221 protein-coding genes and 3 pseudogenes (2 of these 224 only partly in view) are annotated in these 226167 nt (G+C 66.6%); 88 read left to right on the top strand and 136 right to left on the bottom strand.

What is annotated here, in order from left to right; genetic code table 11:
* On the bottom strand, positions 1-612 hold the beginning of the coding sequence (gene katG, locus EFK50_RS14620) for a catalase/peroxidase HPI (RefSeq protein ID WP_123228245.1). 1533 nt of this gene lie to the left of the window's left edge; 612 of the gene's 2145 nt are visible here — the first part of the coding sequence; it begins with the start codon at positions 610-612; the stop codon falls past the left edge of the window.
* 61 nt (positions 613-673) lie between these two features.
* Entirely contained in the window at positions 674-1096 is a 423-nt protein-coding gene (locus EFK50_RS14615) for a Fur family transcriptional regulator (protein WP_123228244.1), read from the bottom strand.
* Between the two features lie 116 nt (positions 1097-1212).
* On the opposite strand from EFK50_RS14615, the gene EFK50_RS14610 reads away from it, so the two are divergent.
* Positions 1213-2202 carry a malate dehydrogenase gene (locus tag EFK50_RS14610; RefSeq protein WP_123228243.1) on the top strand — a complete coding sequence of 330 codons (990 nt, stop codon included), beginning with the start codon at positions 1213-1215 and terminating at the stop codon, positions 2200-2202.
* A 32-nt stretch (positions 2203-2234) separates the two neighbouring features.
* Here EFK50_RS14610 and EFK50_RS14605 read toward each other — a convergent pair whose 3' ends face one another.
* Genes EFK50_RS14605 through EFK50_RS14590 form a run of 4 tightly spaced genes read right to left on the bottom strand, consistent with a single transcriptional unit; the run spans position 2235 to position 5925 of the window.
* On the bottom strand, positions 2235-2888 hold the full coding sequence (locus tag EFK50_RS14605) for a DUF3105 domain-containing protein (protein WP_123228242.1): 654 nt from the start codon (positions 2886-2888) through the stop codon (positions 2235-2237).
* On the bottom strand, positions 2885-3865 hold the full coding sequence (locus EFK50_RS14600; protein WP_123228241.1) for an NAD-dependent epimerase/dehydratase family protein: 981 nt from the start codon (positions 3863-3865) through the stop codon (positions 2885-2887). The genes EFK50_RS14605 and EFK50_RS14600 overlap by 4 nt, the downstream gene beginning before the upstream one ends.
* Positions 3856-5436, bottom strand: coding sequence for an AMP-binding protein (locus tag EFK50_RS14595; RefSeq protein WP_123228240.1), 1581 nt, complete (start codon positions 5434-5436; stop codon positions 3856-3858). Before EFK50_RS14595 ends, EFK50_RS14600 begins: the two co-directional genes overlap by 10 nt.
* 3 nt (positions 5437-5439) lie before the next feature.
* On the bottom strand, positions 5440-5925 hold the full coding sequence (locus EFK50_RS14590; RefSeq protein WP_123228239.1) for a nitroreductase family deazaflavin-dependent oxidoreductase: 486 nt from the start codon (positions 5923-5925) through the stop codon (positions 5440-5442).
* A gap of 85 nt (positions 5926-6010) precedes the next feature.
* Between EFK50_RS14590 and EFK50_RS14585 the strand changes: the two genes are divergently transcribed.
* The gene (locus EFK50_RS14585; protein ID WP_123228238.1) at positions 6011-7039 is read left to right on the top strand and encodes a TIGR03617 family F420-dependent LLM class oxidoreductase; all 1029 of its coding nucleotides are present in this window, start codon (positions 6011-6013) and stop codon (positions 7037-7039) included.
* Positions 7040-7046: 7 nt separating this feature from the next.
* Here the strand turns inward: EFK50_RS14585 and EFK50_RS22235 are convergent, their stop codons facing one another.
* Genes EFK50_RS22235 through EFK50_RS14575 form a run of 3 tightly spaced genes read right to left on the bottom strand, consistent with a single transcriptional unit; the run spans position 7047 to position 9578 of the window.
* Positions 7047-7223 carry a hypothetical protein gene (locus tag EFK50_RS22235; protein WP_183407842.1) on the bottom strand — a complete coding sequence of 59 codons (177 nt, stop codon included), beginning with the start codon at positions 7221-7223 and terminating at the stop codon, positions 7047-7049.
* A gap of 9 nt (positions 7224-7232) precedes the next feature.
* Positions 7233-8738, bottom strand: a complete 1506-nt coding sequence (locus tag EFK50_RS14580; RefSeq protein WP_123228237.1) for an adenylate/guanylate cyclase domain-containing protein — start codon at positions 8736-8738, stop codon at positions 7233-7235.
* A 54-nt stretch (positions 8739-8792) separates the two neighbouring features.
* Positions 8793-9578 (bottom strand): hypothetical protein, encoded by a 786-nt coding sequence (locus EFK50_RS14575; protein ID WP_123228236.1) that lies wholly within the window; start codon positions 9576-9578, stop codon positions 8793-8795.
* Positions 9579-9672: 94 nt separating this feature from the next.
* Between EFK50_RS14575 and EFK50_RS14570 the strand changes: the two genes are divergently transcribed.
* Complete coding sequence (locus tag EFK50_RS14570; RefSeq protein ID WP_123228235.1) at positions 9673-10221, top strand: AAA family ATPase; 549 nt, start codon at positions 9673-9675, stop codon at positions 10219-10221.
* A gap of 19 nt (positions 10222-10240) precedes the next feature.
* Here the strand turns inward: EFK50_RS14570 and EFK50_RS14565 are convergent, their stop codons facing one another.
* The 4 genes from EFK50_RS14565 to EFK50_RS14550 form a co-directional block, all read right to left on the bottom strand.
* Positions 10241-11110 carry an SGNH/GDSL hydrolase family protein gene (locus EFK50_RS14565; RefSeq protein WP_123228234.1) on the bottom strand — a complete coding sequence of 290 codons (870 nt, stop codon included), beginning with the start codon at positions 11108-11110 and terminating at the stop codon, positions 10241-10243.
* 80 nt (positions 11111-11190) lie between these two features.
* Complete coding sequence (locus EFK50_RS14560; protein WP_221177401.1) at positions 11191-11745, bottom strand: NUDIX hydrolase; 555 nt, start codon at positions 11743-11745, stop codon at positions 11191-11193.
* Positions 11742-12635 (bottom strand): crotonase/enoyl-CoA hydratase family protein, encoded by an 894-nt coding sequence (locus EFK50_RS14555; RefSeq protein ID WP_123228233.1) that lies wholly within the window; start codon positions 12633-12635, stop codon positions 11742-11744. Before EFK50_RS14555 ends, EFK50_RS14560 begins: the two co-directional genes overlap by 4 nt.
* The gene (locus tag EFK50_RS14550; protein WP_123228232.1) at positions 12635-14320 is read right to left on the bottom strand and encodes an acyl-CoA dehydrogenase family protein; all 1686 of its coding nucleotides are present in this window, start codon (positions 14318-14320) and stop codon (positions 12635-12637) included. Before EFK50_RS14550 ends, EFK50_RS14555 begins: the two co-directional genes overlap by 1 nt.
* 53 nt (positions 14321-14373) lie before the next feature.
* On the opposite strand from EFK50_RS14550, the gene EFK50_RS14545 reads away from it, so the two are divergent.
* Positions 14374-15105, top strand: a complete 732-nt coding sequence (locus tag EFK50_RS14545; protein ID WP_123228231.1) for a PaaX domain-containing protein, C- domain protein — start codon at positions 14374-14376, stop codon at positions 15103-15105.
* Here the strand turns inward: EFK50_RS14545 and EFK50_RS14540 are convergent.
* The 3 genes from EFK50_RS14540 to EFK50_RS14530 are packed head-to-tail and all read right to left on the bottom strand — an operon-like array spanning position 15090 to position 17205.
* Positions 15090-15293 (bottom strand): heavy-metal-associated domain-containing protein, encoded by a 204-nt coding sequence (locus tag EFK50_RS14540; RefSeq protein WP_123228230.1) that lies wholly within the window; start codon positions 15291-15293, stop codon positions 15090-15092. The two genes, EFK50_RS14545 and EFK50_RS14540, sit on opposite strands and share 16 nt — an antisense overlap.
* The gene (locus EFK50_RS14535) at positions 15290-15589 is read right to left on the bottom strand and encodes a metal-sensitive transcriptional regulator (protein WP_123228229.1); all 300 of its coding nucleotides are present in this window, start codon (positions 15587-15589) and stop codon (positions 15290-15292) included. Before EFK50_RS14535 ends, EFK50_RS14540 begins: the two co-directional genes overlap by 4 nt.
* Positions 15590-15645: 56 nt before the next feature.
* Positions 15646-17205, bottom strand: a complete 1560-nt coding sequence (locus tag EFK50_RS14530; RefSeq protein ID WP_123228228.1) for an MDR family MFS transporter — start codon at positions 17203-17205, stop codon at positions 15646-15648.
* A gap of 77 nt (positions 17206-17282) precedes the next feature.
* On the opposite strand from EFK50_RS14530, the gene EFK50_RS14525 reads away from it, so the two are divergent.
* Entirely contained in the window at positions 17283-17846 is a 564-nt protein-coding gene (locus tag EFK50_RS14525) for a TetR/AcrR family transcriptional regulator (protein ID WP_123228227.1), read from the top strand.
* 9 nt (positions 17847-17855) lie between these two features.
* On the opposite strand, the gene EFK50_RS14520 is transcribed toward EFK50_RS14525, so the two are convergent.
* The 3 genes from EFK50_RS14520 to EFK50_RS14510 all read right to left on the bottom strand — a co-directional run bounded on the left by EFK50_RS14520 (position 17856) and on the right by EFK50_RS14510 (position 19974).
* The gene (locus EFK50_RS14520; RefSeq protein ID WP_123228226.1) at positions 17856-18644 is read right to left on the bottom strand and encodes an acyl-CoA thioesterase; all 789 of its coding nucleotides are present in this window, start codon (positions 18642-18644) and stop codon (positions 17856-17858) included.
* The gene (gene npdG, locus EFK50_RS14515) at positions 18644-19330 is read right to left on the bottom strand and encodes an NADPH-dependent F420 reductase (RefSeq protein ID WP_123228225.1); all 687 of its coding nucleotides are present in this window, start codon (positions 19328-19330) and stop codon (positions 18644-18646) included. The genes EFK50_RS14520 and npdG overlap by 1 nt, the downstream gene beginning before the upstream one ends.
* 62 nt (positions 19331-19392) lie before the next feature.
* Positions 19393-19974 (bottom strand): TetR/AcrR family transcriptional regulator, encoded by a 582-nt coding sequence (locus EFK50_RS14510; protein ID WP_123228224.1) that lies wholly within the window; start codon positions 19972-19974, stop codon positions 19393-19395.
* 99 nt (positions 19975-20073) lie between these two features.
* Here EFK50_RS14510 and EFK50_RS14505 point away from each other — a divergent pair, with 99 nt between their 5' ends.
* Entirely contained in the window at positions 20074-21240 is a 1167-nt protein-coding gene (locus EFK50_RS14505; protein WP_123228223.1) for an acyl-CoA dehydrogenase family protein, read from the top strand.
* A 3-nt stretch (positions 21241-21243) separates the two neighbouring features.
* Here the strand turns inward: EFK50_RS14505 and EFK50_RS14500 are convergent, their stop codons facing one another.
* A complete protein-coding gene (locus EFK50_RS14500) occupies positions 21244-22530 on the bottom strand; it encodes a lactate 2-monooxygenase (RefSeq protein WP_123228222.1) in 1287 nt (428 codons plus the stop codon).
* An 83-nt stretch (positions 22531-22613) separates the two neighbouring features.
* Between EFK50_RS14500 and EFK50_RS14495 the strand changes: the two genes are divergently transcribed.
* Together EFK50_RS14495 and EFK50_RS14490 are read left to right on the top strand one after the other, a co-directional pair.
* On the top strand, positions 22614-22910 hold the full coding sequence (locus EFK50_RS14495) for a hypothetical protein (protein WP_123228221.1): 297 nt from the start codon (positions 22614-22616) through the stop codon (positions 22908-22910).
* A 53-nt stretch (positions 22911-22963) separates the two neighbouring features.
* On the top strand, positions 22964-23365 hold the full coding sequence (locus EFK50_RS14490) for a cyclic nucleotide-binding domain-containing protein (RefSeq protein WP_123228220.1): 402 nt from the start codon (positions 22964-22966) through the stop codon (positions 23363-23365).
* On the opposite strand, the gene EFK50_RS14485 is transcribed toward EFK50_RS14490, so the two are convergent.
* A complete protein-coding gene (locus EFK50_RS14485; RefSeq protein ID WP_246004161.1) occupies positions 23362-25500 on the bottom strand; it encodes a DEAD/DEAH box helicase in 2139 nt (712 codons plus the stop codon). The genes EFK50_RS14490 and EFK50_RS14485 overlap by 4 nt on opposite strands.
* A gap of 223 nt (positions 25501-25723) precedes the next feature.
* Between EFK50_RS14485 and EFK50_RS22230 the strand changes: the two genes are divergently transcribed.
* The 4 genes from EFK50_RS22230 to EFK50_RS14465 all read left to right on the top strand — a co-directional run bounded on the left by EFK50_RS22230 (position 25724) and on the right by EFK50_RS14465 (position 29591).
* On the top strand, positions 25724-26122 hold the full coding sequence (locus tag EFK50_RS22230) for a YybH family protein (RefSeq protein WP_183407841.1): 399 nt from the start codon (positions 25724-25726) through the stop codon (positions 26120-26122).
* The gene (locus tag EFK50_RS14475; protein ID WP_123228218.1) at positions 26119-27108 is read left to right on the top strand and encodes a D-alanine--D-alanine ligase family protein; all 990 of its coding nucleotides are present in this window, start codon (positions 26119-26121) and stop codon (positions 27106-27108) included. The genes EFK50_RS22230 and EFK50_RS14475 overlap by 4 nt, the downstream gene beginning before the upstream one ends.
* A gap of 75 nt (positions 27109-27183) precedes the next feature.
* A complete protein-coding gene (locus EFK50_RS14470; protein WP_221177400.1) occupies positions 27184-28596 on the top strand; it encodes a cytochrome ubiquinol oxidase subunit I in 1413 nt (470 codons plus the stop codon).
* Entirely contained in the window at positions 28593-29591 is a 999-nt protein-coding gene (locus EFK50_RS14465; RefSeq protein ID WP_123228217.1) for a cytochrome d ubiquinol oxidase subunit II, read from the top strand. The genes EFK50_RS14470 and EFK50_RS14465 overlap by 4 nt, the downstream gene beginning before the upstream one ends.
* 34 nt (positions 29592-29625) lie before the next feature.
* Here the strand turns inward: EFK50_RS14465 and EFK50_RS14460 are convergent, their stop codons facing one another.
* Together EFK50_RS14460 and EFK50_RS14455 are read right to left on the bottom strand one after the other, a co-directional pair.
* A complete protein-coding gene (locus EFK50_RS14460) occupies positions 29626-30144 on the bottom strand; it encodes a hypothetical protein (protein ID WP_183407840.1) in 519 nt (172 codons plus the stop codon).
* Between the two features lie 95 nt (positions 30145-30239).
* Positions 30240-30716 carry an RrF2 family transcriptional regulator gene (locus EFK50_RS14455; protein ID WP_123228216.1) on the bottom strand — a complete coding sequence of 159 codons (477 nt, stop codon included), beginning with the start codon at positions 30714-30716 and terminating at the stop codon, positions 30240-30242.
* Between the two features lie 85 nt (positions 30717-30801).
* Between EFK50_RS14455 and EFK50_RS14450 the strand changes: the two genes are divergently transcribed.
* Positions 30802-31536 carry an SDR family oxidoreductase gene (locus tag EFK50_RS14450; RefSeq protein ID WP_123228215.1) on the top strand — a complete coding sequence of 245 codons (735 nt, stop codon included), beginning with the start codon at positions 30802-30804 and terminating at the stop codon, positions 31534-31536.
* Between the two features lie 12 nt (positions 31537-31548).
* Here EFK50_RS14450 and EFK50_RS14445 read toward each other — a convergent pair whose 3' ends face one another.
* The 3 genes from EFK50_RS14445 to EFK50_RS22860 form a co-directional block, all read right to left on the bottom strand.
* Positions 31549-35244 (bottom strand): hypothetical protein, encoded by a 3696-nt coding sequence (locus EFK50_RS14445; RefSeq protein ID WP_123228214.1) that lies wholly within the window; start codon positions 35242-35244, stop codon positions 31549-31551.
* 107 nt (positions 35245-35351) lie between these two features.
* Complete coding sequence (locus EFK50_RS14440; protein ID WP_123228213.1) at positions 35352-38246, bottom strand: AAA family ATPase; 2895 nt, start codon at positions 38244-38246, stop codon at positions 35352-35354.
* Between the two features lie 128 nt (positions 38247-38374).
* Complete coding sequence (locus EFK50_RS22860) at positions 38375-41500, bottom strand: Ig-like domain-containing protein (RefSeq protein ID WP_148046187.1); 3126 nt, start codon at positions 41498-41500, stop codon at positions 38375-38377.
* Positions 41501-41879: 379 nt separating this feature from the next.
* Here EFK50_RS22860 and EFK50_RS14430 point away from each other — a divergent pair, with 379 nt between their 5' ends.
* From EFK50_RS14430 to EFK50_RS14415, 4 genes are all read left to right on the top strand, one after another.
* On the top strand, positions 41880-43517 hold the full coding sequence (locus tag EFK50_RS14430; RefSeq protein WP_123228211.1) for a GMC oxidoreductase: 1638 nt from the start codon (positions 41880-41882) through the stop codon (positions 43515-43517).
* 472 nt (positions 43518-43989) lie between these two features.
* On the top strand, positions 43990-44385 hold the full coding sequence (locus EFK50_RS14425) for a M57 family metalloprotease (protein WP_183407839.1): 396 nt from the start codon (positions 43990-43992) through the stop codon (positions 44383-44385).
* A gap of 11 nt (positions 44386-44396) precedes the next feature.
* The gene (locus EFK50_RS14420) at positions 44397-45098 is read left to right on the top strand and encodes a hypothetical protein (protein WP_148046186.1); all 702 of its coding nucleotides are present in this window, start codon (positions 44397-44399) and stop codon (positions 45096-45098) included.
* A gap of 528 nt (positions 45099-45626) precedes the next feature.
* Positions 45627-46816, top strand: a protein-coding gene (locus tag EFK50_RS14415; protein ID WP_425454385.1) for an IS3 family transposase whose coding sequence is annotated in 2 segments (ribosomal slippage) — positions 45627-45890 and positions 45893-46816 — 1188 coding nt in all. Because the reading frame shifts where the segments join, the coding sequence is not laid out codon by codon here.
* Between the two features lie 56 nt (positions 46817-46872).
* Here the strand turns inward: EFK50_RS14415 and EFK50_RS22995 are convergent.
* From EFK50_RS22995 to fdxA, 6 genes are all read right to left on the bottom strand, one after another.
* On the bottom strand, positions 46873-47874 hold the full coding sequence (locus EFK50_RS22995; protein WP_123228208.1) for an LLM class F420-dependent oxidoreductase: 1002 nt from the start codon (positions 47872-47874) through the stop codon (positions 46873-46875).
* A 159-nt stretch (positions 47875-48033) separates the two neighbouring features.
* Positions 48034-48720 carry a short chain dehydrogenase gene (locus tag EFK50_RS14405; RefSeq protein WP_246004160.1) on the bottom strand — a complete coding sequence of 229 codons (687 nt, stop codon included), beginning with the start codon at positions 48718-48720 and terminating at the stop codon, positions 48034-48036.
* 177 nt (positions 48721-48897) lie between these two features.
* A complete protein-coding gene (locus EFK50_RS14400) occupies positions 48898-50343 on the bottom strand; it encodes an MFS transporter (protein ID WP_148046185.1) in 1446 nt (481 codons plus the stop codon).
* Between the two features lie 50 nt (positions 50344-50393).
* Positions 50394-51200: a Phenylacetic acid catabolic protein gene (locus EFK50_RS14395; protein ID WP_183407838.1), complete on the bottom strand. Its 807-nt coding sequence runs from the start codon at positions 51198-51200 to the stop codon at positions 50394-50396.
* A gap of 356 nt (positions 51201-51556) precedes the next feature.
* On the bottom strand, positions 51557-51958 hold the full coding sequence (locus EFK50_RS14390; RefSeq protein ID WP_148046184.1) for a hypothetical protein: 402 nt from the start codon (positions 51956-51958) through the stop codon (positions 51557-51559).
* Positions 51959-51969: 11 nt separating this feature from the next.
* Positions 51970-52290: a ferredoxin gene (fdxA, locus tag EFK50_RS14385; protein WP_123228203.1), complete on the bottom strand. Its 321-nt coding sequence runs from the start codon at positions 52288-52290 to the stop codon at positions 51970-51972.
* A gap of 921 nt (positions 52291-53211) precedes the next feature.
* On the opposite strand from fdxA, the gene EFK50_RS14380 reads away from it, so the two are divergent.
* Positions 53212-54090, top strand: coding sequence for a DUF2889 domain-containing protein (locus tag EFK50_RS14380; protein WP_183407837.1), 879 nt, complete (start codon positions 53212-53214; stop codon positions 54088-54090).
* A gap of 92 nt (positions 54091-54182) precedes the next feature.
* Here the strand turns inward: EFK50_RS14380 and EFK50_RS14375 are convergent, their stop codons facing one another.
* The 8 genes from EFK50_RS14375 to EFK50_RS14340 form a co-directional block, all read right to left on the bottom strand.
* Entirely contained in the window at positions 54183-54683 is a 501-nt protein-coding gene (locus tag EFK50_RS14375; RefSeq protein ID WP_221177398.1) for a VOC family protein, read from the bottom strand.
* Between the two features lie 85 nt (positions 54684-54768).
* Positions 54769-55554 carry an HpcH/HpaI aldolase family protein gene (locus EFK50_RS14370; protein ID WP_183407836.1) on the bottom strand — a complete coding sequence of 262 codons (786 nt, stop codon included), beginning with the start codon at positions 55552-55554 and terminating at the stop codon, positions 54769-54771.
* A gap of 10 nt (positions 55555-55564) precedes the next feature.
* On the bottom strand, positions 55565-56065 hold the full coding sequence (locus EFK50_RS14365; protein ID WP_123228200.1) for a MaoC family dehydratase: 501 nt from the start codon (positions 56063-56065) through the stop codon (positions 55565-55567).
* On the bottom strand, positions 56065-56898 hold the full coding sequence (locus tag EFK50_RS14360) for an enoyl-CoA hydratase/isomerase family protein (protein WP_123228199.1): 834 nt from the start codon (positions 56896-56898) through the stop codon (positions 56065-56067). The genes EFK50_RS14365 and EFK50_RS14360 overlap by 1 nt, the downstream gene beginning before the upstream one ends.
* 48 nt (positions 56899-56946) lie before the next feature.
* Positions 56947-58767, bottom strand: a complete 1821-nt coding sequence (locus EFK50_RS14355; RefSeq protein ID WP_221177397.1) for an FAD-dependent oxidoreductase — start codon at positions 58765-58767, stop codon at positions 56947-56949.
* Positions 58768-58863: 96 nt separating this feature from the next.
* Entirely contained in the window at positions 58864-60093 is a 1230-nt protein-coding gene (locus EFK50_RS14350; RefSeq protein WP_183407835.1) for an NAD(P)/FAD-dependent oxidoreductase, read from the bottom strand.
* Complete coding sequence (locus EFK50_RS14345) at positions 60093-60287, bottom strand: ferredoxin (RefSeq protein WP_123228677.1); 195 nt, start codon at positions 60285-60287, stop codon at positions 60093-60095. The genes EFK50_RS14350 and EFK50_RS14345 overlap by 1 nt, the downstream gene beginning before the upstream one ends.
* A gap of 21 nt (positions 60288-60308) precedes the next feature.
* Positions 60309-61547, bottom strand: coding sequence for a cytochrome P450 (locus tag EFK50_RS14340; RefSeq protein ID WP_123228197.1), 1239 nt, complete (start codon positions 61545-61547; stop codon positions 60309-60311).
* Between the two features lie 229 nt (positions 61548-61776).
* On the opposite strand from EFK50_RS14340, the gene EFK50_RS14335 reads away from it, so the two are divergent.
* A complete protein-coding gene (locus EFK50_RS14335) occupies positions 61777-62541 on the top strand; it encodes an SDR family NAD(P)-dependent oxidoreductase (protein WP_123228196.1) in 765 nt (254 codons plus the stop codon).
* Between the two features lie 37 nt (positions 62542-62578).
* Positions 62579-63613, top strand: a complete 1035-nt coding sequence (locus EFK50_RS14330) for an LLM class F420-dependent oxidoreductase (protein ID WP_123228195.1) — start codon at positions 62579-62581, stop codon at positions 63611-63613.
* 116 nt (positions 63614-63729) lie between these two features.
* On the opposite strand, the gene EFK50_RS14325 is transcribed toward EFK50_RS14330, so the two are convergent.
* The 20 genes from EFK50_RS14325 to EFK50_RS14235 form a co-directional block, all read right to left on the bottom strand.
* On the bottom strand, positions 63730-64659 hold the full coding sequence (locus EFK50_RS14325; protein ID WP_123228194.1) for a carboxymuconolactone decarboxylase family protein: 930 nt from the start codon (positions 64657-64659) through the stop codon (positions 63730-63732).
* Between the two features lie 70 nt (positions 64660-64729).
* A complete protein-coding gene (locus EFK50_RS14320) occupies positions 64730-65794 on the bottom strand; it encodes a 2-oxoacid:ferredoxin oxidoreductase subunit beta (RefSeq protein WP_123228193.1) in 1065 nt (354 codons plus the stop codon).
* Positions 65791-67671: a 2-oxoacid:acceptor oxidoreductase subunit alpha gene (locus EFK50_RS14315; RefSeq protein WP_123228192.1), complete on the bottom strand. Its 1881-nt coding sequence runs from the start codon at positions 67669-67671 to the stop codon at positions 65791-65793. Before EFK50_RS14315 ends, EFK50_RS14320 begins: the two co-directional genes overlap by 4 nt.
* 96 nt (positions 67672-67767) lie before the next feature.
* Positions 67768-68874: a sugar ABC transporter substrate-binding protein gene (locus EFK50_RS14310; RefSeq protein WP_183407834.1), complete on the bottom strand. Its 1107-nt coding sequence runs from the start codon at positions 68872-68874 to the stop codon at positions 67768-67770.
* A 133-nt stretch (positions 68875-69007) separates the two neighbouring features.
* On the bottom strand, positions 69008-70075 hold the full coding sequence (locus EFK50_RS14305) for an ABC transporter permease (RefSeq protein ID WP_123228190.1): 1068 nt from the start codon (positions 70073-70075) through the stop codon (positions 69008-69010).
* Positions 70072-71649, bottom strand: coding sequence for a sugar ABC transporter ATP-binding protein (locus EFK50_RS14300; protein WP_123228189.1), 1578 nt, complete (start codon positions 71647-71649; stop codon positions 70072-70074). The genes EFK50_RS14305 and EFK50_RS14300 overlap by 4 nt, the downstream gene beginning before the upstream one ends.
* Complete coding sequence (locus EFK50_RS14295; protein ID WP_123228188.1) at positions 71646-71837, bottom strand: ferredoxin; 192 nt, start codon at positions 71835-71837, stop codon at positions 71646-71648. The genes EFK50_RS14300 and EFK50_RS14295 overlap by 4 nt, the downstream gene beginning before the upstream one ends.
* Positions 71838-71887: 50 nt before the next feature.
* On the bottom strand, positions 71888-72964 hold the full coding sequence (locus EFK50_RS14290; protein WP_123228187.1) for a Zn-dependent alcohol dehydrogenase: 1077 nt from the start codon (positions 72962-72964) through the stop codon (positions 71888-71890).
* A 48-nt stretch (positions 72965-73012) separates the two neighbouring features.
* Complete coding sequence (locus EFK50_RS14285) at positions 73013-74425, bottom strand: aldehyde dehydrogenase family protein (protein WP_183407833.1); 1413 nt, start codon at positions 74423-74425, stop codon at positions 73013-73015.
* Complete coding sequence (locus EFK50_RS14280) at positions 74422-75633, bottom strand: cytochrome P450 (protein ID WP_123228186.1); 1212 nt, start codon at positions 75631-75633, stop codon at positions 74422-74424. The genes EFK50_RS14285 and EFK50_RS14280 overlap by 4 nt, the downstream gene beginning before the upstream one ends.
* Before the next feature lie 347 nt (positions 75634-75980).
* A complete protein-coding gene (locus tag EFK50_RS14275; RefSeq protein ID WP_221177396.1) occupies positions 75981-76514 on the bottom strand; it encodes an enoyl-CoA hydratase-related protein in 534 nt (177 codons plus the stop codon).
* The gene (locus tag EFK50_RS22855; RefSeq protein WP_221177395.1) at positions 76444-76788 is read right to left on the bottom strand and encodes an enoyl-CoA hydratase-related protein; all 345 of its coding nucleotides are present in this window, start codon (positions 76786-76788) and stop codon (positions 76444-76446) included. Before EFK50_RS22855 ends, EFK50_RS14275 begins: the two co-directional genes overlap by 71 nt.
* A gap of 30 nt (positions 76789-76818) precedes the next feature.
* Entirely contained in the window at positions 76819-78402 is a 1584-nt protein-coding gene (locus EFK50_RS14270) for an AMP-binding protein (RefSeq protein WP_148046183.1), read from the bottom strand.
* 61 nt (positions 78403-78463) lie between these two features.
* Entirely contained in the window at positions 78464-79753 is a 1290-nt protein-coding gene (locus tag EFK50_RS14265; protein ID WP_123228184.1) for an acyl-CoA dehydrogenase family protein, read from the bottom strand.
* A 97-nt stretch (positions 79754-79850) separates the two neighbouring features.
* A complete protein-coding gene (locus EFK50_RS14260; protein ID WP_123228183.1) occupies positions 79851-80660 on the bottom strand; it encodes an SDR family oxidoreductase in 810 nt (269 codons plus the stop codon).
* A gap of 81 nt (positions 80661-80741) precedes the next feature.
* Positions 80742-81356, bottom strand: coding sequence for a TetR/AcrR family transcriptional regulator (locus EFK50_RS14255; RefSeq protein ID WP_183407832.1), 615 nt, complete (start codon positions 81354-81356; stop codon positions 80742-80744).
* 81 nt (positions 81357-81437) lie between these two features.
* Positions 81438-81818, bottom strand: a complete 381-nt coding sequence (locus EFK50_RS14250; RefSeq protein WP_123228181.1) for a Zn-ribbon domain-containing OB-fold protein — start codon at positions 81816-81818, stop codon at positions 81438-81440.
* On the bottom strand, positions 81815-83020 hold the full coding sequence (locus EFK50_RS14245; RefSeq protein ID WP_123228180.1) for a thiolase family protein: 1206 nt from the start codon (positions 83018-83020) through the stop codon (positions 81815-81817). The genes EFK50_RS14250 and EFK50_RS14245 overlap by 4 nt, the downstream gene beginning before the upstream one ends.
* An 83-nt stretch (positions 83021-83103) precedes the next feature.
* Positions 83104-83748, bottom strand: coding sequence for an iron-sulfur cluster assembly protein (locus EFK50_RS14240; protein ID WP_183407831.1), 645 nt, complete (start codon positions 83746-83748; stop codon positions 83104-83106).
* Positions 83749-83750: 2 nt separating this feature from the next.
* The gene (locus tag EFK50_RS14235) at positions 83751-84461 is read right to left on the bottom strand and encodes a Phenylacetic acid catabolic protein (protein WP_123228178.1); all 711 of its coding nucleotides are present in this window, start codon (positions 84459-84461) and stop codon (positions 83751-83753) included.
* Positions 84462-84624: 163 nt separating this feature from the next.
* Here EFK50_RS14235 and EFK50_RS14230 point away from each other — a divergent pair, with 163 nt between their 5' ends.
* The 4 genes from EFK50_RS14230 to EFK50_RS14215 all read left to right on the top strand — a co-directional run bounded on the left by EFK50_RS14230 (position 84625) and on the right by EFK50_RS14215 (position 88238).
* The gene (locus EFK50_RS14230; RefSeq protein ID WP_148046181.1) at positions 84625-85623 is read left to right on the top strand and encodes a phosphotransferase family protein; all 999 of its coding nucleotides are present in this window, start codon (positions 84625-84627) and stop codon (positions 85621-85623) included.
* 62 nt (positions 85624-85685) lie between these two features.
* Positions 85686-86126 (top strand): Zn-ribbon domain-containing OB-fold protein, encoded by a 441-nt coding sequence (locus EFK50_RS14225; RefSeq protein WP_221177394.1) that lies wholly within the window; start codon positions 85686-85688, stop codon positions 86124-86126.
* Positions 86113-87312 carry a thiolase family protein gene (locus EFK50_RS14220; RefSeq protein WP_123228176.1) on the top strand — a complete coding sequence of 400 codons (1200 nt, stop codon included), beginning with the start codon at positions 86113-86115 and terminating at the stop codon, positions 87310-87312. The genes EFK50_RS14225 and EFK50_RS14220 overlap by 14 nt, the downstream gene beginning before the upstream one ends.
* Positions 87309-88238, top strand: coding sequence for an SDR family oxidoreductase (locus EFK50_RS14215; RefSeq protein WP_123228175.1), 930 nt, complete (start codon positions 87309-87311; stop codon positions 88236-88238). Before EFK50_RS14220 ends, EFK50_RS14215 begins: the two co-directional genes overlap by 4 nt.
* Before the next feature lie 137 nt (positions 88239-88375).
* Here the strand turns inward: EFK50_RS14215 and EFK50_RS14210 are convergent, their stop codons facing one another.
* The 9 genes and pseudogenes from EFK50_RS14210 to EFK50_RS14170 form a co-directional block, all read right to left on the bottom strand.
* Complete coding sequence (locus tag EFK50_RS14210) at positions 88376-89881, bottom strand: class I adenylate-forming enzyme family protein (protein WP_123228174.1); 1506 nt, start codon at positions 89879-89881, stop codon at positions 88376-88378.
* Positions 89878-91464, bottom strand: coding sequence for a hydantoinase B/oxoprolinase family protein (locus EFK50_RS14205; RefSeq protein ID WP_123228173.1), 1587 nt, complete (start codon positions 91462-91464; stop codon positions 89878-89880). The genes EFK50_RS14210 and EFK50_RS14205 overlap by 4 nt, the downstream gene beginning before the upstream one ends.
* A complete protein-coding gene (locus EFK50_RS14200; RefSeq protein WP_123228172.1) occupies positions 91461-93542 on the bottom strand; it encodes a hydantoinase/oxoprolinase family protein in 2082 nt (693 codons plus the stop codon). The genes EFK50_RS14205 and EFK50_RS14200 overlap by 4 nt, the downstream gene beginning before the upstream one ends.
* Positions 93535-93840, bottom strand: a complete 306-nt coding sequence (locus EFK50_RS14195; RefSeq protein WP_123228171.1) for a cupin domain-containing protein — start codon at positions 93838-93840, stop codon at positions 93535-93537. The genes EFK50_RS14200 and EFK50_RS14195 overlap by 8 nt, the downstream gene beginning before the upstream one ends.
* Positions 93841-93983: 143 nt before the next feature.
* The gene (locus EFK50_RS14190; RefSeq protein WP_183407830.1) at positions 93984-94244 is read right to left on the bottom strand and encodes a 1,2-phenylacetyl-CoA epoxidase subunit B; all 261 of its coding nucleotides are present in this window, start codon (positions 94242-94244) and stop codon (positions 93984-93986) included.
* A 1-nt stretch (position 94245) separates the two neighbouring features.
* Positions 94246-95199: a 1,2-phenylacetyl-CoA epoxidase subunit PaaA gene (gene paaA, locus EFK50_RS14185; protein WP_123228169.1), complete on the bottom strand. Its 954-nt coding sequence runs from the start codon at positions 95197-95199 to the stop codon at positions 94246-94248.
* Positions 95200-95530: 331 nt separating this feature from the next.
* A pseudogene (locus EFK50_RS14180) lies at positions 95531-96900 on the bottom strand (amidase).
* 186 nt (positions 96901-97086) lie between these two features.
* Positions 97087-97512, bottom strand: a complete 426-nt coding sequence (locus tag EFK50_RS21910) for a hypothetical protein (RefSeq protein ID WP_148046180.1) — start codon at positions 97510-97512, stop codon at positions 97087-97089.
* A gap of 642 nt (positions 97513-98154) precedes the next feature.
* Positions 98155-99213 (bottom strand): tyrosine-type recombinase/integrase, encoded by a 1059-nt coding sequence (locus tag EFK50_RS14170; RefSeq protein ID WP_148046179.1) that lies wholly within the window; start codon positions 99211-99213, stop codon positions 98155-98157.
* A 163-nt stretch (positions 99214-99376) separates the two neighbouring features.
* Here EFK50_RS14170 and EFK50_RS14165 point away from each other — a divergent pair, with 163 nt between their 5' ends.
* From EFK50_RS14165 to EFK50_RS22990, 4 genes are read left to right on the top strand one after another with little or no spacing between them, the layout of a single operon-like run.
* Positions 99377-100381: a DUF4192 domain-containing protein gene (locus tag EFK50_RS14165; protein ID WP_183407829.1), complete on the top strand. Its 1005-nt coding sequence runs from the start codon at positions 99377-99379 to the stop codon at positions 100379-100381.
* A 10-nt stretch (positions 100382-100391) separates the two neighbouring features.
* A complete protein-coding gene (locus tag EFK50_RS22225; RefSeq protein WP_183407828.1) occupies positions 100392-100538 on the top strand; it encodes a hypothetical protein in 147 nt (48 codons plus the stop codon).
* Positions 100539-100587: 49 nt separating this feature from the next.
* Positions 100588-101025, top strand: coding sequence for a hypothetical protein (locus EFK50_RS21905; protein WP_148046177.1), 438 nt, complete (start codon positions 100588-100590; stop codon positions 101023-101025).
* A gap of 13 nt (positions 101026-101038) precedes the next feature.
* Positions 101039-101542: a helix-turn-helix domain-containing protein gene (locus tag EFK50_RS22990; RefSeq protein ID WP_183407827.1), complete on the top strand. Its 504-nt coding sequence runs from the start codon at positions 101039-101041 to the stop codon at positions 101540-101542.
* Between the two features lie 81 nt (positions 101543-101623).
* Here EFK50_RS22990 and EFK50_RS14155 read toward each other — a convergent pair whose 3' ends face one another.
* Both EFK50_RS14155 and EFK50_RS22985 read right to left on the bottom strand, forming a co-directional pair.
* Positions 101624-102946: a type II toxin-antitoxin system HipA family toxin gene (locus EFK50_RS14155; protein ID WP_281274042.1), complete on the bottom strand. Its 1323-nt coding sequence runs from the start codon at positions 102944-102946 to the stop codon at positions 101624-101626.
* Between the two features lie 23 nt (positions 102947-102969).
* Positions 102970-103431, bottom strand: coding sequence for a helix-turn-helix domain-containing protein (locus EFK50_RS22985; RefSeq protein ID WP_183407826.1), 462 nt, complete (start codon positions 103429-103431; stop codon positions 102970-102972).
* Positions 103432-103698: 267 nt separating this feature from the next.
* On the opposite strand from EFK50_RS22985, the gene EFK50_RS14145 reads away from it, so the two are divergent.
* The 6 genes from EFK50_RS14145 (at position 103699) to EFK50_RS14120 (ending at position 109098) form a co-directional block, all read left to right on the top strand.
* Positions 103699-103890, top strand: coding sequence for a hypothetical protein (locus EFK50_RS14145; RefSeq protein WP_123228161.1), 192 nt, complete (start codon positions 103699-103701; stop codon positions 103888-103890).
* Complete coding sequence (locus EFK50_RS14140; RefSeq protein WP_123228160.1) at positions 103887-104822, top strand: MvdC/MvdD family ATP grasp protein; 936 nt, start codon at positions 103887-103889, stop codon at positions 104820-104822. The genes EFK50_RS14145 and EFK50_RS14140 overlap by 4 nt, the downstream gene beginning before the upstream one ends.
* Positions 104819-105454 (top strand): hypothetical protein, encoded by a 636-nt coding sequence (locus tag EFK50_RS14135; protein WP_148046176.1) that lies wholly within the window; start codon positions 104819-104821, stop codon positions 105452-105454. The genes EFK50_RS14140 and EFK50_RS14135 overlap by 4 nt, the downstream gene beginning before the upstream one ends.
* A gap of 235 nt (positions 105455-105689) precedes the next feature.
* Positions 105690-106814: a glycosyltransferase family 4 protein gene (locus EFK50_RS14130; RefSeq protein WP_148046175.1), complete on the top strand. Its 1125-nt coding sequence runs from the start codon at positions 105690-105692 to the stop codon at positions 106812-106814.
* Positions 106811-107902 carry a hypothetical protein gene (locus EFK50_RS21900; RefSeq protein ID WP_148046174.1) on the top strand — a complete coding sequence of 364 codons (1092 nt, stop codon included), beginning with the start codon at positions 106811-106813 and terminating at the stop codon, positions 107900-107902. Before EFK50_RS14130 ends, EFK50_RS21900 begins: the two co-directional genes overlap by 4 nt.
* Positions 107899-109098 (top strand): hypothetical protein, encoded by a 1200-nt coding sequence (locus tag EFK50_RS14120; protein ID WP_148046173.1) that lies wholly within the window; start codon positions 107899-107901, stop codon positions 109096-109098. The genes EFK50_RS21900 and EFK50_RS14120 overlap by 4 nt, the downstream gene beginning before the upstream one ends.
* A 605-nt stretch (positions 109099-109703) precedes the next feature.
* Here the strand turns inward: EFK50_RS14120 and EFK50_RS14115 are convergent.
* The 7 genes from EFK50_RS14115 to EFK50_RS14085 are packed head-to-tail and all read right to left on the bottom strand — an operon-like array spanning position 109704 to position 117066.
* Positions 109704-110672, bottom strand: coding sequence for a hypothetical protein (locus EFK50_RS14115; protein WP_123228155.1), 969 nt, complete (start codon positions 110670-110672; stop codon positions 109704-109706).
* Positions 110669-111727 (bottom strand): HNH endonuclease, encoded by a 1059-nt coding sequence (locus EFK50_RS14110; protein WP_148046172.1) that lies wholly within the window; start codon positions 111725-111727, stop codon positions 110669-110671. The genes EFK50_RS14115 and EFK50_RS14110 overlap by 4 nt, the downstream gene beginning before the upstream one ends.
* A 40-nt stretch (positions 111728-111767) precedes the next feature.
* On the bottom strand, positions 111768-112865 hold the full coding sequence (locus EFK50_RS14105) for an NAD(P)-dependent alcohol dehydrogenase (RefSeq protein WP_123228153.1): 1098 nt from the start codon (positions 112863-112865) through the stop codon (positions 111768-111770).
* Positions 112862-114085 (bottom strand): NAD(P)/FAD-dependent oxidoreductase, encoded by a 1224-nt coding sequence (locus tag EFK50_RS14100; RefSeq protein WP_123228152.1) that lies wholly within the window; start codon positions 114083-114085, stop codon positions 112862-112864. Before EFK50_RS14100 ends, EFK50_RS14105 begins: the two co-directional genes overlap by 4 nt.
* Positions 114082-114294 (bottom strand): ferredoxin, encoded by a 213-nt coding sequence (locus EFK50_RS14095; RefSeq protein ID WP_221177393.1) that lies wholly within the window; start codon positions 114292-114294, stop codon positions 114082-114084. The genes EFK50_RS14100 and EFK50_RS14095 overlap by 4 nt, the downstream gene beginning before the upstream one ends.
* A 28-nt stretch (positions 114295-114322) precedes the next feature.
* On the bottom strand, positions 114323-115591 hold the full coding sequence (locus EFK50_RS14090) for a cytochrome P450 (RefSeq protein WP_123228151.1): 1269 nt from the start codon (positions 115589-115591) through the stop codon (positions 114323-114325).
* Positions 115592-115650: 59 nt separating this feature from the next.
* The gene (locus EFK50_RS14085) at positions 115651-117066 is read right to left on the bottom strand and encodes an aldehyde dehydrogenase family protein (RefSeq protein ID WP_123228150.1); all 1416 of its coding nucleotides are present in this window, start codon (positions 117064-117066) and stop codon (positions 115651-115653) included.
* 288 nt (positions 117067-117354) lie between these two features.
* Between EFK50_RS14085 and EFK50_RS14080 the strand changes: the two genes are divergently transcribed.
* The gene (locus EFK50_RS14080; protein ID WP_148046171.1) at positions 117355-117975 is read left to right on the top strand and encodes a TetR/AcrR family transcriptional regulator; all 621 of its coding nucleotides are present in this window, start codon (positions 117355-117357) and stop codon (positions 117973-117975) included.
* A gap of 157 nt (positions 117976-118132) precedes the next feature.
* On the opposite strand, the gene EFK50_RS14075 is transcribed toward EFK50_RS14080, so the two are convergent.
* The 4 genes from EFK50_RS14075 to EFK50_RS14060 form a co-directional block, all read right to left on the bottom strand.
* On the bottom strand, positions 118133-118330 hold the full coding sequence (locus EFK50_RS14075; protein ID WP_123228148.1) for a ferredoxin: 198 nt from the start codon (positions 118328-118330) through the stop codon (positions 118133-118135).
* Between the two features lie 140 nt (positions 118331-118470).
* Complete coding sequence (locus EFK50_RS14070) at positions 118471-119688, bottom strand: cytochrome P450 (protein ID WP_123228147.1); 1218 nt, start codon at positions 119686-119688, stop codon at positions 118471-118473.
* Entirely contained in the window at positions 119688-120233 is a 546-nt protein-coding gene (locus EFK50_RS14065; RefSeq protein ID WP_123228146.1) for an HtaA domain-containing protein, read from the bottom strand. Before EFK50_RS14065 ends, EFK50_RS14070 begins: the two co-directional genes overlap by 1 nt.
* Positions 120220-120774 carry a hypothetical protein gene (locus EFK50_RS14060; protein WP_123228145.1) on the bottom strand — a complete coding sequence of 185 codons (555 nt, stop codon included), beginning with the start codon at positions 120772-120774 and terminating at the stop codon, positions 120220-120222. Before EFK50_RS14060 ends, EFK50_RS14065 begins: the two co-directional genes overlap by 14 nt.
* Before the next feature lie 375 nt (positions 120775-121149).
* Here EFK50_RS14060 and EFK50_RS14055 point away from each other — a divergent pair, with 375 nt between their 5' ends.
* Positions 121150-121875, top strand: coding sequence for a TetR/AcrR family transcriptional regulator (locus EFK50_RS14055; protein WP_183407825.1), 726 nt, complete (start codon positions 121150-121152; stop codon positions 121873-121875).
* Positions 121876-122023: 148 nt separating this feature from the next.
* Here EFK50_RS14055 and EFK50_RS14050 read toward each other — a convergent pair whose 3' ends face one another.
* Complete coding sequence (locus EFK50_RS14050) at positions 122024-123223, bottom strand: thiolase family protein (RefSeq protein ID WP_123228143.1); 1200 nt, start codon at positions 123221-123223, stop codon at positions 122024-122026.
* An 87-nt stretch (positions 123224-123310) separates the two neighbouring features.
* On the opposite strand from EFK50_RS14050, the gene EFK50_RS14045 reads away from it, so the two are divergent.
* The 8 genes from EFK50_RS14045 to EFK50_RS14015 all read left to right on the top strand — a co-directional run bounded on the left by EFK50_RS14045 (position 123311) and on the right by EFK50_RS14015 (position 130993).
* The gene (locus EFK50_RS14045; RefSeq protein ID WP_221177392.1) at positions 123311-124180 is read left to right on the top strand and encodes an SDR family NAD(P)-dependent oxidoreductase; all 870 of its coding nucleotides are present in this window, start codon (positions 123311-123313) and stop codon (positions 124178-124180) included.
* A 445-nt stretch (positions 124181-124625) separates the two neighbouring features.
* Positions 124626-124958 carry a hypothetical protein gene (locus EFK50_RS14040; RefSeq protein WP_123228141.1) on the top strand — a complete coding sequence of 111 codons (333 nt, stop codon included), beginning with the start codon at positions 124626-124628 and terminating at the stop codon, positions 124956-124958.
* A 6-nt stretch (positions 124959-124964) separates the two neighbouring features.
* A complete protein-coding gene (locus EFK50_RS14035) occupies positions 124965-126053 on the top strand; it encodes an alpha/beta fold hydrolase (RefSeq protein WP_221177391.1) in 1089 nt (362 codons plus the stop codon).
* Positions 126046-126633: a GNAT family N-acetyltransferase gene (locus tag EFK50_RS14030; RefSeq protein ID WP_123228140.1), complete on the top strand. Its 588-nt coding sequence runs from the start codon at positions 126046-126048 to the stop codon at positions 126631-126633. The genes EFK50_RS14035 and EFK50_RS14030 overlap by 8 nt, the downstream gene beginning before the upstream one ends.
* Positions 126630-127406 carry an AMP-binding protein gene (locus EFK50_RS22850; RefSeq protein ID WP_221177390.1) on the top strand — a complete coding sequence of 259 codons (777 nt, stop codon included), beginning with the start codon at positions 126630-126632 and terminating at the stop codon, positions 127404-127406. Before EFK50_RS14030 ends, EFK50_RS22850 begins: the two co-directional genes overlap by 4 nt.
* A gap of 16 nt (positions 127407-127422) precedes the next feature.
* Positions 127423-128193 (top strand): AMP-binding protein, encoded by a 771-nt coding sequence (locus EFK50_RS22845; protein WP_221177389.1) that lies wholly within the window; start codon positions 127423-127425, stop codon positions 128191-128193.
* Positions 128190-129227 carry an alpha/beta fold hydrolase gene (locus EFK50_RS14020; protein WP_123228139.1) on the top strand — a complete coding sequence of 346 codons (1038 nt, stop codon included), beginning with the start codon at positions 128190-128192 and terminating at the stop codon, positions 129225-129227. The genes EFK50_RS22845 and EFK50_RS14020 overlap by 4 nt, the downstream gene beginning before the upstream one ends.
* 371 nt (positions 129228-129598) lie before the next feature.
* Complete coding sequence (locus EFK50_RS14015) at positions 129599-130993, top strand: wax ester/triacylglycerol synthase domain-containing protein (RefSeq protein ID WP_123228138.1); 1395 nt, start codon at positions 129599-129601, stop codon at positions 130991-130993.
* A gap of 931 nt (positions 130994-131924) precedes the next feature.
* Here the strand turns inward: EFK50_RS14015 and EFK50_RS14005 are convergent.
* The 6 genes from EFK50_RS14005 to EFK50_RS13980 form a co-directional block, all read right to left on the bottom strand.
* Positions 131925-132593: an MEDS domain-containing protein gene (locus tag EFK50_RS14005; protein WP_123228137.1), complete on the bottom strand. Its 669-nt coding sequence runs from the start codon at positions 132591-132593 to the stop codon at positions 131925-131927.
* An 88-nt stretch (positions 132594-132681) separates the two neighbouring features.
* The gene (locus EFK50_RS14000; RefSeq protein WP_123228136.1) at positions 132682-133722 is read right to left on the bottom strand and encodes a hypothetical protein; all 1041 of its coding nucleotides are present in this window, start codon (positions 133720-133722) and stop codon (positions 132682-132684) included.
* A gap of 12 nt (positions 133723-133734) precedes the next feature.
* Positions 133735-134778, bottom strand: coding sequence for an alpha-ketoacid dehydrogenase subunit beta (locus EFK50_RS13995; RefSeq protein WP_183407824.1), 1044 nt, complete (start codon positions 134776-134778; stop codon positions 133735-133737).
* Positions 134745-135761, bottom strand: a complete 1017-nt coding sequence (locus EFK50_RS13990) for a thiamine pyrophosphate-dependent dehydrogenase E1 component subunit alpha (protein ID WP_221177388.1) — start codon at positions 135759-135761, stop codon at positions 134745-134747. Before EFK50_RS13990 ends, EFK50_RS13995 begins: the two co-directional genes overlap by 34 nt.
* Before the next feature lie 124 nt (positions 135762-135885).
* Entirely contained in the window at positions 135886-137538 is a 1653-nt protein-coding gene (locus EFK50_RS13985) for a PucR family transcriptional regulator (RefSeq protein WP_183407823.1), read from the bottom strand.
* A 172-nt stretch (positions 137539-137710) separates the two neighbouring features.
* Complete coding sequence (locus tag EFK50_RS13980) at positions 137711-139138, bottom strand: aldehyde dehydrogenase family protein (RefSeq protein ID WP_123228134.1); 1428 nt, start codon at positions 139136-139138, stop codon at positions 137711-137713.
* A 551-nt stretch (positions 139139-139689) separates the two neighbouring features.
* On the opposite strand from EFK50_RS13980, the gene EFK50_RS22695 reads away from it, so the two are divergent.
* Entirely contained in the window at positions 139690-139872 is a 183-nt protein-coding gene (locus EFK50_RS22695; protein WP_246004156.1) for an alpha-hydroxy-acid oxidizing protein, read from the top strand.
* A 339-nt stretch (positions 139873-140211) separates the two neighbouring features.
* Here the strand turns inward: EFK50_RS22695 and EFK50_RS13970 are convergent, their stop codons facing one another.
* The 9 genes from EFK50_RS13970 to EFK50_RS13940 all read right to left on the bottom strand — a co-directional run bounded on the left by EFK50_RS13970 (position 140212) and on the right by EFK50_RS13940 (position 148403).
* A complete protein-coding gene (locus EFK50_RS13970; RefSeq protein WP_148046170.1) occupies positions 140212-140562 on the bottom strand; it encodes a hypothetical protein in 351 nt (116 codons plus the stop codon).
* On the bottom strand, positions 140555-141031 hold the full coding sequence (locus EFK50_RS21895) for a hypothetical protein (protein WP_148046169.1): 477 nt from the start codon (positions 141029-141031) through the stop codon (positions 140555-140557). The genes EFK50_RS13970 and EFK50_RS21895 overlap by 8 nt, the downstream gene beginning before the upstream one ends.
* A gap of 490 nt (positions 141032-141521) precedes the next feature.
* Positions 141522-142151 (bottom strand): GPR1/FUN34/YaaH family transporter, encoded by a 630-nt coding sequence (locus tag EFK50_RS13965; RefSeq protein ID WP_123228132.1) that lies wholly within the window; start codon positions 142149-142151, stop codon positions 141522-141524.
* Positions 142152-142218: 67 nt separating this feature from the next.
* On the bottom strand, positions 142219-144306 hold the full coding sequence (locus tag EFK50_RS13960; RefSeq protein ID WP_246004155.1) for an acetate--CoA ligase family protein: 2088 nt from the start codon (positions 144304-144306) through the stop codon (positions 142219-142221).
* Between the two features lie 76 nt (positions 144307-144382).
* Positions 144383-145204, bottom strand: coding sequence for a CoA-transferase subunit beta (locus EFK50_RS13955; protein ID WP_123228130.1), 822 nt, complete (start codon positions 145202-145204; stop codon positions 144383-144385).
* Positions 145201-146112 carry a CoA transferase subunit A gene (locus EFK50_RS13950; protein WP_123228129.1) on the bottom strand — a complete coding sequence of 304 codons (912 nt, stop codon included), beginning with the start codon at positions 146110-146112 and terminating at the stop codon, positions 145201-145203. The genes EFK50_RS13955 and EFK50_RS13950 overlap by 4 nt, the downstream gene beginning before the upstream one ends.
* Before the next feature lie 16 nt (positions 146113-146128).
* Positions 146129-146902 (bottom strand): SDR family NAD(P)-dependent oxidoreductase, encoded by a 774-nt coding sequence (locus EFK50_RS13945; protein WP_123228671.1) that lies wholly within the window; start codon positions 146900-146902, stop codon positions 146129-146131.
* Positions 146899-147024, bottom strand: a complete 126-nt coding sequence (locus EFK50_RS22840; protein ID WP_281274032.1) for a hypothetical protein — start codon at positions 147022-147024, stop codon at positions 146899-146901. The genes EFK50_RS13945 and EFK50_RS22840 overlap by 4 nt, the downstream gene beginning before the upstream one ends.
* The gene (locus EFK50_RS13940; protein ID WP_246004154.1) at positions 147021-148403 is read right to left on the bottom strand and encodes an FAD-dependent oxidoreductase; all 1383 of its coding nucleotides are present in this window, start codon (positions 148401-148403) and stop codon (positions 147021-147023) included. The genes EFK50_RS22840 and EFK50_RS13940 overlap by 4 nt, the downstream gene beginning before the upstream one ends.
* A 170-nt stretch (positions 148404-148573) precedes the next feature.
* Here EFK50_RS13940 and EFK50_RS13935 point away from each other — a divergent pair, with 170 nt between their 5' ends.
* The 9 genes from EFK50_RS13935 (at position 148574) to EFK50_RS22980 (ending at position 157180) form a co-directional block, all read left to right on the top strand.
* Positions 148574-149347, top strand: a complete 774-nt coding sequence (locus EFK50_RS13935; RefSeq protein ID WP_123228128.1) for a phosphosulfolactate synthase — start codon at positions 148574-148576, stop codon at positions 149345-149347.
* On the top strand, positions 149347-150282 hold the full coding sequence (locus EFK50_RS13930; protein ID WP_425454384.1) for an XcbA family protein: 936 nt from the start codon (positions 149347-149349) through the stop codon (positions 150280-150282). The genes EFK50_RS13935 and EFK50_RS13930 overlap by 1 nt, the downstream gene beginning before the upstream one ends.
* A 20-nt stretch (positions 150283-150302) precedes the next feature.
* The gene (gene xcbD / locus EFK50_RS13925) at positions 150303-151709 is read left to right on the top strand and encodes a 3-sulfopropionylcysteine synthase XcbD (RefSeq protein WP_123228127.1); all 1407 of its coding nucleotides are present in this window, start codon (positions 150303-150305) and stop codon (positions 151707-151709) included.
* Positions 151690-152682, top strand: a complete 993-nt coding sequence (locus EFK50_RS13920; protein ID WP_123228126.1) for a 1-aminocyclopropane-1-carboxylate deaminase/D-cysteine desulfhydrase — start codon at positions 151690-151692, stop codon at positions 152680-152682. The genes xcbD and EFK50_RS13920 overlap by 20 nt, the downstream gene beginning before the upstream one ends.
* Entirely contained in the window at positions 152679-154229 is a 1551-nt protein-coding gene (locus EFK50_RS13915; protein ID WP_123228125.1) for a lyase family protein, read from the top strand. The genes EFK50_RS13920 and EFK50_RS13915 overlap by 4 nt, the downstream gene beginning before the upstream one ends.
* Positions 154230-154966: 737 nt before the next feature.
* On the top strand, positions 154967-155125 hold the full coding sequence (locus tag EFK50_RS22220; protein WP_183407822.1) for a hypothetical protein: 159 nt from the start codon (positions 154967-154969) through the stop codon (positions 155123-155125).
* Positions 155125-155385 (top strand): hypothetical protein, encoded by a 261-nt coding sequence (locus tag EFK50_RS22500; protein ID WP_221177387.1) that lies wholly within the window; start codon positions 155125-155127, stop codon positions 155383-155385. The genes EFK50_RS22220 and EFK50_RS22500 overlap by 1 nt, the downstream gene beginning before the upstream one ends.
* 308 nt (positions 155386-155693) lie before the next feature.
* Positions 155694-156593, top strand: a complete 900-nt coding sequence (locus tag EFK50_RS13905; protein WP_123228124.1) for an SDR family NAD(P)-dependent oxidoreductase — start codon at positions 155694-155696, stop codon at positions 156591-156593.
* Positions 156594-156868: 275 nt separating this feature from the next.
* A complete protein-coding gene (locus tag EFK50_RS22980) occupies positions 156869-157180 on the top strand; it encodes a transposase (RefSeq protein ID WP_221177386.1) in 312 nt (103 codons plus the stop codon).
* Positions 157181-157212: 32 nt separating this feature from the next.
* Here EFK50_RS22980 and EFK50_RS13895 read toward each other — a convergent pair whose 3' ends face one another.
* The 8 genes from EFK50_RS13895 to EFK50_RS13855 all read right to left on the bottom strand — a co-directional run bounded on the left by EFK50_RS13895 (position 157213) and on the right by EFK50_RS13855 (position 169226).
* The gene (locus tag EFK50_RS13895; RefSeq protein ID WP_183407821.1) at positions 157213-158244 is read right to left on the bottom strand and encodes a zinc-dependent alcohol dehydrogenase; all 1032 of its coding nucleotides are present in this window, start codon (positions 158242-158244) and stop codon (positions 157213-157215) included.
* A 191-nt stretch (positions 158245-158435) separates the two neighbouring features.
* A complete protein-coding gene (locus EFK50_RS13890) occupies positions 158436-160121 on the bottom strand; it encodes a long-chain fatty acid--CoA ligase (RefSeq protein WP_221177385.1) in 1686 nt (561 codons plus the stop codon).
* A gap of 325 nt (positions 160122-160446) precedes the next feature.
* Positions 160447-161802, bottom strand: a complete 1356-nt coding sequence (locus EFK50_RS13885; protein ID WP_183407820.1) for an ABC transporter substrate-binding protein — start codon at positions 161800-161802, stop codon at positions 160447-160449.
* A 78-nt stretch (positions 161803-161880) separates the two neighbouring features.
* Positions 161881-164676 (bottom strand): ABC transporter permease subunit, encoded by a 2796-nt coding sequence (locus EFK50_RS13880; RefSeq protein ID WP_123228121.1) that lies wholly within the window; start codon positions 164674-164676, stop codon positions 161881-161883.
* Between the two features lie 27 nt (positions 164677-164703).
* Positions 164704-165516: an ABC transporter ATP-binding protein gene (locus tag EFK50_RS13875; protein ID WP_123228120.1), complete on the bottom strand. Its 813-nt coding sequence runs from the start codon at positions 165514-165516 to the stop codon at positions 164704-164706.
* Positions 165517-166340: 824 nt separating this feature from the next.
* Positions 166341-167372, bottom strand: a complete 1032-nt coding sequence (locus EFK50_RS13865; protein ID WP_123228118.1) for a phosphotransferase family protein — start codon at positions 167370-167372, stop codon at positions 166341-166343.
* Positions 167369-168538 carry an acyl-CoA dehydrogenase family protein gene (locus EFK50_RS13860; protein ID WP_246004151.1) on the bottom strand — a complete coding sequence of 390 codons (1170 nt, stop codon included), beginning with the start codon at positions 168536-168538 and terminating at the stop codon, positions 167369-167371. The genes EFK50_RS13865 and EFK50_RS13860 overlap by 4 nt, the downstream gene beginning before the upstream one ends.
* A gap of 85 nt (positions 168539-168623) precedes the next feature.
* Complete coding sequence (locus tag EFK50_RS13855) at positions 168624-169226, bottom strand: TetR/AcrR family transcriptional regulator (RefSeq protein WP_123228116.1); 603 nt, start codon at positions 169224-169226, stop codon at positions 168624-168626.
* Positions 169227-169266: 40 nt separating this feature from the next.
* Here EFK50_RS13855 and EFK50_RS21890 point away from each other — a divergent pair, with 40 nt between their 5' ends.
* A complete protein-coding gene (locus EFK50_RS21890; protein ID WP_148046168.1) occupies positions 169267-169515 on the top strand; it encodes a hypothetical protein in 249 nt (82 codons plus the stop codon).
* On the opposite strand, the gene EFK50_RS13850 is transcribed toward EFK50_RS21890, so the two are convergent.
* Positions 169492-169791, bottom strand: coding sequence for a sulfate permease (locus EFK50_RS13850; protein WP_123228115.1), 300 nt, complete (start codon positions 169789-169791; stop codon positions 169492-169494). The two genes, EFK50_RS21890 and EFK50_RS13850, sit on opposite strands and share 24 nt — an antisense overlap.
* A 21-nt stretch (positions 169792-169812) precedes the next feature.
* On the bottom strand, positions 169813-170445 hold the full coding sequence (locus EFK50_RS21885) for a hypothetical protein (protein WP_183407819.1): 633 nt from the start codon (positions 170443-170445) through the stop codon (positions 169813-169815).
* On the opposite strand from EFK50_RS21885, the pseudogene EFK50_RS13845 reads away from it, so the two are divergent.
* A pseudogene (locus EFK50_RS13845) lies at positions 170381-170938 on the top strand (WS/DGAT domain-containing protein); the annotation flags it as partial. The gene EFK50_RS21885 and the pseudogene EFK50_RS13845 overlap by 65 nt on opposite strands.
* Here the strand turns inward: EFK50_RS13845 and EFK50_RS13840 are convergent.
* The 13 genes from EFK50_RS13840 to EFK50_RS13780 all read right to left on the bottom strand — a co-directional run bounded on the left by EFK50_RS13840 (position 170855) and on the right by EFK50_RS13780 (position 184164).
* Entirely contained in the window at positions 170855-172297 is a 1443-nt protein-coding gene (locus EFK50_RS13840) for an NAD(P)/FAD-dependent oxidoreductase (protein WP_246004150.1), read from the bottom strand. The pseudogene EFK50_RS13845 and the gene EFK50_RS13840 sit on opposite strands and share 84 nt — an antisense overlap.
* A 75-nt stretch (positions 172298-172372) precedes the next feature.
* Positions 172373-173215 carry a 3-hydroxyacyl-CoA dehydrogenase family protein gene (locus EFK50_RS13835; RefSeq protein ID WP_123228113.1) on the bottom strand — a complete coding sequence of 281 codons (843 nt, stop codon included), beginning with the start codon at positions 173213-173215 and terminating at the stop codon, positions 172373-172375.
* Positions 173216-173261: 46 nt separating this feature from the next.
* Positions 173262-174104: a zinc-binding dehydrogenase gene (locus EFK50_RS13830; protein WP_123228112.1), complete on the bottom strand. Its 843-nt coding sequence runs from the start codon at positions 174102-174104 to the stop codon at positions 173262-173264.
* Positions 174105-174186: 82 nt separating this feature from the next.
* Positions 174187-174951 carry a FadR/GntR family transcriptional regulator gene (locus tag EFK50_RS13825; protein WP_123228111.1) on the bottom strand — a complete coding sequence of 255 codons (765 nt, stop codon included), beginning with the start codon at positions 174949-174951 and terminating at the stop codon, positions 174187-174189.
* A complete protein-coding gene (locus EFK50_RS13820; RefSeq protein ID WP_123228110.1) occupies positions 174948-176642 on the bottom strand; it encodes an AMP-binding protein in 1695 nt (564 codons plus the stop codon). The genes EFK50_RS13825 and EFK50_RS13820 overlap by 4 nt, the downstream gene beginning before the upstream one ends.
* On the bottom strand, positions 176639-177691 hold the full coding sequence (locus EFK50_RS13815; protein ID WP_123228109.1) for an acyl-CoA dehydrogenase family protein: 1053 nt from the start codon (positions 177689-177691) through the stop codon (positions 176639-176641). The genes EFK50_RS13820 and EFK50_RS13815 overlap by 4 nt, the downstream gene beginning before the upstream one ends.
* Positions 177688-178467, bottom strand: coding sequence for an enoyl-CoA hydratase-related protein (locus EFK50_RS13810; RefSeq protein ID WP_123228108.1), 780 nt, complete (start codon positions 178465-178467; stop codon positions 177688-177690). The genes EFK50_RS13815 and EFK50_RS13810 overlap by 4 nt, the downstream gene beginning before the upstream one ends.
* Positions 178464-179222 carry a 3-hydroxyacyl-CoA dehydrogenase family protein gene (locus EFK50_RS13805; protein WP_123228107.1) on the bottom strand — a complete coding sequence of 253 codons (759 nt, stop codon included), beginning with the start codon at positions 179220-179222 and terminating at the stop codon, positions 178464-178466. The genes EFK50_RS13810 and EFK50_RS13805 overlap by 4 nt, the downstream gene beginning before the upstream one ends.
* Before the next feature lie 29 nt (positions 179223-179251).
* Positions 179252-180127, bottom strand: a complete 876-nt coding sequence (locus tag EFK50_RS13800) for a 3-hydroxyacyl-CoA dehydrogenase family protein (RefSeq protein ID WP_123228106.1) — start codon at positions 180125-180127, stop codon at positions 179252-179254.
* A 21-nt stretch (positions 180128-180148) separates the two neighbouring features.
* Positions 180149-180904: an SDR family NAD(P)-dependent oxidoreductase gene (locus EFK50_RS13795; RefSeq protein ID WP_123228105.1), complete on the bottom strand. Its 756-nt coding sequence runs from the start codon at positions 180902-180904 to the stop codon at positions 180149-180151.
* A complete protein-coding gene (locus EFK50_RS13790) occupies positions 180901-182151 on the bottom strand; it encodes an acyl-CoA dehydrogenase family protein (protein ID WP_221177384.1) in 1251 nt (416 codons plus the stop codon). Before EFK50_RS13790 ends, EFK50_RS13795 begins: the two co-directional genes overlap by 4 nt.
* On the bottom strand, positions 182148-182936 hold the full coding sequence (locus EFK50_RS13785; protein WP_123228104.1) for an enoyl-CoA hydratase/isomerase family protein: 789 nt from the start codon (positions 182934-182936) through the stop codon (positions 182148-182150). The genes EFK50_RS13790 and EFK50_RS13785 overlap by 4 nt, the downstream gene beginning before the upstream one ends.
* Positions 182929-184164, bottom strand: a complete 1236-nt coding sequence (locus EFK50_RS13780) for a CaiB/BaiF CoA transferase family protein (RefSeq protein ID WP_123228103.1) — start codon at positions 184162-184164, stop codon at positions 182929-182931. The genes EFK50_RS13785 and EFK50_RS13780 overlap by 8 nt, the downstream gene beginning before the upstream one ends.
* Before the next feature lie 112 nt (positions 184165-184276).
* Here EFK50_RS13780 and EFK50_RS13775 point away from each other — a divergent pair, with 112 nt between their 5' ends.
* From EFK50_RS13775 to EFK50_RS13710, 14 genes are all read left to right on the top strand, one after another.
* Positions 184277-185455 carry a thiolase family protein gene (locus tag EFK50_RS13775; protein WP_123228102.1) on the top strand — a complete coding sequence of 393 codons (1179 nt, stop codon included), beginning with the start codon at positions 184277-184279 and terminating at the stop codon, positions 185453-185455.
* Positions 185456-185472: 17 nt separating this feature from the next.
* Entirely contained in the window at positions 185473-185916 is a 444-nt protein-coding gene (locus EFK50_RS13770) for a Zn-ribbon domain-containing OB-fold protein (RefSeq protein WP_123228101.1), read from the top strand.
* Positions 185913-186377 (top strand): MaoC/PaaZ C-terminal domain-containing protein, encoded by a 465-nt coding sequence (locus tag EFK50_RS13765; RefSeq protein ID WP_123228100.1) that lies wholly within the window; start codon positions 185913-185915, stop codon positions 186375-186377. Before EFK50_RS13770 ends, EFK50_RS13765 begins: the two co-directional genes overlap by 4 nt.
* 128 nt (positions 186378-186505) lie before the next feature.
* The gene (locus EFK50_RS13760) at positions 186506-188035 is read left to right on the top strand and encodes an FAD/NAD(P)-binding protein (RefSeq protein WP_183407817.1); all 1530 of its coding nucleotides are present in this window, start codon (positions 186506-186508) and stop codon (positions 188033-188035) included.
* On the top strand, positions 188032-188901 hold the full coding sequence (locus tag EFK50_RS13755) for a hypothetical protein (protein WP_123228098.1): 870 nt from the start codon (positions 188032-188034) through the stop codon (positions 188899-188901). Before EFK50_RS13760 ends, EFK50_RS13755 begins: the two co-directional genes overlap by 4 nt.
* Positions 188898-189809 carry an alpha/beta fold hydrolase gene (locus EFK50_RS13750; RefSeq protein ID WP_221177383.1) on the top strand — a complete coding sequence of 304 codons (912 nt, stop codon included), beginning with the start codon at positions 188898-188900 and terminating at the stop codon, positions 189807-189809. The genes EFK50_RS13755 and EFK50_RS13750 overlap by 4 nt, the downstream gene beginning before the upstream one ends.
* Positions 189806-190612, top strand: coding sequence for an enoyl-CoA hydratase/isomerase family protein (locus EFK50_RS13745; RefSeq protein ID WP_123228097.1), 807 nt, complete (start codon positions 189806-189808; stop codon positions 190610-190612). The genes EFK50_RS13750 and EFK50_RS13745 overlap by 4 nt, the downstream gene beginning before the upstream one ends.
* Positions 190609-192243: an AMP-binding protein gene (locus tag EFK50_RS13740; RefSeq protein ID WP_123228096.1), complete on the top strand. Its 1635-nt coding sequence runs from the start codon at positions 190609-190611 to the stop codon at positions 192241-192243. The genes EFK50_RS13745 and EFK50_RS13740 overlap by 4 nt, the downstream gene beginning before the upstream one ends.
* Positions 192244-192248: 5 nt before the next feature.
* Complete coding sequence (locus EFK50_RS13735) at positions 192249-193388, top strand: acyl-CoA dehydrogenase family protein (protein WP_123228095.1); 1140 nt, start codon at positions 192249-192251, stop codon at positions 193386-193388.
* Positions 193389-193439: 51 nt separating this feature from the next.
* Positions 193440-194456: a cyclase family protein gene (locus tag EFK50_RS13730; protein WP_123228094.1), complete on the top strand. Its 1017-nt coding sequence runs from the start codon at positions 193440-193442 to the stop codon at positions 194454-194456.
* Positions 194457-194500: 44 nt separating this feature from the next.
* Positions 194501-195640 (top strand): MBL fold metallo-hydrolase, encoded by a 1140-nt coding sequence (locus EFK50_RS13725; protein WP_183407816.1) that lies wholly within the window; start codon positions 194501-194503, stop codon positions 195638-195640.
* A gap of 4 nt (positions 195641-195644) precedes the next feature.
* A complete protein-coding gene (locus EFK50_RS13720; RefSeq protein ID WP_123228093.1) occupies positions 195645-196829 on the top strand; it encodes a thiolase family protein in 1185 nt (394 codons plus the stop codon).
* A 48-nt stretch (positions 196830-196877) separates the two neighbouring features.
* Positions 196878-197513: a TetR/AcrR family transcriptional regulator gene (locus EFK50_RS13715; protein ID WP_183407815.1), complete on the top strand. Its 636-nt coding sequence runs from the start codon at positions 196878-196880 to the stop codon at positions 197511-197513.
* Complete coding sequence (locus EFK50_RS13710; protein WP_123228091.1) at positions 197510-198130, top strand: TetR/AcrR family transcriptional regulator; 621 nt, start codon at positions 197510-197512, stop codon at positions 198128-198130. Before EFK50_RS13715 ends, EFK50_RS13710 begins: the two co-directional genes overlap by 4 nt.
* Here the strand turns inward: EFK50_RS13710 and EFK50_RS13705 are convergent.
* The 12 genes from EFK50_RS13705 to EFK50_RS13650 form a co-directional block, all read right to left on the bottom strand.
* Positions 198127-198792 carry a TetR/AcrR family transcriptional regulator gene (locus EFK50_RS13705; RefSeq protein ID WP_148046166.1) on the bottom strand — a complete coding sequence of 222 codons (666 nt, stop codon included), beginning with the start codon at positions 198790-198792 and terminating at the stop codon, positions 198127-198129. The two genes, EFK50_RS13710 and EFK50_RS13705, sit on opposite strands and share 4 nt — an antisense overlap.
* Entirely contained in the window at positions 198762-199199 is a 438-nt protein-coding gene (locus EFK50_RS13700) for a hypothetical protein (protein ID WP_148046165.1), read from the bottom strand. Before EFK50_RS13700 ends, EFK50_RS13705 begins: the two co-directional genes overlap by 31 nt.
* A gap of 80 nt (positions 199200-199279) precedes the next feature.
* Positions 199280-199759 carry a hypothetical protein gene (locus EFK50_RS13695; protein WP_148046164.1) on the bottom strand — a complete coding sequence of 160 codons (480 nt, stop codon included), beginning with the start codon at positions 199757-199759 and terminating at the stop codon, positions 199280-199282.
* A 5-nt stretch (positions 199760-199764) separates the two neighbouring features.
* Entirely contained in the window at positions 199765-201108 is a 1344-nt protein-coding gene (locus EFK50_RS13690; protein WP_123228087.1) for an MCE family protein, read from the bottom strand.
* Complete coding sequence (locus tag EFK50_RS13685; protein ID WP_123228086.1) at positions 201105-202364, bottom strand: MCE family protein; 1260 nt, start codon at positions 202362-202364, stop codon at positions 201105-201107. Before EFK50_RS13685 ends, EFK50_RS13690 begins: the two co-directional genes overlap by 4 nt.
* Positions 202361-203593, bottom strand: coding sequence for an MCE family protein (locus EFK50_RS13680; RefSeq protein ID WP_123228085.1), 1233 nt, complete (start codon positions 203591-203593; stop codon positions 202361-202363). Before EFK50_RS13680 ends, EFK50_RS13685 begins: the two co-directional genes overlap by 4 nt.
* Positions 203593-204615: an MCE family protein gene (locus EFK50_RS13675; protein ID WP_123228084.1), complete on the bottom strand. Its 1023-nt coding sequence runs from the start codon at positions 204613-204615 to the stop codon at positions 203593-203595. Before EFK50_RS13675 ends, EFK50_RS13680 begins: the two co-directional genes overlap by 1 nt.
* Positions 204615-205649: an MCE family protein gene (locus EFK50_RS13670; RefSeq protein WP_123228083.1), complete on the bottom strand. Its 1035-nt coding sequence runs from the start codon at positions 205647-205649 to the stop codon at positions 204615-204617. The genes EFK50_RS13675 and EFK50_RS13670 overlap by 1 nt, the downstream gene beginning before the upstream one ends.
* Positions 205646-206890 (bottom strand): MCE family protein, encoded by a 1245-nt coding sequence (locus tag EFK50_RS13665; protein ID WP_123228082.1) that lies wholly within the window; start codon positions 206888-206890, stop codon positions 205646-205648. Before EFK50_RS13665 ends, EFK50_RS13670 begins: the two co-directional genes overlap by 4 nt.
* Positions 206887-207771, bottom strand: a complete 885-nt coding sequence (locus EFK50_RS13660; RefSeq protein ID WP_123228081.1) for an ABC transporter permease — start codon at positions 207769-207771, stop codon at positions 206887-206889. The genes EFK50_RS13665 and EFK50_RS13660 overlap by 4 nt, the downstream gene beginning before the upstream one ends.
* A gap of 1 nt (position 207772) precedes the next feature.
* The gene (locus tag EFK50_RS13655) at positions 207773-208534 is read right to left on the bottom strand and encodes an MlaE family ABC transporter permease (RefSeq protein ID WP_123228080.1); all 762 of its coding nucleotides are present in this window, start codon (positions 208532-208534) and stop codon (positions 207773-207775) included.
* A 147-nt stretch (positions 208535-208681) separates the two neighbouring features.
* Positions 208682-209635, bottom strand: a complete 954-nt coding sequence (locus tag EFK50_RS13650; RefSeq protein WP_123228079.1) for an ABC transporter ATP-binding protein — start codon at positions 209633-209635, stop codon at positions 208682-208684.
* Between the two features lie 639 nt (positions 209636-210274).
* On the opposite strand from EFK50_RS13650, the gene EFK50_RS22215 reads away from it, so the two are divergent.
* The 9 genes and pseudogenes from EFK50_RS22215 (at position 210275) to EFK50_RS13620 (ending at position 215689) form a co-directional block, all read left to right on the top strand.
* Complete coding sequence (locus tag EFK50_RS22215) at positions 210275-210442, top strand: hypothetical protein (protein ID WP_183407814.1); 168 nt, start codon at positions 210275-210277, stop codon at positions 210440-210442.
* Positions 210443-211273: 831 nt separating this feature from the next.
* Positions 211274-211489 carry a hypothetical protein gene (locus tag EFK50_RS13645; RefSeq protein ID WP_123228078.1) on the top strand — a complete coding sequence of 72 codons (216 nt, stop codon included), beginning with the start codon at positions 211274-211276 and terminating at the stop codon, positions 211487-211489.
* Between the two features lie 113 nt (positions 211490-211602).
* The gene (locus tag EFK50_RS13640) at positions 211603-212769 is read left to right on the top strand and encodes an acyl-CoA dehydrogenase family protein (RefSeq protein ID WP_123228077.1); all 1167 of its coding nucleotides are present in this window, start codon (positions 211603-211605) and stop codon (positions 212767-212769) included.
* A 49-nt stretch (positions 212770-212818) separates the two neighbouring features.
* A pseudogene (locus EFK50_RS22685) lies at positions 212819-213348 on the top strand (enoyl-CoA hydratase/isomerase family protein); the annotation flags it as partial.
* Positions 213349-213412: 64 nt separating this feature from the next.
* A complete protein-coding gene (locus tag EFK50_RS22680; RefSeq protein ID WP_246004209.1) occupies positions 213413-213583 on the top strand; it encodes a hypothetical protein in 171 nt (56 codons plus the stop codon).
* A gap of 69 nt (positions 213584-213652) precedes the next feature.
* Complete coding sequence (locus EFK50_RS13630; RefSeq protein WP_123228076.1) at positions 213653-214828, top strand: TetR/AcrR family transcriptional regulator; 1176 nt, start codon at positions 213653-213655, stop codon at positions 214826-214828.
* A gap of 95 nt (positions 214829-214923) precedes the next feature.
* Entirely contained in the window at positions 214924-215196 is a 273-nt protein-coding gene (locus tag EFK50_RS22975; protein WP_123228075.1) for a TetR/AcrR family transcriptional regulator, read from the top strand.
* Entirely contained in the window at positions 215184-215312 is a 129-nt protein-coding gene (locus EFK50_RS22835) for a hypothetical protein (protein ID WP_281274031.1), read from the top strand. Before EFK50_RS22975 ends, EFK50_RS22835 begins: the two co-directional genes overlap by 13 nt.
* On the top strand, positions 215309-215689 hold the full coding sequence (locus tag EFK50_RS13620) for a hypothetical protein (RefSeq protein ID WP_123228074.1): 381 nt from the start codon (positions 215309-215311) through the stop codon (positions 215687-215689). The genes EFK50_RS22835 and EFK50_RS13620 overlap by 4 nt, the downstream gene beginning before the upstream one ends.
* Before the next feature lie 21 nt (positions 215690-215710).
* On the opposite strand, the gene EFK50_RS13615 is transcribed toward EFK50_RS13620, so the two are convergent.
* Together EFK50_RS13615 and EFK50_RS22675 are read right to left on the bottom strand one after the other, a co-directional pair.
* Positions 215711-216364 carry a PaaI family thioesterase gene (locus EFK50_RS13615; RefSeq protein ID WP_123228073.1) on the bottom strand — a complete coding sequence of 218 codons (654 nt, stop codon included), beginning with the start codon at positions 216362-216364 and terminating at the stop codon, positions 215711-215713.
* Complete coding sequence (locus EFK50_RS22675) at positions 216357-217004, bottom strand: zinc-binding dehydrogenase (RefSeq protein ID WP_148046163.1); 648 nt, start codon at positions 217002-217004, stop codon at positions 216357-216359. Before EFK50_RS22675 ends, EFK50_RS13615 begins: the two co-directional genes overlap by 8 nt.
* Before the next feature lie 197 nt (positions 217005-217201).
* On the opposite strand from EFK50_RS22675, the gene EFK50_RS13605 reads away from it, so the two are divergent.
* From EFK50_RS13605 to EFK50_RS13580, 6 genes are all read left to right on the top strand, one after another.
* A complete protein-coding gene (locus EFK50_RS13605) occupies positions 217202-217963 on the top strand; it encodes an enoyl-CoA hydratase/isomerase family protein (protein WP_123228071.1) in 762 nt (253 codons plus the stop codon).
* Between the two features lie 155 nt (positions 217964-218118).
* Positions 218119-219024 carry an SDR family NAD(P)-dependent oxidoreductase gene (locus tag EFK50_RS13600; protein WP_123228070.1) on the top strand — a complete coding sequence of 302 codons (906 nt, stop codon included), beginning with the start codon at positions 218119-218121 and terminating at the stop codon, positions 219022-219024.
* A gap of 5 nt (positions 219025-219029) precedes the next feature.
* Positions 219030-219914: an FAS1-like dehydratase domain-containing protein gene (locus EFK50_RS13595; RefSeq protein WP_123228069.1), complete on the top strand. Its 885-nt coding sequence runs from the start codon at positions 219030-219032 to the stop codon at positions 219912-219914.
* A gap of 8 nt (positions 219915-219922) precedes the next feature.
* A complete protein-coding gene (locus EFK50_RS13590; RefSeq protein ID WP_148046162.1) occupies positions 219923-220336 on the top strand; it encodes a Zn-ribbon domain-containing OB-fold protein in 414 nt (137 codons plus the stop codon).
* 4 nt (positions 220337-220340) lie between these two features.
* Positions 220341-221921, top strand: coding sequence for a class I adenylate-forming enzyme family protein (locus EFK50_RS13585; protein ID WP_123228067.1), 1581 nt, complete (start codon positions 220341-220343; stop codon positions 221919-221921).
* On the top strand, positions 221914-223053 hold the full coding sequence (locus EFK50_RS13580; protein WP_123228066.1) for a thiolase family protein: 1140 nt from the start codon (positions 221914-221916) through the stop codon (positions 223051-223053). The genes EFK50_RS13585 and EFK50_RS13580 overlap by 8 nt, the downstream gene beginning before the upstream one ends.
* A gap of 49 nt (positions 223054-223102) precedes the next feature.
* Here the strand turns inward: EFK50_RS13580 and EFK50_RS13575 are convergent, their stop codons facing one another.
* On the bottom strand, positions 223103-224200 hold the full coding sequence (locus EFK50_RS13575) for a TetR/AcrR family transcriptional regulator (RefSeq protein WP_281274041.1): 1098 nt from the start codon (positions 224198-224200) through the stop codon (positions 223103-223105).
* A 209-nt stretch (positions 224201-224409) separates the two neighbouring features.
* Between EFK50_RS13575 and EFK50_RS13570 the strand changes: the two genes are divergently transcribed.
* The 3 genes from EFK50_RS13570 to EFK50_RS13560 all read left to right on the top strand — a co-directional run.
* Positions 224410-224961: a TetR/AcrR family transcriptional regulator gene (locus tag EFK50_RS13570; protein ID WP_183407813.1), complete on the top strand. Its 552-nt coding sequence runs from the start codon at positions 224410-224412 to the stop codon at positions 224959-224961.
* Positions 224962-225007: 46 nt separating this feature from the next.
* The gene (locus EFK50_RS13565) at positions 225008-225523 is read left to right on the top strand and encodes a thioesterase family protein (protein WP_123228063.1); all 516 of its coding nucleotides are present in this window, start codon (positions 225008-225010) and stop codon (positions 225521-225523) included.
* Between the two features lie 130 nt (positions 225524-225653).
* Positions 225654-226167, top strand: partial view of an acyl-CoA dehydrogenase family protein gene (locus EFK50_RS13560; RefSeq protein WP_123228062.1) — the beginning only. 647 nt of this gene lie beyond the right edge of the window; 514 of the gene's 1161 nt are visible here — the first part of the coding sequence; the start codon lies at positions 225654-225656; its stop codon lies beyond the right edge, outside the window.

Genomic DNA, 226167 nt, shown 5'->3' with positions numbered 1-226167 from the left:
GCCCATCTGGACCGCGCCGAGCGGGTTCGCGAGCTCGCGGTCACCGGAGTAGCGCTCGTCGCCCAGCCAGATGTCCTCGGCACCCCAGTTGACCTCCTCGGGCTCCCAGATGTCCTCACGACCGAAGCCGAAGCCGAAGGTCTCGAAGCCCATGTCCTCGAGCGCGACGTTGCCGGCGAGGACCAGCAGGTCGGCCCAGGAGATCTTCTGGCCGTACTTCTGCTTGACCGGCCAGAGCAGCCGGCGCGCCTTGTCCAGGTTGCCGTTGTCCGGCCAGCTGTTCAGCGGCGCGAACCGCTGGGCGCCCTCGCCCGCACCACCGCGGCCGTCGGAGATCCGGTAGGTGCCGGCGGCGTGCCAGCTCAGCCGGATGAACAGCGGGCCGTAGTGACCGAAGTCGGCCGGCCAGAAGTCCTGGGAGGTGCGCATCACGTCGACGATGTCGGCCTTGAGCGCGTCCACGTCGAGGTCGGCGAACGCCTCGGCGTAGCGGAAGCCGGCGTCGAGCGGGCTGGCCTCGGCGTGCTTGTGCAGCACCCGCAGATCGAGCTGGTTCGGCCACCAGTCCTGGTTGGTCCGGGGGCGCGCCACGGGGGTCTCGGGGGTCGGCATGGCCGGGTTCTCGCTGTCAGACACGACGGTCGTTCTCCTGTCTCGGTGGTGCTGTGGCGGGTTAGTGAATCTGCGTGCAGTCGGGGCAGGTGCCCCAGTAGGTCACCTCGGCCTCGTCGATGACGAAGCCCTGGGTATCGGAGGCGTCGAGGCACGGGCGGGCCCCGACGGCGCAGTCCACGTCGGCGATCGCGCCGCAGCTGCGGCAGACGACGTGGTGGTGGTTGTCGCCGACCCGGAGCTCGAACCGAGCGGGCGAGCCGGCGGGTTCGATGCGCCGTACGACGCCGGCTTCGGTCAGCGCCCGCAGGACGTCGTACACGGCCTGGGTGGAGACGGCGCCGAGGTCGGCGCGGGCCACCTCGGCGAGCCGGTCGACCTCGGCGTGCGGGTGCTGCTCGAGGGCGTGGATCACGGCCACCCGGGGGCGGGTCACGCGCAGCCCGGAACCCCTCAGGAGGGCGACGGGATCGGCGGCGTGCATGCGCTGAGCCAACCATGTTTTCTTGAATCATTCAAGATTGACTCACCGGCGGATTTCCCGATCTCCGGGTGCGCTAGTTTCGTGGGGTTGATTTCCTCTCTCTAGGAGCCTCTGACGTGAGCACAACCCCCCTCAAGGTCGCCGTCACCGGTGCCGCCGGCCAGATCGGCTACAGCCTGCTCTTCCGCCTCGCCAGCGGCTCGCTGCTGGGCGCGGACCGCCCGATCGAGCTCCGCCTGCTTGAGATCGAGCCCGCCCTCAAGGCCCTCGAGGGCGTCGTCATGGAGCTCGACGACTGCGCCTTCCCGACCCTTGCCGGCGTCCAGATCGGTGCCGACGCCGAAGAGATCTTCGACGGCGTCAACCTGGCGCTGCTCGTCGGCGCCCGCCCGCGCGGACCGGGCATGGAGCGCGGCGACCTGCTCTCGGCCAACGGTGCGATCTTCACCGCCCAGGGCAAGGCCCTGAACAAGGTAGCCGCCTCCGACGTCCGGATCGGCGTCACCGGCAACCCGGCGAACACCAACGCGCTGATCGCGATGACCAACGCCCCCGACATCCCGGCCGAGCGCTTCTCCGCGCTGACCCGCCTGGACCACAACCGGGCGATCTCGCAGCTGGCGACCAAGACCGGCGCCTCGGTGACCGACATCAAGAAGGTCACCATCTGGGGCAACCACTCGGCCACCCAGTACCCGGACATCTTCCACGCCGAGATCGGTGGCAAGAACGCCGCCGAGGTCGTCAACGACCGGGCCTGGATCGCGGACACCTTCATCCCGACCGTCGCCAAGCGCGGCGCGGCGATCATCGACGCCCGCGGCTCGTCCTCGGCTGCCTCGGCCGCCTCGGCGACCGTCGACGCCGCCCGCGACTGGCTGCTCGGCTCCGCCGAGAACGATTGGGTCTCGATGGCGGTCCGCTCGGACGGTTCCTACGGCGTCCCGGAGGGTCTGATCTCGTCCTTCCCCGTCACCACCAAGAACGGTGACTGGGAGATCGTCCAGGGCCTGGAGATCGACGAGTTCTCCCGCGCCCGGATCGACGCCTCGACCGCCGAGCTCGCCGACGAGCGCGCTGCGGTGACCGAGCTCGGCCTGATCTGATCCACCGCTGAGTCCCCGGAGCCGGGCCGCCGCTAGGGCAGGCCGGGCTCCGGGGATTCTTCGTTCGGCCAGGTGTCGAAGAAGGTGGAGATCGCCTTCCGGTCGACTCCCCCGCAGTACATCCAGTTGCCGCGGTGCTTGGTCTGGTCGGTCGGGTCGTCGGCGTCCGCCGACCAGCGCACCAGGGCGACGTGCCTGCCCTCGGGGAACGCGGCCCCGTCCTCCTCGCGCCACGGCGCGGCGATGAACCGCTCCCGGTTCGCCATGTAGTCGGTGGCGATCGTCTCCAGCGACGCCAGCGCCGCAGTGTCCTCGGCGAGGGTGTCGTCGTACCAGGCGATCGTGTAGCCGTGCTCCAGGCTGTGCACCAGGTTGCCGACCTCGGGCCGGTCCGAGGAGTAGAAGGCCCGGCCGAACGGGGCGTACTCCGGCCGGTGCTCGCCGAAGGCCGGCGGTGCGTCGGTGTAGGTGATCGGGGTCGGCTCGTTGATGTGCTGCTGGTTCTCGTCGGTCGGCTTGGTGATCACCGCGTCGCAGGGAGCCGGCGCGGTGGTACTGCCGCCACCCGCCTCGGGGGCGTCGTCCGAGCCGCCGCAGGCGACCGCACCGGTGGCCACCGCGGCACTGACGGCGAGGGCGCCGGCGAGGCGGCGGAGTCGGGTCGGGCGCAGCGAGGTCTCGGTCACGCGCCGAGTATGCCGTGCTCGCGGAAGAAGGTCAGCAGATCCCGGATCGTGTCCGCGGTCGGGCGCGGCTCGTAGCCGAGCTGGTCGCGTGCCTTGGAGCCGTCGACGTACGGGCTCGAGGTCAGCGTCTCCAGGGACGCCGGCGACATCGCGTCCGAGCCGAACCGGCGCGCGATCGGGTCGACCAGCGGCGCGACCGTGGTGAGCACCGAGAGCGGGAGCACGATCCGGGGCGGCCGGTGGCCGGCTCCCTGCGCCGCCATCCCGTTGATCTCCGGCAGGCTCACGTGGTGGCCGGTGAGCAGGTAGTTCTCGCCGGTCCGACCCTTCTCGGCGGCCAGCAGGAAGCCGCGCGCGACGTCGCGGACGTCGACCATGTCGAACGAACCGCGGATCGCGACCGGCACCCGTCCCTTCGCGGCGTCGAGCAGCGAGGCGTTCAGCCGCGAGAGCCGGGTCGGCTGGTCGACCGGGCCGTAGATCCCGGTCGGGTTGCAGGTCAGCGCGTCCAGGCCGTCCTCGACGACCTTGAGCAGCTCGAGCTCGCCGGCGTACTTGGAGCGGTTGTAGACCGGCAGGCCCGGATCGGTCGAGCGCGGCGAGCGCTCGTCCACCCGGTCGCCCGCGGCGTACCGGAAGGCGTTCAGCGAGCTGCAGTTCACCATCCGTCGTACGCCCACGTCGAGGGCCGCCCGGGCCACGGTGGCGACCCCGTCGACGTTCACCCGCCAGGCGAGCGGGTCCTCCTGCCTCAGGCTGATCATCGCGACCAAGTGGTAGACGACCTCGGCGCCGTCCAGGGCGGCGCGCATCTGCGCGGGGTCGAGGACGTCCGCGTTGACCCAGGTCACCTCGGGACCGGTGGCCAGGTCGCTGGCGACCCGGTCGATCGCGGTGACCTGGTGCCCCTCGGCGACCAGGGCCCGGACGACGTTGCCGCCGAGGAAGCCGGCCGCGCCGGTGACCGCTACCCGCACGAGTAGGACCGTCCACGCGGCTCGCGCAGCCACAGCACGTCGGCGCCGACCGTCGTACCCTCGCCGATCAGGGTCCGCTTGAGCACCTTGTTGGTCGCCGTGCTCGGCAGCGCTTCGGCGATCCGCACGTAACGCGGCCAGGCCTTCGGTGACAGGTCCTCCTGGTCGCCCAGGAACGCCTCGAACCCGGCGGGCTCCAGGACGCCGCCGTCGACGAGCACCAGCGCCACCATCAGCTGGTCGCCGACGTCGGGGTCCGGGACGCCGTACACGGCCGCCTGGCTGATCGCCGGGTGCCGCAGCAGGATCGCCTCGATCGGCGCCGCCGCGAGGTTCTCGCCGTCCACCCGGAGCCAGTCGCTGGTCCGGCCGGCCAGGTAGACGAACCCGGCCTCGTCGCGGTAGCCGAGGTCGCCGGACCAGTACATCCCGCCATCGAGCCGGTCCGCGGTCGCCTGCTCGTTGTTGTAGTAGCCGCCGAAGAAGCCGGCCCCCTGGGTGTTGACCAGCTCGCCGACCGCCTCGTCGAGGTTGGTCACCACGCCGCGCTCGTCGAAGACCGCCCGCGGCCGCTCGGTCCGGGTCTCCCGGTCGTAGATCGCCACGCCCTCGAACGGCTGGCCGATCGAACCGGGCGGGGTGTCCTCGGTGCGGGTGATGATCACCGCGGTCTCGGTCGAGCCGAAGCCGTCCCAGACCTCGCAGCCGAAGCGCTTGCCGAACGCGGCGATATCGCGGTCCGAGGCCTCGTTGCCGAACGCGGTCCGCAGCGGATTGTCGGCGTCGTCGGGCTTCTCCGGCGTCGCCAGCAGGTAGGCCAGCGGCTTGCCGACGTAGTTCATGTACGTCGCCCCGAAGCCGCGGATGTCGTCGAGGAACCGGGAGGCGCTGAACTTACGGGCGAGCGCCACCGTCGCGCCGGACGCCAGCGCCGGGGCCAGTCCGCCCATGATCGCGTTGGAGTGGAACAGCGGCATCGAGATGTAGCAGACGTCGTCGGTGGAGAGCGCGTACTTCTCCGACAGCACCGCGCCGGACATCACCACCATGAAGTTGCTGACCTGCACCGCCTTCGGGTCACCGCTGGTGCCCGAGGTGAAGATCAGCATGAAGGTGTCCATCGTCTCGACGGTCCGGAACCCGTCGAGGGTGCGCGGGGCGGCGGCGACCCTGCTCAGCCAGGCGTCGTCGTCGGTGTTCACCACGATCGCGCCGCCGAGGTCGAGGCCGGTGAGCAGCTCGAGGTGCTCGGTGTCGGTCAGCAGCACCTTGCAGTGCGCCGTCCGGACGTCCTGGGCGAGGCCGTCGCCGCGACGGGTGGTGTTGATCCCGGCCGTGACGTGGCCGCCGAGGGCACCGGCGACCAGCGCCATCACCATCTCGGCGGTGTTCTCGAAGAGGACCCCGATGTGCAAGGGCTCCGCGCCGGCGGCGAGCTCGTGCAGCACGTGCGCCCGGGCCGCGCTCTCACCGAGGAGCTCGCGCCAGGTCCAGGAACGGTCCTCGAACAGCAGCGCGGGCAGGTCGCTGTCGAGCTGGGCGTGCAGGAACTGCTGGACGGTGTCGGCCACGACTCAGCCCCTCGGCGCCAGGATGACGACCGGGATCTCCCGCTCGGTCCAGGCCTGGTAGCTGGCGAAGTCGGCGTACACCTCGACGAGCCGGGGCCACAGCGCCGCGCGCTCCTCGGCGTTCGCGGTGCGGGCGCGGACCTGGCGCCGCTCCCCCTTGATCTGGACCTGGGTGTCCGGGGTGGCGACCAGGTTGCGGTACCACTGCGGGTCCTTCGGCAGCCCGCCCTGCGAGCCGACCACGATCACGTCCGGACCGTCGAGCATGTAGAGCAGCGGGGTCGTGAACGACTTCCCGGAGGTCCGCCCGCGGTGGTCGAGCAGCAGCGTCGGGACCGGCTTGCGGAACCCCGCGCCGATCCGCCACTTCGAGCCGATCAGGCCGTTGGTACGACGGTAGGTCCACACGTGCGCCTTGCCGGCGTACTTCATCAGCTTGGGGACCATCGGGGAGTCGAGCCCGTCGGGACGCTTCTTCGTGTCGGCCATACCCGGAACTATAGAACCTGTTCTAGTCTGAGCGGGAGGGCAGAGGAGCTCCCCCATTGAGACCGATTGAGTCTGGATCCGCCGGATGAAGCTTGACGTCCAGCTCGACGCGCGCCCGGACCAGGCGGCGGCCCGGGCCCGCGAGCTCCTCGACGCCGGGGTCGACGGGCTCTTCACGTTCGAGGGCCCGCACGACGTCTTCCTGCCGCTGATCGTGGCGGCCGGCTCGGCCGACGTACGGGAGACCGACCTGATGACCAACGTCGCGATCGCGATCCCGCGCAGCCCGATGCACCTGGCGAACCTGGCCTACGACCTGCAGCTGCTCTCCGGCGGCCGCTTCCGGCTCGGGCTCGGCTCGCAGATCAAGCCGCACATCGAGAACCGGTACGGCGCCTCCTGGAGCAAGCCGGCCGCCCGGATGCGGGAGACCGTGCTGGCCGTGAAGGCGATCCTGGGCTCCTGGCAGGACGGCACCCGGCTCGACTTCCGCGGCGAGTTCTCCCGGCACACGCTGATGCCGCCGACCTTCGTCCCCGGCCCGAACCCGTACGGCGTCCCGCCGGTCCTGCTCGGCGCGCTCGGCCCGGTGATGACCCGGACCGCCGCCGAGGTCGCCGACGGGCTGCTGGTGATGCCGTTCCACAGCGCCCGGCACTTCCGGGAGCGGACTCTGCCGGCCGTTGCCGAGGGACTGGAGCTCGCCGGCCGGGCGCCGCTCTCGGACCGGGCCTTCGACGTCTACCCGCAGGCGATCGTGGCGATGGGCGACTCGGCCGCCGAGATCGAGGCCGCCTCGGTGGGCGTGCGGGGGCTGCTCGCGTTCTACGGCTCCACGCCGGCGTACCGTCCGGTCCTGGAGGTCGAGGGCTGGGGCGACCTGCAACCCGAGCTGAACGCGCTCTCCAAGACCGGCGACATCATGACGATGATCGACCTGATCGACGACGACGTGCTGCGCACCCTGGCCGTCGTCGGGACGCCCGCCGAGTGCGCCGCCGAGATCAAGGCGCGGTTCGGCGACGTCGCCGACCGGATCTGCGCGTACTTCCCGGGGAGCACGCACCCGCCGGAGACCGTCCGCGGGCTGGCCGAGGCGCTGCGCGCGCCCTAGCGGCGGGTCAGCGGTCCCGGTCGCTCTTGTCGCGAGCCATCGCGGCACCGATCAGTGCACCGGCGACCACGACGATCAGGATCGCGATCACGGCGTGGTCGCTGCTGAGCGCGACGATCGCGCCGCTGAGTACCAGCGCGACGACCAGTACTAGCGCGGTGGCTTTCTGCATCCCTGGACCCATGCCCGGACCCTACACAGGCACCGCCAGCGTGGTCGGGTCGAGGCGTCCGCGCAGCAGCATCGGCTCGAGCAGCCGCCAGCGGGCCTGCTCGCCGGCCCCGGCCCGGTCGACGATCCGCTCGGAGGCGACCACCCGCTCGGGGCGGTCCTTGGCCTGCTCGGTGAGCCGGGCGGCCTCGTTCACGGCGTCGCCGATCACGGTGTACTCCAGCCGCTCGGCGGAGCCGATGTTCCCGGCGATCACGAGTCCGTGCGAGACCCCGATGCCGGCGTCGAGGTCCGGCACCTCGGACTTCAGCCGGGCCGACATCGTCCGGGCGGCGGCAAGCGCCGCGGCCGCGGGGTCGGGCAGCTCCAGCGGCGCGCCGAAGATGCAGAGCGCCGCGTCGCCCTCGAACTTGTTGACCAGCCCGCCGTGCTCGGAGACCACCGAGACGACGACCTCGAAGAACCGGTTCAGCGCGGCCACCACCTCCGCGGCGGGGTGCGTCGCGGCGTAGGTGGTGCTGCCGATCACGTCCACGAACAGGGCAGCCACCTCGCGTTCTTCACCACCGAGCGAGACCCCCTGCTGCAGGGCCAGCCGGGCGACGTCCTCGCCGACGTGCCGGCCGAACAGGTCACGGAGCTGCTCACGCTCCAGCAGGGCGGCGACCATGTTGTTCACTCCGGACTGGAGCTGGCCGATCTCGCCGGCGTCGTCGACGGTGACGGTGACGCTGAGGTCACCGCCCTCGATCTCGGCGAGCGCGCTGGTGAGGTCGCCGAGCGGCTCCCCCACCGACTTGGCGAAGAGCACGGTCGCGAAGTACCCGGTGATCAGCGCGCCGAGCCCGACGACCAGACCACTGATCGAGAGCTGGCGCAGGGAGACCCCGGTCTCGTTCGCGAACGCGACCATCCCGATCAGGCCGATCATCGGGACGCCGGTGGTGAGCGTGTAGATGAAGATCGCCTTCTGGCCGACGCCCGCCGTGGTCCCGCGCCGCGGCGGCGAGAGCTCGAGCACCCGGGTGGTGGCGGACTTGAAGAGCCGCATGCAGAGCAGGTACGACGTCGCCGCGGTCGCCAGCCCGCTGATGATCACGGTCGTCGAGAGCTGCAGGGCGTACATCCCGCCGACGTCGAGGTTGGCGTAGAAGAACACGACGCAGGAGAACGCCCAGATCACCACCTGCATCCAGAACAGCCACCACGGCAGGTTCAGGGTGAGCTGCTGCTCCTCCTCGTCCGGCGGCATCCCGCGCAGCGTCCAGTCCAGCGCCCGGTGCGCGCGCGGCGCCCCGACCACGCCGAGCACGACCCAGCTGATCCCGACCAGGACCAGGCCGAGGATCACGTTGCCGCGCTCGATCTCCGGTGTGGAGACGTCCGCGGGGAACGGCAGCACCACCAGGTAGTCGATGATCAGCACGACGGCACCGACCAGGTTGGCGAACCAGACCAGGCCGATCACCTCGTACGGGCGGACGCCCCGGAGGTCGGGACCGTGCAGCCCGTGGGCACCGAATTGCATGCTCGGATCGTCGCGGTCCGCGAGGCCGTTTGGCAACGGCTGGAGCAGGTGGGATCAGAGCGTGCCGAGGATCCGGCCGCGCTGCTCCTGGTACTCCGTGTCGCTGACCTTGCCGTCGCGGTGCAGCTGGTCGAGCCGGTCCAGCCGGACCGAGACGTCCTCGGCTTCGCCGCCGTCCGCGCCCGCAGCCGACACCGGCTCGTCCCAGGTGATGTCCATCGAGGTCGGGTCGTCGGGCCCCGCCACCTTGGCCCGGAAGCCGTCGCCCACCTTGAGCGAGCCCATCGCCGTGTGCGGCACCGTGGCCTTCTTGGTGACGGCGTACGGCTCCACCCCGGTGCCCGCGTCCGGCTCGACCCGGAAGACGAACTCCAGGCGCGGCCGGTTGTTGATGTACGAACCGGTCTCCCGCACCCGGGAGATCCAGAGCGTCGCCGGGAACTTGTTCGCCGCCGCCCTGCGCTCACCGGAGGCGAGCGCTGCGGAGCCGGCGAAGTAGAGGACCGAGCCGACCACGCCGATGACCAGCGCGAAGATGCCGATGCCCAGCGGGAGCCAGCGCCAGTTCTCGTGCTCGGCGTCGATCCCGATCTTCATCAGGCCGACGACCAGCGACGGGATGCCGAGCGCGAGCCAGAGCAGCGTCCCCTGGGTGAACGTCTTGCTGTCGACCTTGGGCTTGCCCTCGGGCGCGGCCGCCTGGATCCCCTTGAGCCGTTGCGCGTGCTGGCGCATCAGCGGGCCGAGGAGCACCCAGAACGCACCGATCCCGATCAGACCGGGCACGCTGAGAGCGACGCCGATCGCGGTCGCCACCACCCCGAGGATTGCGAGCTTCATGGGACCGCAGACTACTGATCGCGACGGGTCCGGGCCAGAGGTCGCCGCTCAGGGATCCTGCGGCTGGCACGCTGCGGCACCCTAGAGTGCGCCCATGATCATCGTGGTCTCCGGCACCCATGCGAGCGGCAAGAGCTCCTTGATCGACGCGTTCGCCTCCGCCCACCCCGACGTCGAGGTGCTGCCGGATCCGATCGAGGTGCTCGGGGAGTACCGCACCGACGCGGGTGCCGGGGTGTTCTACCAGCAGCTCGAGGTCGCGGCCGCGCGCCTGACCGGGAACCTCGTCGGCCCGGTGATCGTCGAACGCGGACCGTGGGACTTCCTCGCCTACCTCGAAGCGCTGGACCAGCTCGGCCGACCGGTCCCGTCCAGCGACCACCTCCGCCGGGGAGCCGAGCTCTGCGCCGAGGCGGCCCAGCACCTCGACCTGCTCGTCCTGCTCCGCCTCGACTCCGGCTCTCCGATCACGGTTCCCGAGGACGAGGACCCGGAGCTGCGCGAAGCGATGGATCAGATCCTCGTCGAGATCGTCGACGACGCCGACCTGACGGGCGGTGCCGAGGTGGTCGAGCTGAGCGGAGACCTCGAGGTCCGGGTCGCGGCGCTGGAGCAGCAGGTCTCCCGAGGGTCGACGGCCTGAGTCGGAGCCGCACCCTCGCTCAGGACGCGAGAGTCGCCGCGACGATCCGGGCCTGCGCAGCCGCTCCGACAGCGCCGGGGTGGATCGGCTGCCCCGAGAGCGGGGGCTCGATCCAGCGCACGCCCACCGGCTGGCAGACGTCGTGCCCGATCGACGGCGTGAACGTGTCGATGTACGTCGCGCCGTGGAGCGCTGCCTGCTCGGCCAGCATCGTGTTGATGTTCTTCTGGACGGCGTTCATGTACGCCGTGTCGCCGGTGGTCAGCGGCATCTGGCGGAAGCACCGCCCCGATTGCGGAAGGATGGAGAGATAGCCGACGACGTACACCTTCGCGTGCGGGGCGCGGAGCCGGATGGCGTCGAGCGCGGCACCGATCGCGGGCGCATCGGAGGCGATCAGCCGGTCGAAGCGGTCCCCGTAGGTCCGCTGGCACGGCGCACCGAGGTCGAGGACGGCGATCGGCGCGAAGGCGCCGCAGAGCGCGATCGCGCTGGCGAACAGGTTGTTGTCGTTGCCGCCGATGCCCACCGTGACCACCGACTCGTCACCGTTGAGCGCGTCGAGCTGGGCGGGCACGCCCCGGTACTGGGGCTTGCTCAGGTGCGCCACGGTCGCCCCGCCGCAGGTCACGTCGACCAGGGTGAGGCCGAGCTCGGCGGCGACGAGCTTCGGGTAGTTGCGCGCCGACTGGAGGCAGAAGGGGTTGGTCCCCTTGGCGATCGGCATCACGCCGGAGTCCGCCGAGTAGGAGTCACCGAAGGCGACGTACCGGCCGCTTGGCGCCGCGGCGCCCTCGGCGGCGGCCGCTCCCCCGCCCAACGGGAACGCGACGACCACCGCGCAGAGCGCCAGGCCGATCGCCGAAACCTTCGTCCGTCTCCTGCTCATCGCCGTCTCCCTCGGTTCGGTCGTCCGACCCCGTTCTACCGGATCGCGACGGTTGCCGGGAACGATTGCTCCCCGGTGCCTCACTCCCCCACCCGGTCCAGCAGCATCCGGACGATCCGCGCGGTCGCACCCCAGACCAGCTGACCGTCCACGGTGTAGGTGTCGGTGCGGACCGGGACGCCCTTGCGGAACAGACGCTCGAAGCGGTGCCCCGTCCGGAGCTCGGCCAGGGGCAGCTCGAGGACGGCGGCCACCTCGCGCTCGGCGAGGACCCACGCGACGCCGGCCGGGACGACGCCCACGAACGGGTAGATCGTGAAGCCGCTGACGAAGGTTCCCAGCGGCGGCAGACCGCCGAGGATCGTGACGTCTGCGGGCGCGAGACCGATCTCCTCCTCGGCCTCCCGTACGGCGGTGTCGACCAGGTCCTCACCCGGATCACGCCGTCCGCCCGGGAACGAGATCTCGCCGGCGTGCTTGCGCAGGTCGGCACTGCGCTCGGTGAGGACGGCGACCGGGCCGCGCTCGTCCCAGAACAGCGGGATCAGTACGGCGGCATCCACCTTGCCGCCCGCGCTCATCACGCTGGTCTCGGCCGGCGGAAGCAGCGCCGCGGCCACGGTCTCAGGAGTCACGACGGCTTGGCATCCCCGAACGGCTCGTCGCGCTCGCGGACCGCCTCGCGGAAGCCGGCCTCGACGGCACGCTGGGCGAACCCGTACCCCTCGGCCGTGTGCCGGGAGATCCCGTCGAAGACGGTGCTCACCATCCCGCTGGTCGCGACGCCCTGGGCGAGCAGCGCGCTGTTGAGGGCGAGCTTCACCATGATCAGCTGGTTCTGCGGCATCGCCGCGATCCGCTGCACCAGGGCCTCGGTGCGCGCGTCCAGCTCCTCGGCCGGGTGGGACTCGATCGCCAGACCCCACTCGACGGCCTGCTTGCCGGTGATCAGGTCACCGGTCAGGAGCAGCCGCTTCGCCCGCTGGTCGCCGAGGCGGTGCGCCCACAACCCGGTCGCCGGGACGCCCCAGGCGCGGGTCGGCGGGTAGCCGATCCGGACGTCGTCGGCGACCACGATCTGGTCGCAGTGCAGGGCGATGTCGGTGCCGCCGGCGACGGCGAACCCGTGCAGCTTGGCGACCGTCGGCTTGTTGGCGTGCAGCAGGCTGGCGTAGCCGCGGTTGAAGCGGCTCATCATCTGGTAGTCGACCATCGGGTCCCAGGTGCGGTTCGGGTCGTGGTTCTCGAGCTGGACGGTGGCGTCGAGGACGCTCGTCCCTGCCTCGCCCGACGCCCCCATGTCCCCTTCGGCGAACAATCCCAAGTCGTAGCCGCCGCAGAACCCCTTCCCGCGCCCGGACAGCAGAATCACGTGCACCCGGCGGTCGGTGTCGGCGCGCTCGACCGCGTCGGCGAGCTCGACCGGGGTGTCGGCGGTGATGGCGTTGCCGTGCTCCGGCCGGTCGAAGGTGATCCTGGCTACCCGGCCGTCGACCTCGTAGGTCAGCGTCCGGTAGTCCTCCATCAAGAACCCTCGGGCAGCGCGCGGTCCAGGATCGCGGTGAAGTCGGTGCCGGCCGGAAGGGTGCCGAAGGCGAGCCCGCCCTGGCCGTCCAGCCGGCTCGCGCAGAACGCGTCCGCCACCGCAGCCGGCGCGTGCCGGACCAGCAGCGAGCCTTGGAGCACCAGCGCCATCTGCTCGACCAGGCCGCGGGCCCGGACCTCGATCGAGTCCAGGTCCCCGAGCGCCGCACCCAGCCGGCCGACGGCCGCGTCCAGCCGTGCGTCACCGCCGGCGGACAGCGCGAGCTCGCCCATCAGCGCGTCCAGCGAGTCCGGCTCCTTGCCCAGCGCCCGCAGGACGTCGAGCGCGTTGACGTTGCCGGAGCCCTCCCAGATCGAGTTCAGCGGCGCCTCCCGGTAGAGCCGCGGCATCCCGGAGTCCTCGACGTACCCGTTGCCGCCAAAGCACTCCATCGCCTCGGCCGTGAACGCCGCACCGCGCTTGGTGACCCAGTACTTGCCGATCGCGGTGGCGATCCGGCGGAACGCCTGCTCGCCCTCGTCGCCGCGGATCCCGCGGTCGGCCGCACCCGCGAGCCGCAGGGCCAACGTGGTCGCGGCCTCGGACTCGATCGCCAGGTCGGCGACGACATTGCGCATCAACGGCTGGTCGATCAGCGTCTTGCCGAACGCGGCCCGGTGCTGGACGTGGTGGCCGGCCTCGACCAGCGCCTTGCGCATCATCCCGGCGGAGCCCGTGACGCAGTCCAGCCGGGTGCAGCTGACCATCTCGATGATGGTCTTCACGCCACGGCCCTGCTCCCCCACCAGCCAGGCCACGGTGCCGTCGAACTCCGGCTCGGAGGAGGCGTTGGACCGGTTGCCGAGCTTGTCCTTGAGCCGCACGATCCGGAAGGCGTTCCGGGTGCCGTCGGGCAGGATCCGCGGCACCAGGAAGCAGGAGAGCCCGCCCGGAGCCTGGGCCAGCACCAGGAACACGTCGCACATCGGCGCCGAGGTGAACCACTTGTGCCCGGTCAGCGTGAAGACACCGGGCTCGGCCGTCGGGGTCGCGATCGTGGAGTTGGTGCGGACGTCGGAGCCGCCCTGCTTCTCGGTCATCCCCATCCCGGCGAGCAGGCCGCGCTTCTCGGTCGGGACCCGCAGGCCCGGGTCGTAGACGCGGCTGGTCAGGCCCGGCTCGTAGATCGCCGCGAGGTCCGGCTGGTGCCGCAGCGCTGGGACCACCGCGTAGGTCATCGTGATCGGGCAGCCGTGGCCGGCCTCGGTGTGCTGCCAGGCCAGGCCGCCCGCCGTCCGCGCGACGTGCGCGCCCGGGCGCGGGTCCACCCAGGCCGCTCCGGCGCCGCCCTCGGCGACCGAGGTGCGCATCAGGTGGTGCCAGGAGGGGTGGAACTCGACCTCGTCGATCCGGTTGCCGTAGCGATCCACGGTGCGGAGCTCCGGCTCGAACCGATTGGCCTCCTCGGCCCAGCGCTGCGCCTCCTCGGACCCCGCCAGCTGACCGAGGCGCCGTACGTCGGCCTCGGCCCAGCCGGCGCCTTCGCGGTGCAGACCCTCGAGCAGCGCCGCGTCCGCGGCGGCGTCGTACGGCGCGTGCGGAGGCGGCTGATTGGTCACCTCGTGGGTCTCCCCGGCGGGGAGGGTCGCGCTGGTCTGGTCCGGACGCTCGGTACTGGTCGTCATAGGAGTAGTATTACGCGATCACGACAACCGTTTCAAGAGTGTAAGGAGACAGCGTGCGTCCGCTCAGCGCCCGGTCCGTGGTGCTCAGCCTGCTGCTCGGCGCGCACCCGCCCGAGCTGCCGGTGAGCGCCCTGGTCGACGCCGCCGAGCTCTTCGAGATCTCCGAGTCGACCCTGCGCGTCGCGCTCACCCGGATGGTCGCCAACGGCGACCTCGAACGGACCGAGGGCAGCTACCGCCTCAGCGAGCGCCTGCTCGAGCGGCAGCGACGCCAGGACGTCGCCCTCGATCCGGCCGGCGCGTGGGACGGGACCTGGGAGATGGTCGTGGTGACCTCGGCCGGCCGCAGCGCGGCTGACCGCGCTGGCCTGCGCACCCAGCTGACCGACCTCCGCCTCGCCGAGCTCCGCGAGGGGGTCTGGCTGCGTCCGGCCAACCTGGCCCGCTCGCTGCCGGAGTGGCCCGACGGCCTGGTCAGCACCTTCTCCAGTACGCCGGCAGCGGACCCGCGCGCACTGGCCGGCCAGCTCTGGGACCTCGACGGCTGGAACCTCACCGGCCGGCACCTCCTCGACGACATCGCCGCCGCGCGCTCGGCGGCCCAGCGGCTCGCCGTGGCAGCGGCCGTCGTACGGCACCTGCGCGAGGACCCGGCGCCCCCGGCCGAGCTGCTGCCTGCAGGCTGGGTCGCCGACGACCTGCGGATCTCCTACGCGGCGTACCAGCGCGAGCTGATCGAGCAGGGCATGACGCTGGTGATCAGCAGCACTCAGGCCAACGCGTAGCCGGCCTCGGCGACGGCGGCGCCGACGGCTGCGTCGTCCAGCGGTCCGTCGCTGGTCACGGTGAGCAGACCGGTCTCCAGGACGACGTCGACCGCGGTCACACCCGGGATCTCACCGACCTCCTCGCTCACCGAGGAGACGCAGTGCCCACACGTCATCCCGGTCACGGTGTAGGTGCTGGTGCTCATGACTTCACCAGCCGGGCGATCGCATCCGAGGCTTCCTTGAGCTTCGCGTCCGCCTCCGGGCCGCCGGCCTTGACGGCCTCGACCACGCAGTGGCCGATGTGCTCGTCGAGCAGGCTCAGCGAGACCGCCTGGAGCGCCTTCGTCATCGCCGAGACCTGGGTGAGGATGTCGATGCAGTACTGGTCCTCGTCGACCATCCGCTGCAGACCACGGGCCTGACCCTCGATCCGGCGGAGCCGCTTGAGGTAGTCGTCCTTGGACTTGTTCGCGATGTACGAGTGCTGGGTTTCGCTCATGACACCACGATATACCCCCCATGGGTATTTTCCAACGGTGCGCGAGGAGCCGCCGGTCACACCAGGTCGTCGACCTCGGACCCCGCGTCGGCGACCACCGGCGCGGAACCGCGCAGCGGGACCTCCTTGATGAACCAGGAGATCAGGAACGCCACGATCGTCAGGACGGCGGCCCAGAGGAAGATCTGGTGGGTGCCGGCCACCACCGCGTGCCGGAACGCCGCGATGAAGTCGGCCGGCGCGTCCTTGAGCGCGGCCGGCGTCAGGCTCGCGACCGAGCCGCCACCGAGGTCCGGCGTCTTGCCGACGCTCTCGGTCAGGGACTGGGTCAGGTGGTGGGTGTAGATCGTCCCGAGGATCGCCACCCCGATCGAGCCGCCGAGGGTCCGCACGAAGGTGAAGGTACCGGTGCCGGCACCGAGGTCGCGGAGCTCGACGCTGTTCTGGGCGACCAGGTTGGTGGTCTGCATCAGGCAGCCGAGGCCCAGGCCCATCACGATCATGAAGAGCGCCGACCGGCCGGTCCCGGTGTCGACCGTCATCGTCGAGAACAGGTAGAGGCCGATCCCGAGCAGCACCGTGCCCACCACCGGGAACGCCTTGTAGCGACCGGTCCGGCTGATGTACTGCCCGCCGCCGATCGAGGTCGCCATCAGGGCCAGCATCATCGGCATCAGCAGCAGGCCGCTGTTGGTCGCGGACTGGCCCTGGACGAACTGCTGGAACTGCGGCAGGAAGGTGATCGTGCCGAACATGCCGAAGCCCGCCACGAAGCCGATCACGGTGGCAAGGGTGAAGTTCTTGCTGCCGAACAGGTGCAGGCCGATCACCGGCTCGACGGCCTTGCGCTCGATCAGGACGAACACGACCAGCCCCACCGCGGCCACCGCGAACAGCGTGTTGATCTGCCAGGAACCCCACGGGTACTCGGTGCCGCCCCAGGTGATCGCGAGCACCAGCGACACGATCCAGGTGGTCAGCACCGAGATGCCCCACCAGTCGATCACCACCTTCTCGGTACGGCGGGCCTCGTGCGTCAGGTGCAGCGTCGACCAGATCACGAACAGCGCAATCCCGCCGAGCGGCAGGTTCACGTAGAAGTTCCACCGCCAGGAGACGTGGTCGGTGATGAAGCCGCCGACGAGCGGTCCGCCGATCATCGCGACCGGCATCACCGCCATCATGATGCCCATGTACTTGCCGCGGTCGCGCGGCGGCACCAGGATGCCGAGCACCGACATGATCCCGACGATCAGGCCGCCGGCGCCGAGTCCCTGGAAGGCCCGGAAGAAGACCAGCTGGCCCATGTTCTGAGCGAGGCCGCAGAGCGCCGAGCCGAGCAGGAAGAGCACGATCGCGGACATGAACGTGTACTTGTGCCCGAACAGGTCGCCGAGCTTGCCCCAGATCGGCGTCGCCACGGCCGAGGCCAGGATGTAGCCGGTCACCACCCAGGACAGGTGGTTGAGCCCGCCGAGGTCGCCCACGATCGTCGGCAGTGCCGGCGCGACGATCATGTTGTCGAGCTGGGCCAGCAGCATCGCGACGACCAGCCCGCTCATCGCGGTGATGATCTGCCGGGGAGTCAGGACGGGGTTCTCTTCGGTGGTCGCCATCGTCGCCTTTCGCGCGGGAGCCGTAGCCGCCGGATCGGCGTACTGACCGAGCGGTAAGCACACTCTATGCTCTGCCCATGCAGACCCGCGATCGGATTCTCGACGCCGCCCTCGAGCAGTTCACCGCCAAGGGGTACGACGCGACGTCGATGCGCGAGATCGGCGAGCAGCTCGGCATCACCAAGGCGGCGCTGTACTACCACTTCGCCAGCAAGGAGGACATCGTCCGGGCGCTGCTGGTCGAGATCGAGGGCCAGGTCGGGGAGCTGGTCACCTGGGCCCGCACGCAGCCGTTCGGCCCCGAGCTGCGGAGCGCGGTGCTGGCCCGCTGGTCGGACATCATGCAGGCGCACGGGCTGACCGCGTTCCGGTTCTTCGTCGCCAACCGACGGATCGTGCTCGACGTCAGCCCGGACCGCAGCGGCATGCACGCGAAGATGGACGAGCTCTACGCCCTGCTCGCGCCGGGCGAGGCGTCGGTCGACGAGCAGCTGCGAATCCGGCTCGCCCTGATGGCGGTGAACATGGCCGGGATGGTCGGCGCCGGGATCGATGCCCCCGACGAGGAGATCCTCGCCAGCGCCCGCCGGGTCGCTGAAGAGCTGATGCCCGACCCCCGGCACCGTGGTTCCGCGGACTGAGCCTGATCCTCAGCTGAACTTCCGGTACAGCGCTTCCTGGGCCATGCTCGCCACGACCCGGCCGGAGCGGTCGAAGATCGAGCCGGTGTAGAGACCGCGGTTGCCGGAGATCACCCGGGCGCTGAAGTCGGTGAAGACCCAGTCGTCCATCCGGCCCGGGTGGTGGAACCAGACCGCGTGGTCGAGGCTGGCGGCCGGGACGAAGCCGTCGGTCTGGAAGCTGTGCAGGTCGGCCGAGACGTCGGTCAGGTAGGTCAGCGCCGCCGCGTTGAGCAGGACGTCGTCGCCGATCGTGGTGGTGAACCGCGACCAGAAGCGCGCCGGCCAGGCGGTGACCCCGTCCTCGGGCGGGATCGTGGCCTCCATCGAGAACATCCGCGGCACGACCCAGGTCACGGACTCCTCGGGACCGGTGACCTCCGGCAGCGCCGGCGCCTGGAGGTCCATCCCGCCGACCGGTGCGGCGAAGGACGTCGAGGTCGAGAAGATCACCTCGCCGCGCTGGATCGCGACCACCCGACGAGCCGAGAACGACCCGCCGTCGCGATCCCGGTCGACCTTGAACAGCGTCGGCCGGGAGGCGTCGCCCCGGCGGAGGAAGTAGCCGTGCAGCGAGTGCGGGTGCCGGCCGTCCGGGACCGTCAGCCCCGCGGCGAGCAGTGCCTGGGCGGCGACCTGGCCGCCGTACAGGGGCCAGTCCTCGTCGAAGACGTAGTTCGCCCGGAAGGTGTCCTCCTCGACCTTCTCTAGCTGGAGCAGGTCGAGCAGGTCCCCGGCGGCGGTCGGTCCGGTCAGCATCAGACGTCGGTGACGCGGACTCCGGCGTGGGCCTTGTAGCGGCGGTTCATGCTGATCAGGTTCGCGGTCAGCGCCTCGACCTGGTGGGCGTTCCGGCGGCGGCCGCCGTACACGCCGCGGACGCCGGGGATGGTGTCGGCCAGGGCCTGGACCAGGTCGGTGGCTTCGCGCTCGTCGCCGAGCACCAGGACGTCGGTGCCGAGGTCGGTGACGTCGGGGTCCTCAAGCAGCACCGCGCTGACGTTGTGGAACGCGCCGACGACCGTGCTCTCGGTGAGGATCGCGGCGGCCTGCTGGGTGGCGGATCCCTCGGCGACCGGGAGCGCGTAGGCGCCCTGCTTGTCGAAGCCGAGCGGGTTCACGCAGTCGACCACGATCTTGCCGTCCAGCGCCGGCTTCAGGTCGGCGAGCAGCTCACCGTGACCGTCCCACGGCACCACGACCAGGACGATGTCGCCGGCCTCGGAGGCGCCGCGGTTGTCCGACCCGGAGACCGGGACGCCGATCGCCGCGGAGAGCTCGGCCGCGGCGGCTTCGCCCTTCTCCGCCGTACGGCTGCCGAGGACGACCTTCAAGCCGGCCTGCGCGAACCGGCGGGCGAGGCCGCGGCCCTGGGGGCCGGTGCCGCCGAGGACGGCGATGGTGAGGTCGTTCAGGTCCGGGGTCGCGGTGGCGTCGTTGGTCACCGTCGTAGATTACGCGGCGCCTGAGCCGTCGGGATCGTCGACCCCGGTCCGCTGCTGCTCCGCTAGGCGCGCGCACCGGGCCGCAGCTCGACCGCCCGGTAGACCATGTCGGAGAGCGCCCGGTAGGCGTCCGCGTCGTCCAATCCGGCGGCGGCCTCGATCCGGCCGCCCTGGATCGCGGCCATCACCTCGGCCACCGCAGCACCGACGAAGCGGGCGTTCACCGGGCGCAGCGCCTTCGCGGCGACGCCGGCCAGCACGATGTCCTGGACTCGCTGGGCCGCGCGCCGGGTGTTCTCCTCGTAGAGCTCGCGCGCCGGAGGGTAGGCGGCGACGTCGGCGTAGAACTGCTCCGAGGCCGGCGCCAGCTCGTCGGAGACCGCCGCCAGGTAGACCTGGATCCTCAGCCCCAGGTCCGGATCCGCCTCCACCCGCTCCTCGATCCGCTCCGCGGCCCTCCGGAAGTAGCCGCGCACCGCGGTCACGATGATCTGCTCCTTGCTGGAGGCCACCTGGTAGAGCGTCGAGCGCGAGCAGGAGAGCCGGGCCGCCAGGTCGCCGACGCCGAAGGCCGCGAAGCCCTCGGCGAGGTAGAGCTCGATCAGCTCGTCGAGCAGGCCGTCGCCGCGGGGATCAGTGGGCATGGGCTGACGCTAGCAGTACCAGTTTAGATACTCTAGTACTCTGTCTGATACAGCACGTCTGTCCGTTACGTACCGTCCGACCCGAGAGCGAGCACCGCGATGACCGCCCGACGCATCCTGCCGACCGAGGAAGCGACCGACCTGCTCAAGCTGGTCCGCGACCTCGCCACCCGCGAGCTGCTGCCGCTGGCCGCGTCGGCGGAGAAGAACCAGGAGTTCCCGCGCGAGGTGTTCCGGCTGCTCGGCCGCACCGGCCTGCTCGGACTCCCCTACCCCGAGGAGTACGGCGGCGGTGGCCAGTCCTACGAGGTCTACCTCCAGGTGCTGGAGGAGATCGGCGCGGTCTGGTCGAGCGTCGGCGTCGGCGTCAGCGTGCACGCGCTCTCCTGCTTCGGGCTGGTGACCGCGGGCACCGAGGAGCAGAAGCAGGCCTGGCTCCCGGACATGCTCGGCGGCGAGCTGCTCGGTGCCTACTGCCTCTCCGAGCCGCACGCCGGGTCCGACCCGGCGGCGATGCGGACGACGGCGCGCCGCGACGGCGACGAGTACGTGCTCAACGGCGCGAAGGCCTGGACCACCCACGGCGGCCGGGCCGACTTCTACAAGGTGATGGCACGGACGTCCGAGGAGCGCTACGGCATCTCTTGCTTCCTGATCCCGGCGGACACCCCAGGCCTGGTCGCGGACAGCCTCGAGACCAAGATGGGTCTGACCGCGTCCCCGACCGCGACGATGCTGCTCGACGACGTCCGGATCCCGGTCGAGCGCCGCCTCGGCGCCGAGGGCGACGGACTCAAGATCGCGCTGGCCGGCCTCGACTCCGGCCGGCTCGGCATCGCCGCGGTGGCCACCGGCCTGGCCCAGGGAGCGCTCGACCAGGCCGTCGCCTACGCCAAGGAGCGGGAGACCTTCGGCGAGCGGATCATCGACCACCAGGGGCTGGCCTTCGTGCTCGCCGACATGGATGCCGCGGTCCAGTCGGCCCGGGCGACGACCCTGCACGCGGCGCGCCTCAAGGACGCCGGCCTGCCGTTCAGCCGCGAGGCCTCGATCGCCAAGCTGGTCGCGACCGACAACGCCATGAAGGTCACCACCGACGCCGTCCAGGTGCTCGGCGGCTACGGCTACACCCGCGACTTCCCGGTCGAGCGGTACATGCGCGAGGCCAAGGTGATGCAGATCTTCGAGGGCACCAACCAGATCCAGCGGATGGTGATCGGGCGGTCGCTGGACAAGGACAACAACGGGACGATCACGACCCGCTGACGTTCAGCGCGCGGAGTCGCGGACCAGCAGATCACGGGTGATCGCGGCCAGGTCGGCGGTGCCGGAGAGCGCCATCGTGAGGTCGAGCTCGGCGATCACGTTGGCGACCACCTCGGCGACGCCCTGCTCGCCGGCGAGGGCGAGGCCGTACATGTACGGACGGCCGAGCAGGACCGCGTCGGCACCGAGGGCGAGGGCGGTGAACACGTCCGCGCCGGTCCTGATGCCGCTGTCGAGCAGCACCGTCGGGTCGGCACCGACCGCCTCGCGGATCGTCACCAGCGCGTCCAGCGAGGCGATCGCGTTGTCGACCTGGCGGCCGCCGTGGTTCGAGACGACGATCGCGTCGACGCCGGAGTCGAACGCCTTGCGCGCGTCGTCGGGGTGCAGGATCCCCTTCAGCACGACCGGCAGCCGGGTCCGCTCCCGCAGCGTCGCCAGGTGCTCCCAGCTCAGACCCGGGTTGGAGTAGATGTCCAGGAAGGTCTCGACCGCCGCCCGCGGTTCCGGGGAGCGCAGGTTGGCGCCGAACGAGCCGGGGTGGTTGCGGGTCATCGAGATCAGCGTCCTGATCGCCCCGAGGGTGACCTCGGAGGCCTGCTTCGGCGCGTTCGCGATCCGCTCCCGCACGATCTCGGTGAACCTCGGGTCGGAGGTGTACTGCGCGATCCCGATGCCCTGGCTGAACGGCAGCGACCCGAGGTTCAGGTCCATCGGCCGCCAGCCGAGCAGGGTGGTGTCCAGGGTGACGACCAGCGCGCCGGCACCGATCGCTTCGGCCCGGGCGATCATCGAGTCGACCAGGTCCTCGTCGGTGCTCCAGTAGAGCTGCACCCAGCGCGGACTGTCGCCCATCGCGGCGGCGCACTCCTCCATCGGGTTGCAGCCCTGGTTGGAGAACACGTACGTCACCCCGTGCGCCGCCGCACCGCGCGCGATCTTCACGTCACTGTCCGGGCTCATCAGCGCCCCGGCCCCGATCGGCGCGAGCAGCACCGGCGCCGGCAGCGTCGTACCGAGCAGGTCGACGGAGAGGTCCCGGGTGGTGTTGCCGTGCGCCATCCGCGGCACGATCGACCAGCTGTCGAAGGCGGCCCGGTTGCGGCGCATCGTCCGGCCCTCACCGGCACCGCCGGCGACGTACGCCCACGCGGTGGCGCTGCTCGCCTTCTCCGCGCGCGCCTCCAGGGTGGCGAAGTCGGTCGGCACCGCGGGGGTGCGCCCGAAGACGCCGGCTCGGTAGACGGACTCCTGGCGGGCGCGGCCGGGGCCGCGGTTCGGGGTGCTCACGGGGTGAGCCTAGGGCGTCCTACGGCGTCCCGCCGAGCCGCGGACATTCGTAACAAAAGCCCGAATCCGTCGTTGATCCCGGCATGACCGCGCTCCCCTCGCCGCACCTGCTGGACACCCTCGGCACCGCCGTCGACGCGCGCCTGGGCGCGGACCACCCGGACCGGGCGTTCACGATCAAGCTCTGCGCCGAGGCGATCGGCTTCAGCTGGATCCTCAGCCGCCGGATGCCGGACGGTCACGTCGGCCGCCGGGCGCGGACGTCCGCGGCGCTGCTGCTCGAGCTGGCGTTCCCGGAGATGCGCGCCGGGGTGCGGCACCAGCTCAGCGTCGCCTGCGAGATCATCGCGACCGGCGCGCACGTTCCGCTGACCGACTGACGTCGCCGGCCCGGAGGTAGTCAAGAACCTTCCCGCGGGTCTACGTTCCCCTCATGAGGTTGCACAAGGACGCCAAGACCGAGCTGATCCGTTCGCTCCCGCTCTTCGCCGACTGCACGCCGGGCGAGGTCGCCGAGGTGGCCGCGATCGCCGACGAGATCGACCTCCGCTCCGGGTTGCGGCTGGCCACCGAGAAGGCCGACGGCCAGGAGTTCGTGGTGATCATCGAGGGCACCGCGGACGTGACCCAGGGCGACGCCGTGATCAACACCCTGCGCTCGGGCGACTTCTTCGGCGAGATCGCCCTGGTCACCGGAGAACCCCGGACCGCGAGCGTGATCGCGACCAGCGACGTGCACGCGCTGGTGATCGAGGGTCACGCCTTCCGGCGGCTGCTCGAGGACGCCCCGGACATCGACGCCAAGGTACGCCGCGCGGTGGCGGAGCGCACCTAGGAGGTCCCAGCCGCCTCGAGCGCGTCGGTCAGCATCGTCACCAGGGCCTCCAGCTGCAGGTCCACCGACGACACGATGTCCTCGTCCGACCCGTCCAGCGCCCGGGCCGCGAGCCCGGCCTTGGCGTCGATCAGCTCCGCGATCCTGGTGTCCACGGTCTGCGCCGCGATCACCCGCCAGGCGGTGACCGGGTCGCCCTGGCCGATCCGGTGCACCCGGTCGATCGCCTGGGTCTGCTCGGCCGCGGTCCAGGAGAGCTCGGCCAGCACCACGTTCGAGGCGACCTGGAGGTTCAGGCCGACACCGGCCGCGGTCAGCGAGCAGACCACCACCGCGACGTCCGGGTCGTTCACGAACGCGTCGATGTTCTTCTCGCGCACCCGCGGGGTCTGGTCGCCGCGGATCGAGGAGTACTTCAGGCCGCGCTTCGCGAAGGTCTGCTCGGCCACGTCCATCACGTCGACGTGCTTGGCGAAGAAGACCACCTTGCCGACGTTGCGGGCCAGCTGCGCGGTGTAGTCGGCGGCCAGCGAGGCCTTGGCCTGGCCGATCCGGCGCATCAGCCCGAAGACGTTCTCGCCGGTGCTGGAGTCGGAGTCCTCACGCTCCCAGCCGGCCACCCGGCGTACCAGGTCGTGGTCGATGCCGTCGACGACCGCGCCCTCGCGACGGGTCGCCAGCGCGCTCTCGTACTTCTCCACCAGGCGACGGGCCAGCTCGGCCTCCGCCTCGCGGATCGACCGGCCCAGCTCGCCGTCGAGCTCGACCGGGATGTCGGCGATCCGGCGCTCCGGAATGTCCGCGGCGACGTCCACCTTGCGCCGGCGGACGATGCCGAGCTCGATCACCGACCGGCGCGCGTTCGGGAAGAAGCCCGGGTCGAGCGGCGTCAGCCCGGTCTCCTCCAGGGAGTCCATCAGCGCGGCCAGCGGCTTCTTCTCGTCGATCCAGCCGAGGAACTGCCAGATCGCCCGGAAGTCGTCGATGTCGTTGATCAGCGGCGTCCCGGTCAGGGCCATCAGCAACGGTCGCGCGGTGTGCGCCCGGATGCTCTCGGCGACGTCGAGGACGTGCTGGCTGCGCTGCGAGGTCTTGTTCTTGATGAAGTGCGCCTCGTCCACGACCATGCCGCGGAAGCGCAGGTCCTGGAGCCAGCCGACGTGCCGGTCCAGCACCTCGTAGTTGACGATGATGATGTCGGCGAAGCCGTCGATCGAGTCGCCGTCGCCGTGGATCACGGTCGCCGGGTGCCGCGGCGTCCAGCGCTCGGCCTCGCGGGCCCAGTTGGTCTTCACCACGTTCGGGACGACGACCAGCAGCGGGTAGGCGTTGGCGGCCTGCGCGGCGAGCAGCGCCTGCGCGGTCTTGCCCAGGCCGGGCTCGTCGGCGAGCAGGAAGGTGCGGTGCCCGGCGGCCGCGGCGGCGACCAGGCGGGACTGGTGCGCCATCAGCTCGAGGCCCTCGGGCAGCCGGACGGGTCCCGGAGCGGGCAGCGCCATGCAGGCGGGTGCCCCGCCGTCAGCCTGCTCGAAGGAACGGAACAGCGGGCCGAGCAGCTCCCAGCGGGCGAGCTCGCTGTCGCGCGGCCGGCTCCGGCGGGCGGCGGAGAAGTCGGGGACCAGGAACGGATTGGCCAGCTGGCGGGCGCGGACGGCCTGGGGCACGACCCGGCGCTCGGTGACGACCGACTCGACGACCTCCGGCTCGGGCTCCTCCTCGATCAGGACCTCCAGGCCGCCGGCCGTCTTGATCTCGCGGATCAGGTTCTTGGCAGCGTCGGTGACGACGGCGTCCTCGGCGAGCAGCGAGAACAGCGTGGTGTCCCGCGCGGCCGTCTGGGCCAGGATCGTGGCGATCCCGTCGAGCCGCTTGAGCTCCTCGCCCCGACGCCCCTCGGTCAGCTCGGTGTCGCCCTTGATCCGGGCCCGCTCCTCGCGGACGAGCAGCGCGATCACCTGGAACTTGGTCCGGGTGGACGGGGCGATCGAGCGCCGTTCGACCGCCGACTCGACCTCGCGCACCGCGCGGGCCAGCTGCGGGATCAGACCGCGGTCGTCCTGGTTGCGGGCACGGCCTTGCGCGCGCGGTGCCGTACGGCGAGCGCCTTGCTGCCGGCGCTGGGTCCCTCGAGCCACAAACATCACCTTTCCAGCGCGTGACGCGCTCGCCGCGCCCCCGAACGGGGCACGGAGCGACGAGACGTGTCCGGGCAGCTCATCGGTGGCGGAGGTTCACGCTCACCGGTGGTTCGCAATTCAGGCTGGACACCCTCGTGCCCCAACATTCTCGCACATCGGGGGTGATTCCGCCGCAGCGATCCCCACTCGCCAACGTCCCGGTCTCCCCTATCCTGCGGCGGTGAACTTGATCAACGACCAGGACGTCGGCGCCTGGCTGGAGGAATTCGCGGCCCGGGTCCGGGCCCGCGACCTGGACGGCGGACGGTCGCTCTTCGACCCGTCGGCGATCGGCTTCGGCACCGTGGCCGACCGGTACGACGGCCTCGACGAGCTGGTCGGCGCGCAGTGGTCGGACGTCTGGCCGCGCACCGAGGAGTTCGCCTTCGACGCGGCCGACGCGCGCTGGCTGGACGAGGTGCTCTGCGTGGTCGCGGCCACCTGGACCTCGGTCGGTACGACGGCCGGCGAGCGCCGGACCCGGACCGGACGGGCCACCGTGGTGCTGCGCCGGTCCGACGACGGCGGCCTGCTCGCGGTGCACACCCACATGTCGATGACCCCCGGGACGCCTGCGTGATCACTTACTACGCCACCACACCCCACTGCTACACCTTCGAGTCGTTCGTCCGGGACTGGGCGCCCGAGCTGGCCGACCAGGTCCGGGTGCTCGGCTACAGCGAGCTCGATCTGGCCGCCGCGCCGGCGCCCGGGCTGCACGTCCTCACCGACTTCGAGCGGCTGCTCGGGCCGGAGCAGCGCTTCGCACGGCGGCTGCACGGCCGGCTGCGGAAGCGCGCCGGGCTGCGCGTGCTCGGCGACCCCGGCCGGTGGCTGGGCCGGCACGCGCTCCTCCGCCGGCTGCACGAGGAGGGCATCAACGACTTCCGCGCCTACACCGTCGACGAGCTCGGGCCGCAGGTCCGGTTCCCGGTCTTCCTGCGCTGGGCCAACGCGCACGAGGGCAGCATGAGCAAGCCGATCCACGACCTCGCGACGCTGGAGAAGCGGCTGGCCAAGGTCGCCCGCGAGAACCGGCGGCGGTGGCGCTGGATCCGCGACCAGCTGCTGGTCGTGGAGCTGGTCGACGCGGTCTCGGACGACGGCGTCTTCCGCAAGTACTCGATCGCCCGGATCGGAGACGAGTACATCCCCCGGCACCTGGTGGTCGACCGCGACTGGGTCACCAAGGGGCCGGTGGTCGTCACGCCCGAGATCGTGGCCGAGGAGGAGGCCTTCCTCGCCTCCCCCGCCGACCTCGACCTGGTCAAGCAGGTGTTCGAGATCGCCGGCATCGAGTTCGGCCGGATCGACTGGGGGTACGCCGGCGGTCGCGCCCAGTTCTGGGAGATCAACACCAACCCGATGCTGGCGCCGCACAACGCGCCGGATCCGCTGCGCCGGCCGTCGCAGGAACGGCAGACCGCCCTGACCCGGGAGGCTCTCGAGTCGCAGGCGGCCGCGGCCGGCGGCGGGTCCCGGGCGGGCGTCGTACCGGCTCCGGAGCGGTGGGCGTGGCAGGCGCTGAACGCCGGCAGCCGGCGGTGGGACCCGCGGCGCCGCTGAGCCACCCCTGAAACCCCTTGTGAAGGTTTTCACAATTGCTCGGTTTCACTGCTCCCCCGGCCTAACGTCGCAGGCATGATCACGCAGGTCATCCCGACGATCGCCGAGCAGGTGGCGCTGCTGGCCGGCCAGGCGACGGACCCCGCCGGACTGCACCCGGCACGCGAGCAGATGGCGCTCTCGCTCGGCTGGCACATCGTGCTGGCCTGCTTCGGCGTGGCGTTCCCGACGATCATCTTCGCGATGCACTGGCGCGGCATCCGGCGCCAGGACGCCGATGCCCTGCTGCTGGCCAAGCGCTGGTCCAAGGTCTCCGCGGTACTGTTCGCGATCGGCGCCGTCTCCGGCACCGTCCTCAGCTTCGAGATGGGCCTGCTCTGGCCCGGGCTGATGGGGACGTACGGCGACGTGCTCGGCCTGCCGTTCGCGTTCGAGGGCCTGGCGTTCTTCCTGGAGGCCATCTTCATCGGGCTCTACCTCTACGGCTGGGGCCGGATGCCTCCGCGCCAGCACCTGCTGATGCTGATCCCGATGGCGATCACCGGCGTGGTCGGCACCTTCTGCGTGCTCGCGGTGAACGCCTGGATGAACAACCCGACCGGGTTCAAGCTGGTCGACGGCAAGGTCACCGACGTCGACCCCTGGGCGGCGATGTTCAACGACGGCGTCTGGTTGCAGTTCGCGCACATGTGGCTCGCCGCCTTCATGCTCGCCGGCTTCGCGGTCGCCGCCGTGTACGCCGCCGGGATGCTCCGCGGCCGCACCGACCGACGGCACCGGCTCGGCTTCCTGGTGCCGTTCGCCTTCGCCTCCGTCGCCGCGCTGAGCCAGCCGCTGGTCGGGCACCTGCTCGGCTCCCGGCTCGCCGAGACCCAGCCCGCAAAGCTGGCCGCGTTCGAGCTGGCGACCGAGACCGAGAGCCCCTCCCCGCTACGCCTCGGCGGGATCCTGGTCGACGGCGAGGTCCGGTACTCGATCGACATCCCGGTGCTCGGCTCGATCATCGCCCGCAACTCGTTCACCAAGCCGGTCGAGGGCCTCGAGACCATCCCCGAGGAGGACCGGCCGCCGGTCAACATCACCCACCTCTCCTTCCAGACGATGATCGCGATCGGCACCGCCCTCGCGGGCCTGGCCGCCCTGTTCTGGATCGCCCGGCGGCGCGGCCGGGACCTGCTCCGCCGGCGCTGGTTCCTCCGAGCGGCGGTGCTCGCCGGGCCGCTCGCCTTCGTGGCGCTGGAGGCCGGGTGGATCGCCACCGAGGTCGGCCGCCAGCCGTGGGTGGTCTACGGCTACCTGCGCACGGCCGACGCTGCCGGCGAGAACAGCGGGCTGTGGTGGCTGTTCGGCGCCACCCTGGTCGTCTACTCCCTGATGACCGCGGGAGCCGTCGTCGTGCTGCGCTCGATGGCCCGCCGCTGGCGCGAGGGCGCCGAGGACCTGCCCAGCCCCTACGGCCCGCAGCTGGAGACGGGGGCGGACCGGTGACCCTCGAGCTCGCCGTCGCGATCGCGATGTTCGCCGGACTGGTCGCCTACGCGCTGTTCGGCGGGGCCGACTTCGGTTCCGGGTTCTTCGACCTCACCGCGGGCGGGACCCGGGCCGGCGCCGAGGTCCGCCGCCAGGTCGACAAGTCCATCGGCCCGGTATGGGAGGCGAACCACGTCTGGCTGATCTACGTCTTCGTGATGGCCTGGACCGCGTTCCCGACCGCGTTCGCGGCGGTGATGGGCACCCTGATCATCCCGCTCTTCCTGGCCCTGCTCGGCATCGTCCTGCGCGGCTCCTCGTTCGCGTTCCGCAAGTACGCCGAGACGCTCGGCCAGGCGCGCGTCTTCGGCTTCCTGTTCGCGACCTCGTCGGTGGCGGCGCCGTTCTTCCTCGGCACCGTCGGCGGCGCCATCGCCTCCGGACGGGTCCCGTACGCCGGCCGCGGCGACGTCTGGTCGTCGTGGCTGAACCCGACCTCGCTGCTCTGCGGCGTGGTCGCGGTCGGCACCTGCGCCTTCCTCGCCGGCGTCTTCCTCACCGCCGACGCCGGCCGCGCGGACCGGTCCGGGCTCGCCGAGACGCTGCGCCGGCGCACCCTGCTGGTGGGGGTGGCGACCGGCGTCGTCGTGCTCGGCGCGCTGGTCCCGCTGCACGAGGACGCGCCCACCCTCTGGGCGGGACTCAGCGGCCGGGCCCTTCCGCTGGTCGCGCTGAGCGCAGCGGCCGGACTCGGCACCCTGGTGCTGCTCGTCCGTCGCCGGGCGGCCCTGGCACGCCTGACCGCCGTGACCGCGGTCGGCGCGGTCGTGGTCGGCTGGGGCGTCGCCCAGTACCCGTGGCTGCTCGTCGACCAGGTCCGGATCTCCGAGGCGGCCGGCGCTCCGGCCACGCTGCAGGGCCTGCTGGTCGCGGTCGCGCTCGCCGTGCTGCTGGTGGTGCCGGCGATGGCGTACCTCTACCGGATCACCCAGACGGAGTCCTGGACCCGCTGAGCGACGGCTGGTCGGAGCCCGGGCCGACGGCTCCTCAGCGCAGCCAGGGGGTGCGCTGGACGAGCGGCAGGCCCTCCCACATCCGGCCGATCCCGAGGTACCGGCCGGCGTTGAGCAGCGTGAGCAGCACCAGCGTCGCGGCGTAGATCAGGTGGTCGTCCATGAACGGGTTGCTCGCCGGCGGCAGCACCGCCGACCACATCAGCACCAGCAGCAGCGCTCCGGCGACGGTGGCCAGGCGCATCGCGATGCCCAGCATCAGCGCGACGCCGATCCCGAGCAGCCCGAGCATGAAGAGCCAGTCCGCCCAGCCCTGGCCGGCGATGTCGCGGTAGATCCCCTTGAACGGCCCGTCGGTGGCGAAGCTGAGGAACCCGTTGGTCGGGCTGCCGCCGTCGAGCCAGGCGTCCTTGCTCGCGGTGGCGTGCCCGAGGCCGAAGGTCTTGTCGAGGAAGGCCCAGAGGAAGACCCAGCCGATGGCGAGGCGGATCACTCCGGCGACCAGGCCGATGGCCGGGTCGCTCTGCCCCTGGGAACGGTCGTCAGTACTCATGGCGTCCTCTCGGATCGATCGAGTTGACCTTCAGATCTCCATGGTTGGACGCGGCAAGGCCCCCGGTCAAGCCTCCAGCCGAGCCACCGCCGGTCTCACGCGTCGGCGAGCCAGCCGCGCAGCCGGTCGAACGTCGCCGGGCCGACGTCCGCGGTGACGCCGGCGGCCAGGTCCGCGACCGTGACCCCGGCGAGCGAGGTGCGCCAGGCACGTTCGGCCGCGGCCATCGCCTGGGCCACCCCGCACGCCTTGCGGCAGACCTCCTTCGAGGCTGCCAGCGGGCCCCGCTGCCGGATCTCCGTGCACCGGAAGGCGCTCTCGGCGCCGTCGACGGCCTGGACGATCTCGAGCAGCGTCACCTCGGCGGCGGGCCTGGTCAGCTCGTAGCCGCCGTCCCGGCCGGGGGTCGAGCGCACCAGCCCGGCCCGGGAGAGCTGCTGCAGGTGCTTGGCCAGGTAGGTCCGGGAGACGCCGTGGAACTCCGCCAGCCGGGTGGTCGACACGGGGCCCTCGGCCTGGCTCAGGACGACGCAGCAGTGCACCGCCCACTCGACTCCTTCGGTCAGCTTCACGGGTCCAGCATACGCAGATGACAACTGTCCGCGTTTATGACTAGTATCGCGGATAGAACTTATCCACGTTACCGAAGGAGTCACCATGCGCATCGCCATCGCCGGGGCCACCGGCCTGATCGGCCGCCAGCTCACCGCTCTCGCCCGGACCGAGGGGCACGACGTCGTCGAGATCGCCCGGGAGACCGGGTTCGACCTGCTCGACGGCACCGGCCTGGACGAGGCGCTGGCGGGCGCCGAGGTCGTGGTGGACGTGACCCAGGGACCGAGCATCGACGAGCACGCCGCGACCGCGTTCTTCGAGACCGTCGCCCGGAACCTCGGCGCCGCGGCCCGGACGGCGGGCGTCGGCCGGACCGTCGTGCTCTCCATCGTCGGCACCGACCTCTCCCCCGACTACGGCTACTACGTGGCCAAGACCGCCCAGGAGAACGCCCACCGGGCAAGCTCCCCGGGCGTGGTCGTACTGCGCTCGACGCAGTTCCACGAGTTCGCCGGCCAGATGCTCGGCTGGAACACCGCCGACGGCAGGGCGTCCATCATCGACGTGCCGACCCAGCCGGTCGCCACCCGCGAGGTCGTCCGGCTGCTGCTGGACCTCGCCACGAGCGCCGAGGCCGCCGACACCGACATCGCCGGCCCGCACCGCGAGGACCTGGTCGAGCAGGTCCGCGAGCTGGTCCGCCGCAGCGGCGAGCCGACCGAGGTGGTCGCCGTACCGGGGCCGCCGTCGATGGCCGGCGGGTCGATGCTGCCCGGCCCGGACGCGCTGGTCCGCGGCCCGTCCTGGACCGAGTGGCTGGACGCCACCCGGTCCTGAGCACCGCCCCCGCTAGCGCCTGACCTTCAGCGTCTTGACGGCCTTGCGGGCGGTGGTCGCTCCGGTGAGCAGGACGGCGTACTTCTTGGTCTTGAACTTCGCCGGGATCTTCACGGTGCGCCGGAACGTGCCCGCACTGGTGGCCTTCCCGGTGCCGACCTTCACGCCACCGATCCGGATCACGTAGGACTCACCCGGCAGCATCCCCGACCCGGACACCACGATCCTGGTGCCGCGCTTCTTCGTGGTGGTCGGGATCTTCAGCCCGAGCCTCTTGGCCGGCGTGGCCACCGTCCAGGGGAACCGGACCGTGGTGGTGGCCGCGTCCGGAGCACCCTTGGCAACCCGGACGTCGAGGGTGTGCCTGCCGGGGGTACGCAACAGGCTGAGGGCGCCACCCGCGAAGCACGGCGCGAACGCCCTGCCGTCCTGCGAGCAGGTCACCGTGTAGCCGGCGTACGGCGGCGGGACCGGGTTCGGGTCACGCAGGACCAGCTTGAATTTGGCGAGCTGCTCCGTGCCGGCGACCTGGGTGATCGTCGGATCGACGAACCTGACGGACAGACCCACCTTGTAGGGGCCGTCGGCTGAGACCGGCTGGGTCGCCGAGACCAGGTACGTCGATGCCTCCATGGTGCCGCTGAGCCGCTCGGTCGGCCACGGGAACCGCTTGTTGTTCGCGCACGGTTTGTCGAAGACCGGGAAGTGCTCGACCTCCAGCTTGCACATCACCGTGCCGGTGAAGGTCCCGAACGTGTTCTCGCCGTCGTTCAGCTCCTGCGCCACCTGGACCTGGTAGTCCGGGTACGCGTTCCGGTACTTGCGGTCCGCGAGCACCGTCGGGGTGCCGCGCAGCACGCTTCGGTAACCGACCGAGGTCGCTGCCTTGATCTCCACCGACGCCAGCGCAGGGGCCGGCCGCAGGGCCTTGCCCTCGGGCTCCTGCTCGAACGGGAAGTAGAAGACGTAGGTGCCGATCGCGTCGGCCTGCGGCGTCCCGGTGATCTGCAGGTACCAGTGCCCGTTGCGCTCCTCGATGGTCGGGACCAGGTCGGCCGGCAGTTGTGCCCGGATCGAGTTGACGTACGGCCGGATCGTCAGCTCCTGACTCTCGGTCAGCAGCGGTGACGGGAAGACCTCGACGACGTCGACCGTGGACGTCTTGCCGGCCGCCATCTCGGCGTGCGGCGTCATCGTTGCGTACGACGGCCGGTGGTCACCCTCGATCGGGAACGACCTCGTGACCACCTGGCCGTAGCCGTTGGTGATGGTCACGTTCACGTTGGGCAGGAAGTCCTGGTCGTCGGGGATCCGGAAGACCGGCGACTCCGACCAATTCTGGTTGGTCGGCGCCGTCTCGGGCAGGATCATCGGACCGGTGTCGCAGGTGGGAATGTCACCGTCGGAGTCCTGGCAGTGCACGTCGTAGGTCTTGCTGACCACGTTGCCGCGGCCGTCGTCGGCCCAGTCGACCTTCACCGTGAAGTCGTCCTCCTCGGTGGCCTGGAGCATCCGGAGGTCGAGGAAGAGCGATCCGTTGAGCACCCGTTCGTCGCGGATCTTGGCGTCGAAGTTGAACCCGTCGGACCTGCCGATCTCCGGCGCGGGCGGACTCATCGTGAACTCGACGACCCCCGAGCGAGTGAACGAAGGCGGGCCGGTCACCGTGTAGCCCGCTGTGGCCCGGTAGCGACCGGGCTCGGTCAGGCGCTCGGCGGGGCTGGCCAAGGGATTGACGGGGATCGTCTCCGCCACCGTGCCGTCCGCGTTCAGCCGCTCGAGGATCCACGAGTAGGACCCGGGGAGGCTCTGGCCGGGCGTGGACAGGTTCGCGCTGAACTTCACGGTGTTGTCGGCGATCAGGATCCCCTGCACGCTCGGCACCACGTTCACGGGGCGCAACGTCGTGTCGAACGGGAGCAGCGAGACCGTCTGCACGCCTCCCCCGGTCTTGGTGAAGGTCCACTCGGGCGTGACCTCGTTCCGGTCGGCTTCAGCCGCGGCCTCGGGGCGGACGAGGTTGAAGTCGATCTTCGGCGCGGAGCTGCCCTCCTTGTGGCGGATCAGTGACATCTGCGCGCGCTTGCCGTCCTGGTCGACGTACGTCAGCGCCAGACGGGCGCGGTAAGGGCTCCAGGCACCGGTGTCCGACCGCCGTTCGGCGACCATCGGCCAGTTCCGGCTGAACAGGACGCGGTAGTCGGAGACCGGGTGCGCGTCGCGGTCCAGGGCACCGGGGGGTGCCTTCACGTCGACACGGGGCACCGAGTTGCCGTTCACGGCGAAGTGGATGTCGTCCGGGGCGGATTCGGTCACCGTGTATCCCAGCACCGGGTCGTCGAGGCGGTCGCCACCCTGGTCGAACAACATCCACTCGGCGACCTGTGCTTCGAGACCGTCCGTGAACGCCTCGTTGTGGACGATCGCCGGGTCCTTACCGACCGGCTCCTGACGGTTCAGGAATTGCTGGAGCGTCATGCCTGCGTAGTCCGCGATCCGGCCCCGCACGCCGAGCGGGTCGGTGTTGCTCGCAGCGCGAGCGGCCCGATCCCGGATCTGCTCCCCGGGAGCGGCGTCGGCGTCCATCTGCGAGATCGCGACGGCGATGATGATGATGGCGATCGCGAAGATGATCGCCGGACCCGCGGCAGCGGCCGTGGAGCCCAGTGTCAGCGCGCTCGCGACGGTCGCCTCTCCCAGCGACGCAGCGGCCGTGGCCGCTGCCACTGTGGCCGAGACGGCGACACCGATCCCGACGCCGACGCCGAGGGCTCCAGCGATGCCCAGGGCGCCGACGGCGACGATCGCTTCCCGGGTCTTGCCGATCATGTAACGGATCCGCGGGTCGTTGGCGTTCGCGACCAGGGCCGACGGATGGCGGTAGGACGCCCACTTGTCGAACGTCTCGGCGGGCGGGGTGCCCTTGGTGAGCCTGAACAGGTCGTACTTGTTCGCCTGGCTGCAACCGGCGGTGCCGATCACCGGGTTGGCCACGAACGGCATCCCGGGCGGCGGCGTCGGCGGCACGTAGGTGCAGGGCGAGCTGGACCAGAGGTCGTACTCGTACAAGGCGGCCTTCGCCGCCTTCACCTGGCTCGTGCGGAAGTGATCCTCGAGCGCAAGGTACGCCTGGTTCTCCTGCGTGGTCATGGGCTGTCCGTACAGCTTCTTGTTGATGATGTCGTCGAGCCGAGAGTTCACGTAGGCCCGGATCTCCGGACGCGCGTACGCCTTGATCAGGTCGTCGTTGGCGACACCGTGAGCGTCCGCCGTGGCGGCGTACGCCTCGCTGATGATCCAGTCCATCTTGTCGCCGGGCAGGTCTCCCGGAGCGGTGAAGCCGTTGGTGACCTTGAACGGCGGCAGGAACACCCCGCTCGGGTACAGCGCGTCACCGGACTCGCCGAGGCAGAAGATCTCGTTCTTCGTGTCGAGCGGAATGCACTCCTGCGCGGTCGGCGAGGTTCCGCCGGGGTTGTCCACGACGATCGGGGTGGCGCCGGCGATCGGGTCGTGCTTCTGCACGATCAGCGGCGGCGGCTGGACGGGGACGTTCAGCGGCGGCGAGGTGATCACCGTGATCGGGTTCGCCGGCGGGGGCGGGTCCGCCTGGGCCGGCGTCCGGGGGAGGACCTGGGTCACCGTCACGGTCACCGCTGTGGTCAGCACGCAGATGCCTGCGGCGCGCAGTTTCGGCCAGGTCTTCACGGTGCCACTCCCTCGTCCAACACGTCTGATGGACGAGATTCTGGGCGAGCGGGATCACCCGCCGGACCGGTTGGCGGGAGTCGGTGGGTAGTCGGTGGGCGACCAGCTCAGGCGGTGTCCGACTCGTCCCGATCCAGCCCGGTCAGCTCGTCCTGGACGCGGGCGACGGCTCCCGGGTACGGCACCGCGCTGGCGCGTGCGTGCGCGGCTTCCCAGGCGGCCCTTGCCTCGCCGTGGCGGCCGCGGGCCAGGGCGCAGCGCCCCTGCACCCGCTGCGCGTCGATCCCGTCGAGCTCGTTCCGGGTCGCCGCTGCCCGCCGCAGCGCCCGGGCCACCAGGTCCTCGGCACGATCGAGGTCGCCGCGACCCAGGCACGCCTCGGCCGCGGCCACGAAGAGCATCACGTCGTGGATCCGCGTCGGCGACTCGTCACCGAGCCACGGCTCGAGCCGGGCCAGCGCGGACGCCGGATCGCCGTCGCGCAGGTCGAGCTCGGCCCGGCGTGCCTCCAGGTAGCCGGCGAAGGCGAAGGTCTGCAGGTCCGGGGCGGTGGCCGCCTCGTCGTACGACGCCCGGGCCGCGTCCGCGTCGCCCTGACCGGCCCGCAATACACCGAGGTAGACCGGCGGGATCCCGGAGAAGAGCGTCGGCGAGCCCGCCCGAGCGAGCTCCATCCCGTGCTCGAGGTGCACCTGCGCCTGGTCCCAGTCCCCGGAGTAGAAGAGCGTCAGCCCGAAGTTCGCGGAGTGCAGCGCCTCCATGTCGGCGTTGCCCGCGCGACGGGTGATCTCCAGGCCGCGCTCCCCCAGCGTCCGGGCGCGCTCCAGGTCTCCGCGCATCGTCACCGTCCACTGCAGCGCCAGCGTCGCGCCGCTCTCGACGGTCAGCGCCTCGGCACGGGTGGCCAGCGCGATGGCGCGTTCCAGGGTGCTGACCGCGTCGTCGGGCCGGTCCTGGAAGAGCAGCACGGTGCCGGCGACCGAGTACGCGTCGGCCTCGACGGCGGCCGAGCCCTCCCGCCGGGCCAGCTTGGCCGCCCGGTCGGTGGCCTCGAGGCAGAGCTGGTGCTGCCCCAGGGAGAGCCGGACCCGCGCCAGGCCGAGCGCCAGGGCCGCCCCGCCCGGAGCCCGGTCGTCCGCGGCCGTGCTCTCCTCCAGCTCGGCGACCACCTCGTCGAGCCGGAGGGCGGCCTCCTCGCCCTCGCCGCGTCGGTGCTGCGCCTCCGCGATCAGGCCCTCCACGCGCAGCCGCGGTTCGACCTGTCCGGTCCGCCGGTAGCCTTCGGCCGCCCGGACCAGGTGGTCGACCGCGTCGTCGTACCGGGCGGTGGTGAGCTCGACCTGGCCGAGCCGCTCGAAGCCGGCTGCCACCGCGGCCTCGTCGCCGACCTCCTCGGCCAGTGCGACCGCATGGCTGTAGAGCCGGACCGCCTCGTCCTGCGAGTACACCCCGGCCGCGACGTCGCCGGCGAGCTCGAGGAACCGGATCGCCTGGTCCGGTAGCCCGCCGGTCTCCAGGTGCCGGGCGATCTCCGCACTGCGACGCCGGCGCACCGCCGGAGGCCGACCGGCGAGCAGCTCCCCGACCGCGCGGTGCAGCCGGCGGCGGCGTACCGGGGAGAGGCCGGCGTACAGCGCCTGCTGGGTCAGACTGTGGTCGAAGGCGTACCGGTCGTCGGTAACGGTGAGCAGCCCCGAGTCCACGGCGGCGTCGAGGGACTCCTCCAGCTGGTCCTCGCCGAGGTCGTCGATCCACACGTCGTCGGGATCGAAGACGGTGCCGAGCACGCTCGCTGCCTCCAGCACGCCGCGGGCCGTCGGCGAGAGCCGGGCGACCCGCTGGTTGATCACCTCGCTGACGTGCTCCGGCGCCTCGATCGCGGTCAGCTCGCGGCAGACCCAGGCGCCGTCGACCACGGCCAGGTCGCCGCGCTCGATCAGCGACGTCAGGATCTCGCCGGTGAAGAACGGGTTGCCGTCGGAGTGCCGGTGCACCAGGTCGGTCAGCTCCGCCGAGACCGGGTCCGCCGGCAGGCGCTGGGCGATCAGCCGCGCGGTCTCGTCCCGGTCCAGGCGTCCCACGGTGATCGCCCTGCTGAGCCGTTCCCGGTGCAGCGCGTGCGCCAGCCGGCGCACCGGGTGCTCCGAGCTGACCTCGGCGTCGCGGTAGGTGCCGAGCAGCAGCACCCGGTCGTTCGTGGTCTGCAGCGCCAGGTGGGTGAGCAGCTCCAGGGTGGCGTCGTCGGCCCAGTGCAGGTCGTCGAAGAGGAGTGCCACCGGCCGCTGCTCGGCGATCTCCCGGACCAGGCCGGTGGCGGCCCGGTGCAGCAGCTGGGCCGCATCCGGCGAGGTCCACGCCGGCTGCTCGGCCGCCGGGAACTGGTCGGGCAGCAGCGTCACCAGCGCCGGCCACCGCTCCGCGACTCCGGCGCCCACCGCCGTCGGCGCCGCCGCGTGCAGGGCGCCGAACGCCTCGAACAGCGGCACGAACGGCGTCTCGCTCTGCTGCTCGTAGCAGCGACCGCTCGCCACCAGGAAGCCTTGCTCCGCGGCGTAGACGGTTGCCTCCTGGGCCAGCCGGGTCTTGCCGATCCCCGGCTCCCCGGCGAGGAGCACGACACTGGTCTCCCCCGCAGCGGCCGCGGCGAGGAAGCCGGTGATCGCGGAGCACTCGGCGTCCCGCGCGACCAGCCGGGTGGACGGCACCGCACCGAGGAAGCCGCCGGTCAGCGGCACCGCCTCCCCGGAGCCGGTACGGCGCCCCGCCGCCGCCAGCAGGTCGCCGCGCGCGCCGTCGGGCAGGCCGAGCGCATCGGCGAGCAGCCGCACCGTGCTCGGGTACGGCGACGTGTTGATCCCCCGCTCCAGGTTGCTCACGGTGCGTACGCCGATACCCGCGCGCACGGCGAGCTCGGCCTGGGTGACGCCGGCGGACTCGCGCTGACGACGGAGCACGGCAGCGAACGCGCTCGCGCTCGGCGTACGGGAGGACTGCGCTGGCATCGGGACTCACCTTCCAGCCCGAAGCCTAGCCAGAATCGGGCGAGCCCGGACCCGGATTCCGGGCCCGGGCTCGCCCGGAAGGTCCGGTCCGGGCAGGTGCGACTCATGCCTGCCCGGACCGGAGATCGTCAGGAGACGAGCGCTCCCTTCGCCGTCGCCGCCGTCGCCGAGGCGTCCCCGGCGAAGCTGACCGTGTAGGTCTTGCCGAGCAGCAGCTGCAGGGCCGAGACCGACGCCGAGCAGGTGGCGACGCCCTGGGCATCGGTCTTGACCGTGCACGGGGTGCCGGTACCGAGCTTGAAGGTGATCGTCTTGCCCGCGATCGGGCCCACCGGACCGGTCAGCGTCGCCTTCATCGACGGCACGGTGAGGATGATCCCCTTCGTGGTCGTCGCCGCGTCGGCCGCGGTCAGGACCGTGGTGGCCTTCCCGACCAGGACCTTGACCGGCTCGGAGGTGCTGGCGTTGAACCCGCCACCGCCGCCGTAGACGGCCGTCACCGCGTGGACGCCGCTGGTGAGCGCGCTGGTGGTCAGCGTCGCCGTACCGCCGGTCAGCGCGACCGGGGAGCCCAGGTTGGCGCCGTCCGACTTGAACTGCACGGTGCCGGTCGGCGAGCCGGGGTTCCCCGGGTTGCCGGCGACGGTCGCGGTGAAGGTCACCGGTCCGCTGAGCACCTGCGAGCTCGACGAGGAGATCGTCGTCGTGGTGGTCGGATCCGCCACCACCAGCTCCACGGTGTTGGTCTCGGTGGACGCGTTGACCGGGCCGCCGTTCCAGACGGCGCGCAGCGCGTGCGTGCCGACGGCGAGCTCGGCGGTGGAGATCGTCGCGGTGCCGGTGCTGTTCACCGTCGCCGTACCGATCTCCTCGTCACCGTCGAAGAAGGTGACCTGGCCCGGGTTCGCCGGGACCGGGCTCACGTCCGTCGACATCTTCACCAGCGTGCCCGGGCTCACCGGACCGGCCGGGTCGACCGACAGCCGGGCACCGGCGAGGGTGACCGTGCCGAAGGTGGCCGGCTTGGCCGCGTCCACCGGCTCGCAGTGCATCGCGGCCAGCGTCGGCTTGAGGTCGAGCGCGTTCACCGCGACCTTCACCTGGTCGCCGGGCTCGCCCGAGGGCACCACGCTTCCGGAGACGTTGGTCCAGGTCGCGACCTTCGACGTGTTCGGGAAGGTGCTGCTCACCGCCGGGGTGCTCCCGAGCGCGAACCCGACCGGGTTCGGGGAGACGGCCATGGTGGCGGCACCGGTGCCGCTGAAGGTGAAGCCGGCACCGGTCGTGATCGAGACCTCGCCGCCCTCGACCGGCAGCAGGGTGCCGTCGGTGGTGACGCTCGGCATGGTGGCGTGCGCCGTGACGACGGCACCGACCTTGTACGTCACCCGGGTCAGGGTGGCGGTGTAGTCGCAGGTGTAGAAGTCGCCGGGAGGCGCCGCCGTGATCGTGACCGGGAACGAGCCGGAGGCCGGCTTGTAGACCGAGTCGCCGGAGTACTTGACCTCGACCTGGTAGGTGCCGGGGGTCAGCTTGGAGGTGAGCAGCTGGGCGACGCCGGTGCGGGCCGAGGTGTCCGGAACCGCCGAGGTGGCGTTCGCGCCGGACGGCAGGGTCTGGTAGACCTCGCCGTTGACCGCCCAGGTGACCGTGCCGGTCGGGTTCATCGCGCTGACGCCGCTGGCGGGATCCGGCCGGACGAAGACCGGCACCGCCGCGGAGATGCCACGAGCCAGCGTGTACGGACCGCCCGGCAGCACCAGCAGCGGGTTGTACCGGGCCCCGTTGGGGGCGACCACGGCGAAGGTGACCGTGTCCTTGGGACCGGTGGTCCCGGAGAGCCCGGGGGCCGAGGTGCACGTGGTGGTGGTGTCGCAGGTGCCGGTCTGCAGCTGGACGGCCAGGGTGCGGTTGCCGAGCTGCGTCGCCGCCGGGTAGTCGAGCCGGATCGGGACGCTCAGGGTCTGGCCCGCGGCCAGCGCGAACGAACCGGGAGCGTCACAGGTCGCGCTGCCGAGGCGGCTGAGCAGGACGCTGATGTAGGAGCTCGAGGAGTTGTACGCCTGCGAGCACCAGGAGCCGTCGCCGGCCTGGTACGAGATGGCCGGGCCGGCGCCCGAGGGGGCACTGGTGCCCTGCGGCACCACGGTGCCCAGCGAGACGAACAGGTTCGACCAGTCCGCACCGCCGGCCGGGTTGGTCAGCGTGAGGGTGCCGGTCAGGGTATTGCCCGGGGTGACCGTCGCCGGAGCGTTGAACGAGATGCCGGGGAGCGGCTGCAAGCGGTAGGCGACCTTCGGCGAGGTGCTGCCGGAGTACTTCAGATCACCGCTGTAGACAGCCTTGAGCTGGTTGTTCATCCCCTGCAGGTCCGAGGTGGTGAAGGTCGCGACACCCGCGTCGACGGCCTTGGTCGCCAGGACGGTGCCGTTCGCGACGAAGTCGACCGAGCCCTCGGCGTCGGTCGCGGTGGCGTCGCCCGAGGTGACCGTCGCGGTCATCGTGACCGCGGTGCCGACGAGCTGCGGCGCGTCGGGCGAGACGGTCAGGACGGTGCTGGTCTCGTTCGCCGGGGGCGCCGGGATCGGCAGCACCTCGTTGGTGTGCATGTTCAGCGAGATCGTGTTCGTGCTCCCCGAGAACTGGGTGTTCAGCGGGCCCTCGATCGCGCCGGCGAGACCACCGGTGCAGTGGAAGTTCGGGATGGTGGAGTTCTTCGCCTCCAGCTCGATGTCACCGACGGCCGGGTCGTAGGCGCTCTTCGACTTGAGCACCACGTTGATCGGCGTCGAGGTGCACATCGAGTCGACCGGCGAGGTCACGTGGATCTCCGCGGTCAGCGCGTCGGTGTAGGTCACGGTGCCGTCGGAGCTGACGCCGCCGGTGCCGGTGCCCGACTGGGCGGAGAAGTAGCGCAGCGCGTAGGTGGCGCCCTGGTTGGTGCCGGTCTTCGGCGGGGCGCTGAAGGTGCCGCCGGTGATCACGCCGGTGACCGAGTCGATGTCGCCGGTGATGGTGGTCGGCTTGAGCAGCGGGTCGACCGGGTTGGCGTTCACCTGGAACGAGCCCGAGGTCATCGTGAGCGTGAACGGGTTGGTGTCCGCCGCGACGGCAGCACCGGTTGCGACGAGGCCTCCGCCGACGGCGAGGCCCAGGGCGCCGGTGAGGACGACGCGCAGCGAGTTCCTGGCGCGGGAGCGGGCACCTCCCCTCGTCCGGAGCACGGCACTCAGGCCGCCGATTGTGTGACGCATCAAGGGGATCCCTTCGATCGGAAGAAACATCCGGCCACTTCCCCGCAGCCAGACGCAGAACGGTGCGACCCGATTCGCTGCCGCATAGATAACCGCTGTTATCTAAAGCGTGTCAACGGTCACGCGCGAACTTTTCTAGAACAGGTTCCACCTGATTCACGCGAGGATCGGCCGTCATACGGAACGAGAATAGAAATGGAATAACCGATATTTCTTCACTATCGAGCTGCTCGCAATAGCAGACTCAGAACCTCGACGTCCGGCATTTTCAAGAGGTTCGACGGCCGCGCAACCGGAGTTACCTCTCAGTAGGTAGTGACGAAACCCCGGAGTACCGGTAGAACATGTTCCACTATCGGGCAAACGTGAGGGAGATCACATGAGCAAGTCAACGACCTCCGGCATCGGGACCGCTCGCGTCAGTCGACGCGGGTTCCTGGCCGGCACGGGTTCCATTCTCGGGGTCTCGGCACTGGGAATCCCGGTCGTGGGGCCGGCGTCTTCGGCGTCGGCCGCGAACATCGGCGACGGGGCGACGGTCCCGGCACTCGTCATCGGCACCGGGTACGGCGGCGCCGTCGCGGCGCTGCGGCTCGCCCAGGCGGGCACCAACGTCGAGATGGTGGAAATGGGGATGTCCTGGGACACCCCCGGATCCGACGGGAAGATCTTCCCCAAGGTGACCTCGCCGGACCAGCGGGCGTACTGGCTGCGGACCAAGTCGAAGGCGCCGGTCAGCAACTTCTTCGGCTTCCCGATCGACTCGAGCATCGCCAAGTACACGGGAGTCCTCGACGCCGAGGAGTTCGCCGGCATCACCGTCTACCAGGGCCGGGGTATCGGCGGCGGATCGCTGGTGAACGGCGGGATGGCGGTCACGCCGAAGCAGTCCCGGTTCAGCTCGATCCTGCCCTCGGTCGACGCGGCCGAGATGTACAGCACCTACTACCCGCGGGCCAACGCCGCGCTCGGCGTCGGCAACATCGACCCGGCCTGGTTCGAGACCGCGAGCTGCTACCAGTACGCGCGCGTCGGCCGGAAGCACGCCGCGAGGTCGGGCTTCCCGTGGACGTTCGTCCCGACGACGTACGACTGGGACTACATGAAGGCCGAGCAGGCGAACACGGTGCCGCGCTCGGCGCTGGACGCTCAGGTGATGTACGGCAACGACTACGGCAAGAAGTCCCTGGTCAAGACCTACCTCGCCTCCGCGCTGGCCACCGGCCGGGTGAACGTGTCACCGCTGCACCGGGTGACGTCGGTGGCACCGGCTCCGGCCGGCGGCTACACCGTCACGATGGAGCAGCTCAACACGGTCGGCACGGTGGTGGCGACCAAGACCGTGACAGCGGCCAAGGTGTTCTTCGCCGCCGGCAGCGTCGGCACCAGCAAGCTCCTGGTGAAGCTGAAGTCCACCGGCGTGCTGCCGGGGCTCAACGGCGAGGTCGGCAAGGGCTGGGGCGACAACGGCAACGTGATGTGCGGCCGCGCCAACCACATGTGGGACCCGACCGGGAAGCTCCAGTCGACGATCCCCTGCTCCGGCATCGACAACTGGGACGCCGGCGGGGCGTTCGCCGAGGTGGCACCGCTGCCGACCGGGATCGAGACGTACGCATCGCTGTACCTCTCGATCACCAACACCACCCGCCGGGCGGAGTTCTCCTGGAACCCCGCGACCCAGAAGGTCGACCTCTCCTGGCAGACCGCCTGGAAGCAGGACTCGATCACCATGGCGAAGACGATCTTCGACAAGATCAACAGCAAGGAGGGGACGATCTACCGCACCGACCTGTTCGGCGCCTACAAGGTCTGGCAGGACGGCCTCACCTACCACCCGCTCGGCGGCGCCGTCATCAACAAGGCCACCGACAACTACGGCCGACTGCACGGCTACCAAGGGCTCTACGTCATCGACGGATCGCTGATCCCGGGCAACACCACGGTGAACCCGTTCGTGACGATCACGGCCTTGGCTGAGCGGAACATCGAGAAGATCATCGCCACCGATCTCTGAGTCCGAGGTCAACGAACGGCGAGGCCCGCACAGGTGCTGTGCGGGCCTCGTTGTCGCTCGAGGGGTGCTGGGAGGACTCGGACGTGCGATCCACAGTTCCGAAGAGCCCGGCAGCGCTCGGGTGCCTGGTTTGCGTACGACCGCAGGCTTGCGTTGGTTCGTCGAGTCCTGGCCTAGCCCAGTGGAACCGATCGTGGACTGCGGGCGTCTATAACGGTAATGGTGAGTTCCATCACATGGACGGGGCCGCGAACGGAGGCACGTTTTGAAGCGCATAGGTCTCATCACCGGACTGGCTCTGGTCGCCGTGGTGGCGCAGTTCCTGGCCGCTGGTTCGTCTCTTGCTCACCACCGGCCATGGCCAGACCGGATAGCCGAGGCAGACCATGGAACGCACACGTTCTGTTTCGATCCCGATTGGCCCTCGAACACAGCAGTGAGAGACCGGACTCGATACTCGATGGACGTCCTCATGACGTCGACGAACGTCACGACTGACGAACTCGGGACATGCACGACCTCGGTCGATGTTCGCGTGCAGCAACGTGACACCGGTGGTTCCCTAGGAGATACCTGGTGTGCCCGCTCCTGGGCGAACGGCCGTTGCGACCGGTTTCGGGTCCGCGTCGACACAGGCACGATCGCGGCCTACGCCACAAACGTGAACTTCGAGATCCGCCACACGATCTGTCACGAGATTGGTCACACGGTCGGACTTTGGCACTACGGCCACGGAGACCCCTACACGGTGTCAGCAGATTCCGGCGGCGGCAACAATTGCATGCGCAGCGGTGTATGGGACAGCGGAGCGTCCTGGACTCGCGTCTACGGCGTGCACGACATCGCGGCGATCAACAGCAACTGGTGAGGACAACAATCGTGAAAGAAATCGCGCTCGGGGCATTGACTGCCCTGCTCCTAACAGGATGCGGCCTAGGGTCCTCAACACCACAAGCGATCGACGGGAACGACATCGCGAATGCCGCCTACGCCGACGATGGGGTGTTCTACCGCATGGGGGGCGGCAACTTCCCGACTGAAACAACGCCCGCCGGGGTCGCCTCCCGCGAAGAGAACGTTGTCCTCGGGACCGTAGACGGATTCGAAGATGGCCAAACCGAGTCATTCACCTACAGCGACGGCACGACCGAAGTAGACAGATACGTCGTGATCAGGGTCAAGGTCCGTGAAGTACTCAAGGGCGACTCTGACAGCTTCAAGTCAGGCTATGCCTTCCTCACTCGTCCCCGCGGAGTTCAGACCTTGGACGCAAAGGGAGACCTGGTCACGGGAGGCGACGCCGCGATCCCCGTTGATGAATTCGGGAAGTCGATACCCACTGGCGCCAGAGTTCTTGCCATGGCTTCGCCATTCAGACCGAAAGCCGATCAACGCATTAAGGTCGAGAGCCCCAGGGCAGGGGTATCAGATCCCAGCGCTCCTATTCTGCTGGTCTACGACCCGCAGACGCTCCTTATGGACGGTGGCCCAGAAAGCGCCTTGCGGGGCTGGCAAGGTGATCAGAAGTTCACCTTCGACAGTGCCCTTGCTGATGTTAGGACGGCAGTAAGCGCCAAGTAGTAGGCCTGATCTCGCTCATGCTGTTGTGTGATTGCTACCGTGCGGCCTCGGGACGATCATGAACCCGAAGTCGCACAGTAGCTGTGTTGCCGTCATATGGGGCGGTTCTGGTTTCGCTCAAGCGCTCCGATATACGAATCAGCCCCTGACCCGTATTGCTGCAGGTCAGGGGCTGATTTCTACTTGTAGCGGGGGCAGGATTTGAACCTGCGACCTCTGGACGAGATCGGCCACTACGGATTGACTTGGAGGATCGCGGATCTCCTCGGGTTTACGCGGGAAGACCTTGCAGTCAACTTCGGAGTGTAGTGGAGTGACCTGGTATCGCGGCTGACTGTAAGTGGCTGGTTTCTGCCAGCGGGTTGAATCCTACTTCAGGCGCCATTGCAGCTCCTGGTCGCCGACGACCTTAGACTCAGCCGTCAATGGCTCCCGATTCAGAAGCAGGACGACCGTTCCAGGGGCGTGACGCAGGGATAGGTGACAACTGACTTCTGGTGTGAGCGCACTGGAGGAGAGGATGTCGCTATGCCTGCTCCCTATCCCCAAGAGTTCCGCGATGGCGTTGTCGCGGTTGCCCGTGGCCGTGGTCCCGGGGTGACGTTGAAGCAGATCGCCGAGGACTTCGGGATCAGTGAGGCGTCGTTGACGAACTGGCTCAAGGCCGCCGACGTCGAGGAAGGCAAACGTCCGGGCGTGACCAAGGACGAGTCCGAGGAGCTGCGGCAGTTGCGCCGTCGAGCCAAGTTGTTGGAGCAGGAGAACGAAGTGCTGCGCCGGGCTGCTGCCTATCTCTCGCAGGCGAACCTGAAGCTTGGTGGCTCTGCAAAATGATGTACCCGCTCGTGCGCGAGCTGGCCGGTGACGGTGTCCCCGTCGCGGTCGCGTGTCGGGTTCTCAAGCTCGCCCGCCAGCCCTACTACCGCTGGTGCGAGGACCCGGTGACTGATGCTGAGTGGACCCAAGCGCACCGGATCAACGCCCTGCGCGACGCTCACCGCGATGACCCGACCTTCGGCTACCGGTTCTTGGCTCACGAAGCGCTCAAGAGCGGCTGGCGGATGAGCAGGCGCACGGCCTGGTCGTTGTGCTCGGCCTCGGGGATTCTCTCGGCTGTGCAGCGCAGACGCCGCGGGAAGGGCAAGAAGGCCGGGCCACCGGTCTTCGACGATCACGTCCAGCGCATCTTCACCGCCAATGCTCCGAACCGGGTCTGGCTCACCGACATCACCGAGCACCCCACGAGCGAGGGCAAGCTCTACTGCTGCGCGATCAAGGACGTGTGCGGCAACCGGATCGTCGGCTACTCCATCAGCGACCGGATGACCGCCCAGCTCGCCGTCGATGCCCTGGACAACGCAGTTGTTCGTCGCCGGCTCGAGGGCCACGACGTCGCCGGCTGCATCCTGCACGCCGACCGAGGCAGCCAGTTCAGGTCACGGAAGATGGCCCACGCGTTGAACCGTCACGGCACGGTCGGCTCGATGGGCCGCGTCGGCGCAGCCGGCGACAACGCCGCGATGGAGAGCTTCTGGTCTCTGCTGCAGACCATCGTCCTCAACCAGCGCCGCTGGGCCACCCGCCAGGAGCTCCGCCTGGCGATCGTGGTCTGGATCGAACGCAAGTACCACCGCCAACGACCCCAGGACTCACTCGGCGGGTTGACCCCCGTCGAGTACGAGAACAAGATCACCGCTATCAAGGCCCCCGCGGCCTAAACCGAAACCGTCACCAGTTCCTGCATCACGCCCGATGGACTGAATCGAGGGGTCAGTCACTGGCAAACCGTGGCCAACTCGGCGAGCAGCCCGCGAGCTCCCGCATCCCCTGCGGTCGCTGGAACGACGCAAACCACGTCAGCTCCCGCGCGACGAAGCGCGTCTATACGTGAGTTCTGCACCGCAGCCGGTCCAATCGCGGCAACTGCGTCGAGCAGCGAACGGGGCACCGCGCGGGTTGCCTCACTCACCGACATCGCGGCTAGTGACCGCAAATCCCTCCCCGACCCGAGCTTTTCGTACATCGACCGATAGCGGGGCTGGCGCAAATAGATCGCAACGTTGCGCGCTATCTGACCTACCGAGTCGGGGTCGTCGCGCAAACTAGACATCATCCACACCACGACTTCCGGACATGGCCGGCCGACATTTGCAGCCGCTTCGGTGAGTTCCGAGCGGATCCTGGCGACTTCGCCCGGAGTGACCTGGTTGAGAACGGCACGATCCGCGACTTCTCCAGCCAGACGGACCATACTTGGGCCAAATGCTGCGAGAGCAACAGACGAGCGCATGGGGCCGCTGAGCCGAAAGCCACTCGTCCGGACGTGCGCACCGGCGAAGTCTGTGACCTCCCCGCTCAATATCTGTCGCAATGCCTGAATTAGCTCTCTCGTGCGCTCAGGCGCTTGGCCGTGCGGCCGGCCATGCCAGCCCGCGACAATGGAAGCAACGGAGGCCCCGAGCGCTAGGTCGACAGCTCGGCCGGAAACCTGCCCTAGCGTCGCGAGTCCGAGAGCAAGGTCTACGGGCGTCCGGACGCCAACCGGAACGGGCCCGACAGTCGCTGTCGTACGCTCTGCCAGACCGCTAATACACGCAGCCATCGCGGACATCGCGTCCCAAGTTCCCATCTCGCCGAGCCACATCTCGGCGAACGGATGCCGAGATACCGTCGCAGCAACCTCGAAGATCTCACCCGGAGACTGCCTCGGCCACAGCGGCAGGACGACCCCCACCCTGGGAACGTTCTGAGCGTCGCCTGTCCAAGGTTCAGTCATGGGGTTTGCTCCGTTGAGCGCGCTGGCACCTCATGGTTACAGACTGCGTGTCACACGCCACGATCCCAACCTCCGTTCGATTTGGCGAGCAAGGCATCCATCGGTCCCGCGTCAACAGGCGGCCGTCGTACCCGACCTTGTTTGCGACCGTGAACCGGGTCAGATCGCGTATACCCGCCCTGTCTCGAGCGTCTCAACGGAACGCACAAACGCTTGTCCGACTACCTGACCGTCGACCGTTGGGAACCCGGGGTAATAGTCCTGGTACCTCTCCTTCGACTCGGCAAGGAGTGTCGGACTCACGATGTTGATGCGGAAGCGTCCCTGCCCCTCGAGAGCGACCGATCGGACCCATGCTTCGAGCGCGCCGTTCACAGCACTCGCTACGGCGCTGCCCGCCACCGGCTCCCGGGAGAGAATCCCGCTAGTGAGTGTGACCGACCCGCTAGGCGCCAGGTAGGGGACTGCCGCCTGCGCGAGTTCCACCTGACCGAGCAGCTTGTTGCCGAGTCCGGTCATCCACGCACTACGGTCCAGCTCGTCCCACGCCCCGAACGGAGCCGAACCAGCGGTGCAGATGACCGCGTCAATCCCGCCCACCCTTTCCAACAGTCCAGTGACCGACCCTGGGGCGGTGAGGTCAACGGGATTGCTGGCCGATGCGCGATGGGCAGTCACCACGACGTGCCCGCGCGCTCGCAGAGCCGCCGTGGCCGCTGTGCCCACGTCACCCGCTCCTACGTGCAGAATCTTCAAGTTCCTACCTCCGTAGGTATCAGATCGTCCACGAATCGCTCGTTCCGAGAAGGTCACCGTCCGAAGATCTCGGGCGGCCACGCGTCTCATGTGAGGTATGTGATGGCAACATCGTCCGCGTACAGGTTGGTCGCGACGACGGTCCCGCCGCCCGATCGAATCGCTCCGAGCGCCTGGTTCAGGTCCCTCCTCGGCACCCTGATCACATGCCAGTTCATCTGCCGCTCCCTCCGAACCGTGCAACCAGCCTCCAAGTCGTGCGGCCAGTCACGACGTCTCCAACTCGATGATCGAACCCCGCATCGTCGCTCCGTCTCGGGACACACGTCGGGAGATGCTGAGAGAGACCAGGCCCACACCCGAAGCTGCCGCGACGAGCCCGACCGCTGCGGCAGTGCCAAGCGGCTCCACCAGCCCGCCAACCACGGCCGCCCCGAGACTCCCGCCCACGGCGAACATCAGGTTCGATGTTCCGAGTGCAACACCGCGGACCCGAGCGTCGACTGCGCCTGCGACTGCTGACGCCAGGGCAGGCGGGCCAAGGCTGATCGCGAGGATGATGAGGCAGAAGGCCGCGACGAGAAGGATCGGCGCCAAAGCGCCGGACGAATCGACCAGGTCACCCGCGACTGCTAGACCAAGTGCAAGTGTCGCGGTTGCGGCTGCGAGCAGAAGTGACCGATACGCCCCCAGCTCCACGAGCATCCTGCTGACCAAACGCGGCATGGTGAGTGCAACGAGGAAGCCCGGGAGAAGGAAGAGCCCAACCGTCCACGAGGGCCGACCTTGAGACGCCAACGCGGCGGGCACGGTGATGAGCAATGTGAACCACGCTGCAATCACCGGCGACGCGCCGAGGGCGCTGCGCCGGATCAATCGGTTTCGCACCACCAGAAGGGGAAGGAAGCCGTCGGGATGGCGACGGACATGCACGACGACGAAGGGCAGGCAGAGCAGTAGTAGCGCCACTCCGGCGCATGCAGCCATCAAGCCCGACGCTGCCGACTGAAGGATCAACACGGCACCAGCAGCAGCCACGCTCACCAGCACGGCGCCGACCACGTCGAACCGGGCGCCGGTTCCACGGAGGTTCAGCCACCTCCACAGCACGACGAACGCTGGCGCTCCGAGCAGCGGTAGCGCCATGACAGCGCGCCATCCGAGCAGCCCCCCAATCACGCCGCCGAGGACGGGCCCGAGCGCACCCAGAACGATCGCGATCGCGTGGGACCGAGCCAGTGCCCGCTGCCGCGCCTCCCCTTCAAACAGACCAGTGATCAAGGCAGGAATGAGCACGGGAAGAGCTGCCGCTCCCATGCTGTGCGCGATGCGTGCGACCAGGAGAAGGCCGAACGTCGGAGCCACGACAGCGCCGACGGATCCAGCTACGTACAGCACCATGCCGATCAGGAAAGGGATCCGTATCCCGAACAGGTCGGCAAGTCGGCCGTAGATCGCGGCGCCCACGGCGATGAGCAGCGCACATGACGTCACCATCCAAGCCGCGTCTCCGAAACCGACGTCGAAATGATGAGCGATCGTCGGCAGCACCAAAGGCACGCCGGTACTTCCCAGCGTGGTCATCCCGAGAAGAACACCGAGCATCACCGGGACCCGCACGATGTCCTGTGCACGGGTCGCATTCCGATTTGATGAAGCCCGAGCCCGGTCCGAGACAAGCCCGGACTCGTCCGGAACCTCGCCCTCGATCACCTGTCGACCTCGATGTGCTGGTTCGTCCGCCGGGTGTTCCTCCACGGGTTCTACCGCCTCGCCGCTCGAAGCTCAGTCAGGACGAGGCTGCGATCGACGCGAGCCTGGTCTGCCACCGTGGGACTACCAAACTCGAAGAGGTAGCCGCTCAGGGGAATCCACGAGATCAGCACGCTACGCAGTCGCGCACCGGCAGAGATTCGGCCTGTCAACGCATCGGGAGTTCCCTCAACCCTGGCCAGATCGTGAATCCCGGGCACGCCAGCAGGAAGGACAAGGCCCAGTTCGATGCATCTGTCGGCAATCGATCGCTCCCACGCGTTACCGGCCGCGTTCAAGACAGATCCCGCACTACCTATCAGGCCGAAGTCGAACGACTCTCGAGCCACCGGCCAAAGCAAGGTCAGAGCTTCCTGAACCGATTCCCGGATACCACGGTCCTCGTCAGCAGCTAGCCGTACGAACCAGCGCGACCAGAAGTCGCGTTGAAACATTGCCGTAGACAACCGGGCCGCACTGGTGACCCCTTCCAACCCCAGATCTTCGAGGGCGCACAACCTTGCGACGTGAGCCGTGGAGTAGAGGACCTGCTTGACGACGAGGCCCACCCATGTCCTGGGCAACCAGTCCGCCAGAGATGACGACGCGAACGCCGAGTCGGCCCTGCAGTAGATCGCAGCGTCAATCGCTTCACCCTGGGGGCCGACAGCGTTGGCGTAGAGGGCGCGAGAGCGGTCGAGCTCCGCATCCCCCATCAGCGACACCACGGAAACAACGGTTGGTTCGGGCGCGAGCCAAGCCGTCGACACGAGAACCTGACCAACAATCAGTTTTTCGTCCGCGAGGCGCAGGTACACGTCGTCCAGAACGACACCCGAATCGGAAGGCCGAGCATGCCAGCCTGCGGGAGAGGATCCAACCACTGCGCACCTCCGTCTGAAGATGGGATTCGGACAGCTGTCGACACATCGCGCGGGTCGACCAAGCGGTGACGACTCAGACGGCACCCCGCCGCAGAGCGCCCAGGACGGCGGCGAGCGATCCTCGACCACCCGCGAACAGTCCCTCGGCGATCAGCGCCCCGGCGTCAACGGCGGACGAGACCCACGGCGCAGGAGACCCCGTCCTCGTTTGGACGTCCCAAAGCGGGTGAGTGGCTCTCGATGAGCTCCTCGAGTCGAGAGCAAGTCGGCAGCCTTCTTCACGTGCCATGTCATGACTCCAGTGAGTCCAGCAGCAGGAAGGTGGGCCGTAGGGACCGAGTGTCAAGCGCGTCCGACATGGTGAAGCCACCGTCAGAACTGTGTCGAAGGATGTCCTTGACGACGTCACTTGGGTCACGCGATGCGATCGAGTAGAGCGCCGCATAGGGATACCCGTACGGGCCGGCCTGTTCATGACCCTTGTCGGCATGGTCGTTCGGCTCGCGGTCGAACGGGTCACGCAAGCGGTACCGAGTCGCCCCCGTCACGCCGTCAATCAGGTCGACAACCTCCGGCAGGTGCACGTCGTCGTACCACGTGTTGAACTCACCGTCCACGTCCGGGCTAACAGGCCGGGTCAGAACGAGAAGGAGTGCCTGAGTTGGCTCGTCAGGGTTGCCGTCCATGCTCATGCGCCAGTCCTTCACGACGCCGTCTTCTTCAGCGCGGCAACGAACGGTGGGTCGTTGTCGACCTTGCCGAGCGCCGAAGCGCCTCCCGGCAATCCGAGTCCGTCGAAGAACTCCGCGCTAGCTTCCGCGAAGTCGTTCCACTCCTGCGGGAGATCGTCTCCGTAATAGATCGCCTCCACTGGACAGACCGGCTCGCACGCGCCGCAGTCGACACACTCGTCCGGATGGATATAGAGCATCCGAGCGCCCTCGTAGATGCAGTCGACCGGACACTCGTCGATGCACGACTTGTCGAGCACGTCGACACAGGGCTGCGCAATCACGTATGTCACTTTGGCTCCTCACGGGCTACACACTGCGAATCGAACTTCTCGGATTCTAACGGTTGTTCGATTCAGAGCACAAGGCTTCGCGAGCATCTATGAGCTCAGGGCGGGCCCAGGACCACCTATGACGGCACCACATACACCCCTAGCGAGCGCTCGCGTCAGCGAGAAGTCGGCAACGAGCCCAAGCTCACCTCGAAGATCGGTGGCGCGCTTGACGCAGGAGGCGTCTAGCGTTGAGGAGCCGGCGCAAAGAGAAGGCGGCTGTCGACGATGCGACCCGTCCAAGCAACTGGACCCCCGGGCTCGCCGAAAGGCGCCCTTTCGGAGCTCTCCAGCACACAGGAGAACAGAGGGCCTTCAGACAGTTCAACGACCGCATTCACTGGCACGAAGGACGAATTTTCCTCGTCCGTGCGTTCGCCGCGGTACACCGCCACCAGACTGCCGGTTCCGCTGGCGACCTCCCAAACGAGGCCCTGGCTGCCACAGGCGGCGCACTGCCTGCTGGTGATTCCGTTCCAGGCCCTACAGGCCACACACCGGAGAAGCACGAACTCACCGAGCTCCGAGCGCACCAAGTGCGGGCCCGTGTGCGATTCGCCTTCCGGACCCATCGCTACGTCGTGTTCTTCCGCCACGACAGTGATTCTACGGGTGATCACAGCGACCAGTCGAACGCACTGGTGGCTCGGCCCTGCGGCCGCAGAACGGGCGCGTGCATTTGACGATTTCTAACGATAGTCTGATTTCGTCGATCCTGCTCGACAGAGACTCGAAGGAGCGCCTGGCATGCAGCAACCAGCACCGTCCGCAGCCGTACGCAATACGCTCAGTGACCCGACGCCTCGCCTGCTCCCCGGAACCGCCCGACGGACTACCTCATGCGATACCGCCGGTGTAGCGGGCCCCCTCGGATCAGTCACCATGACCGCGATCGGTCGAGACGCCATCGCTGACAGCGCAGGTTCCGTTCGAACCCGGTCGTGCGCACGCTGCGATCTGCGACTGGACGGCTGGCAGGGCGTGATCGAGCAGATCTCGGCCCAGCCCGCTCTCACCGAACTGGGGCACCTCGTCGGACATTCCACTGGACACGGATTTCGCAAGCGCCTCTCCGGGTCCCTTCCGACGGAGCCCACAGCAAGCGAAAGTCTGGCGATAGCCCTTCTGGACGACCTTCCCGGCGCCTCGATCGTTTCTTCCTATGTGCCGATCCGCGAGGCGATGACCGCACCATCGCTCGCCGGAGACCCCCCGCCAGACCCGTCAGCCTCGTACGCGAACGCATGCGCGGGCTGGCAGGAGGGCGGAACGATGCTGACCCTGATCGCAAGAACCGGTCGGGCGTCCGCGATCGTGGGCCCGCCGGCAACGCCACTCCGTTCGCCCGACGAACACGGTTGGCACGAGCTTCCTCCGCTACCGCCTAACGGCATGCGCCGGGTCAGGCGCCTTGACGTGATCCCCGAGGACCAGGGCAGCCGGATCGACAGCCACTTTCGCGACACCCATCGAGACGATCAGGGGATCGAGACCGTGCTCCACGAGTACAGCCTCCACGCCCGACTCGACCGCGGAGGCAGGATCAAGCAGATCGTCGCCGTGCCGCACGTTCTTCCGCTGCCCGAGTGCCCGGCGGTCGTCTCGGGAGTCTCAAGGTTGGTCGGTCAGCACATTGCGGACGTTGCCTCCGCCGTCCGACAGGACTTTCGCCCCTCGACGTCCTGCACACATCTCAACGACATGCTCCGGCAGCTGGCCGCGGTGCCGTGGCTAGGTTCCTACCAGGCAACATCGGGCTGAGCGGAGAGGGTGAGCGCCGAGCTTGTGCTCGAACGCTCAGCGCGGGCGGGGAGCAGATCTCAACCCGCCCGCGCAAAGTGCAAGCGAGGAGGTCAGTCGGCCACCAGAGCGGCGTACTTGACGCGCTCGGCATCGAGGTCCATCAACTCTGCGATCGCGACGTGCTCCATCTCGCCCCAGAGCTCCTGGGGAACGAGCCACATGATCTCGACGTCGAGACCGTCCGGGTCGACGCCGTAGACGCTCTTGTTCGTGCCGTGGTCCATCACGCTGATGAGACAGCCGGCCTTCTCGAATCGAGCGCGGTACTCCTCGAGCTCGTCCAGGGATCCTGCTTGCCACGCCACGTGGTGAAGGCCGACGCGACCACCGCCGTAGCTGGCACGGCGCTTCTCCGCACCGTCAGGGTCGTCCTTCACCGAAAAGAGCGCCAGGTCGTGGTGGTTCTCGGAGCCCGGCGCTCGGAGGAAGGCGTACCGGTTCTTGGGCGATTCGATGATCAGGGAGAAGTCGAGCACGTCTCGATAGAAGTTCACCGTGGCTTCGACATCACCCACGTTCAGGACCACGTGGTTCAACGTCTGGATAGGCATCCCAACACCCCTTTGCCGCTGGCTAAACGTCAGCGCTCGGTCTGAAATCTAACAGTCGTTAGACTATGTGGCCGAAGGGAGGACGTCAACCATTACCTGGCGCCGAGTTGCTCGAGCGCAGCTCCCGCATGCGCCCGAACTCAGCCGCGAAGCCGGCCGCCAGAACTCGCGTGTCCATGGCACACGTGACCATGCGGAAGCCCATCTCGACGTACTCGTTAGCGCGTGCCGACTCATAGGCATGGATTCCCGCGATCAGATCGTTCCTGCCACACAGGTCGACAATGTGCACGAGAGCATCCGTGACCGCCTGCTCCGACGGGTCCACGGGGTTTGCCCCAAGGCCGAGCGCGAGATCGGCAGGTCCGACGTAGATCCCGGCCAGGCCCGGTGTTGCACAGATGCTCTCGGCGTTGGCGAGACCATCAGCGGTCTCGATCATCGCGATGCACAGTGCATGCTCTTCAAGGTCAGAGACTGAGTTTCCGAACAACTGTCCCGCTCTGGTCGGCCCGTAGCTTCGAACACCCTCAGGCGCGTATCGGCACGCTGCTACAGCGGCAGCAGCCTCGGCCCGGGTGTTTACGCCAGGCACGATGACGGCCTCAGCGCCCATGTCCAGCGCTCGGCCGATGCCGGCAGCCTCGAGGTTCGCCACTCGGATCACCGGTGTCGCATCGAACCTCGACGCCGTCTGCAACATCGAGATCGCGGCGCCCATGTCCACCACGCCATGTTGGAGGTCGATGCAGAAGTAGTCCGGATCAGCGGCGCATGCGAACTCGACGATGCTCGATGAGGGCAACGAGCACCATGCGCCGAAGGCCACCCCGGAGCGTGCCCGTTCCCGAAGCCTCACGCTGGGCGTCACCGACGTCGCCTTAGGTGAAGTTGCGAATGAGATTGGTGACGACGCACGCCGGCTTCGGAGCGCCCGGCACGGACAGCGTTATCCGCACCGCAACCTGTACGCCTCCGGTCACATCGGAGACCTCGTCAATCTGCGCCTCTGCGCGGATGACCTGACCCGCAAGCACTGGAGACGGGAACCGCACCCGATCCAGTCCGTAGTTGACGGTGAGGCGGAATCCCGAGAACTGAACGATCTGAGGCAGCAGGTACGGGATCATCGACAGCGACAGGTATCCGTGTGCCACCGGACCACCAAACGGGCTCTCACGCTCCGCGCGCTCCACGTCCACGTGGATCCACTGGTGGTCCCTGGTGACGTCCGCGAACGCGTCGATCATCTCCTGAGTGATGGTCAGGTCGTCGCTCGTGCCCAGGACCTCGCCGATAGGGAGGGCTCGAATGCCCGCAAGACCGTCCACGACCAACGGCTCCCGCGCAGCACTCTCCGCGAAGCTGGTGGATCCGGTCATCAGATTCGTCCTAGTTCGGTGTCGAAACTCGCGTCCCGCGTCTTGAGCGCCTCTCGAATGCCCTTGTCGTGGACAGTCCGGAAGAAGAGTGCGTCCTCCGGCGTCAGCTCGCCGTTCGATCCGCGTTCCTTGGTCATCTCGATGTCGACCACGCCCATCGCTTCGTACTGACGGTGGATGCCGACCTTCGCAGCGCGCATCCCCTCAGGTGGCACCTGGGCGAGGTCACATGCCCAGCGGTCCAGCTCGGCACGGAGTTTCCCAGTGGGCAGCACCCGCTGCACGAAGTGGAGCGAGTGGGCGGTTTCCGCGTCGAACCAACCGCCCATCATCAGCAGCTTCTTGAACACCCGGATGGGAAAGTGGAACGCGAGCGGCTCACCATTCGGCCAACCGGTGCCGATTCGTGAATGCTCGTAGCTGAATCGGGTGCCCTCTTCTGCGAGTACGAAGTCGCAGTAGGTCAGGAAGTGCAGACCTTCAGGTCCGACAAATCCGTGGACCCCTGCGATCAGCGGCTTCGGGAAGTACCACGCCCGCGGGAGCCCCGGGAGGCGCTTCCGCGCTTCCGGGGTGAAGCTTCCCGTCGTCACGTACTCGGCGGCGACCGCCTTCAGATCGGCACCGGACGTGAAGACCGGGCCGTTGGCACTGACCGAGACGACCCGAACGGAGTCGTCATCGGTAGCCACCTCCAGCAGCCGGTCCATCTCGGTGTTGAGCCGATGGCTCCATGCATTCCGCGTCGACGGGTTGTCCAGCACGACGTGGACGACGTGTTCTTCCTGGGTGACCGAGAGCAGCTCCCAGTCATCGATATCAGCCACGCGCATGTCAGTTGCCCTTCCTCAGCGGAGTCCACGTCGACCTGCATTGGTCCGTCATCGGCTGGCCGCATCCCGTCCTGCAAGGAGTCCGAACGTGAGGCCGAGGGTGATCGTTCCTCCGGCGCCGCCGTAGAACCCGTGGGTTGGCGCACCAGCCGCGTTGCCGGCTGCGTACAACCCGGGGATCACCGCACCGCTCTCGTCGAGCACCCGCCCTCGGCCGTCAGTCCTCGGGCCGCCGATGGTTCCGATCGAGCTGGCCTCCACCGGCACCGCGTAGAACGGCCCGGTGTCGATGGGGCCGAGCGTGCCCGTGCGTGGGTTGTCCAGGCACGGACGCATGATCGTGGCAAGCGCCGGCACGACGACCGATCGCAAGCGGTCGGGGCGGCGCGCTCTTGCGGTCCGGGCGAGCACGGGCCCCACGAACGGTCCGAGTGCTGTAGCGACCACTCGACGGGCTTTTGCGGTCCCACGGGGAGCGACCGCATCCGGTGAGTAGCGGCCGAGCCGCGGGTGGTGGTCACCGAAGAAGCGCTCGTAGATCGTTGCTCCCCGGTTGAACCAGGGGTCCCGGCCAAGAGCGGCGGCCGGGTTGAACTCCTCGATCGTGCCCGTCAAGCCTCCTGGGTCGATCCCACACTGCTCTGCCAGTCCTTCGAGCGTGTCGGAACGACGCACGAATGCAGGGAGCTCGCACCCGGGCTGCTCGCCGAAGAACCCGTAGTGAGTGCGATAGAAGTCGTCAAAGATCATCCACACCGAGGCGTTGGGCATGGCGCCGGTCACCGGGTCCACCTCACGCATGATTCGTCCGAGGTGGTTGTAGGGGGCTGCCTCGTTGGCGAACCGCTCGCCTCGCGAGTTCACCATGATCGTGTGAGGCAGTGCTCGCTCACCCTGGACGAGGCGGCTGATCGGACGACCGTCCAAAGTCTCGCCCGGGATCTGCATCGCAGGCATCCACCAGGTCTCGCTCATCGAGCTCATCTTGGCTCCGGCGGATTGAGCCATCCGCACACCCTCGCCCTGGTGACCTGCTGGGGTGACCTGCGCCGTGAACGGCGCTCCCAGGTACTTGCTGGTGAGTTCCTCGGATCCCTCGAAACCGCCGCTCGCGAGAACCACACCCTTGCGTGCCGTCACGAGACGTTGCGCCCCTTCGACCTCGACAAAGATCCCGGTGACACCGTGGGGATCTGTGGCGATCCCCACCGCCCGAGTCTCGGTCCTGATAGTGACGCCTACGCGGAGCGAGGCCTCGAGGAACGCACCGATCATCGCGTAGCCGGCGATCCAGGTGCCCTTCATCCGGCCCAGCGGCCACAGCGGAAGTGGGCTCTTCGACTGACCGGACTTCTTCGGAGGACGCACGATTGCCGCATGCTCGCCGAGGACCTCGGGAGGAAACGGTCCCGGGAAAAGAGACCGACAATGCGTTGCTCCCGGAATGTCGGAGTGGTAATCGGGCCAGATTCCGGGGATCCAGCTCAGGTAGGTGTGCTCCTCGACAAAGCGGGCCATCTTCGGAGCATTTTCGATGAAAGCGTCGACCACCTCCGGGTCGAGAACCTGGTCACGACCTTCCCCCAGGATGTACTCGCGCGCCATGCTCGCGCTGTCATGAGCTTTCAGGTGCTTGGTCGCGATCCCGTGATTCGGTACCCACGTTGCGCCACCGGAGATCGCGGTCGTGCCGCCGACGAGGTGCTCGGACTCGACCAGGAGTACCTCAGCGCCCTCAAGCGCGGCCGCAAGCGCAGACATCATGCCGCCCGCGCCGGATCCGACGACCACGACGTCAACCTCGATCGGCAGACCGAACTCGGCAGCAGTTCCTACCGTTCCAGGTGCACCTTCGTTGACTGTGTTCACGATCTCTCCTTCGGATTTCTGCCCTGGATCAGGGATCTCGCTCTTGCGGTCAGTCGTCTACCGGGCACGTCGCGAGTCGACATGTCCGCCTTCACGTCATTGAGCGACGACAACGGGCGATGGCACGTTTTCGAGCGCACTTGACCATTCGGTGCGCTCGGCGATCAGCTTGCGCTGCCCGTGAACGACCTTGGGCGGGAGGCCCATGGCCAGCACACCGGTCACGCGGTCACCGCGTCTGTAGAGAGCGAGGAAGCGGTGGCCCTCGAACTGCCCGTCCACGACGGCGACCTCGTCGTGACCGCGCAGGTTCCCGTACGCCTGGATCTTCAGGTCGTACTGATCGGACCAGAAGTACGGCACAGGACAGAACGGATCCGCCGCTGCCTCACGCATGATTCGTCGCGCGACTGCCATCCCTTGCTCAGCAGCGTGGGTCCTGTGCTCAACGCGAATGTGTTCGCCGAAGAGCGGGTTGTACGCCCGGGCGACGTCGCCCGACGCGTACACGTTCTCGGCCACTTCCATGTACTCGTCGCAGACGAGTCCGTTGTCGATGTGAAGCCCGCTCGTCGCCAACCACTCGACGTTGGGATCCGACCCCACGGCCACGACGACGTCGTCCGCGGGAAGCTCGGTACCGTCGCTCAGCACGACACCGGTGACATGACTACCGTTGGCGACGAACTCGCGCACCGCGACACCAGTGCGAACATCGACTCCACGCTCACGGTGCAAGTCCGCGATGGATTCCCCGACGCGCTCGCCCAAAGCCGGTGCGAGCGGCGCGGGCGCTGGCTCGACGAGCGTGACCGCCGACCCGAGCCCACGAGCCACCGCCGCGATCTCAGCACCCAGGAATCCACCACCGACGACCACGAGCTTTCGGCAGCTCTTGAGCCGATGCGACAGCGTCAGAGAGTCTTCGAGCGTGCGCATCGTGTGAATGCCAACGAGTGCGGGCTGCCCCGGCAGACGGCGTGGACGGACGCCTGTTGCGATGACGAGCCGTTCGTACCCGAGGCGCTGGCCGTCGGACAGGAACACCTCTCCGGCTTCGGCGTCCAGGCCCGCGGCAGCGGCGCCCAACACGAAGTCGGCACTCAAGGCTTCGAGGTCAGCGGATCGGCGAAGCGCAACCCGCTCCTTGTCCCATTCCCCACTCAGGAGCTGCTTCGAGAGCGGCGGCCTGTCGTACGGAGGGTGCACCTCGTCCCCCACCAGGGTGAGTCGGCCGGCGAAGCCCTCGCGACGAAGTGTCTCTGCGACCGCGAGCCCACTCGCGGACGCACCGACAATCAGGACCCGCCCATCGAAGCCGCTCATTAGTCCTCGATCACGAAGATCGCAGCAGCAGGACACACCGCGGCGGACTCCTCGACAACGCCGCGCTGGCCCTCAGCGGGATTCTCGTCGAGGACGATGACAATGCCGTCGTCGTCCTGGTCGAAGACATCCGGCGCGATCATCACGCACTGCCCCGACGTCACACACTTGGGGGCATCAACTTCAATTCGCATCATGGTCTCCTAGGTTCTTCGTCACCAGGTGACGGGCATGTCGTACAGCCCGTAGATCAAGGCGTCGTGCTTGTAGGGCAGGTCCCGGAAATCGCCACTCAACGCCAGGGTCGGCACTCGCTTGAAGAGCGTCGACCAAACGACCTGAAGCTCGACACGAGCCAGCGGCTGCCCGAGGCACTGGTGAACGCCGAACCCAAAGGCAACGTGCTTGCGCGCGTCGCGCGTGATGTCCAGCGCGTCCGGGTTCTCGAACTCGGCCGGATCCCGGTTCGCAATGTCGGCTGCGCAGATGATGCCCTCGCCGGCACGGATGACCACGCCGCCGATCTCGATGTCTTCGGCGGCGACACGCCGGCGACCGAGGTGCGGAATGGTGAGCCAGCGAAGGAGTTCCTCGACCGTCTTCGACACGACCGCGGGGTCGTCGGTTTCGCGGACCAGAGCGAGCTGATCAGGGTGCTGGAGGAGTGCGAGAGTACCGAGCCCGATCATGTTGGCCGTGGTCTCGTGTCCTGCAGCTAGCAGAAGGATGCTCAGCTCGACAGCGTCCTGATCGGTCAGCTCGTCGTTGTCGACGCGCTCTGTCACGAGCTCCGACAGCAGGTCCTGTTGCGGGCTCTTCCTCTTGGCCTGGATCAGCTGGCCGAGATAGTCGCGCAGGGCATCGATCGCCGCGACGACCTTCTCGGGAGCTGCGTCCCGCTCGGCCAGCACCGCCGACTGGTCCTGGAAGAACTTGTGATCCTGGTAGGGAACCCCCAACAGCTCACTGATCACCAGCGAGGGCAGGGGCAGAGCAAGGGCCTCGATAAAGTCAGCCGGCTTCGGACCGGCGAGCATCTCGTCGATGAGCTCATTCGTCATGGCCTGAATCTGGGGCCGGAGCGCCTCGACGCGCTTCACCATAAACGGCCGGGTGACCATCTTGCGCATCCGCGGGTGCTCCGGGGCATCCATGTTCACGAACGTGTGATTGGACTGGAACCGGGCCTTGCCTGCGGCGTTGAAGTGTGGAAATCCGTCACCGAGCGCGTTCGAACTGACCCTGGCGTCACTAAGGAGGGTTCGGACGTCCTCGAAACGAGTCACGAGCCACGGGGAACTACCATCCCAGAGTCGGACTCGAGTCAACGGCTGCTCGTCCTGGATCCGCTTCAGCGCAGGCGGCGGATCGAAGGGGCAGGTCTGCTCCTTGGCCATGGGGAAGTCCACGAGGCCGTGGGGATTCTCGTCGAAGCTCGTCAGTGTGTCTGCCATGTCGCTACTCCCGTACTTCCAAGTCTTCGCGTCGTATCTAACACCTGTTAGATAATGCGATGTGACCACGCTAACACGCGCAACACGCCCAGGACCAGGGTCATTCGCACGCAAACTCGTTTCGGAACCCGGTCATTGACCCCGAGCTCGCCACTAGCTACGTTTGATGTTCTAACAGTTGTTAGTGAATGGGACGGTGGTCCCAGTGCCAACCTAGAGGAGCGTATCGATGAGCCATGAGGCGTCCGCGGCCGGCCGAGTAGCACTCGTGACCGGGGGTGCGTCGGGTATCGGTCGAGCAACCGCCGTCCGGTTCGCGGCAGCCGGGGCGCGGGTGGTGATCGCCGACCTTCAGGAAGACCTCGGCAACGCGGTAGTCGCGGAGATCTTGGCGGCCGGAGGCGAGGCTGCGTTCGTGCGCGCGGATCTCACGCGGGAGGAAGACACAGACGGAATGGTCGACTTCTGCGTGACCCAGTATGGCGCCCTCAACTGGGCGTTCAACGCAGCTGGGATCACCGGTACGCCTGCCCCGTTTCACGAAACATCCCTCGAGACCTGGCGCCGCCTGATCGATGTGGACCTGACGAGCGTGTTCCTGTCCATGCGGGCCGAGCTGCGTCACATGGTGCACAACGGTGGCGGCGCGATCGTCAACGCATCGTCGATCGCCGGCCTGTCACCGACACCGAACCTGGCCTCCTACAACGCTGCCAAGCACGGCGTGCTGGGTTTGACGAAGAGTGGCGCCAAGGAGTACTCGGGACGCGTCCGGGTCAACGCTGTACTCCCCGGGGCGACGGACACTCCGATGATCCGGAAGTACATGGACGACAATCCTGCGATCCAGGGAGAGATGCGGGCAGAGCCCGGCACGGGTCACTTCGCAGATCCCGACGACATCGCAGCGGCCGTGGTGTGGCTCTGCTCCGACGAATCCCGGCACGTGTCCGGCGTCTCGATGGCAGTCGACGGCGGCCTGTTGCTCCACTGACACTCCTGCTCACTCGCGAGAACCTCGAAGAGGAACGATGAAACTTTCCACCGCCCTGAACTACGCCGGGGATCCCAAGGAAGCGGCCGTTGAGGCGAGCCAGCTCGAGGGTGCTGGGATCGACATGATCTGGGTCGCCGAGCCCTACGGATTCGACGCTGTCTCGATCCTTGGGTTCCTCGCAGCGCACACCCAACACGCGGAACTCGCGTCCGGGATCCTTCCGATCTTCTCCCGCACGCCGACCCTCACGGCGATGACCGCGGCGGGTCTCGACATGGTTTCATCCGGTCGCTTCGCGCTCGGGCTTGGCACGTCGGGCCCGCAGGTCATCGAAGGCTGGCACGGGGTGCCTTACGACCGACCGCTCCGACGGACCCGAGAGGTCATCGACATCTGCCGACTGGTCTGGAAGCGGGAGCCGCTGCGGTACGACGGCCAGGCCTACACCCTCCCGCTACCTGCCGATCAGGGCACCGGACTCGGGAAGCCGCTCAAGATGATCCATCCGCCGCTACGGGAGCAGATCCCGATCTATCTCGCGGCACTGGGGCCGAAGAACGTGCAGATGGCTGCCGAGCTCGCTGACGGATGGTTCCCGGCGTTCTTCTATCCCGAGAAGGCGGACATCTGGTGCGAGGACCTGGATGCGGGGTTCGAGCATCGAGACTCGTCCTTGGGTCCGCTGGAGATCGTTTCGGGCGGCACCACCGCGATCTGCGGTCGCGATGAGGCGGAGGCGATCATCAACGCCGAGCGGCCGCGCATCGCGCTCTACATCGGGGGCATGGGCCCACGCGACAAGAACTTCTACAACAACGTCTTCCGCCGGCTCGGCTACGAGGAGGAGGCCGACCAGATCCAGGAGCTGTTCCTTGCCGGGAAGCGGAAGGAAGCCGAGGCCGCAGTTCCCGAGAGCTTCTTGAGGGCCACCACCCTGGTCGGGGATGCGTCCTACGTGCGCGAACGCGTTCAAGCCTTCCAGGAGGCTGGTGTCACCCGCCTGAACATCACGCCGGCGACGCCCGAGCCGCTCAAGCTGATCAGCACGCTCAAGTCCTGGGTCAGCTGAACACGCCCCGCCGTCGGCCAGCTGCAGGGTGCGAACTCCTGCGGCTGGCCGTGAGCCGGCTGAAATGTGTTGGCTCCGTCCGCTCGCCGCTCGGTCTGCGCGGTCCGGCTTCTCAGTTAGCGACCCGGTTCGGAAAGACCGAACTCGAAGCTCCCGTCGTCCTGCGCCTGGTAGACCTCCACACCACCGACAACATGCGGCTCGTCCAGCTCGACCGCAACCGTCGTCTTGTTCCAGGCGTTTCGCATCACGTCCAGCACGATCTCAACAGCCTGGGCCGGCTCGAACTTCGCCCGTACGGCGTCGAGAACTTCATCCGGGACCCGGGCCGGGGTCCAGATGATGGCGTCCACCAGTGCAAGGGCAGCCTTCTGCGCAGGATCCAGGCGATCGTCGGCGAGGTCGTCAACTGAGTCGAAGTCGGACTCAGTCGCTCCGGCAGTCAACGCGTCCAAGGATCGCAGGGACTTGCACAATCTGCAGTTGTGGGCCCGAGCGCCGCGGAGGCGGATCATCTCGGAGAGGATTGGGTCGAGCGACTTCAGGTTGTACACGCGGCGCACGAACTCGTAGGCAAGTGTCGTCGCATCCTCAGTCTCGACCTCCTCGACGCTGAGCCAGCCGTCGCCGGACGGCGCGAACAGTCGATCCAGCACAGCGCGAACTCGGGGCACGAAGTCGCCGACGTAGGTCATCGCCACGACTCCCCCTCGTGCCTGCGCCGGCTCTTGTTCGAGCGCAGACCAGAGGTCGGAGCGTAGTTCGTCGTCCACGCTCGAGACGTCCACGCTGAACTGCTCGGCGAACCTGAGGAGAACCAGGTCTTCGGCCTCGGATGCGGACGAAAGGCCTTCGGGTTGAGGCACGCCGCTAGCAGGATCCGGGAGCGGGGTCAGGTCCTGGGCTTCGGCGCACGCTCGACGAACAATGGCGACTCTCGCCGACGGAGCGACGATCGCCCCCACGAGATGATCGAGCTGCTCCGCGACCGTAGGCGCATGGCGCTGCAACGCAGCCGCTCCCGTCAGCCCGTCGTTCCACTCCATGCTGAACCTCCAACTACGTGGACTGCCACGCGCTCAACAAGGGCGCGCGGCCCTGGCGATGTGCGCCGGCCTATCCGACCAACCAGCTGTCCTTGCCCAAGAGCACGTCCTGAAGCCGTTCGGAAGACATCGCCTGTCCGGAGATCTGCGCCCTCACCTCGTCGTCGTACGTCGGGCGAACCACATCACGGAAGATGCCCACCGGAGTTACCTCGGGGAAGGTCTCGTCGAGACGAGCGAGTGCATAGGAGTAGCCGGCTCGCTCGTGGTCGGGCTGGTGCACGACGACGTCATCCGGCGCAACGTTCGAAGCGTCGGCGATCGTGAGGCCGCCTGGACCATCGCCGACCACTGCGTATTTGCGTTCGTCGGCGCCGAAGGTCATCGGTTGACCGGCCCCGAGCCGGAGCAGTCGCCCGGCCGATGCGTGCTTGTCCTTCAGGGCGTCGAACGCGCCGTCGTTGAAGATCGGGCAGTTCTGGTAGATCTCGACGAACGCGGACCCGCGGTGACGCGCCGCGGCCGAAAGCACCTCAGTAAGGCCCGCCTTGTCAGAGTCGAGCGCTCGCCCAACGAACGTGGCGTCCGCTCCCAGAGCCAACGCCAGCGGGTTGAACGGATGGTCGACCGATCCTGCTGGGCTGGACTTGGTCCGCTTGCCGACCTCGCTCGTCGGTGAGTATTGGCCCTTGGTCAAACCATAGATCCGGTTGTTGAACAGGAGAACCTTCACGTTCACGTTTCGACGGAGCAGGTGGATCAGGTGATTGCCACCGATCGACAGGGAGTCGCCGTCACCAGTGATGACCCAGACCGAGAGATCGGGTCGTTCGACGGCAAGACCGGTAGCGATGGCTGTCGCGCGGCCGTGAATCGAATGGAAGCCGTAGGTGTCCATGTAGTACGGGAACCGCGAGGAGCATCCGATGCCGCTGACGAAGACGATGTTCTCTCGTCGCAGGCCGAGCGTCGGCAGGAACGACTGCATGGTGTTGAGCACCACGTAGTCACCACAGCCCGGGCACCAGCGCACTTCCTGGTCCGACTTGAAGTCCGCAGGGGTGGACGGTTGATCCGTTGTGGGGACTCCGTCCAGACCCGATACGGTCGGGATCCCAAGGTCGTAGGCGGTCATGCCTGCTCCTGACTCGCGCTGAACTCGATGATGTACTTCTCGATCTCCTCGGCGAGGAACGGCTGGCCCGTTACCTTGCTCAGCGTCTCGATGCTCGACAACGTGCGCGCCCGGAGAATCTTGGCTAGCTGACCCAGGTTCATCTCCGCCACGACCACGTGGGAGTACGCACCGACGATGGCGTCCAGATTTCGCGGGAGCGGGTTGAGGTGACGCAGATGAGCACGAGCGACCTGGACGCCTTGCGTGCGCGCCCTGCGGACGCCGGCGCCGATCGGGCCGAAGGTCGAGCCCCATCCGAGAATGAGGATCTCGGCCTGGCCCGAGGGGTCGTCGACCTCCAGGTCAGGTACCAGAACCCCGTCCACCTTTGCCTGCCGCAGCCTGACCATGGTGTCGTGGTTGGTCGGGTCGTAGGAGATCTCGCCGGTGTCCGCTGACTTCTCGAGTCCGCCGATCCGGTGCTCCAGGCCCGCCGTTCCGGGGATAGCCCAATCACGCGCGAGCGTCTCGGGATCCCGGACGTAGGGCCAGTGTTTACCCGATCCGTCCAGGGCATTGGGTGCGGCGGCCAGGTTCACCTCGATGGACGGGAGGTCAGCGACCGACGGCACACGCCAAGGTTCCGAGCCGTTGGCCACCGCGCCGTCGGAAAGGATGATCACGGGAGTCCGGTACCGGAGGGCGATGGTCGCGGCCTCGATCGCGATGTCGAAGCAGTCGGCGGGCGAGGACGGCGCGAGGACCGGGACCGGCGATTCGCCATTCCGGCCGTGGATGGCCATCAAGAGATCCGCCTGCTCGGTCTTCGTCGGGAGCCCCGTCGACGGGCCGCCGCGCTGCACGTCCACGACGACGAGGGGCAGCTCGGTCATCACACCCAATCCGATGGCCTCGGCCTTCAGCGCCATTCCGGGCCCCGAGGTTGCGGTGACCCCGAGCGCCCCGCCGTACGAAGCGCCTAGCGCCGTGCACACACCAGCGATCTCGTCCTCAACCTGGAGCGTGACCACCCCAAGGTCCTTGAGCAGCGAAAGGTTGTGGAGGATGTCGCTCGCAGGCGTGATCGGGTACGCGCCTAGGACGACGCTTCGCTGCGACAGGTAGCCGGCGGTCGCCAGACCGTATGCGAGCGCCGCATTGCCGTTCACCTGCCGATACTGGCCGGTCGGCAGAGTTGCCGGACCGACGGCCAGCTCCGCAGCGATGCTCTCGGTGGTTTCGCCGTAGTTCCACCCGGTGTGCAGCGCGAGCACGTTCGCATCGGCGATGTCCGGCTTCGATGCGAACTTCGATCGCAGAAACTTCTCGGTCGACTCGATGGGCCTGGAGTACATCCACGAAAGGAGACCGAGCGCGAAGAGATTCCGACACCGGTCGGCATCCTTCTTGCTCAAGCCCGTGTCCGCCAGAGCCGCGCGGGTGATCGTCGTCATGGCGACGGAGTGGACGACGTACGACTCCAGCGAGCCGTCGGTGAGCGGGTTGTCGTCGTACCCGACCTTGGCGAGGTTCCGGGTAGTGAACTCGTCGCTGTTCGCGACGATGGTCGATCCCTTCTCCACGTCCCCCAGGTTGGCCATCAGCGCTGCCGGGTTCATCGCGACGAGAACGTCCGGGCGATCGCCTGGCGTCAGGATGTCGTAGTCGGCGAAGTGAATCTGGAACGACGAGACGCCCGGAACGGTGCCCTGGGGGGCACGGATCTCCGCTGGAAAGTTCGGCAGGGTCGCCAGGTCGTTCCCGAACGCAGCCGATTGGGCGCTGAAGCGATCGCCGACCAGTTGCATCCCATCGCCGGAGTCGCCAGCGAATCGGATCACGACCCGACTGGTGTGCCCCTCGGGCTTGGTGGTGGTCACTCGCGTTCCTTTCATTCGTTCCAGCGGCGCGGACGGCGCGGCGGGGGCGGTTCCCACGCGGAACCACCCCCGCCGGCCATTCGGGCGTGAGCCCTCACGGGCCCAATGGAGTTAGCTGACCTGCCAGAGCTTCTTGAACTGGTCGGCCCAGTCCGCAGGCTTGTCGTAGGAGTCGGAGATGTCGTTGTCCGTGTCCTCGGTCATGAGCTGAGTGGGCAGGCTTCCCTGCTCCGGGTCCATCGCCATCCCCTGCTGGTGCCGCAGGATCGCGTCGACCATGTACCAAGACCCCATGCGCAGCGCCAGACCGGTCAGCGCATTGACCTTTCCGGCGTCGAGGTCGGTCAGGTTGATCGAGTTGCCGTTCTGCGCACCGATCTTGACGTCGAGCCCCGCCGCGTCAAGAGCGGCAGGAAGGCCGACCGCCCAGCCGCCCGAGTCGGTCACGACGTACTTGATCGACGGGTCGCGCTGGAGGGCGGACACGATCGCCTTGGGCGCACCTCCCGACATGACTTCGGAGATGGCTCCCTTGACGACAGTGACTGAACAACCCGAACAACCCTCTTCGACCGTCTTCTGGAACGAGTCGTCGACCACCTTGAGGATCGGGAAGTCCGGCACCCCGTAGATGAGCGCCTTACCCTTGCCCTTCGAGTCAGAGATGACCCAGTTCGCGAGCATCTCGCCGTAGATGGCGCCTTCGGTTCCACCGATGTTGGCGATCACGGTGTCGTCGGTCTCCATCGGGCCGACGTACCCGGCCACGATGGGAACGCCTGCAGCCTTGTAGGCCTTGGCGGCGTCCTCCCAGACTGCTCGCGGGCTGCCGGTCACTACACCCGCGATCGGGTCGTACTGCTCGAGGCCCTGCTTGAGCGCAGCCACCAGCGTCGCCGGGTCGGCGGACTTGAAGGGGATCGCCTTGACCTTCCAGCCAACGGCGTCCGCCGCCTTGACCAGCTCCTCCTCGATCTGCTGGCACTGAGGTGAGTCGCACTTCGCCAGGACGATGGTCTCACTGCCAGAGCCCGGCGCCTTGTCGAGCGGAGTGGTGACCGTGATGGCTGTCGGTTCCTTCTTCGCGTCGTCCGTCGCCGAGTCGGCGGCCGAGAGCTGAGAACTACTGGTCGTGTCGCCGTTAGATCCGCTGCTCTCATCACTGGCACCGCATGCGGTCGCGGTCAGACCCACGGTCGCCACTAGTGCAACGAGCATTCCTGCGGAGCGTCGCTTTGTCTTCATCGGGTGTGCCTTTCTTCAAGCCGGCCTAAACCGACGTTCCTTCAAATCTAACAAACGTTAGAAACTGATGTCAAGGCTGTGCCTTGTTGAAATCGTGTCTCTGCGGTCAGGCCCTGGCTGAAGCGCCTGAAGGGGCCGCGAGTTCCTGGGCGGTGTTGCTTGGACCAGGGTCAGTGGGCGACCCCGGGGCCACATCCGCCCCATCGAACATGGCCGGCCTGCGGAGCCGCGCGCGCTGGCGCCAGCCGGCGAACGCGACGGCGGCGATCAGTGCGACGCCGTTGAACATGTCGTTGATCCACTGTTCCCCCGTCACGAGCTGCAAGCCCTTGACGCCGGTTGCCAGGACGTAGATCGCAAGCAGAGTCCCCCAGACGTTGAACCGTCCCGGCGTGATCTGTGTGGAGCCGAGGAACACTGCGGCGAACGCAGGGAGCAGGAGCGCTGCGCCGAAGGTCAAGGAAGGCCCAGAGAGCGATGCGTAAAGGACACCCGCAAACCCGCAGAGGGCGCCGGACCAGATCAGCGACATCCAGGTCCAACGGCCGACCGGCACCCCCGTGAGTCGCGCGGCCTCAGCATTTCCTCCCGCGGCGTACAGGTAGCGCCCGGCCGGCGTGTGGTCGAGGACCCACCAGGTGAGGAACGCCAGGACGACGAGGTAGAGCACCACGATCTGAAACCCGGCGATCTTGTGCTGCGTCAGGTTGTTCCAGGCCTCGGTGGCCGGCGGCAGTGGCTGCAGCCCGCCGGTGACAATGGTCTGCACGGCGGTGATGACCGTTGCCGTGCCGAGCGTGGCGATGAAGGAGTCGACCTTGAGTCCGACCACGATGAAGCCGTTGAGCGCGCCGACGAGGGCGCCTACGGCGACCGCCGCAATGATGGATGGCCACATACCCCACCCTCGCTCGGTCTGGAGCACGACTGTGACAACGGTCGCCAGGTTCACGGTGGCGCCGACGGAGAGGTCGAAAGCTCCACAAACCATCGGCACCAGGAGCGCGAGCGCCAAGATCGCGACGATCGCCTGCTGAGCAGCCACCGAGTGCATGGTCGACTGCGTCAGGAACAGGCTCGGTGTCCACATTCCGAACACCACGATGAACAGGGCCCAGATGTAGAGGCCACTGAATCGGTCGAGGCCAAGGTTGATGCCTTTACGAGCGGTCATGAGTTCGTGTCCTCCGTGGCAGACCCGAGAGAGTGGATTGAGATGTTTCGCGGCGTGATGTCCGCACCTTCGAGCGTCGCCACGATGCGGCCCCCGGAAAAGATCAACACGCGGTGACAGAGAGCTGCGAGCTCGTCTGCGTCTGAGGACGCGACAACGACAGCGGCTCCGGCGCCTGCCGCATCGACCAGATGGTGATGGAGTCTGGCTTTGGCGCCGACGTCCACGCCCTGAGTTGGTTCGTCAAGGAGCAGGAGGGCCGGATCGGTACGTAGCCACTTCGCCAGCAGGATGAGCTGCTGGTTGCCGCCGCTGAACGTGCCGAACGCCGATTCGAGCGCGTCAGGCGGCCGCACCCCGAACTCCTTGAACCATGCCCGCGCGTCATCGCGCTCTTTGCTGCGTCGGATCCGCGGGAACCGCCAGTGGCGCATGGGATCGCCGAGCGCGAGGTTCTCGCGTGCGCTCAAGGAGACGACAGCACCCCTGGCCTTCCGGTCCGGCGGAAGGTAGGCGACGCCGCGCGCGAGCGAGTCACCCGGCGACCCCGCCTTGACGGGACGCCCCTTCACCAGCACGTCGCCGTGCGCGCGGCGGGTGGCACCGAAGAGGCACCCCAGGATCGACTCACGTCCAGACCCAGCGATGCCCGCAACGCCCACGATTTCGCCGCTTCGCACGCCGAACGACACATCGAGGTGACTCTCGCTGCCCAGCCCAGCAACCTCGAGGATGGCCTCTCCAGCCTCACGTTCTTCGATCGCGTCGGACTCCGCCCTTGCCTCCTCGAACTCGTCACCGACCAGGAACTTGACGATGTCACGGCGGGTCAGCCCCAGCACCGGCCGCGACGCAACCTTGCGACCGTTGCGCAGGATGGTGACGTTGTCAGCAATCTCGAACACCTCGTCGAGGCGGTGCGTGACGTACAGGACCGCGACGCCGGACGATGCGACACGTCTGATGGTCTGGAGCAGGAGTTGGACGTCCGCATCAGGAAGGGTCGCTGTCGGCTCGTCGAAGACCACGACGTTGACCGGATGGGCCGATCCGGCACGCAGCGCACGGGTGATCGCGACTCCGCTTCGGTCCGCTGGCGCCAGATCCCGAACAGTCGCATCAGGACTGATGCGTTCCAGACCCATTCGAGCCAGGTCATCCCGCGCTCGCTGTCGAGTCGCCTTGAGATCTAGCGTTCCGAATCGCGTGCTGAACTCGCGGTTGAGGTAGAGGTTGTCGACGACCTTCATCGACTCGATCAGCCCGAGGTCCTGGTGGACGAACCGGAATCCGGATCGCTCCGATTCCTCGGCGTCGCCGAACGGGACGTCCGAGCCGGCAATCTTGACGAGGCCGCCGGGGTCTGGCTCGTGAAACCCGGAGAGGATCTTGATGAAGGTCGACTTCCCCGACCCGTTCTCCCCCAGTAGGGCGTGCACCTCTCCCCTGCGCAACTCCAGGTTGAGGCTCTGCAGCACGGCGTTCCCGACGAAGCTCTTGCTCAGTCCGGTAACCTCCAGCACGACTTCGCCCAGGCACTCCGAGGGAACCGGCGAGGCGTTCAGCGCAGTCATGACAGCAGCTCCACAGCACTCTCCGGACATCCGTGCAACGCTTCCGTTGCCTGGCTCTCCTGGTCCGGCGGCACCTCACCGGAGTCGATGATCTCGGCCTCGCCGTACTCATTGGCTGCGATGAGGTTGGGCGCGAGCGCGTAACAGCGCCCGTGTCCACTGCATCGGTCGTTGATGGCGAGTTTCATTGTCGATCTCCTCTGAATGTGCCCACTACGGGGAAGTGAGGCGAGACGCCCTAGACGATCACGCTTCGAATGACCTCGCCGGCGTCCATCGCTCGGAACGCGTCGTTGACCTCATCGAGACGAATCCGGCGAGAGATCATTGAGTCCACGTCGAGCCGGCCACCCTCGACCAGCGCAATCAGTCGCGGCAGGTCCCGAAGGAACTGCGCGCTACCGAAGTTGGACCCGCGCACCGACTTCTCTTCCACCATCATCTGCAGGATCGGCAGCGAGACCTGCGCGCCCACCGGAGCGAATCCGACGAGAACCACGTCGCCACCGGGGCGCGCAGCATCGAAGGCCTGGACGAGGGTCTCCGCACGCCCGACCACCTCGAACGTGAAGTCAGCGCCGAGTCCACGCGTGGCTGTCTTCACCACATCGATGACGTCCTCGGTGGTGGGGTCAATCACGTCGGTTGCCCCGAAGTCGAGCGCGGACTTGCGCTTCATCTCGACCGGATCGACCGCGAAGATGCGCGCAGCTCCAGCAATGCGAGCGCCCTGGATCACCGACAGACCGACGCCGCCGCAACCGATCACGACGACCGTCGAGCCGGCGGTCACGTTCGCTGTGTTGAGGGCCGCTCCGACTCCCGTGGTGACGCCACAACCGAGGAGCGCCAACTGCTCGTCGGGGAGATCGGTCTCGACCTTCACCAGGCTGCTGCGATGAGCAGTCAGCACGTCAGCAAACGTACCGAGATTGGTGAGCGCCGCGACCTCACGCCCATCGGCGAGCACGCCCTTCGGAACCATCCCGAGCTCCTGCCCGAATGTGCACAGGTTGGTCTGTCCGCGGACGCAGAAGAAGCATCGTCCGCACACCGGCGTGAATGCAGCCACGACGTGGTCCCCGGGCCGCAGATCCACGACTCCCGCGCCGACTTCGAGCACTCGACCGGCGCCCTCGTGGCCCAGGATCAAGGGCAGCGGGAACGGAACACCGCCCGAAGCGACCATCACGTCCGAGTGACACACCCCGCTTGCCGTGACCTCGACACGAATCTCGTCTGCTGCGAGGGGAAGGAGTTCGAGCTCCTCGATGATGAGCGGGGCGTTGTGCTCATGAAGTACGGCGGCGCGCATTGCGTTTCCTTTCGCGTATGAAAAAGATCAGTGGGTCTTGCTGTTGGGTCAGGCGGTGGCGGGGAAGTAGATCGATTGCGCGTCGGTGTACTCGAGAAGTCCCCCAACGCCGTTCTCCACCCCGACACCACTCCACTTCATTCCGCCGAAGGGAACCGTCATCGCGAGCGCTGCGTGACCGTTGACCCACACCGCGCCTGCCTCGACTCGCTCCGCGACATCCGCGGCACGCTCCACATCCGCTCCCCAGACTGAGCCGGCGAGCCCGTACATCGTGTTGTTCGCCCGGTCGATCGCCTCGTCGAGGGTGTCGTAGGCGAGCACCGGCAGAACCGGGCCGAACTGCTCCTCCTGCACGATCGCGAAGGTGTCGTCGACGTTCGTGAGCAGGGTCGGCTCCACGAAATAGCCACCGAGGTCAGCGCGCTCGATTCCGCCAACAGCGGGCAGTGCACCTCGATCGAGCGCCTCTGCCAGGAGCGACTTGACGCGGGTGAACTGTGGACCGGTCGAGAGCGGGCCGAACGTTCGGTCATCCGAGGTCGACATGCCGAACGCCATGGCCTGCGCCACCTCCGCGAACGCAGCGACGGCGTCGTCGTACCTGTTGCGGGGCACGAACACGCGCTTCGGGAGGGCACATGCCTGGCCGGAATTGAGAAAGGCAGTTCCGACGATGCCGGCCGCAGAAGCGGCGAGGTCGGCGTCGTCAAGGACGATTGCCGCGTCATTTCCGCCGAGCTCCAGGGTGTAGCGCTTCAGGTCAGCGGCAGCGCTCACGGCGACGTTCTTTCCACCGGCGATCGACCCTGTGAAGGTGACCTTGCGTGGGCGGGGATGTGCGGTCATGGCGCGCCCGAGGTCGTCACCCCCGCTGACCACGTTCAGGATTCCAGGAGGCAGGACTTCCGCGGCGATCTCGCCCAGAAGGAGCGTGGACAGCGGGGTGTAGGGCGACGGCTTCAGGACCACAGCATTACCAGCACGCACTGCGGGAGCGATCTTCCACATCCCCAGGACCAGCGGGAAATTCCAGGGCGTGATGGCTGCGACGACACCGAGGGGACGGTGAATCACGTCCACACGACCGCCGTCGGCATCCTCACGCATCCGTTCGCGAGGGATGTCAACATCGGCGTAGTAGCGCAACCACGCCGAGCACGTACCTGGCTCCGTCGCCGCAAGGGCATGAGGCTTACCCGTCTCACGGACAAGAGTCGAGGTGAGTTCCTCGGCACGGGCATCGATGGCGTCAGCGAAGCGTCGCATCGCTTCTCGACGTCCGTCCTCGTCCTTCGCCCAGGCGTGCTGAGCCTGGTGCGCCGACTCCATGGCCGAGTCGAGCTGCTCGAGGGAGCATTCGGGAGCGCGCGCAAACTCAGCGCCGGTGACGGGATCGATGACCGCGTAACTGTTGTCGCTGGCGACCGCGTCGCCGCCGATGATTTGCGTGGTGGTCACTTCGTCTCCTCCAAAACGTTCCAGGTCAGGTGCAGATCGCGCGGCCCACGCGGGAAGTGGCTGAAGACCAACTCCGCGTCAGGCGCAAGTTCGTAGTCCGGGATTCGGCGGTGGAATTCCTCCAGCGCGATGCGGAGTTCGAGACGCGCGAGGTGCGACCCGAGGCACCGGTGGAAGCCGGATGCGAAGGCGATGTGAGCGTTCGGATGGCGGTCGAAGTCGACCGTCAGCGGGTCGACGAAGACCTCGGGATCGAGGTTGGCGGCAGCCCAGGAGACATTGACGAGGGTCCCCGACTTGATCGTCGTTCCGGACGGCAGCGTGATGTCGGCAATCGGGGTTCGCACGGCGAGCGGAACCGAGGAGTCGAAACGAAGCAGTTCCTCGATCGCTCGAGGCCACATCTCGGGGTTCTCGACCAGCTTCCGTCGCTGATCAGGGTGCTGAGCCAGGTACGCCAGCGAGTTGCCCAGCATGAGCGAGGTTGTATCCAGACCGGCGAGGATGAACAGGTACAGGATCGAGTGCAGCTCCTCGCGCTGGATGGCCGTCCCGTCAGCGTCCCGGTAGTTCACCAGCCAGCTCAGGATGTCGTCGCTCGGCGCCGCCTTCATGCGGTCGTCCAAGACACCGTCGAGGTACTCCCGGCACTTCGCTGCCCCTTCGCCCATTCGGGCGAGGTTCTCTTCCATAGTGAGATCAGCGTTCGGGTGCAGCTGCATGTCGACGAACTCGACGAACTGGCCCAGATCCTCCTGGGGAAGTCCGAGGATCGAGAGGAACATGGCCGCGGGCAGGGGCGCGCACCACTCGGCGTAGACGTCGGCTTCTCCGCGCGCCGCGAAGTGATCCAGGAGCTCGATTGAACGCGCCCGCACCCGGTCCTCCAACGGCGCCATCTTCTGCGCGGTGAACAACGGATTCAGGCGACGGCGCCACAGGAGGTGCTCGTCTCCGTCGAGGTCCAGGGGGATACGCGCGCCCTGCGAACCGAGCTTCGCCCCATCCGCACCGTTCCCGAGCACATCCCGGCTCTGGTTCAGAAATCGAACATCGTCGAACCGGGTGATCGTGACAGAACCATCCGGGTTGTGCGCCACGGGGCAACGCTCGGCGAAGTCGACGTACGCCTGCTGGGGAGCAGCGCCTCGCATGGCCGGCGCGACCACGTCATCGAAGAACCCCGGATTGAAGAAGCTATCTGCCATCGAGTCCTCCTGAAGGAACGTTTTCTACCAACTGTTCGAAAAACTAACAGGCTGTGAGCCGCGCCACAAGATGTCCGCGAAGATTCGTCGAGATTTCGTGGCGGCGACGCCCTATTCACGCCCGAGAGAGGGCTGGCTGCAGTCGCCCGTCTTGGCGACACACACCGGACCAGGCAGCCCGCCATGGCGTCGTCCTGATGCGGGGCCCGAGTGACAATCTGCGGTCCGTTTGATTCGCGCCTTCATGGGGCGAGCAGCGCAAGTCGCTCGCGCAGCCGGACGGAGGGCCGGTCCGACGACAAGGCCATGCACCCCGCTGCTGAACGAGCGGGGGCGTTACGAGAGTGTCAGCGGGCCTTCCACATGGGCTGGCGCTTCTCCGCGAAAGCCTTCGGCCCTTCGATCGCGTCCTCGCTGGAGAACACCGCAACCATTGCGGAGTTGCTCGCCATCCAGGAGGCGCCCTCCCGAATGATCGCGAAGCTCCCGGGCTCACCGACGATGCCGGCAGCGACGCGCTTGCTGTACTGGACCGACAGCGGCGCGTTGGCGGCTATCCGATTGGCCAGGTCCTTCGCTGCCGGGAGCAGCTCGCTCGAGGGTGCGACGTCGTTGATCAATCCCCATCTCAGTGCCGCAACCGCATCGATCGGTTCCCCGGTCAGGATCAGCTGCATCGCGACCTTCCTCGGCATCTGGTCGGGCAGGCGCACCACGCCACCGGCCGCGGCGATCAGCCCTCGCTTCACCTCAGGCAGGCCGAAGGTCGCGTGCTCAGCCGCGATCGCCAAGTCCGCCGCGAGCACGAGTTCAGTCCCGCCGCCCAGGGCAGTCCCATTGACCGCTGCGATGATCGGCTTGCTGATTGGGTGCTGAACCATGCCGGCAAAGCCCCAGGCTTCGGTTCCCGGGGGGGCTCATTTCCTCTCCCCGTGCGATTGCCTTCAGATCTGCACCGGCGCAGAAGGTCTTCTCGCCAGCACCAGTCAGGATCACGACCCGCACCTCGGGATTCGTATCCGCCTCTGCCAGTGCGGTACCCAGACCCAGCGCGACGTCGCCGTTGACCGCGTTGTGCGCCTGTGGCCGGTTCAACGTCACGATCAGGACGTGGCCATCGAGTTCGGTGATGACGGCGGCGTTCGCATCATTCACGCTGAGATGCCTTTCGGAGACTTCGCTCGGCTAGTGCCGAGGGACATCGACGTCGTGGGCCTGGCGGTCCCAGGTCCGGTCGTTGACGGGCGTCTTGCGGAACTCGGCCTTCTGGACCCGTTGATTCGGAGTCTTCGGCACCTCGGCGACGATCTCGATGTAACGAGGAACCATGAATCGGGGCATGTGCGCGACGAGCCATTCAAGGAGCTCGCGCTCGGAAAGCGTGGATCCGGCCGTGAGCTGGACGCAGATCTTGACGTCCTCATCTCCGAGATCGGACTTAACGCCGATGCATGCAGCCGTGTCGACCTCCGGGTGCTGATCAACGATGCGCTCGACCTCGAGCGACGAGATGTTCTCGCCACCTCGACGGACGCAGTCCTTCATCCTGTCGATGAAGTAGTACCAACCATCCGAGTCGCGGCGGAATGCATCGCCGGTGTGGAACCACCCGTTCTGCCAGGCCTCGGCCGTGGCGTCCGGACGCCCGTGGTACCCGGCATTCAGGCGCCAGGGTTCGCGGGTCCTGATCAGGAGCTGGCCGATCTCGCCATCGGGCACGGGTAGGTCGTGCTCGTCGACGATGGCAAGCTCCACACCGGGGACGATCTGGCCGGCAGAGGTCCTATTCGACTCGTTGACGTGCTGGTTGCGCAGCGCAGCGCACATCTCGGTCTGCGTGTAGGACGTCATCACCCGCGGAATCCCGAACCGCTTCTGGAACTCCTCGATGCGGTCCGGAACGGGCACGGCCCACAACAGCCACAACGGATTGTCAGAGTCCTCGGGGAGCTCCGGTTGCTTGAGCAACAGGCCGGCCATCGTTCCGACCAGGACCGTGAACGTCGAGCGGGTTTTCCTGATGTCTGACCAGAACGCCGTGGCACTGAAACGCTCGCGTACGACCAGGCGCCCGCCCCTCTCCGCCATCAGGAGAGGGAAGACCTTCCCCCCGATGTGGAACAGCGGCAGCGGAAGGTAGAACGCGTCCTCGCCGGTGAGGAGTCCCTCGAAGTTCACGCTCGCAAGATGCTGGACCTGGCCCCACGGGAGGCGAACGCCCTTGGAGGGTCCGGTTGTCCCAGAGGTGTAGCAGATCGTGGCGATGTCCCACGGGTTCGGCAGCGCTGGCGGAGACATGACCTCCGCTCGATCCCAGAAGGCGTCGAAGGAGATCTGTTCGCAGGGCAGCACGGTCTCCGACATCGGCCCCCCCGAGACGACGATGGTCTCGAGCGACGGCACGCGGTCGAGTACCTCCGACAGGCGGTCCAGGTAGTCGACGTGGACCAGCACCGCCTTGGCGCCGCAGTCACTCAACACGCTCGCCAACATGTCGCCTCGGTAGTCCGGGTTGATGCCGACCTCGATCGCACCGAGCCAGGTGAGGCCGATCCAGCACTCGATGTACTGCGGCGACGGTGGAACGAACACCGCAACCCTGTCGCCGTGGCCGATCTCGCAGCGCCTCCACGCGTCCGCCCACCTCAGGCTGTTCTCGAGCACCTGGCCATAGCTGGCCGAGTACCCCTCGACGTCCTCGAGAAATGGACGATCCGGGTTCTCCTCCGCGTGAGCAAGAAGGACCTCGGGCAACGAGCGCTCGTACACGTTCAAAACCTCCAGGGAAGTTCACCAGTGACTTGGATACTAACGCTTGTTAGATTCTTTGTCACGAGTCACCGCTCGCTTTGTCCAGCTCGAACCGCTCGCGCGCAGCCTGAAGCTGAGTCGGGATGTGTTGACTGGGGAACAGGGCGTCGTGCACTGGAACATCCCGCAACAGTCCCTTGGCCAGGTTCAGCTTGTGCACCTCGGTCGCTCCGTCGGCGATCGCCATGTGGAAGGACTCCATGACCCATCGGCCGAACGGCATCTCAGACGTCACGCCAAGTGAACCGTGGACCTGCAATGCGCGCGACGCGATTCGATTGAGCACGCCCGGAGTGGCGGCCTTGACTGCGGCGATGTCATGGCGCACGCGGCGGTAGTCGTTGTACTGGTCGATCCGCCACGCTGTTCGCAGGACGAGCAGCTTGAACTGCTCGAGTTCGATCCAGGAGTCCGCGATCATCTCCTGAACCAGTTGCTTGCGCGCCAACGGCTCGCCTTGGATCGACCGGGACGCAGCTCGCTCACACATCATCTCGAGGGCGCGGCCAGCGAGCCCTGCGGTTCGCATTGCGTGGTGAATGCGCCCTCCACCCAACCGGGTCTGAGCAACCGCGAATCCGCCGCCGCGCTCACCCAGCAGGTGGTCGAGCGGAATTCGCGCGTTCGTGTACCGGACGTAGGACTGCGTGCCCTGTCCCGGCGAGTGACCGTAGAGGTCGATGTCGCGGACGATCTCGATGCCTGGGGTGTCAGCAGGAACAACGAACGCCGAAAGGCGGCCGTGCGGGGGCGCGTCCGCATCCGTGACCGCCATCACGATCAGGAACGAGGCAAAGCTTGCATGGGAGGAGAACCACTTCTCCCCGTTGATGACCCAGCTGTCCCCGTCAAGCTCCGCCGAGGTGGTGAAAGTCGTCGGGTCCGATCCTCCCTGCGGCTCGGTCATCGAGAAGCAGGAGACGATCTCGTTCTCGATCAGTGGCCCCAGGTAGCGGTCCTTGAGGTCCGCAGTGCCGTAGTGCGCGAGGATCTCGGCATTGCCAGAGTCCGGCGCCTGACTACCGAAGACCGTTGGCCCGCAGTGGGTGCGGCCGATGATCTCGTTCATCAGGGCCAGCTTGAGCTGGCCAAAGCCGGGTCCACCGAGATGACTGCCCAGGTGGCATGCCCACAGCTTGCGCTCGCGCACCTCCTGCTGGAGTGGAGGTATCAGCCGACGGCGCAGCGGATCATTGAGGTCGAAAGGGTTCTCGATGAGCAGATCGAGCGGCTCGATCTCAGTCCGCACGAACTGATCGATCCAGTCCAGCTCCCTCTGGAACTCAGGCTCTGCCTCGAATCCCCACATCTGCGTTCCTCTCGACGTTCGTGACGTACCCGGTCGCGCGGGCTGCAAGTGGCATGTGCCGGCGCTGGGTTAGGACCTCGACGCCCGCCGACTCGAATCAGCCGCTGTTCGGCTCGCGGTCTACCAGCGCCGGGACCATCTTCGGTGCATTCGCGGCACCGCCATCGACGACGAGCGTCTGGCCCGTCAGCCACTGAGAACCAGAGCCGAGCATGAACATGACAGCGTCCGCGATGTCCTCGGGCTCCCCGAACCGCTGGAGCGGGATCGCAGCCTCAAGCTCAGCCTCACGCCCCTCCCACAGCGCGCGAGACATCTCGGTGCGCACGACGCCAGGAGCAACGCTGTTCACCCGGACGTGGGGAGCAAGCTCAACGGAGAGCTGGCGAGTCAGGTGGATCACTGCGGCCTTGGTCGCGTTGTAGTACCCGATTCCGCGGTCGACGCCGTACCCGCCGACGGACGAGACATTCACGACGGAACCGTCGTGGTCCGACATCCAGGCCTTCCAGGCAGCGCTGACCCAAGCAACGAGCCCGAACTGGTTCACCTGGACGATCTTGGCGGCGCGGGCGTGGTCGAGGTCGACCAGGTCGCCGTAGTACGGGTTCGTCGCCGCGTTGTTGACGAGGAAGTCGATGCTTCCGAACGAGTCCATCGCGCGGGCCGCCGCTGCAACGGCGGCATCCGGGTCCCCGACATTGGCCGCGAACCCTTCGAGCCGACCGGGGAGCCCCGCCTCCGCGGCCTCAGCCGTGAGCGCGTCCAGCGTCGCCTGCTTGCGCGATACGACGAGAACATCGGCACCACGGCTCGCCAGTTCCCACGTGATGGCTCGGCCGATCCCCCTCGACCCGCCGGTGACAATCGCGGTCCGACCCTTGAAATCATCAGCGGAGATGTTCATGCACCTTCTCGTACGTCCTGGGATGGGGCAACGGCGTTGCCGGTTCCAGGGGCAAATACTAACGCTTGTTCGATTTTGTGGCTAGTGCAAAGCGCGAACAGCTTCTTCATCGACGTCATCGGTGCCGATGCCCTCGAAGACGATCTTGTTCAAGGTGCTTGTGATGGATTCAGGAGACCAGAGCGAAGCTGGCCATTCCACCGTCCAGTTCATCGCGCCAAGGACCAGCAGTCGAGCCAGGGTGAGGTCGAGGTCCACGCGAATGGCACCCTCGTCACGCGCGTCGTTGAAAAGCTGTCCCCAGTACTCACCGTAGGCCCGAGCGTGCTTGTTGTGACGCTCCCGAACGTCATCGGGGATCTGGCTGCTGATCCGAAGCAGCGCCTTCGCGTAGTCGGTTCGCTCCATCACGCTCTCGGTGTGAGCAGAGATCGCGGCCTTGAGCCGGCCGGCGGCACCCTCATCTGCGGCAGCATCCACGGCGTCACGAACGTGCTGGTGCATCTCCTCGATCGCATGCCGGAGAACTGCCTCGACGAGCTCGTCCTTGGAAGCGAAGTGGTAGTACAGGCTGCCTGCCTTGGTGTCGGCGGCGGACGCGATGTCGCGCAGACTCACCCCGGCGAATCCCTTGCTCGCGAACACCCGCGCCGCCGAGTCCAGGATTCGTTGGCGTGTGCGTTCGGACTTGCTCAACGGACGTGCGAAACCTGGTGTCGCGCCATCAATCTGCCGATTCAGGTGGACCACCTCTTCTACCGATTGTCTATCGGGAACCTACAGCGCGGAAGGGACCGGCCGAAACGTTAAGGGACAGCCTGCCGCATTCACGTCCTCAGCACTCGCCCAGACGACGGTATCTCCGACCGAGACCTCGCCCTCGGACACGATCGCCGCGGTGACTCGGGGACCTTCGAGCAGTTCGACCATCGCCACCAGCCGACTCCCGTCGCCACCCGTCGACATCTGGGTGATCGCATGAACGGACCCCTGGCCACTGGCCTCGGTGTACTCGAGGCCGTCACCCAAGCATCCCGGGCAACGGTGCCGCGGGTAGTGGAATCGCTTTCCACAGGATCGGCACGACAGCAGCAGAAGGCGTCCTGCGTCCAGGCCGGCCCGGTAAGCGTTGAGCTGATCGTTCAGGGTCTGGGTCATGCGTCCCCCCTCAAGATGAGCGCGCCCTGGGCGGCCATGCTGCCTCCGGAGCCGCTGACGAACGCGCTGTCCACTCCATCTGACTGCCGGTCGCCCGCTCGGCCCTGAATCTGGCGGACGGCCTCGATGACATGTGTCATTCCGCCCGCATTGCCGGCCTGGCCAAACCCGAGCTGGCCGCCGTTCGTGTTGCACGGAAAGTCCCCGCCGAAGGAGAGGTCACGTTCGTTGACGAAGTCGTTGCCAGCGCCCCTGGGGCAGAATCCCGCGCTCTCGAGGGACATGATGACGGCAATTGCGTACGCGTCGTAGAGCTGCGCCGTGCCGATCTCCGCCGGCGTGATCCTCGCCATCTCGAACGCGCGACGCGAAGCTCCTGTCAGCGGCATGTCCGTCACGTCTCCTTGCGCGTACGTCGGGAGCTTGTAAGAGACCGCTTCGCCGAAGCCGGCCACACTGACCGGCCGCACGTCGGAACGGGCACGCTCGCGCATCGTCACGACGATGGCCGCCCCGCCGGTACAAGGCATGACGACCTCCAGCAGACGGATTGGCGGCGCGATGACCCGGGAGGCCAGCACGTCTTCCGGTGCGATGGGTTTCCCGAAATGCACGGCACCCGGCGTGATCGCGGCCGACCGGCGCTGGTCGCTGACCAATTTGGCTCGCGCCTCCGGCCCACCGGTGAAGAGCTGGTCGTATCGAGAGTTGACGAGTGCGAAGCTCGCGGTCGGACCTCGGTTGCCGTACGGGTAGTCATGCTCGGGAGCGGGCGCGCCCCAGACGTCGTCCGCTCGTCCGAGGACATTCCCTAGGTCGACGACCCCATCGGGTGCAGCCGGCCGCGGCCGAAACGGGAGGGCGCAGACGACCGTTTGGCAGACACCGGACTCGACCATCGCCGCCGCGCGCCAGACCATCCCGACCGCACTGGCTCCACCAAGATCGACCTGCTCTGCGCAAGCCAGATCCCACCCGCAGTACTCAGCCAGGAGCGACGGCACCATGTGGACTGCCTCGAACACGTCGGTCGAGCAGACGAGGCCGTCGACGTCCTGGGATTCCAGGCCGGCATCATCGAGTGCCATTCGAGCAAGATCTGCCCACTGCTCCACCGTGAACTGCTCGGGGCCTGCGAACTTTCGCTCAGGCGCGTGTTCCGCAACACCTGCAACAACTGCCTGCCTCGGGCGTGCGGTCACCGGCTGCTCCTCGACATTGCCTTGGGTGCAGTCCTGCCTACGTCCACGCGGAGTTTCACTGTTGGCCCCTCGGCTCGGTTTGGCTACGACTGGGGGTGTTGAGTTAGCTGCAGGGGTACCGGACCGGGCATCCCGAGGTCCTTGCCGGTGCCCGCGCCTTGCCCGAGCCCGGAGCGTTCAAGGCTGGCCGGGCCGCGCGCTGAGCCCATCACGTCCACTGAAGTCCGGCACTGTGCACAGAAGGCCAGTCGACGACAGAGAGCGACCCCTCGCTCGCTCAGGATCTCGATGTCCGCAGATCCGCAGTACGGGCAGACCATTGCCTCTCCAGGTGCGTCCAGAACGACGCCGTGCGCGTTCAGCTTGGCTCGCCCGCTCGGAGCAACCTCCTTCGGCTGCCAGACGGTGGTCCGGTCCCAGCTCAGCGACAGGTTCGCGCCAGAACCGACCACATGGGTCACGGCGCTGCGGACGTCCGCCTCGATGAGGAAGAGCGCAGGGCATCCAGAGAATGTCGGCTTGAGCGTGACGCGCACGTCGTAGACCAGACCGGACTTGTCCGACGGTGCCGAGCTGATCGACACCTCGCCCACCATCCCCATCTCACCGATGGACACCGGAAGCTCAGGATCCTCGACCGCGCGCACCGCCGCCTCGACCGTCGCGGTCAGCCTCGCTAGATCGGCGGCCCCGTACGATGCGGGATGTCCTCGCGCTGAGTCGGCCATCATCACCACCGCCCAGGGGCCAGTTCCCGGACCGATCGGATCTCGTCAAGAACCCGGGCTCGGTGCCCCGGGCCCGCGCCCTCTCCTCCGAGCGGGTTCGCGGGAAGCTCGATACCCCAGCCGGCGGCCTTGGTCCGCGTTTCGGATTCCCAGGCCTGGTAACCGGCCTCGAGCGCTGCGCGAAACTCGACAGATGATCCGTCGACCTGGAAGATGCCGGGCGCGAGCGGCCAGAGCACTTCGAACGACCGCTGGAGGTGCTTCAGCGACTGGCCGCCGGCCAGGGCGATCCGTTCGCACCAGTACGTCCAGAAGTCGCGCTGGAAGAGTTCTTCCGCCTCGACTCGCCCGACCAGACCGGCGTCCAGTCCTGCGTCTGCGAAGATCGGCATCCGCACTGCGTCGCCTGTGTCGTAAAGGAACTGCTTGACCACGAGTTCCGCCCAACCGTCGGCATACCACTCAGCCAGGCCGCAGGACTTGAACTCGCCTGCAGGCCGATCGTAGAGGGCGTGGTCGGTGTCTTCGGCTTCCTCGCCGAACACGTACGAGTAGAACAGGCGTGCGTGTCCGAGCTCCTCTTGCCCGACCGAGGACAGCACGAGGTTCACCTCGAGCTCAGGCCCCCACGCAGCGAGCGACGTAAGGATGTGCCCGACCATGAACTCGTCGTCCGCCAGCTTGATCGCTCCGGCGCGACCGTCCGATGTCATTGAGTCCAACGTTCCCACCCATCGAGAAAAATAACGACTGTTAGAATCAAGGTAGTGTCTCTATAGTCGCAAGTCAACCGGCGTTGTAGCGTTCACGACGTACACGCAGACGACCGTGCGAACACTTGTTAGAACGAGCACGTACCCACCGAGGAGCAGATCTGTGGCGACAGTCAACGAAGTCTGGGTGCACGAACGCGTCCAGCGCGCCGCCGGAGCCGCGGCTCGAGTCGACGGCGTCGTCCGGATGCACGGCGGTGCTTCGAGCCTGACCTACGCAGCCCAGCTCGCTTTGTCGGATCAGACCTCGACGCCAGTCGTCGTGAAGATCGCCCCGCCGGGCCTGCCCCCGACGCGGAATCGCGACGTCTTGCGGCAGGGACGCGTAATGCGCGCTCTTGAGTCCAGCCCGGTGCCGACGCCCGCAGTCCTTTTCGAGGACGCGGGCACACCTCCGGACGAGCCACCAGTCCTCGTGGTCACGAAGGAGTCTGGCGAATGCATCGAGCCCTTGACTCACGGTGCGGCCGACGATGTCCCGAGCCAACGGATCGTGCGCCAACGCACGCTGGCGGCGATCGAACTCCTGGCTCAGATGCACGAGTTCCCCTGGAAGCGATCAGCCCTCGGCAGCGAACCAGTCCAGACGCTTGCGGCCGAGGTCAACCGGTGGCGCGCGCTGTTCGCCACAGCCCCGCCAGACCTGGCACATGGGTCGGTCGAGGTGGCTGATCGCCTGCTTGACCAGATGCCGGCCGACATCGAGCCCACGCTGGTGCACGGCGATTTCCGGCTGGGAAACATGCTTTGCGAGGGAGGAAGGGTGACCGCCCTCCTGGATTGGGAGACCTGGACTATCGGCGACCCGCGCATCGACCTCGGGTGGCTGCTGATGAGCTCCGATGCGAGCCAACAGCCTCATTCCGTGCGAGAGGACGTCGGAATGCCGTCGCGAACCGAGATGCTCCGCCACTACGCGGCATGTGGCGGCGGAGTCACTGATCATGCGGGGTGGTTCGTAGCCCTCAGTCAGTTCAAGGCTGCCGCGATGACCGCGCTCATCCTCAAGCACGATCGCAGGAAGGTCGAAAGAGACCCGTTCGTTGCATGGTGGGATCCGCAGATCCCCCTCGATTTCCTCAAGCTCGCCCAGGACCTCTGATTCAAACTACGCGTCAAAGTTTTTCGGCCAATCGTTAGAAATCTGTGCTAGCGTCACACACCGTGGAAGGCACAGATCTGGATCGCAAGACGATCCCATACGTCAATTACCTCGAACTCGGGCCGCCGGCGAGACTCGTGGCGAACGAGTGCACGAACTGTGGCGCTCGCTTTGTCGATCGCAGGAACGCCTGCGCCGCGTGCAGTGCTACGGAGTTCCGCCGCAGTCCGCTGCCGGATGTCGGCGAACTGGTGTCGTTCACCGTCGTTCACGTCGCTGCTCCCGGTCTTGAGGTCCCCTACGTCGCTGCGGTCGTCGACTGCGGCGGCACCTGGGTCCGGACCAACCTGGTCGATGCCGGGTTCGACCCGACCCAGATCGAGCTGCGCGCTCCGGTCCGGCTGGTGACCTTTCCGGTCGGGACGGATGACCAAGGCACGACCGCCATTGGCTTCGGCTTTGCGCCCTACAAGACGGATGGAGTGGCGAATGAACAGCGATGACGCTTGGATCGTGGGCATCTCGATGACGCGGTTCGGCAAGCACCCCGACAAGGACGTCTGCGACCTCGGTGCCGAGGCGGTGCACGGGGCCCTGTCGGACGCAGGAATCGCTCTGAGCGAGATCGGACTCATTGCCGCCGGCAACATGCTCGGCGAACACAACTTCGGTCAGTCCCTGCAGAAGCAGATCGGCCAGACCGGAGTGCCGGTCATCAACGTCACCAACGCGTGCGCGACGGGCGCAACTGCTCTGAAGACCGCCATCATGGCTGTCAAGTCCGGCGAGTGCCGCGTGGCACTGGCGGTCGGCGTCGAGAAGATCGCCGGAGCAGGACTTCTCGTGGGCGGACAGTCCGTCGCTGGCCCCGCCACCTGGACTCCGTCCGGACGCCACGGCGCAGTGGCCGGCCTGGACGGTCGGGTGGGAACCGACACGATGCCTGGGGTCTTCGCCCAGGTCGGAATGGAGTACACATCGCGGCACCCCGGTGCCACCTTCGAGCTGTTCGCACGGATCAGCGAAAAGAACCACGCGCATTCCACCCTGAATCCGCTGGCGGCCTACACCAAGCGGTTCACGCTCGACGAGATCATGAACGACGTCATGGTGGCCTACCCCAACACGCGGTCGATGTGTTCGGCCAACTGCGACGGCGCGGCAGCCGCGGTCGTCGTCTCCGGCGCAACCCTTCGCACGCTCGACCCGGACCAGAGGCGCCGGGCGGTCAAGATCAGCGCCTCCGTGCTGGCCACGGATCCCTGGGTCGAAGGCTGCCATGCACTGCCGGACATCAGCACCGTCACGCGCAATGCGGCGGCCACTGCCTACGAGCAGGCTGGGGTCTCCCCCAGCGACCTCGATCTGGTCGAGCTGCACGACTGCTTCGCGACCGCTGAGCTGGTCCACTACGAGAACCTGATGCTGTGCCCGCCCGGGGAAGCGGTCCCGTTCTTCGAGTCGGGGGCAACCTGGCGCGACGGCAGCACGCCCGTGAACGTCTCTGGCGGCCTGGAGTCAAAGGGACACCCGATCTCGGCCACGGGCATCGCCAACATCTGGGAGATCTGTCACCACCTCCGCGGGGAAGCTGCCGACCGCCAGATAGAGGGGGCAAGGGTCGGCCTCGCACACGTGATCGGCCTGGGTTCTTCGGCCGGCATTCACATCCTGGAGAAGAGCGCATGACCATCAACGAGCAGACGAGCCCGCACCTCGGACTCCTGGGCAGGACCGCGATCGTCACCGGCGCCGGACGAGGCATCGGGCGCTGTCACGCGTTGTTCCTCGCGGCGCACGGCGCCCGTGTCGTCGTGAACGACTTCGGCGGCGCTCGCGACGGAAGCGGCCACGACAGCTCACCGGCGCAACAGGTCGTCGACGAGATCCTGGCCAATGGTGGCGAAGCAGTCGCCAATACGGATGACGTGGCTTCCTGGGACGGCGCCAAGGACATGGTGCAGACGGCGATCGACGAGTTCGGCGGGCTGGACATCCTTGTGAACAACGCGGGCTTCGTCCGCGACCGGATGCTCGCCAACATGTCTGAAGATGAATGGGATGACGTCATCCGAGTCCATCTCAAGGGACATTTCTGCCCGACGCGGCATGCCGCGGAGTACTGGCGCAGCATGTCCAAGGCAGGGCGTCCCGTCGCTGCGTCTGTCATCAACACCTCGTCCACCTCCGGGCTCTTCGGCAAGATCGGACAGAGCAACTACGGCGCGGCGAAGATGGGCATCGCCTCGATGACGATGATCACCGCCGATGAACTGGCCGGCTACGGCGTCCGGGTGAACGCGATCGCTCCTGCCGCCCGCACTCGCCTCACCGAAGGTCTCGGTAGTGGCGTGGATGATGATGTCCGGCCGGGCGAGTTCGACGAGCTCGATCCCGCCAACGTGTCTCCGATGGTCGGCTACCTCGCATCGAAGGATTGCCGGATCACCGGAAAGGTGTTCCTGGTCTTCGGCGGTCAGGTTCACCTGTTCGAGCCGTTCTCCATCCACGAAGGCATCGAGCGCAACGGTCAGTGGAACCTTGCCGATCTCGCGACACATGCAGATCACTTCGCTGACGTCGAGTTCAAACTCGGGAACACCTTCGGGTTCTGACCTCCCCGGCTGCGAACGAGAGAAGGCCTCCGGATCGCCTGGCGATCCGGAGGCCTTCTTGCTCGTGAGGGAGGGAGACCCTCGACGAGCTGCGCCCATCCATCCGTTCCGGGGACGGCAGGGCTTGCGGAAAGGAGTCAGTTGTCGTTCCTCGGTGGGTTCAGTTCAAAACGCCGGATCTTGCCCACTGACGTCCGTGGCAGCGACTCCGCCCAGATGATCCGTCGGGGACGCTTGGACTTGGCCAGCCGCTCTGCACACCAGGCGAGCAGCTCATCAGCATCGACGTCTCCCGCACGCACGACGTGTGCGACGGGGACTACGTCCCGAATCGGGTCGGCCTCCCCCACGACGGCGACCTCGAGAACCGACGGGTGTTCTGCGAGGACGGTCTCGACCTCCACGACGGACACGTTCTCACCGGCGACCTTGAGCACATCTCCACGCCGGCCGACGAACGTGATCAGCCCATCGGGTCGACGAGCGGCCAGGTCACCGGTGAGGAACCACCCGTTCCTGAACGACTCCTCGGTCGTGCGGGGATCGTCCAGGTACTCAGCAAAGAGAGTCTCCCCCCGAACACCGCCGACAACCAGCTCTCCCACCTCGCCGGGACCGGCCTGTGTGCCGTTCTCGGTCTGGACCTCGACGACGCAACCCAGGGTCTGTTCCCCCAGCGCCATCGGATCCGGCGAAAGGACCCTGTTCGACAGGACCGCAGGAATCGTCTCCGTCATCCCGTACAGCTGACGGGGAGAGCAGCCGACCAGCTCGGCGAAGTCGACGTACTGCGCGCTGGTGAGGTTCTGCGCGTACCAGCAGTGCCGGAGACGGAGTCCAGGAACTGGATTGGCCCGTGCCAGGATCATGCGCATCGGTGCTGCAAACAGACTGGCGTGAGTGACCGCGTGGCGTGCTGCCTGCTCGAGGAACTGGGAGGCCGAGAACCTGTGCATGAGGGCCACGCTCGCCCCCACCGAGATTGCGGCAGCGAACGAGTAGTACTGGGCGTTCGCGTGGAACAGCGGAAGTACCACGAACTGGCGATCATCGGGCGTAAGCGATGCCGCTGCGCTCATCACGTCCCCGGCGAATGCGTAGTTCGCCTGGGTGATGACGACGCCCTTCGGGGCTGACGTCGTCCCTGACGTGAACATCAGGGCTGCCCGATCCTCCCCGTTCGGAACCTCGTGGAGCGTCCAATCCGGGGATCCGGCACGCAAGCCATCAAGAACCACGTCTGCGTCGTCGACGCACAGCACCGGCATCTCCGGGTCCGCCGCGAGGTACACGTCGCGACGCGCGGTCGAGCAGACGCCGACCGCTGGCCGTGTCCGGGCGAACTGGCTTCGCAGCTCGTGGGACGTCACCTCCGGATCGGCTGGAACGATCCAGGCTCCGAGCCGTGCCGTGGCGATCCAGCAGGCAATGAAGGCCGGGCCGTTGCTCAACGCAAGGTGCACCGACGAACCTCGCCGCAACCCCTGTTCGACCAGACCGCCTGCGACCTCGGAGACCAGGTCGTCGAACTCGGCGTACGTCCACGTCGACACTGCTCCGTCCGGACCCTCGAAGATCAAGAAGGGAGAGTCCGGACGGGCAGCGACTGCCTGGCGCCACCGAAGGTCGAGGGTGAGCTTCACACCTGCTCGAACTCCGGAACCGTGCCCTTCGCCCCGTACCCGCCTCCGCCAGGAAGCTCGAGGCGAACGACGTCTCCGGGCTGGAGCGTGATTCGGGACTGCGTGCGTACGGGCTCCCCGTTGACCAGGAATCGTCCTGGATCCGCTGATCCGCCGCCGAACAAGCCCTTGGGCGGGTGCTTCATCCGGCTCGTCACGGCGTTGAGCTGCCACGGCCGCGTCGTGTCGACGGTGAACTCGATCGTCTGTCCCATGCCGCCTTCCGCACTGCCCGAACCACCAGACCCAGGACGAAGCTCCTTGCGCAGGAACCGGATCGGGGCTGAGGACTCTACCACCTCCAGCGGAACGGCCGAGACGCCAGTCGGGTAAGACGTAGCGTGCAGGCCCGTCTTGGTGGCGCGCGCACCCACGCCGCCGGCGTAGGTGAACATCGCCGTGATGAACGGCGACCCGTCGTCATAAGTGCCGCTGACCTGCATCGTCCACACCGCACCGGCACCTTCGGCCAGCACGGCATCGGGAACGACCTCGGAGAGCGCGGCGAGGAGCGGCATCGGCAGGAACATGCCGACGACGTGCCGGGCCGTGCACGGAGAAGGCGAGACTGCATTGACGATCGAGCCCTCGGGTGCTTCCACCCGGATGGGCGCGAGACTGCCGTGGTTGTTCGGGATCTCCGGGTTGAGAACGCTTCGGATGGTGAACGTGCTGTAGGCATGGGTGTAGTTCTTCACCACGTTGATGCCTGCCGGGCTTGCGCCGCTCGACCCTTCGTAGTCGACCAGGATCTCTCCCTTGTCGGGATCGACGGTCATTGCGACGTGGATGTCGATCTCCGAACCGTCCGCGAGGTCCAAGATCGAGTGCGCACGGTAGGTCCCGCCCGGCAGTGCCCTGATCGAACGACGGGTCGCTTCCTCGGAGCGCCGAATGATCTCGTCGGCGAGTTCCTGGATGTCATCCATCCCGCGCGAGTCGCAGAGCAGCTGCAAGCGCTGCGCGCCGACCTCACCGGACGCGATCTGAGCGTGAAGGTCGCCGGCCATGTGCTCGGGCTGACGGACGTTCGACAGGATCATGTTCCAGACGTCGTCGTTCCGTTCGCCCTTCTTCATGAGCTTCAGGATCGGGATCCAGATTCCCTCTTCGAAGACATCCCGAGCGCCAGCACCGATTCCGTAGCCGCCGACATCCGTGTGATGGATCGTCGAACCGAAGAAGGCGATGACCTCGCCGTTCCGGTGGACCGGGTTCATGACCGTCACGTCGAGCAGCTGACCGGCGGTCTGGTAAGGGTCGTTGGTGATGAGTACATCGCCTGGCTCGAGCTGATCCGCCGGATACTTCGCGAGGACGGCAGACGCCGCCCGGGCGAGCGAGTTGATGTGCCCGGGGGTGCCGGTCACCGCCTGCGCGACCATGCGGCCGTCCCGATCGAACAGCGCGTTCGCCAGGTCTCCCGCTTCGCGCACGATCGGGCTGAACGCGGCCCGCTGCAGTGCGCGAGCCTGTTCGTTCACAGTGCTGATGAGGCTTCCCCACAACACTTCGAGCTCGATGGCGTCAATGGTCTCGGTCATGCGTCGTTCCCCCTCACGGCGACAACTGCGCCGTCCTCGGTAACCGTGGCCTGCCATCCGGGCCGAATGACAGCAGTGGTCTCACGTTCCTCGATGAATGCCGGCCCGTTAACCGTCGCCCCGGCCCCGAGGAGGTCACGCCTGTAGACGGGAACCTCCTGAGCATCGGCGCCGCGGTCGAACCTCGCCGCGCGGGTGCGGTGCGGTTCCGGCGTGCCGGTCATCGGCGCCAGGCGTGCGCTCTCGACACTCGGTGCCGGTGCCCACGCCGCGATTCGCCAGGTAACCACTTCCACCGCAACATCCGGGATGCGCATCCCGTAGATCTTCTCGTACTCGACAGCGAAGGCTTCAGCGGTGTCGGCGGTCGAGGCCGGCCAGCCATCGCCCTCGCCCAGCCAGACCGTGACCTCGTTACCTTGGCCGCGATACCTGGCGTCCATGCCGTAGCGGAAGTGGACCGACGATTCGACGCCGGCACTCGCCAGGACCTGGCGACCCTCGGCGCGCATCTCCTCGAGCAGGTGATCGCGCTCCGCGGTCACGTGATCGCTGAGCTCCGCGACAAGCGACCGGGCCAGATCGATCCTGACCGGACTGACGAGTGTCCCGAAGGCGGAGAGCACCGACGCGTTCACCGGGAAGATCACCCGCTGGGTCTCGAGCAGCTCGGCAACCCCGCAGGCGTGCACCGGGCCAGCGCCTCCGAATGCGATCAGCGGGACCCCTCGCAGGTCCACCCCGCGTTCGACGGCGTGCATTCGGGCAGCCGCCGCCATGTTCTGGTTGACGACAGCATGGATACCCGCAGCAGTGTCTTCGACCGAGCTGTCGATCGCATCCGCAACCTTACGTGCCGCTTCACTCGCGGCCGCGAGATCGAGAGGCATGTCGCCACCGAGGAAGTAGCCCGCGTCCAGGTACCCGAGAAGCAGGTCGGCATCCGTTGTCGCGGGCTGCACACCTCCACGGGCGTACGACGCCGGGCCGGGCTCAGCACCCGCGGACTCCGGACCCACCTTGAGGAGACCGAGGTCGTCGACTCGTGCCAGGCTTCCGCCACCAGCACCGATCTCGACCAGGTCGACCGACGGCACGGACACCGGGAACCCGGAGCCCTTCTTGTGCCGGTAGACACGAGCAACTTCGAACTCGTTGGTCAACGCCGGATCAGTGCCTTCGATCAGGCACGACTTTGCAGTCGTTCCGCCCATGTCGAAGCACAACAGCTTCTCCTCGCCGAGGCGTTCGGCGTACCAAGCCCCGGCCAGGGCACCTGCCGCCGGGCCCGACTCGACCAGACGGATCGGCAACCGCTTCGCGTCCTCAGCCGCGATGACCCCGCCGTTGGACAGCATCATGAGCACCTTGCCGACGAAGCCCTCGCCTGCGAGCCAGGTCTGAAGCTCATCGAGGTAGGGCCCGATGATCGGCATGGTTGCGGCGTTGCAGGCCGTCGTGACCATGCGCGGGTACTCGCGGATCTGCGGAGCGACATCGTGCGAGACGCAGACCGGAATGCCGAGATCGGCCGTGATCCGGTCGGCGACGAGGCGCTCGTTCGCGCCGTTCCCGTAGCCGTGGAGGAAGCAGATGCCCACAGCCTCGACCTCGGCCTCGCGGAGCTTCGCGATCAGATCGTCGAGCTCCGCGGCACTTGGCTCGCGCAGGATCGTCCCGTCCACCGTCTGCCGCTCGTCGACCTCGAAGGTGAGCTCACTCGGGATCGGCGGCGGCGGGAACTCGATCTGAAGGTCGTACATGTCGTACCGGTGCTCGGTCCGGATGGAGAGGGTGTCGCCGAAGCCGGCGGTCGTCACCATCGCCGCCTTGCCCGTCTTGCCTTCGATCAGAGCGTTCGTGATGAGGGTCGTCGCGTGAACGATGGGAGCCGTGATCTCCTCAGGACTCACGCCAGCCTTCTTGAGGAGTTGCGTGAGGCCGGTGCGCACCCCGTTGAGGGGCCGGCTCGGAGTCGACAGACTCTTCTCCACGACCACCCGGCCGGTGGAGGCATCGAGCAGAACGAAGTCGGTGAAGGTGCCGCCGATGTCGACAGCAAGGCGCCAGTCAGCCATTGCGGTACTCCTCTCGCACAGGCTGGAAGACATCCAAGATCCAGACCTCGTTGTTCCGGGCCGGGTCACCGATGAACTGGCTGTCGCCGTGCGGCAGGTTCGTCGGTGCCCAGTAGACGTCGCCAGGGCCGAGCGTGACTCGTTCGTCGCTGCCGAGGCGGAAGTCGAGCTGGCCGGCAACGATCAGTCCGAACTGCTCGTTGTTCGGGTGACCGCCGTACGGCGTCGGTCCCGAACCGCCCTTGATTCGCCAGAACGCCATCGACATACCGTCTCCGGTGAAGATCCTGCGACTCATGCCGCCGCCCCCAGTGGGGCGGAAGGCTGAGTCGTCGTACCGCCAGACGGCGCCACTTGAACTCGTAGAACTACTCATCAGGTTCTTGCCCTCTCCTGCAATAGAACGCACTTCGTTGGACCGCGGGCTAGTGCCGCAGGCTTCTACTTCTCACGGGCGCTTCGGCCAGGTGTCTTTCGGTAACGCTTCTCGGCACCGCTGGCCATGACCTCGAACGGCCATTCCGACGCGTGCACGTCGGCTCGGTCAACGACCCAGATCCCTACGGCAGGATCGCGGCGGAGCCAGTGCTCCTTCGCGAAGAGAAGTGCGGCTTTCGGCTCCGGGGCTTCGAGTTCGCCGACATGAACGAACTCGCCGCCCTCCTTCAGACACAGGAAGACCTCGTAGACGCGATCAGCCATCTCAGGCCGCCCAGACTTCGTCCATGAACCACTGGCTGCCGCGGCGCGCATTCCGAAGGGATCGCTGCAGTTCCTCGCCGTAGGGGCTTCCACCACGGAGCAGGCCCTTGAACTCGTCCCAATCAGGCTCCGTGTATCCCCACAGGCCGGTCTCCTCGTCGAGGACGACCGCGTCATCCGGGATCTCGAGGCCCATCCGCTTGATCTTCGGAACGAAGGTGCTCAAGAAGTTCTGGCGCAGCTCCTCGTTCTCGGCGATCTTCAGCTGAAACGACAGGAGAACTTCACCGTGCTTTGACGCGCTCGCTCGCGGCCCGAACATCGAGAGGATCCGGGGCCACCACCGGTTGACTGCTTCCTGCGCCATACGCTTCTGGCTCGGGCCCGCGCCGACCATGCGGTGCATCAGGTAGCGCCCCGCCTGGTGGTGGAACCCTTCTTCCTTCACGATCTTCTTCATCGCCCGGGCGTACGGCCCGTAGCTGCTCTTGAGCAGAGTCGTCTGCCGAGTGATCTCAGCACCATCCGCGAGCCATGCGGCGACAACCGGGTCCGCCCAGTCGTCCCACGGGTAGTGGAAGATGTTCATGAAGCGGGGCGGGCCCTCAAGGATCTCTTCCATGTACTCACTGCGAGTCTTGCCGGTGAGGTCCTCGCACACGCGAATGAGGGCAAGGCCATGGCCCACCTCATCCTGAGTCTTGGCAGAGAGGATGAGCTTGGCCTCGAAACTGGGAGCCCGCGGGACCCAGCGGTACTCGTGCACCGGGCCGACGAGCTCACTCATCATGTGGAACTCCATCATTCGCGCTGCCTCGGCCCGGTAGGCGTCCGGCAGGTCGTGCCACGGCTCGTACTTGCCGCCAGCCGCCACGCGCGCTGCGATTGCTTCGTGCTCTGCGTTCACTCCTGCGCCGGTCTGAGGCGCCTTGGACAGATCGGGGTTCTCGGCCATGCCGTGATCCTAACAGTTGTTAGAAATAGTCCGCAAGAGGCGAGCTCGATTCCCTCAGCGGACAGACACCAATGTCCATCGCCACCGCGCAGTGCACCTGTCGGGTTTCGAACAGGCAGCCCGAATCACGCGAGACAGGCGACCGGGCCGCCGACAGGGGGTCGACATCACCGCTGCCACGACCAGTGGCCTGGCTCCATGCAAGGTGCGTCGCCCACTAAGGGGCATCGTCAGGGGACGACGGACTGACGCACTTCCCGGACCCGCAAGGACACGCGGTCTCGCTGCCGCGCTTCCGGCTCCAGCCTCGGGGGAACTCCAGCACGCCGGCCTATCGTCGTGAAGCGTGCACAGCTGGCACCCGTTGGGCCCAGGGCGTCGCCTGCTCGAGTTCTGCCGCGAGGCGGAACAGGACGTCTTCGCGGCCGTATCGCGCAACAAACTGCAACCCATACGGCAGTCCGGCGGCCGTGAGGTGGAGCGGAAGCGAGATAGCCGGTTGGCCACTCACGTTGAACGGCACGGTGAAGCCTCCGGTGATGGCGACGGAGCGGCGGGTCGCCTCGGCTGGATCGCCCGGAGCGTCGAGGGCTCCGAGCTCGAACGCCGGCACAGCCATCGTCGGAGTCAGGAGCACGTCGTACTCATCCCACCAACTGGCGACTTCGCGTCCGAACCGTGTCGTGCGCTCGACTGACGCGATGAACTGACTGCCGGTCACAGACCGGGTGGACTCCAGCATCATCCAGGTCCCGGGTTCCACGTCGCTCTCGACGATGGGTCTGCCAAGGACTGAGGACCAGCGATCAAGCAGCCAACCGACACCACTACCGACCACTGCCATGAATGCTTCGAGAACGTCCTGGTGATCGAGCGCGGCCGGATGAGCCTCGACGACCTCGTGGCCCATCTCGGCCAGCAGTTCGGCGGTCGCCACAGTCCCGGCACGCACCTCTGAATGAATCGGGTCGTAGCCATCGGCTGCTCGTTGCATGAAGCCGATCCGCAGCCGCTCGGATGAACGACCCACCTCGCTCAGGAAGGTGCGTTCCGGCGGCGGAGCACAGAAAGGGTCGCCGGGCATGTAGCCACTCACCGCGTCCAGGACGGCGGCCGCGTCACGGACAGTCGACGTGATCGCCCCCAGGTACCAAGAACCGTTGAGGAACGCGTCCCCGACCTCGGGACCTTGAGACACCCGACCACGCGAAGGCTTCAACCCGACGGTCCCGGTCAAGCTTGAAGGGATGCGAATCGATCCCCCGGCGTCGGTCGCGTGTGCCACCGGCACCAGACCTGCTGCCACTGCGGCACCTGATCCGCCGCTGGAACCACCCGGGGATCGGGCGACATCCCACGGGTTGTGGCATGGCCGAGGGTCGCCGACTCCGTGGTTGCTCGCAAGGCAAGTTCGGGGAGGTTGCTCTTGCCAATCAGGACAAAGCCCGCTTGACGCATCCGCTCGACGTAGAAGCTGTCCGTGTCGGGAGCCCAACCTTGCTCGCGCAACGGTGCGAGTCCTTCGGACATGGGATCACCAGCCGAACCTGTCAGGTGATCCTTGAGGACGTAAGGAACACCGGCAAACGGTGCTTCGAGGTCGACGGCGCCCGCCTCACGTCGCGCCTTGTCAAACAGCTGCGTGACGATGGAGTTCAACTCAGGGTCGACGGCGGCAATACGATCGATCGCCGCCTCCACCAGGTCGTGCGGCGCGACCTGGCCGCTGCGAACCAAATGCGCTTGCCCGATTGCATCGATCCGACTCAGGTCTTGTATGCGAACCACCCAGCCCCTTGGTTGCTGATCTCGACAACCAGCGACGATATGGTTCAACTTTCAATGTGGCAAGACTCGAGCTCGGCCAACCTGATCGGCTCTAGCCGTTCAGCCGAGCAGCCTGAGAACACAACCTGCCAGGCCCGGCAGGTCAAGGGCGTTGACGCCTGACTGAATGCACGTCGTCGTGGCCTCGAGCTTCGACAGCACGTCAGGCACGAGGCTCGGGAGTGCCTGGGTAGGGCTCTTGACGAGGCCGTCCACCGACTCGAGGAGCCCGGATGTCGGTGCCTTTGCTGGCTTCTCCGCTGCAGGGGGCGGGGTCCCAGCAGCAGCACCGCCGCCTGCGCCGGCACCCGCTGCTCCTGGAGCAGCGGCGGCAGCGTTCGCGTGCCCGCTCTTCCCTCGAGTCTTCTTCGTGACCGCAGCCGTCGTGTACGCCGGCGTGAAGAACTGGCCCGCGTACGTACCCGATGGCACGGCAGAGTAGTACCCGGCGGAGTACGCCTCCATGATTCGCAGCACGAGGTTCACGTACTCACGACTGTGGTTGTAGCGAAGGACCGCGGCGCCCAAGGGACCAGTGATAGAGCGAGCGCCTCCGAGCCGGATTGCGCGCGGAGGGTCGCCAACCGGCCCGACCATCGCGATCTGCAGGTCAATCCACGGGGCGTCGCCTCGCGCGATGCGAGACGTCGTGCCCCTGCGCCGCCCTAGCTTTCACTGTTCCTCGTTGCCCGTTGTCTTCCGAGCAAAGGGCTGAACCCGATTGAGCATTCGGACGGATCGAACGCCGGGGATGTTGATCGCCGCCTCATTTGGAATGAGGAGGTCGCCTGAGCGACGGAGCAGGTAGGTCATCGTCGCGTGACGCGGCTCGCCGCTTGTTCACTCGACCAAGCTCCCGCCCTTAGAGACTCCAGCCTTCATGGTGGCCCGTCAGCTCACTCCAGGTACGATTGCGCTACAACCAATCGTCCGAAAGCGGGCTGCAAACCTGCAGGTCAGAGCGGGTGGCTTACTCCCACTCGATGGTCCGCGAGTTATCGGAGATCTGATCCGATACGGCCTTTCTCACCACGGATCGACGCGACAGGGCGCGGATCTCGGACACGTCAGCCTCTCGGCTTCGGCGCGTGAGACTTTCGCTGAGCCTATGTCTGGTGTGGCCGAGGCCTAAAGGCCAAGGTCGCGGCTGGAGGTGACCTGCATGGCTTCGAGTGGGCGGATGTAGTGCTCGACGAGCGTGGAGATCCGGGAGTGGCGGGTCTGGGCGGCGATGCGGTCCAGGCCGACGCCGGCCAGGGCTGCGGTGGTGGCGTGCCCGGCCCGGAGCGAATGTCCGCTGACGCGTTCGGAGGGGATCCCCGCGGCGGCGGCTCGTTGCTTGAGCATGCGGGCCAGGCCGCTGCCGGTGAAGGGGCGGGAGCCGATGCGGTCGTGGTGGAAGCCGGTGAAGAGCTGGCCTGGTCCGGTGCCTCGGTACGCGAGCCAGGCGTCGAGGGCGGTGACGGGGTCGGTCTCGGCGTGCTGGCCGTGGGCGACGGCGACGAGTTGGCCGCGGGCTTCGGGGTCAGTCTTGGACTTGCGGACGTGGATGAGCAGGCCTTCGGGCTTGGGTTCGATGTCGGCGAGTTCGAGGCCGGCGAGCTCGGAGCGGCGCAGCGCTGAGGCGAAGCCGAGCAGGATGAGGGCGGCGTCCCGGGTGCCGCGGGCGGTGGTGCGGTCGATGTTGGCGAGCATGCGGCGGATGTCGTCGGTGCTCAAAGGTCGGGACTGGCGACGCGGTGCGGTGCCCAGGGTGCGGCGCAGACCGCGGCGGACGGCTTTGACCGACTGGTCAGCGATCGGGTTCACCTCGCCGTCGGTCTCGTGGGCGGCGGCGATCGCGGCGCAGGCGCACTCGATCGTGCCAGCGGCGACGCCCTGGGCGGCGAAGTCGGTCAGGTAGGCGCAGACAGCGACCGGTGAGGCCGGCATCGCAGTGATGCCCCGTCCGGCGCACCAGCGGTCGAAGCGTCCCCACTGCCAGGCGTAGGTCTTTCGGGTGGACTCCGCACGGCCAGCCGCGATGGCATCGGTGATCCGGGTGAGGTCCTGGTTGGTCAGTCCCTCGGGCGGGATGTCGGACCACCCGAGGCTGCGGCGGCCGGGGACCGGGCCGGCGGTGGCGAGAGTGGCGACGTGGTCGGTGACGCGGGTGGGGACGCGGGTGGGGACGAGTGCGAGATTCATGCGCTCGTCCTACCGATCCGCGACGGCGGATGACCCGCCCGGGTCCGACTTGGGGACGCTATGGCCGGTTCGTGGCCGCCCGTCGAATCCCACCCTACGGAGCCACGCTCCGCTGCTCAGTCTACGCCCGAAGTCGCCGACTTCGGCGGCACACCTCCTGGGCATGACAGTCCCGATCAAGAACCCCGACGAGCTCGTCGCGATCATCCCGCACATGCTCGGCTTCAAGCCCCAAGAGTCCATCGTGTTCGTGCCGATGGGCTCCACCCTCCCCACCGCCCGCCTCGACATCCCGACCACGCCGAGGGATCAGGCGCAGGCCTGGAGGTCGATCCGCGACGGCCTCTCCCGCTACGCCCGACCCGGCTCCGCTGTCGGCATCGTCTGTTTCGCCGCCGACCGCCAGCAGGCCGACCTCATCGGACGCGAGTTCGCCGAGCGACTCGACACCATCGGCATCGAGACCCACCTGCTGTTGTGGGCCGACGAGACCCGCTGGGCCGACCTCGTCACCGGCGACATGGGACTCCAGACCGAAGCTGCACGCGAGCGTGTTGCCGCGATGACCGTCCTCGCCGGTCGGCCCCAGCCGGCCGCCAGTCGCGACTCACTCGCGGAGTCGCTCGTCGGCGATCGGGAACCTGTGGCGAGGCTGCTGCCAGAGATTCGGGAGACGGCGCGGGAGAACACAGCCAAGGTGGAGGGCCGCTGGGCACTCGGCCGGGTGCAGCGGTTCGGCCGCGACGGCGTCCGTCTCGACGACAAGGACGCCGCCCGCCTGCTTGTGGCCGTTGAGTCCATCCCGATCCGAGACCGGCTCTGGCTCGACATGAACCGTGGCAACGCCGCCTCCCACGTCGCGCTCTGGACCGACCTCACCAAACGGGCACCCGCCGAGGTCCGCGCCGCCCCGGCTTCGCTTCTCGCCTTCGGGAGCTGGCTCGGCGGCCACGGCGCGATGGCGTGGTGCGCCCTCGACCAAGTGCCCCGCGAAAAGCCCTACGCGCTGGCCAACCTCGTCGCAGCGGCGGTCCAGACGGGCCTGCACCCACGCGAGTGGGAAGCAGCCAAGTCCCAGCCCTCCGAGCGCGCCAGTGACCGCGTTTCCGGCCTCGCCCGAACGGCCAGCACGCATCTCGGCTCCGTCCGGCCCGCTCATGGAATCTGAGGAGAGTTCGATGGACAGCAAGTACCGCCGACGCCCACCCGCCAGTCGGCTCGAACACCTCTTGGCTCGGCTCCTTCGCCGGTACGTCGCGCCGAAGGCCGTCGTGCCCCGCGTCGACGTGGCGCACACCGAGGTCATCGAGTTCAGGCAGGCTTGAAGTGGGCGGCCAGCGCCTCGCGGGTCGCGGGAACGTCGACTGATCCTTCTTGCTCGGTCAGCAGTTTCTTTCCGATCTCGCAGGCAACCGAATCGGCTTCGATCTCGTAGAGGAGCTCGCCGAGCACTACGACGCCAGCATCGGAGCAACTGCACTCCGGGCCGCGTCTCTTGCTCCAACGGACTCCCTGCTCATCTGCATCGAACCTGGCACCAAGCCGAGCGAACCCGATGCCGACCCAGTTCCACGAATTCGTTGGAGCTCAACGAACGGCGACTGGCCGTATATCCCCCGCTTCAAGTCGATCCCGGAGCACAGCCCCATCCAGCGCGCATTCCTAGGCGAACTCGTCGACGAGACGAACGACCTCATCGGCTTCACTGGCCCGTCGATCGATGACGTAGACATCAGCTGCCGCCTCTATCCCTACTTTGACAACCACGGCGAGCTCCACCACCGCGTCTTGTGCCTCGCAACTCGGAAATAGAAGGGACACCAAAGTGCCATCTGCATCCCAACCACGAGAGAACCAAGACCACGCAGTCCAATCTCGCGACTCGAACGCTCGACCGCGACCCGACAGCTCAGGTCAGGGTCAGCCACCGTCCGAGTTTGGGACGAGACTCCGTACCTACCGCGAAGAAAGTGGACTTTCACTCTCGGCGCTGGCGGAGCGAACCAAACTGAGTAAGGGCTATCTCTCAAGCCTTGAGAACAATCACGAACCGAGACGCCCGTCAGCTGAGGTTCTATACGCCCTGGCTCAAACACTCGGGGTGACGATGTCTGACCTAATGGGCCGCCAACTTCTCCCTGCCGCCTCGCCAGAGGTTCCCGCATCGCTCGCCGACTTTGCGGAGCAAGAAGGTCTCAACCAGGCAGACATCTCGATGCTTGCGTCCATACAGTTCCGTGGCGAACAGCCGAGGACGTCTGAGCGATGGCGCTACATCTATCAATCCATCCGCAACAGCATCCAGATGGACAACAACCCGAGTTCGTAGGTGCATGCGGCCGCGTCACAAACGGCTCGCAATGAGGCTGTCTTGCCGGACGAGGTACCACGTCGGAGCCTCAGATTCCATCTACCGCTTTCGTGCCTGGGCGGGCCCGCGCCCAGCTAACGCGTTCTTCATGTTGCCCGCGTGCTTGGTCAACGATGAGACGAAGTGCTCAAGGAACTCACGCTCTGCTGCGCTTGTAGACCGCCTGCGCGTCTCAGCATCAGCGACACTTTGCAGGGCATCTGGGATCGCGCCGACAGTGGACGCGACCAGGTCGAGTACCTCATCGTCTTGTCGACCAATAGCCTCTGCCAGTGCCCGCCAGTCGTCAGACGTCACTTCAGAAAACCTCCGGTGCGAGCCGACACGCATCGCCATTTCGGCCTTGTGGATCGAAACTCGCCCCTTGGGCAGCCCTCGCATTTCACCGGTGAAGTAGGGCGCGGCACTTTGCACGTCGTACAAGGGCGACAACCGGACATCAGCGCCGATCAGAAGGAGGCTGTAGTTCTTTGCGTGCGCGTCGGTCGCTCCGAGACCCCACATCAACGCAAGTGCTCGGACGAATCGCTCAATGTCGCTTCCTGAATCGACCGGACCTTGGATGCGCGTGAGGAGCGCTGCGATGTCGGCCGCCGATGGGCCTCCGTCTTTCTCGTACTTCGCGCCAGGACCTCTAGCGAATGCCTGGAGGGTGTCTTCCTGATGGACGCGGAAGTACGTGCTGTCTGCGGCAATCCGGTCATAGCGCTCGACGACTAGGACTGGGGAACCATCTATGTCAATGATTTCACTCGGTGCCGTCGGCAAACCAAGTTCGTACGACAACGCGAGGCATAGGTGCTCATTCATCGCGTGGTGGGGCAGTTGATCGTTGTACGGCTTGAGGATGTGCGTTGTTGGCTCGGCGCCCCAGGGCAACCCCCAGCCACGTTTCGGATCGTGGCGCAGTGCGAGCTTGGCCTGGGCACCAGCCAGTGAGAACAATCCGGCTTCCATGTCCGGAGTCCAGGCGGCCGGATCTGTCCGTACTTCCCTCAGTCTCTGGGTGAGCTCATCGCTGTCGAGCCAGTCGACTCCGCCCGCTTCCAGGTCGTGTTCTTCATCGTCAGAAACGAACTGCGCTGCGCCCGCTACATCCCGCCCAACATGGCGCAGGAGTGCGAATGGACTATTGGCGGAAACTTTGAACTGCGCCGCCCACCGATCGAGCACTTGCGCGTTGTCTGGCAATAGGTTCTGCATCCACGGTCCGATCACCTTGTGGGGATGCTCCGTCTGAGCCAGCGGCATGCTGACCGACAGCGGCGTAGATTCCGGGTCATCTCGATACGCAGAGTCATAGGCGAAGGTCAGGCGCCCGTTTCGATCCATGTCGACGCGTCCAATAGGTGCCCTGTGCATCAGGACGCGCAGCGTCCGTGAAGTCACTGTTTGGTTACCCGCGATAGGACGTCATCAAGGTTGACCCGGTGCGCTGACATCGCCTTGCTTGAGCGCGGCTGTGGCATGCGGGAGCCCTTGACGCTGCCGACCGGTGCTCCACTCTTGGCAGAATGAGGCTTGGACTCGGTCAGCGTGACCTTGCCTGTCGCTACCACGGTCTTCGAGTCGGCAGCGGTTGTACTTGGGCGCTTCAGGGTGCGCTTCTTTGGAAGCGTGCGGTCGGCCGCTTGCTGTGGGTTCCAAGTCGCGTCAAGACTCATGCCGAGGACGCTTGCTACTCGTAGGAGCGAGTCCAAAGTGACGTTTGCTTCGCCGCCTTCGAGTCGTGCCACCCAGACACGCGACATGCCGGCACGATCAGCGACTTCCTGTTGGGACAGGCCAGCTTCCTTACGGGCTGCGCGTACCGCGCTAGCCAGTGCGTGCTCGCTAGTCAGACGCATGAAGCCCACCTCCTTGTATCGTGAAAGATACATTCCTTTGTTGTAAACCGTACGCTACAAATAAGGAATGTCAACTGGACACTACAAAACTGATATGTAACTTCCACGATACAACGATGCCTCTCACCTGCAGGTTTCCAACCGACAAGCGACCCACGAGTACTCCTGGTGCAGGACAGAAACGCGGCCTCGTTCATGGGGCGACGCGATTGACATGAGTCGACTGCATCGATTGACTCGGACGCGACCCCAACAAGGAGGGCAAGCATGACGACGCTCCTGCGGAAACTGTCGACAACGCGCACCGCCACCACGCCGGTCGAGGTCCGCTACAACCCTGACGAGAAGATTGCCTACGTGCACGAAAACGGCGTCTGGGTGCCGAGCTACGAGTCATCGGCCGTCGGTCAGTCGAAGAAGGCAGACCTCGAGACCGGCGAGGACCAGAAGGGTCAGTGACTAACCGGGCGCACACGGCCAACCCGGACGGTCCCGTTCTCGTCGTCACCAACGAACGCGATTTTGCCGCAGACGTCGTCGTCGCTCGCCTGCAGGCATCCGGTTATCCCGTGGAGCGCCTGAACACCGAGACCGACCTCCAGGTCGTTTGGCGGCCCGACGAGCCGCCACTTGCGGCTCGCTACTCCGCGGTCTGGCTCCGCCAATTCCTCGCCGACCCGACCCCCCAGGACTCCGTCAACGACGTCGACGACTTCCTCGTCACTCGCGAACAGTGGCGCACCTGGCTCACAGATCTTGCCGAGCATGCCCCCACCCGCTGGATGAACCCCCTGTGGTCAGCCCGCCGAGCCGAGAACAAACTCATACAGCTCCGCACAGCCGTATCGGTCGGCCTTCGGGTCCCGGCCACGATCGTCACCAACAGTCGAGACGAAGCAGCCGCCCATCAGGCGAAGGTAGGCAGGTCCATCGTCAAAGCACTCGCCAGCGCATTCTTCCCATTCTCTGACTCTGGGTTCATGTTCACCCGTCCACTCGACGAAGCCCTGGCACTAGATGCTACGAACTGGACCCAGCAGCCGGTCATCGTCCAAGCCGCCATTCACCCCCGGACCGACATCCGCATATTCATCATCGGCACCGACTTCGCCGCCGCCGCCAGAACCGAGGTCGACGCAGTGGACTGGCGCACCAGGTCGGGTGAAGCCGAGTGGGAACGGTGCGAACCGCCGGAAGACATCCTCGAGCGATGCCGCAACTACCTGTCAGCATTCGACCTCGTCTACGGCGCCTTCGACTTTGCGTTCGACGGCGACACATGGTGGTTCCTAGAATGCAACCAGGCTGGCGAGTTCGCGTTCGCCGATCGGCCCCTTGAGCTCGGCGTCGCTGAGGCCATCACGACCTGGCTGTGCGGGGGGCCGAGGTGAACGGACTTCTGGACCGAACCTGGCAACTGATCGTGCGTGGCGGCAGTCAGCTTGTTCTAGGCATCAAAACCGTCGGTCGTTGCGTCCTTCGTGCAGCTCGTTGGGTGGCGCGCATCCAGTTCCTGCTGCCACATGTCTTCCACGCTTTGATGTACAACGCCCGGGTCCGGCGCAACTACCGTCAACAGATCGCGGAGGCCTGGGACCTAGCGCGTGCAGCCCCGAGCATCAACGTCGACGAAGCGGTCGCGCTTTGGCAGTTCGAGACCGACCGCTTGAACGGCCTAGCTACCAAGGGGGCCGCCGTCCTCGCCGCCGACGCACTCGTCGGAGCCGGCGTCGCGACCCAAACGAAATCCGACGGACTCGCCATGTATGCCTGTATTGCGTGCATCGTCTACCTAGTCTCCGCAGCGGTCGCCGCTTGTCTGGCGCAGATGCCGACCAAGCGGTACGCGGTACAGCCGTCGAACGTCCTCGACGGCACCGCAGCCACGGAGATGGTCGCAGTCGTCATCGCGAATGAACCGCTCGGCATCCAACTCCAAAACCTCGTCTACGTCAGCGTCCGCGACACCTTCGCAGCACTCGTGCTCCTGCTGGTGGCACTGATCAGCAACCTTGTCTGCTGAGGCGAGCTGTTCGGTCGCCAACTTCAGGTTCGATCCAGTGGAGTTGCCGGGATTCGAACCGGAGGTGCCGTCAGACCTCTGGATCGCTGCCCCAATTTCCTGTCCGAGCGCGTCGAGGACTGCCCAGATTCGCCCAGAGCCGCGCATCGGGCCGCTAGTCTTCGGCCAACGCAATCGAAAGTCGTTGACAAGGCTCGGGACGACCTACGTGGAGAGTTCTACAGGGAGACGCGGCGTGACCTGCACAACTCTCATCACCGATGATCAGACCCAACTGCCTGACCGAGTCATGATCCTGACATCTGAAGGCGGTCCGGTTCGTTGGGGCGGCTTAGCGACGTACGTGGATGGCCTCACCCAAGCGCTTCGAGCGAGAGGCATCGACGTGCAGATAGCACTGAGCCCAACGCACCTTCTCAATGATTCGGCTGGCTTACAGTCCGCTAGTGATGGTGTCATCCAGAGGTCCGCGAACGAGTCCGCTGTTGATTTTGCAAACCGCCTAGCGGGTCAGGTCAAGCCCGGAACGGTCCTCTACGTACAAGATCCGACCTTGGTCGAGGTGGTCATCGCACTGGCCATTAGCAACAGGTTCAGGTCAATCATCACAATCCTTCACCTGCCGTCCTATGACGGCTTCTCCTACTTCGATCAACCGGAGGAAGCTGAACGACTGCGTCACGACGAGGCTCGACTATTCAGACTGTCCAACAAGCTCGTCGCGCCGTCGAGGTTTGCGGCCGACATCATCGGTCGAATCCATCACGTCGACCCCGCCCGAATCGTCGTCGCACCGCACGGCGTCGCTTCCAGACCCACTCCCCGCTCCCGACAGAATGCGCCGGAATCGCCCCTCCGGGTTGTCAGCGTCGGCCGCATAGCCAAACAGAAGGGCGTCTACGAGTTCCTTGAAGTTGCGAACGCAGTTCAGTCCAACTGCTTCGAGTTCGTAGTCGCCGGGCGTGCCCTCGACATGCGCTACACCGATCTGATGTCCACTGGTCCCGCCAAACTTCTGGGTCAACTTTCGCGGTCCGAAACGGACGAACTACTCAGCACCGCAGATGTCATCTTGTCCACGTCATTGCACGAGACCTTTGGCCTATCAGTTCTCGAGGGAATGGCTGCCGGCGCCGTTCCAGTCGCATTCGATGTCGGCGCACTCTCGGAGTTCATCTGTGACGGAATCGATGGCGCGCTCGTGGCCCCGCTACAGCCTGACCGGATGGTTGCGCGGCTGCTAGAACTTCACCTCGACCGTGAGCTCCTCCAGCAAATGTCTGACGCAGCACAACTATCGGCGACTGGGTTCACATGGAACCAGCACCTTCGCCGACTCGCTGAGGCATTCGCCGAATGACCGCCATCGGATATTGCTGGTACTTCCATCTGCCTGTCGTGTCTACCCCTACGGAGACACGAGACCATGCAGTCGGGTCGCTTGAACTCATCCTGTCAATGCACTCCAACGCGCAGCGAAAGGTGCTTATCGCAGCCACAGCGTCGTTTCTCGAGCTGTGTGAACAACACTCGCCGCGTAGCCTCGATCTGCTTCGCGAGAGCACTGAAGCAGGCCTGTCTGAGATAGCTCTCACCTACGCGTACGACACCGATCCATTTGAAATTAGCCACCAACGGGCCCGCGACTTGATCGATAAAGACGCCCACGTAAAGTCCCGCCTGTTCGATATGGCGCCGCGCTGGTTCGTGCCGGCGAACTTCGGATGGATACCGGGCACCGAACGCCACTGCCAAGCCGTCGGCGCGGATGCTCTGTTGCTCGACTCACGCCACTTCGACGAAGCAACATCGCTACGTTCCTGGCACTGGTCAGGCGGCGACGGTGAGGTGCAGGTTAAACGAACGTCGACCAGCATGGGGTCGTGGGAGACATCGCGCGTCGGGCGCGTCGATTTTTCAAACACCAGCCAGATGACCGTCGCCTGGCGAGATTGGTCAGCCACTCAAGCACTCACATTCGGCAACACCGGCGCGATCCACAATGCCGATCCCGACCTAGCCGTTGACTCAGCGTGGACGGCTCTAGAAGGCGAACAACGTCAGATCATCATTGCCGACGACGGCGATCGCGTACGAGGGCAATCGCGAAGGGGATACGCCCGCCTCCTAGACCTCGCTGGAGAACCATTCGACTGGTCACCAATACCTTCGCCCGAAATGGTGGCCCCGCTGACCGGCTTGCCTGCGTACCTGCCTCCTGGCACAAGTAGCTTTTTGCACGACAGCACTGACGCGCGCTCGTACTGGAAATTGCTAAGGGAGGTCGATGGCGGCGCCCTCAGCCAAGGGCAACGATCTGAGTACTTGGCGCTCCACGATGTCTTCTACGCGTTCTGGCCCGATGTGTCACGGCGCCGCTACTACATCGAGGCTTTGCTAGACCTCATAGAGAGTCAGCGGACACTAAGCGAAGGGGACCTCGTATGAACGCAACCCCGGCGACGGTCCTATCCGTCGTGGTTCAACTTCTTCCACCTATCAAGTCCAAGAAGTTCAAGCACGCTGCGGAGCGGCTACAAGTTGATGGGGCTGCCCGGAGATATTTCGAACGCTGCTATACGCACGCGGATGACTTCTCGCTCTCCGCGGAATTTCTTGAACTCCGCAACGTCGAGTGGCTCGGCTACACGCGCGGGACCTCCCCTGCAGGCATTGAACTGACGGTCCACCACGTGCTTGTGACCGACGGCTTTCATGGGACCCGGTCGTTGCACCAACACGTCGCGTTCAAGGAACTGGCTGAGATCGGGGGCGCCGATGGATCGTTGCGAGACCTCGTGCGCACTCTTCATGCGGTCTATTGGGCGCCGTTTGACCATCGGACCCTTCCCGCATGGCTCAATGACCTGGACCCCTTCCTGAGCCTCCTAGCGGATCGGCCAGCCATGATCTCAGCCAGTCGGCAGATCTATACGAGTGTCGTGCTAGCCCCCAGCGAAAAGCCTCGTCTGACCGATTGGCATCCCGATGCCACCTCCCTTTACTCGCTCCTCAACCTCCATACCGAGGGGGTCGACTCAACTGCAGCTATCACAGCTCTTTCTTCATCGCGTTGGCAGACGACAAGTTTCTTCGCTGGCTTCGCGCAGCCGAACGGACTCCTCAGCGTCGCCGTTCCGTTCCCTCATGACGCACGTCCGTGGTCCCAGGTTGCCCCCTGGGACCCCGACGACTTCAAGGTCGCTGATCGCGAGTTCCTTCACCGGATAAGGGACCAAGGAGCGGTCTTCGAGCCCTACGACTTGTCTCCCGAATTCCCGTGCCTCCGTTACAGCTCTTTGGTTCTCTTGGAGTATCTAGGCAACGCCGAATTTGAACAGTTGCGGATTCGCAAGAGGTTGGACCAGATCGGACGATTGCCATGGCCTGCGAGCGTCGCCGTGGGCGTCGCCGAGGCACGTAAACTGAGTCAGTCCTACTTCAGGACAACGTCGCTCCAAATGCTCCGCCTCCCGATCATGCGGCAAGTAGCCGGAAGCCTGCTCGAGACACGAACTCTGAGTCTGAACGAAAAGGTCATCGAAGCGATGCGCGCTAACCTCCTCAACGATCTGATGGCCATCCTCGGGTTGCTTGCCATCGTCGTTCCGATTGTCCAGGTAGTGCTGGCAAAGGTCTGGTGACCTTGAAGCGTGCCTGCGTCGAACGAAGGTCCTCGTTCGGGCGTCGTCACAGTTCGTAATCGTCCTCAGACATCGTGCGACTTGACCCCGCGCACCCGGCTTGACGGCCACAGACGCCTTCTCATCTTCGCAACCAGACCTCTGGGTCAGCGTCCCAGAGTTCCGCGCCCAAGCACCAGCAGTTCGGTCCGAGCACGTCCAGGACTGTCCGGTTGCATCCAGCGCTCAGCTGGCAGCGGCGAGCACGGTCGCCGGCGCAGGTAACCATGGAGCAACCAGAAGCCCCCTCGCCATAACGGCGAGAGGGCCTCTGACCTGCAATTTCATTTGTAGCGGGGGCAGGATTTGAACCTGCGACCTCTGGATGAGATCGGGGGCTCATCCTGAGCTACGACAGAGCTTGGGTCCCTCCGGGAAACCTCGGGTTCTAGAGGTGAATCCCCATCGGACAACTCCAACTCTATCGGAACGTCTCGGGGCGGGTGCCTGTCGTTTCTGATGACATTTCGATGACTTGTCGAATCCGCGAATGGTCGTGGTGGTACCACCGATCGGCGACGAGCGCCGACATCACGAGCAGGACGGGTGGTGCGGGCCGCTATGCGTCAGCCCTCCTGGTTTGTCGATGTGCTCTGCTCTTCGAGTATGACCGCCATCTTCACGAAGTAGCGGCGCGCCGCTACGGCGAGCAGCGTTGCGCCCGCCTCGTCTAGCCACGCCTCACGGTCAGCGTCGTGCTCGGTGACGGGATGCAGGGCGTAGTTGCGGACGTCACGAAAGTGCTGCGCCTGTGCGGCGACCTCGGTGACTGTGGTGCCGTTCACGCGCAGCTCGCGGAGACGTTGCGTGGTGAGCTCGATGATCTTCGCCACGTCACGCCCGGATGCGACGAGATCGAGCAGGCTCCTCGAGGACCCGACTGAGCCGGCGAGCCGGAACCAGGCAGCCTCGCTCGCGGCTGCGAGCAGACTGGACGACGCCAGGTAGAGACCCCGCGTTAGGGCCCGCCGAGACTCACGCAGCAGCACCAGACCCCGCGGGCCCAGGAGGTCGTCCAGGTCGGCAAGCATCTCGTTGATCGGCAAGAGGCCATCGGCCAGCGACTGCGGTGCGAGCAGCTGGAAGCGGGGGTCGTCGTTATCGGCCGCAACGAACGGCGTGCGCACAACGATGGGGACCGACCCGCCGTAGTTCGGGGACTCGACACCGATGCGTTCAGGCTGCGGTTCGTTGTGGTTGCCGTGGCCGCGAGTGAGGACGCCTTCGCCCACGAGCTCGGCGATCGCCTGATCGACGGCCAGCCGGCCGCGGAACACCATCACGTCCGGGTCAAAGGGGTCCGGGTCCTGCAGCCGGCCTGGCACGTCGGAGGGCTGCGCCCGGTAGATCGTCCGCTGTTGCGGTCGGTACTGTTCTTGAGCGGCCATCCACTCATCGACGAAGTCTGATCGCTTGACTGCTATACCGGCCCGCTGCAAACACCTGACGATGCATGTCCGTGCCAGGAACACGTCGGCAGGCGTCGGCAGGACGGCCTGCTGCATTGCCTCCTCGAAGGGCTCGCCGAAAGTCACGCCGAAGCCTCCTCTTCGGTGTCGTCGCCCGCGTCTTGGCGGAGCCGTTGCCATGCACCGGGCGGGAGATCGGCGAAGGGCCACGAGACGAACAGCACCCCGGCCAGCGAGATAAGGAACGTGGGCGCTGCTCCATCCTCAGCTTGTTGGGCCACAAGTGCCAGGGGCGGCCCCTGCCTCCCGACGTGGGATCGATAGACCTTGAGCGCCGCAGCCGCATCGCTCGCTGGTGCTTGGCCCTTGGGGGCATCACGAGCGGCGATAAGATCAGCTCGCATGACGCGCGCCTCGGGATGGTCCGGGACCGAGCGAAGGAAGAGGCACGCCGCGAGGTAGGCATGCTTGAGCAGCGCGATGCCGCAAGCCCGCTGCTGCGCCTCTTGGTACCGCATCCTGAACTCGGGCGACCCCAGGATCTGTTCCACGTCCGGCGTGACGTCGCCGTCAACGACGAGCGCGAAGGCACCAGTGTCCTCGTTGCGTCGGAAGTAGATCTTGAGCACGCGGCGCCGACCCAACACCTCGCCGTCATGCTCGAAGCTCGCAGTGATCGCATGATCGAACCAGTCCTGCAACGCGGCCTCGACCTTAGAGCCCAGCCCGTTGTTGCATGGCTCGCAGGTGTACGTCATATGGGAGCCGCCCAAACTTCCGTTCGGCACGTGCTCCTTCTTCAAGGCGGCCGGCACGGCGAGGCAGATCGGACACATGTCCTCGTCCGAGCCGGGTTTCGTGAAGGTGCCCCGGGGGATCTGACTCAGAAAGACGAGGGTGCCCGTCTCCCCTCGATCGGGCGGCCCGAACGCCGCCGCGCGGCCGTCCGGCAGGTCAAAGACAATCTCGTCGATCGCCGGTTGGCCGCGCTTGCCGCCAAGCGATCGTCGACCCGAGACACGGCGAATCTGACCCCGGAAAGGGGTACGCGCAATGTCGCCGGAAGCGGGTCTCAGCGATGGCCCAACAAGAGCTCTGTGGAACAACTCGACGGGAAGGTCGGACCCGCTGCGCCCGCCACCCGCCGATCCATCTCCGGCGCCAGCAGCACCATCAACCAACCTTCATCGGTGGATCCGGGCTTAGTGGCCGTCTTCGTCACTAACCCTGACCTAGCACAAGAACCGGCTTGATGACGGATCCCGAATGGGAGTCGGCCTCAGCTTTACTGATGTCCTCGAACGCATACGTCGTAATCAGGCGGTCGAAGGGGAACTCCCCGGCCACCCACTGCCCAATGAGGTACGGAATGAATTCCTGAGGGTCGGCGTCACCCACCATCACGTAACTGAGACGCTTGCCGGTCAGCAGCGTGGGGTGGAAGGACAAAGCCGCTTCGCTGGCGGCGACAAGAGCGATCTCGCCGCCCGGCCCAACGGCCGCGATCGCTTGCTCCATGACCGATGTGACACCCGTAGTGTCGAACGCAAAGTCGAGCCCAATACCGCCGTCGGTGATCTTCGCAACTAGGTCTGCGTCGGTGCCGACGATGGTACGAGTCGCGCCGAGTTCTTTCGCAATCGTGAGCCGGCTCTTGTGCAAGTCCACGGCGACGATGTCCTTTGCGCCGGCCATCTTGGCGGCCATCACTGCTGCCAGGCCCACCGCGCCGGCCCCAAATACAACGATACTTTGGCCGGGTTGCAGCTTTAGTGCACGCAATACCGTGCCAGCACCGGTCTGAATGCCACAGCCCAGCGGCGCCAGAAGATGAAGTGGCAGGTCAGCGGCCACAGCAACGACGTTGCGTTGGTCAACGATGCTGTGCTCCGCGAACGACGACTGACCGAACCATCGGTTGAGGAGTTCGTGACCCTGGCGATCGGAAGCGGAAGTACCACCGTCGGGCGCACGCCCCGTCAGGTTCAGCTCGAAGAACTGCGCACAGTAAGACGGCCTGCCCCTTTCGCATTGACCGCAGGCTCCGCACGAGGCGAAGCTCAGCACGACAGCGTCCCCGGGCTTTACTGAGTCGACTCCGGCGCCAACCTCCTGGACGATCCCAGATCCTTCGTGCCCGAGGATTCCTGGTAGGAGCCACGACATGGCGCTTCGCGCCATCATGTCGGTGTGGCAGAACCCGACGCCAGCGATGCGAACGAGGACCTCAGTTGGCCCGAGGTCGGCGAGCTGGATCTGCTCCAGGGCGAAGCCAGCCTCCGGCGACCGCAGTACGGCCGCGGTGGTGAGGGTTTTCATGGTGTTGCCCCTGTCGCTGCCGACTGGCCATCATCGATGATGGTTTGGGCGGCGGCGGGGCCGCCTCGTTCGGAGATCAGGCGCCGAAGTTTCATGATCTTGCGTGGCTGGTTGAGAGTGGCGGCTCCAACCACGCGGTCGCCGGTTGTGTAAAGGGCGACGAAGCGGTCTTCTTCCCGCTCACCTTCGAGGAACTCCACCCGGTCGGCCATTGGAGTGCCGACGAACTGAATGCGCTGGCCATACCACTCGCTCCAGAAGTAGGGCACGGTCTCGTATGCCACTGCGTTCTCGGGGTCGGCGGCGTTCGCGCCAGCGCGGCCGGCCTGTTCGGCCGCGTTGGTCCAGTTTTCGAGCCGCATGGTGACGTCGAGGAGCCCGTTTGGCCAATGTGCCACGTCGCCGGCTGCATACACATCGGGAACCGAGGTGCGCAGGAATGCGTCGCACACGACGCCTCCATCGATTGGATCTAGTTCGACGCCAGAACCGCGCAGCCATTCGGTTGCGGGCGCGGCGCCAACGCCGATGACCACGACGTCGGCTGGCAGTACCTCGCCGCTGCTGAGGTGGATCTCTTGGACAAACGCAGTCTCGATGCAGTCCAGGACGCTGGTCTCGGTGAGCAGTCGAACTCCGTTGCGTGCATGGAGTTGAGACAGGGTCTCGCCGACCATCTCGCCAACCGCACGTACCAACGGCACCCTCGCAGCCTCGACGATGGTCGCCTGGGCTCCGATTTGCTGGGCCGAAGAAGCAATCTCAGCGCCGATGAATCCACCGCCGACGACAACCACCCGCGCTCCGGGCCTGATGTGAGCCCTCAGGCGATCAGCGTCGTCGAGGGTCCGCAACGTCAGGACGCGACTCGAGTCGGCAACTCCCGGAAGCGAGCGCGCCGCGGCGCCGGTGGCTATCACGAGGGCGTCGTAGGAGATGTTGCCCTCACTTGTGGTCACGACGTGCTCGTCGGGATGAAGCGAGGTCGCGGTCGTAGACAGCCGCAGGTCGAGCTCTGCCCGCAGGTCAGCCTCGGCCCGGTAGAAGTCGGCGGCTCCATCACCCGTGAGGTACTTCTTGGACAGCGGCGGGCGGTCGTAGGGCAAGTGCTGCTCCGCGCCAATGAGGGTGACCTCTCCGTCGAAGCCTGCCTTGCGAGCTCCTTCAGCAGCTCGCAAGCCTGCCAGGGACGCGCCGACGATGACTAGGCGGCGACTCATGAGACGCCCTCGACGAGACGCAACGCCGCCGCGGGACAGCCATCGACAGCCCGCTCAATCTCCTCGCGTTCCGCGTCGCCGACCAGTTCGCCGCCACGGACGAGCAGGGTGCCGTCGTCATCAACCTCGAACCGATCGGGCGCAAACGACTCGCAGATGCCGATACCCGTGCACCGACCCCGATCGACCTCAAGCTTCAAGGTAACCATGACTTTTCTGCCTCTCTTGGCTTCGGAATCAGCCGATGATCACTGGAAGGCTTCGGACGCCGTTGAGGAAGTTGCTGACGAGGAACACAGGCTCGCCAATCTCAATGCTCGGCAGCTTCACGAGAATGTTGCGGAACAGTGCCCGCAGTTGGGCTTTAGCGACTCCGTTGCCGAGGCAGTAGTGAACGCCGCCACCGCCGAAGGCCACATGCGGGTTTCGGGGGCGGCTCAGATCGAACGCGGCCGGGTTCTCGAACAGGCGGTCATCACGGTTGCCAGAGCAGTAGAAGATCCCGACCTTGTCCCCCTCGGTGATCTGCTGGCCAGCGAACTCGAGATCACGTGTGGCGGTGCGGTTGAACTGGATCACAGGGGTTGAGTAACGGACGAACTCTTCGATAGCGCCGGCGATGCGGCCATCGAAGTCCTCGAGAAGCCAGCCACGCTGGTCGGGGTGCTGGTCGAAAGCCATTACCGTGCGCGTAGTTGTCTGTTTCGTCGTGTCGTTCCCAGCCGTGCTGAACAACAGCATGATCATCATGATCTGTTGGGGGTCGAGCGGCTGGCCGCCCACCGTGCCATTGGCCAGCGTGCTCATGAGGTCGTCCTGGGGGTTCTTCCTACGAGCCTCAATAAGTTCCATACCCAACTGTCCGAAGAACGCGAAAGCATCGGCAGAGATGGCCATCCGCTCCTCCTGGCTGTCACCGATCGCCGGATCCTGGAGGGCGAGGAGCCGGTCGCCGTTGACGCGGAACTCGTCAAGCTGAGACTCGGGCACACCGAGGAGGTCGCCGACCGTAAGCATCGGCAACTGCGCTGCCACTTCCTCGACGAAGTCGATTTCGCCGGCGCCAACGACACGGTCGACGATCTCGGACGCGCGCTGCTCGATCTTCTCGGTGAGCCGAGCCACTGCCTTGGGCGTGAAGCTCGAGGAAACCAGTTTCCGGTACTCGGTGTGCCTGGGCGGGTCCGCATCGAGGAAGGCGGCTGGCGAGCGCATCTCAGCCCGCAACGGGTGTAGTGCGGTGTACCCGAGCTCCGAGCTGAATAGCTCGTGGTTTTGACTCACGTAGGAGATGTCCTCGGCACGGGTGACGGCCCAGAAACCCGTTTCGCCGTGCTCTTCAGGCGTGAGATACAGGTCTTCCATGGCTGGGTGCCAGCTGACCGGGTGGTCGGTTCGGAGCTTTGCGAAGGTCTCGTCGCGCTCCTCGAAGGTCTTACCCCAAAAGGCGATGCTGGAGATGTCGAGGTCAGAGGTGAAATCGTGATGATTAGCGAACAGCGGCATGACCCGTCCGTCCTTCCGTAGTGCTTGTTATTGGTCTTGTGCCCGAGAGGGCAAGCAACTTAGGCCTCGGTCGGCGGAGCCGCGTAGCTACGGAGCATTTGCTCCTTCTCCGTGGTGTAAGGAGGCTCTGAGAACCGCATGAGGTTCTGGCCAGCGCCCTTGACGAGCACCGATCGATCGTGGCTGAACGTACGCATCGTGACCTCGCCGTGATAGGCGCCGTTGCCGCTTTCGCCGACACCGCCGAAGGGCAGATCGTGGACGCCGATTTGGATCATCACCGAGTTGATGGCGACGCCCCCTGAGGAAGTTCGGGCTAGAAACGCATTCGTGACTGCCTCATCTCCGCTGAAGACGTACATGGCTAGGGGTTTGTCTCCTGCGTTGATGTAGTCGATGGCGGCATCCGCGGTCGGCACGGACATGACGGGCAGGATGGGCCCGAAGATCTCTTGAGCCATCACCGGGTCCGACGGCTTCACGTCCGTCAACACGGTGGGCGCTAGGTACCGGTCTTCCGGGTCCACGTCACCGCCGATCGCGATGATGGCGCCGTCCAGGAGCCCCACCAGGCGATCTAGGTGCCGTCGGTTCACTACTCGTCCGAGGTCCGCGCTCTCACGCGGGTTTATCCCGTAGAGCGCGGAGATTTCGCGCTGGAGGGCATTCACAAGCGAAGGGACCACGGCGGCCGGAGCCATCACGTAGTCCGGAGCGACGCACGTCTGGCCGGCGTTCGCGAACTTGCCCCAAGCCAGCCAGTGAGCGGCTTCGTCGATGTCGGCCGAGGAGTCGATCCACACAGGCGACTTCCCGCCGAGTTCGAGTGTTGTCGGCGAAAGGTGCTTGGCGGCGGCCGCGGCGACGATACGACCGACGGCGCCGTTGCCCGTGTAGAAGATGTGGTCCCAGGGGAGAGCAAGCAGCTCGGTGGTTTCCTCGACTCCGCCCTCCACCACGAGCACGCCGCTGCCGTCCAGATATTGGGGAATGAGTCGAGCCATCAGCTCCGAGGTAGCTGGCGCGAGCTCGCTTGGCTTCAGGACGACCGTGTTGCCCGCAGCGATCGCGCCGACGCACGGCATCAGGAGCAGGTGCACGGGATAGTTCCACGGCGAGATGATCAATACCGTGCCGAGGGGCTCGCGCTGGATAAAGCCTTGGGCGGGCTGCAGCGCGTCACCCACCTCGATCGTGCGCGGTCGCGCCCACTGCTCAAGGTTGCGCATCGCCAGTTCAATCTCGGCGCGGACTGTGCCGATCTCGGCCAAGTGCGTCTCCAGCGGATGCTTGCCAAGGTCGATTCCAATGGCGACTTCGATGTCGGAACCGTTCTCGACCAGGAGCATGTCGAGGGCCGCAAGCTGCTGACGCCGCCACGCAAGCGGGCGTGTACGGCCAGACCCATAGCTGGCGCGCAGGGCATCCACCTGGCTGGTGATCGCGCGGGCGTCTGGGGTGATCGTGCTAGTCATCGTGATCGCGCTTCCTCATCACTTATGCGTCTCAAAACAGGACAGCGGTCGGTATTCAGGTGACCAACAACACAGTACGGTGTACTGTTTTGTCAAGCCTCGCGGTTGGCGGCCTATACCTGTTCAGTGGGAACGGCAAGCTGCAACTTGCCAGTCGTAGGCCGGCGACTCGGCCATGGCTGTTCTTGGGTGAGGGCTCGCCGCGTCCACCGCTACGCATGCGGCCACGAGGGAACGAAAACCAGGTACCGTACAGTGTTCGGTTTTGGACCGCGAAAGGCGGATGCCGTGCCAAAGAGCAAGTATGCGAAGGGTGCTGTCAAGCGAGAGGAAATTCTCGATGCGACGCTGAAGATGATTGCGCAGCACGGCTATAACGCGGTCACCATCCGGACTGTGGCCGAGCAAGCGGGCCTCAGTAAGACGGGCGTGGTGCATCACTTCGCTAGCAAGCAGGAGTTGCTCACCGAAGCTCTGGCTCGCCGCGATGAGTGGGGCGCTGACGAGACCGGCCTCGACGAACCCGCAACCTTCTTCGACCGGCTTCGCGAGTCGCTTGTTGGCGACGTAGCCGCCAGAGGTTTGATCGAGCTATACGTGCGACTCCTGGCCGAGTCCGCCCAACCGGGCACCGCGGCACACGACTTCTTCACGCTCCGGTACAAAGGAGCCGATGAGCGAGGTGTAGCGATCTGGCGGCAGCTTCAGGACGCCGGCCGCTGTCCACAAGGCATCGACGCGCATTTGCTCTCGGTCATTCTCATGTCACTCCTCGACGGCCTCCAGATGCGCCTCCTTTACGATCCCTCCATCGACATCACCTCAGTGATCGACGCTCTCCAAATACTGGTGGAAGGGGCAGCCGAAGCCGAGTTCGTCCGCGATGTATCGCCCGCGTCACGCGCATAAGCCAGCGGCTCGCTGCGTGGGCCAACACCCTTTGGTAGGCGGCGCGATTGCTGTCGTCGGACAGCGACAGCCAAGTGGGAGCCCGCCCCTACTTGGGGTGTCTCCTTCAAGCGCCTTCGCTCTTGGCGTCCGCCCATGCCGCCACGGAAACTAATGATTAGTCCAGAATGGTGATCACGTTCGAGGGACATACCGCGGCAGCCCTGCGCGCCGCAGCTTGAAGCGACTCGCTCTCTGGTCGGTCGTCGAGGACGACAACTACGCCATCCTCATCACGCTGGTCGAACAATTCAATGCTCGCAAACACGCAGTTGCCAGCGGAAATACAGCGTGTCTCGTCCACCTCAATCTTCATGGGTCATCACAGCCCTCTGCTTTTTGTAGAAATCGGGTTGGAGCCGGCGGCCACGGCGTCAGTGGCCAAATCGGGGTGCGTTTCGCGGAGCCAGCGGCGCGGCGCCAACGGGCAACTCGCCCATTTCGCTGCCGCCTTGGTCAGACACGTTCCCAGTTGATCCACAAGTCCTTGGGCCCCTTAATGCGCCGGCGCGCGCGCCAACCTTCGTGGGGCTCGACGTTGTCGAACTTCTTGTAGCGCTTGAACAGCTCTTCGAGGGCAACTCGGATTTCCATCCGTGCGAGCTGGGCACCTACGCAGGCGTGAGATCCGTAGCCGAATGCCATGTGGGAAGCCGGGTTTTCGCGATCCATGTCGAACTCGTTGGGGTTCGGGTAGACACGTTCGTCCTGGTGCGACGAGACGATGTTGCCACCGACCGCCTCGCCCTTCTTGATGCTCACGCCGCCGAAGTCCTCGATGTCGTCCACCGCAATGCGACCACGAGCCATGCCAAAGCCGACGGTGACGAGTCGGAAGAACTCCTCCAGAGCTCGCGGCAGCGACTCCGGCTCGCCTCGCAAACGGTCGTAGAGCTCAGGCTCATGCGAAAGCCACTCAAGAATTCCGTTCAGCATGGTGCCTGTCGCATCGTGCCCGGCGGCCAGGAGCACATTGCCGAAACTGGCAAGCTCTTCGTCATCCCAAAGCTGGGCCTCGGTGTCGTTGATGAGCGCGGTGAACAGGTCATCTCCGGGGTTGACCTTCTTCCACTCGTACATCTCGCGAAAGTAGTCGGTGATCAAGTTGTTGGCGGCGATCATCTCGTCCATGTCCATCGCGCGAGAATCCACCAGGAAGTACGACGCCTCAAGCACCTCCTTGTTCTCAATGTTCGGGGAGCCGAGAAGAGCACACAGGACGCGCACCGGGAGCAGGCGGCCCAATACGTCGGCGATGTTGCCGCGTTCTCCCATCGCCTCAAACTCGTCTAGGGCTTCACACACCATCTCGCGAGTGCGGTCCTCAAGGGCAAGGACCTTCTTCATTGTCAGGTGCTTCATGACGACGGCCCGCTTCTTCTGATGCGTCTCTCCGTCGTACTGAAGGAAGGAGGGGCGGGCCGCCTTCTCGATTTGCCGGACCCTCGGATAGTCATCCATCGAGACCATCGGTTCGATGCCAAAGCGAGTGTCGTTGTAGAACTCGCGAGTCAGGTCGTAGCGCAGGGTCATCCAGCCCTCGCCGCCGAACGGGAACTCGATGCGGACGACTTCGGCACCCGTTTCGCGTAGTTCTGCGTAGTCCGCCTTAATGTCTTCGGCAACCAGTTCATTCTGTGCAGCCTGCATCTTGTATGGGGTGTTCACGGTCATCACGACCTCTCTTGGGTAGAAGTGGGAAAAGGTGCTGGGAGACCACGCGACGCAACCGCCGCGATGTCGTTGAAGAACTCCTGAGGCAGTGCAGCCACGATGGGGTCGAGCTCGGTCCCGTTGGGATAGTTGCCACCGAAGATCGTTGGTCCATGCCCCGACAGCACCACCTCGAGTCCCAACGAGTTGGCACCGGGATTGAGAGCAGTGATCTTTCCCCGAGCGATCTCAAGCCGGAGGTTGGCACCGGCATTCACCGAGAGTGCCCACTCATCCCCGCTGCGCTGCAGGCATGGGTCGACCAACAGAACGTTGAGGAACCCCCCGTGTCCGCTGAACAGGAGCGTGCCCCCAAACTCCAGCTTCTCGACGGGCGAGCCCTTCACTGCGGTGAGGGGAAACCCGTATCGCCCTGCACCTGCGAGCCATACGCCATCCGAGATTTCGCTGGTTCCGTCAGGCAGCCCAGCAACATAGTGTCGGAAGGTTTCCTTGATGCCCCAAGTGAGTGAACCCTCCTGCGTGGGATCGTCAGTCCGATTCACGTTGGAAGGCCTTGTCGATCAGTAGCTTGCCCGACGGCGTGAGCACGTGGCCGCACAGCGTGTTCCCGTCATCCGAGAGCCGACTCTGCATGACGTACTGCGGCGTCCCGTCGATGTTCTTGCTGATCCTGATCTGCGTCCACGGGTCGACGTAGAGTACCTTGACCCAGGCGATGGGCTTGCCGACAATCGTGCCGGCTTTGAGGAGCTTCTCCGCGCCGGGCTGCAGGCGCTGGTCGTTCTCGTCGCCATCGATCGAGACGACCGTGTACGGAACCCAGGTTTTGTCGTTGAACTTGGCCTCGTAGCCCATGTGAGTTGTCAGGTCAGGTGCGATCTGGACATGCATCTTGTAGTGGATGACGTCGCCAACCATTCGGCGCTCGATCCACTGGTCAGTCAAAGTGTCCTGAACCATCGCGCCAGACTGCTCATCCAAGATCGTGGAATCCGCTTTGGTCAGTCGCCACACGCCATCGAACCGTGTCGGATCAAAGTCGATGTCACCCTGGAGAGCGGTTGCATCCTGGTTCAGAATCATGTTCTAAACAATAGCCAACACTCACCCGATCGTCAATCGAATCGAGAGTGGACATGGAACTTCGCCCGCTCCACCTAGATGGCAGCCTGACTCCTACTCACCTCGCGCTTTCATCTGGGAGGGGCTGAGTCCGGCGTGTAAAGGGCTTCGCACAGGACTAGATCGTCGCCGCACCAGCCAACGGCCTCACGCGCCATCCAAGGAGCCTGACCTAGCCGGACGAAACACTGTGGCTAGGGGCTCGTGGCGCCCCAGGAATAGGAACATGGTATCAACCGCTATTCTAATTGGGACTGGTGCCGGGATTTTGCCACGGCCGCTGGTGCCCCGAACGGGGGCTTCACGGTGGTGTACTTACGAGGGAGCAAGCGTGTGTTGAGCAACGATGACGGGACGCGGAACTTGGCCAGGGCGCACGGGTCGGCGGCGAACTCGCTGGAAGCCAGCGACGAGCTGCGGGCGTTCGTCGAATCGGTGGGTTCGCCCACGGACAATCTGCACCCCTACTGGGTCGCCCCCAGGAAGAGCCAACAGAACCGCTACGAGCGCGTTCTTCTCGCGACTATCTCGCTCGCGCGTGGGGGCGGATACGAGGCCGTCCAAATGCGTGACGTCGCCGACCGCTCGGGTGTCGCGTTGGGGACCGTCTACACATATTTCCAGTCTCGCGACAACCTCGCCCATCGCGGTGCGATCATCTGGGCAGCGCTGATGCTCAGCCGCGCCGAGGATGCCGCCGTCAACTCGACTGCAGCGCTTGGCACAACAGAGCACATACTCGAGCGCTTCCGCGTTCAAGCCAGCCTTTGGTTGGACGAGACCAACATGCTCGACCTCTGGGTGCGGTCGACCATGACCGACGATCCAGCCGTGGTCAGCGCGCAACGACACATCTCCTGGCCGTACTGGATCCGTACCGATGAGGCATCGCAGACAATCCCAGATCTCGCCGACATCATCAGACTCATCGGCGAGGTCTTCTATGCCGGCGCCGTCCGATGGGCCTTCGGCCAGGCAGACCTCCCCCAGGTCATCGACGACTCGATCGACCTTGGGCGGCGCCTGCTCACGAACGTCGGGTCCCCCGCTTCCGCAAGTTGACGGCCGCTCACTGCCGACGACACCGGACCTGATCCTCGCTCGGTGCCACGGGCACGTCGGCTCCGAGCCTTCTGGATCTCGGGTCCGGTGGAGTGAGCCGAGCCAATCAATTCGTTCTTCGTGTGTGGTCCTGCGCCAGTCCGTTACTTCAATCCTTGACGCGCTCAACGATGAGGGCATTTGCCAGGCCGCCGGCCTCGCAGATGGTCTGCAGGCCATAGCGAAGGTCGTTCTGTTCCAGGTGGTTGAGCATGGTGGCGAGGACCCGCAGGCCCGAAGCTCCGAGCGGGTGGCCGAGGGCGATCGCGCCCCCGCGTGGGTTCAGCCGGTCCACGTCAACGCCCATCTCCCGACTCCACATCAGCGGCACGGACGCGAACGCCTCGTTGACTTCGAAAGCGTCGATCTCGTCGGTGGTCAACCCGGCCCTGGCCAACACCCTCCGAGTCGCATCGACCGGTGCGGTGAGCATCAGAAATGGGTCTCCCCCGGCGACCGCCATGTGACGAACTATGGCGCGGGGTCGGAGACCCAGCCGCGCGGCGACGTCCTCCCCCATCATGAGCGCGGCGGAAGCGCCATCCGTCAGTGGCGAGGAGTTGCCCGGCGTGACCTTCCAATCGAGGTCGGGGAATCTTGATTCCATTTCCTCATTCTGAAATGACGGGTGCAGAGCGGCCAAGGTCTCAACGGTAGTTGAGGCCCGCAGGGTTTCGTCGGTCGTCACGTCGACTTCGAGGCCAGTCACAGTCGCCACAGCAACTGGAATGGTCTCGGCGTCGAAACCACCGCCCGCAGCGCTTAGCGCGGCGAGCCGGTGGGATCGCGCTGCGTACTCGTCGAGGTCGGTGCGCGATAGCTTCCAGCGCTCCGCGACCAGTTCGGCCGCGACACCCTGATTGACGAAGCCATCGGGGAACCGCGCGCGTACTCGAGGACCCCACGTGTCTGCACCGAGCACATTGGAACCCATCGGCACGCGGCTCATCGACTCAACTCCGCAGGCAATCACCACGTCCTGGGTGCCTGACATGATCGCCTGCGCCGCGAAATGGAGAGCTTGCTGGCTCGACCCACACTGGCGGTCAACTGTTGTTGCGGGGACACCTTCCGGCCACCCCGCTGCCAGCACCCCAGCACGTCCAATGTTGAGTGACTGCTCGCCCGCTTGGACCACGCAGCCAGCGATCACGTCGTCAATCTTGGCTGGGTCGAGTGCGTTGCGCTTGGTTACCGCATCTAGAACGAGCGCGAGGAGGTCGACTGCGTGGACGCCGCTCAGCGCCCCCCCTGGCTTGCCTCTACCGCTAGGGGTCCGAACAACATCAACGATGACTGCGTTGCGCACGTGCGCTCCTGGAACTCGGTGAACCACAACGAGGCCTTGTCCAACCGGCGGACTGCCGGCTTCCCTTCGCCACTAACGATCGCTATCATGGCCCCCAAAACCATCATAATGCAACCATGTTTCGAACCAGGTTTTAACGACCTCAGGTTCTCGACGCCATCGGTGCGCCCACAGAAAGAGGTCATTCGCATGGACCCTCTCGATCGTTTCCGGCTCGACGGCAGAGTCGTTGTTGTTACGGGCGCGAGCTCGGGGCTCGGCGTCGGGTTCGCGAAAGCCTTGGCCCGAGTCGGCGCTGATCTCGTGCTTGCTGCACGTCGCGAGCAACAACTGATTGCCGTTGCAGAAGAGCTGCGTGGGCGCGGTGCTCGAGTTATCACCCATCGCACGGACGTCGCCGTGGAGGAGGACTGCGCCTCCCTGGCGCAAGCCGCCGCCGATGCCTTCGGGCCCATAGACGTGCTGATCAACAACGCCGGCGTCGGACAAGCGGGAGGAGCGCTACGAGAGGACCCGCAGGTCTTCCGGACAACCGTCGACATCAACCTGACGGGAACCTATCTGGTGTCGCGAGCCTGCGTCCCCCACATGCCCTCTGGATCGGCGATCGTCAACATCGCAAGCGTACTCGGGGTCGCCGCCTCACGATTCCCGCAAGCCGGCTACTGCGCCAGCAAGGCTGGAGTTGTCGGCCTGACCCGCGATCTCGCTCAGCAGTGGTCCGCAAGACGAGGCATCCGCGTCAACGCCCTCTGCCCTGGCTACTTCGAGAGCGAGATCACGGCTGGTGACGGCGCAGAAGCACTGCGGGCGATGGTGGCAGCCGAGTCAATTCTGGGCCGCTTCGGCCATCAGCAGGAGCTGGACTCGGCCCTGCTGTTTCTCGCTAGCCCTGCCTCGTCATATATGACCGGAGCATCGCTGGTCGTCGATGGCGGGTTGACTTCCACCTTCTGATCCACGGGTGACCCGCGGCAGCTCGTAGCCCCTCCCAACCCAACCGGTCGACCTACCTCAAATCCGCACGGACCGTGTGCACCGCACCGACCCGTTGCAGAGGAGTGAGCGCTCATAGCCGCACGAAGACCTTGTCGATCTCCGCAGTGCCTGGCGTCTGCGGACAGGACGTCCTACTCAAGTCCTCGGAGACGGCGCATCACGTACTGAGCGGTTCCGTCCGGGTTGCGAGTGGAACCGATACTGCGTCCGCCGATCAACGTAGACCTGCTGGAGGAATGCGATCTGCTCTTGTGTTGGAGCTGACGCAGGCCATCACCTGGGCCAGCGTTAGATCCATGTTTCATTTTTAGTTTGAAACATGAGACTATTCTGGGGAATCGATGCGAAGAGGCCAGTGCTTGCTACACGCCCTGACCTGCGCCGAACGTTCATGGACAGTTGTGTGGCCACCGTGCCGAGGAAGTTGGTGAAGCCTGTGCCGGACAACAAGACCTCCCTTGTGACAGCGGGACTCGGGGCAGTCGACACCGTGTTGGGCTCGTCCCGGGACTCGGTTGTGCGCAGCGAGGAGTTCGCGGTCGCGGTGGCCCTGGCCTCTCGAGTCCGTACTGGCGTCGCCGCAAGAGCGCAGCATCTTTCACGCAAGCTGTGGCACACGCTGAACCTGCCTGCAGCCACGGATGTGAACAGGCTGCTCACGCAGATCGGCGCGGTCGAGCGGCAAGTTCGAGAGCTCAGCAACGCGCTCTCTGACGCGCAGACCCGCGAGGGGTGAAGTCCGATGCCCCCGGCCGCACCTTCGGAGTTTCTGGAGCGGGTCAACCGTGAGCTGAGCCGCTCTGCCGTCCGAGCACAGTACGGGCTCAAGCACCTGAGCGGTCTTCCGATGGGCAAGGTCGGAGTGACACCGAAGACTGCGGTGTGGCAGCGGGACAGAGTGACGTTGTATCGCTATGCCGACGCGGGCATCAGGCACGGAACTCCCATCCTGCTCGTCATGAGTTTGGTTACCCGGCCTTACGTGTTCGACCTCCGCCCAGGCGGAAGTCTTGTCGAGGATCTGCTCGCGCGCGGTTTCGATGTGTTCTTGCTGGACTGGGGCGTCCCAGATGTGTCGGATTCCCAGAACTCGCTCGAGACGTATTGCGACGAGTACATCCCCCATGCGGCAGCGGCCGTTCGGCGTATCGCTGGAGCCGACCAACTGACCCTGTTCGGCTACTGCCTCGGCGCCGTGCTCTGCCTGATCGCGGCTGCGGGCAACCCGCAAATGTCGGTGCGAAACCTGGTCGGGCTAGCGACACCAATCGACTTCGAGAGGTTCGGTCCTATCGCGAATCTGCTGCGCGAAGGGCGCATGGATCCTGACCAGATGCTCGACGAGACCGGCAACGTCCCCCCTTCAGTGATGCTCAACGCAATCAGGATGCTGCAGCCGTCAACACCGATCGCCTCGCGCGCCGGACTATGGCGGGGGCTTGAGAACGCTGAGGCGCTCTCTGCCAGACAGGCAATTATCGGCTGGTCAACCGACCACATCCCCCTTCCTGGCAAGCTCTTCCAGCAGATCGTCGACCTCTTCATCCGGGGCGGAGCACTCATCACGGGACGCGTTCCGCTGGGCAGCCGCATGGTCGAACTCTCCATGCTCGAATGCCGCGTGCTGAGCGTGGTGGGCGAGCGCGACCAACTTGTGCCCCCCGAGTGCACAGAGCCACTGGCTGATGCCCTCGGATCCGTTCAGCTCGACAGCCTGAGCCTGCGTGCCGGACACGCCGGGCTGTTTGTCGGCTCCCAAGCCCGAAAAACACTGCGCTCCGGCCATCGTCGACTGGCTTGTGACGACTTCGTGAGAGGTAGCAATGACTGATCAGACAAAGACGCGGCGACTGCGCATCGGGCTTAAGACGACGAGTGATGCGGCGGCACTCTCGGGGCTCCTCAGGCGTATCCCCCACGGTGAATACACCTTCCTCAAGGCCGGGATCGTTGAAGCCGATTGGGGCGCGCTCCTGGGCGACCCTGGTGGCACTCAACTGCTGATTGCTCGGTCAGCCGGCGAGCCAGTGGGGGTTCTCGCTCTCGTGCCCGGTGCGGGTTGGTCGGACCACGTCGCGGAACTACGACTAGTGGTCGATCCCGCCGAGCGCGGGCAAGGCGTCGGACGTGCGCTCGCCGAAGCCGGCGTTCGACTCGCAGTCGAGCGCCGGCTTTTGAAGATCACCGTCGAGGTACTGGTCGAGCAGACGAACGTGGTCGATCTCTTCAGAGAGTTGGGTTTCGTCGCGGAAGGCCTACTCACTGACCAGGTGCGCGACGACGCGGGGCAACCACACGACCTGTTGGTGCTCGGTCATCCAGTCGTGGAGACCGCCCGCGCTGCTCGAGACCATCGGAGCAGCAGAGTGATCTGGACCCCAACTACCTGTCGACTAAAGGAACGCACATGAGCTTGGCCGACAAAGTTCGCAGCTCAGCTATCGTCGCTCGAGCGAACACGACCCTACCCGAGCGACCCGATCGGCTGCCTCGAGCGATGCTGGCTGCCCTTCCCTACGGACGAGGCACCCTAGGTGCCGTCGCTGCGTCGTGCCACCGTTACCCGGAGGCAACTGCCGTTGTCGGCGCGGACGAGAGCCTCACCTACCGCGAACTTTGGAGAACCTCTAAAGCGCTAGCTAATGGTCTCGCCGACGTCGGAGTAGGGCCTGACAGCACCGTGGGGATTCTGAGTCGAAACTCCCCGTTCTTTGTACAGACAGTCGTCGCAGGACTCATGCTCGGGGCCGACCTGGTCTTCTTGAACACCGGATTCGGGCAGGGTCAGCTAGCGGAGGTTGCCGTCGCAGAACAACTCAGCTGCATCGTGCACGACGACGAGGCGACTGGCCTTGTTCGTGCAGGTCCGGTGACGTTGAACTTCAGCCGCTCGGAAGTCTTAGACCTGATCGCGAAGGACAAGTCGAGCATTCTTGACCGTCCGAGCAAATCGAGTCGTCTGGTGGTTCTCACCTCGGGCACGACAGGCCGCCCCCAGGGTGCGGCCCGGTCGTCACGATCCGGCCCAGACGGGATCGCCGCCTTGTTGGGACGGGTACCGATGCGCCTACGCGACACTATCGTGATTCCTGCGCCCTTCTTTCATGCCTGGGGTCTGGCCAATCTTTTGATCGGCCTGGGGTTGAGTGCCACCGTGGTGAGCGATCCGAAGTTCGACCCCTGAGTCAACTTTGCGTTTGGTGGCGGATCACCATGCGGACGGCCTGATCGCCGTGCCGTCGATGCTGCAGGCGGTCTGCTCGCTCGAACCTGACGTTCTCGCAAGCATCGAGACAGCGTCCCTGCGATATTTGGCCCTGAGCGGCTCAGCGTTGCCGAGTCGTCTCGCCATCGAGGTCTTGGATCGCTTCGGTCCGGTCCTCTACAACGTGTATGGCTCGACCGAGGTCGCAACAGCCACGATCGCCGGCCCGCATGCCCTTCGCCGTACGCCCACAACCTCCGGCCGGCCCGCTCCGGGCGTACGTGTCGAAATCCTCGACCAGGACAGACATCGAGCGCCTGTCGACGAGTCCGGCTGGGTCTTCGTGGGAAACCGTGCGCGCTTCGAGGGGTACACCAATGGTGGTGGCAAAGAAGTCGCCAGCGGCCTCGTATCCACCGGTGACCTCGGTCATTTCGACCGTCGCCGGCAGCTCTTCTTGGTCGGACGCGAGGACGACATGATCGTCTCAGGTGGAGAGAACGTCTACCCCTCAGAAGTGGAAGAAGTCCTCAATCGTCATGAGGCTGTCCTCGAAGCAGTGGTTGTGCCCACCGACGATGAGCGCTTCGGGAGCGCGCTCAAGGCCTTCATCGTGGCTCGTCCCGGACAGGCAGTAGCGCCTGAGGCCCTCAAGGAATACCTCGCGGAGCAGTTGGCGATCTTCAAAGTCCCGCGGGTCTTCGAGTACGTGGACGAGCTTCCCCGCAACGCCACAGGCAAGGTTCTCCGGAGGACACTCAAATGAGAATTCAGGTACCGCTCATCGCCGCAGATGCGCTCGACCGCGTCGCGATCGCCACCACGACAAGCTCTGTCGCCGCTGAATACGCCCGGCTCGGGATCATGCTGGAGGCGACCAACCGGCGCACACTCGCGTTGCCGACAACGTGCCTTTCCCATCTCGCGCGGCGCCCGACCAAGCTCGAGACGAAGCGACTCGGTGAGCGAAAGCTCGCTTCTTCATACGAAGGCGGCGTCGTCGTCCCCGACCGAGCCCTTGAGAGCCGCGGGGGGTGGGTGCACTGGCGGGAAGGTGGCCATGGGGAACCCCTTCTCCTGCTGAACGGCTGGACGGCCAGTGGGCTCGCATGGCCGGCAGACTGGATTCGCGGCCTCGAGAAGAGCTTTCGGGTGATTCGCATAGACAATCGGGGGGCCGGCTGGTCCCGCTTGGCGCCCGCTCCGTTCACGATGGCGCAACTCGCAGACGACGCCCACGGGGTGCTACAGGAGTGCGGGGTCAAACGAGCCACCGTCATGGGACTATCAATGGGCGGCATGATCGCTCAAGAACTAGCACTGCGTCACCCCGACGCAGTCGGCCGACTCTTCCTGGTCGGCACCCGGCCTCCGACGCCGGCGCACATCAGCTCGGACTTACCGGTCCTTCTTAAGGCATTGCGGCCCCCAGAGCGTGGGCAGCCGCTGGACGAGTACTTCACCAGGATGTGGGCGGGTTTCGCGGCTCCCGGGTTCGCCGCGGCGAACCCGGAGGTGATGAGCGAACTGGTCAAGTCGATCCTCGATCGAACGACACCACGAGCGGGAGTCCTTGCTCAGTCGCGGGCAATCTTCGCGTGGCACAACGCAGGACGCCTGGCGACCATTCAGCACCCAACGGTTGTCGTGCACGGCAGCCGCGACCCGCTCATTCCCGTTGGTAACGGCATGCGGCTGTCACGCCTCATCAAAAACGCTTCCTATGTCGAGGTGCCCGGCGCAGGGCACCTCCTTCCTTACGAGGCACCTGACCTCGTAGCGGACCTCCTCCAGTCATGAACCAACGAGAGCGACGAGAAGGAGTGTGCGTGTCGAGTCATGGCAGGATCCACCAAGTCCAGATCTCGACGGTGACTAAGGTCTGGACCGTGTGCTGTCTGAGTAGCGAGGATCGCTGAGGTGACAAAAGGAGTCTCATCGATCCAGCTCAGGAACAGGATGCGGAGAGGCGTTCGACTGCGTTCGTTCTACGGGGACCGAGATGAGACCGTGCTCCGCGCCTCCACGCAGGTGCGCAACTGGGTGGAAGTCCAGCAGCAGTTCCAGAGCCGCGTCCTGGACATAGCCGCTCGTCGGCCGACCCCCTATGTGGTTGTGAGCATGGCAGAGGCTAGGCGCCCTGCGCGGTCAAAAGGACTCCGGAGGAAGGCATGACCATGTTCAATCGCCTCTCGCTCCCGGACGACTTGGCCGCGCTCGATGAACTGCTTCTCAAAGGCGATGCCTGGCCCACTGCGCGCCCCGTCATGACCCTGGCACTCGTGCTAGAGGGTCTACCAGCAGACGGCTCACTGGAGGCCGTCTTCAGCCGAGCCGTCGGCAGTGTGCCACGCATGCACCAACGAGTCGCCCGCTCCGTGTGGACGGCCGGACGTGCGTCATGGGTCGATGACAAAGCTTTCAATCTGTCATACCACCTACGCCGTATCGGTGCGCCCGGAGACGGCAGCCTGGAAGCCGCTCTCAGTTGGGCGAGTGACAGCGCAACGGCTCCGTTCGACCCCGCTCGCCCACTGTGGGACGCCGTCCTTGTCGAACGACTAACCGGCGGACGCGCACTACTTATTATCCGCGCACATCACGCGATCGCCGACGGTGTTCGTGCCATCGCCATGATGGCGGCTCTGCTCGGTCTCGAGCCCACGCGTCACCAGGAACCCGCAAAGTTGGAGGAGGCTGTCGCTCTGACACAACTCTCCCCCGACGCCGCACAGGTAGTCCGTGCATTCGGTCGCCTGTGGGTGACCAATCCGCTAAGGGCTGCGTCCTTCACGCGCGCGATTTCGGGCGCCAGCCTTCACCCTCGTCGAGCTTTGACGAACACATCGTCATATGTGCGCTCGGCACTTCGAACCGTTGATCGCGGCACCGCGGTACCCTTGCCCTTGCTGGCCGGACGAAGCAACTCTCGGCGCTTCGTCACACTCGAGGTACAGCTCGACGCCATGAAGACCACCGCCAAAGCCAATTCTGCTAAGGTCAACGACGTCTTCCTAGCCGGTCTCTTGGGTGGTTTGCGCAAGTACCAAGAGGCATTCGAGCTTGCCGCCGCCGACATTGCCCTCAGTCTGCCGATCGACGTTGCGGGAGCAAACGAGCACGTCGCCGGCAACCACATCAGCGCAGCGATCATCCCGGGTCCTGCTTCGATCGAAGACCCGTTCGAGCGACTGCGCTCAGTCCACGAGTTGGTTGCGTCGCGGCGAGCCGAACCCGGCCTGAGCGCCTTGGATCACCTCGCTCCGACACTTCGTCAAGTGCCAGCCCGCGTCGCCATCGCGGCCATGGGCGCGCATGCGCGCCGCGTGGATCTTCAAGCCAGCAACTTGGTTGGTCCGCCTTGCCCGCTCTACTTGGCCGGCCAGAAGGTCGAGCGAATGTATGCCTTCGGACCGCTACCGGGCGTCCCAGCGATGGCAGTCCTTGTCTCATACGACGGTGTGTGCACGATCGGTCTCACCCTCGACCCTGCTGCCGTGACCGATACCGCGCTGTTCGTTGACTGTGTCCAGGCGGCCTTTGACGAGCTCCTCATGGAGAGCTGAATTGCGGAGCATGCCTAACCGCACGATCAAATTCAAGAACATGTCTAGAGGCGGGAACGTGGGCCCTGCCACCGAGGCCTGCCCGTTCGGTTGCCTCGCACGCTGAGCACGCCGGACGCTGTCGCGCATGTTCACTCCTCGACGTGGGCCGGTGCCCATCCTTCGAAGGGCAACTGTGCGGGTCCGACCCACGCTGGAGATCGGCTCGGTAGGACGAACCCGGGCCCGAACTTCGATCACCGAGGACGTCATCGACACCCGGCTCCCGGTCCGACGCTGGAGCCCAGAGCCCAGCGGACTCAGGACCATAAGGAGGGCGGCCGGGTGAAGTCAGCCCAGGAGATCAGCCGGCTCCGCTCCTTATTGGCGCGATACGCGCGGGACGGGGTGCAAGCCGTGCACGTCGTCGCCCACCGGCGCGGATCCGCGGTCAGGGCGGTGGCCAGGACTCTCGAAGACCGAGTGCGGGCTTCACGTGCCGTGACGGCTCACGATCGCTTCGACGCGAGGGACCACCGCCCCGACCCGCGGCTTGCCCTGCCGCGCGGGCGTCGCGGCTCCAAGCCGGGCGCTCCTGGACAGCTGCTCTCTCCGGTCGGCGTGCTCAGCCACGCGGTGCGGCGCACTGCTGCCCGGAACGTCGCGGGTCGCCACGATCGCCGCAGGAGAACGACCACCACGCGTTTTTCAAGGGCGATCACAGTCGGGCAATCGGGTCTCCCGCACCCCTTCCGCCGCTGAACTCCCCGAATGCTCAACGCTCCATCACGCTTTCAGGATCTGGAAGGACTGGAAGGACTGGTCGCCGCTGAAATTCTGGATTGACAGCGGTCGAGCCCACGCTCTCGGTGCCGAGCTTACGAGGATCGAGCGCTGCTGATGTTGCCATGGTGAGCCGGGTGTCGGACGGCTAGGTACGCGGTTGGCGAGGCTACGCACCTGCGGTGGCCTTAGCATCGGCCATTTCGGGGGCTGCCGCCGTTTGGCTTGGCCGGCTGCCAATGCGCTCGTCGGCGTCGATGTAGTAAGGGTTATCGATCACCATCCCCCCGAGCAGCACCTTCGGGTGTGTCTTCAACACATCTAGCACCACCTCCCCCGAGCATCGGTTGAGGTCGTAAAGGCACAGATTGACCTGCGGGAAGTCGCGCATGATCCGATTAATTTCGGCCTCGTAGCTGATCAGCGACTCGAAACGGACCGACTCACGGTGCGCCCAGCTCATGTCGCCCAGGTTGCGAACTGGAGTTTCCGGGACGACATCGCCCCACAAAGCACGGCCCTTAGACTCCCAGAACTGCAGCATCTCCTCGGCCAAGAACGTCCCGCGACGTAGGTACGTATCCTCGGCCGTGAGCACCTCCAATCGGTGTGCGTCAAGATGCGGGGCGAGGTCAATATCCTGGGCCAGCCGGTCAAGGACCTGTGTCGGGGTACAGCTGTCTACTACACACGTGCACGAGGCACCGTCCGCCAGACCCTCCTCTATGAAGGGGATCACAATCGCGTCGCGTTCGTGGTCATTGCGGTAGAAGCCGCATAGATGGTCCCCCGCCGCCAGGCCCGACCCGGCAGGAAGGAAGTCGTCGGTGTTGGTCATCCCATCTCCATTCTGAGCCGGGCCGCGGCGGGGGCACCTGATTTCCGCTGTACGTGCCCATTGTTCTGCGTGCGACTACGGCATCACTTTAGAGCTCGCTCCGGACCATCTCGACCGCCGCTGCCATATTGCGTAGCTTCGCATAGGCCGTGGTGCGCGAGAAGTAGCCGAGCCCACAGTCGGGGGACACCAGGAGCCTGTCGGCCGGCACATATTCAAGCCGCTTCCGGATCCGCTCTGCGATGGTCTCAGGTGTCTCGACGATAGTGTTCTTGGCGCTGACGACCCCCAGACCCAGCACCTTGTCGGTTGGGAAGTCACGGTAAGCCTCCAGCTCGCCAAACTCGGCGCTGCAGCTCTCGAGGTGGATCACGTCCACTGGGGAAGCCTTGAACAGCGGCATCATGTCGCGGGTCTTCGCCTCGAAGACGTCCCGCTGACCGTCCACGCTCCCATAGCAGACGTGCCAGAACTTCATGACGTCCACGCCGTCGAACATCAACTCTTGCACCTCGATCTGCCACGATTCCTGCGTGTACGGCGCGAGTACGTCGATCAGTTGCACCGCCTCCAAACCCATACCCTTCAAGTACTTCAACTCGTGGTTCATCGCAATCGCGAGGTCGCGCGCGACATCAACCGGATCGGAGTAGAACTGGTTGTCCACGATGATGCTCTGTTGCGCGGGACCGAGGAATGCGACCTTGAACGGCCTGTCGGTCGCAAGTTGCATAGCGTTGACTACCGGCTCAAAGATGGGGCGCTTCCACTCGATCTTCTCCGCGACCACCGCCTTGTAGAAGGGCGCGTACTTCGCCCCGTCACCGGGAGGACCGTAGGGCCGGAACCCCCCGAGGTTCTCGGGGACGAAATGGAAGATCGGCTCCAACTGGAAGCCCGGAGCCTCCCACTCGTAGTACTGCGCGCCATCGCACAGGATGTCAAGTCCTGCTTGTTCCTGCTCATGGGCGCAGATCTTCGTCGCGTCCTCGTACGTAACTCGCGCGTTGAGGCTCCGGTAAACGGGCTCATTCAGCGAACCCAGCACTCGGCCCTGCAGCCAGTGCGGCCGCGGAAACCCCGAGACCGCCGAAGTCGGCAACAAGACTTCCTTGTCTCTGATCTTCATACTCGATCCTCCCTAGTTGATTGCTGCGGGCTGCGGGACCGCAGTCGCGGTGGGTGCCGAGATACCCAGTACCTGCTGGACAGCTCGGACGACCCGATCTGGGGTTACCGCGACCTCCGCCTCGAGCACGCTGGCCACCGGATACGGAATGTTTCCGCCGGAGACTCGGACCGGTGGTCCGGCGAGCTCGCCGAAGGCTTCCTCGACGACGATCGAGCTCAAGGAGGCACCCCAGCCCAGCTGGCCGGGGTTTTCCTCCGCGATCACGAGACGGTGAGTGCGGGCGACCGACTCCAGGACGGCCTGTGCATCCAACGGGACAAGGGTCCGGAGGTCGATCACCTCGGCTGAGATGCCTTGGGCGTCAAGCCGCTCAGCGGCCTCCTCACACGTCCGCACCGTGATCGAGAGACCGACCAGCGTCACGTCCCGCCCGGGGCGCACGGTCCGCGCGCGGCCCAACGGGATGACCAGATCACCGTCGGGCACCTCCTCGACAGCCCCGTAGAGCGCCTTGTGCTCGAAGACCAGCACCGGGTCTGGGTCCTGGATCGCGGCCGCCAAGAGGCCCTTCATTTCTGCCGGCGTGGCGGGCGAAACTATCTTGAGACCAGGCACCGTCATCACCCAGTTCTCGCAGGCTTGGCCGTGCTGGCTCCCGAATCCCAGGCTGCCGAAACCGTTCGCTCCGCGCAGCACGAGGGGAATGGTGACCTGCCCCCCCGTCATGTATCGGGTCTTGGCGATCTCGTTGACCACCTGATCCCAGCAGGTGGCGTAGAAGTCGGAGAACATGATCTCTGCAATGGGTCGCAGCCCGGCGATGGCGGCACCCATAGCCGCCCCGGCGATGGCCTGCTCGCAGATCGGCGTGTCCCAAACTCGCCGCGAGCCGAACTCGTCAAGCAACCCGGCCGTTGTCTTGAAGACACCGCCGATAGCAACGTCCTCGCCCAGCACGATGACGCGCTCGTCTCGCCGCATCTCCTGCGCCAACGCGTCGCGCACGGCGTTGCGAAAACTCAGTTGCGCCACGATGAACTCCCGTCGCTCCATAGGTCCGTCCAGGCTCCCGACGCGTCCGGAGGCGGGGCCTTGAGTACAACCTCGGTCAGCGCGTTCAACTCGTCCCGCGCATCGGTCCACATCTGGTCCGCGGCTGAGTCGTCGAGGAGTTCCGCCGCGATCAGTTGCTCCCGGTAGACCAGGAGCGGGTCGCGGGCGCGCCACCGCTCGACCTCTTCGGCGGGGCGGTACTTCCCGGCGTCGGCCGCAGAATGTCCCTTCAGGCGGTAGGTGTCGGCCTCTACGAGGGCAGGCCCCCGGCCACAACGCGCATCCTCGATCGCTGCCCCGATGACGCGACGCACCTCGGTAAGGTCGTTCCCGTCGACCACGATCGAGGTCATCCCGTATGCGGCTGCCTTGTCCGCCGCGGGGCGTGCGGTTGGGATCATCGCCGAGATCGGGGTGTACTCCATGTACTGGTTGTTCTCGCAGACGAATACGACAGGGAGCTTCCACACAGCTGCCAAGGTCACAGCCTCGTGGAAGGCCCCGATGTTGACCGTCCCGTCGCCGAAAAAGCAGACGGTAACCGCATCGTTCCTCTGGATCTGGTCCGCCCAGGCCAATCCGTTAGCGATAGTCAGGTGAGCACCGACGATGGCGTAAGAGCCGTAGTAGCCATGCTCGACGCTAGTGATATGCATCGAGCCTCCCTTGCCGGCGCAGATGCCGCCCTCACGGCCGAGCAGTTCGCGCAGCATCGACTCTGGCGAGGCACCCCGGGCGAGGGCGTGGGCATGACCCCGGTAGGTCCCGATCGAACGGTCACCGGGTCGCAGAAGAGACCCAACGCCGACGGCGATCGCCTCCTGGCCCAAGCCCAGGTGTGCCGGACCACGCACCCGTCCCTGGCGGTACAGGGTGTCGACCTTCTCCAGGAACCGGCGGGTGAACACCAGCCTCTGGAAGAGTTCGACGTTGAGGCCCTCCCCCTCCACGAACCTTCTCGTTGCCACGGTTTCCTGAGTCACTCGGCCCGTCCTAGTCTCGGCGTTTGTCCTGCCTGCGTGAACGTAGTAACGCTCGGAGCCGAGTCGCACCGTCCTGCGGGGGCGAAAGTCAGTGGCACGTCCGCCCTGCTGGGCGCAGGCCAAGTCAGTGGTGAACAGCCTGCAGGACCAGCGAAGCGCGCGTTGCGAGTTGTAGGTTGAAGTTGGTTTCGGGGTCGTTCAGGTCGAGCCCGGTCAGTTCCCGAATCCGCTGCAACCTGTACTTGAGGGTGCTGCGATGCACTGTCAGCGCCGCCGCCGTCTCGGTGTAGTGGCCGCCTTCGGCAAGATAGACGGTGAGCGTGTGCAGCAGATCGGCGTCCTTGCCCGCGTCATAGTCGATCAGCGCCCCGAGCCAAGTGCGGACGAAGGCGTCCACGTGCCCCAATTCGGGAAGTGCGGCGAACATGCGGAAGACCCCGAGGTCGTCGTACTCGGTAGCGCGCGGCGCACCTCCCGAGACCTGATGCAGGCGCAGGGCCAGTTGCGCCTCGCGCAAGGACTCTGGCATCTCGGAAGGGCGCCTGCGGGCACTGCCGGAGCTCAGGTTGCATTGGCCAGCGCCTCGCTCTCGGACGATGACCTCGCGCAGCGGCTCCCAGCCGCCCGAAGCGCTGGTGACGATCACAACCGAACCGGTCAAAGTGCCGAGCAAGCCGGTGATCCCGAGCTCGCGCATCGCCCGACGCACGGCGTGCAGTACGTCGTCTTCGCTCCCCGCCGAGCCGGGACAGTCAACCAGCAGCACACGGTGCGCGGTCCCAAGGTCGTAGCCGAGCGCGTCTGCGCGGGCATAGGCGCTCTCGTCATCGATCCCCGCAAGCAGATCGTGCAGCAGATCGCGACGCAGCCGGATCTCGGCGTCCGCAAGGCCTCGCACCCGCGCGAGCTCAACGGCGAGCGCCGTGGCGCTGAGCTCGAGCGCCATGATGTCCGCCGCGTCACATGAGTCGTCTGGGTCGACGATTGCAACCAGTCCGACGACGCCTGGTCGCGGAGAGGCCAACGCAACGGCTCGTCCTCCGTGACGGAGAGATCTCGGCTGGGACCCCAACTTGCGCACCAAAGCCTCCTGCTCTCGCGCTGGCAACTTCGGGTACGGCGTAGGTTCCTCCGGCCCGGCCCAGGCGCGCAGGTTTCCATAGCGGTCCTCGATCACGACGGGTCGCCCGGACAATTCGTGCAGGATCTGGGCGATGCCGCTCGACCCCTCGCCCGACGCGACAGCTGCCGTCATCCGGCCGTGAATCTCGGCGCCGCGCCGCAAATCCGCCACGGTCCGCTCCAAAGCCGCGTTGGCGGACTCGAGCTCGACGGTCTGCCGGCGTTCGAGCGCCCGAAGCCGGGCGTTCGACACGGCCACGGCGGTCTGTTGGGCGACCACCTTGATCAGGAACCCATCCTCCTGACTCGGCGGGTGGTCAGCGGAGGCAATGAGGTGCCCGAACATCCCGCCCGGGGTCCGCATGGGAGAGGCGTATGTCCAAGGAGCCACAGGCCACGACAGTCGACCCCCGGTTTCTCCAAGCCGGGAGAGGGCCACCGCGAGGTCGTCGGGGATCCGTTGCCGATGCACAGCCCCGCGGGCGGCAGTCCAGAGCGTGCCCTCCTCGACGAAGGCGAACGCCTGCACCCGCCACGATCCCAACGACGCGGCGGACGACGCCGCCAGGTTGAGGATCTGGTCCTCGTCGGGGCTCTCCGTCATCAGGATGGACAACACCAGCAGCCCACGCATGTTCGTCAGCTGCTCGCGCATCGCGACTGGAGACGGGTTAGCTACGCTGCCGCCACTGTCGGCTTCTTGACCCGTCTTACCGATCGCGTCTGTTCGGTCCATTGCAGACTTAGGCTAGCGATCCTGCGGTGCGCAAACCAGTCATGGCAGGACTAAAGAAGGGTTGTTCTATGTCCTCCATGGACGAACAGGATTATTGTCCGTTCCGCTCCCAGTGAGCTGCAAACAGGTCCTGTTCGTCGATCACGCGAGGCGGAATTGGGCGGGAGACCCAGGTCAGGTTGACGAAGTGACGCGCATTCACGTTTTCGGTGGTAACGTTCCCGCCCCAGGTTCCACAGCTCAGGCTCAGCGTGAACGGCAGCCCGTTGCGCGGACTGCCCGCGCCTTCGTTGAGGCTCTGGTTCACCATCACGCGCGCCGTTTGGGTGCCTACTGCGAGCGCCTCGACGTGCTCGTCGCGGGACGTGTGGATGCCGCAGGTGTGTCCAAGGCCCTGGTAGGTCGTGATCGCGTTGACCAGCGCGACCGCCTGATCGATGCCGCCGGTGTAGCTGTACGCCGCGAGGACGACGGAGAGTTTCTCCCCGGAGAACGGGTGCTCCGGGCCCGTGCCGTCCTCCTCGACCACTAGAAACGCAGTCTCCGGAGGCACCTCGAAGCCGGCGAGCGCAGCGATCGTCGCCGCCGGCTTGGCGATCACCTCGAGTGCGGGGATCTCTCCCCCGTCAGGCCACATCACATGCTGCAGAGCAGCTTTCTCGTCAGGGCTGCAGACGTGGCCGTGTCGAGCCTGGAGGCGGTCGATGAGTGCGTGGTACACCGTGCTCTCAATCACGAGCGAGTTGTCGGCCAAGCAACTTGTCGCCAGGTCGAAGGTCTTCGCGGTCACAATCATCTCCGCGGCATCGTCGAGATCTGCGGTTTGGTCGACGACGTGTACCGAGTTTCCGACGCCGACCCCGTACGCCGGGGTGCCGGAGCTGTAGGCAGCCTTGACCATGCCTGCACCGCCCGTGGCGACGATGAGGTCGGCCTGCTGCATGAGAGCAGTCGTCTTGCCCATCGAGGGAGCGGGCAAGCTCTGCACCAGATCCTCGGGTGCGCCAACCTGGGCGCAGGCGGCCCGCATTAGCTCGACAGCTAACTCGCTGGTCTTGCGGGTCCGGGGATGTGGAGCCACGACGATCGCGTTGCGGCCCTTCAGTGCCATCATCGCCTTCATCGGGGGCGTCGCATCCGGACCTGTGGTGGGAATCAGCGCCGCCACCACACCTACGGGTTTTGCAATCTTGACCAAGCCCCGTTCCGGGAGCTCCTCGACCACGCCGACGGTCCGCGTGTCGCGCATGTCGGCCAGCAGCCCGGTGACGCGCCGCTGGATCTTCATCAGTTTGTCCTCATACGTTCCGAAGCCGCCCTCGTCCACAGCCAGGCGGGCCAGCGCCTGCGCGTGGTCCGGGCGCACGACGGCCCAGGCAACCGCCGTCACGAGGCCGTCAACCCGATCCTGGTCCCAGCCCGCGATCAGCTCGGCGGCGGCACGAGCGGCGGTAACGACGCGCTCGACCTCGTCCGCGTCGTCCTGTACGGATGGCCTAGTGGCGATGGTGGTGGTCATGGCGCCATCGTGCACTCCCGGGCGCACACACCGAACCGGCCCGTTGGGACGAAGCATCATCAGCGCACGCACCCCGGAGGACATGTCGCACGGCCCGCTTGTCAGCGCGATACAGAAGTGGAGATCTCCGGGGAAGCGAGGGGACAGGACCCCTTCGACTGGACGGTCCAGGCTGCGCGCCGGCGGCGGATCTTCGACGAGAGCTCGAGGTTCACACAGCTGACGACGACGCGGCCGGTGACCCGCCCTGCCCACCCGGACAGCCTTGTCCGGCGATCGTTCAGACTCCGCCGACACGGACGATCAACCTCCCGGCTTCACCCCGCGTGAACCCGAGCGATCGGTTGAGTCGGCCTGGGGCGCGGTGTCGGGATTACTCCCGGTCCGTTTCCCCAGGCCGCTCGCCCAACCGGTTATGTGGATGTCCACATAACCGGTTCTATGTCCAGTCGCTGGTTATGTTGCGGACCCTGCCGATGCGTCGAGCTTCGCCTTGTGTTGAGCGGGATCGCCTGGACCGCTCTCCGGTTCCGCTCGAGATTCTTCCAGAGGTGCGCAGTGAGGTAGGGGATCGAGCCCAAGTGTTCGTGGACGGCGGCATCATGTCCGGTGCGGACGTCGTTGCCGCGCTCGCGCTTGGCGCCGATGCGGTTCTCATCGGGAGGGCTTACCTCTACGGCCTCATGGCCGCAGGTGAGACCGGCGTCCGGCGAGTCAACGACCTCCCTCGCTGAAGAGATGGCACGGACCCTGCGCCTCCTCGGTGTCAGGTCCGTGAAGGAGCTGACGCCGGACCTGGTTCGACTTCGCCCGGTCTGACGAGCATTCCAAGAGGTCGAGCGGGCCACGCAGGATGCTGCGACTCCGTCGCCCGATACACACGCGTACGGTCACGTCGTCTCAACGGATCATCCCTTGGGTGCAGTACGCCGAGAGATGGAGGGCCTCTGGTTCCCGATGAGACTCGACCAGTGTCCAATCAGTGACCACTCCTAGGGAAGTTGAGAACTCTGTCGTGGGTGCTTCCCTTAGACAGGCCGAATTTCTTGGCAGGAAGACCGAGAGTGTCGGTGTTACGGTCGTAGCGGAGCACGACGGGATGGTGGGGCCTCGTAGTAGTCGGGCACTTGGGCTCGCGCCAGAGAGAAGAATCCATCATGCCCAGTGACGCTGTCGTTCATCGAGACGGTCGCCGGCATGTGGGCGAACAGGGCGTCCGCGAAGTCGCAGATCGTTTGATTGCTGCGGTGGCAATGATTCTGGATCGGCAGTTCGCAAACATCGCCCTTGTCCTTGATCCACCCCACGAGTCCCTCGCCCTTCAAGGCCTTGTTCTTGATGCTCTGGTTGGTTGAGAACGTCTGCTGGCGGGGGTCGCCCACGGCCGTCACACGGACATCGGACCTGAACAGCAGCTCAAGCAACTCCAAGTCGTAGCCATTCAGGTCCTGTAGCTCGTCTTGAAGACGTCTTGGAACATGGCCCCCAGACGTGCCGTGACCGTGCCACTTCGAGGTTCGAGTTCGCAGGCAAGGTCAGCTGCGCCGTCTCGATACACCGCGCGGTTCGAGTCGAGGAAGTAGCGCTGGACATCGCGCTTGGGCGTGAACCTGCTGCGCTGGCCCAGGAAATTGAAGGCTCCAACGACGTTCGGCTCTCCGAGGCGATGCTCCCGGCGGTACCGAGGATCCGGTAGACCGCGACGGGGAAGGTGGCCACGGTCACTGCGAAGAGCTCGTTGTCGACCACCCGGCGGGGGTCCGAGCGCCACCAGCGCAGGCTGGCCGCCTCGAGCTCCTCGTCGCTGTGCTCGACGTTGAAGCCCATCCAGTTGCGGGGGTCGTCGGGGTACTTGTCGCGGTCGGCCGGTGCGCGGGCATCGGTGCGCAGCACCGTCAGTTCTCCGTCGAGGACCTGCAGGCGTTCCTGTCCGGTCAGCTTGTCTCCCTTTGATGGGCGGCCTCGCAGCGGGTCGCCCTGTGAGCATGGTCTTTGATGGTCGGCCCCACATCTTGATGGTGGCGGCGTTCGGGGCTGAGGTCGTCTTTGCGTTCGCTGCGGTACTCATACTGAGGAATGCTGCGGTACGCGAGGGTCTACTGCGCGGAAAGGTGCCGCCGGCGGCTCGTCACCAGACGCCGTGACCGGGCGCCCGGTATCGACAGCCATCGCTCAGCCTTCCACCGCGGACGCTCGACGCTGGGGACTCGGGCTGCCCGGGAACTCACCACCACGACGTCGAGCAGGACTTGCGAACCGCTGGACAGCCTGAGGGGCTGGGCTTCGGCGTGAAAACGACATGCCGCGAGACGGTGTTGCCGCACACGCGGAGTGGCGCGTGTGCAGTAACGATGACCGGCCCGACCGAGCAGGGCGGCGAAGCTCAGCGGAGCACCGGTCGCCCCAGCGCCAGCGGCTTGCCGCCGGTGGCGGCCGAGGAGGCACTCAAGAAGAGGTAGAAGCCGACGAGGACAAACGCGAACACCACGTAGCCGGCGGTCTTCTGTAGCCCGATGGATCCCTGTGCGGTGGCGAGCAGGACGAGCAGGAGCGCGAGGTCCACGAGTACGAAGAGCAGGGTGAAAGCCAGGGGGAGCCGGAAGGTCACGAGGGTCACCATGATGATCATCGCCAGCCAGCTGATGAGGAACAGTTCCTGGGTCCTGACTGCATCCTCGGCCGCGATGCCGAACCAGTTGTGGGTGAGGCCTAGGACGAGCATTGAGTAGCTGAGCCAGAAGCCGGCGAAGATTCCGAATACGGCACCGACAACGCTCTGGCCGATTGCGGCCGCCCAGATGGCCGCGATGGTCAGCCCGAGCCCGGTAGCGGCGATCAAGATCGCCAACGAGGCGCCGGCGGCTGCTGGGGGGACGTACCCGACCAGCACCAGCCCAAGTGCGGTGGAACCGACGATGAAGGAAGGCAGTCCCAGGACTGAGGGGTCCCCGGCCCAGACCGGTGCGGGTTCGACGGCTAATGGGTGGTTGAGATCCAGTTCGGACGTGGTCATGCAGCACCTCTTCCTCGGGGCACGGCCGGTATCGGCCGTGGCGTCGGAGTCTCGACGCGCTGCGAACTTAGGGGCACCGAACCTTCCCCGGCTCCGTCCTCGGAGGACTAAATGGTCGACGGTTGTTGGGCCGCTCGGGAGTGGCTGTGGACACGCGGACGTCGACGCACACACAGCCTGCCGGGGTGGCCAGCACCGGGTTCAGCTCCAAGGCGTCCAGATCACGATGCCGAACCATCAAGTCACCCATGCGGCACACGAGCTGGGCGACGGCAGCGACGTCGACGCCGGGCGAGCCGCGCACCCCATCGAGGATTGCGGCGCCATCCAAGCTTCGTAGCAGGGCGCGGGCCTCCGGCTCCGACAATGGCGCGGCTGCGAAACGTACGTCATCGAGGATCTCCACCAACACGCCACCCAGGCCGACGACGACAACCGGACCGAAGGTCGGGTCTCGCAACCCGCCAACCAAAAGCTCGACTCCGGCGACCATTGGTTGGATCAGTACCTGCGCGTCCTGGTAGGACCCGAGAAGTCGCCGGGCCGCGGCCCGCACCTCGTTCGCGTCACGCAGACCGGGGACCACACCGCCGACATCGCTCTTGTGTGTGATCGAATGATGCTGCAACTTGACCACAACGGGGTAGCCGAGATCCGCTGCGGCCTCGACCGCCGCCTTCTCGTCGCGGCACAGGGTGCCCGGCACAAGGGGGATCCCCTGATCGGCGGCGAACGCCAGGTCGACAGCAGGGTCGGATCCCAATCCCGGAGGCGTGTCCGCACCGGACTCGGCGGAGGTGGGGTGCAGGACAGCTGGCGCGGACCGGAGCCGACCAAAGCGGACCGCATGTCCGATAGCCCGGGCGGTTCGCTCTGGCCACTCGAGGACTGGCACGTCGGCGCGTCGAAGCATGGCCGCAACTGGCCGCTGCGACTGCGCGGCGACCCAGCACACACACACGGTGACCGGAACACCGTCACGGCGCAGCGTTTGAACAGTATCGACGAGCCGCTCTGCGACCGCATGGTCGGCCGCGCGCTGTAACAAGACGGCCACCACTACATCTACCTCGCCGGACCGGGCTAGGTCCTCGACAAGCGACGGGTAGAGGTCGGCGAAGCGTGACCAGACCGGTGTGATGTCCACGGGATTGCGGGGACTTGCATATGAAGGGAGATCCCGGGCCAGCCGCTGCTGCAGTGTGTCCGAGAGTTCGGGCACCTCCAGTCCCTCAGCCTGGAGTAGGTCCGTCAGCTCCGTGCCGATGCCACCAGAGTTGGTCACGACGGCCACGCGGTTGCCGCCTGGGACGGGTCCTGCATCAAGCAACGCCGCGACGTCGAGCATCTCCAGTCCGGTTCGGGTCACGATGGCTCCGGCCGAGACGAGCACGTCTTCCCAAACCCGCCTGCTGGTGGCGAGCGCCGCGGAGTGTGAGGCGGCTGCCCGGGCCCCGGAGGGGGATTGGCCCAGAAGCGTCACCACCACCGGCTTGTCAGGCACAAGCGCCCGAACCTGCTCCAGGAGCGCCTCCCCGGCGCCTACTGACTCAAGCAGAAGGCACACCACCCGTGTGTCGGATCGTGCTGCCAGGTGACCCAGTACCTCAGCCTCGTCGATGTCGGACCTGTTGCCGATCGAACACCCGATGGCGAATCCGAACCCATCGTCCGCGGACAGCACGGGCAGGGACATTGCGTACGAGCCCGACTGAGTGACCAAGCTGACACCCCCTGCGACGGCGATCGATTCGCGGGTCAATGACGCGTTCAGGGAGGTACCAACCACCTGCAATCCCAGACTGTTGGGTCCGAGCAGCAGCATTCCGGCCCCGCGGGCGAGCGTGACCAGCTGCTCCTGCAGGACGCGTCCGTGCTCACCCGCTTCGGCGAAGCCGCCACTTAGCACGATGCAGGCACCGACTCCGGCTGCCGCGGCGTCGGCAATGACACCTGGAGTGGCTTCTGCGGGAACGGTCACCACTGCCAGGTCGAGCGGCCCCGTCACCTCACGTAGTGAACGGTGAACGTGGTGCCCCTCGAGCTCACCGCCGCGGATGTTGACCGGCACCACGTCGCCCTCGAATGACGAGAGGTTCCTCCATACCAAGTTGCCGACGCTCCCCTCGCGTGCGGAAGCGCCGACCACGGCCACGCGACGGGGCTCGAAGAGCGCCCGCAGGGATCTTGGCTCAGACACCTGCTGGTCACTACTAGGTGTCATCTCATTCTCAGGCAATCGCAGGCTCGGACGTGAAGGTGCGGTCGAGCTCGGAAGGGTCGAACTCACTGGCATGTACGGCGAGCGGGTCAACGGCGCGCACGATTTCAAGCTCCTCCTCGGTCGGCTCAGGCACCGTGCCCAGGTCCGGGGAAACCTGGAGCTCGAAACCGGTCGAGCGCTCCACTTCATCGAGGGTCACGTCCGGGAAGATCTGAACCAGGCGGGCGCGTCCAACGTCGCCGTAGTCGAACACCCCCAGTTCGGTGACCAGATGCGCCGGTCCCCCGCCTGTGTAGCCAAGGTCGACCCTGCTGCCAGCTGGCGTGCGATGGCCGACGTCGGTGATGAAGTCGCACTCTTGCACCAGCGTCCGGCCAGAGCGGTGCCGGGTCGTCCAGAGCGTGAGGTGCCGGATGGTTGCCGAGATGTTGCAGCCGCCTCCGCCTCCGCCCAACTTCACCTTCGGCCTGTTCATCGGCCCGATAGCGGTCACGTTGGTGTTGCCATAGGGGTCGATCTGGCCGCCGGAAAGAAACATTCGGTCGACCTCGCCCCGGCAAGCGGCGTCGAAGAACTCTTCGAAGCGCATGCTGTAGGCCGCCCCATACTTGAGAGCCTGGTCGTTACTGGTCGGCGGCACGAAGGGTGGGGCCGGGTTGACGGCGTACATGGCCCCTTCGATAAGCAGCATGTTCGGCGCGTGCGTTCGGCGTGCAACGTGCATGGCCACCTGCGCGCAAGGGCTCCCGAAGCCGTGGAACACGACCTCGCGGTCGGAGATCGTCCGGGCCAACGTGACCACGAACCACTCAGGCAGGTTCCAGTTCATACGAACAGCTCCTTCCACTCCTCGATTGTGTCCGACCAAGACATCAGCCGGTCCAGTCGGTCCTGGTCCAGCGCCGCACGGTAGGCATCTTCGCCGCCGGGTCGCGTTACCCACTCCGCCAGGTAATCCTGGGCCGTCTGGGCCTGGCCTGCCGCCGCGACGTATGCCGCCAGGTGTTGCCGGTCGTAGGCGTACCCGGGGTAGCAGGAGGTCGGGTGAGCCCCGAACGGAACCTCGACGACAACTGACACGCGGTGTCCTGGGATGGTGACGCCGGTCGCGACGACCTCCTCGGTCGTGGCCAACCGGTCGACGGTGGCCACGACCTGTCGAGCGGCACGGGCGAAGTGTTCGTCGAGCACGTAGGGCTGCTCCAGGTGCAGGTTCCCAACCCTGTCGCCCATCGGGGCGTGGATCAGGGCAACGTCTGGCTCAAGCGGCGGCACGGCCACGAGAGTCTCGCCGGTGAAGGGGCAGACTATCTCGGCGTAGTCCGGGTGCATTCGACGGATGTCGGTCCCCTTCACTCCGCGAACTGGGAGAAAAGGGAGACCCATCTGCGCGGCGCGCAGTTGGGTCAGGATCGTTACACAGCAGGTCTCGCGGATCTCCAGCTGGCCTGCCTCCGCTGCGCGCCGGTAGGAAGGGGCGAGCCCAAGATCCTGCTCGAAGCCCACGTAGCTCTCCTCGCAGACCGCGACCGCCCCGGCGGCGACGAGAAGGTCCACGTCCATGCCGTGGGCTGAGCCCACGAGGTGCAGGTCCTGCCGGCCGAGCCGAACCAGCTCGCGGACGAGGGCCATCGGCAGCCGAGCCGACAGGCCGCCGCCCAGCGCCACCATGTCCCCGTCGGACACCCGGGCAGCGGCCGACGGTAGATCGCCTACTTTGTCGTGATCGACGAACATCGTGCTCCTTCTTCCTTCATTGGCTGGTCATTCCGCCGTCGACGGTCAGGACCGAGCCGGTGACGAAGGCCGACTCGCTGCCTGCGAGGTACAAGGCGGCGGCCGCGATGTCGTAGGGCTGGGCGAGCCTGCCGATCGGGTACTTCTCCAGTGTTGTCGCAAGCCCGCGCTCCACGTCTCCGCCTCCGCGCGCCTTCAGCAGCGGCTCCATCATCGGGGTGTAGATGGTGCCCGGCGCGATGACATTGACGCGGATGCCCCGTGGCGCCAGGTCCACCGACATGGACCTGGTCAAGGCCAGTACCGCGCCTTTCGCTGCGCAGTACGCCGCGAAGTCGGCAACACCCACGATCGCAGCCACCGAGGCCTGGTTGATGATCGAGCCACCTCCGGCCGCCAGCATGCTCGGCAACACGGCGCGGGAAGTCAGGAAGGTTCCCTTGGCGTTGATCGCCATACAGCGGTCCCAGTCGTCCTCGTCGGCGACATCCACTGCGCCGGTACTGGCGACGCCCGCGTTGTTGTAGAGCACGTTCACCGGACCCAGCGACTCCACAAGCGCTCGAACGGCTTCGCGGACCTCAGCATCGACCGAGACGTTCGCCGCAACAGCGATGGCCCGCCCCCCCGTCGCCGCCAACTCGTCCGCGACCTGGGCCGCAGCAACTCGGTCGACGTCGAGAACACCGACCGCCGCTCCCTCGGCCGCAAAGAGGCGGGCTGTGGCGCGGCCGATCCCTGCCCCACCACCTGTGATCAGGGCCACTTTTCCGCTCAGCCTGCCGGTCACCACGCAATGGCCCCGCAGTCCAAGTCGAGTGCCCCGACCTGGAGGTGCTCCTCCTCCAGGGACTGGAGCGCTGCGGGTCCGATGCTGTTGCCGGCACCGGTGACGGCGGCCACTCTGCTCATCGTCCGACGCGCCCGAGGACTGCTGACGGGCGGTTCGCCTCGCGCTGGGCAGCCTGAGCTACCTGGGTGATCGGGTCGTAGACGGGGGAGAAGGGCGGCGCATAGGCAAGATCGAAGCCGGCCAGGTCATCGATGAACGAGCCGAAGTGCAAGGCCGCTGCGACGACATCGATCCGCTTGGCCGCGCCGTCGGTTCCGACGATCTGGGCCCCGAGTACACGTCTACTGCGCTCGTGGACGAGCCGCACATGCAGCGCTGCCGAGTCCGGGTAGTACTTTGCGCGCGACATAGCGGTCACATCGGTCGCTACGGCGTCTAGGCCTGCGGCCATGGCCTGCTCGAGCGACAGCCCGGTGTGTGCGACTTCGAGGTCGAAGACCTTAACGACGGCCGTCCCCACCACACCGGCGAAGGTAGCGTCCCCGCCGGCTGCTACGGTTCCGGCGACCCGGCCGGTCTTGTTCGCGGCAGGTCCGAGCGGCACATATGCCGGGGCGTCCAGGACCCGGTGGTGGTGCGCGACGCTGTCGCCGGCGGCGAGGACACCGGCGTGCGAGGTCTGCATTCGTGCGTTGACCAGCAACGCACCCTCCTGCGTTGTTGCCAGGCCGGCGTCGGCGAGCAGGCCGGTACGGGGTCGCACGCCGAGCGCGAGCACGACAAGGTCTGCAGCCAACTCGTGGTCGTCGAGCTCGACGACCACCGCGTCGGTGCGCAGCTGGAGCGCTCGGAGGCCGGAACCGAGGTCTAGCTCGACGTGCTTGCGCACCTCGGCCTCGACGCGCTCCGCAATGACCTCGTCGAGGGTCGGCATCACGCGCGGCAGCCGGTCCACGACAGTCGTACTCACGCCCCGCTGGGCCAAACTGTCCGCGACCTCGAGCCCGACGTAGCCCGCGCCGACGACCACGGCTCGGGCCACCTCGGGGAGCCGGGCGCGCAGCACCATCGCGTCAGCGAGGCTGCGGACCGTCACGACTCTCGGGTCTCGCGTCCGGGCGGTCGGCGGCACGATCGGTTCAGCGCCTGCGGCGTAGACCAGCGTCGAGAAGTCCAGTGTCTCGCCGTCCGATGTTTGCAGGGTGCGCTGGTCGAGGTCGAGCGCCACGGCCTCGACTCCATGGCGCAGGTCGATGCGGCGGCGTTCAATGAACTCGCTCGGCGGATGCGCAATCAAGGAGGCGGCGTTCGCGACCACGCCGGCCAGATAGTAGGGAATGCCGCAGACACCATAGGAGGAGTAGGGACCTGACTCGAGGACGGTTATCGGAAGGTCCGGGTCGGTCCTGCGTGCTGCCGAGGCGGCCGACATCCCGGCCGCACCTCCGCCGATCACGAGGAGACGCTCCGTCAGGTTGCGCCGAAGTTGGTTGGACACGCGGCCAACCTAGAAAGGTGGCACTGATCGACCCATATCCCACGAAGACGAAGAACTGGAGATTCTTCGCCCTCGCGTGCCGGGGTCGGACAGGGGCGACCGGGCCTACCGTTCCAGTTGAGTCAGCGTCAATCACGCGTGACAAGTCGAGATACAGAGGAGGCGATGGGATGCATCCACCCTCGTTCCTGGCAGTTCCCGGTCGCTCAGCGAAGCCTCGTGACGCGGGACTAACGCACATGCTTGACACAGGGCTTAGTGCTGCGTTCACTCGCGACCTGCTCGAAAGTCACGCGGACCTTGTCGACATCGCCAAGATCGGCTGGGGGATCGCCTACATCGACTCCTCGGCACCTCGCCGCGTGCAAGCTTACGCACGCGCGGGCGTCCCAGTCTGTTTGGGCGGCACTCTCCTGGAGATCGCGGCTGTCCAAAACCGGGTCGATGAGCTGCGCGCCTGGGCCCTCGAAATCGGCGTCTCCATGATTGAGGTTTCCAACGGCCTGTGTGCCCTGGACGCGGACCGAAAGAGCCAGCTGATCCGCACCCTTAGCGCCGACTTCACGGTTCTCGCCGAGGTCGGATGTAAGGACGATCGCCCCCCAGTACTTGCCACCGCCTGGGCGGCAGAGATGGAGCGCGACCTTGAGTCGGGCGCAGCCTGGGTGATCGCGGAGGGGCGCGAGAGCGGAACGGTGGGTCTCTACGGTGCCGACGGCCACGTGCGCGAAGACCTGATCGCCAAACTGACCTCGCGAGTACCCGTCGACCGCATGATCTTCGAGGCTCCCCGGAAGACACAGCAGACCTGGTTCATCCGGTCGCTGGGACCTTCGGTCAATCTCGGCAACATCGCCCCCGACGACCTCGTCGCCCTGGAGACACTCCGGCTGGGTCTACGCGCCGACACGGCGCTCGTCGGGTCGCCAATCGCTGCGCGCTGATGACCCCAGTGATAGCGCTGCCTGACCCGAACACGATCTCGCGTCCATACCGCGGGCTGTCCCTGCAAGACGTCGCAGTGGACCTAGACGACACCGACGCGGTGACTACCTATCTGATGGGCCGCGAGGTGTACCGGCGCACCCGGTGGCTGCTCTTGCGCAACGACGCACGGCTGGCCCTGGTCGAGGTGCGAACCGCAGACACCCTGCCCTTGTTCGCGCCGGTGGTGGAACTGCGGGTCCTCGCCGGCCCTGGCCGCACTACCTGGCTCGAGGACGCGACGATCGACGTCGGTAACGCGACTGCCCTCGCCAACGCAGTCGACCGAGTGCTGAGCCCGAATGTTGACGCCTACGCCGTGCAGGGTCGCTATGAGCACGTCAACGTCATATGGCGTCCCGAGCCGGTGCGGGTCACCGTCACGGAGGTCATCCCACCCGAGCCGGCGAAGTTGTACGAGATGGCCCGCGCAGCTATCGACTTCGACGAAGATCTCCCGCCCATAGATCTCGTGCTCGACGCCGTCGACCTCCGTGAGCTCGCTCGTGAGCATCGTGCCCCGGCCTACCTGCTCCCGTGCCGGGGCTCCGGTGTCGACTTGCCCGGTGACGTCGCCTTTCTCGACACCCACCCCCCCGCACGACAGGACTGGCTGTTGGTGGGCTGCGCTCGCTCGCAGCAGTTCCACCGCCATTTCTACGGCAGCGAGGCACAGCAGGTGGACTTCTGCCCGAGCCTCCGGGCCACGGACCACCTGATCGGTCGCGTCCTCACCAAGTGCTGCATGCTGGAGCGCGGCGTCGAACGTCACAAGGATGTGGTGGTCGTTCCTTGGGGCTCGACCCTCGACGAGGTGCGCCTCGCCCTGCGTCTGCTCAATGACCTTGGCCCCGTCGCCGAAGACGGCCACCTCGGCGCGGCCCGGACCGTGTGAGTCGGGAGAATCGAGGTCCCGTGAGTGCGCACCTGACTGACTCCGAGGTGTACGGCCACCTGTGGGCCTCGCCCGAGGTGCGCGCGCTGTTCACCGACGGTGGCCGGACATCCGCCTGGCTGGACATTCTGGCAACTCTCGCCGAGGCGCAGGCGGATGTCGGCATGGTTCCGCAGGCCGCGGCGGAGGCGATCCGTCGCACGGTGACCACATGGCGTCCCGACATGGCCGAGCTCGGCGTTCGAACGCGGGAAACCGGTCACTCCACCATGGGACTTATCCAGATGCTCCAGCAGGTGCTCCCCAAGGAGGCTGGCGGGTGGGTGTACTACGGCGCAACGGTTCAGGACCTGACCGACACGTGGTTCGCCCTGGTGATGCGGACCATGACGACGGTGCTTCGGCGCGATCTCGATCGTGCCCGCGGAGCAGCTGCTGCGCTGGCCAGCCGCTATCGCAACACGGTCATGTGTGGCCGCAGCCACGGACAGCCGGGGCTTCCAATCACGTTCGGTTTCAAGGCGGCCGTGTGGGCGGCGGAGCTCGACCGGCACCTCGACCGGCTCGAGGAAGGCAGGTCCCGGCGCGAGTTGGTGCAGATCGGCGGCGGTCTGGGCACCATGGAGTTTTGGGGTGCGGAGGCCGAGTCGATGTCCGTCGCCTTCGCCGACCGGCTGGGGCTCGCCGTACCGGCCCTTCCGTGGCTGACCGCGCGCGACGGCGTAGCCGAGTTCGTGTCCTTGCTAGCGCTGGTGACCGGGACCGTCGCAAAGATCGGCGACGAGGTGTACGAACTCCAGCGTGAGGAGATCGGTGAGCTGCGCGAGCCCCTCGCAGAGGGCACCGTGGGCAGCATCACGATGCCGCACAAACGCAACCCCGAGCTCTCCGAGCTTGTCAACACGCTGGCGCGGCTGGTGCGTGCTGATGCGTCATTGGCACTGGAGGGACTGGTCCACGGGCACGAACGGGACGGCCGGGCGTGGAAAACCGAGTGGCTGATACTCCCCGAGGCCTGCATGTACGCAGCTGCGAGCGTCGCTGCGGCGGTCCGGCTGCTGGAAGGGCTCGAGGTGGACGCCGAAAGGATGCGCGCGAACCTCGACCGGCTAGGCGGCTACCCGATGTCCGGGCCGGTGATGCGGGCCCTGTCGGACCACATCGGTAAGCACACGGCCCAGATGCTCGTGCACCGGGCGGCGCTCGAGGGTCGCGAGCGCGGCGTCGACCTCCGGACGGCTTTGGAGTCCGCGGTGGCCTCCGCACCGGGACTGGCGCTGGACGCGGCCCAGTTTGACCGGCTGTTGGACCCGGACCGGGCCTTGGGCTCAATTCCCCGCTTCATCGACGCCGTGCTGGCGCGAACGGGCCGGCTCAGCGTCGGTGGAGTAACGGGAGGCGGGGCCGATGGGTGCGGACACCCTTGAGGAGCGGCTGGAGCGGCTGGCGCGGGTGCGGCTCGCGTGCCTGCCAACTCCGCTGTGCGATGCCCCCCGGCTGTCGGAGGAGTTGGGTGTCCCGATCTGGCTCAAACGCGACGATCTCACTGGGATCGGCCTGGGCGGCACAAAGGTGCGTGCGCTCGAGCTGATCCTGGGCGACGGCCTCGCCCGTGGGTGCGACGTCCTCGTGACGGGGTCCGGGCCGCACTCCAACTGGTCGATGCTGGCGGCGCTCAGCGCGCGGCGCTGCGAGATGGCGTCGGTTCTGTGCTTCTACGGCAATCGTCCGTCGGACGAGACGGGGAACCTGCGCCTGGTTCAAGGTTTCACCGGCGCCACAGTGAGGTTCTCTGGCGACCTCGCGCGGACGTCGGTGGATGCCCTCATCGAGGAGGTCGCCGCCGAGCTGGAGGGACGGTCTCACCGGCCGCTTGTCCTTCCCCGCGGCGGTGCCGTGGCGCTCGGGAGCGTGGGCTTCTACCTCGGTGCCCGCGAGATCCGCGAGCAGGCGGATCGCGTCGGGTTGCAGGCTCCCGGCGTCTGGCTGGCGACCGGTTCGTGTGGCACTCAGGCGGGGGTCGTCCTGGCGACCGCGACCGGTGAGCTGGACCGGGTGGTAGGCGTGAGTGTCAGTCGGCCCGTGGCCGAGTGCGCCAAGCGGGTGCATGACCTCGCCACCGCTGCCTCGGGGCTGCTCCAATTGCCCGCGCCAGACCTTGGTTCGGTCGACGTACGCGACGGCTGGATCGGTCCGGGATACGGCATCTCCTCGGATGAGGGGCAGGCCGCGGCGGCCCTCGTGGCCAGGACGGAAGGGGTACTTCTCGATCCGTGCTTCGGCGCCAAAGCCATGGCTGCGCTCGTCGAGAGTGTGAGGACCGGCCAGGAGAAGGGGCCGGTGGTGTTCCTTGTCTCCGGAGGTGCCCCGACTCTGTTCGCGAAGGACATTGCACTGTGACCCCCGCGATCCCCGAGGGCTATCTCGGCACCTCGGGACGCATTTCCGAAGGGCCGGCACCGGAACTGGTCGAAGCCGGATACCGGCTTGAGCATGGCGACGCCGACATGCTGCACCACGGCCTTCACCTCGCCGACCTGGCACACGTGATCTCCCTGGACCGACAGCGATTACTGCCCGATGCAGCGGCGCCCGCCCTGCTCACCCAACTGCTCGACCTCGGTGAAGTGAGCGTGGCGGACTTCCCGTTCGACGTCCGGCTAGGCGACGCCTACAACAGCCGGGAGCAGGAGCTAGTCAGGCGCGCCGGCGACCTCGCCGGCTGGGTCCACCTCGGCCGCACCCGCCGCGAGGCTGGTCGGATCGCCTTCCGACTGTCCCTGCGCGACCAGCTCCTCGACCTCGGCGACGCCGTGGCGGCGTTCGCGGACGCGGTGGCGGATCGGGCGGAGTCAGCCGCCGAGGTCGTTTGGTCCGACCTCACCTACCTGCAGCCGGCGCAGCCCTCGACCTTCGGCCACTACCTGGCCAGCTTCGCCGAGGAGGCCGTGCGACACCTGCCGCGCCTGAGGGCAGCATACGCTTGGGCCGATGTCTCGCCCGCAGGCTCGGGCGGAGTGGGCGGGACCCGCATGGGCCTTGACCGCACCGGCCTGGCCGACCTCCTCGGATTCTCAGCTGTGGGCCGCAACACCAGGGACACAATGTGGAACCTCGACGGGCTCGTGGATGCGCTGACAGTGGCCGTCCAGGCCACCCTGACCGCTTCCCGCCTAGCCGAGGACCTGCAGATCTTCGCAAGCCCAGGCTTCGGGTTGGTGCGGATCCACGCCTCACACTGCCGGGCCTCGGTGCTGATGCCGCAGAAACGCAACCCCTATGCGCTGGCCGTGATCAGGGCCGGGGCGAGCACGCTGGTCGGTCGGTTGACCGGCTTGCTAACAACGTGCCGCACGCCGTCCGGCCAGACCGATAACTGGCTTCACACCTACGGCGAGGTGACCTCCTCGCTGGCGCTCGCCACCCGGCTATTGGCGCTGGCCCGAGCGGTGGTGGAGCGACTGGAGTTGGACGATGAGGCCCTGGCGCGCGGTGCTCGTGACGAGCAGACCGCCGCTACCGACCTGGCTGACGAGATTACTCGCTGCACCGGGGTGGATTACCGGACGAGCTACCGGATCGTCGGCCGCGCCGTGGCGACCAGCCTCGCGACCGGGCGTGGGCTGTCTACTGAGTCGGTCGACGAGGCCGCCGCGGTTGTCACCGGCCGAGACAACCTGCTGCGTGACGGGGCTGTCGACGTTGCGGCCGTCCTGGACCCCCTCCAAGTGGTTCTTACCCGCCGGGAGCCGGGCGGCTGCGGTCCGGCGCACGTCCGGCAGGAGATCGGAACGCTGCGCCCAGAGTTGCAACTGCACAAAGAATGGCTAAACGCGCGCCGGATGGCCCATCGAGAGGCGGAGTCCGCCCTGGTGGCGGCGGCCCGGGCGGTTGCTGCGCGGGCACCGGCAGCTAAGCCCGGATCCACTCACGCCGTGAGGCGCTGACGATTTGAGTGGAGGTGAGAGACCTTCGCCGCTGTCCCTGTCGTAGCAGGGCGGTGAAGCTGAGGACAGCCGTGCGCCGGGAGATGTCGGAGCGGGTGGGAGCAGCCCTGACAAAGCCGGGACGCGCCAGTACTGCCAGATGGTGTGGGCTCGGCGAGCGTGATGAAGAGGAGTACGCGAGGAACCAGCGTAGGTACGTCCCTTAAGGGCTTACCGGCTCCAATCTGGTGGATGTGGGCCGGGTGCGGTGCGTACCCGTCGGAGGTTCGGCGGGGAACTCCGAGGTGGGCATGTGGATGTTAACCGGAGGCCACGGTGAAGTGCTACGGGGTAGCCGTGGCGATGCCGCAGGGACAGAGTTGGGCTCCTCCTTCGTCGAGCGAGCTCGTCATCACCGCCAACCTGGAGGCTGGGTTGACCGAGGTCGCGCGTCACCGGTTGTCGACTCCGGGGAGCCCCAGGATCGACCTGTCCCATTAGCCCGATCACCCGCAGCAGCCCGACGGGTCACCGAAGCCGCCGCAGCCCAAGGGCCGCAACCGTGAGGAGAAGGCGTTCCTCGCGCTTGGGCCCGGTGCGCACTCCTGGCTGGTCGAGGCCGCCGCCGTCGGCGCGGCCCGAGTCCGGTCGAAGATGCCCGCGCTCGAGCTGGCCGCCCTGGTCGGGACCGAACCGGTCGACGCCGCACTGGGTGTCGCGGCGGCGGGGCGGTTCGCCGAAGGTGACCTGTTCGCTTCGTGCACCACCGCGCGGGCGGTGCCTCGGTCGCGTCCCTGGTGGTCGCCGACGAGGACCACTCCGTGCAACCCGGCACCAGCTCCTGGGCCAGCTTCGGCACCCGCCCCGACCTCGACACCCACGTCGACGTCGACCTCGAGACCAGGCAGGAGTACTGATGACCGTGACGACCACAGCGACCGCGCGTCCTCCCAAGCCGGCCACCACCACGACCGCACCCGGGCTGCCCGAGGAACTCCTCGCGGTCCTCAAGCGGATGCGACTGCCCTATCTGCGCGACGCCGCACCAGAGCTGGCAACTCAAGGCAGGCACCGGCGAAACCGTGGCGACGGGGGACTCGTACCCGACCGCGGCGGGCGCGAGGAGGGTGTTGAAGCAGTCAAGCGTGCTCCCGCCGAAGCTCCGCTGCCCGACTGATTTCGACGCGACGCCACCTCGACCCAATCGCGGCGGATCGATACACCGACGTCATTCGGCGGACACGCGCTTCAAACGCTTGCGAATTGGTTCACACCTCTATTAGACTATTGTTTCAAACAATGTTCTGGTTCAAGCCGAAGCCCGAGTTCACAGTCGCAGGTTGTCACAGCAAAGGAGACATCTTGTCTCGTCATGGTCCAGTCTCGAACGTGCCGGGTTGCCAGCCTCGCTGTATGCGGAGGACTTGGACCTGGCGCTGACGAGCTCGACACCGGCCGGGCCCACGAGTGTGTGAGGAAGTTGCAATGAGTGATCGCTTGACGGGCCGCACGGCCCTCGTGACGGGTAGTGGAAACGGGATCGGCAGGGACCTTGCACTCCGGTTAGCTTCCGAAGGCGCGAACGTGGTCGTTAACGACCTAGGCACCAGCGTTCTTGGTGAGGGCGCTAGTTCGGAGGCAGCTGACAGAACCGTCGCCGAGATCAGGGAAGCCGGCGGCACAGCAGTCGCCAGCTACGACTCGATTGCCGAGCCGGCTGGATGCGTCAATGCGGTCCAGACCGCGGTCGATGCGTTCGGTGCATGTGACATCGTCGTCGCCAACGCGGGAGCGGTCGTGCAGGGCGCCCTCGCCGGGATCCAGGCTGACGACGCGGCATGGAACAAAATGCTCAACCTGTACCTGGGCCAAAAGTTCTGGCTCGCCCGAGCCGCCGTGCCGCTAATGGTCGAGCGGGGCTGGGGACGGATGCTGTTCGCTACCTCTGAAATCGCCCGTGGCACGCAGGCGAGCGCCGTCGCCGCTGCCGTCATGAATGGCAGCATCGGCATTTCGCACGATCTGGCCAATCAGTACCGCGGTAGTGGCCTCACCTTCAACTCCTACGCGCCCAGTGCGGGCACCCGCACCTTCGATCTCTACAAGGTCGAGATGGACGAGGCGCTGCGTGCTCAGGGGGTCGCAGAAGACGACTTCGGGAGCTTCTATCTGCCGCCGGCAAACCTCATCGCTCCCATGCTGACTTGGTTGTGTACGGACGCTGCCAAGGACGTGACAGGCGAAGTCTTCGCGGTCGGCGGCTCGAACGTCACGCGTTGGACGCACGTCGTCGACGGTCCGTCGATCCTGAAGAATGGCGATCCGCACGCCCTCTGGACTCTTGAGGAGCTGGACGCCGCGGTTCCCGCTGAACTGCTTGTCTGAACGAAGGTCCGGCACCGACAGCGCGCCCGCGCCGAAGACCGCATCCGCGCACCAAAGGACACCGGTCTGCGGAACCTTCTTCACTTCAAGGGGAACGTTCCCTGCCTCGACGATCGTTCTGTCAGCGCCGAGGGACCTGCCGAGGACGGCAATCTCCGCCATGACACCCTCCACCCACAACGACCACACGGGCGCCCAGGGGTGACCTTTGCTCGAGCCGGGCAGCGTCATCTTTGCCTGCCGCTTCGGCGAATCGCACCCAGTACGGGTCGACCGTGCCGGTGGCGATTCGAAACACTCGGGAGCGGTGGGTACGACTCCGCCCAGATGCGCGAAGTGAATTCCTTTGGTCCAACTACCCCAACGAGTGCCTCAACCGCGAGATCCGCCGCAGGGCTGACGTCGTGAGGGACTTTTCCGACCGCGACTCGATAATCCAGGTCGTCGGCGCGGAGCTCGCCGAGCAGCGCGACGAAAGGGCCGAGGGCCCCGCTACCTCGGCAACGACCTCCAGCACGCAGGGCTGGTGCGGTGGCGTTCGGCCAAGAGAGTCTGGCCACCGTGCTGGAGCGAAACGCGCAAGTTAGCCCGCTCCAACCTCTAGCGGCCGCGATTCCGATTACTTCCTCGGGTCCACCAGGACACGGTGGGCGTTGGCGAACGCCGCGATGTCCTCGAAAACCTGGGGAAGCTGGCTGAGCGCCACGATCTCAGTGATAACCCCGGTCGTCCGAAGGACTCCCTTCGCGAACAGGTCAACGACAACGTCGAATTCATCTCGGGCGTGGGCTCGTGATGTCTGGATGTCAAGTTCCTTGCTCGTCCACATGGCCGGGATCACCTCCACAGGTGCCGTCGGTGCGCTGATCATCACCAGTCGCCCTCCTGGACGCAGGAACTTGACCACTGTCATAAGGCTCGACCCAAGACCGGCGCACTCGTAAGCGATATCTGCGCCACGTCCCCCAGACAATCCGAGCAACGTTGGAAGCAGTTCTTCGTCCTCCGGCGCGAAAGCTGCTGTCGCTCCAAGAGCCAGCGCCACTCCACGCCGGCGCTCGTCCGGTTCGATCACGATGACGTTCACTGCGCCCGACTGCCGGGCGAGCTGCATAGCAAACAGTCCGATGATTCCGGCTCCGATCAGAAGTACCGTGTCCCCTGCCCGCACCCTGCTTCGCCTGACTGCATGGAACGCGACGGCAGCTGGCTCGACCATCGCTCCCTGCTGGTCCGTCACGTTGTCGGGCAGCTTGATGAGACTGCCGGCGGGGACCTGGATGTGCGTGGCGTAGGCACCGTGGTTCGGTGCCGTGGGCAGCGTACCTAACGAGAAGAAGTCACAAAGTCCTTGGTGCCCGGCATGACACATGCGGCAGTCTCCGCACGCCGGTTGGCAGGTACGCGCGACGCGGTCTCCGACGGCGAGGTCCTTGACATTGTCGCCAATGGCAACGACGGCTCCGGTCCATTCGTGTCCCGAGAGGGTCGGCGCATAGGGGTAGCCCTTGCGGTACGCGTCGATGTCGGAGGAGCAGATCCCGGCAAACGTGATCTCCACCCTCGCGTGTCCTGACACAGGCACCTCTGGGCTATTTGCCTCTACCGCGGTGAGTTCGTTTGCGCCGGTGATGACAAAGGCGATTGGCATGGCGTTTCCTTTCATTCGGGCTGGGTGCTGCGCGTTCAAGGTTCAGCACGGTCGACCCGAACTGGGTGTGATCCGCCGCGCGATGCATGGCAGCGGCGGCATCTGCGAGTGCGAAGCGTGCGGCCGATCTTGGGAATCACACGACGTTGTGCGGGAAATGTTCAAGGGCCGCGCTGTTCGCTTCGGCAAACTCAACTGTGGCGTCCGGTCATTGCGCGAAGCACCTTCTTGTCGAACTTACCGGTGCTGGTACGCGGGATGGCGTCGATGAATTCGTAGAGGTCGGGGATCCACCATTTGGCCACCCGCGTCCCCAGGAACGCCTGAATCTCCTTGTCGCTGACAGGGGCCCCGGCTACGACATACGCCAGCGGCCGTTCTCCCCATCGCTCATCTGGAATCCCGACGACTGACGCTTCTCGAACTGCTGGGTGCGCCATAATCGCGTTTTCGAGATCCTGAGAAGAGATCCACTCGCCGCCGGACTTGATGGCGTCTTTCGCCCGGTCGGTGATGCGAACCCAACCGCCGGAGTCGACCGTGCCGATATCACCGGTGCGCAGCCACCCCGCGTCAAACTTGTCCTCTGTACCGCGCGGTGCCCGGAAGTAGGCGCCGGTCACCACCGGCCCGCGGGCCTGGATCTCTCCGACAGACACTCCGTCGTGGGGTTGAATCTTGCCGCCGGAGTCGACTACACGAAGTTGGTAGAGCGGCGAGATTCGGCCAGCCGCGCGACGCCGGCTCCAACGTTCATCCTCCGAAGGGCCAGGCTCGTCTGCTCCGACGGTTGCGCCCGGGAATATTTCGGTCATCCCCCATCCTTGGATCATGCTGACCCCGAAACGGGCATCAAACTCGCGCATCAGGTGCTCGGGAACTGTCGTGCCACCGCAAAGGATCATGCGTAGGGTTGAGAGTTCCACGTTGTCCGACCCACGCTCAAGGGACGTGACGAAATGCAATACGTCCGTCCACAGAGTTGGAACTCCACTAGACCATGTGACTCGTTCGCGGTCGATGAACCTGGCGACGTGCTCGGCCTTCAGATGTGGGCCCGGAAGGATGAGGTCGTTGCCGATCACCGCGCTGATGAATGGCATCCCCCATGCCATCGCATGGAACAAGGGGACAAGGGCAAGCGCCCGGTCGTGGCGACTAAGTGCGTACTGGTCGACGCCTGTCATCGCCAACGCGTGAAGGACGATCGAACGGTGGGAGTACAAGACTCCCTTGGGGTCGCCAGTGGTCCCGCTGGTATAGCAAAGCGAGGCGGCTGAGCGCTCATCGATGCTTGGCCAGGGGAAGTTCATCGACTCAGCCGCGAGCAGCTCTTCGTAGTCGAGAGTGCCCGCCAGCGTGGACCGCTCCTCCCCAGGGCCGGTGACCACGATGACGTGCTCAACTGTGGGAAGTCTGGGAAGGGCAGCCGAGATCAGGTCGACGAGCGAGGCATCGACGATGATGATGCGGTCCTCGGCATGATTGACCGTCCACGCGAGTTGGTCGGGATGAAGACGCAGGTTCATTGTGTGGAGAACAGCACCCATCCCCATCACACCGAGATAAGTCTCGAAGTGCTGCTGGTTGTTCCACGCCAAGCTCGCAACGCGGTCGCCAGGAACAATGCCAAGTCTCCCGAGGGCATGGGCGAGTTGGGACGAGCGAGCCGCGACGTCGCGGAAGCTCACGTCCGATGTTCCCCCGGACTCAGGGTCACGAAGCGTGACGACCCGGCTAGCCCCGTTCACCGTGTGCATCCGTTCCCAGAGCATGGAGACGGTGAGAGGGACCTCCATCATCAAGCCTGGCATCACCATAGACGGTGTCTCACCTGCGCCCTCTCGTGGGTCTGGGCAGTTGTCAAAAGCGCTCATTGGGTCCGTCCTTCACGTCGACACTGTGACGAGCGGCGACGAATCTTCGTGTAGTTCGAATGGGTGTACGGGCTTCACGACGAGCCGCCGTCTGCGTCCCTCCGAACCTCGCGAGGTTCAAGGAACAGCTCGTTTCCGTTGACAGCGAACTCGGCGCGAGTGCGGGCACAGACACCCACATGGCCCTAGGTCCAACGCGCCCCCGTATTCGTTCGTCGAAACCGATCACGAGCACATGACTCCAAACTGGAGACCTCCGTCCTGGCCGACGGACTGACAACTGCATGCCAGGACAGAGGTTTCGTCTAGTCGTGTTTTCCGAGGACTACTTTGCGTCGACGATGGCGTAGCCGCCGAGTGCCTTGTATTCGGTAAGCGCATCCAACGTCTTGCCAGCGGCGTCGTACTTGAGCAACCCGGCACACAGGGAGGGCAGCACGCGCCCGACGGGGTACGTGTTCGAGCAGGTGACACCCTCGATCCCCGTGTACTGGAACGATCCATCGTTCAGGACGTTCGTAACCTTCTCGGCAGTGACGGGACCATCAACGGCGGCCAGCGCCTGGAGGAACAGATCAGCGGCCCAGTATCCGGTCACCGTACCGATGCCCTCGGCTGGCGCGTCTGACCCGATAGCGTCAAGGTCATCCTGGACCTGATTGAACTCCTCCGGAGCCAGGAGGGGGATGCCTCCGGTTGCACCAACCCCGGCGTAGACCCCATCGACGATCGCGGCAGTCTGTGGGCTCTGCAGAAGGGCTTCGATCGGGATCCCTGCGAACGAGTCGCCCTGGTATCCGAGGCCCTTCAGAGCGCCAAGGACGGCCAGGGTGGTGGGGACGACCGTGGTGCCAACGATCAGGTTCGCGCCGGACGAGACGAGCTTCTGTGCGATGGGTGTGTAATCCGACAGTTGAGGTTCGACCGCCGAGGGCAGGTCGGTCTGCGCGTAGACCACATCCATTCCGAGTGCCTCGCCAGCTGCAGCCAAGCCGTTTAGGCCAGCCTTAGACGACGGGTCGTTGGCACCGTAAACCGCGAGCTTCACGTCCGCCGGCTTCTTGCCGGTCTCATCGATGTAGGACTGGAGTGGACCGGTTACACCCACGGCCTTCCCGGGAAGCGGGTTGGCGCAGTTGGTCTGGCCAGTCGTGCTGAACATGTAGGGGTTCTTATCCCAGGTGCAGAAATCTTGGGTGAGCCAACCGAAGGAGGGGACCTTCTCCTTGAGAAGGTAGTCCGAACTTGAACCCGCCAGGGCGGCGTAGGGCACCAGCGCAAAGACCTTGTCGGACTTGACGAGACTCTGGACCGCCTGCAGTGATTCGTTCGGCGTTGCGTGGTCGTCCTCGAATCCGACGTAATTGAAGGTGTAGCCGTTCACGCCACCTTCACGGTTCGCGCGCTCGATGCGAGCCTTAGCCCCCACGTCGAGGCCTGGGAGCGTGTCCTGTCCCCCGCGGGTGGCGCTGCCGGTCCCGCCGATGGTGATGACCCTGCCCTCGATGCCACGCGTGGTCTCACCGCTCACTGCTGGAATCGCGCCGAGCACCTCGTTTACCTCGGCCTTGGCCTGATCGGCGTCCAGAATGGTGGACTGCTTCGGCGAGCGGGAGGAGTCGCCACTATCCGAGCTGCCGCAGGCGGAGACCGCGAGTATGGCGACGAACATGGTCGCCATCAGTGCTCGTGATCGGAGAAGTCGGTGGTTCATGATTTCTTCTTCCTTTGGGTGTTGGGTGGTGCAGGCACGCAGGGGTCAAACGACCTGCGCAGTTCCGAGATAAGCGCTTGTGATCTGGTCGGCGTCGACATCGACGCTCGCTTTGAGCCACGCGAGTTCGCCGCGCTTCAGGGCGCCGACAAGGTCGGCGGTATCAAGTACGTCGCGGGCCTTCTCCTCAACGAGGATCACGGTGGTCCCGTTGCGTCGCAGGGTGTCGAAGGCGGCCATAATGTCTCGGGTGACCAGCTGGGCAAGACCGAGCGAGGGCTCGTCGCTGATGAGGAGACGGTGCCGCCGAACGAGGAATGGCGCCAGGCTCAGCATCTGCTGCTCGCCGCCCGAGAGGTTGCCGGCTGGTTGCTGGCGTCGTTGAGCAAGGGACGGGAAGAGCTCGTAGGCCTCGGCACGTTCTCGGCTGTCTCGAAGCCAGACCTTGAGGTTTTCCTCCACTGAGATCGAAGGGAACACGCCGCGCGATTCAGGCACCAGAACGACGCCGCGGGCCACCCGCTCGGCCGTGGTGAGGGTCGTGATGTCTTCGCCGTCGAAGAGGATCCGGCCTCCTGTCGTCGGGACAAGTCCGGCGATCGTGGAACAGAGCGTTGACTTGCCGGAGCCGTTGGCGCCTAAGAGGCCGAGGACAGACCCGGCTTCGACGGCGAGCGAAACGCCGTGAAGCACTTCGAGTCCGCCATAGCCGGAGCGCACGTCCTGAAGCTCAAGAAGAGCGCGACCGATGTTGCCGGAGTCATCGACTCGCGAGGACACCTGCTTTGTCTCCATCTCCGTCGAGCTCACTGCTACTGGATGTTCGGCGTTGACACGGTCCGCCGGTTGCGCCACCCGAAGGCGGCGCGCATCCCGGCGAGTTCGCGCACGACGGGAGACATCGGCTAGGTAACCGTCAGGCTGCGACGCCATTTGGATAGCACCGAGCCCAAACATTGCTTGCGCGATCAGGTCATTGCTTGTCCCGCCCCACGAAACAAACCCGAAGTTAAACCCATCGGAAATAACGCGCGGCGCGACCGCAGCCACCATGCCAGCCTCGATCGCTGCCGCCGGGCTGCGCAGACCAACCACGACGATGATGGCCAGCCATGTGAAGCTGAGCTGCGGCGGGAACAGTCCACCGTTGATGCTGCCGTACACGCTGGCCGCGATGATTCCGCCCAGGCCGGCAATACCGGAGGACACTGCGAACAGCGTCAGCTTGACCGAGGCAGGCGAAACACCTGATGCCGCAGCCGCCGGCTCAGCGGTACGAGCGGCGATCATGGCGCGGCCGGTCGCCGAACGCAACAGGTTGTCGACCACCTTGGCCAACCCGACGGCGAGGAGGACTACCGCGACCAAAAAGACGCGATCGTTCTCAAAACTCAGTGGCCCCAACGCTGGCCGGGGAATCTGCCACCCGGTGGTTCCGTTGCTCAAGAAGTCGATCTTGAACAGGATGTTTCCGGCGAGAAGTGCCAGAGCAAGCGTTGCGAACGCAATGCCCAAGCCGCTGAGCCTGAGCGCTGGCAGGGCAGTGAGAACTCCGAGCACGCAGGAGAACGCGACGCCGACAAGGAATGCGAACACCATCGGCACGCCGTGGTGGTAGAGCATGCCCGTCATCAACGCCGACGCGGTCACGAAGGCACCCTGGGCAAGGCTAACCATCCCACCGAGGCCCGTCAGGACCGTGAACGACAGGAATATCAGTCCGAGGGCGAAGCCATAGGCGATGAGTTCGCGCCAAAGTTCGTTGGCGAAGAACAAGCCAGGGACCAAGACGACGGCGAGTTTGATCACCCATGGAAGGGCTTTCCTTAGGGGTGACAGGTCGTCTCGATAGTCAGGGAGGGGGGCAGCCGCGGTCGCCGTCATTCCTGCCTTGCGGCGGTTCTTCTCTTGTCCCATGACGATCAGGGCGATGAAAAGGATGAGGAACGGAAGCGAACTGGTGAGGCCGTACACGCTGGCTGCCCACTCCCCAACGCGGCCGAGATATTCCCCATTGACATAAGCGACTACAAGGTTCCGCGCCGCGCCGATCGCGAGACCTGCTGCGAATGCGACTGGAATGGAGGTCAGGCGTGCAATGACGGCAGCGGTGATGGCGACGAACAGGGCGGTCGTGTAGTTGTCGTTGCTCAGGCCGAAGGGTCCAGGGAACGGGACCGCGAGGATGCCCGCGATGGCGGCGAGGACGAAGCTGATCACCCAGGACAGGTCTGAGACGCGCCGAGGGCGGATGCCGCGAAGGCTGGCTAGGGAAGGGCTGTCGACAGTAACCCGCATCTGCAGGCCGATGCGGGTGTACCGCAGCATGGCCCATAGCGCGACGAAGAGGACGATGCTGGCGCCCAGGGCGAAGAGTTGATCGTTGGTGAGCACCAGCCCCTCGGCGATGGTGTGCGAGCCAGTGGGCAGCAAGCCGGCAGCGAGGAAGACTTCGGCAATGTCTTGGAATCCAGGGTGGAAGACACTTTCGATCAGGTCACAGATCAGGACAGTCATCGCCGGCACGGCGATCAGCACACCGACCGATGCCACAATCTTCGTCGATTCCTCGGCCTCGGTCAGACGCGAAAAAACGAGTCGGTTCCACGTGTATCCCATGAGGGGAGCGAAAACCAACGCGATAAAGCCGGCTGCGAGCCAGCCGTTCCAGCCCAACGCACCGTTGAGTTGATAAAAGAGGTACGCAGAGGCGAACGCTGTAGCAGCGTGTCCGAAGTTGAAGATGCGCGACGTGTTGTACGTCAGGACCAGTCCGACGGCTAGGAGAGCATAGAGCGCTCCCGAAACCGCACCGCTGATAACGATGGTGGAGAATTCCATGACTCTTCCTTGTTTCTGGCGTCCCGGTCAGGAACCGAGGTAGGAGGCGATGACCTCTGGGTTGGACTGAACTTCGGCGGGAGTGCCGTCTGCGATGACTGCGCCTTGAACCATGCAGACCACGCGGGTGCAAAGCGACATGACGAAGTCAACGTCGTGCTCGACGAGTACGACCGCGGTGCCAAAATCGGCTGCGAGCTTCCGCACGAGTTCGCCGAGCTGCTCAGTCTCGCGGGTTCCCAGTCCGGAGGTAGGTTCATCGAGCAGTAGAAGGCGAGGGGCGTCAACGACTGCGCGAGCAAACTCCAACAGACGAAGCTGACCGATTGGCAAAGAACTCGCCGGCGCTGTAGCGACGTCAGCCAGTCCGCACTCGTCGATGACAGCTGCTGCATTCTGGAGCAGTTCGCGAGTTTGGCGCTGGCGATGGGGCAACCTCAGAAGGTCACCAAAGAAGCCTCTTCCCCGGGTCGACCACTCGAGCGGCACGAGCACGTTCTCCTCGACAGAAAGCCACCCGAAGGCCTGGTGCCGCTGAAAGGTGCGCCGCACTCCGTTGCGTGCATTTCGGTGCGCCGACCGCTTGGTGATGTCCTCGCCGGCATACGAGATTCGCCCCGCCGTCGGTGTTCGGAGACCTGAGATCGTGTCGAGTGCGGTCGTCTTTCCAGCCCCGTTTGGCCCTAGGAGCCCAACGATCTCGCCTGCGGCGATCGATAGGGAAAGCTTGTTGACCGCGGTGATCCCACCGAATCGGACTGTGACGCAGTCCAGTTCGAGAAGCGTGTGCCACACGGAATCGCCCTGGCCGGGGCTCGCTGAGGGCATCCCGATCGACATGAGACTCGCTCCTTCATCGGACGAGACGACCATCGCCCCGAATGTGACTGCGCTCACCAATGATGGGGTAACCAGGACCATATTTGCAATAGTGTTTGGAACATTGTTTCAAACACGGTCCAATTGGGCCGCCCACGGCGTCTCCTGGGTCGCTTCCCCGCGACGAGGAGAACCGCCGCGAAGACCAGCCCGACATCTAGTCAGGGCGGGTCTGGCCGCTCGCCCAGCCGCAGCGGCCCCAGCGCCAACCGGGCCATGGGCGGCTAGACCTCCAGCCGCGCCGCCCGCCTGAATTGTCGATTGGCTCGTTGAGCTAACGCTGTGCGAGCGCGAGTGGCTGGATGAGCTCGTGGCGACCCTGCAGCGACGACCCCAGGTCGTGCTGGCGGGACCACCTGGCACCAGCAAGACGTGGATCGCGGAGGCGGGTTTGAACTCAAGCGGGTCGGTCATTTCGATGTAGCCCCAACGTCCGAAGCCGCCATGGTTGTTGACCGACGCACACCACGAGTGGCGAGCGGTCTCAGCCTTCGCCTTGGTCGGACCTGGGCTCTTCTGACTACCAGACACCTCGATGACGAGTGTCCTCGGTCTCGGAGTTCCTCGGAGCCAAGAGCGCGGATAAAACGCGGACAATGCACTCTGCATGAGCGTCGCGCCCGACATCTTCGACGTGGGCGCTCCGAGCTCGCGGAGTTCCTCGGCCACCGCCACGAGGTCGCCCTCGGCGCGCGACGTGATAGTAACGCCATAGCCCTAGCTGGCCAGGCTGGTCGCGATTCCTCGTCCGATCCCCCGGGATGCTCCGGTCACCATCGCCGACTTCATCGTCGTACCTCCATCGTCTTGAGTCCTGCAGCGAGAAACTCCGGAACTGCTTGGCCGGCCTCGGCGAAGCCGCGACCACCTACCGCACCGGCTCGGAAGCGGTGATCGATCCCTGCAGCGATGACCGCGATCTTGTAGTAGGCCAGCGCGAGGTGGAACTCCCAGTTCGACAGCTCGACTCCTCCCGCGGCTTCGTAGTCGCTCGCCAGACTCTCGAGGCTGGGAAGGCGGCTGCTCGTCCAGGCACTTGGCGATCCAACGATGAGGTCGAAAGCAGGGAGGCGGTACGCGCACATCATTGCAACGTCGGCCACCGGGTCCCCGATCGTAGACAGCTCCCAGTCGACAATCGCCGCAACAGACGGCGAGCCATCGAAGCGCAGCAGGGTGTTGTCGATGCGATAGTCGCCGTGGACGATGCCGGCGGAACGCTGTTCCGGGATGGACACGGCAAGGCCAGCAACCAAGTTCTTCGCGGCGGCGGAGATGTTCGCGTCGTATTGTCCGACGAGCTCCCACTGCCCCGACCATCGTCTGAGCTGTCGCTCGGCGTACGCATCCGGTCGACCGAACCCTTCCAAACCGTGGGCGACATGGTCCACACGGTGCAGCGCGGCCAGCGCCTGGAGCAGCCGAGAGATGACCACCGTCGCCGTCTCGTCGTCGAGTTCGTCCAGGTCGGTGCGCGACTGCACAGTCCTGCCCTCAACGAATCCACTGACTGCAAAGGGACCACCCAGCAAAGACTCGTCCTGGCATAGGGCGACCGCCGGGGCGACGGGTACACCGGCCCTGCTCAGGGCGCGGGTCACCCGGAACTCGCGTCCCACGTCATGAGCTGACGGTGTACGGCCTGCCCGCGGGGGCATGCGCAGAACCCAACGCGAGGTGCCATCGTCCAGCCGAAAGGTCAGGTTGGATCGCCCACCCGCGATCTGCGACCCTTCCAAGGGACCCGCAACGTCGACGCCCTGGCCTCGCAGAAACGTGGCTACGGCATCGAGGTCGTCGCGCGACAAGCCACTCATCGAGCGACCTCGGTCACGTTCCTCACGGCACGCTTGGCGATCGACCAGCGATGCACCTCGGAGGGGCCGTCGTAGATCCGGAAGGGCCGGAGTTCCCGTGCGATCTTGGCGACCGGAAGGTCTCGGGAGACCCCCAGCCCACCGCACATCTGCCCAGCTCTGTCGACCACACGGTCCAAGGCTTCGGCTGCGTACGTCTTGGCGATCGACGTTGACACCGACGCCCGCTCGCCGGCGTCCAGCTCCGCACAAGCCTTCATTAGAAGCGCGCGGGTGGCCGCCAGGTCGATCTCGTTGTCGGCAATCATCTGCTGGACCATGCCCTGGTCCGCGAGGCGTGACCCGAAGGCCCGCCGTTCGGCGACGTACCGGATGGCGGTCTCCTGCGCCCGAGCAGCCGCTCCGGTCCATCGCATGACATGGGTCATCCGTGCCGGGCCGAGCCTGACCTGGGCGTAGCGGAAGCCCTCGTCGACGCCGCCGAGGACGAACTCGTCGGGGACGAGTACGTCGGTGAACTGCAGCTCGCAGTGCCCGCCGATCATAGATCGGTCCATGGTTCCGATGTGCCGGACGACGTTGATGCCGGGGGTGTCACCGGGCGCCAGGAACATCGTGGCGCCGCCCAGGTCACCCGGCTCACCGGCGGTCCGAGCCATGATGATGAAGAAGCCGGCGCCGTCTGCGCCGGTGATGAACGACTTGCGGCCGTTGAGCAGCCAGCCATCGCTGACTTTCGAGGCGCGCGTCATGAGCAACGACGGGTCCGACCCCGCACCCGGCGAAGGCTCCGTCATCGCAAACGCAGAGCGGCATCTTCCACTCACCAGGGGCGCCAGGAAGCGCGAGCGCTGCTCGACAGTGGCGACGTGGTCGAGCAGGTGGACATTGCCCTCATCCGGCGCGTTGACGTTGAGGGCCATTGGGCCGAACAGGGAGTACCCCGCGGCCTCGAAGACCCCGGCGCGCTCGGTCATCGACAGCCCGAGTCCCCCGCAGTCCAGGGGGCCGTGCGGTGACAGCAGGCCGCGTTCGCGCGCCAGTCCTTGGAGCCGCAACCGCAGGTCGTCACCTCCCGCCGCCTCGATGTCCCCGTCGAACTCGTCATCGACGGGCAGCACCTCCGTGCGCACGAACTCAGTCGTCCTCTGGACGAGCTTCTCCACATCTACCACGCTTACCTCCGCACCGACCGATCACTCGCTCGGTAAGCGTCACATGCGAACCCGCCGTGGTCAAGGCAGGGTGACGTCAGCGATTCCCGAGCAGGCCGTGGACCATCACGAGGTAGCGGGCGACGACCTCGTCGGGCGTCTGCGGCCCATCCTCGCGGAACCACGAGGCGACACCGACGCACAGCGTTGACACGGCGCGAGCGGCCTCTTTCGGCGAGGGCGTCGCAAATGCACCGTGGACCTCCCCTGCTGTGATGAGGTCCTCCAGCATTTGCTGCTGTTCATCGCGGAGGGCGACATACGCAGCCCGATTCTCCGGCAGCAGGCTTCGGATCTCACTGGACGCCACGAAGGCCTGGTCACGACGGAACATGTGGAACCGCAGCAGCGACTCGACCAGTGCATCGAGCCGCGCTACCGGGTCATCGGCACCCGACTCGACGGCGGCCCGCGACCGGCTGAGAAGCTCGCCCATCACGGTGAGCACGAGGTCCATGAGGATGTCCTGCTTCGACCTGTAGTGGTGATACAACCCTGGAACCGACAGGCCTGCACGACCGGCGATGTCACGGATGCTCGTGCCGTGGAAGCCCTTCTCCGCAAAAACTCCCAGCGCAGCGTCCAGCACTCGTGGCAACGGAGCCACGTCGTACTCTCGCCAGTCAGCGCCGAGGTTCATACCCTAACTCTAGGAGCACCAGGCCCTCTAATCTCCCAACATGCCAACCACGAAGCCCACCGTCGGCGTCATCGCCGGCAACGCCTTCACCTCCTTGCTCAGCAACCCGACCCACGTGGAGATCGAAACCACCGTACGGCGCGCCTTCGGCGGCCACTCCCTCGCTCACAAGCGATGCGTTGGACTCGAGCCCTCGCGTCCCTCACAAAGTGCCAGGGCTGTTGCTGTTCCTCGCGATGCCTTCCTCGACGTGCAGACTTTGCAATCAGCGACAGGCGGCGCGCACTAGCATGCACGGACTGAGTACCGCCATCCAACCGAACTTGATCGCGTTCCAGAAGAAAAGGATTACCAGGACGTTGAGCCAGCCGGGTCCCCCCTCATTCACGAGTGTGTCGCAGAGACTCATGACGAACAGATAGACAGGCACCGCCACGACCGCGACTGGAACAGCCCACTTGAGACCCCGCCGAGTGCGGAGCAGGTCGATCGCGATGTTGGTGGGCATGTAGAAGCGCGTGTAGCCGCGGATGGCAGCGCTCACGTTCCACATCAGAGTGAGCATGATCTTCTCCTTCGGTTGGGCTCACTCGACTAATACGCCCAGCCAGCGACACATCGACTCTGCCACCGCTGGCGCTTGTGGATAAGTCGGGGCGAACTCACCCTGTGGGACTACCGCATCGTCGGTCCGTCCGCCGTCACGGCTCGAGTGCGACTGGCTGGAAGCGACGCCGCCTCTCCAGCTAACGCGCGAGCACGCCTCATCGCTTGCTTGGCGCGGGCGGCGTCGAGCCTGCGCGTCGGTGCGTGGCTCGTCGCCAAGCGCGCTACGGGAGTCGATGCGGTAGCGATCGCGATAGGCGGCGACCGTTCTTACCTCGTGGAACCAGCGACCGCGTAGCTGGTGGCGGGTGGGCGGTTCGCCGAGCCTCTTTACCCACGGCTTATTGTGTTCGACGGCTGTCTCGGCCAGGGCGTGCGCACGCGATTCGATCAGGGACTGACGCTGCGCGAGGGCCGCGGCCATGTCCTCGCTCATCGGGCCGACGGCGCCGGGGATGAGGCCGCCGATCAGTTTGGCCTCGGTCCGTCTCTTGCCGCGCCCAGGTTGCGTGGACTCGTGCTGAAGCCGACTGATCAACACGGCTCCGATGTCCTCGGCATTGTCGATCGCCAACGCTGTCGGCGGGAGTGTGAACGACGTGGTCCTGGCCATGTGCGGTTCTGCTCTCAAGGAGTACTTGACCGAGCTCGACGCCCTGCCCGACCGCTCGTTGATCGCCATGGTCCCCGTCTCCCTGCGCAAGCCCGACGGCGACACCTCGAACGGCGGGAACCTCTTCGGTTCCATCCTCTGCGACCTGCGTACCGACACCGCCGACGCCGTCGAGCGCCTGTCCTCGATCTCCAGCGGCATGAACGTGGCGAAGGAGCGGATGCGTGGTCTGTCCCCCGCTGAAGCGCTCGCAGTCAGCAAGCTCCTGATGGCCGGCGTGGCGGTGGGAGCCATCTCGGGCGTTACCTCGATCCCCCGCCAGCCGTTCAACCTGATCATCTCGAACGCGCCAGCGTCGAACAGGCCGCTCTTCATGGGTAGCGCGAAGATGACCGACCTGTACCCGATCTCACTCATCACCGAAGGCCAGGCCGCCAACATCACAGTGACCCGCTACGACGACAGCATGAACATCGGCGTCGTCGGCGACAGGCGGCGACTCCCCCACCTCCAGCGCATGCTGGTCCACCTCGAGAACGCTGTCGCCGACCTCGAGAAAGCTCTCCTGACGTGAACCTCGATTCGGAGGGCATTGCGCCTGAGCGGCCGCTGCGGCCTTCTCGGCGGCAAGGGCGTGGCGCTTCGCAGCGTGGTCCAGGCCCTCCTGCCAGGTGGCTCCCTTGCTGATCAGCACCCGGTACTTCATGATCTCCGTCTGTCCGTTGACCGTGAGTGCGCCGATCAGGCGGTCACCCTGGCGGTAGAGCGCCACCCAGCGACCATCCTGGTCCGTGTCACCGTCGACGAGGACGACCTCGTCGGCGTCCGGCAGGCCGACGAACTGGATCCGGACGTCGTACCAGTCGGACCAGAAGTAGGGCACCGTTCCGTAGGGCTTCGCGTTCTCCGGATCCAGGGCGTTGCGTGCTGCGGCCGCGCCCTGCTCGGCGGCAGCGGTCCAGTTCTCCATGCGCTGCCGGATGCCGAAGACCGGGTTCACCCAGTTCGCCACGTCGCCCGCGGCGTATACGCCCGGCGCTCCGGTCCACAGGTTGGCGTCGCAGACGATGCCGTTGTCGACCGTGAGGCCAGAGCCTTCGAGCCACTCCACGCAGGGCGCCACGCCGATGCCCACGACCACGAGATCGGCCGGGATCACCGTGCCGTCGTCCAGGACCACCCTCTCGACCCGGCCGTCGCCCTCGATGGCCGCCACGCCGGTCCCGCAGCGCAACGTGGTCCCGTTCCGCTCGTGGAGAGCGGCGATCGCGGCGCCCATCTGCTTGCCGGTGGCGCGCACCAGCGGAGTCGGGAGCGCCTCGACGATGGTCACCTCGACCCCGCGCTTGTTCGCACCGGACGCCACCTCGGAGCCGATAAATCCGGCGCCGATCACAACCGTGCGTGCGCCCGCGTCGAGTGCCGCGCGCACACCGATCGAGTCGTCCAACGTGCGGAGCCCGAAGACACCCTCCAGGTGCTGAGTACCGGGGATGTGCCGGACGGCTGCACCCGTGGCGATCACCAACGCGTCGTACCCGACCTCGAATTCACCACCGACGGTCACAACCCGGCGCACGGTGTCCAGTCCGGTCGCCGGCCGCCCAAGCATGAGCTCGACGTCGAGTTCCTCGGAGTAGACGTCGTCTGAGCGGAAGTACGGCTTCTCCGGTTCGGCTCCGCCCTCGAGCACCTCGAGGTACGCCTTGGACAAAGGCGGCCGGTCGTAGGGCAGGTGCTCCTCGGCGCCGATCAGCGTGACAGATCCGGAGAAGCCAGCTTTCCGGGCCGCTTCCACTGCCCGCAGCCCGGCCAGGGAACCCCCGACTACAACGAGGCGATCGATGCTCATGACTCCGCTCATTTCTCTTCTGGCCAAAGAGTTCTCAGCTCGATGTTAATGGTGATTAGGCAAAAAGGCGAGAGGCTACCAGTCGTAGAAGCCGCGCCCGGTCTTCCGGCCCAGCTCCCCGGCCGCAACCTTCTCCACCAGGATCTTCGGCGGGGCGAATCTCGGCCCGATCTCGCGAGCGAGGTGTTCGGCAATGGCGAGCCGGACGTCTAGCCCCACCACGTCGGTGGTCCGCAACGGACCCGTCGGGTGCTTGTAACCCAACGTCATCGCGAGGTCGATGTCCTCGGCCGACGCCACCCCCTCCTCCAGCATCCGCATGGCCTCGAGGGCGATGGCAACCCCGAGCCTCGAGGAGGCGAACCCGGGGGCGTCACCGACCGTGATCGGGGTCTTGCCCAATCCGTGCACCCACTCCTGCGCCTCGGCGACCAGCGCCGGGTCCGTACGGCTCCCCACGACGATCTCGACGAGGTCGCTGGCAGGCACGGGGTTGAAGAAGTGCAGACCGAGGAAGCGTTCCGGGCGCGCGAGCCGGTCGGCGATCTGGTCGATCGACAGCGAGCTCGTGTTGGTGGCCAGCACCGCCCCGGGAGCGATCACCTCGACCTCCGCCAGGACCGAGACCTTCATGTCGACCGACTCGGGGACCGCTTCGACCACGAGCTCGCACGATCCGAGGCTCGTGGCATCGGTCACGACCTGGAGCCGCTCGGCGACCTCGGCCGGCGGCAGCTCGATCGACCCCCGTTGTGCCGCCTTCTCCAGGCTGGCGACGATCGCCTGATGAGCCCGGTCGGCTGCGTTCCGGGTAACCTCGACAACGGTGACGGCGGCACCGCCGACGAGGAACGCGTGAGCGATCCCCGCTCCCATGCGCCCGCCCCCGTAGACCCCGACGTGCTGTGGCAACTTCATGAGTACTTCCTCTCGATGGATGTGATCGACAACGGCACGGGAGCCCTCAGCCGAGTCCGGTAGTCAGGACGACCTTTCCGCAGACGCCTCCGTCACTGACCTTCTGCAAGGCCTCGCCGGCCCGGTTCAGTGGCAGTACGTGGCTGACCGCTGCGTCCAGGCTGCAGTCGGCCATGAGATCGAGAACGCCGTCCGTCGCGGACCGCATCACCTCAGGCAGGCGGTCCCGGTAGTCACCGCCCAACGACTCGAGGCAGACGTCGACCCCCTGCCCGTCGTTGGCGCTGAGCACGTCCGCGCGCAGCGACTCCGGCTTGGAGGTGAGGACCACCTCGGCGCCGAAGGAACGTGCCACCGCTGCTCGGGCTTCGTCCTTGGCCACGGCGATGACCCTGGTCCCGACCGCCTTCGCGAGCTGGACGCCCGCCGTACCGACGCCGCCGCCAGCTCCCTTGATCAAGGCGGTCTCCCCTACCTGGAGCCGCCCCCGTCGGAACAGGCCGAGGTGAGCCGTGCAGTAGACCAGCCCCGCTCCGGCAGCGTCGGTGTAAGAGACGGAGTCCGGAAGGTGCACCACCCAGCCCTCGGGTGCGACCACCTGCTCGGCGTAGCCGCCGTGCTCGATGATCGCCAGGACACTGTCCCCGACCCAGACCCGCTCGACGCCGGCTCCGACAGCGGTGCCTCGTCCGGCGGCTTCCTTCCCCGGGCTGAAAGGGAGTGGTGGCAGGTTCTGGTACGTCCCCTCCACCACGAGGACGTCGGGGAAGTTGACGCTGACGGCGGCCACCTCGATAGCGACCTCGCCCGGACCCGGGGTCAGGTCGGCGACCCGTTCGACGACGAGGCTGGACGGGGGGCCGAATTCCTTGACGAGCGCAGCGCGCACGGATACTCCTCTGTGGGTGGTGGGGATCGCGTTCCGACGGCGCGGGCCTGGGGCCCGTGCCGTGCGTCGATCGCGGGGTCGGTCAGTCGCGCGGAGCTGCAGGGCCGACGTTCGCGGCCTTGATGTGGGCGCGCAGGTACGACAGGTGCGCCGTGATGGCCGCCTCAGCCGCCGCTGCGTCGCCGGCGGCGATCGCGTCGACGATGGCTTCGTGCTGCAGGTAGGTCTCGCGCCCGACCTCGGCCGACAGCTCCAGGTAGCTGACCGGCTCGGACTCGCGGTGGACCGCGTACACCAGCGCCGCCAGCACCCGGTTGCCCGAGATCTGCGCGATCGCGATGTGGAACTCGGCGTCCAGACCGGGAACGTCCGGGTCGTCCACGGACCGGATCCGCTGCTCTTTCAGGATCCGGCGGAGCTCTGCCACGTCGTCGTCGGTACGCCGCGCGGCGGCAAGCACTGCTGCCGGCACCTCGAGGTGCTGACGGACCATCGAGACCTCGTCGAAGCTCACGGAGCCCAGCTGCAGGAGGTTGTGCACCGAGGTCTGCACGATCTCACCCAGGGCGTGGTGGTCCACTGCCTGGACGAAGCTGCCGCCACCCGCACCGGGGAGCTTCCTGATGAGGCCCTGCGACTGCAGCGCGGTGAGAGCCTCGCGGACCGTCGGGCGGCTCACGTTGAACTGACGGGCGAGCTCGGCCTCCGCTGGAAGCCGCTCACCGGTCCGGAGCCGGCCGTTCAGAACAGCGGCGCGGAGGGCGTCCTCGACCTGTTGGCGTGGCCGGACGACTCGGTGACCGACGAGTGCCGGCACCTCGGTCCCGGTTTCGCCGTCAGGCGTCACAGCCTCTGCCCTTCCTCGTCCGGTCCGGTCTCGTCGACCATCTCACGCAGCTTGAACTTCTGGACCTTACCGCTCTGCGTCATCGGCAGCCCGTCCAGTACCACGAGTCGCTCCGGAAGATAGTGCTTCGACAGACCTGCGGCACTCAGGAAGTCGCAGAGCCTGTCGAGGTCGAGCTCGGTCCCCGGAGCCAACGTCACCACGGCACAGGTCCGTTCACCGAGCCGCTCGTCCGGCACCCCGACCACGGCTGCGTTGACTACCGAGGGATGGTCGAAGATCAAGGTCTCGATGTCCGTGACGGGAATGTTCTCGCCGCCGCGGATGATGATGTCCTTGCTTCGGCCGCGCAACGACACCCACCCGTGCTCGTCGAGCGACGCGGTGTCGCCGGTCGCGAACCACCCGCCCGGACGGAACGACGCCGTGGTCGCGTCGGGCCGCTGGTAGTAGCCGAGGAACATCGACGGACCCCGGACGAGCAGCTCACCGGTCTCGCCCGGCGGAATGTCGTTGCCGTCCGCGTCGACGACCCGGGCGCCGGACCGGTCAAAGACCGAGCCGTCGGTCTGCAGGACGGCCGCCGGTTCCTCGGGCGTGCACGAGATCGTGATGCTGCACTCGGTCATCCCCCACGCAGGAGCGATGTAGGCGCCGAACGCCTGCGACGCGCGAGCCGGGAGGCTGCGCGGTACCGAGGAGCCAGCGACCACCAGGCAGCGCAGCGGGCAGGCGGGATCGTCAGCCAGGTCGGTGCGCAGCATGTCCTGGAGGAAAGCCGGAGCACCGAAGAAGCAGGTGACGCCCTCCTTCCGGATGATCTCGACACCCCAGACAGGGTCCCAACGGTCCACGTGCACGCCGGTCCCGGCCAGGTGCACGGTGAAGAGGACCCCCCAGACGAACCCGGTGTGGTGGCCCGTGGGCGACGCGACCAGCTGCACCATCGGATCACCGAAGGTGCTCGCGCCGAGGTGCTCAGTCAGCTGCTCGACGCTGTGCATCAACGTCTCGTGGGTGTGCATGGCACCCTTCGGCTCTCCCGTGGTGCCGGAGGTGAAGCCGAGGTAGCAGACACCTGACGGGTCGGCGGCGACCGTCGCGGGCCCGAGGTCGGGACCGGTCAGCCGCGCCCACAGGTGCTCCTGCTCGTCGAAGGCGACGTCGTCGTCCGAGTCGTCCACCACGACCAGTTGCTCCAGCGCGGGAAGGGTGTCGCGCAGACGACGGGCCAGCTCCAGGTGCTCGACGCTGCGCCAGCGACGGGGCACCACCAGGACCTTGGCGCCGCTGCGCCGCAGGATCGCCTCTGCCTGCCGCTCGCCGTACGCGACCGGAACCCCTGTGTAGATCGCTCCGAGCCCGTTGATACCGAACAGGAGCGCGCCGTACTCGACCCAGTTGGGGAGCATCACGGCCACCGCGTCACCCGCTGCCACACCGAGACCGCTCAGTGCCGCGGAGGCGCTGGTCGCCGCCGCGTCGAAGTCCCGGTACGTCCATCGGGTGACCTCGCCGTCGCTGCGGTACCCGACGAGCGCGTCACGGTCCGGGTGCTCGGCTGCCACTGCTGCCAGCACCTGCCTCAGGGTGCGTCCCGACCACGAGCCGTCTGCACGCCACCTCGCGACGTCGTCGACGTCGATCGTCGCCTCGCCCGAGCGGATCAGGTCGTCCAGGGTCAGGCTCATGATGCCTCCTCGGCAAGGAGCTGCGCGGAGCCGCCCACGAGCAGGGCCGCGGCGGCCTGGGTCGCGGCCAGGGCTCCGGTGGCGGCGCGCAACGAGACTGCGTCGCGCAGGAGACCCTCGACGCCGTACTCGACGATGTAGCCGTATCCGCCGTGCGACTGAAGGGCAGCTGCTCCTACGGCGATCGCCCGTTCGCAGTTGCCGGCGAGCGCTGCGGCCGCTGCGACCGCGGTCGTCGTGCCGTCCACCGCGATGGAGAAGGACTCCAGCGCGAGCTGGGTCTGGCGGAACAGAGCACTCCGGACGGTGGCCAGGCGGGTCAGGGGACCGCCGAACTGCACGCGCGCCTGGGAGTACTCGATCGCCCGTTCGGCGGCCTCGGCCGCGAGCCCCGCAGCGACCGCGGCCGCACCGAGGTGGAGCCGGGCACGGATGCCGTCGAGGGGCAGGTCGGTCAGCTCGGCCACGTCGGCCCGATGCGCGTCGACGTCCGCCGACAGGGTCAGGGCGCCGGCCATGCCGGTGCGCCGCAAGGTGCGCAACGGCTGCACCGAGTCGGCGCGCACGTACCAGGCCGTTCGATCATCCACGAGCACGACGACGTGCGGGTGCTCCCCGGCCGGATCAATGCGCCACAGTCGACCTCGCACGGCGTCGTCCGACGCCTCGAGCTCGACGGCCGCGGAGTCCAGTTCGACGACGACCACGGGATGGCCCGCGTGGATCTCGGCCACGACGTCGAGGAGTCCGGCAGAACCGAGCACCTCGGCCGCGGCATGGGCCTGGACACTGCCCCAGGCCGCGCCCGCCCACCGCCGACCCAGGCACGCGAGCGCCAGCTGACGGAGGTCAGCGGGGGCTCCCCCGCCGCCGATTTCCTCGGGGACCCCGAGGGTCCACACACCGGCCTCGACGAGTGCTGCCCTGATCCCGGCGACCCGGGTGTACGCGTCGCCGGGAGCGTCGGCGTCCTGCTTGGCCGCCAGGGCGTCGAGCATGCCGACGAGGTCGGACTGGTCCGCTGAGAGCGGGACCCCGAGCCAGGTCACCGCCAGAACCTCTCCGGGTCGGGGTCGCGGCGCTCCTTGAACGCGTCGCTGAGCTCGTGGGCCTCGGTGGTGCCGAGGTAGACCGTGAGCTGCTGGTCGTGGGCCATCCGAGCCTGCCCGGAGACACCGTTGTGGCGCGCGCTGAACGCTGCCTTGAGCGCTCCGATCGCCATCGGGCTGCGGGTCGTGATCTCCCGAGCGACCGCCTGCGCCGTCGCGAGGAGCTCGGAGGCGGGCACGACCTCGTTGACCAGGCCGCGCGCGAGGGCTTCGTGCGCGTCGTACTTGCGGTTGAGGTACCACATCTCCTTGGCTCGCTTGCGGCCGATCGTGTCCTCCAGGTACCAGGTGCCGTAGCCCGCGTCGAAGCTGCCGACCATCGGGCCCACCTGCCGGAACACGGCGGTCTCCGAGGCGATGGTCAGGTCGCAGACGTTGGCCAGGACGTTGCCGCCACCGACCGCGAACCCGTTGACCGCGGCGATGACAGGCTTCGCGATCGTGTCGATCGCCTGGTAGACGTCGATGATGGGGAGCACCTGCGACTGTTCCAGGGACGTGATCGGGTCGTGCTCGCCCCCGATGCAGAAGAACTTCTCACCACTGCCGGTCAGCACCGCAGCGCGCAGGCTCGGATCGATCCGGAACCGCTGAAGGGCGTCGCTGAGCTCGAGACACGTCTGGTGCCGGAACTTGTTGCCGGCATCCTCCCGGTTGATGGCGATGGTGAGCACCGCGCCGTCGCGGTCCACCAGGATGTCCTCGTAGCTGGTCATGCGTGGTCCTTCCTGTCGTGGAAACCTGATCCGCTCGCACCGCCGGTCCGGCCGGTGGCGACCATCGTCCGGAGGAGGGGCGGGGCCGCGAAGACGCGGTCCTGCAGAGCGGCGAACGCCGCGTCGGTGGCTTGTTCGTGTGCGTCCAAGCCGATGTCGTCGAGCATCTCGAGCGGCCCGCGCCGGTAGCCGAGGCCCAGGCGTAGCGCCACGTCGAGGTCCTCGGCACTGGCCAGTCCGTCGTCCAGGGCCTGCACGACGTCGTTCAGGTAGGGCATCAGCAGCCGGTTCAGCAGGAAGCCGGGCCGGTCCTTGACCTCGACGGCCACCTTGCCGAGCTCGTCGACGAACGCGGACAGTCGCTCGAGCACGCCCGGAGCCACCAGGTCGGTGCGCACGACCTCGACCGCAGCACCGTCGAGAGTCCGGTGCAGGAAGTGCAGCCCGGCCACCCGTTCGGGACCGGGCACAGCGGTGGCGAGCTCGGTGACCGACAACGTCGCGGTCGTGGTGGCGATGACCGCGGTCCGCGCCGCCAGCGACGCGATCGCCCGGAGCGCGTCATGCTTGGCCGTAGCGTCTTCGGCGACCGCCTCGACGACGAGGTAGGCGGCGCGCAGCGCGTCCTCGGCGCCACCCGGGTCGGAGGCGTCTGCAACCCGCACGACCGAGCAGCCGGCCGCTTCGGCCGCCGCTGCGATTCCGTCAGCCAGGGCGTCCGTCCCGACCACGACGATCTTCTCGAAATATGGCATCGATGTTCTCTCTTCTCGTCGCGCCGGCGTCAGGAGCCGAAAAGGCGGTTGTCGTCGTAGGTGTAGAAACCGCGACCGGTCTTGCGCCCGAGGTCACCGGCCGAGACCATCCGTTCGACCATCGGCGGCGGCGCGAAGCGCGGGTCGCGCAGCTGCTCGTACAGGCGCAGGGCGACCTGCTGGTGGATGTCCATCCCGACGATGTCGAGCAGCCGGAACGGTCCCATCGGATGGCCGAGGTTGCCCTTGACCGCCGCGTCGATCGACTCCTTGGTGCCCAGACCGGACTCGAGGGCCCGGATGCAGTCGTTCTCCCACGGGATCAGGAAGCGGTTGACGATGAACCCCGGCATGTCCTTGGTGATCACGACCGTCTTGCCGACCGACGCCATGAACTCCGACGTGACACGGTGCGCCCAGTCGGCGGTGTGACGCCCGAGGGCGACCTCGACCAGCTTCATCAGCGGGGCCGGGTTGCAGTAATGGGTTCCCACCACGCGTTCGGGATGCCTCGACCCGGACGCGATCGCCGTGACCGACAGCGTGGACGTGTTGGTGTGGAACAGGGTCGTCTCCGCGACGATGTCGTCCAGGCGTCCGAACAGGTCCTTCTTCACCTCCAGGTCCTCGAAGACCGCCTCGATCACGACATCGCAGTCGGCGAGGTCGGTCAGCTCGGTGCTGCCGATCAGGTTCGCGTTGGCGGTCTCGCCCTGCTCGGGCGTCAGGCGTCCGAGCTTCACGCTCTTGGCGAGGAAGTCGCGGGTGGTCGTCAGGCCGCGCTCGACCCGGTCCTCGGTCAGGTCGTAGAGGATCGTCCGGTGTCCCGCGCGGACGGCGACGGTGGCGATACCTGATCCCATCGTCCCTGCGCCGAGGACGGCGACATTCGAGGTCTTGGTCATGTCAGCTCCTGTGCTCCTGGTTCATCGTGCGGACTGGCCGCCGTCGATGACGATCGTTTCTCCGGTCATGAAGTCAGACGCGGTCCCCGCCAGCAGCAGGATCCAGGGCGCCAGCTCCTCGACCTCGCCCATGCGTCGGGCCGGGATGGCCTTGAGCACCTTCTCGGTGACGGCGGGGTCGCTGCGCATCTCGGCATTCAGCTCGGTCGCGAAGTAGCCGGGCGCGACCGCGTTGACCTGGACGCCGTTGCGCGCCCACTCGACGGCCATGCAGGACGTGAACGCGATCACGCCGGCCTTCGAGGCCGCGTACGCCGCGTGGTTGGCGACACCCATCAGAGCGAAGTTCGAGGCGATGTTGATGACCTTGCCCGATCGCTGGGCTACCAGGTGCCGACCGACGGCTCGGGTCATCAGGTAGGTGCCGCGCAGGTTGGTGCCGACGACGCGGTCCCAGTCGGACGGGTCCTGGTCCAGCAGCGGCGTCGAGGACAGGACGCCCGAGTTGTTGACCAGGATGTCGACCCGCCCGTACTCCGCGACCGTCCGCACGACCAGCGCCTCGACGGCCTGCTCGTCGGTCACGTCCGTCGCCACGGCGAGCGCGCGGTGCCCCGCGGCGGTGGCCTCGGCGACGAAGCTCTCCAGCTGGGCAGGGGTGCGCGACGCGACCACGACGGCCGCTCCGGCCTCGGCCAGGGTCGCGGCGACGCCGCGCCCGATCCCGCGGCCCGCGCCGGTGACGATGGCTACCTTGCCATCCAGTGGCCTGCTCACAGGACATCCTTGATGTTCGATGCGGTGTCGCGGCCGATCAGCAGTCGCTGGACCTCGTTGGTGCCGTCGTAGATCTGGGTGACCTTGGCGTCGCGCAGGTACCTCTCGACCCCGACGTCCGCAAGGTCACCGAACGGGCCCAGCAGGCGGACGGCCTCGACGGCGGCGTGCCAGCCGAGGTCGGTGCAGGTCTGCTTCATGATGCCGATGCGACCCGTCGAGGGCGTCTCGGCGACGTCGATCTCCCTCGCGACGGCGAGCAGGAGGAGCCGGCCCCGGAGGATCTCTCCGCGCAGCTCCGCCAGGGAGAAGGTGAGGTCGTCGGGCAGAGCGGGCCCGTGGATCCGGTGCAGGGCGGTCAGGGTCCGCGCGTAGACGGCCCGAGCGATCCCGACGCCTTGGGCAGCCGCGCTCACCCGAGACTTGACCACCGAAGCGGTCACGACAGGCCACCCGTCACCCTCGGCCCCGAGCCGGTTCCCGACCGGGACCTCGACGTCGGCGAAGAAGAGCTCGGCGGTCGACGATCCGTGCATGCCCATCTTCTCGAACGGCTGGCTGCGGGTCAGTCCTTCGGGGTTGCCCTCCACCACCAGGGCCGTGATCCCGCGACGCTTCTGGGCCGGGTCGACCGTGGCGAAGCACACGATCACGTCCGACCGGTCCCCGGTGGTGATGAACGTCTTTCCTCCGGTGATCCGGTACGCCGTGACGTCACCGCCGTCCTCGACCCGGCGCGCACGAGTCCGCAAGGCGGCAGCATCGCTCCCGGCATCGGGCTCGGTGATGCCCAGCGAGCCGTACCGCGACCCGTCGACCAGACCGGGGATCAGCCGGTCGGCAAGCTCTTCGCTGCCCGCGCGCCAGATCGGGTAAGCGGCGTGCATCTGCGTCATGTAGACGAGGCTGGTCGCAGGGCAGGCGGCGGTGATCTCCTCCATCGCCACGGCGTACGCGACGTTCGAGTCAGCCGTTCCACCCCACCGCTCGGGGAAGATCAGGCCGGCGAGACCGGCGCTGGCGAGAGCCTGGTAGCTGTCGTGCGCGAAGTCGTGCGTGCGGTCGAGGTCGGCGGCTCGTGGCGCCACCTCGAGGGCGACGACGGCTCGCACCCGGGCGCGAACCTCGCGCTCCCGCTTGTCGAGCAGCTGGTCGCTGGCGGGCTCGTCGAGGGCGTCGTGCAGGGCGATGTACGCGTCGGGATCGTGCTCGACGTCGAAGAGCTCAGCGACCGGCACGGCGCTCACCACCCTTCCGTCGGGTCGGGGAATTCGGCGGAGCGCTTCTCCTGGAAGGCACCGACGCCTTCGCGGGCCTCGGCGCTGCCGGTGGCCACGGCGGCCAGCGCGGTCTCGAAAGCAAGGTCCTGCGGGCTGGGCGCACCGACCCGGAGCGCTCGCAGGATAGCGGCATGGGCGCGCGGGCCACGGGCCGCCACGGTGTCGGCCACGTCCAGAGCGGCCTGAATCAGGTCCGCTGGCTCCACCGGCTCGAGCGGGGTCAGCCCCAGCTCGTAGGCACGCGAGGCGGACATCCGTGATCCGGTGAGCATCATGTGCGCGGCGACGGCCGGGCCGACGACCCGCGACAGCCGCTGCGTCCCGCCGTACCCCGGGATCAGGCCGAGTCCGGACTCGGGGAGCGCGAACGACGCGTTGGTCGACAGCACCGCGAAGGTGGAGGCGAGGACCAGCTCGAAGCCGCCACCGAGCGCGAGCCCGTTGACCGCTGCGATGACCGGGACCGGACTGTGCTCGATCTCCGCGAGGATGCGTTGCCCCGCCCCGAGCACGATTCCGGCGCGTTCGGCGTCCAGACCGCTGAGCTCGTCGAGGTCGGCGCCGGCGCTGAACGCCTTCTCACCCGTCCCGGTGATCACGACCGCACGGACCCCAGGGGTGCCGACAGCCGCGCGCACTGCGTCTCCGAGGGCGGTCAGGGTCTCGGCGTTCAAAGCGTTGTAGACGCTCGGCCGGTTGATCCTGAGTATCCGCGCGCGGCTTCGTTCCTCCACCACGACGACGTCAGTCATCGTGCACCTCCTTGTCGCGGACGTGCACCGCTCCCGCGGCGACGAGCTCGCTGATCTGGTCGTCGGTGCAGCCCAGGGACGCCAGCACCGCACGGCTGTGCGCGCCCAGGGCCGGGACCGGTTGGTTCGGCGGCACCGGCACGGAGGCCAGCCGGAACGGAGCGCGGACACCGAAGAGCCCCGGCGCGTCCGCGACCGGGAGCAGGTTGCCCCGCGCCCTGACCTGCGGGTCGTCGACGACCTCGGAGAGCGTCTTGACCGCAGATGCGGGGACATCCGCCTCGTCGAGCACCTTGAGCCACTCGGCCGCCGGGCGCTCCCGGAGCCTGTCGGCGACCACGGCCGTGATCGTCCCGCGCTGGGCGCGACGTCCCGCGTTGTCCGTCAAGGCGGCGTCGGCGACGAGCTCGGCGAGCCCCAGCACGCCGCAGAAGCGCTGCCACATCAGGTCGTTCCCGATCGCCACCGCGATGTCGCGGTCAGCCGTCACGAAGGTCTGGTAGACGGCCAGGACCGAGTCGGTGCCGCCGCTGGGACCCGGCTCGGGCTCACCGGCCAGGAACGACGCGATGCGCGGAGCCATCAGCGCGAGGTCGCCGTCGAGGAGCGAGATGTCGATCAGGTCGCCGGTCCCGTGGGCGCGTTGTCGCACGACGGCCGCGCAGATCGCCAGGGCCGCCGACATGCCGGCGACGATGTCCGACAGAGCGGTGGAGACACGCTGCGGCGGACCTCCCTTCGCACCGGTGACCGACATCAACCCGGAACGGGCCTGGGCCACCAGGTCGTAGCCGGGCAGGCCGCTGTCCGGACCGTCCAGCCCGAAGCCGGACACGGCGCAGTAGATGAGCCGCGGGTGCCGCGCACGGATGGTCTCGGGGTCCAGCCGCAGGCCGGCGAGCTTGTCCGGGTTCAGGTTCTCCATGAACACGTCCGCCTCAGCGAGCAGCAGGTGCAGGACCTCCAGACCGCCCGGCTTGCGGACGTCGAGCACGACCGACTCCTTGTTCCGGTTCGCCGAGGCGAACCAGGCCGAGGTCCCGTCGACGAACGGCGGTCCCCAGTGTCGGGCGTCGTCCCCGGACCCGGGCCGCTCGATCTTGATCACCCGAGCGCCGAGCTCAGCGAGGTACATCGAGCCGGTGGGGCCGGCGTACGAGGTCGTCATGTCGAGGACGGTGACGCCGTCGAGGGGGCCGACGACCGGTGGATGCCCGTGATCTGCCATGAGCGGATGATGTCTGACATTTAACTTACTGTCAATGGCTTGACATTTAGAAAGGATCTGAGTTCTATACAGCCTAGTTAATGTCTGACCGTATGAATGGAGTGGCGTGCACATGGAACCTGTGGCCTCGGTCGTCGGCATCGGCGCCCTCCCGGTCGGCAAGTACGTCGACGTCCTCGAGCACGAGATGCTCGCCCAGGCGCTGGTCCAGGCCGTCACCGATGCGGGCCTGTCGAAGGAGGACATCGACGCCCTGGTCTTCGCACTCCCTCGGCCCTACTGCGAGCAGCGCTACTTCGGCACGTTCATGGCGGGGTACCTGGACATGCCGGTCGACGACATCCTGCTCGAGGTCCTGGGCAACGGGATGACCGGCGGCCTCGCGTTCGACCTCGCCGTCGACCGGGTCGCATCGGGCAAGGCCAAGGTGGCCGTCGCCCTGGGTGTCAACCGCGAGATGCACGTTCCCACCGGCGAGCACATGCACCTGTCGATGCGTGCGGTCGGCGACGTCGACTTCCACGTGCCGTTCGGCGTGACCCCGATCGCGTGGTACGCGCTGAACGCGACCCGCTACATGCACGAGTACGGACTGACCCGCGAGCAGCTGGCCTCGATCCCGGTGAAGAACCGCCGGCACGCGATGCTCAACCCGCTGGCCCAGATGCGCAAGGAGATCAGCATCCAGGACGTGCTGGACGCGCGTCAGATCGTGCGACCCCTCGGACTCCTCGACGTGCCGCCGCGCTCGGACGGCGCCGTCGCGATCGTGGTTGCACGACCCGACATCGCACGCTCGCTCGGGCGCCACGTCGACGTGGTTAGCCGCGGTTTCTACCACGAGGGCATCCACCAGGTCTCGAGCCGGCCTACCGACCTGACCACGTTCGAGTCCGCCCGGATCGCCTCCGGCAAGGCATACGAGGGGGCCGGCATCACCGCCTCGGACCTGGACTTCGCCGAGGTCTACGCCCCGTGCTCGATCGTCGAGCTGATCCTCACCGAGTCGATCGGCCTGTTCCCGCGCGGCACCGGCGGTGAAGCCGCAGCGGCAGGCGAGAGCAGCATCGGCGGACGCGTCCCGGTGAGCCCGTCCGGCGGTCTCGCCAGCCGCGGTCACCCGCCGCACGTCACACCGCTCTACAACGTCTACGAAGCCGTGGAGCAGCTGCGCGGCGAGGCCGGGGACCGTCAGGTCGTCGGCGCCGGCATCGGAGCAGTGACCGCCGAGCTCGGCGACTACAACGCGACCTTGATGCACATCCTCTCCCGCCCCGAGAACCGCGCGTGACCACAGGAGGTCCTGCCGTGCCGACCGAGCAACTCGCCTATCCGCCGCGGATGACGGAGTTCACCGCCCCGTTCTGGGACGGCCTCCGCGAGGGGCGCCTGAGCACCACGCAGTGCACGTCGTGCGCGGAGATCTCGTTCCCTCCGAAGCCGTTGTGCCCGGGCTGCTGGTCGAGCGACGTCACCTGGATCGACCTGCGCGGCACAGGCACCCTCCGCAGCTATACCGAGGTCAGCGCCGCGCCGTCGATGTTCGCCCACGAGGTGCCGTACACCCTCTGCCTGGTCGACCTCGACGAAGGCGTCCGGTGCCTGAGCCGGGTGCGCAACGCCTGGGACGAGCTCGTGCCAGACGCACGGGTGGAGGTCGTCTTCCGCGAGGCCGAGCCCGCCTACCTCTTCGAGTTCGTGCTGTTCGCGGACCCGAGCACATCCACCAGCGAAGAACAGGAACTCCCGTGACCAACGAACCTCGTGGCAAGCACTTCGACGACTTCTCCGTGGGCGACGTCTTCACCACCGGCAAGCGCACCGTCACCACGACCGACATCGTGAATTTCTCCTGCCTGTCGGGTGACTTCAACGAGGTGCACACGAACTGGGAGTACTGCAAGGAGTCACCGTTCGGCGAGCCCATCGCGCACGGCCCGCTCGTCTACGCGATCGCGGCCGGGCTCGGCTACGCGTCCGGGCTCAACGAAGGCACCCTCATCGCGCTACTCGGCGTCGACGACTGGAAGATGCTCAAGTCGGTCAAGAACGGCGACACGATCCACCTCGAGCAGGAGGTCGTGGCAGTGAAGGCGGCGAGCAAGGGCGGCAAGGGTGTCGTCACGTTCGACCGCCGGATCCGCAACCAGCACGGTGACGTGGTCCAGCAGATGACCAGCGCCTACCTGTACCACGCCCGCCCGCAGAACTGATCACCTCGCGGCCGTTGACACGTCAGCTCCACCCAATATACCGTTTGCTATATTAATGTGACTGCCGTTACATCCTTGGCAGTCGACCCGACCCCCGGCTCACCCCCGGCAACCGTGAGGGAATGCGGATGAACCCGTCCTACGACAAGTCGAACCGCGTCGTGATCGTCGGCGGAGGACCAGCCGGCGTCTCGGCGTTCGGCGCGCTGGTCAGGCGCGGCCCGATCGCCGAGATCACTGTGGTCGACCCGATCCCCGTCGGACTCGGCAACGTGTACGGCGACCTGTTCGCCAGCGACCCGATCCTGCTGTGCAACACCCCCACCGGGTTCATGTACCTGGACGACACGGCCCGCGCGGACTTCCTGGACTACCTGGTCGACCGTGGCTGGCCCGTCGGCCTCGACGACCACCTGCCGCGCTTCCTGTTCGGGCAGTACTGCCGTGACCGCTTCCAGCAGTTCCGCGACGAGGCCGAGCGTGCCGGCACCCTCGTACGGGTGGTCGAGAGCCTCGCCGAGTCGGTCACCCAGACCGGGGACGGCTACCAGGTCGCCCTGAGCAGCGGCGACGTGCTCACCGCCACCGACGTCGTCCTCTGCGTGGGCCTCAAGACCCCGAAGCTCGCCCCGCTCGTCGAGCAGTACGAGGGCAACGAGCGCCTGCTCCGCGGTAGCTACCCGGCGTCCCGGGTGCGCGAGCTGGAACCGGAGTCGCGGGTGCTCGTCCTCGGCGTCCGATCCAGCGCCCAGGACACGATGGCGATGCTGTGCCGCGACGGCCACACGGTCGTCGCCACCTCTCCGAGCGGACGCCTCTCGGCGGTCCGCGACCGGTGCAGCGTGCCGGCCGAGGCCAAGCTGGACCGCGAGAAGTGGCTCGCCCTCGACCCGGAGGACCCGGAGATCGTGTCGAAGGTGACCCAGTACCTGGTCGACGACGTCCTCACGGCCGGCGAAGGCCGTGAGCTGACCCAGCAGATCGTGTCCGAGGCACCCGACACGCTGTCGCGCCTCGAGGCCGAGCTGACCCAGGCGGTCAGCGGTGACACCCGGTGGGCCGACCTCACCTACGAAGGCCTCTTCACCCTGAACTCCCTGGTGGGCCCGTGGGGTCCGGACGCCCGCGCGAAGCTGATGCCGCTGGCGTACCCGATCCTGACGCACTACGTGAACGCGCTCCCGGTCCTGACGGCCCGCAACCTGGTGGCCAACATCAAGGCCGGACGCACCCTGATCAAGGACGTGTTCGTCGAGAAGGTGCTCGAGGCCGACAACGGGTTCGACGTCACCTGGAACGACGGGACCGTCGAACGTTTCGACTACATCGTCTCGACGAGCGGATTCCACTTCCCGCGCTTCGTCACCGACGACGGGCGGACGATCCGGTTCACCCACGACGGCGCCATCGGCGAGGACACCCTCGTCGGCCTGACCAAGGACCTGCGCCTGGACCTCCGGGGGAACGGCGAGGCGGAGCGGATCTGGGCGATCGGCGCGGCCTGCGGCCAGCGCTACCCCTTCGCCCACGTGATCATGCTCGCGGCCGCGCAGGCACCGCACGTCGCGGCGATGCTCGTGGACGGCGAGGTTGGCAACGTCGAGGAGATCGCGCCGACCTACGGCGCAATCCAGACCCGAATGGCGGTAGGAGCATGAGCACGTTCGTCCTTCAGCACGGACCCAACGGCCCCGGTGACTTCGTCACTGCGTTCCGCGAGTACGGCGCCGATGTCACCACGTCGACCAGTCCGGACAGCGGCGCGGTCAGGGTCACCCCGACCGACGGCCAGGAGCCCGTGGTTCCCGACGGCGCGACCACGACGCCGGTAGCCCGTGGGTCGTGGAGCGGCACGGACCGGTACGGCGTGGACACCGTCAGCCTCGACGGCGACCACGTCGTCCAGGCCGTGTATCGCCACCGGGTCGATCCCGACCGTCCGACCGTGCTGCGGCACCGCATCACGGTCCCGGACAGCGCCGAGCGCGAAGCCGTGTCCCGGCTCGCCCGCGAGGCCTTGGACCTGGCCGGCATCCGTTCCGGCGCCGGCCACGTCACGGTCGAGGGCGACCCTGACGGCCTGCGCTGCACCAGCGTGCTGGACAGCCCGTCGCACTGGCCGGTTCCCGCCGACCTCTCGTTCCACGCGTACGGCCACAGCCACCAGCACCTGCTCGCGGAGAGCCTGCTCCAGCCCGAGGCTTTCGCACGTCGGGTCAAGCGCGCACCTCGCGACTGCGGCAGCGTGCTCGCCCTCGCCTACCTGACCGGTACGCCCGAAGACGCGATCACCAACCCGGACATCAGCCTCCTCGTGCGCCACCTCCCCGGGTTCGCCGGGATCGTCCGGTCTCCCGGAGCAGCGGGCACGCCGCTCGAGGACGTCTGGGGCTACGTAGCCTTCGTCCACACCGACGAGCCCCTGGTCCAGCAGTCCCTGACGATCCTCCACGAGCTCGCAGCGTCGGGCCAGCTCTGGGGCGGCTCCCGGACCTACATCGACTTCAACGGCCGCGTCTCGTGACCGCCACCACCAACGGAAAGGGCACCGCAGTGAACTTCGACCAGAAGACCGTCCGCGTGAACGACATGGATGTCGACTACTTCGAGCTCGGCAGCGGCCCGTTGGCCCTGTGCATCCACGGCTTCCCGGACACGCCCCACACCTGGCGCCACCTGATGCCCCGGCTGGCCGATGCCGGCTTCCGGGTCGTGGCTCCGTACCTCCGCGGCTACAACGCAGACCTGCCGCCCGACGGCGGCTACCAGGTCGGCGCCATGGTGTCGGACGCCATCGGGCTCCACGAGGCGCTCGGCGGCGACGGTGACGCCGTCATCGTCGGCAGCGACATGGGCGCCCTGGCCACCTACGGCGCGATCGACCTCGCGCCCGACCGCTGGAAGCGGGCCGTCACGATGGCCGCCGCACCGCACGGCGTCCTGGCCGACGCCTTCCTCGACTACGACATGATCCGGCGCATCTACTACATCTTCATGCTGCAGACCGACACCGCCGACGCGATCCTGGAGCGCGACCCGTACGGGTGGCTCAAGTCGATCTGGGACTACTTCTCGGCGGGCTACGACTCGACCGAGGACATGGAGTACCTCCAGCAGACGCTGGCCAAGCCCGAGAACCTCTGGGCAGCGACCCGGGGCATCTTCAAGGCACGCCTGAACGCCGATTACCACCTGGAGAAGTACGCAGCCGAGCAGGCCGCGGGCGACGGTCCGTTCCAGGTGCCGATCCGGTACCTGCACGGCACGGACGACGGCGTCTTCCCGGCACGCCTGGCGAAGGCAGCCGACGGCGCCCTCGGCGAGCACGGCGAGTTGAAGTTCATCGACGGGGTCGGACATTTCCTGCACCTGGAGAAGCCCGAGGTTGTCAACGACCTCGTGGTGGAGTGGGTCACCGCAGGGTCGGCATGACCGGCGTCGACTCCGGCACCCCCGACTGTCTGTGGACGGTCGGGGGCGGGGTCTTCGACATCCAGGTGTCGAGGGCCCACGTCCGCAACGCGTTCTCACCGACCGTGTACGACGCGGTCAAGCGCGGTGTCACCCTCGCAGGCGCGCGTGAGGACGTCCGCGCGGTGGTGCTCCGGGGCACTCCGGGAGCGTTCGGGGTCGGTGGCGACCTGTCGATCTTCCTGGGCCTCCTCGACGGCGGCCGGGAGCACTTCCTGAGCAACTTCGAGGCCAACTACGACGAGCCGCTGCCGTTCCACGCGATCCTTACCTGCCCCAAGCCGGTGATCGCTGCCGTGGACGGACTCTGCGTCGCCGGCGGCATGCTGCTCGCGGCGTGCGCCGACATCACGATCGCCACGCCGGGATCCCGCTTCGCCATCCCGGAGGCACGCGTCGGACTCGCCGACTCGATCGCAGCGGCACTGCTGCCGCCGATCATCGGCCAGGCCCGCGCCCGCTACCTGCTTCTCACCGGAGCGATGATCGATGCCGAGACAGCCGCTGCCTGGGGGCTCGTCACCTCGGTCGCCGAGGACCTGGAGGCCGAGACGGCCCGGATCGTCGACGAGCTGCAGCGAGCCGCTCCCCGCGCGCAGAGCGCCTACAAGCAGATGCTCAACGCAGGTACCACCATCCCGTCGGCGCGACCGCTGATGGAAGCGGCCGTCGACGGCGACGGCCACGCAGGCCTGAGGGCCTTCGTGGACAAGACCCCCCCACCGTGGCTCACCGCCACCGAGACACCGGAGCACGACTCATGAGCACCTCCTCCCCCGCCCCGGGACGATCGCCGGACCTGAGGACCGTGCACGGGTCGCTTGAGCTGGCCGAGAAGCTCTCGCCCGGGAAGCAGGTCCTGCACCTGCACGGCGAGCGTGGCTACACCGCGACCGAGCTCATCGAACGGGCCGGACGGTGCGCCACCGTCCTGGCCGACCTGGGCACGTCCGCCGGCGACCGGGTCGCGATCATGCTGACTAACCGGATCGAGTTCATCGACGCGTTCTTCGGGATCGCCCGGATCGGCGCGATCTCGGTGCCGCTGAACATCAGCCTCCGCGGACCCATGCTGGAGCACCAGCTCCAGGAGACCGTCCCCCAGGTCGTCGTCGTCGAGAAGCAGATGCTCGAAGTCGTCAGGACCGCCGCCGATGCCATCGGCAGCCCGGCGCGGATCCTCGTGGTCGACGATCCCGGCGCTGCCGGGACGATCGACTACCAAGCGGCCTTCGCGAAGGCCCCGGTCGCGCCGCTGGTGCCGGTCGACGAGCGGGACACCGCCTCGATTCTCTATACCTCGGGCACGACCGGTCCGTCGAAGGGCGTGACCCATAGCCACACCTCGCTGGTCGCGTTCTCCGAGAAGTCGTCCTGGCTGGCCCAGTTCCGCGGCGACGACGTCGCGTTCACCTGCCTGCCGTTCTTCCACGCGAACGCGATCGCCTCCACCCTGCTGCCGATGTTCCGGCTCGGGGGCACGGTAATCATCTCCGAACGCTTCTCGGCCGCGACGTACTGGAAGGACGTCCGGGAGACCGGGGCGACCGCCATCAACCTGCTCGGATCGATGGTGCCGATCCTGTGGAACGCACCGCCGTCGGAGGAGGACGCCCGCAACCAGGTGCGCGTCGCCGTCTCGGTCCCCACCCCGACAGCCGACATCTACAACCTCTTCGAGGAACGGTTCGGCCTGCGCGTCGTCTCCCTGTACGGCAGCACCGACGCCTCCGTGGTGATCGGTACACCGCCCGACGAGCACGGACGCCCCGGCTACTGCGGCAAGGCGCACCCGGACTTCGACTGCCGGGTGGTCGACGACAACGACGGGGAGGTTGCTCCCGGCACCCCTGGCGAGCTGGTCATCAGGCCGCACGTCCCCGACAGCATGATGGTGGGCTATTGGGACAGCCCGACCGCGACGGTCGAGACCTGGCGCAACCTGTGGTTCCACACCGGTGACGTGCTGGCGATGGACTCCGACGGATGGTTCCGATTCATCGACCGTAAGAAGGACGCTCTGCGCCGGTTCGGCGAGAACATCTCCAGCTTCGAGGTCGAGACCGTCGTGCTGATGCACCCGCAGGTCGCCGAGTCGGCGGTGTACGCCGTGCCGTCCGAGCTCTCCGAGGACGAGGTCATGGTCGCGGTCGTCGCCGAGGACGGCCAGACGATCGACGTGGACGACCTCGCCCGCCACTGCGAGGAGCTCCTCCCCTACTTCGCCGTACCGCGGTTCTACGACGTTCGGACCGCGCTGCCGAAGACAGCCAACGAGAAGGTGCGCAAGGACGTCCTCCGCTCCGAGGGGATCACCGAGCACACCGTCGACATCGGCCCCCGTGGCCGGAAGGCACGTGAACGCGCCACCACCAGCACAGCCCAAGGAAAGTGAGCGTCATGGAACGCGAATTGTTCAGCTCCGAGCACGACGACTTCCGCCAGATGGTGCGGACCTTCATCGAGAAGGAGGTCGTCCCGCACACCGAGGAGTGGACCGACCTGGTGCCCCGGGAGGTCTTCGACCGCCTCGGCGAGCTAGGCATCATCGGCGTACGGATGCCGGAGGAGTTCGGCGGCGGCGGCGCACCGGGGTTCCTCTACAACGCGATCATCGTCGAGGAGGCGGCCCGCGCGCTGGTCTCGCTCGGCCCGCTGCGCTGCCACATGGACATCGTGTCCCCTTACTTCACCAAGTTTGCGAACCAGGAACAGCGCGAGCGCTGGTTCCCGGGTCTTGCGTCGGGTGAGCTGTTCAGCGCGATCGCGATGACCGAGCCCGACACCGGGTCCGACCTCGCCGGAATCCGGACCACGGCGCGACGCGACGGCGACAGCTGGATCGTCAACGGCGCCAAGACGTTCATCACCGGTGGCACCCACGCCGACCTGGTCGTCACCGTAGCCCGTACCTCCGAGGAGGAGAACCGGCGCGAAGGACTCAGCCTCCTGGTCGTGGAGGCCGGGATGCCCGGCTTCGAGAAGGGCCGCCGGCTGCCCAAGATCGGTCTGCCCCTGCAGGACCTCTGCGAGCTGTCGTTCAACGACGTGCGGGTTCCGGCCGCGAACCTGCTGGGCGAGGAGGGCCAGGCGTTCAAGCACTTGACCGGCAACCTCGCCCAGGAACGACTGTCGATCGCGGTGGGCAGCGTCGCCGCCGCGCAGGCCGCCCTTGCGACGACCATCGACTACGTCAAGGAGCGCAAGGTCTTCGGCAAGCCGCTGGCGACCTTCCAGAACTCGAAGTTCGAGCTGGCAGCGGTCGCCGCCGAGATCGAGGCCGGCCAGGCGCTGGTCGACCGTGCCCTCGCCCGGCATGAGAGAGGCGAACTCACCTCCGTCGACGCCGCCAAGGCGAAACTTTTCTCCACCGAGCTCCAGAACCGCGCCATCGACCGGTGCCTCCAGCTCTTCGGCGGCTACGGGTACATCACCGAGTACCCGATCGCGCGCCTGTACGCCGATGCGCGGGTCAGCCGGATCTACGGCGGCACGAGCGAGGTCATGAAGTCGATCATCAGCAAGTCGATCGGCCTATGACGCTCTGATCCGCGAGCAGGTCCGGCACCGCACCGCACACTAGGAGGAACGATGGGACGACGTTCATTCGGTTTCTACGACCCGCAGTGGGCGCCGCCGGCGTACACCGTCGACGAGCACGGCAAGGTCGTCGACGGCTACATGCCGCCCGGGGTCAACAACTGGGGACGCTGGGGTGACGACGACCAGCGCGGAGCCTCCCAGCTGATCGGGCCCGCCGAGACGTTGCGAGCCGCACGGTCTGTGAGCAAGGGCGCCGTCTTCTCCCTGGCTCTGCCGATCGACGCGACGGCGCCGCGGTGGCCCGGACGGCCGGCGGCGAAGCACTACTTCGCCGTCTCCGGCTCCGACGTCCTCGCCGGATCCAAGTTCAGCGAGTTCTTCCCCGGCCACGTGCACCTCGACGACCACTTGGACATGGCACTCCAGGGGTCGACGCAGTGGGACTCCTTGGCGCACATCCCGGTCGACGACAGCTTCTACAACGGCTACTGGGTCGGCACCGCCACCTCGGACGGTGCACCGTTCGACCACATCGGCCACCAGCGGGAGAGCTTCGTGGGCCGCGGCGTGCTGCTCGACGTGGCCCGGCACCAGGGCGTCCAGTCGCTGGAACCCGGCTACGTCATCACACCCGACCTCCTGGATGCCGTCTGCGCCTCCCAGGGCATCGAGATCGCCCCCGGTGACATTGTGCTGATCCGCACCGGGTACCTCGCGCTGTGGTGGGACCTGACCACCGACGAGGAGAAGCTCGCCTACTTCATGAACGGCTGTCCCGGCCCTGGTTCGGCCTGCGCCCAGTGGTTCGCGGACCACGACGTCGCAGCAGCAGCCACCGACACGGTCGGCTTCGAGGCGATGCCTGCTGAGGACCCGGAGAAGCCCTTCGACCTCCACCGCCGGCTGCTGTGCGACCTCGGCGTCACGATCGGCGAGCTCTGGAACCTAGACGCCCTGGCAACCGACTGCGCCGAGGACGGGACCTACGAGTTCCTCCTGGTCGCGCCCCCGCTCAACATCCCCGAAGCCGTGGGATCGCCGCTCAACCCCATCGCGATCAAGTAGCGCCACCGCAGCACGATCACCCCCACCCGAACCGGAGCTCCACCATGACGATCAAGATCCCGACCACCGACCCGGTCATCCTCCCGGAACCCTCCGGGAGCGCCGAAGCGTTCACCGTCCTCGAGAGCCTGGCCCCGGCCCGCACGGCCCCCGGCGGCGTCGGTGCGCGGCTGCGAGCGACCAAGGCCGCCGCCGAGATCTTCCGCAAGGAGTTCGCCGCCACGGGCGTCCCGGCGTACGCCGAGTCGTTCGATCTGTCCACGATCCCCTACCCGACCGCCTTCGGTCTCTGGCGCGCGACCACGATCGACGCGGAGTTTATGAACTTCCGGATCCGCATGTTCGTCGCCCAGTGGCACGACGAGTCCGGCACGCGACGGACACTCCTGTTCAACGCCAGCGACGGACCACTCGACTCGAACACGCCGTACTTCAAGGACCTGTTCACGAGCCGGTCGACGGAGGAGGTCCGCGAGATCGTCAAGGTGCACCACTCACCGCTCGACCACCTCGAGGCGATCGGCATCGCCCCCGAGGACGTGGACTACCTCGCGTACGACCACCTGCACACCCAGGACCTCCGGCACTGGCTGGGCACGACCCGTCCGCAGGACGACATCTCGCCCGACGCGCCCGTCGAGGCCGTCTTCCCCAACGCCAAGGTGATCGTCCAGCGCACCGAGTGGGAGAGCCTGTCCGACCTGCACCCGTTCCAGCAGCCCTGGTACCAGCCGACGACCTACGCCGATGTCCCCGCCGAGAAGATCATCCTCGTCGACGGTGACGTCCTGCTCGGGCCCGGCGTCGCTCTGCTGCTGACCTACGGCCACGTGGCCGGGAACATGTCTTTGTGCCTGAACACCGACACCGGTATCTGGACGTTCAGCGAGAACACGGTGGCCGCAGAACTCGTCACCCCCGAGCACAGCAAGATCCCCGGTGTGGCCGAGTGGGCCGAGCAGTGGCACCAGGAGGTCGTGATCAACGCCAACACGATCGAGTCCGCAGCAGACCAGTACAACTCGCTGATCATGGAGAAGTACGTCGCCGACTTCTCTGCGGTCGACCCCCGTTTCCGCCAGTTCTTCCCGACCGCGGAGCTGATCGCCATGCTTCCCGGAGCTGCCGAACCGACCTTCATGCATGAGCGCCTCATCCACGGCACTGCTCCGGCCAACGGCTGACCTGATGCCTGACTCCTACATCTACCGCAGCGCACGCACACCCTTCGGACGCTTCAACGGCGCACTGTCCGAGGTTCGTCCAGACGACCTTGCCGCCACAGCGCTGGGCGGGCTGCTGAGCTCGGTTCCCGAGCTCGACCCGTCCCGCATCGGCGACGTCACCTGGGGCCTGGCCAACGGGGCCGGGGAGGACAACCGCAACGTCGGGCGGATGGCCGTGCTCCTGGCCGGCCTGCCCACCTCGGTCCCGGCGACGACGATCAACCGGCTGTGCGGATCCAGCATGGACGCGGTCATGAGCGCCTCCAGGACCATTGAGAGTGGCGACGCCGAGATCGTCGTGGCCGGCGGAGTGGAGTCCATGACCCGGGCTCCCTGGGTGCTCCCCAAGCCGTCACGCGCCTTTCCGGCGGGCGACGCCGTGGCAGTGTCGACCACCCTGGGCTGGCGGCTGGTGAACGAGCGCATGCCGGCGGAGTGGACCCGCTCGCTCGGCGAGTGCAATGAACTGCTCCAGGAGAAGTACTCCATCTCCCGCGAACGACAAGACGAGTTCGCGGCTCGTTCGCATGCACTCGCTGACGCCGCCTGGAACGACGGCTTCTACGACGACCTGATCGTGCCGGTGCCCGGCGTCGACCTCGACCGCGACGAGGGCATCCGGGAAGGCACCACTACCGAGACGCTGGCCGCGCTACGTCCGGCGTTCCGTCCCGACGGGACGATCACCGCAGGCAACGCGTCACCGCTGAACGACGGCTCGGCCGCCGTGCTCATCGGTTCCGGAGCAGCCGCTGACAGGATCGGGTCCCCTCCTCTGGCGCGGATCGCCGGGCGCGCAGCGGCCGCCCTGGACCCTCAGCTGTTCGGGTACGCCCCGGTCGAGGCTGCAGACCGAGCGCTGGCACGGGCCGGGATCACCTGGGCCGACGTCGGCGCGGTCGAGCTCAACGAGGCGTTCGCCGTCCAGTCCCTCGCGTGCGTCGACGCGTGGGGCATCGATCCGGCCATCGTCAACACGCGCGGTGGCGCGATCGCGATCGGCCACCCGCTCGGCGCATCGGGGGCACGGATCATCGGCACGCTGGCACACGACCTAAGAGTTCGTGGATCCCGCTGGGGCGTGGCCGCAATCTGCATCGGCGTGGGACAAGGGCTCGCTGTCGTCCTGGAGAACTGCTGGGCCTGAGCCGCACGGATGCCAGGGAGCAGCCGCGGCCGCGTCTACGCTGTGCAAGTGACCTCTGACAGCCCGCGTCCGCCGGATGATGCCGACGAGACCCGCTGGGAGCGCACGCGGCAGCGGATCCTCGAGGCGGCCGCCACCATCCTCAGCCAGCGCGGTGTGGCCGGAACCAGTGTTGCCGCCGTCGCCCAGGAGGCCGACCTCAACGCACCGGCCATCTACTACTACTTCACATCCCGCGAGGAGCTGATCGCTGAGGTCGTCGTCTCCGGGACGGTCCGGCTCCGCGATCGCCTCGAGTTCGCCCTGGCCCAGGCCCCCGCCGGCTTGGGCCCGATCGACCTGATCGAGATCGCGATCGCGGCCCACCTCCGTCAGCTGATGGCCGAGTCAGGGTTCGCGCACGCGGTGATCCGCAACGTCACCCAGTTCCCTCCGGGGGTCCGCGAGAAGCAGCAGGCCGAGGAGCGCAAGTACAACGGGGTGTGGCGTGGCCTGTTCAAGGACGCCGAGGCAGCCGGCGTGCTTCGTGAGGAGCTGGACGTGAAGACCGCCCACCTCCTCCTCGTGGGATCGCTCAACTGGGCCACCGAGTGGTGGACGGAACGAGCCTGCACGCTCGACGCACTCGTGCACGACGCTCAGGTCATGTTCCGGCACGGGTTCATCGCTGAGGCGGCCAGGTGACCACTCGTGCTCCGCGGACCCGATCGCGCGCAAAGTCCGAGGCGACCCGGCTTCGGATCTTCGACGCCGCCATCCAGGTATTCGCCGACCGTGGTTACGCCGACACCCCGCTCACCGCCATCGCAGCTCAGGCCGGCCTCGAGACCGGAAGCCTGTACTACTACTACCCGTCCAAGCACGCACTCACCGCAGCCGTGCTCGAGCACACGCTGACTCGGGTGTTCGACGTCGTACGAGGCGAGGTCGAGGGCCTCGATGACGAGGCAGGCCCGGTCGACCGGATCCGAGCCGCCATCCGCGGCCAGATCCTGGCCGCGCGAGTGCAGCCCGAGTACGTGGCGTCGTACATCAGCGTGATCGGCCAGGTGCCGGCCGAGGTGAGACGGTTGCACCGCACGCACGAGGGTGCCTACGGCCGCTACTGGGCCGACCTGATGTCCGCTGCAGCCGCGGCCGGATTGGTCCGTGCCGACATCACGCCGGTGAACCTGTACATGATGATCATCGGCGCCCTGACCTGGACCGTCGAGTGGCCCTCCCTCGGGAACACGTCCGTCGAGTCGATCACCGAGACCGCCTGCTGCATGTTCCTGGTCGGCGCGGAGAACTCGGCCTAGCCCCGTCGCTGACTGGGGATCCGTCCCCGCAGCCCGCCGAGCAGGCCCATGGCGGTGGCCGCGATGTCCTCACTCGAGTAGCTCGGGTCGTAGCGGTACCAGTGGCAGACCCAGTTGAACTGGCCCGTGATTAACCGGGTGACCAGCATCGGGTCGGCCGGTGTCAGGTATCCGGCGTCCATGTTGTGCTGGATCACTGACGACCAGAGAGCTTCGAACGCCCCGACGAAGTCGGCCCAGACAGCAGCGACCTCGGGAGGCAACGAGCTGCTGTCGAAAAAGACCGGCAGGTAGCTGCGCATGCGGATCGCGATGTCGGCGTGCAGGCGGACGAGCCCGGCGAGCTGGGCCCACGGATCTGCGAGCTCCTCGGTCACCGAACGCGAGTCGTCCAGCAGTCCCTGGATCGACTTCTCGAACAGGACCGCCAGCAGATGCTGCCGGCTCGGCACGGTGCGGTAGAGCGTCGCCCGTGCCACCCCGAGACGCTCGGCGACGCCAGCGATCGACACGGCCTCCGGACCGCCCTCATCGAACAGTGCAGCCACTTCGCGAGCGATCGCATCCGACGTGATGTCGAGCTTCGGCCTACCACGGGGTCGCGACGGAGGGCCGACGGAAACCTGGGTCATCAGATCGGCTTCAGGCCGCTGATCAGCCACGCACCGTCGACCTTGAGCGCCGTCACCCTCAGCCGGCTACCCGCCACCTTGGGTTCGGCAAGCTCGTCGCTCAGGGTGGTCGTGGTGACGAACAGAACGAGGACCATGCGGTCGTTCGACAACGATTCGACCCCGCTGGCCTTGACCTCCGATGTCGTCTTGACCGATGCCGCCTCGGCGGCCGGCGCGATCTTGTCTTGGACCAGAGTCACGTACTCCTCCGCGAACGAGCCGGTCAGGTACCGCTTCTCCGTCGCGAGCTCGCCCTTGAGCGTCGCGGAGTTGTAGGACAGCAACGACTCGACGTTGGTCACGACCGACTTCCTGGGCCCGGCCGAGTCCGCGAAGTCCGTCCGGCCCCGCTGGACGACGGCCAGGACGAGAGCCGCCGCCAGCAGAGCGATCACCAGCAGAACCACCACCGCTCTCGGACGGTCTGCGAACAGCCACTTCCTAGGGCGCGCGTCTTCCGGAACGTCGACGTCATTCATTGGACGAACTCCATGTCGTTGACCTTCCACTCGCCCTTCTGCCTTTCGAGCGTGATCTGCATCCGGTACGAGCGAACGGTCGGCTGCTTGCCCTTCTCCGTGACGGTGGCGCTAGACGCCACGATCACGACGGCGTCCTTGTCGGACGACGACACGACCCCGGCCGCGTCGACGACACCTTTGGCAGTGATCTGGTTCTGCTTGACGAGGTTGGCGAAGGTTGTGGTGATACCGCCGAGCTGGTCAGCGAAATCGCCGGCGGTGCGCTTCGCCATGGCAGCGAGCTTCCCTTCGACGGTCTCCGAGTCCAGCGTCGTCAGGTCGAGCACCTGGGCCGTGGCGGTCTTGACCGCTGCGTCCCTGCGGTCGTCGACCGCCTGGTCGGAACGGAGACCGACGACCTCCCATGCAACCAGTGCACCGACCAGGAGGGCGAGCACGATCCAGAATAAGCGTCCGCCGAGGAGGCGCTTCACGGTAGTCATCGGGTCCGACCCATCAGGAGGTCCTGCAGGGTGCCTGGACCGTTCGTGGTCGCGGCCTTGTCCTGCAGGAAGAACGTGTTCCCGGCGAACAACGACGTCATGCCGTTGTCGGCCAGAGCCGGGATCCGGGACTGCTGCCGCTGCTGGACAACCTCGTCGCGGTCGAAGACGAGACCGCAGTCAGCTGCGTAGGCACCTCGGCCTGCTCCGTTGGGACACGGAGCGTTGCGCGCACCGCGCAGCACCTGCTTGGACCCGGGTCCCACCTTGCAGTAGGTGTCCGCAGGCACGGGACGCACGGTCTTGTCGCCGGTCGCCTGGTACTTGTTGGCGCCCTCGAAGCCCTGGGTGCACACCGGAGGGTCGAAGCTCAACTTGAACCAGAGATTCACAGCCGGGAGCTCGTCGTCCTCGTTGGCGATCGGGAAGGTGGAGTGGAAGACGTTCTCCATCGCGGGATAGATCGTGAGGATGTGCTCCAGAGCGGGCTGGTACGCGTTCGCGACCTCGCCGACGTCGCCCACGTCGTCCAGGACATTGCCGAACACCGGCACCAGGCCCTCGGAGAAGGGAATCACAGCGCGCACCGTGGGAGAACCCTCAGTGAAGATCGTGCGAAGGTCGCCCTCGGCCTTCTGAAGCTCACCGGTGACCGTGTCGAGACTCGAGACGAACGAGCGAAGGTTTCCGTCCATCTCGACCTGGGTCTTGAGTACCGGGCCGACGTTGTCGATCAGCGAGATCGTCTCGTCCACGTTCTCGTTCGCGGCGTCGACGACCTCGGAAGCAGAGTCGATCAGGGTTCCGAGGTTCTCACCCGAGGAGTCGAACGCGGCTCCCAGCTCGTCGAGCACCGTCTCCAGGTCGCTTTTGGGGATCGACGCCACGAAGGTGTCGACGGCGTCGAGCACTTCGTTGGTCGTGGTCGGCAGCGACGTCTGACTTCTGGGGATCACAGATCCTGCGCGCAGCACCTTGCTGGAACCGGCGCCGGACGGCGGCACGAAGTTGACGTACTGCTCACCGATGACCGATGCGCTTCGCACCTGTGCGACGGCATCGGCGGGGATCCGGGCACCATCGTCGATCTGGAGGTGAGCGATGACTCCCCCGCCCGGCGCGATGTCAAGGCTCTTGACCTGACCGACATCTGCACCTCGATAGGTCACTTCGGCCTTCGGGTAGAGGCCCGCTGCATGGCTGAGTTTCACGTCGACGTCGAACCGTCCGAAGCCGAGCTGAGCGGGGATGCGAACGTAGTTCAGCGACATGACCGTCAACGCGATCACGGTGATGGCACCGAAGAGGTACAACTGTCGGCGGACCAGGTTGCTGATCACTTTGCACCTCCGAGCAGGAGTTCCAGCAGGTTCGGCTTCGACGTCGGGGTCGGGGTGGGCTGAACGGGCGACTTGGTCGTCGGGGAACCGGATTTCTCGGGCTTGGGCGTGCCCTTGCCGCCCAGGCCACCCAGCGCGCCGTCCAGCCCCTGCCCGAGAAGCCCTTCGACGGGTGCCGTCAGCGGGTTCGTCGCTTCACCGGCAGCACCGTTGGGAAGGCCCTTGACGAACCCTGTGAACAGACCGTCGAGGGACGTCAGGCCGAGGAAATTCTTCGCGATGTCGCCTGCGTCGAGCACGATCGTCCCACCGAGGTTCAGGTAGTCGGACCGCGTGATCGCCTTCATCTTGGTGGACGGGAACGGGTAGCTGACGCTCTCGAGTGCCGCAGCGAGATGGTCCACGTTGGCGACCTGGGTCGTGACGGGCACGAGGTTGTCGAGGATCCGACCGAAGGCCTGGTCGTTCGGCGCGAAGGTCACCGCGGTGGCGTCCTCGAGCCGGCCGAGGCCGCGAAGCGCGTTCAACAGCTGCTGCTCCTCCTCGTCGAGCATCTGGGCGCCCTTCGGGAAGGACACCAGGGCCCGGTCGAGCACGTCGGACTGCCCGTTGATAGTGCGGCTGAGAGCATCGAGCTTCTCCATCGCGCCGGTGATCGAGTCACGCTGTGCGTCGAGCCGACGCGTCGTCTCGTCGACGCGGCGCACGAAGGACTTCACGTCGCCTGCCCGCCCGGTGAGCGCGAGGTTGGCCTCGGAGCTGATCGTCTTGAGCGCGGGGAGGCCTCCGCCGTTTAGCAGGAGGGACGCCGCACTGAGGACCTCCTCGGTCTCGGGGTACCGCTCGGTCCGCTTCAGGTCGATGACGTCGCCGTCCTCGAGGAAGTCGTTCGCGCCCGCGGTCCGCGTCCCTGTTGGCTTCTTCAGCTCCAGGTACTCGGCACCCAGCAGGCTCTTCTGGGCCACCTTGGCGGTCACGTCCGCAGGAACCTTCGAGTCTTTCTCCAGACCGATGGTCAGCGTCGCTGTCCAGTTTTCCAGTTCGATCTTGCGGATCGAGCCGATGGTGACCTCGCCGTACTTGACCTCGGAGTTCGGGACGAGGTTCGTCGAGTTCTCCAGTTGCACCTTTACGGTCACGGCATCGTCACCACGCCCCTTGCTCAAGGGCAGCGAGACCGTGTTGATCCCGGTGAAGGAGCACCCTGTCGTGCTGATCAGCGCGCCGCTGATCAACAGAGCGTGGAACTTGTTCATCGTCCGCCTCCCAACAGCGTGGAGAGCTGACTGATGAGGTCGGCTTCCTCGGTCTTCGACTTCCCGGCCGTGCCCTGGGAGGACTTCCCCAGGATGTCCGCCTGGTCGGGAGTGGTCAGCGCTCCCGGCGGGAGGCCATCGCTGTTGATCGGGTTGAGACCGATGGGGGGTGCGGAGAATTTGAAGTACTCGGCCAGCGGCTCGAGCGCCTTCTTGCAGTCGGCGGTGTCTCCGCCGAGCGCGAAGAGCCCGCCGCAGACGATGTACGCCGGATCGCCGAAGTTCGACACGGCCAATGCTCCGGTGATCGCCGGCCCACGCGGATCGAGGATGTTGTACAGGTTCGAGATCGCGGTCGGCGTCACCTGGAGGAGGTCGGCGATCGACTGCCGGTTCTCCGAAAGGACCGAGGTGGTGGCCTCGAGCGACTTCAGGGTCTCGGCGAGTGCCTTCCCGTCGGTGTCAAAGAAGTGCTTGCCCTCCTTGAGGAGGTTCTTGAACTCCCGAGCGGCCTGCGAGATATCGGTCCGGTTCTTGGCGACGACGGCAGAAGCGCTGGCCAGCTGGGTCTCGAAGGCCCGTACCTGGTCGTCACTCTGCTGCAGCGCCTGTACGAAGATGTTCAGGTTCCGCACGGTCGCGAACGTCTCACCCTTGTTGTCGGCAAGCACCTTCGCCGCCTGCGACAGGTCCTCGATCGTCTGGTTGATGTCGGCGCCGTGACCTTCCAGGTACTTCGCGGTCGACGACACCAGGTCGCTCGCAGCACCCTTCTTGTTGGCGCCCTGCGGTCCCAGTGCGGCGGTGAGCTTCACCAACTCGTCCTTGACCCGGTCGAACTCCACCGGGACCGTGGTTCGCGCCAGTGGGATCGCCGCGCCGTCAGCGAGCACCGGACCGCCGTCGTACACCGGGCCGATGACGATCGCACGCACGGACACCAGCGACTTGCTGACGATCGCGGCGCGGGCGTCGGCCGGGAGCTTCTGGTCGTCGTTGATCTCCATCTCCACCCGGACCTGGTCGCGGCTGGGAGTGATCTTGCTGATCGTTCCCACCGGGACGCCGAGGACGGTGACGTCGTCACCGACGTAGACGCCCTTGGCCTCAGTGAAGTACGCCACGACGGTCCGCTTGCCGTCGGCGAAGGCGGACATCGCCAGGGCGAGCAGCACGGCTGCTACGACCCCGATGGCGATCATCTTGGGTGATCGAAGGACGGCGCTCATCAGTTCACGGCTCCGTTGTAGGAAGGGTCGAGGATCGACTTGACCACGTTGTCGGTGTTGGCGAGCGTCTCGGGGGCGAACAGGTTCGCGACGTACGCCTGGAAGAACGGTCCGGACCCGACCGCCTCGCCGAGGGAGCGGGCGTACCTGGGGAAGGTGGTCAGGACGTAGCTGAGGTCGTCGCGGTAGTCGGCCAGCGTCTTCGCGAGCTTGTTGATCTTCGCCAGGTTCGGCGAGAGCGTGCCCTTGCTGTCGGTCGCGAGCCCGGCGAACTGCTTGGCGCCGTGCCGGACCTCGGTGAACAGCACCGAGATCGCGTCGCGGCGTTGGTTGATCTCGCGGAACAGGGCCGTGCCGTTGCTCATGATCGCGAGGAGCTGCTCGTTCCGGTCGGCGAGGACCCCCGAGATGCTGCTCGCCCGCTGCAGCAGCTGCTCCAGCTCGGCGTCTCGGGAGCTGATGGTCTCGCTCAGCGCCGACACGCCCTCGAGCGCTGACGCGAACTCCTTCGGAGTGGCGTCCAGGACCTTGGTCATCGACTCGAACGACGCGGCGAGGCGCTTGGTGTCGATCTGTTCGTTGTTGGCCGTCAACTTCCCCAGCACCTCGCTGACTGCAACTCCTGGATCGGTGCGTTGAACCGGGACTGTCGTCTCGCTACCCGAACCCGCTGGTTCAACCGCGAGGTACTTGCTGCCGAGTGCGTTGTCGCTGCGCACCGCGACGGTGGTCTTGTTGCCGAGCCGGACGTCACCGGCGCGAAAGGTGACCTTGACGTGCTTGCCGTCCAGCTCCACCGACTTGACCGAGCCGACGCTCACGCCGTCGACACGGACGTCGTCACCCGAACGCACTCCGCCAGCGTCGACGAACGCCGCCTCGAAGGTGGTTTCGCCGAACACGGACCGGATCGCGTTGACATTGAGAGCACAAACCATGATCAGGAGCATCACGGCAAGGCCGATGAGACCCAACGCGGCCTGGTTGCGTTCCTGGAGAGTTCTCTTCGGTGCGCCGGGCATCAGTTGGCTCCCTTCTTGCAGCGGTCGTCGGAGGCAAAGAGGTTCGGCGTGAGGAATCCGGCTGTGCCCGGCACCTCGACCTTCACCCGCAAGGAGCACAGGAAGAAGTTGAACTGCGAGGCGTTGCCACCCAGTCGGCCGCCGCGCATCAGAGCCTGCTTGGCGACGCCGAGAACCTGCCGTAGGTACGGCTCGTCGTCGTTGAGCTTGCCCGCCGCGATCGCTAGTTGGGCGATGTTCGCCTTCAGGCCCGGCCGGATGGCTTCGATGAAGTCACCGATATCGGTGCCGAGAGCAGAGAACTGCGACAGCGCCTTGCCGAAAGCCTCACGGTCGTCCCTGACCTTGCCCGTCAGATCGCTGAGGGCAACAAGGAGGTCGTCGAACTCGTCCTTCCGGCCGTCCAGCGTGGTGAGCGTCTTGGACAACTCGGTGATCACCGAGCCGATCAACTCGTCGCGCTCGGCGAGACCCGAGGTGAAGGACCCGACGTTGGCGAGCATCGACTTCACCGCACCGGCCTCGCCCTGCGTGACGGCGAGGATGTTGGTGCTGAGCTCGTTGACCTCCTCCGGCGAAAGCGCCTGCATCAACGGGTCGAACCCGGCGAACAGGTCGTCGAGCTCGAGCGCCGGCTTGGTGCGCGTCTCGGGAATCGTCGCGCCGACCCGCAGGACGCGGTCACGCGGGCCGTCGCCCGGGGTCAGCTCCAGGTAACGGTCACCGGTGAGGTTCGCGTAACGGATCCGCGCCTCGCTGGTCTCCGGCAGGCGAAGGCCCTTCTTCACAGTGAAGGTAACGACCACACCGCCGGCGTCACGACGGCTGATCGACTTGACCGACCCGATCGAGACTCCCGACCCGCGGACGTCGACGTTGCTGGCAAGCCCAGAGGCGTTGCTGAAGATCGCCCGATAGGTGTCCTTCTTCTCTACCCGCACCTGCGAGAAGGTCAGTCCGACCAAGGTCACCAGGAACCCGGTCACCACGACGAAGACCAGTACCTTCGCCAACGTCGATGTCTTGAACCTCATCGGCGCGCCCCGTTCTTGTTCGCAGCGAGATCCGCCTTCTGCCCGGCCAGCAGCGCGTTGAGACCGCTCGAACCGAAGAAGGACTGGACCATGTCGTAGTACAGGGTCACGGGACTCGCGACCTCAGGCGTCATCGAGGTGTCGTAGATACCGGCCGTACCGTCATCGAACTCGACGTGTGGGACCACCGGCTTGGCCAAGGTCTGCTGCTGGTAGCAACGCGGTCCGACTCCCCGGACGAACTTGGGCAGATTTGCCTTGGTGTACGGCTCCTGACCCGGCAGGAAGCTGATCGAGCCGTAGAGCTCAGGAGCCGCGTTGTCGAACAGTGGCTTGAACCGGATGTTGTGCTCCACGAGCTGGGGAAGCGCACAGGCGAGCTCGGGCGCGTATGTCCGCAGCAGTGAGCTCACGGGGCCGAGACTCTGGACCGTGCGGGTCAAAGGGACCCCGATCGACCGGATGAACCCCGCCGCCGCATCAGTACCCACCGCGACGTCGCCGGCGATCTGGTGGAAGTCCGCCTGCGTCGAGGCGAGCAGATCGGTCGTGGTGGTGAGCTGGTCCGCAGTTCTCAACACCTCGGGGGCAACCTGGTTGTAGTTGCCCGCGACGGTTTCGGTCAGGTCGAGGTCTGCCTCGAGCTGGCCGAGCTTCGGGTTGATGGCGGCCAGGTAGTCGTCGGTGTTCGACAACAGCTTCCCCAGCTCCTCCCCCCGACCGTCGAGCGCCGTTGCGGTTGCGTTGAGCGTCGTGTTGAGCTTCTCGACGTCAACAGCGTCCAGGAGGTCCATCGCATGGGCGAAGACGTCATTCACCTCGATCGTGTCGCTCTTGGTGGGGATCCGCGCTCCGGCCTGGATGCTGTCTCCGACCTCACCCTCAGGCACGTTCAGCTCGACGACCTTCGCCCCGAACACCGTTGTGGCCCTGATTGAGGCAGTGACATCGGCTGGGATCAGGTCGGCCTTGTCCTTGTCGATCGCGATGTCGATCTCGGTCCCGTCCCCGACGACGCGGACAGATCGAACCGTCCCGACCGGAACGCCGAACGCCCGGACCGACGAGCCCTTGTCCAGCTGCAGGCCCACACGGTCGCCTTCGACGGTCACATGGGTCACCGAGGCGAAGGCCTGCTGGTAGACGCCGAAGAGGAAAGCGACGATCAGACCGATGACGATCAGACCGACAAGCCCTTTGGCCTGGGTGAGGAACCGTCGAGATTCTGACATGGCGGTCATCCTGAGATGTTGAGGGTGTCGGTGGACCCGTACAGCGCGAAGCTGAGCAGCATGTCGGTGAACAGGACCACGACGAGGGACAGGCGGACGGCGCTACCGACGGCGCGCCCGACGCCGGCAGGTCCACCGCTGGCGTTGAAGCCGTAGTAGCAGGAGATGGCCATGATCACGATGGCCATGAAGAGCACCTTGATGAACGAGATCACGATGTCCGATGGGATCAGGAACGTATCGAAGTAGTGCGAGTAGGCACCTGACGATTGCCCGAAGCCCAAGGTCACGACGGCGCGCGTCGTCGCGTACGACGCCAGCAGCGAGACCGAATAAATCGGGATGATCGCGATCAGGCCGGCGACGATCCGGGTACTGACGAGGTACGGCACCGAGTGGATCGACATCACCTCAAGTGCATCGATCTCCTCACTTACCCTCATAGCGCCCAACTGAGCGGTGAAGCCGGCACCCACGGTCGCGGTGAGCGCGATGCCTGCGAGAGCCGGTGCTGCCAGCCTGGTGTTGATGTAGGCGGAGATGAACCCAGTCAGGGCCTCGACGCCGATGTTGCCTAGCTGGGAGTAGCCCTGGAGGCCAAGTTCGACGCCCGCGAAACCAGTGAGGAAGGCGACGACGAACACGGTGCCACCGACCAGCACGAGTGCGCCGGTACCGAAGGCGATCGCAGCGATCAAACGCACGACCTCACGACGGTAGCGCGTGACCGCGAGCGGGATGCCGGCGAGCGCCGCAGCGTAGAAATTCATGTGCTGCCCGACCGCGTAGATCACGTTGCCAGGAATGTGCGGGATGTTCTTGATGACGGCGATCTGCCGGGCACGCGCTTCGGCGACGATCTCGCGGCGGGACTCTTCGAGGGTCGACATCTCAGACTCCCAACTGGAGGTAGACGGTGGTGACGGCCGAGTTGATGACCACGAGGACCATCAGGGTGACCACGACCGTCTGGTTCACGGCCTCCCCGACCCCTTTGGGCCCGCCCTTTGCGTTCATGCCCAGATAGCAGGCCACCCAGGCAGCGGTGACTCCGAAGAGCAGTGTCTTGATCATCGCCATTATGAATTCCGGCGCCCCGGTGACGAGTGTCAGGTTCGAGACGAACAAACCCGGACTCGCACCCCCGATCACTACCGAGAACACGTAGGTGCCAACCAGACCGACGACCGAGACGATGCCGAAGAGGCCCAGAGCCACCGTCGTGAAGGCCAAGACGCGGGGCGCAACGAGTCGATGCATGGGATCGAGTCCGAGAGTCTCCATCGCGTCGAGCTCCTCGCGGATGCGACGTGAGCCGAGATCTGCGCAGACGGCCGTCGCCCCGGCGCCGGCGACGACCAGAACGCTGCAGAAGGGACCGAGCTCCTGGATCACGACGAAGCCCGAGCCTCCGCCGGCCAGGTCGGTCGCCCCGATCTCCTGCAGGAGCTGGTTGATGAAGAACTGGACGACGACCGTGAACGGGATCGTCACAAAGACCGCCGGGAGAATGGACACGCTTGCGATGAAGACCGTCTGCTCCAGGTACTCCTGGAGCGGGAAGGGTCGCCGGAACATGGCGCGGGAGGAGTCCCCCACGAGCGACACAAACCCACCGACCCGGGACAACGCAGGCTTGATAGCCAGTGCCATGGGGTCTCCTCTCATCCCGACGTCCTTTTCTGGACCTCGTGTCTCGATAACGATGTGTGGCCGTGAGAGTGATGGCCCTCAGGCGTGTTTTCTAAAACTAATTCAAGGAATTCGGACCCTCGGATTGCCGCTACTGGCCCGAATCTCCTAGTGCAGGGACATCGCGTAAGCGCGCTCGGGGAAGGATCCCGCCGGAGGGACGACCCCGTTCTCGCGGCACCACGCCCCGGACTCCCGCTGGCCACGACGCGGGATCCCGCTGGAAGGCTCGATCTGGAGCGGAAGCGGAGGCAACGGCGGCATGGCAATGCCCTCCTCGCTGGCGAGCTGGTCCGCATCCTTCTCTTCGGACATGCCGATCGGCCCAACTCGCTGGGCGTTGAGGAACTGTGCAACCACTGGCTCCTTCGACGTGAGGAGCATCTCCCGCGGACCGAACATCGCCAGGTGTCGGTGGTACAACAGGCCGATGTTGTCCGGAACGGTCCTCGCAGTATTGATGTCGTGGGTGACGATCAGGAACGTGGCGTCGATCTGCGCGTTCAGATCGATGAAGAGCTGGTTGATGTAGGTGGTGCGGACCGGGTCGAGCCCAGAGTCGGGCTCGTCGATGAGGAGGATCTCGGGGTCGAGCACCAGGGCGCGGGCGAGCCCGGCGCGCTTGCGCATGCCACCGCTAATCTCGCCGGGCAACTTGTTCTCTGCGCCCGTGAGGCCCACGAGCTCCATCCGCTCAAGAACGATCTGCCGGATCTCCGACTCGCTCTTGCGCGTGTGTTCCCGCAACGGGAAGGCGACGTTGTCGTACAGGTTCATCGACCCAAACATCGCGCCGTCCTGGAACAGCACACCGAAGAGCTTGCGGATCTCGTAGAGGTCCTGGCGGCTGCACTTGGCGATGTCGACACCCTCGATCCAGACGTGTCCGGCGTCCGGCTTCAGCAGGCCGATCAGCGTCTTGAGGAACACCGACTTGCCGGTGCCCGACGGCCCCAGCATCACGGAGATCTCCCCGGCGGGGAGGGTGAGCGAGACATCGCTCCACACCGTCTGCGAACCGAACCGCTTCGTCAGACCTTCTACGACAACCTCAACGCCCACTGAGACCCCTACATGGTGAGTAGTACATCCGCCGGCCAACGGGAGGCTGTGACCGCAGTCACCACCTTAGGTGCCATTTCGCACCCTGAATAGACCAAATCTGTATTTCGTTCGAAGTTTTTGAGATCGGCCGCCCAACTACCCCGAGACCGCACAAGGTCGCTTAGAAATACGGTACGCAAGCAATCTTGACAGGGCGTCCACCGTCAGTCGTACGGTCAAATCATCATTCACCTTATGTGATCCGCGTGATGGGCTCACCAGGAGCAACCTCGTGACCACCACCCCAAAGTCGCCGTCATCGCCGCCAGCATCAGCGGCCTCACCTCGGCCAAGAACCTGCGTGACCCCGGCATCGCTTCGATATCGTCGAGAGTTCGGACTGGGTCGGAGGCAACTGGGCCTTCCGCAACCCCAACGGGCCCTCCAGCGACTACTGGTACCTGCACATCGACGCGTCGAAGGAACGACTCTCTTTCAAGGACTTCCCGATGGGCGCCGACGTCCCGGACTTCCCGCAGCACACGGGGACATCACGAACTACCTCGACGACTACACCGACATGTTCGGCCTGCACGAGCACATCCAGTTCCAGAACGGCGTCGAGCACGTCAGGCGGCTCGAGTTCGGCGGGATCTCTTGACCGGCACCGGAGGCCTGCGGATCGTGGCAGGTGGCGAAGCCATCGCAGCGACGCGCTCCCGGGCCACCACCTCGAACCTCGAGCACGCAGGTCGCCGGCCCTGCGTCGTGATGACCCACGGCTTCGGCGCGACCCAGGACAGCGGCCTGTTCGGGTTCGCCTAGGGCTTCGCCGCGGCTTGATGCCATCACGTTCGACTACCGCAACTTCGCGCGGTCGACCGGCGAACCCCATAAGCTCGTCTCGGCACGTCGCCAGCTGGCGGACCGCGCCTCGGTCGTGAGCCACGCCCGGTCCCTGCCGGTCGTCGACCCGTCCCGGATCATCGTCTGGGGCGTGTCGCTCTCCGGCGGACACGTCTTCCGGGCGGCTCGGCGCGACGGTCGCCTGGCCGGGATGATCGCCCTGACGCCGGCGACCGACGGCGGCCGGGATGCGCGAGATCGTGAAGCGCGACGGACTCGGCCCGACGCTGGCCCTGGCCCGCTCGGGTGTCCCCGCCGGCCTGGCCTCCGTAGCGGGCCGACTGTCCGTCCACGTGCCGATCGCGAGCACGGGTTCCACACCGGCTGTCCCCAGCGCACCCGGCGCTGGGGACGGGATGCGATCCACCGCGAGACCTGACTGGGCGAACGGATTCGCTGCCCGCGTCCTGCTCTCGTTGGGCCTGGACTCCCCCGGCCGGGACGCGTGCGAGATCGCCTGGACGGCCCTGGTGCAGATCGCGGAGAACGACCAGTCGGCCCCGCCGGCCGCAGCGACCCGGGGCTGCGGCACGTACGCGTACCGCCACCCACCACTATCCGTGCGACCACTTCGACGTCTACCCGGGGGCACCGTGGCACGCACGCGTCCTGGCCGACCAGGTCAGGTTGGCCGTCCGTGTGACGACATCCGGTTGGGAGCTGCGATGAAGGCGCTCCAGCTCGTCGAGCCCGGTCGCCTGGAGCTGAACGCCGTCCCGGTCCCCGGGTCGGTGCGACGAACACCAAGCCGTGCTCGCCCGGAGTGTCGAGGACTACGACCTGGAGACCTGCTGGCTCAAGTACCGCGCGCACGCCATCGCCGGACTGATCCTCGCCGTTCCGCTGTCGCTCGGGGTAGAGCAGACCGAGCGCGGGGACGAGATGTTCGGCGCGATGGCGCGGCGCGCGGCGGAGCAGGTGGCAGCCCACGATTCGTACCAGGCAGTCATTCAGCTCAAAGTCTGATCCGATTCAGTATTCACACTCAACCCTCCGCTCGTACGGTTCTGTACAGAATGCTTGCCTCATGACGTCGCCTTGGTTACCCTAATCTTCATTCACTCACGAAGGATTGGTCGATGTCGTCGTCACTGAAGTTCTCGCCTCGCACGATCTTCGACGAGGACCACGACAGGTTCCGGGAGATGGTGCGCACGTTCATCGAGCGTGAGGCCGCGCCGCACTTCGAACGCTGGGAGGACGCCAAGATAGTCGACCGGTCATTCTACGAGGCCGCCGGCGAGCAGGGACTCCTGCTGTTCGCTGCGCCAGCCGAGCTCGGCGGCCCGGACGTGGACGACTTCCGGTTCAACGCCATCCTCGACGAGGAGTTCGGACGCGCAGGAATGTCGTCGGCAGGTCTGGGTCTCGCGCTCCAGAACGACGTCCTCGGCCCGTACTTCCTGGAGCTGACCAACGACGAGCAGCGCCGACGGTGGGTCCCCGGCCTCGTGGCGGGCACGTCGATCGCTGCAATCGCGATGACCGAACCGGGCACCGGCAGCGACCTCTCCGGCATCCGCACGCGCGCGACGCTGGACGGCGACCACTACGTCCTCAATGGTGCGAAGACCTTCATCTCCAGCGGCCAGAACGCGGACCTCGTCGTCGTCGCCGCCCGGACGTCGGACCACCCCCACCGCGGGCTGACCCTCCTGGTCGTCGAGGCCGGGATGGAAGGGTTCGAACGCGGCCGGAACCTCGACAAACTCGGCCTTCGCGGGCAGGACACGAGCGAGCTGTCGTTCACCGACGTCCGCGTCCCGGTGAGCAACCGGCTCGGGGATGAGGGCGCCGGCTTCCTCTCGCTGGTCCGCAACCTGCCGCAGGAGCGGATGTCGCTGGCCGTCACCGCGGTCGCCTGCTCGGTCGGCATGCTCGAGTGGACCCTGGACTACGTGAACGAGCGCCAGGCGTTCGGCCAGTCCATCGGCAGCTTCCAGAACACCCGCTTCACCCTCTCCGAGCTGGCGACCGAGGTCGAGATCGCCCAGACGTTCGTCGACTCTTGCCTCAGCGAGCTCGTCGCGAAAACCCTCACACCCGTGAAGGCCGCCAAGGCGAAGTGGTGGACCACCGAGCTCCAGAACCGGGTCGCTGCCCAGTGCCTCCAGCTGCACGGGGGCTACGGCTTCATGATGGAGTACCCGATCGCACGCGCCTACGCGGATGCGCGGATCCAGACGATCTACGGAGGGACCACCGAGATCATGAAGGAGATCATCGGGCGCGACCTCGGCCTCTAGCAGAACGATTCCCCTGCCTGCGCACCATCCCGTCGAACGAGGAGTGACCATGTCCGAACCGAAGTTGCACCGACACCTCGCGACGGAGGTCGGGGTGCTCCAGCTAGACCACCCGGAGAAGCGGAACGCCTTGGGGTGGGAGCTCAACGAGCTGCTCATCGACGCGCTCGCCGACTGGGCGTACGACGACGAGGCCGCCGCGGTACTGATCGGTGACGAGACCCAGTTCTGCAGCGGCTGGCGCCTCGACGTGCTGAGCGGGATCGCCCGGCACGACCAGCGTCGGTTCACCGAGCTGGCCACCCGGCTGATGACCAACCTCATGGACTACCGGACGCCGACGCCGCCCGGCTACGGCATGGACCTGTCCAACATGTGCGACGTGACGATCGCCGCCGACAACGCGGCGTTCGCGTCGACCCAGGTCAAGTACCGCATGAACGGCTCCTACCGCGGTCTGCAGCGCAGGTCGGACCGATGCGTGCTCGTCGCATGCTCTTCACCGGCGACCCGGTCGACGCGCAGGAGGCCCACCGGATCGGCCTCGTTGACGAGGTCGTCCCCGTCGGCACCCTGCGGGAGAACGCGCTGCGTGTCGCCGGCGAGATCGCCGAGGCCGGGTCGGAGATGACAGTCGTGCTCAATGGAGGTCGCCCTGCGTGCGCCCACGATGGACCACGTCTCCGGGATCGCGTACGAGCTGTGCGTAGCCCACGACCGGACGCAGCGGGCCGTGTTCCAGCAGCGCACGCCCGACGGGCTGGCCGCGATCAGGGAAGGGCGCAGCCGTGCGACCGAGCGCCCGGGTCGCTGAGCCTCCCCGTGCCGCCCACCAGGACCGCTAGACTCGCCGGCGTGTGGACGCCTTCGTGCCGGAACCCGGATGAGTGAGGGCAAGCGGCGAGCCGAGTCGTCTCGGCGCCTCAAGATCGCGACCGAGGCCGGTCAGCTCTTCCGCCAGCACGGTTTCGCCAATGTCGCAGTCGCCGACATCACCCGGTCGGTCGGTGTGACCGCTCCCGCCCTGTACCGACACTTCTCGAGCAAGGAAGCCGTCCTGGCCGCGGCCATCGAGACCGGGCTCGGAGCGGTCGAGGAGGTCATGGCCGACACCGCCGGGCAGGGCATCCGGTCCGTGCTCACCGCACTCGCCCGCGTCGCGGTAGACCGACCGGACATCTGGATCCTGATCCGACGCGAGTCGGCCTACCTCGGCGAGGACGGCCAGCAAGAGGTCAGGAACAGGTTTGCGTCCTTCGTCGCGTCCTTGCGCTCCCTGGTCGCGGCCGAACGGCCCGAGCTGGACGACAACGACGTCGACCTCGTCGCCCGAGCAGCCGTTGCTGCAATGGCCGCACCGTCCCAGTACCCGCAGCGCTCCCGGGGCACCGCTCTGTCGACGGTCCTGGCCGACATCGCGTACGACGCCGTGGAGGTGGACCTCAGCGCGTCGACGGCGATCGCCGCGCCGTACTCCACCGCGAGCACCCCGGTGACGACCACGAGCCGTCGTGAGCAGATCCTGGTCGCCGCGGCACGCCTGTTCGCCGAGAGCGGGTACGACAACGTCAGCCTCGGTGCGATCGGCTCGGCAGTCGACATGAGCGGGCCCAGCATCTACCACCACTTCGATAGCAAGGCCCAGATTCTATCGACCGTCCTGCGCCGCGCTGTCCGGCGGATCGACCTCGATCGGGAACGGACCCAGCAGGAGCACGGCTTCACCGAGGCCTCGCTGACCCAGTCGATCCAGGACTACCTCGCCCTCGCAGCGACCCGCTACGACCTCTTCCGCATCTTCACCAGCGAGACGATGCACCTGCCCGCCGCGGAACAGGTCTGGATCCACGAAGCGCTGAAGAACTACGTCAGCGAGCTGGTCGACCTGCTCGTCGCCCTCCGACCGTCTACGAGCACGGGCGAGGCGCACGCGCGGATCACCGCGGCCCTGAGCGTGATCAACGACCTGGCCGAATCCCGCCGGCACCGCGACAGCCCCGAGACCATAGGGAAGATCGGCCACCTGGCTGCGGTTCCGCTGGCCACTCCTGCCGGGTGACGTCGTACCCGCGTCAGCGGTCGTCGACCGGTACGATTCCAGCCAGCGCGAAACATTGCCCTACCGGCGACCGCGCGGACCAGGAGGCAGAGTCCATGACGGCCGCCGGGTACGTGCGCGCACCACGACACTCGGCCGACGAGCGCCGGGCCCAGCTCATCGCCGCCGCCTCCAAGCGGTTCTGCGCGGTCGGCTACCACAGCGCCTCCGTGGCTGACGTCGCAGCAGAGGTCGGACTGACGGCTCGCGCGGCATACCGGCATTTCCGGACCAAGCAGGCACTCCTGGTTCGGCGCGATCAGCAGCGGTCTGGACATGGTGCGGGGTGCGCTCGCCCGGACCCAGGAGGACTCCCGTGCGCGACCTAGTCGAGGCACTCGCCGGTCTGGCGCCGACGGTCCGACCCTGGATCCTCCTCCAGCGGGAGGCGAGGTTCCTCGACGAGGAGCACCGAGCCGGGTCCGGCGCCAGTTCCGCGGCATGATGGTCCAGTTCGTCGAGCGGCTCCGGCACGGGCGGCCGGAGCTGTCGGAAGAAGGAGCCCTGCTGCTGATCACGGCGGCGACAGCAGCGCTGGCAGCGCCGTTCGTCACCAGCAGCTCCGGACTCCGCAGCGCGCTCGCCCGTGACCTGGCAGACTCCGCCTACGCGATGCTGCAGGCGCGGGTCCCGAGCCCCGACAGCTCGAGCCGCCATCACGTCGACCCTGCGGCGGTCGACGGCGGTTCGCGCAAGGACGAGCTCCTCCGCTTGGCCGTCGGGACGAGCCGGGAGGCACCGGGTCGCTCGAGGACCGGTACGGACTACCTGATGATCCTGCCCGGCTACCAGCGCGAGCTCGACGCGAACACCCTGGGCTGACCGCCCACCGGGCGCGGCGGGTCAGGCACCCGCCTTCTCGCTGCGCCCCGGGCCGTTGGCCGACTCGAGCATCTGCCCGTAGCGAGCTTCACCGAGGTACTTGAACGTCCCGGAACCGTAGGCCAGAACCCGGTCCGGCTCGGCCTCCAGGGCGATTGACCCTGCGACGTACATCGTGGAACCGTCCACCTCGACCACGGTCGCCGCGACGAGGAGCTCCTCCCGCGTCGGCACCGGGCGCAGGAAGTGGACGTCGAGGTTCGTCGTCACGGTCGGCCAGGCGTACCGGCAGGCTGCCTGGCCGAGGAACTCGTCGAACAGCATCGCCACGACGCCTCCGTGCGCGACCCCCATATGTCCTTCGAGCCCGTGTCCGAGGACCAGGCGCCCGATGGTCTGCTCCTCGTTCCGGTAGGTCAGCGGCGGCGAGTACGGGCTCGCCATTCCCGAGATCGGGTTGTAGGCCCGGACGCTAAAGCCGGCGACGTCGATCGCCGACAAGGTACGCGGCGGACGGAGCACTGCGGAGAGCTCCTCGGCAAGCGCCCGCACCCTATCCGCGGCGGCCAGCACCTCGTCGGGACCGAGGTCGGTGAGGACGATGGCCTCGTTGAGCGCACGGCCAGCTTCGGCCAGGACGACAGCTGCCTCGCGTCGTTCGTCGATGTCAGTCACGGGTTGGGGCTCCTTGGGTCAGGTCGACGACCACGCGGCCGTCGACGGCTCGGTCGTGCAGGGCTTCGAAGCTCTGGTTGATGACCGCCGGATCGAGGACGAGACCAACGTCGACGATCAATCCGCCGGCCTCGAGCAGCGCCACCAGGCGCGCCCACGCCGCTTCGAGCACATCAATGCGCGAGGCCAGGAGATTCCCGATGTGGACGCCGCCGACGCTGCCCGACCTCGCCCAGAGCCCGGGGAGCTTCAGCCGTGCGGGTGCCTGCTCCGACGATGCGCCGATGGTGACCAGCCGGCCGAACGGAGCCAGGACGTCCAGGCTCCGGTCGAACACGTCACCGGCCACCGAGTCGAGCACGAGGTCGCGGCCCGACCCGCCGGTGTGCGCCTCCACGGCGTCGGCGAAGTCGTCGTAGCTCCGTCCGTAGACGATCCGCGGGTTGCGCGCGAGCACGTCCTCGGGACCGATGCCGAGCCGTTCGACGCCCCCCGGCAGGAACCCCTCGACGATCGCGTCGGCGGTCTCGGCCCGCAGACCCTGGCCCGCCAGGGTGTGGGCGAGGCGGTTCACGGTCGCGTCGAGGTCGGCGTAGCTCAGTCGCTCGTCGCCACAGACGAAGGCCGGGTCGTCGGGCACGCGCGCCGCCGAGCTCGCCAACAGGCTTCCCCGAGTCGCCACAGCCGCTTCTCCTGCTGGATCGTCACGCAACAGTTGTGCCTAATTAGGATTCAGCCTACGCTTGGAATTGAATCGCTGCCTACACAGTAGACAGAACCTGAACATCCGATTTGCGGCGAGCATCACTGCCTATTATTCGTTCACCAAGGAGCATCATGACAGCCTTCACCGAAATCACCACGACGGTCGCCGCCGGGGTCGGCACCATCCACTTCAACCGGTTCGACCGCCGCCACGCGCTGAGCCTGGAGGTCTTCGCCGACCTCAGCTACGCCCTAGACGCCTGGCGCCACGACGACGAGGTCGCCTGCGTGGTCATCACCGGCGGCGAGGACGTCTTCTGCGCCGGACTGGACCTGAAGCTCCAGTCCGTGTTCACCAACCAGCAGACCCGCGACGAGTACTCGGCGGCGTGCCTGCGCGCCTACGGCACCCTGCTCGACTACGGCAAGCCGACCATCGCCGCCGTCGGAGGTCCTGCGCTCGGCGGTGGCTGCGACATCGCGGTGTTCTGCGACATTCGGATCGGTGCGACCAACACGGTCATGGGATTCCCCCAGATCAAGATGGGGCTGACGCCCTACTTCTCCCCGCTGTGGAAGATCGTCGGACTGAGCCAGGCCAAGCTCCTCACCTTCAGCGGAGACAAGATCGACGCCGCAGAGGCGCTGCGCATCGGCCTGCTCGACCGCATGGTCGAGGCCGGCTCGGTGGTCGCCGAGGCGACCCGGATCGCACGGTCCATCGCCGAGACCACCGCGGAGTCCGCGGCCAACAACAAGGAGATGGCCCTGCGCTCCCCGGCCATGGACCCGATCAGCGCGCTCACCTACGAGACCCTCGCGTACCGCGAGGTCATCTGGCGCCCGCACGTCGTCGAGCGGATCGGCAAGGCGTACTCCGCACTGCGCAAGTAGCGCCCGTCCACCTCGGTCACGGGCGCCGGCGCCAGGGGTTCTGACGACCCCTGGACAGTCACCGTTGGCTAATATATCGTTTGCTATATTAACGTTTCTCCCGCCTGTCCGAAGGTCGGGAACCGTCACCCCTCGAGTTCGAAGGAAGTACTCACATGCTGAACGGCAAGGTCGCGATCGTCACCGGCGGAGGCCAGGGCCTCGGGCGCGAGGAAGCCCTCGCACTCGGGCTGGCGGGTGCCCACGTCATCGTCAACGACATCTCCCCCGCCCTGGAGTCGACCGGCGAGCGTCCGGCCGACACCGTGGTCGCCGACATCGAGGCTGCGGGCGGCAGCGCTACGGCAAACTTCGACGACATCGGCACCTGGGACGGCGCGGCCGCCCTGGTCAAGAGCGCGTTCGCAGTCACCGGCTCGCTGGACGTCCTGGTGTGCAACGCGGGCATCGTTCGCGACCGGATGCTGCACAAGATGTCGGAAGCCGAGTGGGACGCGGTGCTACGGGTGAACCTGAGCGGACACTTCTTCCCGTTGCGGCACGCCGCGGAGCAGTGGAGGGCCCAGGCCAAGGAGAAGGGTGCACCCCTCGACGTCAGCGTCGTCTTCACCACCTCCGAGGCAGCGATGTACGGCCACCTCGGGCAGGCTAACTACACGGCCGCGAAGGGCGGGGTGATCGGCCTCGCGTTCACCGCAGCCACCGAGCTCCAGTCCGTCGGAGTCCGGGTGAACGTGATTGGACCGCGCGGTCGTACCCCTATGACCACCAACACCTTCGGTGAGATCCCAGGCGACGACTCCGGCTTCGACGCCTGGGACCCCGCCAACGTAGCACCGTTCGTCCTGCTCCTCGCCCGCCCGGAGTCGGCCGGCATCAGTGGCCAGGTCTTCGCGGTCCACGGTGACACCGTCACCCGGTTCGCCGGTTGGACCGAAGCCGCCACGATCAAGGCCGGCGACAAGAAGTGGTCCGACGGGGACCTTTTGGCCGCGACCGGGAGCACCCTGGTGCCGGGACTCCAGATCGACCCGCCCGTCTTCCCGATCACGGTCGGGTGAATGCCATGACCGAGGTCACTCCCCTGATCACGCTCAGCCGCACCGACATCGTCCGATACGCGGGTGCCGGCGGCGACTTCAACCCCGTCCACCACGACGACCCGTACGCGCGAGAGCTGGGTTTCTCCAGCGTCTTCGCGATGGGGATGTTCACGGCCGGGCTCGCGGCTGCCAAGCTGGTCGACGAGCACCTGGACGCTGGTCCGGGCTCGCCTGCGGCCGGCTACCTCATCGACTTCTCCGCTCGCTTCGCCTCCCCCTCGGTACCCGGTGACGCGCTGGTCCTCGAGGCATACGACAACTCGGCCGACCACCGCGAGTTCCGTGTGCTCGCCGGGGAGGACGTCCGGCTGAGCGGGACGTTCAAGGTTGGTGCACCGTATTCAGCACTGGCCGGCGACGAACCCGCGGCAGCGCCCCACGACCCTCGCCTAAAAGCGATCGCGGACACGGTTCTGAGTGACGTCGTCCTTCCCGTCGAGCGGGGCAAGATCATCGAGTTCGCACGGTCCGTCGGTGCGACCGATCCGTCCTACTTCGACGTCGACTTCGCACGTTCGCGCGGATTCGCCGACCTACCCATGCCGCCGACGTTTTCCCAGGTGGTCGCGCACTGGAACGGTGGCGATGCTGCCGCCCTGCCGCGTGAGCTGGGCCTGGACCTGGCACGGGTGGTGCACGGCACCCAGACCTACAAGTACGGACGGACCCCGACCGCGGGCGAGACACTGACCGGACGCCGTCAGGTCATCGACGTCAAGACGAAGACGTCGCGCTCCGGCGGGGAGATGACCTTCGTGACCGTGCAGACCACCTTCACCGACGAGCACGGCACAACCGTCCTCGTCGAGCAGATGTCCATGATCGAGCAGCCCGCCCCGCAGGCCTGAGGAGCATGATGACCACCACGGATCGCGAGCCACTCAACCCCGAACAACTGGTCCTTCACGACGACGGGGCCGCTCTCCTCGGCAGCAGGTGCCCTCAGTGCGGACTCAGCTACTTCCCGCGCCGGTGGGAGTGCGCCGTCGACCAGACTCCGGTCGAGGACATCGAGCTCAGCCGGACCGGCGTCCTGCGGGTCGCCACCTACGTCAGCGTGCCGTCGTACGGGAAGAACGTCCTCGACGCCGAGGGCTACGGGGTCGGCGAGGTCGACCTCCCCGAGGGCGTGCGGGTCCAGTCGGTGCTCGGCGGGGAGCCGACGTCGTGGGTGCCGGGCACTCCCATGCGGCTGACGGTCCACCCGGTGGACGAGCTCGAGGACGGCAGACTGCTGGTCACCCACCAGTTCGCTCCCAAGCAGGGATGACCCGATGACCCGCCGCTCACCCGCGCTGGAGACTCCGGTCCACCACGTCGGCACCTGGCCCAGCCTGGCAGCCACCACCTGGCCGGACCTGAGCTTCGCGATCCTCGACGACCGCGAGCTGACGTACGCCGCTCTCGCGGCCTGGACCGAGGCCACTTCCGACGACCTGGTTGCCAGCGGCGTGTCCCCGGGCGACCGCGTGGTCATCTCGGCGTTGAACAGCTACGAAGTCGTCGTCTACCAGCTGGCCGCCCTGCGCATCGGTGCCGTCTGCGTCCCGATCGTGCCGATCTACCGCAGCCACGAGCTGCGCGCGATCCTGGCCGACGTCCGGCCCCGCGCAGTCGTGGCCCAGCACCGCGTCGGCGATCGGGTGCTCACCGACCAGCTCGACGAGATCCTGTCTCCAGAGGACGGCACCGTGCGCATAGTGGTCGGCGGCAGCACCGCGGGGTGGGCCGACGCCCGGCAGCAGCCCGCGCCGGGAGCGGCGACGACGTCGTCGGCCCCGACGCCGGGGGACCTCGACGAGACCTGCCTGATCCTCTACACCTCAGGCACCACGGCAGCGCCGAAGGGCGTCCAGCTGTCGTCACGGTCGTTGCTTGCCGCGAGCCGGGTGTGGATCGACCGCATGGACATCGACGGGGACGACGTGGCCTTCGCGGTCGCGCCCCTCGCCCACATCGCCGGCCTGATCCCCGGCGCCCTCGTCCCGCTGCTAAGCGGCTGCCGGGCCGTGCTGATGAACGGCTGGCGCCCCGACGAGGCGATCGAGCTCATGGACCAGCACCGGGCGACCTTCTCGGCCGGTGCGGCCGTGTTCCTCCAGGACCTGGTCGACCGCTACGAGAACCTCCCGGATACCGTTCACCGTCTCGGCGCCTTCGTCAGCGGCGGATCGACCACGCCCCCTTCGCTGATCCGACGCGCCGAGAAGATCGGGGTCCGGGCCCAGCGCGCCTACGGCATGAGCGAGACCGCAGGCGTCGTCACCCTGACCGCGCGCGACGACGACCTCGATCGGCGTGCGGAGTACGACGGACGGATCAACGACCACGTCGACGTCCGGATCGTCGACTCCCTGAACCAGCCCGTCCCGACCGGCTCAGAAGGTGCGGTGCAGATCCGCGGCGCCCAGGTGATGACCGGCTACACCGATCCGACCCGGAACGCCGAGCAGTTCCACGACGAGTGGTTCGACACGGGCGACCTGGGGACCGTCGACGAGGACGGGTGGTTCCGGTTCACCGGACGGACCAAGGACATCATAAACCGGGGCGGCGAGAAGTTCAGCGCCCGGGACATCGAGGACGTCATCCTGACCCATCCGTCGATCGCGAGAGCAGCGGCTGCCGCTCTGCCCGACGATCGACTGGGCGAGGTCGTCGGCGCGTTCGTCGTCCTCGCCGACCACGCCGAGTGGCCCGGAGATAGCGCGATGCGCGACCACCTCCTCGACCAAGGCCTGGCGAAAGCGAAGCTGCCGGCCAGCTGGCAGGTCATCGATGCACTGCCCACCACCGCATCCGGCAAGGTGCAGAAGCACCTTCTGGTCAAGCAAGCAGGAGAAGCACATGCGTGAAGTCGCCGTCGTCGGCGTGGGGATGAGCCCCTTCGTCGCCGAGACCACCCAATCCCTCCGGGAACAGACCTACCGAGCCGGTCGAGCCGCCCTGGACGACGCAGGGTTGGCCTTCCCCCAGGTCCAGGCCGTCTACATGGGCTACCTGTGGGAGCCCACCATGACCGGGATCCGGTTCCTCAAGGAGCTCGGGCTGACCGGCGTGCACGCCCAACACGTCCAGAACGCCTCCGCGACCGGAGCCGGCGCGATGCTCGAGGCGGTCCGCGCTGTCGCGGGCGGCCACGCGGACGTCGCCATGGCCATCGGCTTCGACGACATGAACAAGATCGCCGGAGCGGGCCTGTCGAAGAACTCCGCCGAGGGAGTCATCCTTCCTGCGGCGTTCTTCGCGCTCTGGGCCAAGCAGCGCCAGCTCGACTACGGCACGACCTCGGAGACGCTGGCACGGATCGCGGCGAAGAACTGGAACAACGGCGCCCTGAACCCGATGGCGCAACGCCGGCCCACCTCGCCGATCACCTTCGAGCAGATCCTCGGCTCGCGGATGGTGGCGGACCCCCTCACCTCCATGATGTCCGCAGCAGTGGGCCAGGGCGCAGCGGCCGTCATCGTCACCACCCCCGAGCTCGCCCGCAAGTACCACCCGGGCCGCCCGACGGTGCTGGTCAAGGCCGCCAAGATGCGCACCGAGACCATGACCGAGGGGCACGTCTTCGCCGGCCCCGTCGTCGGTCCCCAGCAGATGACCCGGGACACGGCCCAGGACGCGTACGAGCAGGCGGGGCTCGGGCCCGAGGACCTCGATCTGGTCCAGGTCCACGACGCGTTCCCGATCGAGGAGCTCGTGTACTACGAGCTGCTCGGCATCTGCCCGGACGGCGAGGGCGACAAGCTCGTGCTCGAAGGTGCCACCGAGCTGGGCGGCCGGATCCCGTTCTCCACCGACGGCGGACTCATCGGCCGCGGACACCCCGGTGGCCCGACCGGCCTGGCCCAGATCTGGGAGACCACGCTCCAGCTCCGCGGCGAGGCCGGGGCGCGCCAGGTCGCAGACCCCCAGGTTGGCCTGTGCCACATGGTCGGGGGCGGCAGCGTCTGCGTCATCCACATCCTTCAGCGCGCGGACTAAGATCTCCCGCGCAAGGGCTGCGGCCGGTGGCCGCCGCCCCTTTGCCTCGTCAGAGCCCCAACGCGTCCTGGATCGACGAGAACAACCCTCCGGCAGAAGCCACCAGCCACGAGCTCGTTTGCGCGGCCGCGAGCTCGTCGATGATGCTCAGCGCACAGGCCGCGCGCTCGACCGCCCTCCCCCGCTGGTCGAGCGCCTCGGCCATGACCACCCATGTCTCGATCTGGCGGCTCCGCAGCGCAGCGAGGTCGGCGGCCGCGCCGGCAGGGATAGACACGCTGTCGTTGACGAGGACGCGGAAGAGGTCGGCGTGGGCGATCGCGAACGTCAGGTAGGACCGGGCCAGCGTGGAGAGCGTCGCAGCCGGACCACCCGGTACACTCAGGGCCTCGACCCGCCTGGCCTCCATCTCGCGGGCCGCTCGCTCCACGAGCGCCACCAGGATCGACGACTTGTTCGCGAAGTGGTGGTAGAGACTGGGCCCTGACATCCCAGCTGCTTCACCGAGCTGCTCCAGGGTCACGGCCGCGTACCCCCGTCGACTGATCAGGCCTTCCGCAGCTGCGAGGAGCTCGTCAGTGCGGGAGCTCGCCCACGCTCCGGTCGCGGACTTGAGGTCGTCCCGAGTCAGGGTCACCTCCGGTCGGCCGCCACCACGACCCACCGCCAACGCAGTCGCGGCGATGCCCGCAGCCGTCATGGATCGGGCGGTGGCCTGCTCGCGAGGCGCTGCCATGCAGGCGAGCGCGCACCGGGCGCGCAGGTCGGCTTCCGCCGACGAGAGCTCCGGGCGTTCGTCCGAGAGCGCACTGCGAGCCGCGTCGATCATGCGTTGGTAGCGATCGACGAAGACGTCCCGGTCCGTGCCGTCAAGGTGCAGGGACTCGCGACGCAGCAGGATCCACAGATCCGACTGGGCCATGACGACGTCGGCCAGGTCGGCGCACAGCCCCTCGAAGGTCAGTGCAGCGACCGTCGCGCCTTCAACGGCCACGAGAGCCGCGTCGACGGTGGCCGCCAGCATCTCCTGCTTGCTCGCGATGTGCCTGTACAAGGACGAGGCACTCATCCCCAGCGCTGCGGCGACGTCGGTCATCGAGACGTTCTCGTACCCCCGTAGGGCGAAGAGCTCGCGGGCCGCCGCCATGATCTGCATGCGTCGTTCGGGGATCGGAGGACGTCCGGGCTGCCGTCGCTGCTGTCGTCGGACCCGGTCAGGACCGATTCCTCCGTCTGAATTCTGAGTGTCGCTGCGCACCTCCACCCGTGCATCGTAGACTTAATCATCATTCGCAAAACGAAATGGTGGCCATGAGGCGGTTCGGAGATGACGAGTCGAAGGTCCCCTACTTCGACGTGGGCCTGCGGATCCTCGCAGAGCAGGGCTTCACCGGGCTCAAGTTGACGACGGTCTGCGCGGAGCTCGACGTTACCACCGGCGGTTTCTACTACTACTTCAAGAACCTGCGTCACTTCATCGACGAGCTGATCAACTACTGGCTTGAGTCCTGGACCGAGGACATGGTTCGGACGGCCGAGGCCGAGAGTGACCCGTTCGCCCGGCTGCGGATCCTGATCGACGAGGGGACCCGGCTGCCACACCAGACCGAAGCCGCCATACGCCACTGGGCGGCCAGCGATCCCGCCGTCGCCACGGCGATGCACCGCGCCGATAGCGCGCGCACGCAGGTGCTCCGCGACACTCTGGCGACTCTCGGTCTCGACGAGGCGGAGCGCGACCAGATCGCTGAGTCGGCGCTCTACCTGCTGATCGGCTACGAGTTCCGCGACCCGCAACGCCAAAACCCGGAGACGTTCCGCTGGGGCCTGCACCTGTTGCTCGAGTACATAGAGCGGCGCGCCGCCGCGACGTCGGGCGACGCCGAGCCCGAAGCCTCGCGCATGTAGCCCTACCCGGCTCGGGCGCCCGCTTGATGCCTTCGAGGAGACCGCCATGCCACTGAACGTCCCATCGTTCGACCAGGTCCTGGAGACGGCGCACGCCCTCACCCTGGTCGTACCACCGGAGTTCGAGGACCTCAACGGCCACATGAACATTCGTCACTACGTCGCGACCCATGACGAGGCCGCCGTGGCGCTCTTCAACGAGATCGGCTTCGACCCGGCCTACGTGAAAGACCGCTCCCGCTACTTCTTCGACCTCGAGCACCACCTCGGCTACCACTCCGAGGTCTTCATCGGCGACGAGATCTCGGTCTACCTCAGGTTCGTCGGACGGACCCACAAGGTCATCCACTACGTCGCGTTCGTGGTGGACCACCGCACCCGGCTCGTGGCCAACACCATGGAGGTCGCGACCGCACACGTGGACCTGGCCACGCGACGGACAGTCCCGTTCGCGAACGAGGACGTACGCCAGCTGGACCGGCTGATCGCCGCCCATCAGGAGCTGGACTGGGCCGTACCGCTCTCGGGATCGATGAACCTGTCGCGACCGGTGTCGCCGTAGCCCACACGCCCTGTTCCTGAGGGGTGGCAACCCAACCCCTCGGCACAGGGTGGACAGTGCGTTCGATCTAATATATCGTTTGCTATATTAAGGCCCGCACCCAGGCTGCCCGCACACAAGGAGAGAACCCGTGGAACTGCTGCTCGACGAAGACAACAAGTCGTTCCGCGACTCCGTCCGCTCCTGGGTCGACGACAAGTACACGAACGAACGCGCGCGTCAGCTCGAGGCCGATGACGTCAACTACCCGCAAGAACTGTGGGAGGACTTCGCCGACGCCGGGTTCCACGGCATCGGCATCGGCGAGGAGTACGGCGGCCAGGGCGGAGACGTGATCTCCCAGATCGTCCTCGGTCAGGGCCTCGCCCGCAGGCTCGGCGGTCTGGTCGCCGTCTGGGGTATCCCCTCCTTCGCCGGCGGCAAGTCGATCGGGGCGTACGGCACCGAGGAGCAGAAGCAGCGCTTCCTCCCCGACCTGGCCAAGGGCAAGCTCCGTTTCGCCATTGCCATCACCGAACCTGCCGGCGGAACCGACGTCCTGGGCGCGATGCGGACCCGAGCCACCAAAGTCGACGGTGGCTGGACCATCAGCGGCCAGAAGGTGTGGTCCACTGGAGCCCACGTGGCGGACTACCTGCTGGTGC

The organism is Nocardioides marmoriginsengisoli (genome assembly GCF_003725695.1).
Taxonomy (GTDB): Bacteria; Actinomycetota; Actinomycetes; order Propionibacteriales; family Nocardioidaceae; genus Marmoricola; species Marmoricola marmoriginsengisoli.
Note: the sequence above shows the minus strand (reverse complement) of the source record. Positions and strands in the feature narration are given on the sequence as shown.

Excerpts from the sequence above, each read along its gene's own strand:
- EFK50_RS14615 (WP_123228244.1), bottom strand. The coding sequence starts at position 1,096 with ATGCACGCCGCCGATCCCGTCGCCCTCCTGAGGGGTTCCGGGCTGCGC.
- EFK50_RS14590 (WP_123228239.1), bottom strand. The coding sequence starts at position 5,925 with ATGGCCGACACGAAGAAGCGTCCCGACGGGCTCGACTCCCCGATGGTC.
- EFK50_RS14585 (WP_123228238.1), top strand. The coding sequence starts at position 6,011 with ATGAAGCTTGACGTCCAGCTCGACGCGCGCCCGGACCAGGCGGCGGCC.
- EFK50_RS22235 (WP_183407842.1), bottom strand. The coding sequence starts at position 7,223 with ATGGGTCCAGGGATGCAGAAAGCCACCGCGCTAGTACTGGTCGTCGCG.
- EFK50_RS14580 (WP_123228237.1), bottom strand. The coding sequence starts at position 8,738 with ATGCAATTCGGTGCCCACGGGCTGCACGGTCCCGACCTCCGGGGCGTC.
- EFK50_RS14575 (WP_123228236.1), bottom strand. The coding sequence starts at position 9,578 with ATGAAGCTCGCAATCCTCGGGGTGGTGGCGACCGCGATCGGCGTCGCT.
- EFK50_RS14570 (WP_123228235.1), top strand. The coding sequence starts at position 9,673 with ATGATCATCGTGGTCTCCGGCACCCATGCGAGCGGCAAGAGCTCCTTG.
- EFK50_RS14565 (WP_123228234.1), bottom strand. The coding sequence starts at position 11,110 with ATGAGCAGGAGACGGACGAAGGTTTCGGCGATCGGCCTGGCGCTCTGC.
- EFK50_RS14555 (WP_123228233.1), bottom strand. The coding sequence starts at position 12,635 with ATGGAGGACTACCGGACGCTGACCTACGAGGTCGACGGCCGGGTAGCC.
- EFK50_RS14550 (WP_123228232.1), bottom strand. The coding sequence starts at position 14,320 with ATGACGACCAGTACCGAGCGTCCGGACCAGACCAGCGCGACCCTCCCC.
- EFK50_RS14540 (WP_123228230.1), bottom strand. The coding sequence starts at position 15,293 with ATGAGCACCAGCACCTACACCGTGACCGGGATGACGTGTGGGCACTGC.
- EFK50_RS14535 (WP_123228229.1), bottom strand. The coding sequence starts at position 15,589 with ATGAGCGAAACCCAGCACTCGTACATCGCGAACAAGTCCAAGGACGAC.
- EFK50_RS14530 (WP_123228228.1), bottom strand. The coding sequence starts at position 17,205 with ATGGCGACCACCGAAGAGAACCCCGTCCTGACTCCCCGGCAGATCATC.
- EFK50_RS14525 (WP_123228227.1), top strand. The coding sequence starts at position 17,283 with ATGCAGACCCGCGATCGGATTCTCGACGCCGCCCTCGAGCAGTTCACC.
- EFK50_RS14520 (WP_123228226.1), bottom strand. The coding sequence starts at position 18,644 with ATGCTGACCGGACCGACCGCCGCCGGGGACCTGCTCGACCTGCTCCAG.
- EFK50_RS14510 (WP_123228224.1), bottom strand. The coding sequence starts at position 19,974 with ATGCCCACTGATCCCCGCGGCGACGGCCTGCTCGACGAGCTGATCGAG.
- EFK50_RS14505 (WP_123228223.1), top strand. The coding sequence starts at position 20,074 with ATGACCGCCCGACGCATCCTGCCGACCGAGGAAGCGACCGACCTGCTC.
- EFK50_RS14495 (WP_123228221.1), top strand. The coding sequence starts at position 22,614 with ATGACCGCGCTCCCCTCGCCGCACCTGCTGGACACCCTCGGCACCGCC.
- EFK50_RS14490 (WP_123228220.1), top strand. The coding sequence starts at position 22,964 with ATGAGGTTGCACAAGGACGCCAAGACCGAGCTGATCCGTTCGCTCCCG.
- EFK50_RS14470 (WP_221177400.1), top strand. The coding sequence starts at position 27,184 with ATGATCACGCAGGTCATCCCGACGATCGCCGAGCAGGTGGCGCTGCTG.
- EFK50_RS14460 (WP_183407840.1), bottom strand. The coding sequence starts at position 30,144 with ATGAGTACTGACGACCGTTCCCAGGGGCAGAGCGACCCGGCCATCGGC.
- EFK50_RS14450 (WP_123228215.1), top strand. The coding sequence starts at position 30,802 with ATGCGCATCGCCATCGCCGGGGCCACCGGCCTGATCGGCCGCCAGCTC.
- EFK50_RS14440 (WP_123228213.1), bottom strand. The coding sequence starts at position 38,246 with ATGCCAGCGCAGTCCTCCCGTACGCCGAGCGCGAGCGCGTTCGCTGCC.
- EFK50_RS22860 (WP_148046187.1), bottom strand. The coding sequence starts at position 41,500 with ATGCGTCACACAATCGGCGGCCTGAGTGCCGTGCTCCGGACGAGGGGA.
- EFK50_RS14430 (WP_123228211.1), top strand. The coding sequence starts at position 41,880 with ATGAGCAAGTCAACGACCTCCGGCATCGGGACCGCTCGCGTCAGTCGA.
- EFK50_RS14425 (WP_183407839.1), top strand. The coding sequence starts at position 43,990 with ATGACGTCGACGAACGTCACGACTGACGAACTCGGGACATGCACGACC.
- EFK50_RS22995 (WP_123228208.1), bottom strand. The coding sequence starts at position 47,874 with ATGACTGAACCTTGGACAGGCGACGCTCAGAACGTTCCCAGGGTGGGG.
- EFK50_RS14405 (WP_246004160.1), bottom strand. The coding sequence starts at position 48,720 with ATGAGACGCGTGGCCGCCCGAGATCTTCGGACGGTGACCTTCTCGGAA.
- EFK50_RS14390 (WP_148046184.1), bottom strand. The coding sequence starts at position 51,958 with ATGAGCATGGACGGCAACCCTGACGAGCCAACTCAGGCACTCCTTCTC.
- EFK50_RS14380 (WP_183407837.1), top strand. The coding sequence starts at position 53,212 with ATGACCGCGATCGGTCGAGACGCCATCGCTGACAGCGCAGGTTCCGTT.
- EFK50_RS14375 (WP_221177398.1), bottom strand. The coding sequence starts at position 54,683 with ATGCCTATCCAGACGTTGAACCACGTGGTCCTGAACGTGGGTGATGTC.
- EFK50_RS14365 (WP_123228200.1), bottom strand. The coding sequence starts at position 56,065 with ATGACCGGATCCACCAGCTTCGCGGAGAGTGCTGCGCGGGAGCCGTTG.
- EFK50_RS14360 (WP_123228199.1), bottom strand. The coding sequence starts at position 56,898 with ATGCGCGTGGCTGATATCGATGACTGGGAGCTGCTCTCGGTCACCCAG.
- EFK50_RS14350 (WP_183407835.1), bottom strand. The coding sequence starts at position 60,093 with ATGAGCGGCTTCGATGGGCGGGTCCTGATTGTCGGTGCGTCCGCGAGT.
- EFK50_RS14345 (WP_123228677.1), bottom strand. The coding sequence starts at position 60,287 with ATGCGAATTGAAGTTGATGCCCCCAAGTGTGTGACGTCGGGGCAGTGC.
- EFK50_RS14340 (WP_123228197.1), bottom strand. The coding sequence starts at position 61,547 with ATGGCAGACACACTGACGAGCTTCGACGAGAATCCCCACGGCCTCGTG.
- EFK50_RS14335 (WP_123228196.1), top strand. The coding sequence starts at position 61,777 with ATGAGCCATGAGGCGTCCGCGGCCGGCCGAGTAGCACTCGTGACCGGG.
- EFK50_RS14330 (WP_123228195.1), top strand. The coding sequence starts at position 62,579 with ATGAAACTTTCCACCGCCCTGAACTACGCCGGGGATCCCAAGGAAGCG.
- EFK50_RS14325 (WP_123228194.1), bottom strand. The coding sequence starts at position 64,659 with ATGGAGTGGAACGACGGGCTGACGGGAGCGGCTGCGTTGCAGCGCCAT.
- EFK50_RS14320 (WP_123228193.1), bottom strand. The coding sequence starts at position 65,794 with ATGACCGCCTACGACCTTGGGATCCCGACCGTATCGGGTCTGGACGGA.
- EFK50_RS14315 (WP_123228192.1), bottom strand. The coding sequence starts at position 67,671 with ATGAAAGGAACGCGAGTGACCACCACCAAGCCCGAGGGGCACACCAGT.
- EFK50_RS14310 (WP_183407834.1), bottom strand. The coding sequence starts at position 68,874 with ATGCTCGTTGCACTAGTGGCGACCGTGGGTCTGACCGCGACCGCATGC.
- EFK50_RS14305 (WP_123228190.1), bottom strand. The coding sequence starts at position 70,075 with ATGACCGCTCGTAAAGGCATCAACCTTGGCCTCGACCGATTCAGTGGC.
- EFK50_RS14300 (WP_123228189.1), bottom strand. The coding sequence starts at position 71,649 with ATGACTGCGCTGAACGCCTCGCCGGTTCCCTCGGAGTGCCTGGGCGAA.
- EFK50_RS14295 (WP_123228188.1), bottom strand. The coding sequence starts at position 71,837 with ATGAAACTCGCCATCAACGACCGATGCAGTGGACACGGGCGCTGTTAC.
- EFK50_RS14290 (WP_123228187.1), bottom strand. The coding sequence starts at position 72,964 with ATGCGCGCCGCCGTACTTCATGAGCACAACGCCCCGCTCATCATCGAG.
- EFK50_RS14280 (WP_123228186.1), bottom strand. The coding sequence starts at position 75,633 with ATGGCAGATAGCTTCTTCAATCCGGGGTTCTTCGATGACGTGGTCGCG.
- EFK50_RS14275 (WP_221177396.1), bottom strand. The coding sequence starts at position 76,514 with ATGGTTCAGCACCCAATCAGCAAGCCGATCATCGCAGCGGTCAATGGG.
- EFK50_RS14265 (WP_123228184.1), bottom strand. The coding sequence starts at position 79,753 with ATGTGGGGATTCGAGGCAGAGCCTGAGTTCCAGAGGGAGCTGGACTGG.
- EFK50_RS14260 (WP_123228183.1), bottom strand. The coding sequence starts at position 80,660 with ATGAACATCTCCGCTGATGATTTCAAGGGTCGGACCGCGATTGTCACC.
- EFK50_RS14250 (WP_123228181.1), bottom strand. The coding sequence starts at position 81,818 with ATGACCCAGACCCTGAACGATCAGCTCAACGCTTACCGGGCCGGCCTG.
- EFK50_RS14240 (WP_183407831.1), bottom strand. The coding sequence starts at position 83,748 with ATGGCCGACTCAGCGCGAGGACATCCCGCATCGTACGGGGCCGCCGAT.
- EFK50_RS14235 (WP_123228178.1), bottom strand. The coding sequence starts at position 84,461 with ATGACATCGGACGGTCGCGCCGGAGCGATCAAGCTGGCGGACGACGAG.
- EFK50_RS14220 (WP_123228176.1), top strand. The coding sequence starts at position 86,113 with ATGAACAGCGATGACGCTTGGATCGTGGGCATCTCGATGACGCGGTTC.
- EFK50_RS14215 (WP_123228175.1), top strand. The coding sequence starts at position 87,309 with ATGACCATCAACGAGCAGACGAGCCCGCACCTCGGACTCCTGGGCAGG.
- EFK50_RS14205 (WP_123228173.1), bottom strand. The coding sequence starts at position 91,464 with ATGACCGAGACCATTGACGCCATCGAGCTCGAAGTGTTGTGGGGAAGC.
- EFK50_RS14200 (WP_123228172.1), bottom strand. The coding sequence starts at position 93,542 with ATGGCTGACTGGCGCCTTGCTGTCGACATCGGCGGCACCTTCACCGAC.
- EFK50_RS14195 (WP_123228171.1), bottom strand. The coding sequence starts at position 93,840 with ATGAGTCGCAGGATCTTCACCGGAGACGGTATGTCGATGGCGTTCTGG.
- EFK50_RS14190 (WP_183407830.1), bottom strand. The coding sequence starts at position 94,244 with ATGGCTGATCGCGTCTACGAGGTCTTCCTGTGTCTGAAGGAGGGCGGC.
- paaA (WP_123228169.1), bottom strand. The coding sequence starts at position 95,199 with ATGGCCGAGAACCCCGATCTGTCCAAGGCGCCTCAGACCGGCGCAGGA.
- EFK50_RS14170 (WP_148046179.1), bottom strand. The coding sequence starts at position 99,213 with ATGAATCTCGCACTCGTCCCCACCCGCGTCCCCACCCGCGTCACCGAC.
- EFK50_RS14165 (WP_183407829.1), top strand. The coding sequence starts at position 99,377 with ATGACAGTCCCGATCAAGAACCCCGACGAGCTCGTCGCGATCATCCCG.
- EFK50_RS22225 (WP_183407828.1), top strand. The coding sequence starts at position 100,392 with ATGGACAGCAAGTACCGCCGACGCCCACCCGCCAGTCGGCTCGAACAC.
- EFK50_RS14155 (WP_281274042.1), bottom strand. The coding sequence starts at position 102,946 with ATGCACAGGGCACCTATTGGACGCGTCGACATGGATCGAAACGGGCGC.
- EFK50_RS22985 (WP_183407826.1), bottom strand. The coding sequence starts at position 103,431 with ATGCGTCTGACTAGCGAGCACGCACTGGCTAGCGCGGTACGCGCAGCC.
- EFK50_RS14145 (WP_123228161.1), top strand. The coding sequence starts at position 103,699 with ATGACGACGCTCCTGCGGAAACTGTCGACAACGCGCACCGCCACCACG.
- EFK50_RS21900 (WP_148046174.1), top strand. The coding sequence starts at position 106,811 with ATGACCGCCATCGGATATTGCTGGTACTTCCATCTGCCTGTCGTGTCT.
- EFK50_RS14120 (WP_148046173.1), top strand. The coding sequence starts at position 107,899 with ATGAACGCAACCCCGGCGACGGTCCTATCCGTCGTGGTTCAACTTCTT.
- EFK50_RS14105 (WP_123228153.1), bottom strand. The coding sequence starts at position 112,865 with ATGAAAACCCTCACCACCGCGGCCGTACTGCGGTCGCCGGAGGCTGGC.
- EFK50_RS14100 (WP_123228152.1), bottom strand. The coding sequence starts at position 114,085 with ATGAGTCGCCGCCTAGTCATCGTCGGCGCGTCCCTGGCAGGCTTGCGA.
- EFK50_RS14095 (WP_221177393.1), bottom strand. The coding sequence starts at position 114,294 with ATGGTTACCTTGAAGCTTGAGGTCGATCGGGGTCGGTGCACGGGTATC.
- EFK50_RS14090 (WP_123228151.1), bottom strand. The coding sequence starts at position 115,591 with ATGCCGCTGTTCGCTAATCATCACGATTTCACCTCTGACCTCGACATC.
- EFK50_RS14085 (WP_123228150.1), bottom strand. The coding sequence starts at position 117,066 with ATGACTAGCACGATCACCCCAGACGCCCGCGCGATCACCAGCCAGGTG.
- EFK50_RS14075 (WP_123228148.1), bottom strand. The coding sequence starts at position 118,330 with ATGAAGATTGAGGTGGACGAGACACGCTGTATTTCCGCTGGCAACTGC.
- EFK50_RS14070 (WP_123228147.1), bottom strand. The coding sequence starts at position 119,688 with ATGACCGTGAACACCCCATACAAGATGCAGGCTGCACAGAATGAACTG.
- EFK50_RS14060 (WP_123228145.1), bottom strand. The coding sequence starts at position 120,774 with ATGATTCTGAACCAGGATGCAACCGCTCTCCAGGGTGACATCGACTTT.
- EFK50_RS14045 (WP_221177392.1), top strand. The coding sequence starts at position 123,311 with ATGGCCCCCAAAACCATCATAATGCAACCATGTTTCGAACCAGGTTTT.
- EFK50_RS14035 (WP_221177391.1), top strand. The coding sequence starts at position 124,965 with ATGCCCCCGGCCGCACCTTCGGAGTTTCTGGAGCGGGTCAACCGTGAG.
- EFK50_RS14030 (WP_123228140.1), top strand. The coding sequence starts at position 126,046 with ATGACTGATCAGACAAAGACGCGGCGACTGCGCATCGGGCTTAAGACG.
- EFK50_RS22850 (WP_221177390.1), top strand. The coding sequence starts at position 126,630 with ATGAGCTTGGCCGACAAAGTTCGCAGCTCAGCTATCGTCGCTCGAGCG.
- EFK50_RS14020 (WP_123228139.1), top strand. The coding sequence starts at position 128,190 with ATGAGAATTCAGGTACCGCTCATCGCCGCAGATGCGCTCGACCGCGTC.
- EFK50_RS14015 (WP_123228138.1), top strand. The coding sequence starts at position 129,599 with ATGACCATGTTCAATCGCCTCTCGCTCCCGGACGACTTGGCCGCGCTC.
- EFK50_RS14005 (WP_123228137.1), bottom strand. The coding sequence starts at position 132,593 with ATGACCAACACCGACGACTTCCTTCCTGCCGGGTCGGGCCTGGCGGCG.
- EFK50_RS14000 (WP_123228136.1), bottom strand. The coding sequence starts at position 133,722 with ATGAAGATCAGAGACAAGGAAGTCTTGTTGCCGACTTCGGCGGTCTCG.
- EFK50_RS13995 (WP_183407824.1), bottom strand. The coding sequence starts at position 134,778 with ATGGAGCGACGGGAGTTCATCGTGGCGCAACTGAGTTTTCGCAACGCC.
- EFK50_RS13985 (WP_183407823.1), bottom strand. The coding sequence starts at position 137,538 with ATGCGCGAGCAGCTGACGAACATGCGTGGGCTGCTGGTGTTGTCCATC.
- EFK50_RS13980 (WP_123228134.1), bottom strand. The coding sequence starts at position 139,138 with ATGACCACCACCATCGCCACTAGGCCATCCGTACAGGACGACGCGGAC.
- EFK50_RS13965 (WP_123228132.1), bottom strand. The coding sequence starts at position 142,151 with ATGACCACGTCCGAACTGGATCTCAACCACCCATTAGCCGTCGAACCC.
- EFK50_RS13955 (WP_123228130.1), bottom strand. The coding sequence starts at position 145,204 with ATGAACTGGAACCTGCCTGAGTGGTTCGTGGTCACGTTGGCCCGGACG.
- EFK50_RS13950 (WP_123228129.1), bottom strand. The coding sequence starts at position 146,112 with ATGTTCGTCGATCACGACAAAGTAGGCGATCTACCGTCGGCCGCTGCC.
- EFK50_RS22840 (WP_281274032.1), bottom strand. The coding sequence starts at position 147,024 with ATGAGCAGAGTGGCCGCCGTCACCGGTGCCGGCAACAGCATCGGACCC.
- EFK50_RS13935 (WP_123228128.1), top strand. The coding sequence starts at position 148,574 with ATGCATCCACCCTCGTTCCTGGCAGTTCCCGGTCGCTCAGCGAAGCCT.
- EFK50_RS13930 (WP_425454384.1), top strand. The coding sequence starts at position 149,347 with ATGACCCCAGTGATAGCGCTGCCTGACCCGAACACGATCTCGCGTCCA.
- EFK50_RS13920 (WP_123228126.1), top strand. The coding sequence starts at position 151,690 with ATGGGTGCGGACACCCTTGAGGAGCGGCTGGAGCGGCTGGCGCGGGTG.
- EFK50_RS22500 (WP_221177387.1), top strand. The coding sequence starts at position 155,125 with ATGACCGTGACGACCACAGCGACCGCGCGTCCTCCCAAGCCGGCCACC.
- EFK50_RS13905 (WP_123228124.1), top strand. The coding sequence starts at position 155,694 with ATGAGTGATCGCTTGACGGGCCGCACGGCCCTCGTGACGGGTAGTGGA.
- EFK50_RS13895 (WP_183407821.1), bottom strand. The coding sequence starts at position 158,244 with ATGCCAATCGCCTTTGTCATCACCGGCGCAAACGAACTCACCGCGGTA.
- EFK50_RS13890 (WP_221177385.1), bottom strand. The coding sequence starts at position 160,121 with ATGAGCGCTTTTGACAACTGCCCAGACCCACGAGAGGGCGCAGGTGAG.
- EFK50_RS13885 (WP_183407820.1), bottom strand. The coding sequence starts at position 161,802 with ATGGCGACCATGTTCGTCGCCATACTCGCGGTCTCCGCCTGCGGCAGC.
- EFK50_RS13880 (WP_123228121.1), bottom strand. The coding sequence starts at position 164,676 with ATGGAATTCTCCACCATCGTTATCAGCGGTGCGGTTTCGGGAGCGCTC.
- EFK50_RS13875 (WP_123228120.1), bottom strand. The coding sequence starts at position 165,516 with ATGTCGATCGGGATGCCCTCAGCGAGCCCCGGCCAGGGCGATTCCGTG.
- EFK50_RS13865 (WP_123228118.1), bottom strand. The coding sequence starts at position 167,372 with ATGAGTGGCTTGTCGCGCGACGACCTCGATGCCGTAGCCACGTTTCTG.
- EFK50_RS13855 (WP_123228116.1), bottom strand. The coding sequence starts at position 169,226 with ATGAACCTCGGCGCTGACTGGCGAGAGTACGACGTGGCTCCGTTGCCA.
- EFK50_RS21890 (WP_148046168.1), top strand. The coding sequence starts at position 169,267 with ATGCCAACCACGAAGCCCACCGTCGGCGTCATCGCCGGCAACGCCTTC.
- EFK50_RS13850 (WP_123228115.1), bottom strand. The coding sequence starts at position 169,791 with ATGCTCACTCTGATGTGGAACGTGAGCGCTGCCATCCGCGGCTACACG.
- EFK50_RS21885 (WP_183407819.1), bottom strand. The coding sequence starts at position 170,445 with ATGGCCAGGACCACGTCGTTCACACTCCCGCCGACAGCGTTGGCGATC.
- EFK50_RS13840 (WP_246004150.1), bottom strand. The coding sequence starts at position 172,297 with ATGAGCATCGATCGCCTCGTTGTAGTCGGGGGTTCCCTGGCCGGGCTG.
- EFK50_RS13835 (WP_123228113.1), bottom strand. The coding sequence starts at position 173,215 with ATGAAGTTGCCACAGCACGTCGGGGTCTACGGGGGCGGGCGCATGGGA.
- EFK50_RS13820 (WP_123228110.1), bottom strand. The coding sequence starts at position 176,642 with ATGAGCCTGACCCTGGACGACCTGATCCGCTCGGGCGAGGCGACGATC.
- EFK50_RS13810 (WP_123228108.1), bottom strand. The coding sequence starts at position 178,467 with ATGACCAGCTACGAGGACATCCTGGTGGACCGCGACGGCGCGGTGCTC.
- EFK50_RS13805 (WP_123228107.1), bottom strand. The coding sequence starts at position 179,222 with ATGCCATATTTCGAGAAGATCGTCGTGGTCGGGACGGACGCCCTGGCT.
- EFK50_RS13800 (WP_123228106.1), bottom strand. The coding sequence starts at position 180,127 with ATGACCAAGACCTCGAATGTCGCCGTCCTCGGCGCAGGGACGATGGGA.
- EFK50_RS13785 (WP_123228104.1), bottom strand. The coding sequence starts at position 182,936 with ATGACTGACGTCGTCGTGGTGGAGGAACGAAGCCGCGCGCGGATACTC.
- EFK50_RS13780 (WP_123228103.1), bottom strand. The coding sequence starts at position 184,164 with ATGGCAGATCACGGGCATCCACCGGTCGTCGGCCCCCTCGACGGCGTC.
- EFK50_RS13775 (WP_123228102.1), top strand. The coding sequence starts at position 184,277 with ATGGAACCTGTGGCCTCGGTCGTCGGCATCGGCGCCCTCCCGGTCGGC.
- EFK50_RS13760 (WP_183407817.1), top strand. The coding sequence starts at position 186,506 with ATGAACCCGTCCTACGACAAGTCGAACCGCGTCGTGATCGTCGGCGGA.
- EFK50_RS13755 (WP_123228098.1), top strand. The coding sequence starts at position 188,032 with ATGAGCACGTTCGTCCTTCAGCACGGACCCAACGGCCCCGGTGACTTC.
- EFK50_RS13745 (WP_123228097.1), top strand. The coding sequence starts at position 189,806 with ATGACCGGCGTCGACTCCGGCACCCCCGACTGTCTGTGGACGGTCGGG.
- EFK50_RS13740 (WP_123228096.1), top strand. The coding sequence starts at position 190,609 with ATGAGCACCTCCTCCCCCGCCCCGGGACGATCGCCGGACCTGAGGACC.
- EFK50_RS13735 (WP_123228095.1), top strand. The coding sequence starts at position 192,249 with ATGGAACGCGAATTGTTCAGCTCCGAGCACGACGACTTCCGCCAGATG.
- EFK50_RS13730 (WP_123228094.1), top strand. The coding sequence starts at position 193,440 with ATGGGACGACGTTCATTCGGTTTCTACGACCCGCAGTGGGCGCCGCCG.
- EFK50_RS13725 (WP_183407816.1), top strand. The coding sequence starts at position 194,501 with ATGACGATCAAGATCCCGACCACCGACCCGGTCATCCTCCCGGAACCC.
- EFK50_RS13720 (WP_123228093.1), top strand. The coding sequence starts at position 195,645 with ATGCCTGACTCCTACATCTACCGCAGCGCACGCACACCCTTCGGACGC.
- EFK50_RS13685 (WP_123228086.1), bottom strand. The coding sequence starts at position 202,364 with ATGAACAAGTTCCACGCTCTGTTGATCAGCGGCGCGCTGATCAGCACG.
- EFK50_RS13680 (WP_123228085.1), bottom strand. The coding sequence starts at position 203,593 with ATGAGCGCCGTCCTTCGATCACCCAAGATGATCGCCATCGGGGTCGTA.
- EFK50_RS13675 (WP_123228084.1), bottom strand. The coding sequence starts at position 204,615 with ATGCCCGGCGCACCGAAGAGAACTCTCCAGGAACGCAACCAGGCCGCG.
- EFK50_RS13670 (WP_123228083.1), bottom strand. The coding sequence starts at position 205,649 with ATGAGGTTCAAGACATCGACGTTGGCGAAGGTACTGGTCTTCGTCGTG.
- EFK50_RS13665 (WP_123228082.1), bottom strand. The coding sequence starts at position 206,890 with ATGACCGCCATGTCAGAATCTCGACGGTTCCTCACCCAGGCCAAAGGG.
- EFK50_RS13660 (WP_123228081.1), bottom strand. The coding sequence starts at position 207,771 with ATGTCGACCCTCGAAGAGTCCCGCCGCGAGATCGTCGCCGAAGCGCGT.
- EFK50_RS13655 (WP_123228080.1), bottom strand. The coding sequence starts at position 208,534 with ATGGCACTGGCTATCAAGCCTGCGTTGTCCCGGGTCGGTGGGTTTGTG.
- EFK50_RS13640 (WP_123228077.1), top strand. The coding sequence starts at position 211,603 with ATGTCGTCGTCACTGAAGTTCTCGCCTCGCACGATCTTCGACGAGGAC.
- EFK50_RS22680 (WP_246004209.1), top strand. The coding sequence starts at position 213,413 with ATGGAGGTCGCCCTGCGTGCGCCCACGATGGACCACGTCTCCGGGATC.
- EFK50_RS13630 (WP_123228076.1), top strand. The coding sequence starts at position 213,653 with ATGAGTGAGGGCAAGCGGCGAGCCGAGTCGTCTCGGCGCCTCAAGATC.
- EFK50_RS22975 (WP_123228075.1), top strand. The coding sequence starts at position 214,924 with ATGACGGCCGCCGGGTACGTGCGCGCACCACGACACTCGGCCGACGAG.
- EFK50_RS13620 (WP_123228074.1), top strand. The coding sequence starts at position 215,309 with ATGATGGTCCAGTTCGTCGAGCGGCTCCGGCACGGGCGGCCGGAGCTG.
- EFK50_RS13605 (WP_123228071.1), top strand. The coding sequence starts at position 217,202 with ATGACAGCCTTCACCGAAATCACCACGACGGTCGCCGCCGGGGTCGGC.
- EFK50_RS13600 (WP_123228070.1), top strand. The coding sequence starts at position 218,119 with ATGCTGAACGGCAAGGTCGCGATCGTCACCGGCGGAGGCCAGGGCCTC.
- EFK50_RS13595 (WP_123228069.1), top strand. The coding sequence starts at position 219,030 with ATGACCGAGGTCACTCCCCTGATCACGCTCAGCCGCACCGACATCGTC.
- EFK50_RS13590 (WP_148046162.1), top strand. The coding sequence starts at position 219,923 with ATGACCACCACGGATCGCGAGCCACTCAACCCCGAACAACTGGTCCTT.
- EFK50_RS13585 (WP_123228067.1), top strand. The coding sequence starts at position 220,341 with ATGACCCGCCGCTCACCCGCGCTGGAGACTCCGGTCCACCACGTCGGC.
- EFK50_RS13580 (WP_123228066.1), top strand. The coding sequence starts at position 221,914 with ATGCGTGAAGTCGCCGTCGTCGGCGTGGGGATGAGCCCCTTCGTCGCC.
- EFK50_RS13575 (WP_281274041.1), bottom strand. The coding sequence starts at position 224,200 with ATGGCGGCGGCCCGCGAGCTCTTCGCCCTACGGGGGTACGAGAACGTC.
- EFK50_RS13565 (WP_123228063.1), top strand. The coding sequence starts at position 225,008 with ATGCCACTGAACGTCCCATCGTTCGACCAGGTCCTGGAGACGGCGCAC.